Annotated in this window: 213 protein-coding genes, 3 tRNA genes, 4 pseudogenes and 1 riboswitch (2 of these 221 running past the window's edge); of the genes and pseudogenes, 96 read left to right on the plus strand and 124 right to left on the minus strand. The window is 56.9% G+C overall.

The window, feature by feature from the left end; translation table 11 throughout:
• The 3 genes from sppA to pncA form a co-directional block, all read left to right on the plus strand.
• On the plus strand, positions 1-1,474 hold the 3' portion of the coding sequence (gene sppA / locus ACL2XQ_RS14645; RefSeq protein WP_413739367.1) for a signal peptide peptidase SppA. It extends 377 nt beyond the left edge of the window; only the last 1,474 of its 1,851 coding nucleotides appear in the window; the start codon falls outside the window, past its left edge; its stop codon occupies positions 1,472-1,474.
• A gap of 97 nt (positions 1,475-1,571) precedes the next feature.
• The gene (ansA, locus tag ACL2XQ_RS14650; protein ID WP_413739368.1) at positions 1,572-2,588 is read left to right on the plus strand and encodes an asparaginase; all 1,017 of its coding nucleotides are present in this window, start codon (positions 1,572-1,574) and stop codon (positions 2,586-2,588) included.
• 13 nt (positions 2,589-2,601) lie between these two features.
• Complete coding sequence (pncA, locus tag ACL2XQ_RS14655; RefSeq protein ID WP_410015261.1) at positions 2,602-3,237, plus strand: bifunctional nicotinamidase/pyrazinamidase; 636 nt, start codon at positions 2,602-2,604, stop codon at positions 3,235-3,237.
• Between the two features lie 74 nt (positions 3,238-3,311).
• On the opposite strand, the gene ACL2XQ_RS14660 is transcribed toward pncA, so the two are convergent.
• Positions 3,312-3,584 carry a YeaC family protein gene (locus ACL2XQ_RS14660; protein ID WP_410015262.1) on the minus strand — a complete coding sequence of 91 codons (273 nt, stop codon included), beginning with the start codon at positions 3,582-3,584 and terminating at the stop codon, positions 3,312-3,314.
• Positions 3,585-3,672: 88 nt separating this feature from the next.
• Positions 3,673-4,086 carry a peptide-methionine (R)-S-oxide reductase MsrB gene (gene msrB, locus ACL2XQ_RS14665; RefSeq protein ID WP_410015263.1) on the minus strand — a complete coding sequence of 138 codons (414 nt, stop codon included), beginning with the start codon at positions 4,084-4,086 and terminating at the stop codon, positions 3,673-3,675.
• Positions 4,087-4,436: 350 nt separating this feature from the next.
• Between msrB and gapA the strand changes: the two genes are divergently transcribed.
• Positions 4,437-5,432, plus strand: a complete 996-nt coding sequence (gene gapA / locus ACL2XQ_RS14670) for a glyceraldehyde-3-phosphate dehydrogenase (RefSeq protein ID WP_410015264.1) — start codon at positions 4,437-4,439, stop codon at positions 5,430-5,432.
• Positions 5,433-5,519: 87 nt separating this feature from the next.
• Positions 5,520-6,392, plus strand: a complete 873-nt coding sequence (locus ACL2XQ_RS14675) for a D-hexose-6-phosphate mutarotase (protein WP_413739369.1) — start codon at positions 5,520-5,522, stop codon at positions 6,390-6,392.
• 114 nt (positions 6,393-6,506) lie between these two features.
• On the opposite strand, the gene ACL2XQ_RS14680 is transcribed toward ACL2XQ_RS14675, so the two are convergent.
• Together ACL2XQ_RS14680 and ACL2XQ_RS14685 are read right to left on the minus strand one after the other, a co-directional pair.
• Positions 6,507-7,361, minus strand: a complete 855-nt coding sequence (locus ACL2XQ_RS14680) for an aldo/keto reductase (RefSeq protein ID WP_413730491.1) — start codon at positions 7,359-7,361, stop codon at positions 6,507-6,509.
• An 89-nt stretch (positions 7,362-7,450) separates the two neighbouring features.
• Entirely contained in the window at positions 7,451-8,200 is a 750-nt protein-coding gene (locus ACL2XQ_RS14685; protein ID WP_410015267.1) for a MipA/OmpV family protein, read from the minus strand.
• 435 nt (positions 8,201-8,635) lie between these two features.
• On the opposite strand from ACL2XQ_RS14685, the gene ACL2XQ_RS14690 reads away from it, so the two are divergent.
• Both ACL2XQ_RS14690 and ACL2XQ_RS14695 read left to right on the plus strand, forming a co-directional pair.
• Positions 8,636-10,570 (plus strand): PrkA family serine protein kinase, encoded by a 1,935-nt coding sequence (locus ACL2XQ_RS14690; protein WP_410015268.1) that lies wholly within the window; start codon positions 8,636-8,638, stop codon positions 10,568-10,570.
• 125 nt (positions 10,571-10,695) lie between these two features.
• Positions 10,696-11,970: a YeaH/YhbH family protein gene (locus tag ACL2XQ_RS14695; RefSeq protein WP_410015269.1), complete on the plus strand. Its 1,275-nt coding sequence runs from the start codon at positions 10,696-10,698 to the stop codon at positions 11,968-11,970.
• 104 nt (positions 11,971-12,074) lie between these two features.
• Here the strand turns inward: ACL2XQ_RS14695 and ACL2XQ_RS14700 are convergent, their stop codons facing one another.
• Positions 12,075-13,466 carry a diguanylate cyclase gene (locus ACL2XQ_RS14700; RefSeq protein WP_413732846.1) on the minus strand — a complete coding sequence of 464 codons (1,392 nt, stop codon included), beginning with the start codon at positions 13,464-13,466 and terminating at the stop codon, positions 12,075-12,077.
• A gap of 388 nt (positions 13,467-13,854) precedes the next feature.
• Here ACL2XQ_RS14700 and ACL2XQ_RS14705 point away from each other — a divergent pair, with 388 nt between their 5' ends.
• The gene (locus ACL2XQ_RS14705) at positions 13,855-15,585 is read left to right on the plus strand and encodes a potassium/proton antiporter (protein WP_410015271.1); all 1,731 of its coding nucleotides are present in this window, start codon (positions 13,855-13,857) and stop codon (positions 15,583-15,585) included.
• A gap of 80 nt (positions 15,586-15,665) precedes the next feature.
• On the opposite strand, the gene ACL2XQ_RS14710 is transcribed toward ACL2XQ_RS14705, so the two are convergent.
• Positions 15,666-16,100 carry a MarR family winged helix-turn-helix transcriptional regulator gene (locus ACL2XQ_RS14710; RefSeq protein WP_410016557.1) on the minus strand — a complete coding sequence of 145 codons (435 nt, stop codon included), beginning with the start codon at positions 16,098-16,100 and terminating at the stop codon, positions 15,666-15,668.
• 130 nt (positions 16,101-16,230) lie between these two features.
• On the opposite strand from ACL2XQ_RS14710, the gene ACL2XQ_RS14715 reads away from it, so the two are divergent.
• Positions 16,231-17,427 (plus strand): multidrug effflux MFS transporter, encoded by a 1,197-nt coding sequence (locus ACL2XQ_RS14715; protein ID WP_413739370.1) that lies wholly within the window; start codon positions 16,231-16,233, stop codon positions 17,425-17,427.
• Between the two features lie 31 nt (positions 17,428-17,458).
• On the opposite strand, the gene ACL2XQ_RS14720 is transcribed toward ACL2XQ_RS14715, so the two are convergent.
• Positions 17,459-18,745 carry a D-amino acid dehydrogenase gene (locus ACL2XQ_RS14720; protein ID WP_413739371.1) on the minus strand — a complete coding sequence of 429 codons (1,287 nt, stop codon included), beginning with the start codon at positions 18,743-18,745 and terminating at the stop codon, positions 17,459-17,461.
• A 287-nt stretch (positions 18,746-19,032) separates the two neighbouring features.
• Between ACL2XQ_RS14720 and ACL2XQ_RS14725 the strand changes: the two genes are divergently transcribed.
• The gene (locus tag ACL2XQ_RS14725; RefSeq protein WP_410015274.1) at positions 19,033-20,568 is read left to right on the plus strand and encodes a SpoVR family protein; all 1,536 of its coding nucleotides are present in this window, start codon (positions 19,033-19,035) and stop codon (positions 20,566-20,568) included.
• Positions 20,569-20,717: 149 nt separating this feature from the next.
• Here ACL2XQ_RS14725 and fadR read toward each other — a convergent pair whose 3' ends face one another.
• Positions 20,718-21,437 (minus strand): fatty acid metabolism transcriptional regulator FadR, encoded by a 720-nt coding sequence (gene fadR / locus ACL2XQ_RS14730; RefSeq protein WP_413722768.1) that lies wholly within the window; start codon positions 21,435-21,437, stop codon positions 20,718-20,720.
• Between the two features lie 385 nt (positions 21,438-21,822).
• On the opposite strand from fadR, the gene dsbB reads away from it, so the two are divergent.
• Together dsbB and ACL2XQ_RS14740 are read left to right on the plus strand one after the other, a co-directional pair.
• Positions 21,823-22,353, plus strand: coding sequence for a disulfide bond formation protein DsbB (dsbB, locus tag ACL2XQ_RS14735; protein ID WP_410015276.1), 531 nt, complete (start codon positions 21,823-21,825; stop codon positions 22,351-22,353).
• A 302-nt stretch (positions 22,354-22,655) separates the two neighbouring features.
• The gene (locus tag ACL2XQ_RS14740) at positions 22,656-23,747 is read left to right on the plus strand and encodes an acyltransferase family protein (protein WP_410015277.1); all 1,092 of its coding nucleotides are present in this window, start codon (positions 22,656-22,658) and stop codon (positions 23,745-23,747) included.
• Positions 23,748-23,766: 19 nt separating this feature from the next.
• On the opposite strand, the gene ACL2XQ_RS14745 is transcribed toward ACL2XQ_RS14740, so the two are convergent.
• From ACL2XQ_RS14745 to ACL2XQ_RS14760, 4 genes are all read right to left on the minus strand, one after another.
• A complete protein-coding gene (locus tag ACL2XQ_RS14745) occupies positions 23,767-24,213 on the minus strand; it encodes a YcgN family cysteine cluster protein (RefSeq protein ID WP_410015278.1) in 447 nt (148 codons plus the stop codon).
• A 77-nt stretch (positions 24,214-24,290) separates the two neighbouring features.
• Positions 24,291-24,947 (minus strand): fumarylacetoacetate hydrolase family protein, encoded by a 657-nt coding sequence (locus ACL2XQ_RS14750; RefSeq protein ID WP_410015279.1) that lies wholly within the window; start codon positions 24,945-24,947, stop codon positions 24,291-24,293.
• A gap of 93 nt (positions 24,948-25,040) precedes the next feature.
• On the minus strand, positions 25,041-26,117 hold the full coding sequence (locus ACL2XQ_RS14755; protein ID WP_413739372.1) for a lytic transglycosylase domain-containing protein: 1,077 nt from the start codon (positions 26,115-26,117) through the stop codon (positions 25,041-25,043).
• A 118-nt stretch (positions 26,118-26,235) separates the two neighbouring features.
• Positions 26,236-26,508, minus strand: a complete 273-nt coding sequence (locus ACL2XQ_RS14760) for a YcgL domain-containing protein (RefSeq protein ID WP_410015280.1) — start codon at positions 26,506-26,508, stop codon at positions 26,236-26,238.
• Between the two features lie 135 nt (positions 26,509-26,643).
• Between ACL2XQ_RS14760 and minC the strand changes: the two genes are divergently transcribed.
• From minC to minE, 3 genes are read left to right on the plus strand one after another with little or no spacing between them, the layout of a single operon-like run.
• Complete coding sequence (gene minC, locus ACL2XQ_RS14765) at positions 26,644-27,327, plus strand: septum site-determining protein MinC (RefSeq protein WP_410015281.1); 684 nt, start codon at positions 26,644-26,646, stop codon at positions 27,325-27,327.
• 21 nt (positions 27,328-27,348) lie between these two features.
• Positions 27,349-28,161, plus strand: a complete 813-nt coding sequence (minD, locus tag ACL2XQ_RS14770; RefSeq protein ID WP_331120874.1) for a septum site-determining protein MinD — start codon at positions 27,349-27,351, stop codon at positions 28,159-28,161.
• A 3-nt stretch (positions 28,162-28,164) separates the two neighbouring features.
• Positions 28,165-28,434, plus strand: coding sequence for a cell division topological specificity factor MinE (minE, locus tag ACL2XQ_RS14775; RefSeq protein WP_162365215.1), 270 nt, complete (start codon positions 28,165-28,167; stop codon positions 28,432-28,434).
• Positions 28,435-28,487: 53 nt separating this feature from the next.
• On the opposite strand, the gene rnd is transcribed toward minE, so the two are convergent.
• From rnd to ACL2XQ_RS14800, 5 genes are all read right to left on the minus strand, one after another.
• On the minus strand, positions 28,488-29,642 hold the full coding sequence (rnd, locus tag ACL2XQ_RS14780; protein WP_413739373.1) for a ribonuclease D: 1,155 nt from the start codon (positions 29,640-29,642) through the stop codon (positions 28,488-28,490).
• Between the two features lie 38 nt (positions 29,643-29,680).
• Positions 29,681-31,345, minus strand: coding sequence for a long-chain-fatty-acid--CoA ligase FadD (fadD, locus tag ACL2XQ_RS14785; protein WP_413723438.1), 1,665 nt, complete (start codon positions 31,343-31,345; stop codon positions 29,681-29,683).
• A gap of 127 nt (positions 31,346-31,472) precedes the next feature.
• On the minus strand, positions 31,473-32,084 hold the full coding sequence (locus tag ACL2XQ_RS14790) for a Slp family lipoprotein (protein WP_410015283.1): 612 nt from the start codon (positions 32,082-32,084) through the stop codon (positions 31,473-31,475).
• A gap of 78 nt (positions 32,085-32,162) precedes the next feature.
• Entirely contained in the window at positions 32,163-32,864 is a 702-nt protein-coding gene (gene tsaB, locus ACL2XQ_RS14795) for a tRNA (adenosine(37)-N6)-threonylcarbamoyltransferase complex dimerization subunit type 1 TsaB (protein ID WP_410015284.1), read from the minus strand.
• A 118-nt stretch (positions 32,865-32,982) separates the two neighbouring features.
• Positions 32,983-34,884, minus strand: a complete 1,902-nt coding sequence (locus ACL2XQ_RS14800; RefSeq protein ID WP_410015285.1) for an ATP-dependent DNA helicase — start codon at positions 34,882-34,884, stop codon at positions 32,983-32,985.
• Positions 34,885-35,009: 125 nt separating this feature from the next.
• On the opposite strand from ACL2XQ_RS14800, the gene ACL2XQ_RS14805 reads away from it, so the two are divergent.
• Positions 35,010-35,354: a RidA family protein gene (locus tag ACL2XQ_RS14805; RefSeq protein ID WP_410015286.1), complete on the plus strand. Its 345-nt coding sequence runs from the start codon at positions 35,010-35,012 to the stop codon at positions 35,352-35,354.
• A 126-nt stretch (positions 35,355-35,480) separates the two neighbouring features.
• On the opposite strand, the pseudogene ACL2XQ_RS14810 reads toward ACL2XQ_RS14805, so the two are convergent.
• Positions 35,481-35,663 (minus strand): annotated as a pseudogene (locus ACL2XQ_RS14810) (YoaH family protein); the annotation flags it as partial.
• A gap of 168 nt (positions 35,664-35,831) precedes the next feature.
• Here ACL2XQ_RS14810 and pabB point away from each other — a divergent pair.
• The 3 genes from pabB (at position 35,832) to ACL2XQ_RS14825 (ending at position 39,611) form a co-directional block, all read left to right on the plus strand.
• Entirely contained in the window at positions 35,832-37,199 is a 1,368-nt protein-coding gene (gene pabB / locus ACL2XQ_RS14815) for an aminodeoxychorismate synthase component 1 (RefSeq protein ID WP_413739374.1), read from the plus strand.
• Positions 37,196-37,774, plus strand: a complete 579-nt coding sequence (locus tag ACL2XQ_RS14820; RefSeq protein WP_413728502.1) for a CoA pyrophosphatase — start codon at positions 37,196-37,198, stop codon at positions 37,772-37,774. Before pabB ends, ACL2XQ_RS14820 begins: the two co-directional genes overlap by 4 nt.
• A gap of 472 nt (positions 37,775-38,246) precedes the next feature.
• A complete protein-coding gene (locus tag ACL2XQ_RS14825) occupies positions 38,247-39,611 on the plus strand; it encodes an L-serine ammonia-lyase (protein ID WP_413722763.1) in 1,365 nt (454 codons plus the stop codon).
• Between the two features lie 713 nt (positions 39,612-40,324).
• Here ACL2XQ_RS14825 and ACL2XQ_RS14830 read toward each other — a convergent pair.
• A complete protein-coding gene (locus ACL2XQ_RS14830; protein ID WP_413739375.1) occupies positions 40,325-41,875 on the minus strand; it encodes a TerC family protein in 1,551 nt (516 codons plus the stop codon).
• Positions 41,876-42,515: 640 nt separating this feature from the next.
• Between ACL2XQ_RS14830 and manX the strand changes: the two genes are divergently transcribed.
• From manX to mntP, 5 genes are all read left to right on the plus strand, one after another.
• A complete protein-coding gene (manX, locus tag ACL2XQ_RS14835) occupies positions 42,516-43,481 on the plus strand; it encodes a PTS mannose transporter subunit IIAB (protein WP_410015291.1) in 966 nt (321 codons plus the stop codon).
• 89 nt (positions 43,482-43,570) lie between these two features.
• On the plus strand, positions 43,571-44,374 hold the full coding sequence (locus ACL2XQ_RS14840) for a PTS mannose/fructose/sorbose transporter subunit IIC (RefSeq protein WP_410015292.1): 804 nt from the start codon (positions 43,571-43,573) through the stop codon (positions 44,372-44,374).
• Between the two features lie 12 nt (positions 44,375-44,386).
• Positions 44,387-45,232, plus strand: coding sequence for a PTS mannose transporter subunit IID (locus tag ACL2XQ_RS14845; protein WP_410015293.1), 846 nt, complete (start codon positions 44,387-44,389; stop codon positions 45,230-45,232).
• Positions 45,233-45,307: 75 nt separating this feature from the next.
• Positions 45,308-45,769 (plus strand): DUF986 family protein, encoded by a 462-nt coding sequence (locus ACL2XQ_RS14850; RefSeq protein WP_413739376.1) that lies wholly within the window; start codon positions 45,308-45,310, stop codon positions 45,767-45,769.
• Between the two features lie 198 nt (positions 45,770-45,967).
• Positions 45,968-46,167, plus strand: a riboswitch (yybP-ykoY riboswitch).
• A 3-nt stretch (positions 46,168-46,170) separates the two neighbouring features.
• Positions 46,171-46,752: a manganese efflux pump MntP gene (mntP, locus tag ACL2XQ_RS14855; RefSeq protein WP_410016559.1), complete on the plus strand. Its 582-nt coding sequence runs from the start codon at positions 46,171-46,173 to the stop codon at positions 46,750-46,752.
• A 9-nt stretch (positions 46,753-46,761) separates the two neighbouring features.
• Here the strand turns inward: mntP and rlmA are convergent, their stop codons facing one another.
• Entirely contained in the window at positions 46,762-47,586 is an 825-nt protein-coding gene (rlmA, locus tag ACL2XQ_RS14860) for a 23S rRNA (guanine(745)-N(1))-methyltransferase (RefSeq protein WP_413739377.1), read from the minus strand.
• Positions 47,587-47,670: 84 nt separating this feature from the next.
• Positions 47,671-49,410 carry a peptidoglycan glycosyltransferase FtsI gene (ftsI, locus tag ACL2XQ_RS14865; RefSeq protein WP_413739378.1) on the minus strand — a complete coding sequence of 580 codons (1,740 nt, stop codon included), beginning with the start codon at positions 49,408-49,410 and terminating at the stop codon, positions 47,671-47,673.
• A gap of 221 nt (positions 49,411-49,631) precedes the next feature.
• On the opposite strand from ftsI, the gene pgeF reads away from it, so the two are divergent.
• Positions 49,632-50,363 (plus strand): peptidoglycan editing factor PgeF, encoded by a 732-nt coding sequence (gene pgeF / locus ACL2XQ_RS14870; RefSeq protein ID WP_413739379.1) that lies wholly within the window; start codon positions 49,632-49,634, stop codon positions 50,361-50,363.
• Between the two features lie 189 nt (positions 50,364-50,552).
• Here pgeF and cspE read toward each other — a convergent pair whose 3' ends face one another.
• The 7 genes from cspE to kdgR all read right to left on the minus strand — a co-directional run bounded on the left by cspE (position 50,553) and on the right by kdgR (position 54,556).
• Complete coding sequence (gene cspE, locus ACL2XQ_RS14875; protein ID WP_005968829.1) at positions 50,553-50,762, minus strand: transcription antiterminator/RNA stability regulator CspE; 210 nt, start codon at positions 50,760-50,762, stop codon at positions 50,553-50,555.
• Between the two features lie 23 nt (positions 50,763-50,785).
• Positions 50,786-50,920 (minus strand): DUF2627 domain-containing protein, encoded by a 135-nt coding sequence (locus tag ACL2XQ_RS14880; protein WP_132921323.1) that lies wholly within the window; start codon positions 50,918-50,920, stop codon positions 50,786-50,788.
• 788 nt (positions 50,921-51,708) lie between these two features.
• Positions 51,709-52,695 (minus strand): MBL fold metallo-hydrolase, encoded by a 987-nt coding sequence (locus ACL2XQ_RS14885; protein ID WP_413732856.1) that lies wholly within the window; start codon positions 52,693-52,695, stop codon positions 51,709-51,711.
• Positions 52,696-52,809: 114 nt separating this feature from the next.
• Positions 52,810-53,082 (minus strand): YebO family protein, encoded by a 273-nt coding sequence (locus tag ACL2XQ_RS14890; protein WP_410015299.1) that lies wholly within the window; start codon positions 53,080-53,082, stop codon positions 52,810-52,812.
• A gap of 97 nt (positions 53,083-53,179) precedes the next feature.
• The gene (mgrB, locus tag ACL2XQ_RS14895) at positions 53,180-53,323 is read right to left on the minus strand and encodes a PhoP/PhoQ regulator MgrB (RefSeq protein WP_410015300.1); all 144 of its coding nucleotides are present in this window, start codon (positions 53,321-53,323) and stop codon (positions 53,180-53,182) included.
• Positions 53,324-53,486: 163 nt separating this feature from the next.
• Positions 53,487-53,735, minus strand: coding sequence for a DUF2766 family protein (locus ACL2XQ_RS14900; RefSeq protein WP_410015301.1), 249 nt, complete (start codon positions 53,733-53,735; stop codon positions 53,487-53,489).
• 29 nt (positions 53,736-53,764) lie between these two features.
• Positions 53,765-54,556, minus strand: coding sequence for a DNA-binding transcriptional regulator KdgR (gene kdgR, locus ACL2XQ_RS14905; RefSeq protein WP_410015302.1), 792 nt, complete (start codon positions 54,554-54,556; stop codon positions 53,765-53,767).
• A gap of 213 nt (positions 54,557-54,769) precedes the next feature.
• Here kdgR and ACL2XQ_RS14910 point away from each other — a divergent pair, with 213 nt between their 5' ends.
• Positions 54,770-56,173 (plus strand): MFS transporter, encoded by a 1,404-nt coding sequence (locus ACL2XQ_RS14910; RefSeq protein WP_410015303.1) that lies wholly within the window; start codon positions 54,770-54,772, stop codon positions 56,171-56,173.
• Between the two features lie 12 nt (positions 56,174-56,185).
• Here ACL2XQ_RS14910 and htpX read toward each other — a convergent pair whose 3' ends face one another.
• From htpX to ACL2XQ_RS14930, 4 genes are all read right to left on the minus strand, one after another.
• Positions 56,186-57,067, minus strand: a complete 882-nt coding sequence (gene htpX, locus ACL2XQ_RS14915) for a protease HtpX (protein ID WP_410015304.1) — start codon at positions 57,065-57,067, stop codon at positions 56,186-56,188.
• Between the two features lie 196 nt (positions 57,068-57,263).
• A complete protein-coding gene (gene prc / locus ACL2XQ_RS14920) occupies positions 57,264-59,312 on the minus strand; it encodes a carboxy terminal-processing peptidase (protein ID WP_410015305.1) in 2,049 nt (682 codons plus the stop codon).
• 19 nt (positions 59,313-59,331) lie between these two features.
• Positions 59,332-60,054, minus strand: coding sequence for an RNA chaperone ProQ (proQ, locus tag ACL2XQ_RS14925; RefSeq protein WP_413722757.1), 723 nt, complete (start codon positions 60,052-60,054; stop codon positions 59,332-59,334).
• A gap of 95 nt (positions 60,055-60,149) precedes the next feature.
• Complete coding sequence (locus ACL2XQ_RS14930; RefSeq protein ID WP_410015307.1) at positions 60,150-60,647, minus strand: GAF domain-containing protein; 498 nt, start codon at positions 60,645-60,647, stop codon at positions 60,150-60,152.
• 236 nt (positions 60,648-60,883) lie between these two features.
• Here ACL2XQ_RS14930 and yebS point away from each other — a divergent pair, with 236 nt between their 5' ends.
• From yebS to ACL2XQ_RS14955, 5 genes are all read left to right on the plus strand, one after another.
• Positions 60,884-62,134 (plus strand): membrane integrity lipid transport subunit YebS, encoded by a 1,251-nt coding sequence (gene yebS, locus ACL2XQ_RS14935; protein ID WP_410015308.1) that lies wholly within the window; start codon positions 60,884-60,886, stop codon positions 62,132-62,134.
• A complete protein-coding gene (locus ACL2XQ_RS14940; RefSeq protein ID WP_410015309.1) occupies positions 62,106-64,736 on the plus strand; it encodes an MlaD family protein in 2,631 nt (876 codons plus the stop codon). Before yebS ends, ACL2XQ_RS14940 begins: the two co-directional genes overlap by 29 nt.
• A 233-nt stretch (positions 64,737-64,969) precedes the next feature.
• Positions 64,970-65,215, plus strand: coding sequence for a DUF1480 family protein (locus ACL2XQ_RS14945; protein WP_410015310.1), 246 nt, complete (start codon positions 64,970-64,972; stop codon positions 65,213-65,215).
• A 227-nt stretch (positions 65,216-65,442) separates the two neighbouring features.
• Entirely contained in the window at positions 65,443-65,634 is a 192-nt protein-coding gene (locus ACL2XQ_RS14950) for a YebW family protein (RefSeq protein WP_410015311.1), read from the plus strand.
• A gap of 179 nt (positions 65,635-65,813) precedes the next feature.
• Entirely contained in the window at positions 65,814-66,347 is a 534-nt protein-coding gene (locus tag ACL2XQ_RS14955; protein WP_413739380.1) for a hypothetical protein, read from the plus strand.
• On the opposite strand, the gene ACL2XQ_RS14960 is transcribed toward ACL2XQ_RS14955, so the two are convergent.
• From ACL2XQ_RS14960 to ACL2XQ_RS14980, 5 genes are all read right to left on the minus strand, one after another.
• On the minus strand, positions 66,333-69,884 hold the full coding sequence (locus ACL2XQ_RS14960) for a hypothetical protein (protein ID WP_413739381.1): 3,552 nt from the start codon (positions 69,882-69,884) through the stop codon (positions 66,333-66,335). The two genes, ACL2XQ_RS14955 and ACL2XQ_RS14960, sit on opposite strands and share 15 nt — an antisense overlap.
• 390 nt (positions 69,885-70,274) lie before the next feature.
• Positions 70,275-73,553, minus strand: coding sequence for a hypothetical protein (locus ACL2XQ_RS14965; RefSeq protein WP_413739382.1), 3,279 nt, complete (start codon positions 73,551-73,553; stop codon positions 70,275-70,277).
• Positions 73,554-74,350: 797 nt separating this feature from the next.
• Positions 74,351-74,539: a hypothetical protein gene (locus tag ACL2XQ_RS14970; protein WP_410015315.1), complete on the minus strand. Its 189-nt coding sequence runs from the start codon at positions 74,537-74,539 to the stop codon at positions 74,351-74,353.
• A gap of 172 nt (positions 74,540-74,711) precedes the next feature.
• Complete coding sequence (locus ACL2XQ_RS14975; RefSeq protein ID WP_413739384.1) at positions 74,712-75,626, minus strand: pyridoxamine 5'-phosphate oxidase family protein; 915 nt, start codon at positions 75,624-75,626, stop codon at positions 74,712-74,714.
• 2 nt (positions 75,627-75,628) lie between these two features.
• A complete protein-coding gene (locus ACL2XQ_RS14980; RefSeq protein WP_413722751.1) occupies positions 75,629-76,255 on the minus strand; it encodes a glutathione S-transferase in 627 nt (208 codons plus the stop codon).
• A 97-nt stretch (positions 76,256-76,352) separates the two neighbouring features.
• Between ACL2XQ_RS14980 and ACL2XQ_RS14985 the strand changes: the two genes are divergently transcribed.
• Positions 76,353-77,258 (plus strand): LysR family transcriptional regulator, encoded by a 906-nt coding sequence (locus ACL2XQ_RS14985; protein ID WP_410015318.1) that lies wholly within the window; start codon positions 76,353-76,355, stop codon positions 77,256-77,258.
• 116 nt (positions 77,259-77,374) lie between these two features.
• Here ACL2XQ_RS14985 and ACL2XQ_RS14990 read toward each other — a convergent pair whose 3' ends face one another.
• Together ACL2XQ_RS14990 and ACL2XQ_RS14995 are read right to left on the minus strand one after the other, a co-directional pair.
• On the minus strand, positions 77,375-77,758 hold the full coding sequence (locus ACL2XQ_RS14990) for a lysozyme inhibitor LprI family protein (protein ID WP_413739385.1): 384 nt from the start codon (positions 77,756-77,758) through the stop codon (positions 77,375-77,377).
• Between the two features lie 31 nt (positions 77,759-77,789).
• Positions 77,790-78,659: a hypothetical protein gene (locus tag ACL2XQ_RS14995; protein WP_413728512.1), complete on the minus strand. Its 870-nt coding sequence runs from the start codon at positions 78,657-78,659 to the stop codon at positions 77,790-77,792.
• Positions 78,660-79,827: 1,168 nt separating this feature from the next.
• Here ACL2XQ_RS14995 and flhD (ACL2XQ_RS15000) point away from each other — a divergent pair.
• The 4 genes from flhD (ACL2XQ_RS15000) to ACL2XQ_RS15015 all read left to right on the plus strand — a co-directional run bounded on the left by flhD (ACL2XQ_RS15000) (position 79,828) and on the right by ACL2XQ_RS15015 (position 83,164).
• Positions 79,828-80,184 (plus strand): flagellar transcriptional regulator FlhD, encoded by a 357-nt coding sequence (gene flhD, locus ACL2XQ_RS15000; RefSeq protein WP_413730517.1) that lies wholly within the window; start codon positions 79,828-79,830, stop codon positions 80,182-80,184.
• A complete protein-coding gene (flhC, locus tag ACL2XQ_RS15005) occupies positions 80,181-80,729 on the plus strand; it encodes a flagellar transcriptional regulator FlhC (RefSeq protein WP_413730519.1) in 549 nt (182 codons plus the stop codon). Before flhD (ACL2XQ_RS15000) ends, flhC (ACL2XQ_RS15005) begins: the two co-directional genes overlap by 4 nt.
• A 1,756-nt stretch (positions 80,730-82,485) precedes the next feature.
• The gene (locus ACL2XQ_RS15010; RefSeq protein ID WP_203521212.1) at positions 82,486-82,755 is read left to right on the plus strand and encodes a hypothetical protein; all 270 of its coding nucleotides are present in this window, start codon (positions 82,486-82,488) and stop codon (positions 82,753-82,755) included.
• A 151-nt stretch (positions 82,756-82,906) separates the two neighbouring features.
• Positions 82,907-83,164, plus strand: a complete 258-nt coding sequence (locus tag ACL2XQ_RS15015) for a type II toxin-antitoxin system death-on-curing family toxin (protein ID WP_413739386.1) — start codon at positions 82,907-82,909, stop codon at positions 83,162-83,164.
• A 217-nt stretch (positions 83,165-83,381) separates the two neighbouring features.
• On the opposite strand, the gene ACL2XQ_RS15020 is transcribed toward ACL2XQ_RS15015, so the two are convergent.
• The 6 genes and pseudogenes from ACL2XQ_RS15020 to ftnA form a co-directional block, all read right to left on the minus strand.
• Positions 83,382-83,843: a hypothetical protein gene (locus ACL2XQ_RS15020; RefSeq protein ID WP_410015324.1), complete on the minus strand. Its 462-nt coding sequence runs from the start codon at positions 83,841-83,843 to the stop codon at positions 83,382-83,384.
• Positions 83,806-84,919: pseudogene (locus tag ACL2XQ_RS15025) on the minus strand (IS3 family transposase). Before ACL2XQ_RS15025 ends, ACL2XQ_RS15020 begins: the two are co-directional and overlap by 38 nt.
• Before the next feature lie 416 nt (positions 84,920-85,335).
• Positions 85,336-85,683, minus strand: coding sequence for a YebY family protein (locus ACL2XQ_RS15030; protein WP_410015325.1), 348 nt, complete (start codon positions 85,681-85,683; stop codon positions 85,336-85,338).
• 48 nt (positions 85,684-85,731) lie between these two features.
• Positions 85,732-86,616: a copper homeostasis membrane protein CopD gene (gene copD / locus ACL2XQ_RS15035; RefSeq protein ID WP_413728513.1), complete on the minus strand. Its 885-nt coding sequence runs from the start codon at positions 86,614-86,616 to the stop codon at positions 85,732-85,734.
• Positions 86,617-86,997 carry a CopC domain-containing protein YobA gene (gene yobA / locus ACL2XQ_RS15040; protein ID WP_413722653.1) on the minus strand — a complete coding sequence of 127 codons (381 nt, stop codon included), beginning with the start codon at positions 86,995-86,997 and terminating at the stop codon, positions 86,617-86,619.
• 197 nt (positions 86,998-87,194) lie between these two features.
• Positions 87,195-87,710: a non-heme ferritin gene (gene ftnA / locus ACL2XQ_RS15045; RefSeq protein WP_410015328.1), complete on the minus strand. Its 516-nt coding sequence runs from the start codon at positions 87,708-87,710 to the stop codon at positions 87,195-87,197.
• Between the two features lie 367 nt (positions 87,711-88,077).
• On the opposite strand from ftnA, the gene ACL2XQ_RS15050 reads away from it, so the two are divergent.
• Positions 88,078-88,305, plus strand: a complete 228-nt coding sequence (locus ACL2XQ_RS15050; RefSeq protein ID WP_410015329.1) for a DNA polymerase III subunit theta — start codon at positions 88,078-88,080, stop codon at positions 88,303-88,305.
• 427 nt (positions 88,306-88,732) lie between these two features.
• Complete coding sequence (gene exoX / locus ACL2XQ_RS15055; protein ID WP_413739387.1) at positions 88,733-89,416, plus strand: exodeoxyribonuclease X; 684 nt, start codon at positions 88,733-88,735, stop codon at positions 89,414-89,416.
• A 36-nt stretch (positions 89,417-89,452) separates the two neighbouring features.
• On the opposite strand, the gene ACL2XQ_RS15060 is transcribed toward exoX, so the two are convergent.
• From ACL2XQ_RS15060 to ACL2XQ_RS15070, 3 genes are all read right to left on the minus strand, one after another.
• On the minus strand, positions 89,453-91,510 hold the full coding sequence (locus ACL2XQ_RS15060; protein WP_413739388.1) for a S9 family peptidase: 2,058 nt from the start codon (positions 91,508-91,510) through the stop codon (positions 89,453-89,455).
• Positions 91,511-91,607: 97 nt separating this feature from the next.
• On the minus strand, positions 91,608-92,264 hold the full coding sequence (locus ACL2XQ_RS15065; RefSeq protein WP_410015332.1) for a tellurite resistance TerB family protein: 657 nt from the start codon (positions 92,262-92,264) through the stop codon (positions 91,608-91,610).
• A 156-nt stretch (positions 92,265-92,420) separates the two neighbouring features.
• Positions 92,421-93,134, minus strand: a complete 714-nt coding sequence (locus tag ACL2XQ_RS15070) for a YebF family protein (RefSeq protein WP_413732873.1) — start codon at positions 93,132-93,134, stop codon at positions 92,421-92,423.
• 230 nt (positions 93,135-93,364) lie between these two features.
• Here ACL2XQ_RS15070 and purT point away from each other — a divergent pair, with 230 nt between their 5' ends.
• Complete coding sequence (purT, locus tag ACL2XQ_RS15075) at positions 93,365-94,543, plus strand: formate-dependent phosphoribosylglycinamide formyltransferase (RefSeq protein ID WP_410015334.1); 1,179 nt, start codon at positions 93,365-93,367, stop codon at positions 94,541-94,543.
• A gap of 86 nt (positions 94,544-94,629) precedes the next feature.
• On the opposite strand, the gene ACL2XQ_RS15080 is transcribed toward purT, so the two are convergent.
• Together ACL2XQ_RS15080 and zwf are read right to left on the minus strand one after the other, a co-directional pair.
• Entirely contained in the window at positions 94,630-95,271 is a 642-nt protein-coding gene (locus ACL2XQ_RS15080) for a bifunctional 4-hydroxy-2-oxoglutarate aldolase/2-dehydro-3-deoxy-phosphogluconate aldolase (protein ID WP_410015335.1), read from the minus strand.
• A gap of 115 nt (positions 95,272-95,386) precedes the next feature.
• Positions 95,387-96,862: a glucose-6-phosphate dehydrogenase gene (gene zwf / locus ACL2XQ_RS15085; RefSeq protein WP_410015336.1), complete on the minus strand. Its 1,476-nt coding sequence runs from the start codon at positions 96,860-96,862 to the stop codon at positions 95,387-95,389.
• A gap of 327 nt (positions 96,863-97,189) precedes the next feature.
• On the opposite strand from zwf, the gene ACL2XQ_RS15090 reads away from it, so the two are divergent.
• Together ACL2XQ_RS15090 and pyk are read left to right on the plus strand one after the other, a co-directional pair.
• Complete coding sequence (locus tag ACL2XQ_RS15090) at positions 97,190-98,059, plus strand: MurR/RpiR family transcriptional regulator (RefSeq protein WP_410015337.1); 870 nt, start codon at positions 97,190-97,192, stop codon at positions 98,057-98,059.
• A 187-nt stretch (positions 98,060-98,246) separates the two neighbouring features.
• Positions 98,247-99,689 carry a pyruvate kinase gene (pyk, locus tag ACL2XQ_RS15095; protein WP_410015338.1) on the plus strand — a complete coding sequence of 481 codons (1,443 nt, stop codon included), beginning with the start codon at positions 98,247-98,249 and terminating at the stop codon, positions 99,687-99,689.
• Between the two features lie 424 nt (positions 99,690-100,113).
• On the opposite strand, the gene lpxM is transcribed toward pyk, so the two are convergent.
• The 3 genes from lpxM to znuA form a co-directional block, all read right to left on the minus strand.
• Positions 100,114-101,070: a lauroyl-Kdo(2)-lipid IV(A) myristoyltransferase gene (lpxM, locus tag ACL2XQ_RS15100; protein WP_410015339.1), complete on the minus strand. Its 957-nt coding sequence runs from the start codon at positions 101,068-101,070 to the stop codon at positions 100,114-100,116.
• A 153-nt stretch (positions 101,071-101,223) separates the two neighbouring features.
• Positions 101,224-102,552, minus strand: coding sequence for a murein DD-endopeptidase MepM (mepM, locus tag ACL2XQ_RS15105; RefSeq protein WP_413739390.1), 1,329 nt, complete (start codon positions 102,550-102,552; stop codon positions 101,224-101,226).
• A 12-nt stretch (positions 102,553-102,564) separates the two neighbouring features.
• Complete coding sequence (znuA, locus tag ACL2XQ_RS15110; RefSeq protein WP_413739391.1) at positions 102,565-103,497, minus strand: zinc ABC transporter substrate-binding protein ZnuA; 933 nt, start codon at positions 103,495-103,497, stop codon at positions 102,565-102,567.
• A 74-nt stretch (positions 103,498-103,571) separates the two neighbouring features.
• On the opposite strand from znuA, the gene znuC reads away from it, so the two are divergent.
• The 3 genes from znuC (at position 103,572) to ACL2XQ_RS15125 (ending at position 105,958) form a co-directional block, all read left to right on the plus strand.
• Positions 103,572-104,327 carry a zinc ABC transporter ATP-binding protein ZnuC gene (gene znuC / locus ACL2XQ_RS15115; protein ID WP_410015342.1) on the plus strand — a complete coding sequence of 252 codons (756 nt, stop codon included), beginning with the start codon at positions 103,572-103,574 and terminating at the stop codon, positions 104,325-104,327.
• Positions 104,324-105,109 carry a zinc ABC transporter permease subunit ZnuB gene (znuB, locus tag ACL2XQ_RS15120; protein ID WP_413722644.1) on the plus strand — a complete coding sequence of 262 codons (786 nt, stop codon included), beginning with the start codon at positions 104,324-104,326 and terminating at the stop codon, positions 105,107-105,109. The genes znuC and znuB overlap by 4 nt, the downstream gene beginning before the upstream one ends.
• A gap of 114 nt (positions 105,110-105,223) precedes the next feature.
• Positions 105,224-105,958 carry a metallophosphoesterase gene (locus ACL2XQ_RS15125; RefSeq protein WP_413739392.1) on the plus strand — a complete coding sequence of 245 codons (735 nt, stop codon included), beginning with the start codon at positions 105,224-105,226 and terminating at the stop codon, positions 105,956-105,958.
• Between the two features lie 625 nt (positions 105,959-106,583).
• On the opposite strand, the gene ruvB is transcribed toward ACL2XQ_RS15125, so the two are convergent.
• From ruvB to aspS, 6 genes are all read right to left on the minus strand, one after another.
• A complete protein-coding gene (gene ruvB, locus ACL2XQ_RS15130) occupies positions 106,584-107,591 on the minus strand; it encodes a Holliday junction branch migration DNA helicase RuvB (RefSeq protein ID WP_410015345.1) in 1,008 nt (335 codons plus the stop codon).
• A gap of 8 nt (positions 107,592-107,599) precedes the next feature.
• Entirely contained in the window at positions 107,600-108,220 is a 621-nt protein-coding gene (gene ruvA, locus ACL2XQ_RS15135) for a Holliday junction branch migration protein RuvA (RefSeq protein WP_413739393.1), read from the minus strand.
• Between the two features lie 101 nt (positions 108,221-108,321).
• Positions 108,322-108,843 carry a crossover junction endodeoxyribonuclease RuvC gene (ruvC, locus tag ACL2XQ_RS15140; protein WP_410015347.1) on the minus strand — a complete coding sequence of 174 codons (522 nt, stop codon included), beginning with the start codon at positions 108,841-108,843 and terminating at the stop codon, positions 108,322-108,324.
• A 40-nt stretch (positions 108,844-108,883) separates the two neighbouring features.
• Entirely contained in the window at positions 108,884-109,627 is a 744-nt protein-coding gene (locus ACL2XQ_RS15145; RefSeq protein ID WP_410015348.1) for a YebC/PmpR family DNA-binding transcriptional regulator, read from the minus strand.
• A gap of 23 nt (positions 109,628-109,650) precedes the next feature.
• A complete protein-coding gene (gene nudB / locus ACL2XQ_RS15150; RefSeq protein WP_410015349.1) occupies positions 109,651-110,094 on the minus strand; it encodes a dihydroneopterin triphosphate diphosphatase in 444 nt (147 codons plus the stop codon).
• Positions 110,094-111,884 carry an aspartate--tRNA ligase gene (gene aspS / locus ACL2XQ_RS15155; protein ID WP_413739394.1) on the minus strand — a complete coding sequence of 597 codons (1,791 nt, stop codon included), beginning with the start codon at positions 111,882-111,884 and terminating at the stop codon, positions 110,094-110,096. Before aspS ends, nudB begins: the two co-directional genes overlap by 1 nt.
• 330 nt (positions 111,885-112,214) lie before the next feature.
• On the opposite strand from aspS, the gene ACL2XQ_RS15160 reads away from it, so the two are divergent.
• A complete protein-coding gene (locus ACL2XQ_RS15160) occupies positions 112,215-112,781 on the plus strand; it encodes a hydrolase (protein WP_410015351.1) in 567 nt (188 codons plus the stop codon).
• A gap of 441 nt (positions 112,782-113,222) precedes the next feature.
• Here ACL2XQ_RS15160 and ACL2XQ_RS15165 read toward each other — a convergent pair whose 3' ends face one another.
• Complete coding sequence (locus ACL2XQ_RS15165) at positions 113,223-113,549, minus strand: AAA family ATPase (protein WP_413733217.1); 327 nt, start codon at positions 113,547-113,549, stop codon at positions 113,223-113,225.
• Positions 113,550-113,775: 226 nt separating this feature from the next.
• Between ACL2XQ_RS15165 and ACL2XQ_RS15170 the strand changes: the two genes are divergently transcribed.
• The 4 genes from ACL2XQ_RS15170 to cmoB all read left to right on the plus strand — a co-directional run bounded on the left by ACL2XQ_RS15170 (position 113,776) and on the right by cmoB (position 116,888).
• A complete protein-coding gene (locus ACL2XQ_RS15170; protein ID WP_410015352.1) occupies positions 113,776-114,591 on the plus strand; it encodes a DUF72 domain-containing protein in 816 nt (271 codons plus the stop codon).
• Between the two features lie 100 nt (positions 114,592-114,691).
• Complete coding sequence (locus ACL2XQ_RS15175; protein ID WP_410015353.1) at positions 114,692-115,087, plus strand: MAPEG family protein; 396 nt, start codon at positions 114,692-114,694, stop codon at positions 115,085-115,087.
• 89 nt (positions 115,088-115,176) lie between these two features.
• On the plus strand, positions 115,177-115,920 hold the full coding sequence (gene cmoA / locus ACL2XQ_RS15180) for a carboxy-S-adenosyl-L-methionine synthase CmoA (protein ID WP_410015354.1): 744 nt from the start codon (positions 115,177-115,179) through the stop codon (positions 115,918-115,920).
• Entirely contained in the window at positions 115,917-116,888 is a 972-nt protein-coding gene (cmoB, locus tag ACL2XQ_RS15185; RefSeq protein ID WP_410015355.1) for a tRNA 5-methoxyuridine(34)/uridine 5-oxyacetic acid(34) synthase CmoB, read from the plus strand. Before cmoA ends, cmoB begins: the two co-directional genes overlap by 4 nt.
• A 102-nt stretch (positions 116,889-116,990) precedes the next feature.
• Here the strand turns inward: cmoB and cutC are convergent, their stop codons facing one another.
• A complete protein-coding gene (cutC, locus tag ACL2XQ_RS15190) occupies positions 116,991-117,749 on the minus strand; it encodes a copper homeostasis protein CutC (protein WP_410015356.1) in 759 nt (252 codons plus the stop codon).
• A 97-nt stretch (positions 117,750-117,846) separates the two neighbouring features.
• Here cutC and ACL2XQ_RS15195 point away from each other — a divergent pair, with 97 nt between their 5' ends.
• On the plus strand, positions 117,847-118,992 hold the full coding sequence (locus ACL2XQ_RS15195) for a MalY/PatB family protein (protein ID WP_413739395.1): 1,146 nt from the start codon (positions 117,847-117,849) through the stop codon (positions 118,990-118,992).
• Here ACL2XQ_RS15195 and ACL2XQ_RS15200 read toward each other — a convergent pair.
• Entirely contained in the window at positions 118,989-119,558 is a 570-nt protein-coding gene (locus ACL2XQ_RS15200) for a VOC family protein (protein ID WP_410015358.1), read from the minus strand. The two genes, ACL2XQ_RS15195 and ACL2XQ_RS15200, sit on opposite strands and share 4 nt — an antisense overlap.
• 661 nt (positions 119,559-120,219) lie before the next feature.
• Between ACL2XQ_RS15200 and argS the strand changes: the two genes are divergently transcribed.
• A complete protein-coding gene (gene argS / locus ACL2XQ_RS15205) occupies positions 120,220-121,950 on the plus strand; it encodes an arginine--tRNA ligase (RefSeq protein ID WP_413722634.1) in 1,731 nt (576 codons plus the stop codon).
• 141 nt (positions 121,951-122,091) lie between these two features.
• On the opposite strand, the gene murJ is transcribed toward argS, so the two are convergent.
• From murJ to rimJ, 4 genes are all read right to left on the minus strand, one after another.
• The gene (gene murJ, locus ACL2XQ_RS15210) at positions 122,092-123,627 is read right to left on the minus strand and encodes a murein biosynthesis integral membrane protein MurJ (protein ID WP_413722633.1); all 1,536 of its coding nucleotides are present in this window, start codon (positions 123,625-123,627) and stop codon (positions 122,092-122,094) included.
• Positions 123,628-123,840: 213 nt separating this feature from the next.
• Positions 123,841-132,384 (minus strand): GH36-type glycosyl hydrolase domain-containing protein, encoded by an 8,544-nt coding sequence (locus ACL2XQ_RS15215; protein ID WP_413739396.1) that lies wholly within the window; start codon positions 132,382-132,384, stop codon positions 123,841-123,843.
• Between the two features lie 417 nt (positions 132,385-132,801).
• On the minus strand, positions 132,802-133,752 hold the full coding sequence (locus tag ACL2XQ_RS15220) for a Gfo/Idh/MocA family protein (RefSeq protein WP_413723431.1): 951 nt from the start codon (positions 133,750-133,752) through the stop codon (positions 132,802-132,804).
• A 21-nt stretch (positions 133,753-133,773) separates the two neighbouring features.
• Positions 133,774-134,358: a ribosomal protein S5-alanine N-acetyltransferase gene (gene rimJ, locus ACL2XQ_RS15225; RefSeq protein WP_410015362.1), complete on the minus strand. Its 585-nt coding sequence runs from the start codon at positions 134,356-134,358 to the stop codon at positions 133,774-133,776.
• A 283-nt stretch (positions 134,359-134,641) separates the two neighbouring features.
• Between rimJ and mdtH the strand changes: the two genes are divergently transcribed.
• The 3 genes from mdtH to ACL2XQ_RS15240 all read left to right on the plus strand — a co-directional run bounded on the left by mdtH (position 134,642) and on the right by ACL2XQ_RS15240 (position 137,325).
• Positions 134,642-135,847 (plus strand): multidrug efflux MFS transporter MdtH, encoded by a 1,206-nt coding sequence (mdtH, locus tag ACL2XQ_RS15230; RefSeq protein WP_410015363.1) that lies wholly within the window; start codon positions 134,642-134,644, stop codon positions 135,845-135,847.
• Positions 135,848-135,951: 104 nt separating this feature from the next.
• Complete coding sequence (gene grxB / locus ACL2XQ_RS15235) at positions 135,952-136,599, plus strand: glutaredoxin 2 (protein WP_413732882.1); 648 nt, start codon at positions 135,952-135,954, stop codon at positions 136,597-136,599.
• Between the two features lie 150 nt (positions 136,600-136,749).
• The gene (locus ACL2XQ_RS15240) at positions 136,750-137,325 is read left to right on the plus strand and encodes a lipoprotein (protein ID WP_410015365.1); all 576 of its coding nucleotides are present in this window, start codon (positions 136,750-136,752) and stop codon (positions 137,323-137,325) included.
• 692 nt (positions 137,326-138,017) lie between these two features.
• On the opposite strand, the gene ACL2XQ_RS15245 is transcribed toward ACL2XQ_RS15240, so the two are convergent.
• Both ACL2XQ_RS15245 and ghrA read right to left on the minus strand, forming a co-directional pair.
• Positions 138,018-138,569, minus strand: coding sequence for a molecular chaperone (locus tag ACL2XQ_RS15245; RefSeq protein ID WP_413739397.1), 552 nt, complete (start codon positions 138,567-138,569; stop codon positions 138,018-138,020).
• A gap of 74 nt (positions 138,570-138,643) precedes the next feature.
• Positions 138,644-139,585 (minus strand): glyoxylate/hydroxypyruvate reductase GhrA, encoded by a 942-nt coding sequence (gene ghrA, locus ACL2XQ_RS15250; protein WP_413722628.1) that lies wholly within the window; start codon positions 139,583-139,585, stop codon positions 138,644-138,646.
• Between the two features lie 958 nt (positions 139,586-140,543).
• Between ghrA and ACL2XQ_RS15255 the strand changes: the two genes are divergently transcribed.
• From ACL2XQ_RS15255 to ACL2XQ_RS15270, 4 genes are all read left to right on the plus strand, one after another.
• Entirely contained in the window at positions 140,544-141,362 is an 819-nt protein-coding gene (locus ACL2XQ_RS15255) for a winged helix-turn-helix domain-containing protein (protein ID WP_413722627.1), read from the plus strand.
• A 336-nt stretch (positions 141,363-141,698) separates the two neighbouring features.
• Positions 141,699-143,021, plus strand: a complete 1,323-nt coding sequence (locus tag ACL2XQ_RS15260) for a flippase (protein WP_413732885.1) — start codon at positions 141,699-141,701, stop codon at positions 143,019-143,021.
• On the plus strand, positions 142,990-143,838 hold the full coding sequence (locus ACL2XQ_RS15265; protein ID WP_413722625.1) for an ATP-grasp fold amidoligase family protein: 849 nt from the start codon (positions 142,990-142,992) through the stop codon (positions 143,836-143,838). The genes ACL2XQ_RS15260 and ACL2XQ_RS15265 overlap by 32 nt, the downstream gene beginning before the upstream one ends.
• Positions 143,839-144,209: 371 nt before the next feature.
• Positions 144,210-144,299, plus strand: a tRNA-Ser gene (locus ACL2XQ_RS15270).
• Positions 144,300-144,424: 125 nt separating this feature from the next.
• Here the strand turns inward: ACL2XQ_RS15270 and phoH are convergent.
• A complete protein-coding gene (gene phoH / locus ACL2XQ_RS15275) occupies positions 144,425-145,216 on the minus strand; it encodes a phosphate starvation-inducible protein PhoH (protein ID WP_410015371.1) in 792 nt (263 codons plus the stop codon).
• Positions 145,217-146,022: 806 nt separating this feature from the next.
• On the opposite strand from phoH, the gene putA reads away from it, so the two are divergent.
• The gene (gene putA / locus ACL2XQ_RS15280; RefSeq protein WP_413739398.1) at positions 146,023-149,961 is read left to right on the plus strand and encodes a trifunctional transcriptional regulator/proline dehydrogenase/L-glutamate gamma-semialdehyde dehydrogenase; all 3,939 of its coding nucleotides are present in this window, start codon (positions 146,023-146,025) and stop codon (positions 149,959-149,961) included.
• 62 nt (positions 149,962-150,023) lie between these two features.
• Here the strand turns inward: putA and fliZ are convergent, their stop codons facing one another.
• The 3 genes from fliZ to ACL2XQ_RS15295 all read right to left on the minus strand — a co-directional run bounded on the left by fliZ (position 150,024) and on the right by ACL2XQ_RS15295 (position 153,163).
• Entirely contained in the window at positions 150,024-150,533 is a 510-nt protein-coding gene (gene fliZ, locus ACL2XQ_RS15285) for a flagella biosynthesis regulatory protein FliZ (protein ID WP_410015374.1), read from the minus strand.
• A gap of 135 nt (positions 150,534-150,668) precedes the next feature.
• The gene (locus tag ACL2XQ_RS15290) at positions 150,669-151,391 is read right to left on the minus strand and encodes an RNA polymerase sigma factor FliA (protein ID WP_413733218.1); all 723 of its coding nucleotides are present in this window, start codon (positions 151,389-151,391) and stop codon (positions 150,669-150,671) included.
• A gap of 242 nt (positions 151,392-151,633) precedes the next feature.
• Positions 151,634-153,163 (minus strand): flagellin, encoded by a 1,530-nt coding sequence (locus ACL2XQ_RS15295; protein WP_413739399.1) that lies wholly within the window; start codon positions 153,161-153,163, stop codon positions 151,634-151,636.
• A 280-nt stretch (positions 153,164-153,443) separates the two neighbouring features.
• Here ACL2XQ_RS15295 and fliD point away from each other — a divergent pair, with 280 nt between their 5' ends.
• From fliD to ACL2XQ_RS15320, 5 genes are all read left to right on the plus strand, one after another.
• A complete protein-coding gene (fliD, locus tag ACL2XQ_RS15300; protein WP_413732888.1) occupies positions 153,444-154,871 on the plus strand; it encodes a flagellar filament capping protein FliD in 1,428 nt (475 codons plus the stop codon).
• Positions 154,872-154,910: 39 nt separating this feature from the next.
• Positions 154,911-155,300: a flagellar export chaperone FliS gene (gene fliS / locus ACL2XQ_RS15305; RefSeq protein WP_413730555.1), complete on the plus strand. Its 390-nt coding sequence runs from the start codon at positions 154,911-154,913 to the stop codon at positions 155,298-155,300.
• Between the two features lie 141 nt (positions 155,301-155,441).
• Positions 155,442-155,816 (plus strand): flagellar protein FliT, encoded by a 375-nt coding sequence (gene fliT / locus ACL2XQ_RS15310; protein WP_410015378.1) that lies wholly within the window; start codon positions 155,442-155,444, stop codon positions 155,814-155,816.
• 119 nt (positions 155,817-155,935) lie between these two features.
• Positions 155,936-156,190, plus strand: a complete 255-nt coding sequence (locus tag ACL2XQ_RS15315) for a CsbD family protein (RefSeq protein WP_410015379.1) — start codon at positions 155,936-155,938, stop codon at positions 156,188-156,190.
• Positions 156,191-156,334: 144 nt separating this feature from the next.
• Positions 156,335-156,496 carry a YnfU family zinc-binding protein gene (locus ACL2XQ_RS15320; RefSeq protein ID WP_410015380.1) on the plus strand — a complete coding sequence of 54 codons (162 nt, stop codon included), beginning with the start codon at positions 156,335-156,337 and terminating at the stop codon, positions 156,494-156,496.
• A gap of 29 nt (positions 156,497-156,525) precedes the next feature.
• Here the strand turns inward: ACL2XQ_RS15320 and ACL2XQ_RS15325 are convergent, their stop codons facing one another.
• A complete protein-coding gene (locus ACL2XQ_RS15325; RefSeq protein ID WP_410015381.1) occupies positions 156,526-156,729 on the minus strand; it encodes a hypothetical protein in 204 nt (67 codons plus the stop codon).
• Between the two features lie 518 nt (positions 156,730-157,247).
• Here ACL2XQ_RS15325 and ACL2XQ_RS15330 point away from each other — a divergent pair.
• A complete protein-coding gene (locus tag ACL2XQ_RS15330) occupies positions 157,248-157,682 on the plus strand; it encodes a hypothetical protein (RefSeq protein ID WP_413730556.1) in 435 nt (144 codons plus the stop codon).
• Positions 157,683-157,711: 29 nt separating this feature from the next.
• Here the strand turns inward: ACL2XQ_RS15330 and ACL2XQ_RS15335 are convergent, their stop codons facing one another.
• A complete protein-coding gene (locus ACL2XQ_RS15335) occupies positions 157,712-157,960 on the minus strand; it encodes a hypothetical protein (protein WP_413730558.1) in 249 nt (82 codons plus the stop codon).
• A gap of 160 nt (positions 157,961-158,120) precedes the next feature.
• On the opposite strand from ACL2XQ_RS15335, the gene lysM reads away from it, so the two are divergent.
• Complete coding sequence (gene lysM / locus ACL2XQ_RS15340; protein WP_413730559.1) at positions 158,121-158,558, plus strand: peptidoglycan-binding protein LysM; 438 nt, start codon at positions 158,121-158,123, stop codon at positions 158,556-158,558.
• A gap of 264 nt (positions 158,559-158,822) precedes the next feature.
• On the opposite strand, the gene fliE is transcribed toward lysM, so the two are convergent.
• Positions 158,823-159,134, minus strand: a complete 312-nt coding sequence (fliE, locus tag ACL2XQ_RS15345) for a flagellar hook-basal body complex protein FliE (RefSeq protein WP_410015385.1) — start codon at positions 159,132-159,134, stop codon at positions 158,823-158,825.
• A gap of 234 nt (positions 159,135-159,368) precedes the next feature.
• Between fliE and fliF the strand changes: the two genes are divergently transcribed.
• From fliF to fliR, 13 genes and pseudogenes are all read left to right on the plus strand, one after another.
• Positions 159,369-161,090, plus strand: coding sequence for a flagellar basal-body MS-ring/collar protein FliF (gene fliF, locus ACL2XQ_RS15350; protein WP_413730560.1), 1,722 nt, complete (start codon positions 159,369-159,371; stop codon positions 161,088-161,090).
• Positions 161,087-162,079 carry a flagellar motor switch protein FliG gene (fliG, locus tag ACL2XQ_RS15355; RefSeq protein WP_413722617.1) on the plus strand — a complete coding sequence of 331 codons (993 nt, stop codon included), beginning with the start codon at positions 161,087-161,089 and terminating at the stop codon, positions 162,077-162,079. Before fliF ends, fliG begins: the two co-directional genes overlap by 4 nt.
• On the plus strand, positions 162,072-162,761 hold the full coding sequence (fliH, locus tag ACL2XQ_RS15360) for a flagellar assembly protein FliH (RefSeq protein ID WP_410015388.1): 690 nt from the start codon (positions 162,072-162,074) through the stop codon (positions 162,759-162,761). Before fliG ends, fliH begins: the two co-directional genes overlap by 8 nt.
• Complete coding sequence (gene fliI, locus ACL2XQ_RS15365) at positions 162,761-164,122, plus strand: flagellar protein export ATPase FliI (RefSeq protein ID WP_410015389.1); 1,362 nt, start codon at positions 162,761-162,763, stop codon at positions 164,120-164,122. The genes fliH and fliI overlap by 1 nt, the downstream gene beginning before the upstream one ends.
• An 18-nt stretch (positions 164,123-164,140) precedes the next feature.
• Positions 164,141-164,584, plus strand: coding sequence for a flagellar export protein FliJ (fliJ, locus tag ACL2XQ_RS15370; protein WP_410015390.1), 444 nt, complete (start codon positions 164,141-164,143; stop codon positions 164,582-164,584).
• Positions 164,581-166,035 carry a flagellar hook-length control protein FliK gene (locus tag ACL2XQ_RS15375; RefSeq protein WP_413739400.1) on the plus strand — a complete coding sequence of 485 codons (1,455 nt, stop codon included), beginning with the start codon at positions 164,581-164,583 and terminating at the stop codon, positions 166,033-166,035. Before fliJ ends, ACL2XQ_RS15375 begins: the two co-directional genes overlap by 4 nt.
• Before the next feature lie 149 nt (positions 166,036-166,184).
• Positions 166,185-166,664: a flagellar basal body-associated protein FliL gene (gene fliL / locus ACL2XQ_RS15380; protein ID WP_410015392.1), complete on the plus strand. Its 480-nt coding sequence runs from the start codon at positions 166,185-166,187 to the stop codon at positions 166,662-166,664.
• 5 nt (positions 166,665-166,669) lie between these two features.
• Positions 166,670-167,671 carry a flagellar motor switch protein FliM gene (gene fliM / locus ACL2XQ_RS15385; protein WP_410015393.1) on the plus strand — a complete coding sequence of 334 codons (1,002 nt, stop codon included), beginning with the start codon at positions 166,670-166,672 and terminating at the stop codon, positions 167,669-167,671.
• The gene (gene fliN / locus ACL2XQ_RS15390; protein WP_410015394.1) at positions 167,664-168,083 is read left to right on the plus strand and encodes a flagellar motor switch protein FliN; all 420 of its coding nucleotides are present in this window, start codon (positions 167,664-167,666) and stop codon (positions 168,081-168,083) included. The genes fliM and fliN overlap by 8 nt, the downstream gene beginning before the upstream one ends.
• Positions 168,084-168,449 (plus strand): annotated as a pseudogene (fliO, locus tag ACL2XQ_RS15395) (flagellar biosynthetic protein FliO); the annotation flags it as partial.
• Between the two features lie 29 nt (positions 168,450-168,478).
• Positions 168,479-169,243, plus strand: coding sequence for a flagellar type III secretion system pore protein FliP (gene fliP / locus ACL2XQ_RS15400; protein WP_410015395.1), 765 nt, complete (start codon positions 168,479-168,481; stop codon positions 169,241-169,243).
• A gap of 23 nt (positions 169,244-169,266) precedes the next feature.
• Positions 169,267-169,536 carry a flagellar biosynthesis protein FliQ gene (gene fliQ, locus ACL2XQ_RS15405; RefSeq protein ID WP_410015396.1) on the plus strand — a complete coding sequence of 90 codons (270 nt, stop codon included), beginning with the start codon at positions 169,267-169,269 and terminating at the stop codon, positions 169,534-169,536.
• A gap of 2 nt (positions 169,537-169,538) precedes the next feature.
• Positions 169,539-170,324, plus strand: coding sequence for a flagellar biosynthetic protein FliR (gene fliR, locus ACL2XQ_RS15410; protein WP_413732892.1), 786 nt, complete (start codon positions 169,539-169,541; stop codon positions 170,322-170,324).
• A 111-nt stretch (positions 170,325-170,435) separates the two neighbouring features.
• Here the strand turns inward: fliR and flgL are convergent, their stop codons facing one another.
• The 11 genes from flgL to flgB form a co-directional block, all read right to left on the minus strand.
• On the minus strand, positions 170,436-171,401 hold the full coding sequence (gene flgL / locus ACL2XQ_RS15415) for a flagellar hook-associated protein FlgL (RefSeq protein ID WP_413722615.1): 966 nt from the start codon (positions 171,399-171,401) through the stop codon (positions 170,436-170,438).
• Positions 171,402-171,449: 48 nt separating this feature from the next.
• On the minus strand, positions 171,450-173,096 hold the full coding sequence (gene flgK, locus ACL2XQ_RS15420) for a flagellar hook-associated protein FlgK (RefSeq protein WP_413722614.1): 1,647 nt from the start codon (positions 173,094-173,096) through the stop codon (positions 171,450-171,452).
• A 133-nt stretch (positions 173,097-173,229) separates the two neighbouring features.
• Positions 173,230-174,204, minus strand: coding sequence for a flagellar assembly peptidoglycan hydrolase FlgJ (flgJ, locus tag ACL2XQ_RS15425; RefSeq protein ID WP_413739401.1), 975 nt, complete (start codon positions 174,202-174,204; stop codon positions 173,230-173,232).
• Positions 174,204-175,268, minus strand: coding sequence for a flagellar basal body P-ring protein FlgI (locus ACL2XQ_RS15430; protein WP_410016564.1), 1,065 nt, complete (start codon positions 175,266-175,268; stop codon positions 174,204-174,206). The genes flgJ and ACL2XQ_RS15430 overlap by 1 nt, the downstream gene beginning before the upstream one ends.
• Positions 175,269-175,361: 93 nt before the next feature.
• Positions 175,362-175,988 (minus strand): flagellar basal body L-ring protein FlgH, encoded by a 627-nt coding sequence (locus tag ACL2XQ_RS15435; protein WP_410016565.1) that lies wholly within the window; start codon positions 175,986-175,988, stop codon positions 175,362-175,364.
• Between the two features lie 270 nt (positions 175,989-176,258).
• Entirely contained in the window at positions 176,259-177,041 is a 783-nt protein-coding gene (gene flgG, locus ACL2XQ_RS15440) for a flagellar basal-body rod protein FlgG (protein ID WP_410015401.1), read from the minus strand.
• Between the two features lie 19 nt (positions 177,042-177,060).
• Positions 177,061-177,819, minus strand: coding sequence for a flagellar basal body rod protein FlgF (locus ACL2XQ_RS15445; protein WP_410015402.1), 759 nt, complete (start codon positions 177,817-177,819; stop codon positions 177,061-177,063).
• Between the two features lie 21 nt (positions 177,820-177,840).
• Entirely contained in the window at positions 177,841-179,046 is a 1,206-nt protein-coding gene (gene flgE, locus ACL2XQ_RS15450) for a flagellar hook protein FlgE (RefSeq protein ID WP_413722611.1), read from the minus strand.
• A 57-nt stretch (positions 179,047-179,103) separates the two neighbouring features.
• Positions 179,104-179,772 (minus strand): flagellar hook assembly protein FlgD, encoded by a 669-nt coding sequence (gene flgD / locus ACL2XQ_RS15455; protein ID WP_410015404.1) that lies wholly within the window; start codon positions 179,770-179,772, stop codon positions 179,104-179,106.
• Between the two features lie 12 nt (positions 179,773-179,784).
• Positions 179,785-180,189, minus strand: coding sequence for a flagellar basal body rod protein FlgC (gene flgC, locus ACL2XQ_RS15460; RefSeq protein ID WP_410015405.1), 405 nt, complete (start codon positions 180,187-180,189; stop codon positions 179,785-179,787).
• 7 nt (positions 180,190-180,196) lie between these two features.
• Entirely contained in the window at positions 180,197-180,607 is a 411-nt protein-coding gene (flgB, locus tag ACL2XQ_RS15465) for a flagellar basal body rod protein FlgB (RefSeq protein ID WP_413740526.1), read from the minus strand.
• Positions 180,608-180,802: 195 nt separating this feature from the next.
• Here flgB and flgA point away from each other — a divergent pair, with 195 nt between their 5' ends.
• From flgA to ACL2XQ_RS15480, 3 genes are all read left to right on the plus strand, one after another.
• Positions 180,803-181,549, plus strand: coding sequence for a flagellar basal body P-ring formation chaperone FlgA (gene flgA / locus ACL2XQ_RS15470; RefSeq protein WP_413722610.1), 747 nt, complete (start codon positions 180,803-180,805; stop codon positions 181,547-181,549).
• Between the two features lie 96 nt (positions 181,550-181,645).
• The gene (gene flgM / locus ACL2XQ_RS15475) at positions 181,646-181,942 is read left to right on the plus strand and encodes a flagellar biosynthesis anti-sigma factor FlgM (RefSeq protein ID WP_410015407.1); all 297 of its coding nucleotides are present in this window, start codon (positions 181,646-181,648) and stop codon (positions 181,940-181,942) included.
• A gap of 9 nt (positions 181,943-181,951) precedes the next feature.
• Complete coding sequence (locus ACL2XQ_RS15480) at positions 181,952-182,395, plus strand: flagella synthesis protein FlgN (protein ID WP_413722609.1); 444 nt, start codon at positions 181,952-181,954, stop codon at positions 182,393-182,395.
• On the opposite strand, the gene ACL2XQ_RS15485 is transcribed toward ACL2XQ_RS15480, so the two are convergent.
• From ACL2XQ_RS15485 to ACL2XQ_RS15575, 19 genes are all read right to left on the minus strand, one after another.
• Positions 182,385-183,029, minus strand: a complete 645-nt coding sequence (locus tag ACL2XQ_RS15485) for a flagellar protein FlhE (RefSeq protein WP_413732896.1) — start codon at positions 183,027-183,029, stop codon at positions 182,385-182,387. The two genes, ACL2XQ_RS15480 and ACL2XQ_RS15485, sit on opposite strands and share 11 nt — an antisense overlap.
• A complete protein-coding gene (gene flhA / locus ACL2XQ_RS15490) occupies positions 183,026-185,113 on the minus strand; it encodes a flagellar biosynthesis protein FlhA (protein WP_410015410.1) in 2,088 nt (695 codons plus the stop codon). Before flhA ends, ACL2XQ_RS15485 begins: the two co-directional genes overlap by 4 nt.
• Before the next feature lies 1 nt (position 185,114).
• A complete protein-coding gene (gene flhB / locus ACL2XQ_RS15495; protein ID WP_413730565.1) occupies positions 185,115-186,257 on the minus strand; it encodes a flagellar biosynthesis protein FlhB in 1,143 nt (380 codons plus the stop codon).
• A gap of 148 nt (positions 186,258-186,405) precedes the next feature.
• Positions 186,406-187,047: a protein phosphatase CheZ gene (cheZ, locus tag ACL2XQ_RS15500; RefSeq protein WP_413722606.1), complete on the minus strand. Its 642-nt coding sequence runs from the start codon at positions 187,045-187,047 to the stop codon at positions 186,406-186,408.
• Positions 187,048-187,059: 12 nt separating this feature from the next.
• Complete coding sequence (gene cheY, locus ACL2XQ_RS15505) at positions 187,060-187,449, minus strand: chemotaxis response regulator CheY (protein ID WP_410015413.1); 390 nt, start codon at positions 187,447-187,449, stop codon at positions 187,060-187,062.
• Positions 187,450-187,489: 40 nt separating this feature from the next.
• A complete protein-coding gene (locus ACL2XQ_RS15510; RefSeq protein WP_410015414.1) occupies positions 187,490-188,536 on the minus strand; it encodes a chemotaxis response regulator protein-glutamate methylesterase in 1,047 nt (348 codons plus the stop codon).
• Positions 188,533-189,393 carry a protein-glutamate O-methyltransferase CheR gene (gene cheR / locus ACL2XQ_RS15515; RefSeq protein WP_413732897.1) on the minus strand — a complete coding sequence of 287 codons (861 nt, stop codon included), beginning with the start codon at positions 189,391-189,393 and terminating at the stop codon, positions 188,533-188,535. Before cheR ends, ACL2XQ_RS15510 begins: the two co-directional genes overlap by 4 nt.
• A 34-nt stretch (positions 189,394-189,427) precedes the next feature.
• On the minus strand, positions 189,428-191,047 hold the full coding sequence (locus ACL2XQ_RS15520; RefSeq protein ID WP_413723429.1) for a methyl-accepting chemotaxis protein: 1,620 nt from the start codon (positions 191,045-191,047) through the stop codon (positions 189,428-189,430).
• 40 nt (positions 191,048-191,087) lie between these two features.
• Positions 191,088-192,758 carry a methyl-accepting chemotaxis protein gene (locus ACL2XQ_RS15525; protein WP_413722605.1) on the minus strand — a complete coding sequence of 557 codons (1,671 nt, stop codon included), beginning with the start codon at positions 192,756-192,758 and terminating at the stop codon, positions 191,088-191,090.
• 736 nt (positions 192,759-193,494) lie between these two features.
• Positions 193,495-194,703, minus strand: a complete 1,209-nt coding sequence (locus ACL2XQ_RS15530; protein ID WP_413740493.1) for an IS256 family transposase — start codon at positions 194,701-194,703, stop codon at positions 193,495-193,497.
• A 161-nt stretch (positions 194,704-194,864) separates the two neighbouring features.
• Positions 194,865-195,362: a chemotaxis protein CheW gene (gene cheW / locus ACL2XQ_RS15535; protein WP_410015417.1), complete on the minus strand. Its 498-nt coding sequence runs from the start codon at positions 195,360-195,362 to the stop codon at positions 194,865-194,867.
• 38 nt (positions 195,363-195,400) lie between these two features.
• A complete protein-coding gene (gene cheA / locus ACL2XQ_RS15540; protein WP_410016568.1) occupies positions 195,401-197,458 on the minus strand; it encodes a chemotaxis protein CheA in 2,058 nt (685 codons plus the stop codon).
• A 10-nt stretch (positions 197,459-197,468) separates the two neighbouring features.
• The gene (gene motB / locus ACL2XQ_RS15545) at positions 197,469-198,638 is read right to left on the minus strand and encodes a flagellar motor protein MotB (RefSeq protein WP_413732901.1); all 1,170 of its coding nucleotides are present in this window, start codon (positions 198,636-198,638) and stop codon (positions 197,469-197,471) included.
• Complete coding sequence (gene motA / locus ACL2XQ_RS15550) at positions 198,635-199,525, minus strand: flagellar motor stator protein MotA (RefSeq protein WP_410015419.1); 891 nt, start codon at positions 199,523-199,525, stop codon at positions 198,635-198,637. Before motA ends, motB begins: the two co-directional genes overlap by 4 nt.
• A gap of 125 nt (positions 199,526-199,650) precedes the next feature.
• The gene (gene flhC / locus ACL2XQ_RS15555) at positions 199,651-200,232 is read right to left on the minus strand and encodes a flagellar transcriptional regulator FlhC (protein ID WP_410015420.1); all 582 of its coding nucleotides are present in this window, start codon (positions 200,230-200,232) and stop codon (positions 199,651-199,653) included.
• A 2-nt stretch (positions 200,233-200,234) separates the two neighbouring features.
• A complete protein-coding gene (gene flhD / locus ACL2XQ_RS15560; protein ID WP_410015421.1) occupies positions 200,235-200,585 on the minus strand; it encodes a flagellar transcriptional regulator FlhD in 351 nt (116 codons plus the stop codon).
• 1,122 nt (positions 200,586-201,707) lie between these two features.
• Positions 201,708-203,090: an alpha,alpha-trehalose-phosphate synthase gene (gene otsA, locus ACL2XQ_RS15565; protein ID WP_410015422.1), complete on the minus strand. Its 1,383-nt coding sequence runs from the start codon at positions 203,088-203,090 to the stop codon at positions 201,708-201,710.
• On the minus strand, positions 203,087-203,875 hold the full coding sequence (gene otsB / locus ACL2XQ_RS15570) for a trehalose-phosphatase (RefSeq protein ID WP_410015423.1): 789 nt from the start codon (positions 203,873-203,875) through the stop codon (positions 203,087-203,089). The genes otsA and otsB overlap by 4 nt, the downstream gene beginning before the upstream one ends.
• 269 nt (positions 203,876-204,144) lie before the next feature.
• Positions 204,145-204,402, minus strand: coding sequence for a hypothetical protein (locus ACL2XQ_RS15575; protein WP_410015424.1), 258 nt, complete (start codon positions 204,400-204,402; stop codon positions 204,145-204,147).
• Between the two features lie 455 nt (positions 204,403-204,857).
• On the opposite strand from ACL2XQ_RS15575, the gene rcsA reads away from it, so the two are divergent.
• Complete coding sequence (rcsA, locus tag ACL2XQ_RS15580; RefSeq protein ID WP_410015425.1) at positions 204,858-205,493, plus strand: transcriptional regulator RcsA; 636 nt, start codon at positions 204,858-204,860, stop codon at positions 205,491-205,493.
• An 85-nt stretch (positions 205,494-205,578) separates the two neighbouring features.
• Here rcsA and dsrB read toward each other — a convergent pair whose 3' ends face one another.
• Positions 205,579-205,776 (minus strand): protein DsrB, encoded by a 198-nt coding sequence (dsrB, locus tag ACL2XQ_RS15585; protein ID WP_410015426.1) that lies wholly within the window; start codon positions 205,774-205,776, stop codon positions 205,579-205,581.
• Positions 205,777-205,958: 182 nt separating this feature from the next.
• On the opposite strand from dsrB, the gene ACL2XQ_RS15590 reads away from it, so the two are divergent.
• The 4 genes from ACL2XQ_RS15590 to ACL2XQ_RS15605 all read left to right on the plus strand — a co-directional run bounded on the left by ACL2XQ_RS15590 (position 205,959) and on the right by ACL2XQ_RS15605 (position 209,341).
• Positions 205,959-206,192 carry a DUF2525 domain-containing protein gene (locus ACL2XQ_RS15590; RefSeq protein ID WP_410015427.1) on the plus strand — a complete coding sequence of 78 codons (234 nt, stop codon included), beginning with the start codon at positions 205,959-205,961 and terminating at the stop codon, positions 206,190-206,192.
• 522 nt (positions 206,193-206,714) lie between these two features.
• On the plus strand, positions 206,715-207,509 hold the full coding sequence (locus ACL2XQ_RS15595; RefSeq protein WP_410015428.1) for a mannosyl-3-phosphoglycerate phosphatase-related protein: 795 nt from the start codon (positions 206,715-206,717) through the stop codon (positions 207,507-207,509).
• 50 nt (positions 207,510-207,559) lie between these two features.
• Entirely contained in the window at positions 207,560-208,780 is a 1,221-nt protein-coding gene (locus ACL2XQ_RS15600; RefSeq protein ID WP_410015429.1) for a glycosyl transferase, read from the plus strand.
• A gap of 189 nt (positions 208,781-208,969) precedes the next feature.
• A complete protein-coding gene (locus ACL2XQ_RS15605; RefSeq protein ID WP_410015430.1) occupies positions 208,970-209,341 on the plus strand; it encodes a helix-turn-helix domain-containing protein in 372 nt (123 codons plus the stop codon).
• Positions 209,342-209,941: 600 nt separating this feature from the next.
• On the opposite strand, the gene ACL2XQ_RS15610 is transcribed toward ACL2XQ_RS15605, so the two are convergent.
• From ACL2XQ_RS15610 to ACL2XQ_RS15655, 10 genes are all read right to left on the minus strand, one after another.
• Positions 209,942-210,073, minus strand: a complete 132-nt coding sequence (locus tag ACL2XQ_RS15610) for a hypothetical protein (protein ID WP_410015431.1) — start codon at positions 210,071-210,073, stop codon at positions 209,942-209,944.
• Between the two features lie 335 nt (positions 210,074-210,408).
• The gene (locus ACL2XQ_RS15615; protein WP_410015432.1) at positions 210,409-210,795 is read right to left on the minus strand and encodes a DUF305 domain-containing protein; all 387 of its coding nucleotides are present in this window, start codon (positions 210,793-210,795) and stop codon (positions 210,409-210,411) included.
• Positions 210,796-210,809: 14 nt separating this feature from the next.
• Positions 210,810-211,886, minus strand: a complete 1,077-nt coding sequence (gene apbE, locus ACL2XQ_RS15620; protein WP_413728539.1) for an FAD:protein FMN transferase ApbE — start codon at positions 211,884-211,886, stop codon at positions 210,810-210,812.
• Positions 211,887-212,066: 180 nt separating this feature from the next.
• Positions 212,067-212,366, minus strand: coding sequence for a hypothetical protein (locus ACL2XQ_RS15625; RefSeq protein ID WP_410015434.1), 300 nt, complete (start codon positions 212,364-212,366; stop codon positions 212,067-212,069).
• 170 nt (positions 212,367-212,536) lie between these two features.
• Positions 212,537-213,523 carry a 2-keto-3-deoxygluconate transporter gene (gene kdgT, locus ACL2XQ_RS15630; protein WP_410015435.1) on the minus strand — a complete coding sequence of 329 codons (987 nt, stop codon included), beginning with the start codon at positions 213,521-213,523 and terminating at the stop codon, positions 212,537-212,539.
• A 177-nt stretch (positions 213,524-213,700) separates the two neighbouring features.
• A complete protein-coding gene (gene yddG, locus ACL2XQ_RS15635; RefSeq protein WP_413739402.1) occupies positions 213,701-214,636 on the minus strand; it encodes an aromatic amino acid DMT transporter YddG in 936 nt (311 codons plus the stop codon).
• Positions 214,636-215,868 (minus strand): peptidase T, encoded by a 1,233-nt coding sequence (gene pepT / locus ACL2XQ_RS15640; protein ID WP_413722602.1) that lies wholly within the window; start codon positions 215,866-215,868, stop codon positions 214,636-214,638. Before pepT ends, yddG begins: the two co-directional genes overlap by 1 nt.
• A 278-nt stretch (positions 215,869-216,146) precedes the next feature.
• Entirely contained in the window at positions 216,147-216,566 is a 420-nt protein-coding gene (locus ACL2XQ_RS15645; protein ID WP_410015438.1) for a DUF6515 family protein, read from the minus strand.
• Positions 216,567-216,973: 407 nt separating this feature from the next.
• Entirely contained in the window at positions 216,974-217,882 is a 909-nt protein-coding gene (locus ACL2XQ_RS15650) for a cation diffusion facilitator family transporter (protein ID WP_410015439.1), read from the minus strand.
• A 219-nt stretch (positions 217,883-218,101) separates the two neighbouring features.
• Positions 218,102-218,191, minus strand: a tRNA-Ser gene (locus tag ACL2XQ_RS15655).
• Between the two features lie 93 nt (positions 218,192-218,284).
• Here ACL2XQ_RS15655 and mtfA point away from each other — a divergent pair.
• Positions 218,285-219,061 carry a DgsA anti-repressor MtfA gene (mtfA, locus tag ACL2XQ_RS15660; RefSeq protein WP_410015440.1) on the plus strand — a complete coding sequence of 259 codons (777 nt, stop codon included), beginning with the start codon at positions 218,285-218,287 and terminating at the stop codon, positions 219,059-219,061.
• 92 nt (positions 219,062-219,153) lie between these two features.
• A tRNA-Asn gene (locus tag ACL2XQ_RS15665) sits at positions 219,154-219,229 on the plus strand.
• A gap of 360 nt (positions 219,230-219,589) precedes the next feature.
• Here ACL2XQ_RS15665 and ACL2XQ_RS15670 read toward each other — a convergent pair.
• On the minus strand, positions 219,590-220,177 hold the full coding sequence (locus tag ACL2XQ_RS15670) for a TetR/AcrR family transcriptional regulator (protein ID WP_413739403.1): 588 nt from the start codon (positions 220,175-220,177) through the stop codon (positions 219,590-219,592).
• 172 nt (positions 220,178-220,349) lie between these two features.
• Here ACL2XQ_RS15670 and ACL2XQ_RS15675 point away from each other — a divergent pair, with 172 nt between their 5' ends.
• Positions 220,350-221,369: an NADP-dependent oxidoreductase gene (locus ACL2XQ_RS15675; protein ID WP_413739404.1), complete on the plus strand. Its 1,020-nt coding sequence runs from the start codon at positions 220,350-220,352 to the stop codon at positions 221,367-221,369.
• A 32-nt stretch (positions 221,370-221,401) separates the two neighbouring features.
• The gene (locus ACL2XQ_RS15680) at positions 221,402-222,142 is read left to right on the plus strand and encodes an SDR family oxidoreductase (RefSeq protein WP_410014621.1); all 741 of its coding nucleotides are present in this window, start codon (positions 221,402-221,404) and stop codon (positions 222,140-222,142) included.
• Positions 222,143-222,566: 424 nt separating this feature from the next.
• On the opposite strand, the pseudogene ACL2XQ_RS15685 reads toward ACL2XQ_RS15680, so the two are convergent.
• From ACL2XQ_RS15685 to ACL2XQ_RS15705, 5 genes and pseudogenes are all read right to left on the minus strand, one after another.
• Positions 222,567-222,862 (minus strand): annotated as a pseudogene (locus ACL2XQ_RS15685) (malto-oligosyltrehalose synthase); the annotation flags it as partial.
• Between the two features lie 381 nt (positions 222,863-223,243).
• The gene (locus ACL2XQ_RS15690; RefSeq protein WP_410014607.1) at positions 223,244-223,657 is read right to left on the minus strand and encodes a nuclear transport factor 2 family protein; all 414 of its coding nucleotides are present in this window, start codon (positions 223,655-223,657) and stop codon (positions 223,244-223,246) included.
• The gene (locus ACL2XQ_RS15695) at positions 223,654-224,295 is read right to left on the minus strand and encodes an NADPH-dependent F420 reductase (protein WP_410014606.1); all 642 of its coding nucleotides are present in this window, start codon (positions 224,293-224,295) and stop codon (positions 223,654-223,656) included. Before ACL2XQ_RS15695 ends, ACL2XQ_RS15690 begins: the two co-directional genes overlap by 4 nt.
• 72 nt (positions 224,296-224,367) lie before the next feature.
• A complete protein-coding gene (locus ACL2XQ_RS15700; RefSeq protein ID WP_410014605.1) occupies positions 224,368-225,306 on the minus strand; it encodes an SDR family oxidoreductase in 939 nt (312 codons plus the stop codon).
• Positions 225,307-225,354: 48 nt separating this feature from the next.
• On the minus strand, positions 225,355-225,990 hold the full coding sequence (locus ACL2XQ_RS15705; RefSeq protein WP_410014604.1) for an NADPH-dependent F420 reductase: 636 nt from the start codon (positions 225,988-225,990) through the stop codon (positions 225,355-225,357).
• A gap of 182 nt (positions 225,991-226,172) precedes the next feature.
• On the opposite strand from ACL2XQ_RS15705, the gene ACL2XQ_RS15710 reads away from it, so the two are divergent.
• On the plus strand, positions 226,173-226,622 hold the full coding sequence (locus tag ACL2XQ_RS15710; RefSeq protein WP_410014603.1) for a winged helix-turn-helix transcriptional regulator: 450 nt from the start codon (positions 226,173-226,175) through the stop codon (positions 226,620-226,622).
• Positions 226,623-226,784: 162 nt separating this feature from the next.
• Positions 226,785-227,144: a hypothetical protein gene (locus ACL2XQ_RS15715; RefSeq protein ID WP_413739405.1), complete on the plus strand. Its 360-nt coding sequence runs from the start codon at positions 226,785-226,787 to the stop codon at positions 227,142-227,144.
• A gap of 3 nt (positions 227,145-227,147) precedes the next feature.
• Here the strand turns inward: ACL2XQ_RS15715 and ACL2XQ_RS15720 are convergent, their stop codons facing one another.
• The gene (locus ACL2XQ_RS15720) at positions 227,148-228,047 is read right to left on the minus strand and encodes a LysR family transcriptional regulator (RefSeq protein WP_413723116.1); all 900 of its coding nucleotides are present in this window, start codon (positions 228,045-228,047) and stop codon (positions 227,148-227,150) included.
• Positions 228,048-228,184: 137 nt separating this feature from the next.
• Here ACL2XQ_RS15720 and ACL2XQ_RS15725 point away from each other — a divergent pair, with 137 nt between their 5' ends.
• The 3 genes from ACL2XQ_RS15725 (at position 228,185) to ACL2XQ_RS15735 (ending at position 230,383) form a co-directional block, all read left to right on the plus strand.
• On the plus strand, positions 228,185-228,808 hold the full coding sequence (locus ACL2XQ_RS15725) for an NADPH-dependent F420 reductase (protein ID WP_413723117.1): 624 nt from the start codon (positions 228,185-228,187) through the stop codon (positions 228,806-228,808).
• 40 nt (positions 228,809-228,848) lie between these two features.
• A complete protein-coding gene (locus tag ACL2XQ_RS15730; protein ID WP_410014599.1) occupies positions 228,849-229,427 on the plus strand; it encodes an ester cyclase in 579 nt (192 codons plus the stop codon).
• 239 nt (positions 229,428-229,666) lie between these two features.
• Entirely contained in the window at positions 229,667-230,383 is a 717-nt protein-coding gene (locus ACL2XQ_RS15735; RefSeq protein ID WP_410014598.1) for a DUF554 domain-containing protein, read from the plus strand.
• A gap of 92 nt (positions 230,384-230,475) precedes the next feature.
• On the opposite strand, the gene ACL2XQ_RS15740 is transcribed toward ACL2XQ_RS15735, so the two are convergent.
• On the minus strand, positions 230,476-230,686 hold the 3' portion of the coding sequence (locus ACL2XQ_RS15740; protein ID WP_413739406.1) for an IS66 family transposase. The gene runs 188 nt beyond the window's last position; 211 of the gene's 399 nt are visible here — the last part of the coding sequence; the start codon falls outside the window, past its right edge; the stop codon is at positions 230,476-230,478.

Consider the following 230,686-nt stretch of genomic DNA (forward strand, 5'->3'; position numbering starts at 1 on the left):
GGCCTCGCTGCAGTATATCGGTAAGGCGCTGCGCGAATTCCGCGACTCCGGCAAGCCGATCTATGCCGCCGGCGACAGCTACAACCAGGCGCAGTACTACCTGGCCAGCTTCGCCAATAAAATCTACCTTACGCCCCAGGGCGCGGTGGATCTTCATGGTCTGGCCACCAATAATCTGTATTACAAATCACTGCTGGATAAATTGAAGGTCAATACCCATATTTTCCGGGTCGGCACCTATAAATCCGCCGTGGAGCCGTTCCTGCGCGATGATATGTCCCCCGCCGCACGTTACGCCGACAGCCGCTGGCTCGGCCAGTTATGGCAGCACTATGTAGATACCGTGGCCGCAAACCGCCAGATCACGTCTGATCAGCTGTTCCCCGGCGCCCAGGCGATGGTGGCCGGCCTGCGGTCCGTCGACGGCGATACGGCGCAGTTCGCGCTGGCGAATAAGTGGGTCGATACCGTGGCCTCCCGTGTGGCCATCGAAGCGGAAATGACCAAGGCCTTTGGCTGGAACAAGCAAAAAAACGCGTTTAACGCCGTCAGTATTTATGATTACCAGACGCCGCGGCAACCGCAAAAAGGCGGCCAGATTGCGGTGATTTTCGCCAACGGCGCCATTATCGACGGCCCGGAAACCCCGGGGTCGGTCGGCGGCGACACGACCGCCGGCCAGATCCGCGACGCCAGGCTGGATCCCGATGTCAAGGCCATCGTCTTGCGGGTTAACAGTCCCGGCGGCAGCGTCAGCGCCTCCGAGATGATCCGTTCCGAGCTCGAGGCGGCGCGCGGCGCGGGTAAACCGGTGGTGGTTTCCATGGGCGGCATGGCCGCATCCGGCGGTTACTGGATTTCCACCCCGGCCAACTACATCATCGCCAGTCCCAGCACCCTCACCGGCTCGATCGGTATTTTCGGCGTTATCAACACCTTCGAGGATTCCCTGGGCAGCATAGGCGTCCATACCGATGGCGTCGCCACCTCGCCATTGGCCGATCTGTCGATGACCAAGGCGCTGCCGCCGGAATTTTCGCAGATGATGCAGCTCAACATCGAGAACGGCTACAAGAACTTTATTACGCTTGTGGGCAAGGCGCGGAACAAATCTCCCGAGGATGTCGATAAGATTGCCCAGGGTCATGTCTGGGTCGGCAGCGATGCCAAGACCAACGGCCTGGTCGATCAGTTGGGGGATTTTGACGACGCGGTGGCGAAAGCGGCCGAACTGGCGAAATTACAGCAATACTACCTGAACTGGTATCTGGATGAGCCGAGCCTGCTTGATATGGTCATGTCGCAAACCAGCGCCGCGGTTTATGCGCATCTGCCCGTCATGATCCAGGCGTTCCTGCCGGCGCCGGCCGCGCAGGTTTCCGCCCTGTTTTCCACCCAGGCCAACGCGTTTCCGAAATTGAACGACCCCCAGAACCGTTACGCCTATTGCCTTACCTGCGGTGACGTCCAATAACCTGGCCGCCCCAACCGATACCAGCCCCGTCCGGGGCTGGTGTTATTGCCTGCAGGACGTATAATTAGCGTATTATCCCGTCAACGCCTGTCCCTTCATGTCAAAAAAATCCATTTATGTTGCGTATACCGGCGGCACCATTGGTATGCAACGTTCCGAAAACGGTTATATCCCGGTCTCGGGGCATCTGCAGCGTCAGCTGGCCCTGATGCCGGAATTCTATCGCCCGGAAATGCCCGATTTCACCGTGCATGAATACACGCCGCTGATCGACTCCTCCGATATGACGCCCGACGATTGGCAACATATCGCCCAGGATGTCGCGGAAAATTATCATCGCTATGATGGGTTTGTTATTTTACACGGCACGGACACCATGGCGTTCACCGCCTCCGCGCTGTCGTTTATGCTGGAAAACCTGAATAAGCCGGTGATCGTCACCGGATCGCAGATCCCGCTGGAGGAACTGCGATCCGACGGCCAGACCAATCTGCTCAACGCGCTGTACCTGGCGGCCAACTATCCCGTGAATGAAGTCAGCCTGTTTTTTAACAATAAGATGTTTCGCGGCAACCGCGCCACCAAAGCCCACGCCGACGGTTTCGACGCGTTTGCCTCACCCAATTTGCCGCCGCTGCTGGAAGCGGGCATCCATATACGCCGCATGGCCTCCCCGCTGCCGCGCGGGGGCGACGGCGTGCTTATCAGTCATCCGATCACGCCGCAGCCGGTCGGGGTGGTCACGCTTTATCCCGGCATTTCCGCCGATGTGGTGGGCAATTTTTTACGCCAGCCGGTGAAAGCGCTGATCCTGCGCTCCTACGGCGTGGGCAACGCCCCGCAGCACCCGGCGCTGCTGGATGAATTGCGCCAGGCGGTGGCGCGCGGAAGCATCGTGGTCAACCTGACCCAATGTTTTTCCGGCCGGGTCGATATGGGCGGCTACGCTACCGGCAACGCCCTGGCGCGGGCCGGCGTTATCAGCGGATTTGATATGACCGTCGAGGCCACCCTGACCAAACTGCACTTTTTATTGAGCCAGTCGCTGCCGGCCGCCGATATTTGCCGTCTGATGCAGCAAAACCTGCGCGGGGAGTTAACCGTTAAAGAGTGAACGGGAGAGATCTATGAACAGCGCCTTACTGTTGATCGATTTACAAAATGATTTTTGCCCGGGCGGCGCGCTGGCGGTCGCCGAGGGAGACGCGGTGATAAGCGTCGCCAACCAGGCGATGGCCTTTTGCCGCCGGTCGGGTTTCCCGGTGGCGGCCTCGCTGGACTGGCATCCACGCCAGCACGGCAGTTTTGCGGTCAACGCCGGAGCCCGGGTGGGCGATACCGGCATGCTGGACGGTCTCAGCCAGGTATGGTGGCCGGTGCACTGCGTACAGGATACCCCCGGGGCGCAGTTGCACCCGCAGTTGCACCAGCAATGGATTGACAAGAAGATCCTCAAGGGCCGCCAGCCCGAGATAGACAGCTACAGCGCGTTTTTTGATAACGGCCATCGCCAGCAGACCGAACTGGATGACTGGCTGCGCGCCCTGGATATCACCCATCTGACGGTGATGGGGCTGGCGACCGACTATTGCGTAAAGTTCACCGTGCTTGACGCGCTGTCGCTGGGCTATCGCACCGACGTGCTCACCGAAGGATGCCGCGGCGTCAACCTGGACGCCGGCGACAGCCAAAGGGCGCTGGAGGAAATGCGCCGCCACGGCGCCAGGCTGGTGACCCTGGATGAGATGATGCGCGGCGTCTGAGCGCGAAGCGGCGCCGGCGAAGGATAGGCGTTTCCCGGCATGGTGACGCGGCCGCGCCTGCCGGGATGGCCGCGCTATTCGGGCTTGATACGCGCCACCGGTCGCCCGGTCAGCTCCTCAAGCAGCTCGCGCTTGCTTTTCATCACGATTTGCCCGTCGGTGCCGATGCTCATATGCTCCGGCTGATGATTATGACGCGCCTGCCACAGCATCACCATTTGCAGGCAGTTATCCTTTTGTTCGGCGGTCAGGGGAACGCCGTCGGGCCATTTGCCCAGTTCCACCGCCGTTTTCAGGCGCTGGTAGATGTCAGGCGTCAGGTTAGCCAGTAGCGCATCAACGTCCACGATTTATTCCTTATCATAAGAATAATTAGCTGAATCGATAAAGCTTGCCTCCGCCGGCAGCGATACGCGCGGGTGTGTTACATGCGAATCAGCCGTCGATTTCTTCGCCATTTTCCTGGTCCTTAAAACGCAGCGAAGCGGAGTTAACGCAAAAACGGGCGCCGCCGGGCTGCGGCCCGTCCGGGAATACGTGCCCGAGATGGGCATCGCAATTGCCGCAGCGGATCTCCACGCGATGCATACCATGGGAGTTGTCGTCCAGATAACGGATGGCGGACTCGTTAACCGGCTCGTAAAAACTCGGCCAGCCGCAGCCGGAGTCATATTTGGTTGCAGAAAAAAACAGCGGCGCGTTGCAGCACAGGCAGTGGTACTGGCCGGTGCGCTTATTTTCCAGCAACTTACCGCTATAAGGCGGCTCGGTGCCCCGCTCCTGCGTGACGTGGCGCTGCATATCGGTCAGATGGTCGGGGACGATGCGATCGGGATCATTTTTAGCCATACGTGCGATTCTCAGGCGGTGAATGAATGATAAGGGTTTTGAACCGGCTTATTATAACAAATAATTAACAACACCGGGATGATTTTTAGCTTAAACTAGAGGGCGAGAAACGACGTGAGCGGTAAGTGTGATGCATGTCACATTTAGCTGCCAGGTGCAGTTTAAATGGCGGGCTACGGCCCCCATCTTATTCGTAGCTGTGCGGGCGGCGGAACGGACAATTTACGTTCAAATGGTGTGATTACGTTTGATTTGCAGCAATAATTGACACGATTCCGCTTGACGCTGCGCGAGGTTTTTGTAAGTTTACAAGTAACCTTTTATTCACTAATAATTAGCTGGTGGAATATATGACTATCAAAGTAGGTATCAACGGTTTTGGCCGTATCGGCCGTATTGTTTTCCGTGCTGCGCAGGAACGTGACGATGTCGAAATCGTCGCCATCAATGACCTGTTAGACGCCGACTATATGGCTTACATGCTGAAGTATGATTCAACTCACGGTCGTTTCGACGGTACCGTGGAAGTGAAAGACGGCCATCTGGTTGTAAACGGCAAAACCATCCGTGTTACCGCTGAGAGAGATCCGGCTAACCTGAAATGGGGTGACGTTGGCGTTGACGTGGTTGCAGAAGCCACCGGCATCTTCCTGACCGACGAAACCGCCCGCAAGCACATCACCGCCGGCGCCAAGAAAGTGGTCCTGACGGGCCCTTCCAAGGACAATACCCCGATGTTCGTCATGGGCGTGAACCATAAATCCTATGATGGCCAGGATATCGTGTCCAACGCTTCCTGTACCACCAACTGCCTGGCGCCGCTGGCCAAAGTCCTTAACGATAAATTCGGTATCGTTGAAGCGCTGATGACCACCGTACACGCCACCACCGCAACGCAGAAAACCGTCGACGGCCCGTCCCATAAAGACTGGCGCGGCGGCCGCGGCGCGTCCCAGAACATCATTCCGTCCTCAACCGGCGCCGCCAAGGCCGTGGGTAAAGTTATCCCCGAGCTGAACGGTAAACTGACCGGCATGTCCTTCCGTGTTCCGACCCCGAACGTTTCCGTTGTCGATTTAACCGCGCGCATTGAAAAAAGCGCAACGTATGAAGAAATCTGCGCAGCGATGAAAGCAGCGTCCGAAGGCGAACTGAAAGGCGTAATGGGCTACACCGATGAAGACGTGGTTTCCACCGATTTCAACGGCGAAAAACTGACGTCGGTATTTGACGCCAAAGCCGGCATCGCGCTGAACAAGAATTTTGTAAAATTGGTAGCCTGGTACGATAACGAAACGGGTTATTCCAATAAAGTACTGGATCTGATTTCCCATATCGCCAAGTAATCATTGTCGATAAAGAACGGCTTATGGGGCGACAGCAATGTCGCCCTTTTTATTTGATTCCAATGCTTAACTTCACAAGGCTCATGTATGCATAACTCTGTTTTTGCGTTACCCGTCAAAGAGCAGCTCTCATCCTCCATCAGCTTGCGTCAGATGGATGAACTGCCGGTTATCGTCATCGATCATCCGCGCGTCAAGGCGGCGGTTACCCTGCAGGGCGCCCATCTGGTGGCCTGGCAGCCCGCAGGCGAAGAACCGGTGCTGTGGTTAAGCGACGGCAGCGAATTCAAGGATGGCGTGGCCATTCGCGGCGGCGTGCCCGTCTGCTGGCCCTGGTTCGGCAAGGTAGCCAGTCCCAACCATGGTTTTGCGCGTATCCTGCCCTGGCATCTCGACGTCCATCAGGAAAACGATCAGCAGGTCACCCTGTCCCTCAGCCTGCACGACAGCGCCGTTACCGAGCAATACTGGCCGAAACCCTTTACCCTGACCGCGACATTTGTCCTGGGCCGCACCTGCAGCATCGAACTGGAAGCCAAAGGCGATTTCCAGAACACCGCCGCCCTGCACAGCTATTTTAATATCAAGGATATTAACGACGTCAGCGTAAGCGGACTGGGCAACAGCTATATCGACAAGGTGAACGGCGGCGTTACCGCGCAACAGCAGGGCGACGTCACGTTCAGCGGCGAAGTGGATCGGGTATATACCCACCCGCAGGACATCAGCCTGATTAACGACCGGGGCAATAAACGCGTCATCGAAATCCATCATCACCACTACAGCGACGTGGTAGCCTGGAATCCCGGCGCGGAATTGGCGAAAAAAATCAGCGATATCACGGACGAGGGCTATAAAACCTATGTTTGCGTGGAAACCGCACGCGTCAATAAACCGCTGGTAGCCACGCCGGCCGCCCCCGCGCGCCTGGCGACGGTTATCAGCCTACGTAAAGCCTGACCGCGGCTTACGGCCCCATGGCGGCCAGGGCCGCCCACGCTAAACTGCAGCGAACTTGTTACCGGGAAAGCGTGCCGGTGGGGCCGGGCCGGTCCTCTCGGGTCGTCGCTAAGATCAGACGATATCCAGATGGGTTTTGCGCTGGGGCGCGGGAAACGCGCGATCCAATTCATCAAGGTGCGCCGCGCTCAATACCACCTCCAGCGCCCTGGCATTCTCCTTCACATGCGCCCGGCTTCCCGCCTTGGGAATAGCAATCACCCCCGGACGCCGTATCACCCATGCCAGTAACACCTGGGCCGGCGTAAGCGCCAGTTCGCCGGCGATACGCTGTACCGCCTGATTGTCCATCAACCCGTTACGCAGCTTGCCGGCCTGCGCCAGCGGACAGTATGCCATCACCGGCATTCCCCGTTCCTGGCACCACGGCAGCAGATCGTACTCAATACCGCGCGAGGCCAGATGGTACAACACCTGATCCGTCATACAGGCATCGCCGCCCGGCAGCGACCACAGTTCCTCCATATCCGCCACGTCCAGGTTCGACACGCCCCAACGTTTGATCTTTCCCGCCTGGCGCAGCGTCTCCATGGCGGCGATGGTATCGGACAACGGAATGCCGCCGCGCCAGTGCAATAAATACAGATCAAGATAATCGGTTTGCAGACGGCGCAGGCTGTTTTCGCATGCCGCCTGCGCCTTGGCGCCACCGGCATTCTGCGGATAGACCTTCGACACCAGGAACACCTCTTCGCGCCGGCCCTGTATCGCCCGGCCCACCACGCGCTCCGCGCCGCCGTCGGCGTACATTTCGGCGGTATCAATCAGGCTCAGCCCCAGGTCGAGTCCATACTGCAACGCGCGCGTCTCAGCCTGGATATCGCTGGACCGTTCGCCCATATACCAGGTGCCCTGACCTATCGCGGGCAGGGTATGCCCATCGGGAAAAATCACCTGTTTACTGGCCATAGTTCCTCCTGTTGTATAAAACACCGCGGGCGCACCTGATTGGTGCGCCCGCGCATAAATGCACCCCAATGAAGCATGGTGCGCACCATTTAAAAGCGGTAGGTCATCCCTACCCCGATAAGCGTCGTCGCGCTGGCATTCACCATCGGACTATCTTTCACTTCATCGCTCAACCGGGTATAGCGCGCCATCAGCGAGGCATTCCAGTTTTCGTTCAACGCGTAAACCGCCGTCAGCTCCAGGTACGGCGACCATCCGTCGTCGGCCTGGTATTCCGCCAAGCCGCTGCGCCTGGATTCATGCCGGCTGACGCCATAATAGTAATCGTTCTGGTTATCGCTTGCCCAGTTGGCGCCGATGCCGGGCAACAGGGTCAACCGGTCGAATGTAAAAGGATAAAGATAAGCGAGATCGGCGGTAAATCCATCGCTGTTATCCAGGATATCGCCCAGATAGGATGCGCGAACTATGCCCCATTGCGCCGTATACTTATAGCGCAGCCCCGCCATGGCGGTTCCGCGCCGCTTATCCAACTGCTTCATATAGCCGTAATCATTGTCGCTGGGCTTGAAGCCGAACGGCGAATATTCGGCCGTCAGCGACAGCTGGTTCTGCGCATCCTTCCACAGATAATAGCCGGCGCTCAGGCCTTGCAGGTAGACGCTGTCCCCGTCATAGTTAATGATGGGAAACGGGATTGTTCTGTCGTCGGCGCCTTTATAAGGGCTGGTGGCGTGCAGCGCGGATGCGCCCACGGACCAGGTGCCGGCCATTGCCACCGGGGCGCAGAGGCCCAGGGCTACCGCGAGACTCAGTAAGGATAATGGGTGAGTTTTCACAATGGATGCTTCCCGTAGTGTTAAAAAAACGAACAAACCGCAATATAAACGTGAAGTGTAAAGTAAACCAACGCCGTTTGCCGATTATTTACAGAAAAGAACAATTAACGTCTAAATTATATCCTAATTTTATATACACTATGCCAAAATCGGTCCACAGCCCTACAGGCCGCGCCACACAGGGCTTTGGTAAAAAAACGTTAACTGAGTCATTGATATATCTTAAAAAAAGCGGTAACACATAAATGACATTTGCCAGATGCCAACTAAACTTTATTATAGAGAAAGGTTTTTCCTGAGAGCGGTAACAATAAAGTGCAAACAAAGTTGGCATAGTGGTTGCTGTACTTAGGAGAGATCGATTTTTTCAGGAGCACTAAATACTTATCCTAGCTCCTTTTTAACCTGTGCTAATAACGAAGGACGGGCATCGCTATGAACATATTTGACCAGTATCGTCAGCGCTACGAAGCTGCCAAGGACGAAGAGTTCACACTGCAGGAATTCCTTACCATCTGCCGCCAGGATCGCAGCGCATTCGCCAACGCGGCGGAAAGACTGTTAATGGCCATCGGTGAGCCGGTCATGGTCGACACCGCCCAGGAGCCACCGCTTTCCCGACTGTTTTCCAACCGCGTTATAGCACGCTACCCCGCCTTTGAAGAATTTTACGGCATGGAAGAGGCTATTGAGCAAATCGTGTCATATCTCAGGCACGCGGCCCAGGGACTGGAAGAAAAGAAACAGATCCTGTACCTGCTCGGACCGGTTGGCGGCGGTAAATCTTCCCTGGCCGAGCGTCTCAAGGCGCTGATGCAGCGGGTGCCCATCTACATCCTGAGCGCCAACGGCGAGCGCAGCCCGGTCAACGATCATCCGTTATGCCTGTTCAACCCGCAGGAAGACGCCAACATCCTCGAAAAAGAGTATAGCGTGCCGCGCCGCTATCTCGGCACCATCATGTCGCCGTGGGCGGCCAAACGCCTGCACGAGTTCGGCGGTGATATCACCCGTTTTAAAGTGGTCAAGGTCTGGCCGTCCATTCTAGAGCAGATAGCCATCGCCAAGACCGAGCCGGGCGATGAGAACAACCAGGACATCTCCGCCCTGGTCGGTAAAGTCGATATCCGCAAACTGGAGGACCACGCCCAGAACGATCCCGACGCCTATGGCTATTCCGGCGCCCTTTGCCGCTCCAACCAGGGCATCATGGAATTCGTCGAAATGTTCAAGGCGCCGATCAAGGTGCTGCATCCCCTGCTGACCGCCACCCAGGAAGGGAACTATAACGGTACCGAAGGTATCGCCGCGCTGCCGTTCAACGGCATCATTCTCGCCCACTCCAACGAATCGGAATGGGTGCAGTTCCGCAACAATAAAAACAACGAGGCGTTCCTTGACCGTGTCTACATCGTCAAAGTGCCTTATTGCCTGCGGGTTTCGCAGGAAATCAAGATCTACGAAAAACTGTTGGTCAATAGTGAGCTGTCGGAGTCGCCCTGCGCGCCGGGCACGCTGGAAACGCTGGCCCGTTTCTCCATTCTTTCACGGCTGAAAGAACCGGAAAACTCCAGTATCTACTCCAAAATGCGCATCTATGACGGCGAGAGCCTGAAAGATACCGACCCGAAGGCAAAATCCTATCAGGAATACCGTGATTACGCGGGGGTCGACGAAGGCATGAACGGCTTATCCACCCGCTTCGCCTTTAAAATCTTGTCGCGGGTATTCAACTTTGATCACGGCGAGGTAGCGGCTAACCCGGTACACTTATTTTATATCCTGGAACAGCAAATTGAACGCGAGCAGTTTCCGCAGGATATTGCCGAAAAATATCTCGAACATCTCAAGGGTTATTTGATTCCTAAATATGCCGAGTTTATCGGTAAGGAGATTCAAACCGCTTATCTCGAATCCTATTCCGAATATGGTCAAAATATATTTGACCGGTACGTGTCCTATGCCGATTTCTGGATCCAGGACCAGGAATACCGCGATCCTGATACCGGACAGTTATTCGATCGGGAAGCACTGAATGCGGAATTGGAAAAAATTGAAAAACCGGCGGGCATCAGCAACCCGAAAGATTTCCGTAACGAAATCGTCAACTTCGTGCTGCGGGCCCGCGCCAACAATAACGGACGTAATCCTAACTGGACCAGTTATGAAAAATTGCGCACCGTTATTGAGAAAAAAATGTTCTCCAACACCGAAGAGTTGTTGCCTGTTATTTCATTTAATGCGAAAACATCTACCGATGAGCAGAAAAAACATGACGACTTTGTGGATCGCATGATGGAAAAGGGTTATACCCGCAAACAGGTGCGCCTGTTATGTGAATGGTATCTGCGGGTGAGGAAATCGTCTTGATCGCAGTAGCCGACATTGTCGTCACGCCGCCGCATTTGTGCTGCGGCGTGGCTGGCCGTAGTGGCTTATTGTCGAGGATTTCGGCATAAGTAAAGCTGGTGGACAATGTCGCCCGGAGGAAATATATGGCCTACTTTATTGACCGACGACTTAACGGCAAGAACAAAAGCATGGTGAACCGCCAGCGCTTTTTACGCCGCTATAAGTCGCAAATCAAACAGTCGATTGCCGGGGCCATCAACAAGCGTTCGGTTACCGATATAGAAAGCGGGGAATCGGTGTCGATTCCCAATACTGATATCAATGAGCCTATTTTCCATCAGGGACGTGGGGGCATGCGCCATCGGGTGCATCCCGGCAACGATCACTTTATCCAGAACGACCGCATTGAGCGTCCGCCCGCGGGCGGGGGCGGCGGCAGCGGCCAGGGCAATGCCAGCCAGGACGGCGAAGGCGAGGATGAATTCGTCTTTCAAATCTCGAAAGACGAATACCTCGACCTGCTGTTTGAGGACCTGGCGCTGCCCAATCTGCAAAAAAACCAGCATAAGCAGCTGAATGAGTACAAGACGCACCGTTCCGGCTATACGTCCACCGGCGTGCCGGCCAATATCAGCGTGGTGCGTTCGCTGCAAAACTCCTTAGTGCGGCGCACCGCCATGACCGCCGGCAAACGCCGCAGCATCCGGGAGCTCGAGGAGGAGCTGGCCATGCTCGCCAACAGCGAGCCGGCCCAATTGCTGGAGGAGGAGCGGATCCATAAGGAGATAGCGGAGCTGCGGCAGAAAATCGCCCGGGTACCGTTTATCGATACTTTTGATTTGCGTTATAAAAATTTCGAAAGGCGCGCCGAACCGTCAAGCCAGGCGGTCATGTTCTGTCTGATGGATGTGTCGGGTTCGATGGATCAGGCCACCAAGGATATGGCGAAGCGGTTTTATATCCTGCTGTATCTGTTTCTCAGCCGGACCTATAAAAACGTCGACGTGGTCTACATCCGTCATCACACCCAGGCCAAGGAAGTGGATGAGCATGAGTTTTTCTACTCCCAGGAAACCGGCGGCACCATTGTCTCCAGCGCGCTGAAGCTGATGGAAGAGGTGGTGAAGGAACGTTATGACCCCGCGCAGTGGAATATCTACGCCGCGCAGGCCTCCGACGGCGATAACTGGGCGGACGATTCGCCGCTGTGCCACGAACTGCTGGCCGGCAAGCTATTGCCGATGGTGCGGTATTATAGCTATATCGAGATCACCCGCCGGGCGCATCAAACCCTGTGGCGGGAATATGAAGATCTGCAGGCCAAATATGACAATTTTGCCATGCAGCATATCCGCGATCAGGAAGATATCTATCCGGTATTCAGGGAATTGTTCCATAAACAGGTTAACGAAAGATAAACGCAACTGTAGGTAAATCAGCCAGACTGCGGTTTTATTCTGGCTGATTTAGGTTTTGCCCCGCCCCGTTGCCACAACGCCCGTTGCCAGGCGTAGCTCCCGCCTCAGTGATGCCCTTCGCGGTAGATTTCGATGCGATCCCGGCCGTTTTGTTTCGCCAGATATAACGCGTTGTCGGCTTTTTTAATTAAGCGCTCATAATCCGGATGGCCGTCGAATATGCAAAGGCCGACGCTCACCGTCAGGGTGATATTGCCGCCGTCCGCCGGCTGGACCGGCCGCTCCGCGATGCGGTTGCGAATGGTGTTCAGTATGGAAACCGCCTGGCTTTCGGACGTTTCCACAAACAGCAGCATAAATTCCTCCCCGCCGTAACGAAAAACATAATCGCTGCTGCGTACGCTCTCATAGAGGGTCACGGCAATTTTTTTCAGCGCCGCATCCCCGGCATCATGACCAAAGCTGTCGTTAATGCTTTTGAAATAGTCGACATCCAGTATGGCGATGACAAACGGCGTGCCGGAGCGCATCGCCAGGGCGATTTCCCGGCGCAGTATGGTGGGAATAAAGCGCCGGTTCAGCAGATTGGTCAGGGGATCTTTGCCATTTTCAAATTTCGCCAGCTCGTCGAACAGCGTCGCCAGCAGCGTGCTGATCTGCTTTACCTGGTTACGCACGGTGCGAAGCAGGGTGTGACGCAGTTCCGCTACCGCCACCCGATCGGCGCTGTAGGAGGCAATAAACGCGTCGGCGCCGGCCAACAATCCCTCGATGGCGGCGACTTCGTCAACGGATTCAAACACGTGCCGTCCTTTGTGCTGAAACCACAGCCCGAATTCCGCGTCTGCCAGCGGCACGATCTCCGCCAGGGGAAGACCGGTGGCGATGTTGTAGATAAACTGGTTTTCCCAGTTCAGCAACGCCGCAAGCTGGCGCTCCCGTTCCACATGGACGTTGTCGAGAATGGAGAATAAGCGGAAATTCTCCTTGTCCTTGGTGGTATTTTCATGGGACCGGGAATACGCCGTGGTCATGACTTCGATAGCCATATCCATAGCCAGGGATGAAAAGCGCATGGCGTCGTAACATAAGGCCAAATCGGTAATATCGCGCCGCAGAAGGATATAAAGGGATCTTTTGGCACGTCGGGCGCCGCGCGCCACCAGATCAATGGGGATGCCGATGCGGGCATGCACGTCGCCGACCTTACGCTGGACGCTGATCAATGCCGGCAGATCGGCGGCGGAACTGCTCAATACCGCCTTTAGCCATTGAACCAGCGTGGCATGCAGACGATCCTTGACCTGCTGGCTGGAAAGAAATAGCCGGGCGCTATCATCCCCCAGCATATAATCATAAAAATCGTCCACCAATAAATCAATATCTTCATTTTTCAATGAAATTAATAGCTTATGTGCGGCCTCGCTGGTGATGGCAATCAAATCCTGCCATTCCTTCACGATCAGCATGTCGTAATATTGCCCGTCAAATTTCATCGGAATTTTTATTCAGTAATTCATTATCAGCGGTAATTTATAGTAACATGAATGAAAAACCCAGGCATGCGCCATAGCATGGGCGCTCCATTCAGACCCCCTTGTCCAGCCGCCGGCCGATGTCGATGATTATCCCGGCACGGCCATGGCATAAAACCCTTTGCGTCGATTTTTAGCCATTATCCCGCGTATTGGACGTGAAATGCCTAAAAACAGCCTTTTGGCAAAAAACGGCTTTGTGGTTGGCGTGAAAGGAGGTAGTTTGAAAGCCCCCTCCATGCATAAACAGCGGCACCCATCACCGCCCGGCAATATTGTCTGGAACAGTAGCCTCATATTTCCGTTCAGGATGAGCGGGAGCCGGCGAAAACAATAAAGGAGAGTTAGGTTGGACAGCAGCACCATCATCAGTTTATTTATTATTGGCTCTATTTTAGTGGGCGGCAGCATCCTGCTGAGTTCCCTCTCTTCCCGTTTGGGTATTCCAATCCTGGTTATTTTCCTGGCCATCGGCATGTTGGCCGGGGTGGACGGTATCGGCGGCATCGGTTTCGATAATTATCCGGTCGCCTACCTCATCAGCAACCTGGCGCTGGCGGTGATATTACTCGACGGCGGCATGCGCACCCGCGCCACCTCGTTTCGCGTGGCGCTGTGGCCCGCGCTGTCGCTGGCGACTGTGGGCGTACTGATTACCGCCGGACTGACCGGCATGGTGGCGGCCTGGCTATTTCACCTCAACCTGATAGAAGGGTTGTTGCTCGGCGCCATCGTCGGTTCCACCGACGCCGCCGCGGTATTCTCGCTGCTGGGCGACAAAGGCCTGAACGAGCGCGTCAACGCCACGCTTGAAATTGAGTCCGGCAGCAATGATCCCATGGCGGTGTTTTTGACCATTACGCTTATCTCGATGATCCAGGGACATGAATCTCATTTAAGCTGGATGTTCCTGGTGCATTTGATCCAGCAGTTCGGCCTGGGGATGTTGTTCGGCCTGGGCGGCGGCTGGCTGCTGCTGCAAACCATTAACCGAATTTCCCTGGCCCCGGGACTGTATCCGCTGCTGGCGGTAAGCGGCGGCATCATGATTTTCTCCCTGACCACGGCGTTGGAAGGCAGCGGCATTCTGGCGGTCTATCTCTGCGGCTTTTTATTGGGCAACCGGCCGATCCGCAACCGACACGGTATTTTGCAAACCTTCGACGGCATGGCCTGGTTAAGCCAGATCGGCATGTTTTTGGTGCTGGGGTTGTTGGTGACGCCCAGCGATTTGTGGATGATTGCGGTGCCGGCGCTGATCTTGTCGCTCTGGCTGATGCTGGTCGCCCGTCCGTTATCCATTTGGGTCGGGTTGCTGCCCTTTCGCAACTTTACCGCCCGGGAGCGGGTATTTCTCTCCTGGGTGGGCCTGCGCGGCGCCGTACCGATCATCCTGGCGGTATTCCCGATGATGGCCGGCCTGGACCACGCGCGCCTGTATTTTAACGTCGCGTTTTTTATCGTATTGATTTCACTTTTGCTGCAGGGAACGTCGCTGGGTTTTGCCGCCAGGCTGGCTAAGGTGGTGGTGCCGCCCACCGCCAAGCCTATCAACCGGGTGGGCATGGATATCCATCCCGAAAATCCCTGGGAACAGTTTATTTACCAGCTTAATGAGGATAACTGGTGTGTCGGCGCCGCGCTGCGCGATATGAAAATGCCCAAGCACACCCGTATCGCCGCGTTGTTTCGCGATAACGTGATGTTGCACCCCACCGGCAACACCCGGTTGAAAGAGGGCGATGTACTGTGCGTTATCGGCCGGGAACGGGATTTGCCGGCGCTGGGCAGGCTGTTCAGCCAGTCGCCGCCGGTGGCGTTGGATCAGCGTTTTTTCGGCGATTTTATTCTCGAGGCCAATGCCAGGCTGGAAGACGTGGCGGCCATCTATGGCCTCGATCTGCATGAGAAAGTGGAACATGAGCTGACGCTGGGCGCCTTTGTGATGCAATTATTGGGCGGCGGCGAACCGGTGGTGGGCGATAACGTCGTCTCGGAAGGATTGGTGTGGACCATCGCCGAAAAAGACGATCAGAAAGTGAGTAAAATCGGTATTAAAATCGCCGAAGAGCAGGTTTAACGGCGCCGCGGCAACGCAAAAACGTCGCCATCTGCCCGGATGGGCCGGTGCCAGCGCCGTCGGCACGGCGGACGGGGGCGTCAATCCAGGGATTCGGTGGCGGCGTAGATTTTGGTCAGCACCTGCATGGCAACCTGGATATCCTGTTCGGTCACGTTTTCCAAGATCTCCTTACCGATGGCATCGGCTTCCATGCGCACTTTTTCGTACAATGCCTTGCCTTCGGCGGTGACCACCAGCAATTTCTTGCGCCGGTCCTGGGCGGTGGGAATGCGCTGAACCAAATCCAGCTTCACCAGGCGGTCTATCATGGAGACGATAGTGGCGCCTTCGACGCCGAGGATCAGCGCCAGTTCGCTTTGCGACAGCGGCGACTGCGCGCCGGCTATCGCCGCCACCGCCACCCAGCTGGCCTGGCTGAGCCCGAGATATTTCAAACGCCGGTCAATCGCCATGCGCAATGCCCTGGAAGTCAAATGCAACAATTTGGAAAAACTTTTATATTCCGTTTTCATAAAGGCGGGTAACAACATCAGAAACAATGTGACAAAAATTATCATATATTAGCCTGGATGACCATTTTTCCTCTTTCCTTGCCCGCCGGCTGCCCCTATTCTTAAGCTCGTTCTTAATATGTGCTTATAGATGCGAAAATTTCTGCTGCTGTTGCTGTCATTAGTATTGCTGGGTCCGCTGGGTATCGATCTCTATTTGCCCGTGATCCCGGGCATCGCCAAAGGACTGGGTACTCCGGAGTCCCTGATCCAGTCCACTATCCCGCTGTTTATCCTGGTCATGGGCGTCGGTCAGCTGCTTACCGGCCCCCTGGTGGATTATTTCGGCCGCCGGCCCATGGCGCTGGCGGGCGTGGCGCTGTACGGCCTGGGGGCCGCCATGGCGGCCCTGGCCCAACTGCCCGCGGTGTTCCTGTGCTCGCGGGTGTTGCAGGGCCTGGCGGTATGCTGTACCACCGTCGCCTTGTTCAGCTGCGTGCGCGACCGGCTCAACGGCGACGACGCGGCCCGCGCCTTCAGCTTCCTGAACGGCACGCTGAATATCGTGCCGGCGCTGGCCCCGCTGGCCGGCGGGCTGCTGGCCGAGTGGTTCGGCTGGCGCGCGCCCTTCTGGGCGCTGACTGCTTATGCCCTGGTGGTGCTGGCGTTGATTGCCCGGGGATTGCCGGAAACGCGCCCGGGCAATACCCTGCGCCGCCTGGGCCTGCCGGTGAACGCCTATCTGGCGATCCTCGGTCAGCGGCGGTTTCGGGTGTTTTCCCTGGTCAATACCGGCGCCATGGCGATGGCGCTGACCTATGTGTCGCTTTCATCCCAGGTGCTGATGGGGGTGGCCCACTTGACGCCGCTGCAGTTTTCGCTGGCCTTCGGCGCCAATGGGGGCTGGATTATGCTGGTCAGCGTCATCGCCAACCGGGTGATCCGCAAAGCGGGCCGCCCCGCCTGCCTGGCCATCGGTACCCTGCTGATGGGTCTGGGCAGCCTGACGTTGCTGACCAGCGTCGCCTGGACGCCGCTGATATGGCAAACCCACTGGCTGAGCTATATGCTGCCGGTGGCGATAGCCTGTTCCGGACTGGCCTTTCTGTTGGGCCCCGCCGCCAGCTACGCGCTGGAGCCGTATCCCGACCAGGCGGGCGTGGCGGCCGCGCTGAACGGCTTTGTCCAGATGGCGGGCGCGGCCGCCATCAGCCTGGCGTTTATCGCCCTGCCGCTGCCGCCGCGCCTGTCGCTGTCGTTGGTGATGTTATTGGGCGCGGTATTTGCCGGCCTCGCCCGCCTGCATACCCGGCGCTTGTCGGGGAGGCTGACGTCATTGCCGCGATAGCACCGGCGGCGGCGGCCCCGCCGCGCGCTCGTCAGGCCATTTTCGGCTCCACGCCCGCCCTGAAATTGCCGTCATAGCGGGCGACCGATAAATCGTCATAGGGAATCTCCGGCCGCGCGCCGCTCATGATATCCGCCAGCAGCCGCCCCGACCCGCAGGCCATGGTCCAGCCGAGCGTGCCGTGTCCGGTGTTGAGATACAGGTTTTTCACCGGCGTGGCCCCGACGATGGGCGTGCCGTCCGGCGTCATCGGGCGCAGTCCGGTCCAGAATGTGGCCTGTTCGATATGGCCGCCGAACGGAAAAAGATCGCGCACCACCATTTCCAGCGTGTCGCGCCGGGCTTTTTCCAGGCCGGTGTTGAAACCGACGATTTCCGCCATGCCGCCCACCCGGATACGCCGATCAAAGCGGGTGACGGCTATTTTATAGGTTTCATCCAGGACCGTGGATACCGGCGCGCCCTGTTCATCGGCCAGGGGGATGGTCAGCGAATAGCCCTTCAGCGGATAGACGGGTATGTCGATCAGATCGCGCAGCATGGCGGTGGAATACGAACCCAGCGCCATCACATACGCATCGGCCTGCAGCAGCTCGCCGTCGCAGACGACCCCGGCCACCAGGTTGCCGGTGCGCATCAGGCCGGTAATAGAGCAATTATACTGAAATTCAACGCCCTGCGCGGCGGCCATGGCGGCCAGACGCTGGGTAAACAGCTGGCAATCGCCGGTTTCATCGTTAGGCAGCCGCAGCCCGCCGCTAAGCTTATGGGCCACGCCCGCCAGCGCCGGTTCGACGCCGGCCAGCTGATGGGCTTCCAGCAGGGCGAAAGGGACGCCTTCATCGCGCAGCACGGCGATATCCCTGGCGGCGGCGGCATACTGCTGGTCGGTGCGAAACAGCTGCAGCGTGCCGCCCTGGCGGCCTTCATAGGCGATACCGGTTTCGTCGCGCAGCGCCTTGAGGCAATCACGGCTGTATTCCGCCAGGCGCACCATGCGGCTTTTATTAATATAATAATGGTGGCTGTCGCAGTTACGCAGCATTTGCCACATCCAGCGCAACTGGTGATCGCTGGCTTTCAGCCGGATAGCCAGCGGCGCATGGCGCTGAAACATCCATTTTATAGCCTTTAACGGTACGCCCGGCGCGGCCCATGGCGCGGCATAACCGGGGGAAATCTGTCCGGCGTTGCCGGCGCTGGTTTCCTGCGCCGGTCCGGGCTGCCGGTCAAGCACCCGCACTTCATGCCCCGCCCGGGCAAGATACCACGCGCTTGCCACGCCGATAACGCCACTACCCAGAATGATGACCCGCATGATTATCCAATCCTATGGCGCCCATTGCGCAGCACAATAATAATGTAGTAGGGGAGAAAAAACGGTTAACCGGCCAGCGTTTCCTTGGCCGGCGCAAGCCGCGACATTGCTGTTAGCCCATCCTAAAATACTCAGCCGTGGGGTTATTTCAAGGGCAATACGCCATTAACCGGGGATAATCGCGCCGGGATTAAATTTGGCGCGGCGCCTGCGTCATTTTCATCTTGCACTAGGATTAATTATAAGCCAGCATGATGAAGTGCTGTCTGTAACGATGAGGTGCGCTGATGACGATTTCTCTTGACGAAAGTTTTAAGGATACCACTTGTCTTAGCGATGGACCCGACTGGACATTTGAGCTGCTGCAGGATTATCTGGACGAGATCGACCGGGTGGCGAAGCTTTATCGGCTGGACACCTACCCCCACCAGATAGAAGTGATCACCTCCGAGCAAATGATGGACGCCTATTCCAGCGTCGGCATGCCGATTAATTATACCCATTGGTCGTTCGGCAAAAAATTTATCGAGACTGAACAACGTTACAAGCAGGGCCAGCAAGGGTTGGCGTATGAAATTGTCATTAACTCCAACCCTTGTATTGCCTATTTGATGGAAGAAAACACCATGACCATGCAGGCGCTGGTCATGGCGCATGCGTGTTACGGCCATAATTCTTTTTTCAAAAATAACTATTTATTCCGCAGTTGGACCGATGCCAGCTCCATCGTCGATTATCTCATCTTCGCCCGCGGCTATATTACCAAATGCGAGGAACGCTACGGCGTCGAGCAGGTGGAGCAACTGCTCGATTCCTGCCATGCGCTGATGAACCACGGCGTCGATCGTTATAAACGTCCGCAGAAAATCTCGCTGCAGGAAGAAAAATCGCGGCAAAAGAGCCGCGAGGAATATTTGCAAAGCCAGGTTAACGAACTGTGGCGCACCCTGCCCCGGCGCGAAAAAGAAGAGTTGCCGGCCCAGGCCAGCCGCTATCCCCATGAGCCGCAGGAAAACCTGCTGTACTTTATGGAGAAAAACGCCCCGCTGCTCGAGCCCTGGCAGCGTGAGATCCTGCGCATCGTGCGCAAGGTCAGCCAATATTTTTATCCGCAGAAACAAACCCAGGTAATGAACGAAGGCTGGGCCACCTTCTGGCACTACACCATTCTTAACCATCTCTATGATGAGAAAAAAGTCACCGATCGTTTTATGCTGGAGTTTCTGCACAGCCACACCAACGTCGTCTACCAGCCGCCCTATAACAGTCCGTATTACAGCGGCATCAACCCTTATGCGTTAGGGTTCGCCATGTTCCAGGATATCAAACGCATCTGCCAGTCGCCGACGGACGAAGATAAGCACTGGTTCCCGGATATCGCCGGCAGCGACTGGCTGGAGACCTTGCATTTCGCCATGCATAATTTCAAGGATGAGAGTTTTATCAGCCAGTTCCTGTCGCCGAAAATCATGCGCGATTTCCGTTTGTTTACGGTATTGGATGACGACCACAATAATTATCTGGAAATTGCCGCCATTCATAACGAGGAGGGCTACCGGGCCATACGCCAGGAGCTTTCATCGCAATATAACCTGAGCAACCTGGAGCCGGATATCCAGATTTGGAATGTCGATCTGCGCGGCGACCGCTCGTTGACACTGCGCTATACGCCGCAAAACCGCGCGCCGCTGGCTAAAAGCCGGCGCGAAGTGATGAAGCATATTCATCGGCTGTGGAGTTTTGATGTCTATATGGAACAGGTCAATGACGATGGCAATATTGAGTTGATTGAACGCTGTCCGCCGCGGTCTATACCGCTGTGATGGCATGGGCGCCGTCTTGTAGAGGCGCCGCGTTTCCAATAGCGCGGCTACGCTTTATCGTCTGTATTCTTTTCCCATAACATTCCAAACGCATACCGACGTGTGCGCGCCGGCCGGAAACGGTTCTGCGGGCCTGTCAGGCGTTGAGGTTAACGCCTGAATTCGGCGATATCGCGCGGAATGGCGGACTGCATGCTGCTCCAGATGACGCCGCTTTCATTACCGTAGTGGCGGACCAGATCGATAACCTGATCGTACAGGCCGTCGCGGCACAGCGCCGCCAGATGCGTGTAAAAGTTACGCGCCAGCTCGCGGGCCTGGGGATTGGAGAAATAATAACGTCCCACCCGCAGGTACATGCCTTTCAGGCCGTTCAGGATCAGGCCATATATAGGATTGCCCGACGCATAGGCCAGCTCGTGGAAAATACGGTAATCCATTTCGGTGAAGGCATCCGCCTGATCCTCCAGGTCTTTCGCCTGGGCCAGCACGTTCTGCGCCTTATCCGGATAAAAGCGTATCGCCATGCGGATAAAGATCGAGGCGATATTGGTGCGCACCGACAATAAATTATCAATCAGCTGCGGCACGCTGTCATGGTCCAGGCGGGCCAGGGTTTCCAGGATATTCAACCCGGAGGTTTCCCAGACATTATTCACCCGGGTGGGCTTGCCGTGCTGGATTGTCAGCCAGCCGTCACGCGCCAGCCGCTGCAGCACTTCCCGCAGGGTGGTGCGCGTAACGCCTATCACATCGGACAGTTCGCGCTCCGCGGGCAGGATTGAACCTGGCGGGAAATGATTGTTCCAAATACTCTCAATCAGATACTCCTCCGCAAAACCGGCAGGACTCTGCGCCTTAATGACCATAATGTTATGTTCCGTAGCAGCATGCGTATGTGAGCTAAAAACGGCCTAATGATATCAGAACGCGTGAACCCGATATACAGCGTTAAGGGATAGTAACAGCAAAACCCTGCCATATCCGGCAATAAAATGTCATGTCCGCCGCATTACCGGCGGGGTTTTCCTCCCACTGCGCATAACGGCCTTATTCGGCATGATTCCGCTGCGGCGATTCCCGCGCAGGCGGCACGACAAAATAGCAGCGGAAAAAGCAGAACACCATCAGATTGAATAAAAGGGAAACAAGTATGATATCAAGTGGCATATTCCTAAAAAAGAGGCTGGCTTCTGGCTTTAATTGATTTAAACTGCCTGTTTAAAAGCAACCAACCGGCCTGGATAATAATGTATGTTGCAATTCTTTAACCGCTGCTCAAGAGGGCGTGGTGCCTGGGTATTGCTGGCGCTTACCGCCTTCGCCCTGGAGCTGGTGGCGCTTTATTTCCAGCATGTCATGTTATTAAAACCCTGTGTACTGTGCATTTACCAGCGCTGCGCGCTGTTCGGCATTATGGGTGCCGGCATCGTCGGCGCCGTCGCGCCGTCGACGCCCCTGCGCTACGGTGCGCTAATTATTTGGCTCTACAGCGCCTGGGAAGGCCTGATGCTGGCGATGAAGCATACGGATATCCAGCTTAATCCCTCGCCGTTTGTCACCTGTGATTTTTTTGTCAGCTTCCCCTCCTGGCTGCCCTTGGATAAATGGCTGCCGTCCGTATTCAGCGCCACCGGTGATTGCGCGGTCAGACAATGGCATTTTATGTCCCTGGAGATGCCGCAGTGGATGATCGTGATTTTTGGCGCTTATCTCCTGGTCGGCGTGCTGGTCCTGATCGCCCAGCCGTTTCGCCCCAAAAAACGCGACCTGTTTAACCGTTAACCGGAAATCGACCGCCGTGCCTTCAGCTCTTCAGGCAAAACGGTGAAGAGGCCTCAATAATCACGTAGAGGGCGCCATGACAAAGACGCCCTGAGCATCGCCCGATGGCGCGCAGGGACGTGCGGCGGTGTTTTATGAGCTGCGCCATGCCGGCGATGGCTGTTGTTACGTAAACCTGAGAGGGGGAACGAAATAAGTAAAAGTGAAATCGTACAAAAACACAGCGATTTCACTCGTGTCCGACCCCCTCGCCCGCTACTCTCCCTCCAGGTTCGCCCACATCGCCCCGCGGGGAGTCGCTCATGCCCGATACAGCCAAAAAAATTCAGTGGATTAATTCCCTTAAGGGGATCTGCATCCTGCTGGTGGTATTAAATCATGTCATTACCACCAGCTATATTCCCTCGCTCGCGCTGATTGACGCGCACCTATTTCTCACCCGCGCCTGGGTGGCGGTTAACCATTATCTGGTGCCGCTGCGCATGCCGGCGTTTTTCTTTATTTCCGGCCTGCTGGCCGCTGACAGCGTGATCAACCGCTCCTGGCATGAGGTGGCGACCAAGAAAGCGGTCAATCTCTTTTATCTTTACCTGCTATGGTGCGCCGTACAGTGGTTATGCGTGAGTTTCATCAACCGCGAGCTGGCGTTTGACGACTGGCGGCTGATGGCGCATAACGCCGCCTACGCGGCCTCCACCGGCCAATTTCTGCTGTATGTGGCGACCGCGATGTCCAGCCCCTGGTATCTGTACGCCCTGGCCATGTATTTTGTCGTCTGCAAACTGTGGCGACGTCACTGGCTGGCGCTGCTTATCCTGGGCGCGCTGCTGAATTACGCCTGCGTCCTGGGGATGGTGCCGTGGTGGGGGCCGGCAAGCGTGGCGCAAAACGGGATTTTCTTTTTTACCGGCTGTTTCCTGGGCGCACGCATCGTCGCCCTGCTGGCCGAGAGCCGCTCGCGGCGGATACTGTTGGCATCCCTTGCCGTCTTGGCGCTGATTCACGCGGTGCTTGCCATGGATAAGAGCCTGTTTACCAGCGCGCTGGCGGTGTGTATCGCCATACTGTGCTGCCAGTGGGTGAACCGTAACTGGTCATGGCATAACGAAGCGTTGCGGATGCTTAACTGGATAGGCAAAAATACGCTGCAGATCTATGTGCTGCATAAACTGCTGACCGAGCTGCTGGCCGTACCCATGCTGGGCGCGCTGGCGCGTTACCACGCGTTTGACCATCGCCTGTTCTCGCTGTTTTGGCTGGCGGCGTATCCGCTGGCGGCAACCGCGTTATGCACCGCGGGCGCGATCGGCATCTGGTGGGCGCTTAACCGCGGCGTCGGACGCGTACTGTTCCAATACCCGTCGCTGATGCGCGCGGAAAAGGCCCTGGGCTAAGCCCGCGCCGGGCGGCAGCTTAACGCGCCCAGGCCGGTTTGTTCAGGATATGGTCCTGCCAGTCGGTAACCTCGCTTTCCCGCACCGCGATATAACGCACCGAAATGCGTTCGCCGTGCATGGCGGCCTTGGAGCCGGTGATCAGCGGATGCCACTGCGGCAGGGGCTTGCCTTCCTCCTGCAGCCGATAGGCGCAGGTGGGCGGCAGCCAGTCAAAGGTGAGGAGATTTTCGCGCGTCAGCTTGATGCAATCCGGTTCATATTCAAAGCGCGTGTCGTAATGACGGCACTGGCAGGTCTTGATATTCAGCTGGTTGCAGGCCACGTTGGTGAAATAGACTTCCTCGGTGTCATCGTCAATCAGCTTATGCAGGCAGCACCGGCCGCAACCGTCGCATAACGATTCCCATTCATCGTCGGTCATCTCGGCCAGGGTTTTTTCTTGCCAAAAGGGGCGGCTTGTCATAATGGTATCCGGTTAAACGACGGGCAGCTATTTTAGATGCCGGCTTGCCGTGACGCAAGGCGGCGATGAAATCAGATTCAGATAACCCGGGTTTCCAGGGCCAGCTCGTTAAGCGTCACGGTAAGCCGGTCGCCGGACTGCAGCTTTGCCACGCCCTGCGGCGTGCCGGTCAGGATAATATCGCCGGGGCGCAGGGTAAAAAAACGGCTCATATAGGCGATAAGCGGCAGTATGGGCGTGATCATATCCCGCGTGTTGCCCTGCTGGCGCACGTCGTCATTCACCTTAAGCGTCAGCGTAGCCTGCTGCGCATCGCCAAACTCCGCCACCGGGATAAAGCCGGAAATCGGGCAGGAACCGTCAAAGCCTTTGGCTTTTTCCCAGGGTTGCCCGGCTTTCTTGAATTTGGCCTGCAGCTCCCTGAGCGTCAGGTCGAGCGCCACACCATAGCCGGCGATGGCGCGGGCCACATGGGCCTCATCGGCGTGCTTGAGCGGCATGCCGATCAGGACCGCGAGTTCCACCTCATGGTGCACTTCCCCCCAATCGGCGGGAATGGCGATGGGTTGGTGGATATCGCACAAGGCGGTCTCGGGTTTGATAAACAGCACCGGCTCGGTGGGCGTGGCGCTGCCCATCTCCTTGATATGGTCGGAATAGTTGCTACCGACGCAGACCACCTTACTCACCGGAAAATCCAGTAACGCGCCTTGCCAATCGCGATGTTGATACATGTCCACAGTCTCCTGCCGGTAAATGATGAGTCGATTACATAGTAGTTTCCGCTATTATCATACCCCAGTCGCCGCAAACCTTCACGGCGGTCGTTATTGACCCAGGGCATCCGCCAGCGTGCCGATACTGAGGGCAAAATAATAAGAGCGGTTCCAGCGCATCAGGGTGCGGAAATTATCATAGACCAGGAACGCCCGGCTTTGATTGTCGTCCGGGATAATCACCCAGGCGCGCTGCGCCGAAGCCGGCAGGGGACTGCCGTCGGCCAGGCGTATGCCCTGCCCGCTCCAGGCGTCCACCGTTTGCGCCTGCGTGTCCTTCAGTCCGGCAGCCTGCGCCGGGAACCCCGCCGGCAGGCGGACCTCTTGCCCCCATCCCTGCCCCGGCTTCCATCCTTCCGTGGCCAGATAATTGGCGGTGGAGGCGAACACGTCCATCACATTATTCCAGATATCTATTTTGCCGTCGCCGTCGCCGTCGGCGCCATAGCGCAGGTAGGAACTGGGCATAAACTGGCTCTGCCCCATGGCGCCGGCCCACGAGCCTTTCAGCTCACCGACGCCGATGTCGTTTTGCTCCAGGATACGCAGTGCGGCGAACAATTCACTTTTAAAGAACTTTTCACGCCGGCCCTCAAACGCCAGGGTAGACAGGGCGGAGACGACATCCTCACGTCCCTGAATCTTGCCGAAGCCGCTTTCCATGCCCCACAACGCCACGATAAAGCGCGCCGGCACGCCGTAACGGGCGCTGATGGTCGCCAGCTGCGGCTGGTAGTCCCGGTATTGGGTCCGCGCCTGTTCTATCTTCCAGGCCGGCAGCACGCGCTGCAGGTACTCATCCAGGGTGACTTTATTTTCCAGCTGGTTCCGATCGGAGCTGATGACCCGATCGACAAAGTGCGTTTGCGCAAAAGCCTGGTTCACGACGCCGGCATTAATGCCCTGGGCCAGCGCCTCGGTTTTTAACTGCGCCAGATAGGCGGGAAACTCGGCCGGATCACGGCTCTGTTGCGAGAGCAGGGTTTTGCCGTCCTGGGCGTCGGCCGCGGGCTTTGCCGCCGGCTGCGGCGCCACGGCCGCCTGCCCGGCGTTGGCGGCCTGGGGATGATGACTGCAACCGGCCAGCATAAGGCTGCTAACCAGGAGAGGGATGGCGGATAATTTCATAAGGCTATTTCCTTAGCGCGATATTTTTACGCGGGGCCACCCGCGCAGCCGAGATATTACAGGAACGTTATAATGCCATCATGGCGCATTCGCCATTAAATAGTGGATCAATGAACAGTTATTTTGCGCGGGCGTTATGATGCTGCGCCAGTAAATTTTCAACAGGCGGGGGTAATTGCAGATAAAAACCCTGATCGACCAGGCTTTGTTTGACTTTATTTATATCCGCCGCGACCAGTTTTTTGCTACCATTTAGCGGGAATAACATTGATAGCACCGGTTTACCGAATCGGGCCATGAGGTCGGGCGGCACCCGGGAAAAGTCATCTTTTTTTTCGATATAAAGATAAGTTTGATCTTGTTTGGTACTTCTGTAGATCACACAAAACATATTTTTTACCTGGTTAACATGGTTTAGTGTCTTGCCTGTATATAGCAGTAACTATAACATGCATGCAGTGCTTCGGAATATCGCTTACCGGTAGCTTACCGGGAAAATACATGAGTCAAGACTGAGTCAGGATAGATGTCACAGACGCCCATTGAGTTAAAAGGCAGTAGTTTTACCTTATCGGTAATTCATGTTCATGACGCCCAACCTGAGGATATTCGTCAGGCATTACAGGAAAAAATCGAACAGGCACCTGCTTTTTTGAAGGATGCGCCGGTGGTAATCAATGTTTCCACCCTGACGCGGGACACCGACTGGGAAGCGTTGCGCCAGACCATCCTGTCCACCGGCCTGCATGTGGTCGGCGTCAGCGGATGCAAGGATGACCGGCTGAAAAAAGCCATTGTGCGTAGCGGCTTGCCGCTGTTGAACGAGGGCAAGGCGCCCAAACGCGCCGAAAAGGCGGCGCCTGCCCTACCGGCGACGGCCTTGAAGACCCGGCGCATCGATAGCCCGGTGCGTTCCGGTCAACAGATTTATGCGCGCGATTGCGATTTGATCGTCACCAGCAGCGTCAGCGCCGGCGCCGAACTTATTGCCGACGGCAATATCCATATTTATGGCATGATGCGAGGCAGGGCGTTAGCGGGTGCGTCGGGAGATGCGCAGTGCCAGATTTTCTGCACCCACCTCTCCCCGGAACTTGTTTCCATTGCCGGTCAGTATTGGTTAAGCGATCAGATCCCGGCTGAATACGCGGGTAAAGCCGCCCGTCTCAGCCTGCAAGATAATACGCTTACCATTCAACCTTTAAATTAAGCCCTTGACAAGGAATCCATTATGGCACGCATTATAGTTGTTACTTCGGGCAAAGGGGGCGTTGGCAAAACCACATCAAGCGCGGCCATTGCTACCGGATTGGCCCGGAAAGGTAAAAAAACCGTGGTGATCGATTTTGATATCGGTTTACGCAACCTGGACCTTATCATGGGCTGCGAGCGGCGCGTGGTGTATGATTTTGTTAATGTCATCCAGGGCGACGCCACGCTGAACCAGGCGCTGATCAAAGATAAGCGCACCGATAACCTGTATATCCTGCCGGCGTCGCAAACCCGGGATAAAGATGCGCTGACGCGCGAGGGCGTGGAAAAGATCCTCAACGACCTCGGCGAAATGAATTTTGATTTTGTGGTCTGCGATTCGCCGGCCGGCATCGAAACCGGCGCGTTAATGGCGCTGTATTTCGCCGATGAGGCCATTATCACCACCAACCCGGAAGTGTCGTCGGTGCGCGACTCGGACCGTATCCTGGGGATACTGTCGTCAAAGTCCCGGCGCGCTGAGAATGGCCAGGACCCGATTAAGGAACATCTGCTGCTGACCCGCTATAACCCCGGTCGCGTAAACCGTGGCGATATGCTGAGCATGGAAGATGTGATTGAAATACTGCGCATTCCCCTGCTGGGCGTCATCCCCGAGGATCAGTCCGTATTACGGGCCTCCAATCAGGGTGAGCCGGTAATACTCGATGCTGAATCTGATGCCGGCCAAGCCTATTCAGACACGGTTGACCGCCTGTTAGGAGAAGAACGTCCCTTCCGCTTCATTGAAGAAGAGAAGAAGGGTTTCTTAAAACGCCTGTTTGGGGGATAAACCATGGCATTACTCGATTTTTTTCTCTCCCGTAAAAAAACGACAGCCAATATAGCCAAGGAACGGCTGCAGATTATCGTTGCGGAACGCCGGCGGGGCGATAGCGAGCCTCATTATTTGCCGCAGTTGAAACGCGATATTCTCGAGGTTATTTGCCGATATGTGCAGATCGATCCGGAAATGGTCTCCGTGCAGCTAGAGCAGCGGGAAGGCGATATTTCCATCCTCGAGCTGAACGTAACGCTGCCGGAAGCGGAAGAAACGCCGAAATGATCACCAGCCAATAATCCCCCTGCCGATGCAGGGGGAAAAGAGCGCCTGGGGATTTATAATGCCGCGGGCAGGTCGGTGGTTGTCGCCTCGCCGTCGAGTATTACGCGTAACCGCGCGCCAAACAGCGCTTCCCGCCAGCCGCTGAGCAATTCCGGCGTGCGCTGCCCCGGGGTCAGCCGCCAATGCCAGGTGAGTAATTGATTGATTTGCCTGCGCGACGCCAGCAGTTCCACGCTTAATCCGGATTCCGCGCTGGCAATGGCGATATGTTCCTTAATGGTTTTAAACAGCGCGCGATAGCCGGGTTTATCGATGAGATTAACCACCGGCTCCGGCAGCTGATCTTCCGTCATGGCCGCCGCCTCCTCCACCAGGGCGAGGAGCATTTTGCCGTGATAACGGATCTCAGGCCCGCTTAACCCCAGTTTGTCCAGTTCGCCCAGCGATCCCGGCATATAACGCGCCACCTGCCATAAATTTTCTTCCCGCACGACGAAGTTCACCGCCATATCCCGCTCGCGCGCTTTGCGCAGGCGCCAGGAGGCCAATTTTTGCAGGCACGCCAGCTGCCGGGTGCGCAACTGCCAGGCATTGCCGATATCGCGATAAGCCAGTTCCGGATCGACGATTTCCTGGCGGCGCTGGCATAAGGCGTCGCACTCCTGCCTGGCTGCGTCGGTCCAGCCCGCCGCTTCGGTTTCCCGGATCAGCTGATCGGCCATCGGCAATAGCCAGAACACGTCGGCCGCGGCGTAATCGCATTGCCTGGCGCTTAGCGGCCGCGCCAGCCAGTCGGTGCGGGATTCGCTTTTATCCAGCACCACCTGCTGGTAATCCGCCACCAGCGCGGCAAAGCCGCAGGACAGCGGGCGGCCATTGAACGCGGCCAGCACCTGGGTATCAAGCATGGGCACCGGCATCTGATCAAAGGAATGCAGGAAAACTTCCAGGTCCTCGCTGCAGGCATGCAGAATTTTCACCACCCCCCGGTCGGCCAGCAGTTCCCGAAACGGTTGCCATTGCGAAATAGCCAGGGGGTCGATGAGCGATAACGTGTCACCATCAAATAGCTGGATTAAACCCAACTGCGGATAGTAGGTGCGGGTGCGGACAAATTCGGTATCCAGCGCCACCCGATCGTGCTGGCGGGCAAGCGCGCATATCCTTTGTAAATCTTCATCGCGGGTAATTAATTGGTAATTGGACACAGAGTTCTCTTACTGTCAGTCATGGCGGCAAAAAGCGTTTATCCGTGCTCGACGCGTAATTGCTTGCGCAGAATTTTGCCTACATTGGATTTGGGTAACTCAGCGCGGAATTCCACCAGTTTTGGCACCTTATAGCCGGTCAGGTACAAACGGCAGTGGGCAATGAGTTCCTCGCGGGTCAGGGAAGGCTCTTTTTTCACCACGAAAATTTTTACCGCTTCGCCGGTGTCATCGCTGGGCACGCCTATCGCCGCCGCCTCAAGCACTTTCGGATGCCGGACCACCGCATCCTCTATTTCATTGGGGTAGACATTGAAGCCGGACACCAGGATCATATCCTTCTTGCGATCCACGATGCGCACGAAGCCTTGTTGATCCACTGTAACGATATCGCCGGTAGAAAGCCAGCCGTCTTTCAGCGTCTCGGCGGTGGCTTGCGGCTGGCGCCAATAGCCCGCCATGACCTGCGGTCCCTTGATCAGCAGCTCCCCGGGCGCGCCGGGCGGCACGTTATTGCCGGCCCCATCCACCAGGCGGATATCGGTGGAGGGCACCGGCAGGCCGATGCTGCCGCTGAAACGGTTCAAATCATAGGGATTGCCGGTCACCAGCGGCGAGCATTCGGTCAAGCCATACCCCTCCAGCAGGTGCTTACCGGTCAGCGCATGCCAGTCATCCGCCACCGGTTGCTGCAGCGCCATCCCCCCGCCCACCGACAAATGCAGCGAGGCAAAATCCAGGCGACGGAACGCCGCGTTATGCAACAGGGCGTTGAACAACGTATTCACCCCGGAAATCGCCGTAAAATGGTGACGCCGCATGGCGTCGACCAGGGAGGCGATATCGCGCGGGTCGGTAATCAGCAGGTTACAGCCGCCCATTTCCACAAACAGCAGGCAATTTATCATCAGGGCGAAGATATGGTACAGCGGCAGGGCGGTGACCATCATTTCGCGCCCCAGGGTCAAAATAGGCCCGTAGGCGGCTTTCGCCTGCTCGAGGTTGGCGAGTATATTGCGGTGGGTGAGCATGGCGCCTTTCGACGCGCCGGTGGTGCCGCCGGTGTATTGCAGGAAGGCCAGCGAGTCGCCGTTGATAATGGGCGGGCTGAACTCCAGCCGATGCCCCTGCGCCAGGGCGCGGCGATAGGAAACCGCCTGCGGCAGGCGGTATGGCGGCACTTTGCGCTTAAGGTGTTTTACCGCCGCGTTGACCAGCGTGCGCTTCAACAGCGGGAAATGATCGCCCAGGCGCGTGAGTATCACATGGCGAATGGCAACCTCCGCCAGCACCTTCTCCAGGGTATGGGCGAAATTGTCCACGATAACGATGGCCGCCGCGCCGCTATCGTTAAGCTGGTGACGCAGTTCGTCCGGGGTGTAAAGCGGATTGACGTTCACCACCACCATGCCGGCGCGCAGGACGCCGAACAGCGCCACCGGGTATTGCAGGAGGTTGGGCATCATCAGGGCTACGCGATCCCCTGGCTGCAGGCCAATGACCCGCTGCAGGTAAGCGGCAAACGCCAGGCTGAGCGCGTCGAGCTGGCGAAATGTCAGGGTCTCCCCCAGGTTGATAAATGCCGGCAAATCGGCAAAACGGCGCGCCGCGTTGGCGAACAGAACGGCGATAGATCGGTAATGATCGGGATCGATATCCGTCGGGACATCGGCAGGGTAACGCCCGGTCCATATCCGCGCCATGCCCTGCCCTGTATTATCAATAGCCGATGTGCTCATCGCCGCCCCATATTGCCTGGATTCTTATCTGTAATGGTAATGGAACTGGGCAATCGGGTGGAAATCGATATCAGGATTGAGCGTTTCGTCACTATTCGGTCAGTACGGTTTCAACCTGGGCATTGCCGTAACCGTAGCCGTAGCCGACGCCCCACTCCGGCCCCCAGCCGCGGCCGTAGCGGCCGCCCCAGCCCCATGGGGACATCGGCGGCCCCATCGGCGCCACCACCTGTTGCGTCAGCTGCCAGCGTTTATATCCGTCCGCGCGCACCACTACAAAGGTATACTCCGCCTTGTCGACGGCGCCCTTTTCCGTGCCGGTGATTGGGCCGACCACGGTGACCCACTGGTGATTAAAGTCCATCGGTTCCAGGAAGCCGTTGATATAGGCCACCACCCTGCCGGTAGAGACTTGGTGCAGCCTGGGCCGCGCCGAATCATCCAGCGGCACAGAGGCTATTTCCAGCCGGGTGCGTCCGTTGAGATTGGTGACTTTAACCACTTTGCCGCCGAAACGGGCTTCCTGACCGACATACAGGGACGGCGCGTTAAGCACGCGCACCAGATCCTGCTGGGGGGTGGGCGAGGTGCCGCGCACGGCGTCCGGCACCGTGGCGCAGCCGGACAGCATCATGACCACGGCCAGGGCCGGCCAGGTAAAACGACGGCGCTGCGCGCTGCGGACAGTAGTTTGCTTAAACATCTTGCGCTAGATTCCTCATACCTTTAACGGTATACATGGGTTATTACTTTGACCCGTGGCGGCGGCATAAGTTGCTCTTTATTCGCGTCCCGGCAGCTTTTTCCACGTCACTTCATTGCGCAGATAGGTCGGCGCCTGCAATTCCACCGCCAAGGCCTCGCCCTGGCTTAAGCGTAGCACCGCCAGCGGCAACATATCCACGGCCGACGGCAGCAGGGTCTGGCCGTCCACGAGCTGCACGGCCGGCGGCGCGATAAGTCCGGGATAGGTTTGCCAGCCGGTGCCGGCCGTTGCCCACTGGCCGGCCAGTTCGGCGGCTTGCGGCGCCAGCTGATCGGGTTTAACCACTTTTTCGCCCGCTTCGCCCAACCATGCGCCGCTGTCGCCGCGCTGGTACTGCGCCCAGTAGACCTCGCCCATGCGGGCATCGATGGCGCACAGCACGCGGCTGATGCCGCACCGGCGCCAGGCGCCCTGCGCCAGCGCCGCCAGGGTCGACACGCCGATCATCGGCAGCCCGGCGCCAAGCGCCAGGCCCTGGGCGATGCCGATGCCGATGCGCACGCCGGTAAAGCTGCCGGGGCCGCGCCCATAAGCCAGGGCATCAAGCTGCGCCAGCTCGATGCCGGCCTCGGCCAGCAGGCTGTCGACCATCGGCAGAATGCGCCGGGTGTGCTCGCGGGGGGAAATTTCAAAACGTTCGCTGATTTCACCGTTGATCCAAAGCGCCGCGGAACAGGCTTCAGTTGCGGTATCGAGAGCTAAAATTCGCGTAGACATGCCAAACCTCAGGCGGGTGTAAAAGAGTGGTGCCGGACCGGGCGGGTATTGTAGCATACCCGCTGGGGCAAAGGGATACGGGATGCCTGCGGGGGCGAGGGGCAATATACGCCACCGGTCAGCGGTGTTGCAAAAAGTCGATGGCGCGCTGCAGCGAGCGGGTGCGCGGCGCCGGCGGCAGGCTGTTGAGGAAAATCTGGCCATAGGGCCGGGTCACCAGCCGCTGATCGCAGATGATCAGCACGCCCCGGTCGTCGCTGTCGCGGATAAGCCTGCCCACCCCCTGCTTTAGGGCGATGACCGCCTCGGGGATCTGCACCTCGGCAAAGGGATCGCCGCCGCGCAGCTGGCAATCCTCGGTGCGCGCCTTAAGCAACGGGTCATCCGGGGCGGTAAAGGGCAACTTGTCGATAATCACGCAAGACAGCGTATCGCCGCGCACGTCCACCCCTTCCCAAAAACTGTTGGTCGCCACCAGCAGCGCGTTGCCGGCGGTAACAAACTGCTGCAGCAGCTGGCGTTTGCCGGTCTCGCCCTGCAATAGCACCGGCAGGGTCAGCGTGGCGCGAAACTCCGCCGCCAGATCCCGCATCATCTGGTGAGAGGTGCACAGGAAAAAGCAACGCCCCCGATTGGCGATAATCACCGGCGCCAGCATCCGCGCCAGCTGCACCGCCGCCCCGCGCTGGTTCGGCTCCGGCAGGAAGCGCGGCACGCACAGCAGCGCCTGGGTCGCGTAATCAAACGGGCTGGGCAGCAGCAAGGTTTTTGCGTCTTCCAGGCCGATCCGCCGGGTAAAATGCTCCAGGCGATCGTTGACCGACAGGGTGGCGGAGGTAAAGATCCAGGTGCCCTCTTTTTCGCTCATCACCTCACGAAAGCGGGTCGAAACCGATAACGGCGTCAACGCCAACACAAAGTGCCGGGCATTGCATTCATACCAATAGCTGAAACCCGGTTCCTGGGTATTCTTCAGACGCTTGAGCCGCGCGCGGTACAGGCTGGCGCGTTCAAAAGCGGCATCAAGCAGCGCCGACCGTCCCAGCGCCAGCTTCGCCACGTCGTGGCATAATTCCAGTGCGTCATCAAGCAACAGCAGCGCGCGCTGCAGCGAAGGCTGGGTCAGCACGTCGCGCAGGTTGCCGCGAAAACCCGGTTCGCCCAGCGCCAGCCGGAAATCCTGGGTGCGGAAGGTAAGCTGATCGGCGCTCTTTTGCAATTGGGCCATATCGCGCACGTCGGTGCGGTAGGCAAGCGTCATGTCGCGCGCCAGATCCATGAGTTGACGGCTGGTGAGCTGCTGGCCGAAATACTGGCTGGCGATATCCGGCATCTGGTGCGCTTCGTCGAAAATCATCACCTCGCCGGTGGGGATAAGCTCGCCGAAACCGCCTTCCTTAACCACCATATCCGCCAGGAACAGGTGATGGTTTACCACGATCACGTCGGCCTCCATGGCTTTACGGCGCGCCTTGACCACAAAACACTCTTTGTAGAGCGGGCAATCGCCGCCCAGGCAGTTGTCGTTGGTGCTGGTGACCAGCGGCCATACCGGGCTGTCTTCGGCGATGCCGCCGCAGTTGGCCACGTCGCCATCCACCGTCTGCGACGACCAGTTGCGTACGCCCGCCAGCTCCGCCAGGGTTTCCGGCGCCATGCCGACCCCGCCGGCGAGCTGCTGCTCCATGCGCTCAAGGCACAAATAGTTGGAGCGTCCCTTCAGCAGGGCGACCTGACCCTGGTACGCCAGCGCCGCCGCCACTTTGGGCAGGTCGCGGGCATACAGCTGATCCTGCAGCGCCTTGGAGCCGGTGGAGATGATAACCTTGCGTTTTGAACGCAGCGCCGGCACCAAATACGCATACGTCTTGCCGGTCCCGGTGCCGGCCTCCACCACCAGCGGCTGTTTTGTGTCGATGGCCTGCGCTATCGCCTCGGCCATCAGGCGTTGCGACTCGCGCGGTTTAAATCCGGTGATGGCCTTGGCCAACGCGCCCTGCGGCGCAAAATCATCTGTCACGCTGTCTCTCTGTCATTCGGTTGCTGTCGGATTATGCCAAGGCCGGCGGTTGTCCACCACCTTCTTTGCTTAAAACGACACTATGTTATGCTGGCGGTTTACATGATGGCTTTAAGGCGAACAGTATGACCATTGAACGAATCGATCCCGGCGCGCGCATGTCCGAAGCGGTTGTCCACAACCAGACGGTATATTACACCAGCGTGCCGGAAAACCTGGATGGCGACGCCACCGCGCAAACCGCCGAGGCGCTGGCGATTATCGACCGGCTGCTAAAGCGGGTGGGTTCCAATAAAACGCGGCTGCTGGATGTGACCGTGTTCCTGGCCGACGGCGATGATTTCGCCGCCATGAACGCCGCCTGGAACGCCTGGGTGGTGCCGGGGAGCGCGCCGGTGCGCTGTACCGTCGAGGCGCGGCTGATGAACCCGCGCTACAAAGTGGAAATCAAGGTCATCGCGGCGATCTGACCGGCGCGCCGGTACCCGTGCGGCCGGCGGGGACGTTTACAGCGCCCCGTCCTCGTCGTCGTCGTCCTGTTCCAGGGCGGCGTTGCGGGCGTCGCGTTCATCGGCGTTGCGCTCGGCATAGGAACGATCGTCGTCTTCGTCGTCATCCCAGCGAATTGATACCCGTTCACCTGTATGGGTGGCGCGGATTTCATTGGATACCAGCCGGATGGCCTCGCCGCTGCTCATGCCGTCGGCCATCAGGGCCTGGATGCGCTCAACGGCCTGCTGCTGCTGTTCGTGATTTAACGCTGGCATATCGGTCAGCATGCGTGTTCTCCAGAGGGGCGGGTCGATGCGTTATTATCTCACGCCGCCGCCCGCGATGCCAATCAATGCGCTTTATGTTCAGCCATGAAGCCGATATCATGCTGTTCGCACCTGCCAGGCGCTTATTGCCGGCAGACTGGACTGGATTACCTGGATCATAGTGTCGATATGTTGCCACAGCTGACTGCCTTACCCTATCACCGCGACGCCATTACCGCCCTGTTCGCCCCCCGCGCCGCCCGGCCCTGGTCGATGCTGCTGCACTCGGGCCATGCCGACCATCCGGACAGCCGCTTCGATATCATGGTCGCCGACCCGGTGGCGACGCTGACCACCCGCGGCGCCGTTACGGTGATTTCCCGCGACGGTCAATCGCATATGAGCGGCGGCGACCCGTTTATGCTGGTGCAACAGCAGGTGGACAGTATGGGGATGCGTCCGGAAGCCCGGGACGATCTCCCTTTCCTGGGCGGCGCGCTGGGCCTGTTCGGCTACGATCTCGGCCGGCGCATTGAAACTCTGCCTGACCATGCCCAACAGGATTTAACGCTGCCGGATATGGCCGTCGGCCTGTATGACTGGGCGGTGATTGCCGACCATCGCCTTGGCCGCCTGACCCTGGTGAGCTACCGCGATCCGGCGGCGCTGAAGCAAGATTTGCTGGCGCCGCCGGCACCCGAACCCGACCGGCCCTTTCGTTTAAACAGCGGCTGGCAGGCCAATATGACCCGTGGCGAGTATGGCGAAAAATTCCGCCGCATCCAGGAACATCTTTTAGCGGGTGATTGTTACCAGGTCTGTCTGGCACAACGCTTCAGCGCGGCGTTCGCGGGCGATGAATGGCAGGCGTTCCGCCATCTGCTGGAGCATAACGCCGCGCCGTTTTCCGCTTTTTTGCGCCTGCCCGGCCAGGCGGTGCTGAGCCTGTCGCCGGAGCGGTTCCTGCGGGTAAACGCGGGACAGATCCAAACGCGGCCCATCAAGGGCACGCTGCCGCGCCTGGCGGATGCGGAGCAAGATCGGCTGCAAGGGCAAAAACTGGCGGCATCGCCAAAAGACCGGGCGGAAAACCTGATGATCGTGGATTTGCTGCGCAACGATATCGGACGGGTCGCCGTCCCCGGCAGCGTCCGGGTGCCGGAGCTGTTTAAAATCGAGGCCTTTCCGGCAGTCCATCATATGGTCAGCACCATTACCGCGCGGCTGCCCCCCCATCGCACGCCGTGCGATCTGGTGCGCGCCTGTTTTCCCGGCGGGTCCATCACCGGCGCCCCCAAAATCAAGGCCATGACGTTAATCGACCAGCTCGAACCGCAGCGCCGTAATGCCTGGTGCGGCAGCATCGGCTACCTGAGCCGCTGCGCCACCCTGGACACCAATATCGCCATCCGCACGCTGCTCACGGAACAAGGGCGCATCTATTGCTGGGCGGGCGGCGGCATCGTCGCCGACAGTTGCGAGGAAGCGGAATACCAGGAAACCCTGGACAAGGTCGCCAAGATACTGCCGCTGCTGCTGGAGCTAAATCGCCCATGAACAGCACTGACAACACCCTGACGCTTACGGATTTCATCACCCGTTTCCAACTGCAGTTGCCGCAGCCCAGTGAGCCGGCGCGCAACCAGCGCCGGGCGGCGGTATTGATACCCATCATCTGCCATCACCAGCCGACGGTGCTGTTGACGCGCCGATCGGCGACACTGCGCAAGCATGCCGGCCAGGTGGCCTTCCCCGGCGGGGCGGCGGATAAGGAAGACGCGTCCTTAATCGCCACCGCGCTGCGCGAGGCCCACGAAGAAGTGGCCATCCCGGCCTCGTCGGTCAGGGTCCTGGGGCAACTGCCGCCGGTGGACAGCAGCAGCGGTTTCCAGGTCACGCCCATCGTCGGCCTGCTGGCGGCCGGCACCCGTTTCCGGGCCAGCCGCGACGAGGTGGCGGACATGTTTGAAATGCCCCTGCACCAGGCGTTATCCCTGGCCAGCTATACTCCCCTGCAAATACAGCGCCGCGCCAAAAACCTGCAGGTTTATTTTTCCTGGTATCAAAGCCATATGGTCTGGGGCATGACCGCGCAGATTTTGTATCGGCTGGGCCAACACATCCATCTTTAACGCACGTCCCTTCGTTCCCGGCCGCCGGTTGGGCCGCCGCTATCCCTACCAACCCGCGCCGTGATGGTCATCGCGCCCCGACAATAAAAGACTTCCCAACGCGATAAAAACCATTACAATCTCCTATCTTTGCCATATTTGCGAAATATAACTCCATATTAATAATTAAACATAGTCATTTATATAGGTTGTATATCTCATTATTTCTGACGACAAAAAACCGTCTCAGGCACGCACGTGAAAAGAGATGATCCACGGGCAACGGCTTGCTTTCAGATTAGCCATAACCAGCATGACGCCAGGCCGCCCCGGGGTAGAGGACCGCTTCGTATCGGTCGTCAAACGCAAAGGAAGCGCTTTTTTGGATTAGTTTTTATCATGCGAAAGCGCAAGCCTAACCCGGCATGAGTCATTACAATTAACTGCATTACCCACGGGTATGCGTATTTTATCAGTTCTGAGGAGAGTCAACGTGATAAGCGTTTTCGATATGTTTAAAATCGGCATCGGCCCGTCCAGTTCCCATACCGTGGGTCCAATGAAAGCCGGTAAACAGTTCGTGGACGATCTCGTCGATAAACGGCTGCTCAATGATGTCACGCGCATCGCCGTGGATGTTTACGGTTCGTTATCGCTGACGGGCAAGGGACACCATACCGACATCGCCATTATCCTGGGCCTGGCGGGCAACCGTCCCGATACGGTGGATATCGACGCCGCGCCGGCCTTTATCCGCGACGTTGAGCAACGCCAGCGCCTGATGCTGGCCGGCGGGCCGCACGAAGTGGATTTTCCCCGCGAAGGCGGCATGGTATTCCACGGTTCCTACCTGTCATTGCATGAAAACGCCATGCGCATTCACGCCTTCGCCGGCGAACAGGTCATCTACAGCCAGACGTATTATTCCGTCGGCGGCGGTTTTATCGTTGATGAGGCGCATTTCGGCCAGCCGGTTATCGACCAGATCGCCGTGCCCCACCCTTTCGCCAGCGCCCAGCAGCTGCTCGACCAGTGCAAACAGACCGGTCTGTCGCTGTCGGGGCTGGTGATGCTTAATGAACTGGCGCTGCATAGCCGCGCCGATATCGGCAATTACTTCGCCGATATTTGGCAGACCATGCGCGCCTGCATCGATCGCGGGCTGAATACCGAAGGCGTATTGCCCGGCCCGCTGCGGGTGCCCAGGCGCGCATCGGCGCTCAGGCGCATGCTGGTCTCCACGGATAAGCTCTCCAGCGATCCGATGGTGGCGATTGACTGGGTGAATATGTTCGCGCTGGCGGTCAATGAAGAAAACGCCGCCGGCGGAAGGGTGGTCACCGCGCCGACCAACGGCGCCTGCGGCATCGTGCCGGCGGTGCTGGCTTATTACGATCATTTTATCGATCCGGTCACGCCCGAGGTCTACCTGCGTTATTTCCTGGCCTGCGGCGCCATCGGCATTCTTTATAAGCTGAACGCCTCCATTTCCGGCGCCGAGGTCGGCTGCCAGGGTGAAGTGGGCGTCGCCTGCTCCATGGCGGCGGCGGGACTGACGGAATTGATGGGCGGCAGTCCCGAGCAGGTCTGCGTGGCGGCGGAAATCGGCATGGAACATAATCTGGGGCTGACCTGCGATCCGGTGGCCGGCCAGGTACAGGTCCCCTGCATCGAACGCAACGCCATCGCCTCTGTCAAGGCCATCAACGCCTCGCGCATGGCGCTGCGGCGCACCAGCGCGCCGCGGGTGTCGCTGGATAAGGTGATTGAAACCATGTACGAAACCGGCAAGGACATGAACGCCAAATACCGCGAAACCTCGCGCGGCGGCCTGGCCATCAAGGTCCAGTGCGATTGATCGCATCACCCACACCCTGCTGGCCCGCTAACGCGGAACGTAAAGCAGACGTGTTCAAGGAAAAACGTGCCAATGAGGTCGAATCGGGCATGGTCTTTTCGCCCGACCGAGCACCCCATAGCATGTAGGCCCGCCAACGCCGGACTCAAGGCAGACGTGTTAAAGGGAGAGCATGCCGATGGGGTCGAATCGGGCGTGGTTTTCCCGCCCGACCGAGGCCCCATGGCATGCCAGGCCCGCCAACGCCGGACTCAAGGCAGACGTGTTAAAGGGAGAGCGTGCCGATGGGGTTGAATCGGGCGTGATTTTCCCGCCCGACCGAGGCACCATGGCATGCCAGGCCCGCCAACACCGGACTCAAGGCAGACGTGTTCAAGGGAGAGCGTGCCAATGGGGTCGAATCGGGCGTGGTTTTCCCGCCCGACCGAGGCCCCATGGCATGCCAGGCCCGCCAACGCCGGACTCAAGGCAGACGTGTTCAAGGGAGAGCGTGCCAATGGGGTCGAATCGGGCGTGGTTTTCCCGCCCGACCGAGGCCCCATGGCATGCCAGGCCCGCCAACGCCGGACTCAAGGCAGACGTGTTAAAGGGAGAGCGTGCCAATGGGGTTGAATCGGGCGTGGTTTTCCCGCCCGACCGAGGCCCCATGGCATGCTAGGCCCGCCAACACCGGATTCAAGGCAGACGTGTTCAAGGGAGAGCGGGTCACGTGTTTACTGTTCCTCTTCCTCCACCGGCGGCGCTATCCGTTCGATACGCACCAGCTCGATACGGTATTCCAGCATCTGCAAAATCGTAAACCGCCACTGGCCCAGCTCGATAACCTCACCCACCACCGGCAGTTGATCCCGCTCGGCCAGCAGCAATCCCGCCAGTGAAGCGACATTCTCGTGACCGCGGGTGAGTTCATTATCGTCCAACGCCTGACCCAAAGCGTGCAAATCAGTACCACCCTTTACCAGCCAGGCGTCCTCCTGCGCCACAATATCCGGCGTTTCGTCCTCATCCGGAAACTCGCCGGCAATGGCTTCCAGCACATCCAGCGGCGTTACCAGCCCCTGGATCACGCCAAATTCATTCGACACCACCACCAGGCTACCCCGCGCCCGGCGCAATACCCCCAGCAGGTTCAGCACATCCAGGGTTTCCGGCACCACGATGGCCGGATTCTGCGCGGCATACTCCTGCACATCTTCGCCTTTATCCAACGCCACCATCAGGTCCTTGGCGCGGACCACGCCAATCAACTGGTCCAGCTCGCCGTCGCACACGGGAAACATACTGTGCGGCGTGGCCAAAAGCGTAGCGCGCAGCTCCTCCACCGGACGCCGGCAATCCACCCAGGAGATTTCGTTGCGCGGCGTCATCACGCTGCGCAACGAACGCGACGCCAGGGACAGCACGCCGGTAATCATATAACGCTCCTCGTCGGCAAACTCCGCCTTGGGTTCGTTTGGCATCTCCTGCGCCCCCTCCTCGCGCAGCCTGGGCCCGCCCATCAAACGTAAAATGGCTTCGGCGGTGCGCTGGCGAATCGGCCCGCGCGCCTGGTTTTTAACAAAATTGCGCCGGGCTATCTGATTAAACAGCTCAATAAGCACCGAGAAACCGATGGCCGCGTACAAATAACCTTTGGGGATGTGGAAGCCAAAGCCCTCGGCTATCAGGCTCAGGCCTATCATCAGCAAAAAACTCAGGCACAGCACCACGACGGTAGGATGGGCATTTACAAAACGGGTCAAGGCCTTGGACGCCAGCAGCATAATACCCATGGCGATAACCACGGCGGTCATCATCACCGGCAGGTTGTTGACCATACCGACCGCGGTGATCACCGCATCCAGGGAAAATACCGCGTCTAGGATAACAATTTGCACCACCACCGCCCAGAAACTGGCGTAACCGCGGTTGGCGTCATGCTGCACATCCTGGTTCTCCAGCCGTTCATGCAGCTCAGTGGTGGCTTTGAACAGTAAAAACAATCCGCCCAGCAGCAAAATCAGATCCCGGCCTGAAAAGCTGAACATGCCCACGCTCAGCAACGGTTTGGTCAGCGTAACCATCCACGAGATCAACGACAGCAGCCCCAAACGCATCAGCAGCGCAAGCGCCAGGCCGATAACCCGGGCTTTGTCCCGCTTTTTCGGCGCGACCTTCTCGGCCAGGATAGCGATAAATACCAGGTTATCGATACCCAGCACAATTTCCAGCAGTATCAACGTCAGCAGACCCACCCACAGCGTCGGGTCCATTAAGAATTCCATTGGGCGCTCCAGATCGACAGTCCATTAAAACGGCGCAATAAAACACCGCGGCAGCACGCGTGGGCAAGCGGCGTCATGTCCGCAAAGACCGTAGAACGCGCGGCGTTTTCCCACAGAGAGGACACAGGGATGACGGGTTGGATTCCCGGCGGTACGGGAAGGTGCGACCCGCGGCTGGCGCAACATGCCGGCGGAGCCTGGACGGGTAAAGGAGAAAACCATACATCAGGGGTGACGTTTTTTCGGTGACAGTCCATAGGGGGGGCTGTGGCCCATCGCTCCTTATCGATAAGTAAGACATTCAACTCTATCAGGTAACTTTGCAGGCGCATAAAACTATTTTTGTCTGCAAGTTGTCATGCATGTCTTCTACACTGATTTGTGAGCTCATTGTTTTCCTCATGCACAAATAACTGAGCGCCGTCACAATTTTTATTTTTTTACACACTAAAATAAATCGCGTTTAACCGCTATTGATTCACATCTTCACATGAATCGTTTCAACACACACAGCGGACATCAAACAGGGTGGCGAATAAAAATACCCTGGCTAAGAAGTTAAAACCGCCCGTGCTCACTGGTAGCAAACACGCCAGGCGGTCTGACTGCTTAACCCAATTAGTTAACAGAGGAGGTATCAGTGAGTATTGCTATCATAATTGGCACTCACGGGTCAGCAGCCGAGCAGTTGCTTAAAACGGCTGAAATGATATTGGGCGCGCAAGAAAACGTCGCCTGGATAGATTTTGTTCCCGGGGAGAATGCTGAAACACTGATTGAAAAATATACCGCGCGCCTTGCGCAACTTGATACCCAGGAAGGTGTGTTATTTCTGGTTGATACCTGGGGTGGCAGCCCGTTCAACGCCGCCAGCCGCATTGTGGTCGATAAGGAGAATTACGAAGTCGTCACCGGCGTTAATATTCCCATGTTGGCGGAAACCTTTATGGCGCGTGATGACAAGCCGGGTTTTGCCGCGCTGGTGAACATCGCCGTCGAAACCGGACGCGCCGGCGTCAAGGCCCTCAAAGCGCCCGAACCGCAGACGGCGGCCACCCCCGCGCCGGTTGCCGCGCCAACCCCTGCCGCCAAACCGCATCCCAATGCCGGCGGTCATATGACCATCGGTCTGGCGCGCATCGATGATCGTCTGATCCATGGCCAGGTCGCCACCCGCTGGACCAAGGAAACCAACGTTAAACGCATTATCGTGGTCAGCGATGAAGTTGCCGCCGATACCGTGCGCAAAACGTTATTGACCCAGGTCGCTCCTCCAGGCGTCACCGCGCATGTGGTGGACGTGGACAAGGCCATCCGCGTTTACAACAACCCGGCTTATGCCAAGGATCGCGTGATGTTGTTGTTTACCAACCCCACCGACGTTGAGCGCGTCGTGGAAGGCGGCGTCAAAATCACCACGGTAAATATCGGCGGCATGGCGTTTCGCCAGGGTAAAACCCAGGTTAACAATGCCGTATCGGTTGATGAGAAAGATATCGCCGCGTTTCGTAAGTTAAACGATCGGGGAATTGAGCTTGAAGTGCGTAAGGTCTCATCGGATTCGCCGCTGAAGATGATGGATTTGATAAATAAACTCGGTAAATAAATTCGCCGGAAAAACTAACACCTACGAGCGTATCACTTTCCTGAAAAAAAGATTTACCGCTCTCTTACGTTTGTCAGAGGAGAAGTACAATGGAGATCACCACGCTTCAGATTGTGCTGATTTTTATAGTGGCCTGTATCGCAGGCATGGGTTCAATACTCGATGAGTTTCAGTTCCACCGTCCGCTGGTGGCATGTACGTTAATCGGCCTCGTGCTGGGTGATATGAAGACCGGTATCATCATCGGCGGTACGCTGGAGATGATTGCCCTGGGTTGGATGAACATCGGTGCCGCCGTGGCGCCCGATGCCGCGCTGGCCTCCATTATTTCCACCATCCTGGTCATTGCCGGCAATCAAAGCGTGGGTGCCGGCATCGCGCTGGCTATCCCGCTGGCTGCCGCCGGCCAGGTACTGACCATTATCGTACGTACCATTACCGTGGCCTTCCAACATGCCGCTGACAAAGCCGCGGAAAACGGCAACCTCAGCGCCCTGAGCTGGATCCACGTCGGCGCGTTGCTGTTGCAGGCCATGCGTATCGCCATTCCGGCCGTGATCGTCGGTGTTTCCGTCGGTACCGACGCCGTCCACGCCATGCTCAGTTCCATCCCGGAAGTCGTGACCAACGGCCTGAACATCGCCGGCGGCATGATCGTGGTAGTAGGTTACGCGATGGTCATCAACATGATGCGTGCCGGCTACCTGATGCCTTTCTTCTATCTTGGTTTCGTCACCGCGGCTTTCACCAACTTCAACCTGGTTTCCCTGGGTGTGATTGGCGTGGTCATGGCTGTCCTGTATATCCAGTTGAGTCCGAAATATAACCAGACCAACGGCGGAAACGGCGGCGGCGCCAGGGGCGTTAACGATCTTGATAATGAACTTGATTAATAGGTGAGCGAAATGGTCGATATAACAACTGCTCCAAAGAAACTGACTCCCGGCGATGTGCGTGCTGTCTTTATTCGCTCGAACCTTTTCCAGGGATCATGGAACTTTGAACGTATGCAGGCGCTGGGTTTTTGCTTCTCGATGGTGCCGGTAATCCGTCGCCTGTATCCTGAGAACAATGACGATCGCAAACAGGCGATTAAACGTCACCTGGAATTCTTTAACACCCATCCGTACGTGGCGGCGCCGGTATTAGGCGTAACCATGGCAATGGAAGAACAGCGCGCCAACGGCGCTCCCATCGACGATGCGGCCATCAACGGCCTGAAAGTGGGCCTGATGGGACCGCTGGCGGGCGTGGGCGACCCCATCTTCTGGGGTACCGTACGTCCGGTGTTCGCCGCGCTGGGTGCCGGCATCGCCATGAGCGGCAGTCTGCTTGGCCCCCTCCTGTTCTTTATCCTGTTTAACGCCGTGCGTCTGGCAACCCGTTATTACGGCGTGGCCTACGGCTACAAAAAAGGCGTGGATATCGTTAACGATATGGGCGGCGGTTTCCTGCAGAAGCTGACGGAGGGCGCCTCGATACTGGGGCTGTTTGTCATGGGGGCGCTGGTGAATAAGTGGACCCATGTGAATATTCCCATGGTGGTGTCGCGTATCACCGGTCCGGACGGCCAGACCACGGTGACCACCGTGCAAAGCATCCTCAATCAGCTGATGCCGGGCCTGGTGCCGCTGCTGCTGACCTTCGGGTGTATGTGGCTGCTGCGCCGCAAGGTCAATGCGCTGTGGATTATCGTCGGCTTCTTCGCCATCGGTATCTTCGGCTACTGGATAGGCCTGCTGGGACTGTAATGGCAGTGATGCACACGTGGTAATGCGCAACCGGGGGCCATCCCCCGGTTTTTTTATTTTTCGCAAGGAGTCAGGATGTCTGTTACCGATATTGTCCTGCTGGTTATCATCACGCTGGCATTGGCGTTCGCCCTTTACGACGAGTTTGTCGTAGCCGGCATGCTTAAGGGCAAAACCCGGCTGAAAATCGGGCTTAAGCGCCAAAGCCGTATCGATGGACTGATATTTATCGGCCTGGTGCTGATTCTGGTGTACCAGAACATCACTAATAAAGGTACGGTTTTTACCACCACTTTATTATTAATCCTGGCATTTATGGCGACCTATCTTGCCTATATCCGCCGGCCAAAACTCATTTTCAAAACCGCGGGTTTTTATTATGCCAATGTTTTTATCCGCTATGACCGGGTTAAAAATATGAACTTATCCGAAGATGGTTTTCTGGCTATAGATTTGGAGAAAAGAAGGTTATTGATCCAGGTTCAGCATCTTGATGATCTTGAAAGGATTTATAATCAATTCATGGAAAATAATTAACGTAATAACAACCTATAATATAAGGTTATCACCGCCGATAGCCTTACTGCGATGGGCCATGGCGAAATTTTTAACCTTACAATGTATGCTATTAAATAACCCCAAGGTTGATGTTTTTATAGGTATGCGATAAATAAGCGTATGCAAAAATGCTATTTTATTTTTGTGGTTGTTATACGGTAAATACGATGTTATGGTTTTGCGGTCATTAGGGAGTAGCCGGTTTCCACCATAGCAGGCGGAAATGCCCGTATCAACATACTCGTTATACGCCGCTCATCCGGCGTAAACGTGGTGCGGGCGACCAGGACGGTCGGCGAGACTATAGACACGACGAACCATCGTGGGGTTGGGATGATGGTGAAGCGTGTATATTGGCTCCCAGCCGAGGCCTGATTATGATGAACCTGTCCGCGACCCTGATCCTTGCATTCGGCATGTCCATGGATGCCTTTGCCGCCTCCATCGGCAAAGGGGCCGCCCTGCATAATCCCCCCCTGCGTGAAGCGTTGCGCACCGGACTGATTTTCGGCGCCATCGAAACCGTTACGCCGCTGATCGGCTGGTCGCTGGGGCTGATGGCCAGCCGCTATATTCTGGCGTGGGATCATTGGGTGGCGTTTATCCTGCTGGGCTGCCTGGGCATGCGCATGGTGGCCGGCGGTTGGCGCCGTCAAACAGAGACCGCGCCGCGCCTGGGCCAGCATAGCCTGAGGGTGCTGGCGACCACCGCTTTCGCCACCAGCCTGGACGCCATGGCGGTGGGCGTGGGGCTGGCCTTCCTGGAAGTCAATATCCTGCATACCGCGATGATTATCGGCCTGGCCACCATGATCATGGCCACCCTGGGCATGCTGCTTGGCCGCTTTATCGGCCCATGGCTCGGCAAAAAAGCGGAAATTATCGGCGGCGCCATCCTGATCGGCATCGGCTGCAATATCCTGTATGCCCATTACGCCCAGGCCGCCCTGCCCGGCCTGTAGGGGCAGGTCTCAATCCTCCCGCCGCCAGGCGCGGATGATAAAATCGGTTTCGCAGGCAAACCGCCCCAGTCCGGCTAAGCGCGTCATGACCTCGGGCGTGGCGCGCCAGGCAAACGGGGTCATTTGCAGCAAACTGGCTGCGGCCTCGCCGGTCATCTCCATATCATAGCTCAGGCGGTGCGTCGCAAGCGCGGTGAAGCCGGCGAAATGCTCATCCTTTAACGGATGCAGCATGACCTGGGGATAGATGCGGGCTTTAAGCTGATAAAGATGCCGGGGTCCGGGCGCGACGGTGACCACCAGCCCGCCGGGCTTTATGACGCGATACATTTCAGCGGGATTGCAGGGCGCGTAAATACGCAATATGCCGCCGAGCGAACCGTCGATAAACGGCAGGCGCTGGGTGGACGCAACGCAAAACCGCGCCTGCGGGTAACGCTTCGCCGCCAGGCGCACCGCCGTTTTAGCGATATCCAGCCCATACACCCGCCCGCCTCCCGGACGTTGCGCCAGCGTCGCCGCAAGCGCCTGCGTATAATAGCCTTCGCCACAGCCGATATCCAGCCAGTCGCCGCCCGGCGCCCACGGCAGTTCGTCGACCAGCGCCATAACCCGATCGCGCATCGGCTGGTAATAACCGGCATCAAGAAACGCGCGGCGCGACTGCATCATCTCCTGGTTATCACCCGGCGCCTTGCTGCGCTTGAACTGCACCGGCAGCAGATTGACATAGCCTTCGCGGGCGCAGTCATAGCGGTGCCGCTGCGCGCAGGACCAGTAATTCTCGGCGCGCGTGAGCGGCAGGTGGCAAAGGGGGCATTGATAGCAGGGCATAACCGGTTCCGGACGTAAACGCAATCAGGTGCGCATCTTACCGTAAATCCGGCGCGCCGGCAGCGGGAATGTCATGCCGGCGCCTCAGGAGGCGCCGGAGCCCGGCCTCGATGCGGTCACCAGGCGATTGTTGTCTTCCGGCAAGGCGTCGGGCTCCACATTCATGATGCGCAGCACCTCAGCCATAATGGTGCTGAAGACGGGCGCCGACACCGCGCCGCCATAATACTTACCCGCCTGGGGATTATTGATCACCACCACCAGCGCGAAACGCGGGCGGCTGGCCGGCGCGATCCCGGCGGTATAGGCGATATACTTATCAATATAACGGCCGTCGGGGCCGATTTTTTTAGCGGTGCCGGTCTTCACCGCCACCCGGTATCCCCTGACGGCGGCTTTAACGCCGCCGCCGCCCGGCAGGGCAACGCTTTCCATCATATGTTTCACCTCATGCACCAACGCCGGGTCCATGACGCGCTGGCCGACCACCGGCGGGTCGATACGGGTAATGGACAAGGGCCGGTAAACGCCGTCGCTGGCGATGGTGGCGTAGACGCGCGCCAGCTGCACCGGGGTGACCATCAGGCCATAGCCAAACGAGAACGTCGCCCGATCCAGTTCGCCCCAACGCGTACGATGCGGCATCAGGCCGGCGCTTTCACCGGTCAGGCCGAGGTCGGTGGGCTGGCCCAGGCCGAAAGCGCGATAGGTATTGAGCAAGGCGGTAACCGGCATTGCCAGCGCCATGCGCGAGACGCCGACATCGCTGGATTTTTGCAGGATGCCGGTCAGGGTTAACTGCGGATAAAACGCCACATCCCGGATCAGATGGCCGTCAAGCGTATAGGGATGGGTATCGAGCAGCGTGTCTGGCTTGACGATGCCCTGCTTGAGCGCCGTCATCACCACCATCGGCTTTACCGTCGATCCTGGTTCGAAAATATCGCTGATGGCGCGATTGCGAAAATCGTCTTCGCCGGCCCCGGCGCGGTTATTGGGATTAAAGGTGGGATAGCTGGCCATGGCCAGGATTTCGCCGGTATTGACATCCACCAGCACCGAGGCGCCGGAATCCGCCTTATTGAAAGCCACCGCGTTGCTTAACGCCTCCTCGGTTTCACGCTGCAGCCGCAGGTCGATGCTCAGCGCCACGTTATGCGCGGGCGAGCTGTCGGTGGAGGAAAGGGTTTCCACCACGCGGCCAAACCGGTCCTTGCGCACCACCCGCTGTCCGGCCACGCCGGTCAGCAGGCGGTTGAAACTTTTTTCGATACCCTCGATCCCCTGATCGTCGATATTGGTAAAACCCACCAGATTGGCCGCCGTCTCCCCCGCCGGATAAAAGCGTCTGGACTCTTCTTTGCAATAGATGCCGGGCAGCTTTAGTTGCTTGATATAATCGGCGACGTTGGGTTCGATCTGACGCGCCAGGTAGATAAAGCGCATATGGGGATCGTGATTGATCCGGGCGGACATCTCGTTGAAAGGCAGGTTAACCGTCTGCGCCAGCGCCTGCCAGCGGGAGGACGCCGTCACCCCGCCCTTTTGCGCCACTTCGTTCGGGTCGGCCCAGATGGCGTCAACGGGTACGCTGACCGCCAGCGGCTGGCCGTTGCGATCGGTTATCATCCCCCTGGGTATTGGCGTCTGCTCCACGCGCAGCGAGCGCATGTTCTGCTGCGCCACCAGATTGTCCGGTTTGATCACCTGCAGCCAGCCGATGCGCATCAGCAACACGGCCAGTATGGCCGAAATACCGATACACATCAGACCAAACCGCCATTGAATAAAATTCTGCTTACCCTGACCCGGCTTCGTTTTCACACTGCTCTCTTATACGGCTATTTTTATTATCAGACGCATTAAAACCTATTCGCCGGAGCATGCGCGCAAAAACAATGCTACAAGGCTTGCTAATTTGCAACAAAGCGCAAATTTCCCTCTCGCCAGCCACCGATTGTTGCTTTGTTACAAACACCGGCGCCAGGAACGGATAAAATTACGCTACTCTATGTTTTCAGCGCGGGACATTATCGCAGGACATTATGACAGCTTATTCTCCCCTCATTGACGGCATCGCCGGCGTAAAACATGGTTTTGGCGATAAAGCCCATCTGATGCCGGAAAGGTTGCTGCCCTGGCAGGATACCCTGGCGGTAAAAAAACAGGTGCATGGTATTCAAATCCGCGAGGTTACGGGACCGGGCGAGCAGTGCGGCGAGGCGGACGGCGTGGTGACTTCCACTCCCGGCGTACTGCTGAGTGTACTGACCGCCGATTGCCTGCCGCTGCTGTTCGTCCGCCGCGACGGCAAAAAGATCGGCGCGCTGCACGCCGGCTGGCGCGGGCTGCTGGCGGGCATCATTGAACAATTCGCCGCCATGCTGCTGGCCAGGGACGATAATCCGGCGGAGTGGGTGGCGGCCATCGGTCCGTCGGCCCGCCCGTGCTGCTACGAGGTCGGCGAGAGTCTGGTGGCGGATTTTTTAGCGCGCCTGCCGATACCCGGCGCTATCGTGACGCCGGCGTACCGGCGTCTGGATTTGGCCGCCATCGCCCGGTATAAGCTTATGGCGGCGGGATTCCAGGCGGTGGACGATATCGGGCATTGCACGATTTGCGCCACGTGCGCGAACGGGGACGGAATGACGCAGGCAGGCACACGCTTCGCGTATACCAGTTTTCGTCGCAACAGCGTAAAGCGCGCCATCGACCCCGCCTATCCGACCATCAGCGGCCGCAATCAGCATTCGGGATTGGTGATTTTGCCCGGTTGAAGACGTGATTCATTCTTCGGCACCCGACAGCCAGCGTCGCGGGGCGGCACAGGTACGGAAAACAGGAACAGAGGGAAGTGCGGGGAAGATGTCGGGCAAGAATGAAACACCCTGCCAGTGGGGCACTGGCAGGGGGAATTACATGTTATCCATCGGCCAAATGGCCGATTGCTGCCGAAGCGGCGTGGATTACAGAGCAGTTACATTAACTGCTGAAGGGCCTTTCTGACCATCCTGGATTTCGAATTCTACGTTCTGGCCTTCGGCCAGAGTTTTGAAGCCGTTACCCTGAATAGCGGAGAAGTGAACAAACACATCTTTGCTACCATCGGCCGGAGTGATAAAACCAAAACCTTTAGACTCGTTGAACCACTTCACTTGACCTTTGATCTTTGCCATCTTGCATATTTCCTTTGGAGTGTTTAAATCGCCCTGAGGCGAGACAGAGACAAACTGGAGTCGTTACTGCTTGAGGCACTAAGATTAGGATCGGCAGAGAAGCGGTATGCAACGATATCGTCTTTACGCAAAACTTCTTTACTGAAAATGCCATTCATATACAGAACTGTACCTCGTTTTACCCAAATGCGTTATCACATACTCTGTTATCAATGGCAAGCCATTTTTGAGCAGGGCCGGATATGTCGCACATAATTAAATCGTTCAGTAGCATTGGGAAGGTTATCAGCGCATCCAATAGTTGAAAATTTCGCCCATTCGATTACGAGGTTAACCACCGCGATGATTTCTGTACCATTTATCGATAACCTTAGCGCAAACACTTGTCAACGTCCAATGCAATATTCAAGAATAACTATTCATTTACTTAGAAAAGAAAACAAGAGGCATGGCTCACATTTTTTCAGATTTGCTTATACCCTAATCTGCTATCCATGGAATAAAATTTACACTGCGGGTTTTACCGAAACGGGATCCGCAACATGCCCGCCGGGCTGCGGCGCGGCGACCATGGCGGAAACGATGCGCCATCAGTGATCCCCAATATTGTGCAGCGCCGCCGGCGCGCAATCACGCCGGCGTTTAACCCGCCATTGCCGCGAGCGCGCCAGGGTTAATTTATCGCCATGACGGCAAACAGGTAAATCGGTTAACTCGGCCGCAAATAGAAACTTATTAATATAGGAAAAGGGTTTAACCAGACTTTTTTTAATATATTTTATATGACTAGCGTCATTATAATGAAATAAATAACAGGATAATGTGGATCCGGGACGGGTGTTAACCCGGGCGCGGACGTCCGGTGATATCCACCGCCGCCCGGCGGTCGCGGCTATTTTCCCCGGGCGTTTAGCGCCGGGATTATATCCCGGCGGCTAGGGCATTGTTACAGCGCTATTTTCCCACCGATTTTCAGCGCACGGAAATGCGGGTCTTTAATGCCCGCGTTTAATAAAGCCTGCTCCAGCTCCAGCGGCGGTTCATCCAGCGCTTCGTCCGCCAGTTCAAATACTCCCCAGTGGATGGGGATCACCCGCGGACAGTGCAATTGCTGATAGACGTCTACCGCGCCGGCGGGACTCATATGGCTCTCGCCCATGAACCATTCTGGTGCATAGGCGCCGATCGGCAAGGCGGCGACGCTAAAGGGTCCGAGCCGCGCGCCGATTTCAGCCAGGCCCGGACTGTAGCCGCTGTCGCCGGAAAAATAAAAACGCCAGTCTTTGGTTTCCACTACCCAGCCGCACCACAGGCTGCGATTGTGATCTTTCAGGGTACGCTGGCTCCAGTGCCGCGCGGGAACGCTGTGCAAGCGGATGCCATGGCTATCGACGCTGTCCCACCAGTCGCACTGTTTCACCGTGCGCACGCCGCGTTTACGCAACCAGTCGCCCATGCCCAGCGGCGCCATGACCTGTATCGCCGGAAAACGCTTGAGCAGCTTTTTCAGGGTGCCTTTATCGAGATGATCATAATGGTTATGAGAATAGAGGATCATCTCAATGGGCGGTAAGCCGGCAATGTCCACCGGCGCCGGTGTTCTCCGGCGGGGTCCGATAAAGGGCAGCGGCGAGGCGCGATTGCCCAGGGCCGGATCGATAAGCAAATAGCGGCCCGCCGCGCGCACCATCAGGCAGGCATGTCCCAGCCACCATACGGCGTCCTCTTTGCCGCTGAAATCGGCAGGTTGCCACCAGCGCGCGATAAACCCCGGATAGCCGTCCCTGGGGGGTTTGGGCAGGCCTTGTTTTTTTCTCTCGTCCTGCCACTTCCTGTAGGCGCCGGGGGTTCTGGTCCCCGGTTCGATATTACGGAAACCTTCCGGGGTGTGGTGGGGTTTTGCGGCGTCATACCAGGGATTTTTCTTCGTCATCGTGTTCTCGATTCTCCCATTGGATGCAAGCCAACGGCAAAAATGCGCAGATTACCGGATTATGTGATGGCCGCCACCGCTGCGCCGGGCAGGATGGCATAGAATAGGCAAAAATTAGCGTTCGGCGATAAAATCTTTAAATAGAATGGGTTCGCCTGCCGGCAGCGCCTTGGCGCCGTTGTCGGAATTACCCGCCTGACCCAGGCGCAGCAGCAGTTCGGTCTGTTTTTTCTGCTGTTCAAGCAATTCATTGAGCAGCGCGATCTGTTCGTTGGCCCTGACGCTTGCGCGATTAAGGTAAAACCAGACCACCAGGCAAATAATAAAAAAAACCAATGCAATCGCCATCGAGGCGATATTAATGCTATCAAATCCAAATACGTTCATAAAGTGACCTTGCCACTGAAAAAACCAGAAGCTATCTTATCACTCCGCGGCCTTCATTGTACCCCGCAAGTCAAAATTGCCGCCCTCTTCGCCCCGCTTACCAGGGCATCCACTTGGTCACCAGGCATATGCCGCTGAAAAAATCACCGCCCTGATCGCAAAAACTGTTGAGGGCCGATAACCACAGCAGCAGGCAAAGCAGTAAAATGACCAGTATTGATATTGAAGTGTTTTTTTTCAAAACCCACGTCCTGTACCGTCGCAATACAAATATTCTAGCCAGCAAAACTTAAACGAATGATAACCACAGGGATTTCATTATCAGAATAATGATTTATAAAGCGGATGATATGGGTGGAAGAAAATAGGGTGCCAAGGATGTACCCCGGCAGACCCGCATCAGATTACGGACGCGCCGTCCGGTCAAACTTCAGATCGATAAGCGCGATCGCCTTTTCGATAGCCCGGCGGGTCACCGGATCCTGCGCGCCCGGGTGGGTGGCAAAATCAATATTTTTCAATTGGCCCGACATCTTTTCCCGGATCTCAACGGGTGCGATGACATCGATAACATCCAGTATCTGCTTGATAACCAACTGGCAGGCAACTAAATCGGAGACCAGTTCCTGGTTTTCCGAAAAGGGTTGGGACATGATTACGCCTCTCTGCGCTGGACCGCCGGTTAAAACGGATAGTGTTGATAGCCGATTTGCTGGGAGATATTCCGCGCCGCATCGTGCAGCATCTTCACATAATCGCTTTTACTCTCTTCCGAGAAGCGGATGGTCGGGAAGGATATACTCAAGCCGGCAATCACCACGCCGAAGCGATCAAAGATAGGCACCGCAATACAGCGCAGCCCCTCTTCCTGCTCTTCATTATCCTCGCCGAAGCCCTGTTCGCGCACCAGATCCAATTCCGGCAGCAAAGCCGCGGCATTGGCGGCGGTACGCTGGGTGCTGCGATTAAACACCACGCCGGAAAGAATTTCCCGCGCCTCGTCCCGGTCGCGCCAGGCCAGCAGCACTTTGCCGATAGCGGTACTGTAAAGCGGATTGCGGCGACCGACCCGGGAGTACATGCGCAGGTTATACATGGAGTCGATTTTGTGGATATAGACAATGCTGTCCTCATCCAGGGAACCCAGGTGAATGGTTTCGCGGGTTAAGTTGGACAGCACGCGCATCTGGATATCGGCAATGCGAATCAAATCCACATTCTGCAAGGCCTTGGCGCCCAGCTCGAACAGCTTGAGGGTCAGAGAATATTTTTCCGACTCGCCTTCCTGCGACACGTAGCCGAGGGACTTCATCGTCTGCAAAAAACGATAGACCGTGCTTTTGGACATCATGACGCGCTGTGAAAGCTCGGTAATACCGATTTCCCGTTCCTCGCCCAAGGCTTGTAAAATGCCAAATACCTTTAATACAGACGATACGGAGTCGGGCTGTCTGTCTAAATCTGCTATCGCCATGGTGATAAAAGTCCTGATAATTGTTTTGTTTTAAAAAAAATAGAACATGATTTTTATTATAAAGGCAAGGCTGCAATTAACGCAATCACCATTGTCTTTGCAGGATGTTTTTAACCGGGCATGAACGTTTTATTACATTTATCCGAGTGCGCGGCGGTCGCCGATCCCCTGTTTAATGCTAGGATAATGCTTTTAACGGGATGTTAATCCTTCATGACCCAGAACTCTGCCGACGGCCTGCCTGTCCCACAACGTTACGGCGCAATATTAACCATCATCATCAGCATCAGCCTTGCCGTTCTGGACGGCGCCATCGCCAACGTGGCCCTGCCGACCATTGCCCGTGAACTGCACGCCAGCCCCGCCGCGTCGATTTGGGTGATTAACGCCTACCAGTTGTCCATCATCATGACGCTGCTGTCCTTCGCTACCCTGGGGGATATTTACGGCTACCGGCGGGTCTATCAATGCGGGCTGGCGGTATTTACCCTGATGTCGATGGTCTGCGCCCTGTCGGACAATCTCTGGATGCTGATTGGCGCCCGCGTGCTGCAAGGACTGGGCGCCGCGGCGCTGATGAGCATCAATACCGCCTTGATACGCATAATTTATCCCTCGCGCCTGTTGGGGCGCGGCATGGCCATTAATACGCTGGTGGTGGCGGTATCCACCGCCGCCGGTCCGACCGTGGCCGCCGGGGTGTTATCCATCGCCTCCTGGCAATGGCTGTTCGCCATTAACGTGCCTATCGGCCTGCTGGCGTTTTACCTGGGCCGGCGGTTCCTGCCGGTCAACGCGCTGAAAAACCGCGGACAGCGGTTTAACTGGTTCAGCGCCCTGTTGAACGCCCTGACCTTCGGACTGCTGCTCTCGGCGCTCGGGGGATTTTCACAACGCGTCGGCGGCCAATGGATACTGCTCGAGCTGGCCCTGGCGGCCGTCATCGGCGTGTTTTTTGTCCGGCACCAGCTGCGGCAGCCTTGGCCGCTGCTGCCGGTGGACCTGTTTCGCATCCCGTTGTTCGCGCTGTCGATGGGAACCTCTATTTGTTCTTTTTGCGCCCAAATGCTGGCTATGGTGTCCCTGCCCTTTTATCTGCAAAGCGTGTTGAACCGCAGCGAAGTGGCGACCGGGCTGCTGCTGACGCCCTGGCCGCTGGCCACCATGCTGCTGGCCCTGGTGGCCGGAAGGCTGATAGGCCGCGTACATTCGGGTCTGCTGGGGGCCATCGGCCTGGGCGCCTTTGCCCTGGGCCTGTTTTCGCTGGCCTGGTTGCCCGCCATGCCCGGGGATGGGGAAATCATCTGGCGGATGATGCTGTGCGGCGCCGGTTTTGGTTTATTCCAGTCGCCCAATAACCATACCATCATCACCTCGGCGCCGCGCAATCGCAGCGGCGGGGCCAGCGGCATGCTCGGCACCGCCCGGCTGTTCGGCCAAACCTCCGGCGCGGCGCTGGTGGCGCTGATGTTTAATCTGTTCGGCGCCACCGGCACTCACGCGGCGCTGGTGCTGGCCGGGTGCTTTGCGACGGCGGCGGCGCTGGTGAGCGCGCTGCGCATTAAGCAGGGCAACCCTCAGCGCCAGGAAGACGACAGCTTCTCCGGCGCCGACTAGTCCGCCCCGCCGTTATTTGAGATAGGTACCGGCCCGCAGCGCCTCGATACGCTTATCCAGCGGCGGGTGGGACATAAACAGCTCGCTGAACGATTTGGTTTTGCCATTGATGCAAAACGCCAGCATGCTGCTTTCCTCCTGGGGCTCATAGCTGGTTTTTAAGCGCTGCAGCGCGGCAATCATTTTCTCGCGCCCGACCAGTCTCGCCGAACCGGCGTCGGCATGGAACTCGCGATGGCGGGAGAACCACAGGGTGATAATGCTCGCCAGTACGCCGAACACCAGTTCCAGCACCATGGAGACGGCAAAATAAATCATCGGGTTGCCGTTGCTGCTTTCGCCTTCATCACGATTGGACGACAGGAAGCCCGCCGCCAATTGGGCCAGGATGCGCGAGACAAAGATCACGAAGGTATTCACCACGCCCTGGATAAGCGTCATGGTCACCATGTCGCCGTTGGCCACGTGGCTGATTTCATGGGCGATGACCGCCTCTGCCTCGTCGCGGCTCATATTTTGCAGCAGGCCGGTACTGACCGCCACCAGCGAGGCATCACGCCGGGCGCCGGTAGCAAAGGCGTTGATGTCCGGCGCCGGGTAGATAGCCACCTGCGGCATGGCGATGCCGGCCTGTTGCGACTGCCGCCGGACCATCTCCAGCAGCCAGCGTTCGGTCTCGTTGCGGGGCTGTTCAATAACCTCCCCGCCGACTGACCGCAGCGCCATCCATTTCGACATCAGCAGCGAAACCAGCGCGCCGCCAAAACCGAATAAACCCGCCATGATCATTAACCCGGTCACGCTGGAAGATTGTATCCCCGTCAGGCTCAGTACCAGACCGAATACCAGCATCACAGCCAGGTTGGTGAGTAGAAAGAGAGCGATACGCATCATAAGAAGGTGATTCCTTGAAAATAACGCCCATTGCGTTAGCCTTGATGGTATGGGCTTCCCTGGCGTTTTCAAGCATTGCGTGGCATTAAGTGCCTAAAAAGACATAACTTTACATTTTGTTAAGCTTTTTCCCGCCCGTATGCCGGTCATAAAAAAGGCGCCGTGAAGGCGCCTCGATAATCGACTCTATGTTACGTTACTTGACGGCAGCCGGCTGCGTTGCCGGTTGTGCGCTTTCGGCCTTAGCCAGATCCAATGCGATATGCACGGACTCGTCCAGGTAGGGATCGGGTTCGTGGTAATCCTTAGGGATAGCGTCCAGCGTCTTCACCGGTTTTTTACCCTGCCGCACCAGGCGTTCGTTGGTGCGCTGCAACCGTATGGCATCGTCCTCGTGATTTTCTTTCTCACGCTGTACCAGATTAAGGGAGACGATATTGCGCTTATCCTTCAAGGCGTGGAAACGGGCGATGTCCTGAGCGATATACTGGAATTCAGGATCGGCGGCAATCCTTTCCTGATGCGCTTTCAACAGCTCGGAGGAGAAGGGTTTCAGGTCACCGGTCTTGGTGAACGTGGCCGCCTTGATGCTGTCCCAGGGCAACGCGTTATCTTCAAATTTTTCACCGGTTTCAATCGTCTCGTCGCCGGTGGGCATGATGATGTCCGGCACCACCCCTTTACGCTGGGTGCTGCCGCCGTTAACCCGGTAGAACTTCTGGATGGTGTACTGGATGGAGCCCAGCGCCGGCCAGTCCGGGCGCAGCATCTGATCGTAGATCCGGTTCAGGGAGCGGTATTGCTGTACCGTGCCCTTGCCGAACGTCGGCTCGCCGACGATCAGCGCCCGGCCGTAATCCTGCATGGCGGCGGCGAAGATTTCCGATGCCGACGCGCTGAAACGATCGACCAGCACCACCAGGGGGCCTTTGTAATAAACAATGCCGTCGTTGTCGCTGTCCTCGCGGATTTTGCCGTTATTGTCGCGCACCTGCACCACCGGGCCGCTGGGAATAAACAGCCCGGACAGGGAGACGGCCTCGGTCAGGGCGCCGCCGCCGTTGGTACGCAAATCGATGATGACGCTGCTGACGTTCTGTTTTTGCAGTTTCTGCAGCTGTACCTTGACGTCGTCGGTCAGGCCGACATAAAAACCGGGTATATCCAGTACGCCGACTTTTTGACCGCCCACCTCTTTGATGGTGAGTTTCACCGCGCGGTCCTCAAGACGGATACGCTCGCGGGTGACGGTGACGATGCGGGTCTTGGTGCCCTTGCCCGCCGGCAGTATTTCCAGACGGACCTTGCTGCCCTTCGGACCTTTGATCAGGGACACCACGTCGTCGAGCCGCCAGCCTATGACATCCACCATCGGCTTGCCGGTCTGGCCGACGCCCACCACGCGATCGCCGACGGTGATGGTTTTACTCTTCGCCGCCGGCCCGCCCGGCACCAGCGAATTAATCACCGTGTAATCGTCGTCCATTTGCAGCACCGCGCCAATGCCCTCCAGGGACAGGCTCATCTCGGTGTTGAACTGTTCGGTATTGCGCGGCGAAAGATAATTGGTATGAGGATCGATTTCATGGGCGAAGGCGTTCATGACCAGTTGGAACACGTCTTCACTGTTGCTCTGCGCCAGGCGGCGGATGGCGAATTGATAACGTTTGGTCAGCACATCGCGGATTTCGTTATCATCCTTGCCGGTGAGCTTAAGGCTCAGCTGATCGTATTTAACCTTGGCGTCCCAGAGCTTATTTAGCTCCGCTTCGTTTTGCGGCCAGGGCGCCTTGCTGCGATCGAGCTCTATGGTATCGTTGCCGGTGAAATCCATCGGTTTGGCCAACTGGGCCAGGGCATATTCATAGCGTTCAAAACGCCGCTTCTGCGCCAGGTTGTAGAGTGCGTACGGCACGTCCAGCTTACCGCTTTTCAGTTCATCATCCAGCTGGTTTTTCTTATCCGCGAACTGCGCGATGTCGGAGGCCAGCAAGACATTATGGCTGTAATCCAGCATGTTGAGGTAGCGGTCGAAAATCTTGGCCGAAAACGCATCATCCAGATCAAACTGGCGATAATGGGATCGGGTGAAACGTGCGGTGACGCGTTCGCTGACGGTCTCTTGTTGCGCTTCTTCGTGAAGCTGGGGAATCTGGTCGGCGCGGGTGATTTTATTATCATTCGCCGATGCCGATCCCGCCAGTAACAACCCTGCAATTGCAGTTACTCTGACAAATTTGTTCATGCCCTGGTCGGCCTCCGTATCAGAACTGCAGGTGTTCTGCGCGCACAATCAAAGCCATCCCGGAAGAAAGCTGCACACGTACCCCTTCTTTGGCAATTTCCATAACCGTTGCTTCCATGGGATCTTTGCCCACCTTGACTTTGATTGCCTGGCCGATATGCAATTTTGATATATCGGTAACCGGTACCTGGCGCGCCGGAGCGGCCTGTTTAACCGGTTGTGATGCCCGGACGTTCTTGGCGTCGGTCTTGGCATCGCTCTTGGGACGATTGGCTGGGCGCGGCCTGCGCGGCGCGGCGGCGTCCTGGCCTTTTTTGGCTGCGGCGGCCTCGTTGGCCGGCGCGGCGCGGCGCGGTGCCGGCGCTTCGCCATTTTCGCGTTTTTTCGCCTGCTGGGCGGCACGTTGCTGCTGGACCCGTGCCTTGGCTTCCTCAAGCTGTTTGCGGGCATGTTCTACATGCTGCGCTTCCAATTCGCCACAGGGATTACCGTCAAGATCGACACGCTGGGCACCGAGTTTGATGCCGTACAGGTAACGCCAGCTTGATGTATAAAGCCGTAAAGCGGAACGCAACTGCGTCTTGCTCAGGCTGTCCTCCCCCTGGATGCGCGCGACCAGATCGGCAAAAATACCAATCTTCAATGGCCGTGCCTCGCCCTCGGCGGTGAAACAAAGCGGAAACCGCTCGGCCAGAAAGGCGATGACTTCTTTATTACTGTTCAACTTGGGTTGATTTTCCATGAATTTTCCTGATTACAACGGGTTTGCCAACCAGCGCAGGCATGAACAGGCGTCATTATAATGACGCCATCGGCAAATGCCACGTTATCTGTCTATCAATATAAAGTATTATTGATAAAACGTCGCAGATCGGTGTGCTCCAACTGCTGACAAAGCCGTTCCACCAAGGCTTTCAGCCCATCCTCGTCGTCCTGGTCGAAGCGATGGTAAATCGTGCTATCGATGTCCAGTACCCCAACCACGCGGCCGTCGAGGGTAATCGGCAACACGATTTCGGCATTACTGGCGGCGTCGCAGGCGATATGTCCGGGGAAGGCGTGTACGTCATCTACCCGCTGGATCCTGTTTTGCGCCGCCGCGGTGCCGCAGACGCCCTTGCCCACCGGTATGCGCACACAGGCCACTTTACCCTGAAAAGGGCCCAGCACCAGTGTATCACCGTCAAGCAGATAAAAACCCGCCCAATTAACGCCATCAAGATGTTCGAAGAGCAATGCGCTGCAGTTGGCCATCGCCGCGATAAAATGCGTCTCGCCCTCGATCAGCGACGACATATTTTGTAGTAATTCAGCATAGCATTGTTGTTTTTTCATATTAAAACCAATAAATGAGCTAATCTTTCAAATGCCGGCCGTCAGGACCGGTCGCAATACCTTAAGCAATAAATGCCCACGGCCACAAGATTAACCCGTTATGACTTCACAAAGCCAGTATCCGCAGGTATGTTTGCGCAAACCTATCCGGCACTATCATGCCGGTGGCGATTGCCGTTTGATGGAATAAGAAAGGCAGGCATGATGGCGCGTAACCCCGCGAAGCGTCCCGGAATATGAAAATACAGCACATCCATTGCGCTCTCCCCCAGGGCCGCGATCAGCGCTGCGCCCAATGCGACGCGTTATTCATCCTGCCGGAATTAAGCCAATATCAGGATGCGTTCTGCCCGCGCTGCCGGGCAAAGGTGGCGGTGGGCAACGAGTGGGCCATTAACCGGCTGGCGGCCATGGCGGCGACCATGCTGCTGCTGATGCCGTTTGCCTACGCCGATGCGCTGATTCGCGTGCGCCTGCTGGGAACCGCCATCAGCGCCAACCTGCTGCACGGCATCTGGCAGATGGCGATGCAGGGGGACCCCATCACCGCCAGCATGGTGGCCTTCTGCACCATCGGCGCGCCTTGCACGCTGGTGTTTTCCCTGCTGTACCTGTATTTCGGCCAACGGCTGGGCATGAACCTGCGCCCGGTGCTGCTGATGCTCAACCGGCTTAAAGAATGGGTGATGCTGGATATTTACCTGATAGGCATGGGGGTGGCGGCCATTAAGGTCAAGGATTATGCCGCCGTGACCACCGGCCTGGCGCTGCCGGCGTTTATCGCGCTGACGCTGTTAAGTATCATGACGCTGACGCATTTAAATATCGGCCAGTTATGGGAACGGTTTTATCCGCAGCCGGCGCGGCTGGCGTTTCGTACCAATACCGCGGCCCTCAGGGTTTGCCTGGCCTGTAATTTTACCGGCTTAGCCGATGTGCGCGGGCGCTGTCCGCGCTGTCACGTGCCCTTGCGCGCGAGGCGGCGCCACAGCCTGCAAAAATCCTGGTCGGCGCTGATTGCGGCGATGGTGCTGCTTATTCCCGCCAACCTGCTGCCGATTTCGATTATCTATATCAACGGCAGCCGCAATGAAAGCACCATCATGGCCGGTATCATTTCGCTGGCGGCGGACAATATCCCGGTGGCGGCCGTGGTGTTTATCGCCAGTATCCTGGTGCCGTTCATTAAAGTCGTGGTGCTGCTGACCTTATTAATCACGATTCATTTCAATGTCCGGCACGGCTTGAAAACACGTATTCGGTTATTACGTTTCGTGACCTGGATCGGGCGCTGGTCGATGCTGGATTTATTCGTTATCTCCATCACCATGTCGCTGGTGGATCGCGATCAGTTATTGGCCTTTACCATGGGACCGGCGGCGTTTTATTTTGGCGCCGCCGTTATTTTGACAATTCTTGCTGTCGAGTGGTTAGACAGCCGTTTGATATGGGATGCACATGCAACAAACGCCGACTACACCGACTAGCGCGGCCGTCAGGAATAAACGCCGCATATCGCCGTTCTGGCTGCTGCCTTTCATCGCCCTGCTGATTGCCGGCTGGCTGGTCTACAGCACCATCCAGGAACGCGGCTCCACCGTGACCATTGATTTTGTGTCCGCCGACGGTATTGTCGCCGGCCGCACCCCGGTACGCTATCAGGGCGTGGAAGTCGGCACCGTGCAAAATATCAAGCTGAGCGACGATTTGAAAAGCATCCGGGTCGAGGTCAGCATCAAGCGCGATATGCGCGACGCGTTGCGCAAAGGCACCCAGTTTTGGCTGGTGACCCCAAAGGCGTCGCTGGCAGGGATTTCGGGACTGGATGCGCTGGTCGGCGGTAATTATATCGGCATGATGCCGGGCAAAGGCGAAGAGGAAAATCATTTTATCGCCCTCGATACCCAGCCCAAGTACCGGGTGAATACCGGGGAACTGCTGGTGCATCTGCATGCGGATAACCTGGGTTCGCTTAATACCGGCTCGCTGGTGTATTACCGCAAGCTGCCGGTGGGAAAAGTCTATGACTACGATGTTTCCCGCGACCAAGGCGGCGTCAATATCGATGTATTGATTGACAGGCGCTTTACCGATCTGGTGAAAAAGGAGAGCCGCTTCTGGAACGTTTCCGGCCTGAAGGCCGATGTGGATTTCCATGGCGCCAAACTGGAGATGGAAAGCGTGGCGGCGCTGGTGAACGGCGCCATCGCCTTTGACTCCCCCGCCCAGGGCGAACAGGCCCGGTCCGACGACAATTATATCCTCTATCCCGACCTGTCCCACAGCCAGCGCGGCGTGATAATCACCCTCGACCTGCCTGATGGACAGAATCTCAGCGAGGGCCATACCCCGCTGCTATACCAAGGGCTGGAGGTGGGGACCCTGACCAAACTGACGCTGGGGAAAGATAAAAAAGTCACCGGCGAACTGACCATCAATCCGTCCATTGTCGATTTAATGCGCAGCGGCACTCGTATCGAAATGCATACGCCGCAGCTGTCGTTGAACAACACCAATCTCAGCAGCCTGCTTAGCGGCGTAACGCTGGAACTGGTGCCGGGCGGCGGCGAGCCGCAGCAGCATTTTACCCTGCTCGACAGCAATCATATGCTATTGCAGGAACCCGGCGTGCGCACCTTTAGCCTGACCGCGCCGCAAAGTTACGGCATCGACAGCGGCCAGCCGCTGACACTGCACGGCATCCCGGTCGGTAAAGTGGTGAGCCGCAAGCTGGTCGACAATCAGGTCGTGTTCGAGGCGGCGATCAAACCCGACTATGCGGATCTATTGCATAAAAACACCAAATTTATCGTTAACAGCCGGGTCGATGTGAAGTTCGGACTGGACGGCGTGCGGGTGCTTGGCACCAGCGCCCAGGAATGGCTGGACGGCGGCATCGTGGTTATTCCGGGCAACCAGGGGGCGCCGCTGGACCAGTATCCCCTTTATGGCAACCGGGAAATGGCGGAACAGGGTATTCAGGGCGACAAGCCCGCCCCGACGCTGACACTCACCGCCGATAGCCTGCCCGATATCCAGACCGGCTCCATTGTGATGTACCGCAAGTTCCAGGTGGGTGAAATCATCGACGTACGCCCGACGGCGAAAAGCTTCGATGTCGATGTCTATATCCATCCCCAGTATCGCAAATTACTGACGCCCAATAGTATTTTTTGGGCCGAGGGCGGCGCGCGCATGCAGATTAACGGCAGCGGCATTACCGTGCAGGCTTCGCCGCTCGACCGTGCGCTGAAAGGCGCCATCAGCTTCGATAACCTGGACGGAGCGGTGCTGGCGAAAGGCGCGCCGCGTAAACTGTATGGTTCGGAGAACGCCGCCCGCGCGGTAGGCAGCCAGATCGTCCTGCGCACCTATGATGCCAGTAAGCTGTCCCCGGGCATGCCCATCCGTTATCTGGGGATCGATATCGGCCAGTTGGAAACGTTAAAACTGTCCACCGAAAACAGCGAGGTTATGGCCCAGGCCGTGCTTTATCCGGAATATGTGCAAACCTTCGCCCGGGTGGGAACGCATTTTTCCGTGGTCACCCCGGAGATTTCCGCCGCCGGCGTCAATCATCTGGAAACGCTGCTGCAGCCCTATATCAACGTCGAGCCCGGCCGCGGCCAGGCGACGCGTAATTTCGAGCTGCAGCAGGCCACGATTACCGACTCACGTTACCTGGACGGCTTAAATGTCGTGGTCGACACCCCCGAGGCCGGCTCATTGCAAATCGGCACCCCGGTATTATACCGCGGCATCGAGGTGGGCACCGTAACCAATCTGTCGCTGGGTTCGCTGGCGGATCGGGTTTATGTCGCCCTGCGGATCAGTAAGCAATACCAGCATCTGGTGCGCAATAATTCGGTATTTTGGCTGGCATCCGGATATGATCTTAAATTCGGTCTCACCGGCGGCTCGGTAAAAAGCGGCACCTTCCAGCAGTTTATTCGCGGCGGCATTGCCTTCGCCACCCCGCCGACGACGCCGCTGGCGCCAAAAGCCGCCACCGGTAAGCATTTCGTCCTCAGCGAGGAAGAGCCTAAAGAATGGCATGAATGGGGCACCGCCATTCCTCCGCAGGGTTAAACAGCGCCGGTTGCGCTTGGAATAACGGTAAGCGTGCGCAAGAGACCGGAACGGGTGTGATGGGTAATAAGGCTAAAGGCGCCTTTACGATTTTCCCGTGATACCCGCGCTTGCTGGTTTGCCCTCTTCCCATCGGGCGCGCGCTTTTAGCGTTTTGTGCGATCTTGGCTATGCTTAATACGTAGCTTGCCTCAGGAATGACCCTGGCGAGACAGCGTAGAAGGGCTAAAAATATGACCAAGACTACTGTCAAAATAGGAAGTTTCGAAGTCGACGACGCCGAACTCTCCGCCGGAGCGGATCGCAATGTCCAAAATCTCCTGCGTATTCCCTGTAAATCCGACCCCGATCTCTGCAAACAGCTTGACGGTTGGGATGAACATACCAGCATCCCCGCGATCCTCGACGGAAAAGAACAGGTGCTGTTCCGGCAACATTACGATCATGATAATGATGCCTGGATTATGCGCCTGGAATAATAGATTCAACCCCGCTGCACGGGCGGGCTATTCCCGCCGGGATACACCGTCGCCAGGGTTATACCCCTTTGCCGACCACTATCCCTCCTTCGCTATTGTTGTGCCCCCGCTGCAGACCCAGGGCGTAGATGCGCGCCCCATTATCTGCCGCAGCTGGGCTATACTTCACGCTTACCAGAGATAAACCGGCAACAGGCCGGATGGCATTGTGTAAAGGGCTACCCGTCATGTATGCATTAATGATTTTTATCTGTTACCTGGGACAGGATTGTGAGGAAGTCTTCATTGGCGCCTATCGCAGCGAGACGCAATGTTTGTCGATCATGCGGGAACAGCGGTTGCGTTACGGCGGGTGTTATCCCATCGAACGGTTTATTGACGGCATCTGGCTGCCGGCCAGTGAATATGCCGATTTTTAAGCGGCAAAAAAAAAGTCAGCCCGAAGGCTGACGACTAAAGACAGTCAGGGAATATGTTACTGAGGGTTGAGTGCTATTCTACCGATCCCGGCCAACGCGGCAACCTATCGCTACGATAGCCGCGGGCGCCACGAACGGCCGCCTATGGGTATGTTTTATCAGCGCTACAGGAATACGTTATGATCAACAGTTTGGCTGAATTGGAACAGGTGCGCAGGGAATGTAAAAAAATGGTCACCCGCCGCGCCGGTTTATCCGCCGGAGCCGCGGTTATCCCCATCCCAGGTCTCGATATCGGCACCGATGTGTCGCTGCTGATGGCGCTGCTGCCGGCCATTAACGAGAAATTCGGCCTGTCGCCCACGCAGATTGAGCAATTGCATCCCAACCGCAAAAAATACACCCTGGTGGCGATCACCGGTATTGGCAGCCGGCTTATCGGCAGCACCGTCACCCGTGAGCTGGTAAAAATGGTGCTTAAACGAGTGGGGGTGCGGGTGGCCACCAAGTCGGTGGCCCGTTATGTGCCGATTATCGGCCAGGCCGCCGCCGCGGGATTGAGTTTCAGCGCCATGAAAGTCCTCGGCAACGCCCATATTGAGGATTGCTATGAGGTATTGAAACAAGTGCTGGAGACGCAGCCCGTGGAAAAGGCGGATTTTATCACACGGGTCAATACCCGTGTCGCCGGACCGGGCTCAAATAGACAGTAATGGCTTATGGTAACGTTTTACGATATTTGCCCACTCCATGCTGGCGACGGGCACATTTTCACCGGTAAACATGCTCTTCGCCTCGTTTACCGGTCCAATCAATTCATCGAGAACCACACCTATGCGACGCGAAGGGTGGATTTGTCCCTCTATCAAATAGGCGGTTGAGATACTTTTAACCCGGAAAAAACGATCGGGCTGGTAGATATGCTCGAGACCCACCATCTGATTATTATCGCCTCTGATTACCAAGGGTATCGCCTGCCGGGCGTTTTCAATTTTATAATACACAATGGCCTGCCTGCGTTGGTCGCCCGCCAATCCTTGCCGATCGGCGCTGGCGGTTATTAACCTGGCAAAATTATCCCCGGGCGCGACGGTCAGAAAGGTAGGATAATTGGTGACTATATCCCCTGGGGCGATGATATCCGCCCAGGGAATGCTCTCGGTTGCCGGATACTGTCCCACCGCCAGATAGCTTCCCTCTTGCCTGGGAAAAGGGTGTTGCAGGGCACCGGTTAAATCCTCGTAAAGTAACCGGTCCGTCTGCGCCCACCTCTCCAGCGGTACCTGATGCCACAGATTTTCATTGATGCTGCTTTTGGCGCGCGAAAAACCCGTCAGATCCAACAGCAGGTTATTGTATTTATATATTTTTATGCCATTGGCCTCCAACGACCACAAATGCAATGCGATGGTCTGGCTTACCGACAGGGTTTGATAGACAGCCTGATATTGCGCGTAATCCAGGGGAGCCTGGGTAAGGGGAATACCCATTTCAGGGAACAATAGCGCTTCGCTTCCCGGATCGCCATAACGCGAGATATGCGCCGTACACTCCACGCCATAAAGAGAATGAGTCACCAGGGTATCGACGCTGGCCTGTTGGTTCCAGAGTCTTGCCGCCCGGCCCGCGCCACGGCCGCTCAGACCGGTATGCAGAATATTTTTTAAGCGCGTCGCCACCGCTACGGGCACGGCCTCCAACCTGTTACCTTGCGCCAGAATATATTTTATCCCGAAGCGGTCGCCGGTTTGCGGATTGATCCTGACATAGACCGGCTGGCCAAGATAACGATCACCACCCAGTCTGACGATCGGGATATCACGCTCGAATCCCGCCAGGCGCCCGGTTTCAAAATGTTCGATACCGGCGGGCAGCGCGTCGCTCAGCGCGCTGCCGTCCAGTTTCAGCATCAGCTTTTCCATGGTCGGGCTATGGCCGCGCAGTAATTTGGCGGCAAGACGTACCTGCAGCACTGACGCTTTACCCAGCATGCCCGCCATTTCAATACCGGGGTCTAAAGACCGGGCCAAAGCCAGCAGCATGCTGGTCAATGCCTTGCGGTCAAGCTCTTCGCCCAAGGTGGCCATGGCCACGTTGGCAAAGGATCGCAACCCCGCGCCCATGGCGATTTTCAGGCTATTTCCACCTGCGAAGCCGGCCATCCCCACACGCATTGAGGCCAGGCCGCCCATCCCCGCTTTTGTCAGTATCCGTGATGACAACGCTGCGGATTGCCCCGCCAGTGGGATGAAATTCAGGCCGTCCACAACGCAGGAGATTAGGGCCTCCTCCTGCCGGTGCGGGTTCCATTCGACACAATGATAAAATGGAATAAACGACAGCAGGAAACGTCTGAATGCTTCATGCGTGGTTTCCTCATATCCCTGGGTATAGAGCTGTGCGGCCAGTTTTTTTCTATGCTGCTTCACCAGTCTTTCGCTAACCGCGGCCAACGTTTCTTCAGGGGTTTTATAGAGGCCTTGCGCATTTTCACCGGCGTAGATATTAAGCCGATAATTTTTATCCCCCCCGGCCAGATTTTTTTTCATCAAAGAATAATAATTCTGCTTATCACGATCGATGCGTCTGATCCAATAGCCCGATTCATCGCGCCCCAACGCAAAAATCCGTTCCTCGCCGTTGCTGGCGGCCAGCAAAAGTTCGATGCCCGGCAAAAGCGGCACAGCAGGTTTCGCCCCGACGATAAAATATTCTACCGGCAGGCCGCTCTGGGGATTAAGCTCGGAAAAATCCGCTCCCGCCCGGCGGATTGTCGACATGGTGAAAAATTGCAGCTCCGGCGCCGGCAGCGACGTGACGGCATCCAGGATCAGCAAACGGTCGATAATGGCGAATTTATCGGCAATATCCTGGTTTTGCGCCGCGAAAATCTTATTAAGGTCAGGAAGATTCTCCGAAGACTTAGCGCTCTGGCGGCTGGCGGCCCCGGGCGGACAGGCGTAGCCGTCGGGATAGCTTTTGTAAACGGCCACCCTGCGCGCAGATTCATCCTTCGGCAGGCCGCCACAATGTTTTGTTAAGAGATCCCCGGCCAGCTCCGTGCGCGACTTATATCCACTTATAGCGTCGCCGAACTGTTTAAACGGATTAACCGCTTTTTCCCTGGCTTTGCCGGATGAAAAAAAAAGCATCAGCGCATCTTGTTGGGTAGCAGCCGCGCGCACATCAATCCTACGGGCGGCATCCCTGTCTTCATCCAGCCTGGCGCTCAGATAGTGCATCAGCGCGGGGAACGTAAAAAGATCAATCAGACCGGCGGACAGCGATCCCATCATCATCAGCGCCGATAATGTGCAGCCGATTTCGATGACTTCGGCCGCCGCCATATCGCCGATGTCCACCGTGCTTTTAGCGGCAAAAGTAAGTCCGATATGCAGATAACACCAGTCCAGCGTGCCGAATACAAGCGCCTGCGGGGGGATATCCTCCCGGAAAAAAAATAATGTCGGCAGGACCGGCGCGACAATATGATCGATAAGGTAACGATAACAGGGTGATTCACCGGTTGCCGCCGAACCGGCCGAAGCCGCCCCGTCGCCATTGAATAAGGCAAGCATGCTGTTAATGACGCCGCGACCGGCCTCCATATTTAAACCTGCTGAACCAAAGGCCGGATCCCGTGCCCCGGACGCCAGGAGACCCAGCATCTTCCGGGCCATGAAGCTTTCGATATCCGCCCCGAATATATTTTCCGCCATCCAGTCACTCACCACCTTGCTCATGGCGTTTCTGGTCAGCCTTTCACCCGGAGAAGCGCCGTAGAGACCGGAATCCAGCAACAAAACATAGGCGATCCTGGCCCTTCCATCGGGTGTGGCGATAAGAAAACGCGCCGTTTGGGCCACAAGATTCATTGCCGGAGGGAGTTGAGGGTTGCCGGTAGCCATGGCATGCCCTGAAAGCTTATCCAGTAACCTGGCTATATTTTCATTTTGCCGCCTCAAGTCGATGATAGGTTTATTATTCGACCAGCCCTTATTACGCTGTTCAATATACCGTGCCGCACGGATATCCTCCGCAGTATGAGGATCCGGCCCTTCTCCGGTCAGAGGTAAATCACGCCGCACCCTGGTTTCGGTATATTCCGGCGACACATCGGTTGCCTGGGGCATTTTATACCCCGCCAGCGCGTTTTTCCCCGCGGCATCCCCCGGCGGCGCGCCGGATGATTGAGGCGGGCGCGCCAGCAAACCATAGGCATAAAGCAGTCTCGCGCCGATGTTTTTCACAGAGTTATTCGCGTACGCTGCGGGCGGCGCGACCCATAAGCTGGAATCATTACGCGCGAAATCTAATACGCCGAAAAGCATTTCGGCACTTTGCCGCTGGCGGGAGGTGATGTCATTGGACAATAATAATTGATTAATAGCCGGCTGATTTGCTTGTCGATGAACTGTGAATAATCCCATTCGATTTCCTTATTAAATAAACAGCATGCCTTATGAAGTTATTAACAAGTGATATATCTAGAATGTAATATTGTGCATTACGTGCTCGCCGGTGCGATAAGTCGCCGTATCGCTAGCGCTGGGTTATGGGAAATACCTGACATTAAGCCGACCCCTTTAAACATTGGTTACAATAAACGTAAAATAGCGTTAAGCCTGTTCGGCTCGGGGTTAAGGCGCGCCAGGCAGGTCAAAATGAATGGCTTGGCCGGTAAAAAGATTTTTGGCGGCGGCCACTGGCTGGCTAATTTCTCGCAACACTACCGCCACACGTTTGGCCGGATACATCTCACCACCGACCAATGTTACGCTGCTAACACTTTCTACGCGGAAAAACGACCGCGGCGCATAGAGATATTCCTGCTCGGTGACGACGGTACTGGCTATGGGATAAGGCAGCGGAAGGCACGTGGCACCGTCTTTGATTTTATAATAAATCAATGTCTGTACCTGATTTTCCGCCGCTTCTTCGGCGGTCTGTTCGGTAAACAAGCGTGCATAGGTATCCTGCGAGGAGACACTCATCAATGCCGGAAAATTAGTCACAATTTCGCCCGGCCCCAGACTGTCGCCCCAGGGATTAACCTGATTGGCTTGGTACTCAGCCACGCGCAAATATTCACCGGCCTGGCGAGGCAGCGGGCTGGCAATCGCGTCCAGCAAGCCCATAAATACCATTTTCTCCGCATGATCCCAGCGTGATACCGGATGGTTTTGATGCAGATGAACATTGATTTCGGCGTTGATCGGGGACAGCCCTATTTGCGCCAGATTTTTTTGTCCATCGTGATAACGGGTTTTATCGCCTTCTATCATGCTCCATACCCGCATGGCCAGTTTTTGGTTGTTAGGCAGGGCGTTAAACATCTCGATATAGGCCTTGCGTTCCAACGGCGTTTGCTGCAATGGGATGCCATGCTCGGGAAACAGGATGGTCTCAGCCTCGCGGGAGCCATAGCTTTCAATTTGAAGATATTGCGGATTAGGATACTGCGGCAATGGCATCACGATTAAATCATCATAGCTGAGCTGCGTATTCCACACTCTTGCCGCCCTGCCGCTCCCTTTACCGCCTAGCCCTTCCTGCAATATATTTTTAAGGTTCACCGCCGCTTTTTTCGGTACCCTAACCAGTTCATTCTTGCGCGTCAGCGTATATTTTATGCCGCTCGCCTCCCCCGACCGGGAATCAACCAGGAGATAAATGGTTTTGCGCCGGTAAGTATCGCCGTTTAACGGGATGATGGGGAAATAGCGCTGGGTTCCTTTCAACCGTGCGGTTTTATAAACAACGGGCTTTACCGCGTTACCGCCGGCATGTGCGAGCACGTCCAGTTTTGGCAGGATGGGCGCAATGTCCGGCATAAACCCGGCGACGGTTTTTAACGCGGCAACAAGCCGCCGGTTCACTGCCGCCCCGGCATGGAACATGACCTCCACCATGGCGGGATCGGCAAAGCGGGCTAAGTCCACCGCCAGGCTGATAAGCGCCTTTTGGCTCAGTTCGCCGGCGGCGGGCACCATGGCGTGGCGGACAAAATGCCGGGCACCGGCGGTTAACGCTTCGGTCAGGGACATCCTGGCCGCATAACTGGCCAGGCTGATACGCACCGCTCCGGCGGTCCCTATGCCGCCCTTCAGGGCCATACGGGAAACCAACGATCCCGCCTTACCCAGTAATGGCATCAGGCTGAAAACATCAAACAGGCAGGGAACTACCGCTTCCCTCGACTGGGCGATAATTCCGGAAATACAATCATGCAACGGTACTAAAGACGTTATCCCCTGCAGCACCTTTTCCTGAGTGGTGGCGTCGTAACCGCCTTTATCCAGTTGCAGTCGCAGATCATCCTGCGCCAGCCTGGACAAACTCAGAATTAAATCATCCAGTTGTTGCCCTGTTTTTTTTAATGTCGCGGCCTCGCTGGCTCCCGCGATGATTTTCAGGACATAATCCTGGTCTTTACGCGGCGTGATGTCATCCAGTAACGCATAATAATGACGCGGGTCGCGGTCGATGCGTTTTAAGCCGTAGGAAGTATCGCGTCGGTCAAGCGCAAAAATGTGTTCATCAGCGCCAGTAGTGGAGAACAATACCGCGCTTGCCGATAAGGGAATGATATAAGTACTACGTGGAATGGTATGCGCTCCCAACACGCCTCGATATTGGTCATAAGCGGAAAAATGCGCGCTAGCCACCTTAACGGTGTTATTTTTAAGCAGTTGCAAATCCGTTGGGGACAGCGTGGCAAAGGCTTCCGCCAGCGTCAGCACGTCCACCGCGCGGAAACAGTCGACGATATGTTGATTTTGTTTACGAAACAGCTCATTAATATCAGGCAATAACTCAATGAGAGGATTAGCACCCGCGCTATTTTTTAAACAGCTATACTCATCGTGATTATTTTTATAGCTCTCCACATCAACGGCGTAATGACCGGTAGCCTCAGGCGCGCAGCGCTGATGTAAAATATCTTCGGCTAATTGGGTACGGGTGCGATAACCCCGCATGGCCTCGCTGAATTGGTTGAATGGATTATTACGTTCCTTTAGCAACCGGCTATCGTCGAAGAACTGCTCCACCGCCAGCCGCCTGACGGCGGGGTCGTCCATAACATACCTATCGTTTACCGGTTTGCCGTCAACAGTTTTATTTACCAGGAAATAAATGCAGGCGGGACGGATGAAAAAGCGGATCAGGCCGGGCGAAACCGTATCGGAAAGCAGCATGGCCTCCAGGGCTAAACCTAAGGATGACAGCGCCTGTCTAGACCATTGCTCCGCGTCAAGATGCATTTCCTGAGCAAATTGCGCGCCTGCGTGCAGGTAGACCCAATCAATGTCCCCGATATCATTCATCTTTACGGCGGTATTATCTGCCGGCAAGCCAAGCGTGGGCATAACAGGCACGATGATGTGGTTAAAAATAAAGTTGACCGAAGCCGCCGTCAGGGTTTTGAACATAGCAAAATGCTGATCAATCTTACGGTTTAATCCAGCAATATCAATCGCAAGACGGGGTTTTTCGCCATATTTCCCCGCCCCGGCATTAAGAATAATCTGCGCGATAAAATTATCCACCGTACCGTTGAGCACATTGCCGGCAACCCAGCTTTTTACCTGCCTCAATTGATAGTTAACGCTGAGATTTTCCCCCGGTTGGGCGCCAAACTCACCGGTATTACGCAATAATACCCGGGTTAATCCCGCTAAGCATTCTCCGGGCAGTGGCAGGCAATCGATCACCCGGTTTATCAGTGATTCTATTTGCGCGCCATCGTCCTTTCCCTGCCGGGAGACGACCTGCAAATAATTGGCGACATTTTCATTTTGTTTCGCCAGCGACGGCCTGTGTGCGGCTTTACGGCCCGCCGGCTGGCATTTGCCGCCAGGAAAAGATACCGCGCCGGTGTCTGTGCGGGCGGGGACGGCTAAGGTTGTAACAGACATTGCATTGGCATCCACAGGATAATGAGCAGTGCTGTTCATCCTGTCCGGACGCGATAAGGCGTCATGATAGACTCCCGGCACGGCGATAAACCGAGATGTGTTAGAGACGTTACCATCAACCCTAGGGGTATCAGGCAGCATAGAGTGAGACAAGTACAAATAACGCAGCAGGTTATGCCCCAGCGTGGATTTGGATTTGCTGGGTCGGATGAACTGGTGGGCCGGTACTGGGTCGGTATTATTCAAAGACTTGATGGCGCTGAATAATTTCTTGGTTTCTACAATACCTTCATTGGTGGTTTCATTTTTTAGCAATTCATTTAACGATGTAATTGTTTCGGCGTTATTAGATATATACATATTAATCCTGAATAATGAGGAAAAATAGAAGAATGGCCATTATCACATAACTATTGGCGCTCATTAGAAATATCACACAAGCCAGTATTACAATAGTTATTCACCGAGACATAAAGCCATTTTGTCTATTTTTATAATCACTCAGTTTATTTTAATAATTATATATTCATCAAACAAATTGCATCAGCACCCTGGGAATTAACCCTTCACTTTATTCCGTTGTCCAGGCGTGCCTGAGCCGGGGAAATTGCGATCAACCACAAGCACGCCGCCTGTCCGCCTTAGCAGGCTTAATAGGGATGACGTGGCAAATTAACCTCGCGCCGGGCATCACGGCGCAATAGGAATTAAGTACCGATCGCGGGCGGCTAGCGGTAGATTGTGGCATGCCGCTTAAGTCCGCGCAGGAGGTGTTTCGCCTGGCATAGCGCGGTGTTTTAGTCAGCAGCTTCGTTACGCTGGTTAAAGTGCGAGAGCAATCGCGTTTTGGCACGCCGGATTTCATCGGCGTCGGCATACATGACCGGTATGCTCTCCTGTGCGCGGTAATTTTCGGCGCCGATTTTGCTTATCAGAGTTATGGTTAATAACTCACCGTTACTGGTTTTCTCGGTGGTAAATTCCACTGTTTTATCCTAAGTCGCGTTATTTTGTCTTGCCCATTATAGCACCGCTGTTTGGTAATACCGCACAGGTTCCCGTCTTACATTCACCCAACGGCTCAGCGGCAGCGCCGGAGAAGGTCGTTAAGGGATGCGGCGCGCCCGTTCAAAACCGGGTAATGAAGCGGGTCAATCCTTACGGACGGTCATCATCATGCCATATGCCGGTGCGTAATGTCGCCGCAGAAAACTCCACATTGCGCCCGCGCCAGGGCAATGCCTGTCGCATACGCCAGGCGCTGACCAGTTTAAAACACCAGTAGCGCTCCGCGCCCTGTACATTCTCGCCGCTTGCCAACTGCCAGACGATCCGGGTTTCTCCCTGCAGATGCAAAATATCCCCCTGGGCAAAATCGATAAATACCAGCGCCGCGCGCGGTTGCGCCAGTAAATTACCCAGCGTGTTCATATAACGGTTGCCGCGAAAATCCGGGATCCACAGCGTTTCGTCGTCCAGATAAATAAATCCCGGCTTGCCGCCGCGATGTGAGATGTCCACCCCGCCCTCCGCCAGCTCAACGTGTGCGGCGCTGGCGACAAAGCAGGTATCGGCCTGCGCGATAAGGGTTCTGGCATCCTGGTCCAGAGCGCCGAGGCGCTCGATGGGGAAAAGGCGCGCGGGCGCGGGGTACAGCTCGCGTCGCTGGATATATTGCGGGCAATTGCCGAAGCTCTGGCGCGCAATAATCTCAATGCGGTTTTTATCCGTGCGCCCGACGAAACCGTTAACACGATTGCGGCGGCGATTGCTGAAATCCAGCCCAAGCGCGCCGACTGGGCGGCCGGTTTGCAGCGCGGCCTGGGCGGGATCGTCCAATCGGCGCTGTGAACTGATACGCAAATGCGTAGCGTCCGGCGCGCGCACGAACCCTTTCGGACCGCTAAATACCGTGGCAACCGGCCAGTCATGATCATCAAGCGTCGCGACAAACAGGTATGGCAGCGCGGCAAAAAATTCGCGGTGCTGCTCGGGCATGGTGGAATAAATGCCGCCGCTGACGGCGGCAAAGCCGGCCAGCGCCTGGGCGCGCAATTCGTCGGGATGAAACATGCTCACTCCTCCTGGGCGGTTTGCGGCAGCGGCAGCGACGGCATGGCGAAGAAACCTGGCAGCGCGGCGATGCGGGTGATCCAACGTCGGATTGCCGGATAGGGCGCCAGCGAAATGCCGCCTTCCGGCGCCGCGGCCACGTAGCTATAGCAGGCCAAATCGCCGATGGTGGGCTGGTCGGTGGCCAAAAACGCCCGTTTAGCCAGATGTCGTTCCATCTGCGGCAGAAAACGCCCGCTGATGGCCAGCGCCGCCGGATAATCCTCAGGCGCGGCAAATTGCACCACCATCCGGCTGGAGCCGGGACCATAGCGTACTTCCCCGGCGGCCCTGGACAACCATACCTGTACCTGCGCCGCCGCCAGGGCCTCCTCGGGCAACCAGTGGCTGCCCGGCGCGTAGCGTTTTACCAGGTACACCATAATGGCATTGCTGTCTGTCAGGATCTTATCCCCATCAATCAATACCGGAATCTGGCCAACCGGATTCAGGCGCTGGAAATCGGCGGTGCGCCGTAGGGCGGCCGGGGCGTCGATAACATCATAAGAAAGCTTAAGCATACCTAGCAGCAAGGCCACGCGATGGCAGTGCCCGGAATGCGGGGTAGCGTAAAGTTGCAACGTTGGCATAAATACCTCCTGATGTGGTCTCTCCAGAATACTCTTGCGTTATGTGGAAAAAATGCGGGAATATGGCAATTGATAATTTCATTTATCGGAATAATTTATGGACCGGTTAGATGAACTGACTATTTTTGTGGCGGTAATCCAGCACGGCAGTCTGGCCGGCGCGGCCCGTAAGCTGCACCGCTCCGCTCCGGCGATAACCCGTGCCATTGCCGCGCTGGAGCAACGGTTCGGCGCCAGATTGGTGGAGCGCACCACGCGGCGGCTGGCGCCGACCGAGGCCGGCCTGCGGCTGGCGGAGCGCGCCCGCGCGCTGTTGAACGATTACCAGGACGCGGTAATGGATACCGCTGAAATTCAGCTCACCGGTTTGCTGCGCATCACCTCTCCGGTACAGTTCGGCCGCCGGCATGTGGCGCCGGTGGTACTGTCCTTTCTTGAACGTTATCCGCATATCCAGATTGAGATGCTGCTGAACGACCGTAATCTCGATATGATCGATGAAGGGCTTGATGTGGCGATACGCATCGGCCATTTGCAGGATTCATCCAAAGTCGCGCGCAGGCTGGGCGAAGTCACACGGGTGATTGTAGCCAGCCCGGCGTATCTGGCCCGGTGCGGGGAGCCACGGGAACCTGGGCAGTTGGCCGATCACGACACTATCGTCGGCACCCTACGCCCCGTTTTGCGTGAATGGCGCTTCGGCCCGCATGAAAATAGCGACCGGGTAAGGTTAGCGCCGCGCCTGCTGCTCAATGATATAGAAACACAGCTGCTGGCGGCGCGCGCCGGTAAAGGCATTACCCGGCTGCTGTCTTACCAGGTGGCGGACGACCTGGCTGCCGGTACCCTGGTCCGGTTGCTGGCTGGATATGAACCTTTGCCGCTGCCGGTCCAGCTGGTGGCGAATAATGTGCAGCGCATGCCGCCAAAAGTCCGTGCGTTTTGGGATTATGCTTATCAGCAGCTCAGCCGATTGGGGCCGATACAGCCGCAGGGAATGTAACCGCCGCCCCCCAGGCTGACAGATGATGCGGATCACGCCAGGCGGAAATGCGCATCAAAAAGGGGCCTACTTATGCAGACTGGCCGCAAACCTCGGCCAGTGCTATTTCCTCTGGTTCAATCATAGGGGATGCGTTTTAATTCCTTCACTCTCTCCTCGTTAAGTTTAGTGACGCATTCATTAGTAAAAACCTTATACGGATTACTGTTTTTCTCGGCAACATGGGCCACCAGCTTGCAGTGATTCTCCCGGTAATTTAGCCAATTCCGCTGCGCCGCTAAAAATACGGCCTGGTATTCTTTTTTTACCTGCGCTTCGTTGGCGAAAACGCCGCGGATGCGTTTTTTCGCTGCGGCATATTCTCGGTTAAGCGCTTTCTCGGCGGCCACACGATTATCCAACGCACAGATATATACCTCAGAATCGCTGTTTTTCTTCGAACAATCAGCCGCCGCATGCGCTGCCCCGCTTAAGCATGTGAAACAAACGATCGTTCCCATTACACATTTTCGTTCCATTTCAACCTCGATATTACTGATATTTCCTGAGGTAATTCGCGCGCTGGCGACCCTTTTCATAAACCTTTAGCTGATCGTTAGTTTCAATGAAATGAATTAAAGCTTTAATATCATTACCCATACAGGCTTTCATTGTTCTTTCGAAGCCCAGGCCCTTATAGACAAAATCGACGGCGATGTCTCTGATAGCCGGTTTCAGCGCCTCCCAGGCGGTTCTTGCGGGGAAGCGCGCCGTTTTATATTCATAAATCGCTTTGGCCCGCAAAACATATGCCGGGTATACTATCTCGAACAAGCGAGCCTGCGCCTCGCGGCTAATAACGCCGCATTCTTTTTTATGTTTAAGTACAAATTGCTGCGCGGACACCCCCTGAAGCAAGTTAGCACGCGAGATTATTTCTGCCCGGTCGGCGGGAATGCCCGCACGGATTAACTCTGCAAAAATCGTTTTCTTGTTGCGGCCGCCCATATCGTAGCCGCGGCCCAGGGTCACACCGGAAACACCCTGGGGCCAATGCAGCTGCCGGCTAAAATAGAGACTGGAGGGATCATCATTGCCTTCGGCGTCAAATGTCACCTGCCCGGCGCTGACCGTCAGGCGCCCAGAATCAGCATGTCCGCTTTCCTGGCCTGTCGCTGTTGGCGAGTCAGGTGAACGACCCGCGGATAATTCTTTTAGCGTTTTGCCGGTTGAAGTGATCATCCCGTCAGGATGAGGGGGAGACGTGGTCTGAAAACGCTTCATCGCCCGGATGGTTTCATGATTGCAAGCGCCATCATTCCTGATTGAAAACCCGTTGGCTTGCAGCAGAGTTTGCACTGCCGCCACTTCTGCCGGATTATTTACGCCCCCATGACCAACGGACCCTGATATACGCATCATCACCTCCATTTGACTGCTGCAATTATCGGATTTAGTTCCAATGTACTTAATGGCCGTGGCAGATACATCCCTAAATGTATTTTTCTACAAACCCGTTTCAGAAGCATTGATGAATAAACCGAATTTTTATATTTTCCCGGTTAATGTCCATCATCAATAATTCCGTTAATATTCACATGAATTACGGATCATTTAAAAACATGGTTACAGATTTCATAGCGACGTTGTTTATTGCGTCTTATTCACTATCATCGCGCGGAAGACGACAACGGGGCTACGAGCAATACTGGCAGCGCCAGGTCCTTTGACCCAACCGTGCCTGAATCCCTGCGCTGCCCATGATCAAGCGCGGCTGTGGTGGAAAAAAGTCAACGCCGTCGCTGCCTAGAGAGGGTTGAATGCCAGAACCCTCAAGGCAGTTTGGCGAGCCGCACGGTTTATCCCGCAAACAAAATAAATTCGAGCGGCCCCACTATGCCAACATGGGCAACACTGTTTTACTATGCCGCGGGTTGATTCGGTGTATTAATATTTTGGTCGCAGGCTGCCTGCCGCAAGACAACATCCCGTAAGACCTGACTATTTTTTATACATAAAGTATAAATATTTCCCTTAAGTCGCATATTTGCCACTAATAAAATTATTTAATGAATTACTATGCACTCAAAATAAAAATCCGACAAAAAATTTTAATTTACAAGGGCTATGTGTGACTTTAATTTTTAATAAAAAATAGAAATATAAATCGGAAGGGTTAGCATCTGATTTGTATGATAATTATACGAAAAAAAAATTATAATTACACGATTTTATAGGGGAAATTAATTTTAATGCAAATTTCCCCTCGCAATAGGGCTATACTTAAAACATTAAGAAACATAATCATTACTCACTTTACATATGAACTTCATATGGGATGACGAAAAGGAATCTTGAACGCTAAAACACCATCATTGCGCTAAATCGTCATACTACTAAAACGGTCACCTGTCAGCTCGCGCCACGGACACCTGCGTGAGAGCTGAGTTATGCGGTAAGCGTTGTTTTACGAAGAATGAAACAACCCTCAATAACGCCATGGCCCTGTGCTACGCCAAGCGCTGGCGTGTATTATACAAACAGTTGTTGCTGATAAATAGGATCATTGTGATTTTAAGGAGACAACAGAATGGATAGCAAAGAAATTTGTAAACATATTCATGATTTTAACTTCTCTTATTTATACCTGGCGCAACTCCTGATAAATCAGGACAAGACCCTGGCAATGTTCCGCCTGGGTATTGATGACGCCATGGCTGATACACTGAGAAATTTGCTGCCCGCCCAGATGAGAAAGTTATCGGAAGCCAGCCAGCTGTTATGCTTGTTTCGTTTCGATGAGTCTCAGACCATCAGATTGTTAACATGGGATTCCCGGGTGGACGACCTGCAACAACTTCATACGGGTATTTTACTGTCCGGGTCGTTAATAAAAAATACAAGCGCAAAAATAATACCGTTGCCCCACAAAAAAGTACATCTATGATGAGCAAAAGCATTGTCCAGGAAGCAAAAGATATCCAGATAGCCATAGCACTTATTACCCTGGGCGCCAGGCTACAAATGCTGGAAAGTGAAACGCAGATAAGCCGCGCAAGATTAGTCAACTTATATAAAGAGTTGCGCGGTAACTCGCCGCCCAAAGGGATGCTGCCTTTTTCTACCGACTGGTATATGACATGGGAGCAGAATATGCACTCATCCACATTTTATAATATATTTCAGGTATTAAAGAAAAACGGTGACGCCGGCGATCTCGTGACAATTATCCAGGCGTACGGTTTGTATCTTGAGCAATGCCCGCTGTTGGATAATGAACCACCGCTTCTGAGCATAACCCGAGCCTGGATTTTGGTGCGATTTATGAATAGCGGCATGCTGCAATTAACGTCGTGTAATCATTGCCATGGCAAATTTATTACCTATGCCCATCATCCAATTCATGGATTTGTCTGCAGCTTTTGTCAACCACCGTCGCGTGCGGTAAGAAAACGGCAAAGCATTTCGGCCTTGCCGATGGTACAGTACTAAATGCGTGCCAAATCGTCACATTCAATCATTCTTAATGAGAAGCATAAAGGCTATTTTAAATGGCCTTTTCCTTCTCTTCATAAAATCAAACAGGCCGGTCATTACGCTCCCGGCCATTGTTATACATGTTAAGCTATCAAATGCCGTTGATATTGACGCCATGTGAATTTTCAGGATTGGTTGCAGAAGATTCCGCGTCGAGCAGGCTTAAAACACCAGGCTATTTACATTATGAGTGCATATCTCCTGCATCGGCCTCATGCACCCTTTCATTCACTGCCGTTTACAGCAATCCATACCCGTTTGCCAAGCCGTCTCGCCCCCCTTTACCGATCCCAGTTTGTCATCAATATCCAGCCTCCGGTTCCGTTTGATTGCTGAAGACGACTGAAACTGATAAACCACGTCGCTTCTTTCTATAAAAAAAGATCGAACACGCTTCACGCTGTTAAAAAAACTATAAATACAGTAAGTTAAATAGATCATTTGAAAAGGTGTCTACAAAATGGCTACCGTAAATCATGACGATGGCCGCCTTGCCTATACTCAACATTATTGAGGATGCCAAGGTTGTTCAGGCGGACGGTACGAATTATTATCTATGACACGCTTCTCCCAAACTAACTTGCCGAACCTAGTAACTCCCCTCCCGTAACATGCTCTTTACATGATGATTCATAGGTAAGCGGATGACGAACTCGCCTTGCCGTCCGACATAGACCTGACGATGCTGACTGCCGTGCCCATCATACTGATTTGGCAATATAGGGAACCGTTATGGAACCATTGAGGCACGCTCTGTCATTATACAGCCTCACACATGTTTCTCTTTTTGCATTATTAGCGGGTTGTTTTTGCAGGCTAATCTTGTCGGCCGGGCCGTCGGGTCCGGCTATTTTTTGACACCCAGGCAGGTTCCGTTTGCGGTGTTCTTCCATCAGCGAGTGACGGGCCGGCAGAATGCCGCAGGTTACCCACCCGGATTACGTGAAGCTGTTTTCAGCGTAGGGCAACAGTGATCCTACCCAGCAATAACGGACACAGCCCTAAGCGAGATTCTTTCGTTCCTATTGTTCCGGGCTTAGCCAACCATTGGCACTGTGCCGACGGTATCGGCCAGTGGCAACGCTTGCTTGCGAAATTCGGGCGTGTATTAATTACGTGGCTTATTTTTAACAGCTGTCGATTTCGTCATGGATCACCTCCGTCAATGAGTTTACCCCACTTAACAGCGTGTCCGTCAAATCTGGGTAGGATCAGTTTAGACCGGATATCAGTTTTCGGACAAATGTCGGGCAACTTCGGATGTTCAAATCTTATTCATATAAATCAATGACATAAAAAAGACCGAATACTATTCACGTTGATAAAAATACAATAAGTTAAATAGATTATATCAAAAAGTGTCTACAAAATGGCTACGGTAAACTATGACGGTGGCCGCCTTGCCTACACTCAACGGCAAATCAGCAACTAGGCGGTCAAATATCGCGGTTACCAACAGTGAAATTGGTAGGCCTTGATGGCACGTCAATATCTTTTGCTCAGTTGGTTAGCACAGCTTAGGCTTAGCTTGGGTACCAGGCGGTCATGTCCCCTCAGTAAGGGCTGTGGCAACGCATACGCACCTTATCTTATTGATAAATATGTGATTAATAATGATAAGAAATTATGTTCCAGTACCCTACTCCCATAGACGCATTTTCTCTTGATAGGCTGTATGCTATCATTGCGGGATACGATAAAGGAGGTGCCTATGAAATCAATATCCTATGAAGAATTTCAGCAAAACCTTCCCTACTGGCTGGCCTATTTACGCGATGGCGGAGAATTATCCGTCAAGCAGGCAGCGCAAAAAGCTGTTAAACCTTCTGCTAATGATGCTACCTCTGACCGAGGCAAAGACATAGCTATTTCATCTACGTCTGTTGGAGTGATGCATAGTAGAAAATTATCGTTTAAGGATGCGCTTGAGACCACAAGAACCCGGCATGCTAATACCATAAAGATTCTGGGTGATAAATAATGGATTTTGATTTTCTGACGCAAGAACAAGTGATTGAAATCCAATTTTTGACGCTGCCGCAATCAGGCCAACCGGATATCAATAACTTGCCGGGGCGTTAAACCGCGTCGAGACTTTACATTATTATGAAAATTGCGATGACGTCTTTAAATTGGCCGCCATGTATTTGATCGGCATCGCTAAAGCACATGCGTTTAATGATGCTAATAAAAGAACTGCGTTCCAGGCAACATCCGTATTTCTATTGATGAACGGCATTGAATTAAATGAATCACTTTATCTGGTGAAGCTGACTCTTTTTTCTGCTATGGATCAGGCCAATATAGAGGAAACGACCTTTGCTTTACGTCTGCTGTCTAATTATATGAACGAATTATTAGAAGAGAATATTGATAGCTGTGCTGAGTAGTTTCACTGGTGTTATGGCTAATAATATAATGCAGATTAAAGAAACGCTGCAAAGGTAAGTCTTCTCCGCTAACAAATTACCGAATACTATTATTATCCAATAAAGTACTTAAAAATCATGACTTGACATAACTAAATAATTAAGTGCCTACAAAATGGCTACACAATCTCTCAGGGATTTTTATATCTGAAAATAGCTGGTAGCCATTCCATAAGATTCACGCGACTGCCAACGTCATCCTTTCCGCCCATTCATCAGTACTCATCGCTTCACCAGTACTTCTAATGATCACTTCATCTTCAATCGAATCGATGATGAAGGTTCGAAAACGTCGAGCTTTGTGACAATAACCTTCCAAGTAATAGCCATCAAATTTTTTAACATCCACTTCACGAAAACTATATTCACCTTTTGAGTTTGTATAGTTGAAAGCAATTTGCGCAATATCTTCGTCGATTAATGATTGCGAATGCTTGCGAGTCGGCGCGTTCGGTGATTTGGTGAATTTTCTGCGTTTTGTTGCCAGCGGTTCTTTCAAGTCTTTAACGTTCGGACTTATCTCTTTATCGGCGTAAGACACAGGCTGCGCTTGGCTTGGCTGAGGCCGCGATATGCTGGATTTCTGAATCGCTACGGGTAATCTAGACACTTCCGAGCCGTTGATGATACTGCTGTTCATATTCATTCGGCGACATTTGATCGCTTGAACCATGCCGACGCCACTGTTATAAAACATTTCGATGTAATCAAAAATATCGCTGCGGGCTTCTTCCCGCGTTCCATAGATCTTTTTCTTTATCCGCTCACGCTTTAAAAGCTGGAAAAAACTTTCTGCAACTGCATTGTCGTGGCAGTTGCCGCGTCGGCTCATGCTGCCTTCCAGACCATGTGACTTCAGGAATGACTGCCACTCGTGGCTTGTATACTGACTGCCTTGGTCAGAATGTACCAGTACCTGTTTTCGTGGACTACGGCGCCACAGTGCCATCAGCAAAGCATTCAGAACGATATCTTTCGTCATTCGGGATTGCATCGACCAGCCAATGATTTTGCGGGAGAACAGATCGACGATCACTGCAAGATACAACCAGCCTTCATGCGTCCTGATATACGTAATATCTGTCACCCAGCGCTCATCCGGTGCCATCGGATTAGATTGCCGCTGGAGTCTGTTAGGCGTCACAATGCTTGCTTCGCCCTTGTACGATCTTGGACTGCGATAACCGACCTGAGCTTTTATTCCAGCGCGTGCATCAAACGCCAGACCCGGTTTGCACCACACCGCTCACCCGTATCGCGCAGATCTAGGTGGATCTTGCGATAGCCATATACACATCCAGATTCAAGCCAAAACTGCTTAATCAGCCCGGTCAGCTTCTGGTCTGTGTGGTATCGCCGTGAATGTGGTTGCTGAAGCCAAGCATAAAAACCACTCGGATGAACATCCAGAACGCGGCAGAGCAAACGGACCGGAAAGTCACGACTGTTGTCACGAATAAAGACGTACCTCAGTCGGACAGCTTTGCGAAGTACGCCGCGGCTTTTTTTAATATATCTCGTTCATCAGTAACCCGTTTCAGTTCTTTCTGGAGCCGTCGGATCTCAACCTGAGCATCAGACTGGTCTTGATTTACCGAAGAATCTGGGCCGTACTTCTTTATCCACGCATAAAGACTGTGTGGTGATATCGAGGCGTGTTGCCACGCTTAAAACGGAATGGCCACGACCCCCGACCATCTGGAAGATGCGATCCATCTCAACCCATTAGCCGGTTTGAATGACTACAAAGTGTCTACAGAGCGTCATAGTGGGTAGAATACGGTAGAACAGGATGGGCTTAAGTGACTGATTTATTAGGTAAGTGGTTGATTACCCTACCCTTATAAAAAAAGACCGAATACGATTCCTATATTCGGTCTAGGGAAATGGCTCTTGGGAGAGAGCCGTGCGCTAAAAGTTGGCATTAATGTAAGCTGTTTAGCCTTACACTTGATGAGTATAGAGACGCACAGGGATTTTTCCATCGCCGGCCTCGCATTACCGGCGCTATTGTTTCACCAAATGATAACTTTGTGATATCAAGCACACTTATAATTATTAACATATTAAACTATAAGCTCACTATACATATCCCTGCCCCGCAGCCGGCAAGAGGGTCCTATCCCGGCATCTCAGCCCGGTGCGTTGCACAATTGGCCGGCGCGCTCGACAAACGGCGCGATGCTCATCTTGTGCCCCGGATTAGCAGGGTCGTCCAGCAGGATGGCGTCAATGGGCGTCGCGTTGACCTGGCCGCTGGCCATGGCACGGGTGGCCGGTTCATTGAGGGGATACTGCATCAGGGTGCTCATATTCAGAGCAAACAGCGAGCCGTCCGGGCGGCAGAGCAATTGCACCTCTTCTTTGGTAAAGGCCCATTGCTTGCCGAACTGAAACTTGCTGACGGTGATAATTTGCGCCGCGCTGACCGCCTGGGCGGTAAAGGCTAACAGCAATAACGCGATACTCCGGGTTTTCATGTTTTATCCTACTATTGGACCTGACGCCTGGGCGGCGCCAGGATGTGATCAGGGTTCAAGCGTGGCGAAAATACTCACCAAAATCAGTACCAGATTACCAAGAATCATCTCCGCAAGCGTCAGCAAGGTCAAGATACGAATAGCCGCGGGATGGTGGCGCGCCATGGCGGGAACCACGGCATAACGATTGGTTACCGCCAGGATCACCATCACCGCCACCACGGCTATTTTTATCAGCAGCAGCCGCTGGTACGGCGCCGACCCATCGAGCGGCCAATGGCCCAGAACCAGCGCGGTATTGACGATACCGGTGAAAATGACCAGCGCCACCGCAGCATGTCCGCTGCGCGAAAAACGAATCAGCGCGCGCAGCGCGTCCGGACGCGCCGTCTCGCGTAGCAGCGGCAGACAAAACAGCAGCGGCAGCAGCCCGCCCAGCCACCAGGCGGCGGAAAACAGATGCACCATTTGATTGAGCCGCTGCATGACGCCGCGCAGTCCCTCGCTCATCGCCGTGTGGCCTACCAGCGCCAGGCTTGCCAGCAGGCCGGCCATGGCGGCGAGCAATGCCCGCTGCCTGATGGCGGTCATCGGCCCATGGCCCGCGGCCAACACCGCCGCCAGCGCGATAGCCATATGCCACAGCCAGACAGTGCCGAAGGCGGTGCCGAGCACCGCCGCCCAGATGGCGGGGGAAAGGGTTTGCGTCCAGCCGTCCCCCATTTGCCCGGCTTGCAACCCCAGCAGGACAACCGCCGACGCCAGGGCGACCCAGGCCAGAACGCGCAAGGGCGCGCCCAGGGATGCGCGCAGGCCGGCGCGCAGTGCGGGCGGCGCCAGGTACTCGCAAAACAGGGCGGTACCGAACGCCTGCATCACCGCCGCGATATGGAGATAGCGGCAGGCGGAATAGCACTCCGCCAGGCTTAGCATCTATTTAACGCTGAATTGATAATTGCCTTGGGTTTTATGACTGTCCACCGATACCACATGCCATTGCACTTGATACTCGCCGGCGGCCAGGGGCTTTTCAATGGGCACGATGACCTGCTTAGGGTTGGCGGGGTCGACCTTGATGGCGCCGGTGGGGATGACGGTGTTGCCGGGGCCGGTTAGCGTCAGGCCGCTGAAGCCAGGCTCGATGCCCTCGCTGAAGGTGAGCGTTAACGCCTGCGGCGCGGCGGTCATGGTGGCGTTGGCCGCCGGATATTGCGTTTTCAGGTGCGCATGCGCCTGGGCCTGTTGCGATCCCAACAAAGTCAGGGCAGTGACTAACAGCGTCAACAGGGGCGCGGTAAAAGGTTGGCTTGACATCGATGTCGTTTCCTAAGACTGAACGGGTATCCTGTCGGTTAAACCGACGCTTGGCGGTCCACCGCGGGAGCATTGCCGGTTATTCGTTTATTCTTGGGAAACAAAAAACCCGGCGCTGCTACCGGTTTGCCTGGACGCAAACTGATGATAACGGCAGCCGGGGCTGAAGTCGAGCAAACCACTGTCCGCGCGGGGATTTACATCGGCGCGGCCGTATTGTCGCCACCGTTCATTTTTTTCAAATCCTGATCGATAAAGAACAGTCCGCTGTTATTGGTATCCACCAGCGCCAGCTTGTCGAGGATGGATTTAAACAATTTTTCTTCTTCGTGCTGTTCGGAGACGTACCACTGCAGGAAGTTAAACGTCGAATAGTCCTGGGAGATCATCGCCGCATGGACCAGTTCGTTGATTTTCACCGTGATCATCTGCTCATGTTCATAGGTGCGCTTAAACAGCTCGGCCAATGAGGTAAAACCGGTTGGCGGCGCCTCGATTGCGCCCAGCACCGGCATGGTGCCGGTATCGTTGAGATAGTCGAACAGGCGGCGCATATGGTCCATCTCTTCCAGAGATTGGGTCTTGAGAAAGGCCGATGCGCCTTCGTAGCCCTTATCACTGCACCAGGCGCTCATTTGCAGATAAAGATTGGCGGAAAAAAATTCCAGATTGAGTTGCTCGTTAAGCTTTATTGCCATTTCTTGTTTTAGCATGGGCAGGCTTCCTTATGATGATTACGCCAATACGAATATAAACATTATGCCCAAATGCTAACAAAAATTACACTATAATTTAACCAATGAGTAATTTAATATTTTTTATGTATTAAATTCATAAGGTTATTTATTTTTATAATGAGATTTTTTCTATAAAATCATTATTTATTAATGGTAGTGATAGGTATTCTTATTTGTATTATGAATACGCCAGGCCATTATTTCGGACAATGATAGCCATATTATTGCGTCGGCTGTTAATACAAACGATTATTATTTGTATCGCTGTCCCGTCGACCCTTGCGTTTTGCCGCGCAGTACCCTATTTTTAGCAGCATTGACCTTACAAGCGGCAGGAGGCGGTATGCAATATAATCTGGCCACACTGGGCAGCGAGGCGATGGACAAGATCAATGTCGATCTGGCCGCGTCCGGCGTGGCGTTCAAGGAGCGGTACAATATGCCGGTGGTCGCCGAGCATGTGGAACGGGAACAGCCAGAGCCTTTGCGCGCTTATTTTCGCGAGCGGGTGGCCTTTTATCGCCAGGCGTCGCTGAATTTTTCCCGTTTGCCATATGAGCCACGAAAATAATCCGCCAATGGCCTATAATGGACTGGCAATGCCCCGGCACGTGCCTGAACCAACGGCCGGAAGGCAAGCAGGCGCCGCGCGCCACGCCAGCGGTGCATGGCTTGCCGGCCCGCGCGGCGCTGTCCGCCGTGCGGCAAAATAGCACAAAATGACTTGATTATCAGTGCCAACAGGCAGTTAATCATTTCTACATTTCCGGTTCTTTTACAGAGAGGTAAATATGAGTAAGGGAATGGATCGTAAGAAAGACACCAAAAAGAAACCGCTGAAATCGCCGGAAGAAAAACGCGCCGACAAGCGTAACAGAAAGACCCAGCCTGATATCGTGTAAGGCTAACCCATATTAAACCCGCATCTGATGCGGGTTTTTTGTCGGCGCTATTCAGGGCATAATGGCTTTTTTATTTAGCCTTGGACAGGTAACGTCATGTCTTTTCGTGTTATCGATACCGAAACCTGCGGACTGGACGGCGGCGTCGTGGAAGTCGCCTCGGTGGACGTCGTTGACGGCCGGTTATGCAATGCCATGAGCGATCTGGTCAACCCCGACCGGCCCATCGGCTACGAGGCCATGGCCATCCACCATATCACCGAGGCCATGGTCGAGGATAAGCCGCGTATCGCCAAGGTGATTGGCCGCTATCACGGCAGCCCGTATTACGTGGCGCATAACGCCGCATTCGACCGGCGCATGTTGCCGGAAATGCATGGTCAATGGATCTGCACGGTCAAGCTTGCGCGCAAGCTCTACCCGGGTTTGAAATACAGCAACCAGTACCTGCGCTATGCGCTGGGTCTCGAGGTCGCCGTGCCGGAGGGTCTCTATCCCCATCGCGCCCTGTATGATTGTTACGTCACCGCGGCCCTGCTGATGAAAATCATCGGGGATTCCGGCTGGAGCGCCGAGCAAATGGCGGCCTTAAGCAATGAAACCACCCTGCTTACGACGTTAAAGTTCGGCAAATACCGGGGCCAGCCGATGGAACGGATCGCGCGCGAGGATCCCGGCTATTTGAAATGGATGCTCAACAACCTCAAGGACCTGTCGGCGGATATGCGTTACAGCATTAACCATTACCTAAAGCAGTCCTCAGACGCAGCGCATCAATAAATGAAATGCGCCGCCCGTGAGGCTTGCGCCGCCGTTTTATGCCGCCGGCGGCGCCTTGTCCGTCAGGGACAGGATAAAGGTATACTCCATGGCAATACCTTCGTAGCCTTTGAAACGCCCGGATTTGCCGCCGTGTCCGGAGTCCATGTCGGTACACAGCAGCAGCAGATTGTCGTTGGTCTTCACCGCCCGGAGTTTCGCCACCCATTTGGCCGGCTCCCAATACTGCACCTGGGAGTCATGTAAACCGGTGGTGACCAGCAGATGCGGGTAAGGCTGGGCGCTGACCCGATCATAGGGACTGTACCGCTTGATATAGTCGTAGTAGTCTTTTTCCTGCGGATTGCCCCACTCGTCATATTCTCCGGTGGTCAGCGGTATGCTGTCATCAAGCATGGTGGTAACGACATCCACGAAGGGCACCTGGGCCACCACGCCTTTAAACAGATCCGGCGCCATATTGATCACCGCGCCCATCAGCAGGCCACCGGCGCTGCCGCCCATGGCAAAGGCTTGTTTTTCGTCCCCATAGCCGTTAGCCAGCAGATGCCGGCTGACGTCGATAAAGTCGTTAAAGGTGTTGAGCTTGTTGAAGAGCTTGCCGTCTTCATACCACTGCTGGCCTAATTCACCGCCGCCGCGGATATGCGCCAGGGCGAAGACGAATCCGCGGTCAAGCAGGCTCAGCCGGCTGGCGCTGAAATCAGGATCCATGCTGCTGCCGTAGGAACCATAGCCGTAGACCAGCAGCGGATTTTGCCCGCGCTGGAACAGATCCTTGCGATAGACCAGCGACACCGGCACCTCGACGCCGTCGCGGGCGGGAACCCATAGTCGCTCGCTGCGGTAGTGCTCGGCGTCGAAATTTTTCACCTGCGACTGTTTCAGCAGCCGGCGCTCACCGGTATCCATATTCAGCTCAAACAGCGTGGTCGGCGTGGTCATGGAGGAATAACCATAGCGCAGCCACGCGCTATGCGGATCGGGATTATAGGCCAGCCAGGTGACATAGGTGGGGTCGTCAAAGGCGATGCCCTTCTCCTCCCCGGTCTGCCAATGGATCTGCCGCAGGCTGGTCAGGCCCTGGTGGCGCTCCTCCACCACCAGCCAATCGCTGAATAAGGTAAAGTTTTCCAATACCACATCGTCCCTGGCCGGGATCACCGTTTGCCACAATTTTTCATCGCCCGTTTCGCAGCGGTAGAGGGCGAAATTCTTGCCTTCGCGGTTGGAGCGGACGTAAAAATGGCCCTGGAAGTGATCCAGCGAATACTCATGGTCATGGCGGCGGGTCAGGAATACCTGCGGGCTGGCCTGGGGATCGTCGGCGTCCAGCAGCAGGATCTCGCCCGACGTGGTGCTGCCCAGCGCAATAATAATATAACGTTCCGACGTGGTTTTATGCACGCTGACATAAAATGTGTCGTCTTTTTCCTCATACACCAGCTCATCCTGCGCCGGCGAGGTGCCGACCCGGTGACGGTAGACCTGGTAGGGCAGCAGCGTTTTTTTATGCTTGCGCACGTAGTAGAGGATCTGTGAATCGCTGGTCCATTCAAAACCCGACGAGGCATCCTCGAGCACTTCCGGATACCACGAATCGCGGGCCAGGTTCTTGAAACGAATGCCGTACAGGCGCCGTGACAGAAAATCCTCCGCCGCCGCCATGATGGCGTTATCCGGACTGATCTCAAGCGCCCCCATGGTATAGAACTCGCTTTGCGCCGCGCGCTTGTTGCCGTCAAGCAGGATCTCCCATTCGGCCGTTTCGGGCAGATCGGCGCGCTGGCGGGTATAGATGGCGTACTCATTGCCTTGCTCATAGCGGCTTTGGTAACGATAACCGCGCCGGACGTAGGGTACCGAGCGATCCTGCGGCGGTATGCGCTCCACCATTTCGGTAAATAAGCGGTGGCGCAGCTCCTCATGGCCCTCCATCATGGCTTCGCCATAGGTATTCTCTTGGGCCAGGTAGTCCAGCACGGCGGGGTCTTCACGTTTGTCGTCGCGCAGCCAGTAATAATCATCGACGCGTGTCTCACCATGCACGGTCAGGTTATGCGGTCTTTTTTCAGCTATTGGGGGAAATCTCATACGCACCCTTCCTTATTTCTCATAAGAAACAGAGTGGCACGAATATGCCGGGTTGCCAAGCGCAGCCGATTTTATCGCCTGCGCCGGCAACGGGGGGTCAGCGTGGCGGGACGGCGGTTATCTGGGCTTTAAGCTGTTGTTCGAGGCCGGTTTTTACGTCATCAGGAATTTTCAGCGCCAGCGCCAGCGCATCCATATAGCTTCTTTCCATAAAATGATCGACGTCGACCACCGCGCAGCTGAGGTAATAGATCTCCAGGGCCTCGTCCTCGCCGTGAATATCCTGCGCCAGGCGCGCCGGGTCCAGCGGCTGGGCGATGGCGTCCTGGACCAGATGCTCCACATCCTCGCCCAGTCCCAACTGCTGCAGGTTGTCCCGAATGGCCCGTTGCTCATGGTCGTCGATGTGGCCGTCGGCCTTGGCGGCAAAGACCAGGGCCGTCACCAGCCGCTGCGTGCGACGGTCGATGGGCGTGGGAGGCTGGGTAAACTGCGCATCGTGCTGATGGGTTTCGCGCACGCGTTTTTTATATTGGTCCCACAGCACCGCGCCTATCGCGGCGCCGCCGCCGATAAACAGGGCGTTCTTGCCCACCGCGCCCATCATCTTGCGTGACGATTTATTGGCCACCAGCAGGCCGGCCAGCCCGCCAAGCGCGCCGGGCGCCAGCAGGCCCGCCAGGTTGCCGCCCTGATCCCCCGGCCCGCCCTTTTGCTGGACCAGGGTCTGGATTTTCTGCAGCCACTGATTCATTGCCGTTCCCCTTTAGGTGGTGTATGCCGGACGGTGCCCGGCGCCACATGTCCTAACCTAGCGGATATTGTGTCAAGTTGTTAAAAGGGTTTGCAAAGATAGCGTGGCCGCCGATGTCCGGACGCGCATTTCACGCCGCGCGTCCGGCAGGGAGTGTTATTGCTGGAGGGAATAACTTATTTCACCTTTTTCACAATCAAGGTTCACAGCATAGGCGCGATCGGCGGTTTGCCCGCGAATTTTCAGCGGCGCCTGCCAGTTGTCGCCGTTGCCGGTGATATCCTCGGGGTTGACCTGGGCGACAATGGTATCGCCGCCCAGGGCCTTTTTATCGTCGTCGGTGTGGGGAAAGCGATTCTGGGTGTAGTCCTGTTTAATCAGCTCCGCCACCTGGGGGGCGTTGAGATCGGGACAGGCCGCAACCTTATACGTCTTCCCGGGCTGGCTTTTTTTGGCCGGTTCCTTCGCCGTCGGCGTTTTATTATCGGCGGCGGCCGGCGCGGCTTCCGCCTTGGCCTTCTCCGCCGGGGCCTTTTTAGCCGGCGCCGGTTTATCGGCGGCCGGGGGCTCCTCCGGCTGTTTTTTAACCGGGGCGGCGGCCGGCGGCGTTGCCGGGGCCGGCGCGGCGTCATTAGCCGGCGGTGTCTGTGCCGGAGCGGCGTTATTCGCCGGCGCCGGGGCGGCGGTGCCCGGTTGCGTATTCTGCGTTTGTCCGGCGGGCTGCTGAGTGGTGGACGCGCCTTCCGTGGACGTTTGCGAGGCGGCGGCCTGCCCAGCCGCCTGCGGTGTTTGATCTTCCGCGGCCGCGAGTGACGGCAGCAACATGCCGATGACGATGACGCCTAACAGGCCGATTCCCGTTTTATGCATAAAACCTCCACTTGTTCTGATTATCCGTTCTCAAGGTATTGAATGATAATAGCCGGTTAAAATTACGTTGAGAACGGGAATTATACGAACTATAACAAAAGCCGGGCGTTTTTGGCGGCGTCCAGGCCGATTCCCACGTCCTGCTCTCCCCTCTTCGTACCGGCGCTGCTGCACGCGCAATCGTTTTCGTTTATACTGCGCGCAATTTTTATCAGGTCAGGGGAAAGCGGATGTTAATCATAGGCACGGCGTTACGTCCCGGCGCCACGCGGGTCATGCTGCTGGGCAGCGGTGAATTGGGCAAAGAGGTGGCGATTGAGTGTCAACGGCTTGGCGTCGAGGTGATTGCCGTCGATCGTTATGCGAACGCCCCGGCGATGCATGTCGCCCATCGCGCGCACGTCATCAATATGCTGGACGGCGATGCGCTCAGGGCGGTGATTGAACTGGAACGGCCCGATTTTATCGTGCCGGAAATCGAAGCCATCGCCACCGACATGCTGGTAGCCCTTGAACATGAGGGCCATCATGTTGTGCCCTGCGCGCAGGCCACGCGCCTGACCATGAACCGCGAGGGCATCCGCCGCCTGGCGGCGGAAACGCTGGGCCTGCCCACTTCCGCCTACCGTTTTGCCGCCGACCGCGCCGGGCTGGACCAGGCGGTATCGGCAATCGGATATCCTTTGATTATCAAACCGGTGATGAGTTCGTCGGGTAAAGGCCAGAGCCTGGTACGCGCGGCCGCCGGCCTGGACGCGGCCTGGAACTATGCGCAGCAGGGCGGCCGCGCCGGCGGCGGCAAGGTGATTGTCGAGGGCCTGGTCCCCTTTGATTTTGAAATTACCCTGCTTACCGTCAGCGCCGTCGATGGTATCCATTTCTGCGATCCCATCGGTCATCGCCAGGAGGACGGCGATTACCGGGAATCCTGGCAGCCGCAGCACATGAGCGCGGTGGCGTTGCAACGGGCGCGGGATATCGCACAACAGGTCGTGACCGCCCTGGGCGGCCGCGGATTGTTCGGCGTTGAGCTGTTTGTGCGCGGCGACGAGGTGATATTCAGCGAAGTGTCGCCGCGTCCGCATGATACCGGCATGGTGACCCTTATCTCCCAGGATCTGTCCGAATTCGCCCTGCATGTGCGCGCCTTCCTCGGCCTGCCCGTCGGCGCGATCCGCCAGTACGGCCCGGCGGCGTCGGCGGTTATCCTGCCGGAGCTGACCAGCAGCGACGTGCGTTTCAGCGGCCTGGAGCAGGCGCTGAAAGCGCAAACGCAGATCAGGCTGTTCGGCAAGCCGGAAATCGGCGGCAAGCGCCGTCTTGGCGTGGCCCTGGCCATGGCGCAGACGGTGGAAGAGGCGGTAAAGGATGCCAAAGCCTGTGCCGCGGCGGTCAAGGTCAGCGGCTGATGCGCCAGGCCTGAACCAAAAAAAAGCTCCTCTTGCGAAGGAGCCCTTATTACCTGCCTGAATGGCGGGAGCGGATGCGCGCCGGCTTAAAGCTTGGCGCCGGCCACCGCTTCTTTAGCCAGTTCGGTGATGCGCGCATAATCGCCCGCTTCCAGCGCATCGTTAGGCACCAGCCAGGAACCGCCGATACACAGCACGCTTTTCAGCGCCAGGTAATCACGGTAGTTCTTCGGTGAAATGCCGCCGGTGGGGCAGAAACGCACCTGCGAGAACGGACCGGCAATCGCTTGCAGCGCCTTGACGCCGCCGTTGGCCTCGGCCGGGAAAAATTTGAACTCGCGCAGGCCGTAATCCATACCGAGCATCAGTTCGGAAACAGTGGCGATACCCGGTATCAGCGGAATGGTACCCGCGACGGCCGCTTTCAGCAAGGGTTCGGTCAGGCCAGGGCTGATGGCGAACTGCGCGCCGGCAGCGGTCACTTCCGCCAACTGCTCGACATTGGTCACGGTGCCCGCGCCGACGATGGCCTCGGGCACTTCTTTGGCGATGGCGCGGATGGCGTCCATCGCGCAGGGGGTGCGCAACGTGACTTCCAGTACACGCACACCGCCGGCGACCAGCGCTTTGGCTAAAGGAACCGCGTGTTCCAGCTTATTGATAACGATAACGGGTACTACCGGGCCTGAGGTCAGGATAGTTTCCGCGCTTGTTTTCCAATGCTTCATGACTTGCTGTCTCCGTATGAACATCATCACCGCGTGTTTAAGGCGTGGCACGCCAAAACACCGGGCTAAAAATTACCGGCGCGGGATCAACCCGGCACCGGTGGGGAATGCGGTGTTATTCAAACTCGTTCCAGGAACGGCCGTCCCGGGTAATCATGGCCACCGAGGCCACCGGCCCCCAGGTGCCCGCCTGGTAAGGCTTGGGCGCGTCATTGTCGGACGCCCAGGCTTCCATAATGGAATCCACCCAGGTCCAGGCCTCTTCCACTTCGTCGCGGCGCACAAACAGCGCCTGGATGCCGCGCATGGTTTCCAGCAGCAGCCGTTCGTAGGCATCCGCCAGATGTTCCTGGTTAAAGGTTTCACTGAAACTCAAATCCAGCTTGGTGGTTTGCAGGCGATGCTTATGATCCAGCCCCGGCACCTTATTGAGGATTTGGATATCCATGCCCTCGTCCGGTTGCAGGCGGATGGTCAGCTTGTTCTGCGGCAATTCCTGGTAGGAGTCGCGGAACAGATTCAGCGCCGGGTTCTTGAAATACACCACCACTTCGGAACATTTGGTCGGCAAACGCTTGCCGGTGCGCAAATAGAACGGCACGCCCGCCCAGCGCCAGTTGTCGATATCCACCCGGATAGACACAAAGGTCTCGGTATGGCTGGCCTTGTTGGCGCCCTCCTCCTCCAGGTAGCCCGGCACTTTCTTGCCCTGTACAAACCCCGCGGTATACTGGCCGCGCACCGTGGTATCGCGCACATTGGTGTGATCGATAGGCCGCAGGGAACGCAATACCTTCACTTTTTCGTCGCGGATGCGATCGGTGGTCAGATCGGATGGCGGCGACATGGCGATCATGGTCAGGATCTGCAGCAGATGGCTTTGGATCATGTCGCGCATCTGGCCGGCTTTATCGAAATAGCCCCAGCGACCCTCGATGCCCACTTCTTCCGCCACGGTGATCTGGACATGGTCGATAGTCCGGTTGTCCCAATTGCTGGCGAACAGGGAATTGGCAAACCGCAGCGCCAGCAGGTTGAGCACCGTTTCTTTACCGAGATAATGGTCGATGCGGTAAACCTGGCACTCTTTGAAATATTCCGCCACCTGATCGTTAATCACGCGCGAAGAGGCCAGATCGGTACCCAGCGGTTTTTCCATCACTACCCGGCTCGGCTCTTTATTCAGGCCGGCCTGGCCCAGGCCCTGGCAGATGGCGCCAAAGGTATTGGGCGGCATGGCAAAATAGTTAATGGTCACCCGGGCCTGCTGGTCGAGTTTTTCACCCAGCCGGTTGAAGTGCTTGGTCTCGTTAACGTCAAGGTTACAGAAATCCAGGCGGCCGCTGAGCGTTTTCCAGAGCTTCTCGTCGATGGTTTCCTTCATGAAGGTTTCCAACGCTTCGCGTACCACCTTGGTATAGGCTTTCACGTCCCAGTCAGCACGGCCAACGCCGATAATGCGCGTCTCCGGATGAATGGAGCCGGCTTTCTCCAGCTGATATAGCGAGGGCAGCAGTTTGCGCCGTGCCAGATCGCCTTTGGTGCCGAAAATCACCAGATCGCATGCCTGGGCTATGGATGTTACCGCCATGTTCCTCTCCTCGTACAGGATGTTTGTAATTTTATTACATTTTAAATGGTTTTATTTTGATGCCGGCCAAAAGAATGCCAAAAAAACCGCGTGTAAACGCTTTTTTTCACCATTAATCACACCATGTCCGCCATGAAAATGTAATTTATTAACAGTTTTGTCAATACATTACACTTCTGAAAGTTAGACACAGCTCATAGTCTGGCAAAAAACCTGCCGTGCCGGTCAGATTAACTGCCTTTGCACCGCGCGTCGTAGTATATTTCATCAAATCGGTAATGATTTCTCCTTTGTGTGAAATCGGTTAAACCCATGAGCTATTAACTTATGAACATGCTGGAAAAAATTAACAGCCATATGGAATTGCTGAGTAAATCCGAGCGTAAAGTGGCGGACGTGATCCTGGCCTCGCCCCAGACCGCCATCCATTCCAGCATTGCCATACTGGCCAGGATGGCCGACGTCAGCGAGCCTACCGTCAATCGTTTTTGCCGCCGCCTGGATACCAAAGGCTATCCTGATTTTAAATTACATCTCGCCCAGAGTCTGGCTAATGGTACACCTTATGTAAACCGTAATGTCGATGAGAACGACGGGGTCGATTCCTATACTGTAAAAATTTTTGAATCCACCATGGCCAGCCTGGAACAGGTCAAAACCCGTCTGGACATCAGCGCCGTCAACCGGGCGGTGGATTTGCTGACCCAGGCGAAAAAGATTTCCTTCTTTGGCCTGGGCGCGTCCGCGGCGGTCGCCCATGACGCCATGAATAAATTTTTCCGCTTTAATATTCCCATCGTGTATTCCGAGGATATCGTCATGCAGCGCATGAGCTGCATGAATTCCAGCGAAGGCGATGTCGTGGTGCTGATATCCCATACCGGCCGGACAAAAATGCTGGTGGACCTGGCGCGGCTGGCGCGGGAGAATGACGCTACCGTTATCGCCATCACCTCCGAATACTCGCCCCTGGCCCATGAAGCCACGCTAACCCTGGCCCTTGATGTGCCGGAGGATACCGATGTCTTTATGCCCATGATATCGCGTATTGCCCAATTAACCCTGATAGATGTCCTGGCCACCGGGTTTACCTTGCGCCGGGGTGCGAAATTCAGGGATAACTTGAAGCGGGTCAAGGAAGCTTTACGGGAATCGCGCTTTGATAAAGCCGATTCAGCAGCGTATAAATTTGATTAATATCGTAAGATATGAACAATAACCCCTCATGGCAGCCCAGGCTACACCGGGCCGGTTCAAAGATGGGGAACGTCTCAACACAGCCGGACTGGCGGCAACGGGCGGCGATATCCAACCGCTGCCTGATAGTACCGCCGGTTTCGATGTTTTCGCTACACCAATAATGCCCAAGTCAACGGAGTTATCCATGTCCAGACGGCTCAGAAGAACCAAGATTGTAACCACCCTGGGGCCAGCCACTGACCGCGACAATAATCTGGAAAAAATTATTGCCGCCGGCGCCAATGTGGTTCGCCTTAATTTTTCCCACGGTACGGCGGAAGATCATTTCAATCGGGCCAACAAAGTACGTGAAATCGCCGCCAAGCTGGGACGACACGTGGCCATACTCGGCGATTTGCAGGGGCCTAAGATTCGCGTATCGACGTTCAGGGAAGGCAAGGTGTTCCTGAGCGTGGGCGATAAGTTTCTCCTTGATGCCAACTTGGGCATCGGCGAAGGCGATCGGGAAAGCGTAGGCATCGATTATAAAGGCCTGCCCGGTGACGTGGTGCCCGGCGATGTCCTGCTGCTCGACGATGGCCGCGTACAGCTAAAGGTGCGTGAAGTCCAGGGCATGAAGGTCTTTACCGAGGTGACCGTCGGCGGTCCGTTGTCCAATAACAAGGGCATCAATAAAATGGGCGGCGGCCTCTCGGCGCCGGCACTGACCGAAAAAGACAAGGCCGACATCATCACCGCCGCTAAAATCGGCGTGGATTACCTGGCGGTCTCCTTCCCGCGCACCGGCGAGGATTTGAACTATGCGCGCCGCCTGGCCCGCGACGCCGGCTGCAATGCCAAGATCGTCTCCAAGGTAGAGCGCGCCGAGGCGGTGGCAAGCGACGAGGCCATGGATGATATTATCCTCGCCTCCGACGTGGTGATGGTGGCACGCGGTGATCTGGGGGTGGAAATCGGCGATCCGGAACTGGTCGGCATCCAGAAAAAATTGATCCGGCGCGCCCGCAAGCTCAATCGCGCGGTGATTACCGCCACCCAGATGATGGAATCGATGATCACCAACCCGATGCCGACCCGCGCCGAAGTGATGGACGTGGCCAACGCGGTGCTGGACGGCACCGATGCGGTAATGCTCTCCGCCGAAACCGCGGCCGGGCAGTATCCGGCGGAAACGGTGGCGGCCATGGCGCGGGTGTGCCTGGGCGCCGAAAAAATCCCCAGTATCAATGTGTCCAAACATCGCCTGGACGTGCAGTTTGATAATATTGAAGAAGCGATTGCCATGTCCAGCATGTACGCGGCCAATCATCTCAAGGGGGTCAGCGCCATTATCACCATGACCGAATCCGGCCGCACGCCCCTGATGATGTCGCGCATCAGCTCAGGCCTGCCTATTTTTGCCCTGTCCCGGCACGAGCATACGCTCAATCTTACCGCGCTCTATCGCGGCGTCACGCCGGTATATTTTGACAGCGACGGCGACGGCGTGGCCGCGGCCACCCATGCCGCCAACCTGCTGCGGGATAAAGGCTTCCTGATGTCGGGCGATCTGGTCATCATCACCCAGGGTGATGTGATGAGCATGGTGGGCACCACCAATACCAGCCGCATCCTGCTGGTGGAGTAATACCAGCCGCCCATGGCATGCTGTGCCCGCCAACCCCGAGCTCGACGCAGACGGGTTAAGGGAGAGCGTGCCAATGGGGTCGAATCGGGCGTGGTATTTCCGCCCGACCGAGCGCCCCATGGTGCGGTAGGCCCGCCAACCCCGAACTCAACGCGGACGGGTTAAGGGAGAGCGTGCCGATGGGGTCGAATCGGGCGTGGTATTCCCGCCCGACCGAGCGCCCCATGGTGCGGTAGGCCCGCCAACCCCGAACTCAACGCGGACGGGTTAAGGGAGAGCGTGCCGATGGGGTCGAATCGGGCGTGGTATTCCCGCCCGACCGAGCGCCCCATGGTGCGGTAGGCCCGTCAACACCGCGCTTACAGCAGTCGTGTTTAAGGGAGAACGTACCTATGGGGTCTTTTTTCTTGCCTGTTCTGGGCAATTAACGCTTATAGGGATCTTTATCGCCGGGCTTGCGCGTTTTCAGCAGTTTCAGGATCCAGGTATATTGCTCCGGATTCGGCCCCACCAGGTTTTCCACTTCCTCGTTCATCCGCCGGGCAATATAGCGATCGTCCTGGCCGGCAATATCGTCCATTGGCGGACGAACATAAATATCCAGCTGGCTGGTCTTACTGTTGTACACCGGAAATAGCGGGATTACCGCCGCCCGACAGATTTTCATCAAACGGCCGATTGCCGGCAGCGTCGCTTTATAAGTGGCGAAAAAATCCACGAACTCGCTATGCTCAGGCCCATGATCCTGGTCCGGCAGGTAATACCCCCACCACCCCTGCCGCACCGAGCTGACAAAAGGCTTAACCCCGTCGTTGCGCGCATGCAGCCGCCCGCCGAAACGGCGCCGCACCCGATTCCACATATAGTCCACCAGTTCGTTGCGCTGGTTATGGAACATACCGGCGACCTTCTGCCCGCGCGCCGACATCAGCATGGCCGGCACATCCACCGCCCAGCCGTGCGGCACCAGGAAAATAATATTGCGCTGCTGCGCCGTAGCCTGCGCAATAATCTCCTCGTGGTGCCAATGAACCCGGCTTGACAACCTGTCGGGATTCCGGCAAGCCAGCTCGGCCATCAGCACCGTGGATTGCGGTACCGTGGCGAACATATCGTCAATGATTTTTTCCCGCGCCGGTTCGCTCAGCTCAGGCAGGCAGTACAGTAAATTGGCCCGGGCGCGATGGCGCGCGCCTTTGGCGAGTTTACCCACCATCCGGCCGATGCCGCCCAATACCGGATCGCGTAAACGCGGCGGGATAAAGGTCGCGCCGGCGATTAAGCCGATACCGCACCAGACGCCCCAGTAGCGCGGGTGATAGAACTCGGTTTTAAATTGCGGAATGAATTCAACGGCGGTGATCTTGTTATCGTTTTCCATGCAACTCTCTTTGCTTTCAATCGCCCTGACGGTCGAAAACCCGTGCTGTCGATTGATGAGGCGGGCTCTATGTCCCTTCTTGGCATAATGTAGCGGTAATCATAAACATAAAACGGCAGCCGATCATCTATCGGCTGCCGTTAAGATAACATATCAGTCGAATTGAAGCTGCGGCATGGCTTGCCTGACCTGCGCCAGATAGTCCAGGCGCTCTTTGCCGCTCAGGCCTTCGGTAACCGGCAGCTTGGCGGTCAGCGGATTGACCGCCTGCTGGTTGACCCAGATTTCATAATGCAGATGCGGCCCGGTGGAACGCCCGGTATTGCCGGAGAGCGCAATGCGATCGCCACGTTTCACCTTCTGGCCCGGCTTCACCAGCAATTTCTTTAAATGCATATAGCGGGTGGTATATTGGCGCCCGTGCCGTATGGCCACGTAATTGCCGGCGCCGTCGCCGTTTTTGCTGACCACCACCTCGCCGTCGCCCACCGCCAGCACCGGTGTGCCCACCGGCATGGCGAAATCCACGCCGCGGTGCGGAGCGATATGCCCGGTGACGGGATTCAGGCGCCGGGGATTGAAGTTAGAGGATACGCGGAACTGCTTCATGGTGGGAAAACGCATAAACCCGCGCGCCAGGCCGGCGCCGTCGTTGTTGTAAAATTTACCGTCCTCGGCGCGGAAGGAATAATAATCCTTGCCGCCGGTGTTGATGCGCACGGCCACCAGTTCGCTTTGCTCGCTGCGCCCGTCGAGCATTTCCCGGGAGGTCAGCACGGCGAACTTATCCCCTTTTTGCAGCTTGCGAAAATCGAGCTGCCACTGCATAGCCTTAATGACCGCGCTGACTTCGGCGTTTGACAATCCCGAGGCGCGGGCGCTGTTGACAAAGCTGCCGTTGAGCTGGCCTGTCAGCGCTATATTTTTCCACTCGCCGGCCAGATTGGCCACGCTTTGTTTAAAACCGCCGTCAATACGGTCATAGGTGCGGGTTTCCCGGCGCGACATTTCCCAGGTCAGGCGCTGCAGTTCGCCGGCGTCGTTCAGGGTCCAGGAAATTTGCTGGCCGATCTTCAGATTACGCAGATCGGGAAACTGCTGGGCCAGTTGGCCGATATCGGACATATCGATGCCATACTGCGTCAAAATACTGCCCAGGGTATCGCCGGTGGACACCACATATTCATGGACGCCCGTTTCATCCGTCACCTTCTCGTCCAGTTCATCTTCCGGCGGCACGTCGTCGTCGTTATCGGCGGCGGATTGATCGATAGGCTCGCTGGCCTCGGGGGCCAGAGTGCGGGCCGGCGCGTCGACCACCGGCGCGGGCCGGCTGACGGTGGGTTCAATAACAGGGGAATAGACGTATGGCCGCCATACCGCCACGGCCAGGGTAACCACGGTGAGCGACCCCAGCATGACGCGGTGGGGTCGGGGCAGATTATTATACGCCAGCGTGATAGAGCGAAGTATCTGCTGCACTTATTACTATCCTCATGAGTTCTTCTCCAGGCAGCTCACGTACTGGTTCGTCAATTGCAGCAGGAAGTCAATGTAGCTTGCCTTGCCCAATGCGATACCAGTCCCCAGCGGGTCGAGGGTGCCGATACGCACGCTCGTTCCCTGGGCCACAGCGTTGATAACGGCTGGCCTGAATTGTGGCTCAGCAAATATGCACACGGCCTTTTGCTCAACCAACTGTGTTCGAATATGGTGTAATGCCTGGGCGCCCGGTTGGATTTCGGGATTAACGGTGAAATACCCCAAAGGGGTCAGGCCATAGTGTTGTTCGAAATAGCCATAGGCATCGTGAAACACGAAATACCCTTCTCCGCTTACCGGCGCTAGCATTGTAGCGATATTTTTGTCATTTTTTGTCAATGCCGCGGTGAAAAACAGCAGATTCGCGTCCAATTGTGATTTTTTTTCGGGCATCAGCCGCAATAATTGGTCGTGGATGGCGAAAGCGGCCTGTTTGGCAATCTCCGGCGACATCCACAGATGCATATTATATTCGCCGTGATGGTGGTCGTCCGCGTGGGCCGAATCCGCCGGGTCGTCGTGCTCCGCACCTTTTATCAGCAGCGGGCGGACAGACGGCAGCGTGGACAGCATCAGGTTTTTGTCCGCCGGCAAGGCCGCCGCCGGCTTACTCATAAAGGCTTCCAGTTCCGGACCGACCCAGACCAGCAGGGAGGCGTTCTGGATACGTTTGATGTCGGAGGGCCGCAGCGCATAGTCATGAGGCGACGCGCCATCAGGCAACAGGACATCGGTCGGCATCACGCCGTCGCCGATGGCGGAGGCTATAAATCCCAGCGGCCTGATGGAGGCGACGATATTAGCCCAGGCCGGGGCACTGGTCGCGGCAAGCGCCAATACGCCGGCCAGCAGCAGGCGTGGGAATTTTTTACTGCGGGAATTCATAGCGATAATTCTCTTCGGCAACGGTTGGGGGTGTGATATTATAACATTTTGGCTGTTTCGCAACTGTAATTCACATGACCAATCTGGTAACGCTTGACGGTATTTCCGTCTCCTTCGGGCAAAAACACGTCTTGAGTCACATCTCTTTAACGCTGCGCGCCGGCCGGATCCTGACCTTAATGGGTCCGAACGGCGCCGGAAAATCCACGCTGGTGCGGGTAGTGCTCGGCCTGATCGCGCCCACGGCGGGCATCTTGTCGCGTACGGCCCGCCTGCGCATCGGTTATGTGCCGCAAAAAATCCATCTTGACGTCACGCTGCCGCTGACGGTCGGCCGCTTTATGCGCCTGCGGCCCGGGGTCGGCAAAGACGATGTGCTACCCGCGCTGGCGCAGGTCCAGGCCGCTCATTTGCTGGAACAGCCGATGCAGAAATTATCCGGCGGGGAAATGCAGCGGGTGCTGCTGGCGCGCGCGCTGCTCAATAAACCGCAGTTGCTGGTGTTGGATGAACCGACCCAGGGCGTGGACGTGAGCGGCCAGGTGGCGTTATACGATTTGATCGACCAAATTCGCCACAGGTTTGGCTGCGGAGTGCTGATGGTCTCCCATGATTTGCATCTGGTCATGGCGAAGACCGACGAGGTCTTATGCCTGAACCAGCATATTTGCTGCTCCGGCTCGCCGGAAACGGTCTCCGCCCATCCGGAATTTATCGCCATGTTCGGTTATCACGGCGTCGAACAGCTGGCCGTTTACCGGCATCACCATAATCATGCCCACGATCTGCAGGGCCAGGTAGTGCGCCGGCGTGAGGACGGCCCGTTATGATTGAACTGCTGCTGCCCGGCTGGCTGGCCGGCGTATTGCTGGCCATGGCGGCCGGTCCCCTGGGGTCGTTTGTCGTCTGGCGCAAGATGTCCTATTTTGGCGACACGCTGGCCCATGCGTCGCTGCTTGGCGTCGCCTTCGGCCTGCTGCTGAATATCAATCCTTTCTACGCCGTCATCGCCGTGACGCTGGTGCTGGCGCTGATACTGGTATGGCTTGAGCGTTATCCTCAGCTGGCCATCGACACTGTGCTGGGCATCATGGCCCACAGCGCCCTGTCACTGGGGCTGGTGGTGGTAAGCCTGATGTCGAATGTACGAGTGGACCTGATGGCCTATCTGTTCGGCGATCTGCTGTCGGTCACCCTGTCCGATATTTTACTGATTGCCGCCGGCGTGGCGGTGGTGCTGATACTCCTGGCCTGGCAGTGGCGGGCGCTGCTGTCGGTGACCATCAGTCCGGAACTGGCTCATGTGGATGGGATTTCCCTGCCGCGGGTAAAACTCTTACTGATGCTGGTCACCGCCCTGACTATCGGCCTGGCGATGAAGTTTGTCGGCGCGCTGATCATCACCTCGCTGTTGATTATCCCGGCCGCCGCCGCGCGCCGTTTTTCCCGCACGCCGGAACAGATGGCGTTACTGGCGGTAGTGGCCGGCATGATTGCGGTGACCGGCGGATTGACGCTATCGGCGTGGTATGACACGCCGGCGGGGCCATCGGTGGTGTTGTGCGCGTCGGTATTGTTTGGGTTGAGCTTGTTGAGTCGGCAGAGGGTGTAGCGCCAACCAACGGCTGATTAATAGCAAATAGGTGCCAGCGGCGGCGGCAATCAAACAACCCATACGGTAAACTGAGCGTTGTCCATGGATGTTGCTTAACGATAGGAGATACGCGTGATTATCGCCCAGGTAACAGACATTCATGCGGCCCAGGACAATGATAACCTGTCCCGGCTTGACCGCGCCCTTGCATGGCTGGACTTGATCAAACCCGACGGTTTGGTCCTCACTGGCGACCTGGTTGATGATGACTGGATCGACGGCTACACCGCGATTGCCGCCCGTCTGGGTAATCGGGCCTATCCTGCATTTATCCTGCCGGGTAATTCCGATAACCGCACCTCGATGCGGGCCATTTTCGGCTGTGCTTACTGGGCCGACGATGCTGTTGGCGCACTGCATTTTGTGGCGGATATCGAGGGTGTTCGCCTTATCGGCCTTGACTCAACGGCTAAGGGAACGTCAGTGGGAAGCGTGGATGAACATCTTCCCTGGTTGGAAAAAAGGCTATTATCTGAGGGGCCGGCAACGTCAATGTTGTTTTTGCACCATCATGTATTTGCGAGCGGCATCCCGCCTATGGATCAAATCATGTGCCGCGGGTCGGTGGCATTGGGTGAATTTTTGCGAAGACAACCGCGACGCCCCGTCGCGATAGCGACAGGTCATGTTCATCGACCTGTCGCGGGTACACTGGCGGGAATACCCGCCTATATCTGCGGATCCATTTGTCCCGCAAATCCTATGTGGTTTGGCGCGAAAACCGTCCCACCGGCTAACGACCCGCCCGCGCTCATGATCCATCGCTGGGTAAACGGTACCCTGGTTAGCCATCATATTTCCGTTTGAGTCCGTGAATTGGGTGCGTCTGCTTTCATTTTGCGTGCTCACGCCCATAGCCGATTCCATGCGATATGCGTCATTCTCCTTATAAAGCAGCCGGTTATAGGACTGAGAGCAGAAGTCAGCACGCAGCATAAAATTGCTTATTAAGCCGTTGCTTAGTCGTTGATATTGATTTTGCTTCTGACCTTGAACGTGCTTTTGACCTTAGACCGGCATCAAGCGCGCTGACGGCACGGTGCACGACCGGACGAGCCGCAGGGATGCGGCGAGAGCTAAGGCCCGCGCCGGGAGCGCGTGCCTTGTGGTCCAAAGGGCGTGAACCGGGACGGAAGGCACCGCGCAGCGGCGCGCGACCTGCCGGAAGCCCGGGGGTCGAGGGGGCCGGGGCGACTGCCGGCCCATCGTCGATTGCCCGCACGGGGCAATATATAACACCGCGACGTGTGGCAAGCGAAACTTTCCTCACTGTCGAAAAAGCATGTGCCCCACACGGCAAGAGAAACTCACCCAGCCGTCATTAAAAACATGTGCCCCACACCGGAAGCGAAACTTACTCAGCGTTCAAAAGGCGCCGACCCACACAACAAGCAAAGCAACGCCGCCTGTACCGTCGACGATTAATGCCTCTCTAAAGCTCCCCGCGCACTATGCCAAAATGCTTATACGCAAACGCCGTCGCAATTCTCCCCCGCGGCGTGCGCTGGATAAACCCCTGCTGGATCAAAAACGGCTCGATCACATCCTCGATGGTTTCCCGCTCCTCGCCGATAGCCGCCGCCAGGTTATCCAGCCCCACCGGGCCGCCGATAAACTTATCAATAATCGCCAGCAGCAGCTTACGGTCCATAAAATCGAAACCTTCGGTATCGACATTGAGCAAATTCAGGGCGTTGACCGCCACATCATCGGTAATATTGCCCTCGGCGCGAACCTCGGCAAAATCCCTTACCCGCCGCAGCAGGCGATTGGCGATACGGGGCGTGCCGCGGGCGCGTTTGGCAATTTCATGGGACCCGGCCTCCGTGATGCTAAGCTCCAGGCATTGGGCGCTGCGTTTGACGATATGCTGCAAATCCGCCACCTGGTAAAATTCCAGACGCTGGACAATGCCGAAGCGATCGCGCAGCGGGGATGTGAGGGAACCGGCGCGGGTGGTGGCGCCCACCAGGGTAAAGGGCGGCAGCTCGATTTTAATCGATCGGGCGGCAGGCCCGTCGCCTATCATGATATCCAGCTGGTAATCTTCCATCGCCGGGTAGAGTACCTCTTCCACCACCGGCGACAGGCGATGAATCTCATCGATAAACAGGACATCATGCGGCTCAAGATTGGTGAGCATGGCCGCCAGGTCGCCCGGTTTTTCCAGTACCGGGCCGGAGGTAGTGCGCAGGTTAACGCCCATCTCGTTGGCGACGATATGCGCCAGGGTGGTCTTCCCCAATCCCGGCGGACCAAAAATCAGTAGATGATCAAGCGCGTCGCCGCGCATTTTGGCCGCCTGGATAAAGATTTCCATCTGCTCGCGCACGTGGGGCTGCCCGATATAATCTTCCAGGGTTTTCGGCCGGATGGCCCGGTCGATAATCTCTTCTTCTATCACCACGCCGGCGGAAATCAAACGGTCTGCTTCAATCATCCTCTACCTCACAGCGCGGCGCGCAGGGCGTCGCGGATCATCGATTCGCAATCGGCATCCGGCCGGGCCACTTTACTGACCATGCGGCTGGCCTCCTGAGGCTTATAACCCAGGGAAACCAATGCCGCAACCGCAACCGCTTCCGGATCGGTATCCGGCTTGCCGCTGGCCGGCGCGGTAAGCGGCATATCGCTGCCGCCGCCCAGGGCAAACAGTTCGCCGTTCATGCCCTTAAAGCGATCTTTCATTTCCACCACCAGCCGTTCGGCGGTTTTGGTGCCGACGCCGGGTAATTTGACCAGCGCGTTGATTTCCTGCCGTTCAACGGTGTTGACGAACTGCTGGGCCGACATGCCGGAAAGGATGGCCAGCGCCAGCTTGGGGCCGACGCCGTTCACTTTGATCAGCTCGCGAAACAACGCGCGTTCCTGTTTGTTGGTGAAGCCAAACAGCAGTTGGGCATCTTCCCGCACGATAAAATGCGTATAAATGATCGCTTCCACGCCGGTTTCGGGCAGCGCATAAAAACAGGTCATGGGCATATGGATTTCATAACCCACGCCGTGGATCTCAAGCAGCACCAGCGGTGGTTGTTTTTCCAGGATGATGCCTCTAAGACGTCCGATCACAGTAACCTTCCTTTCAGGGCTTATTTGTCATATGGCGATGGCATGTTTATAACATAATAAAGGCTGGATGAATATCCAGCCGGTTCGGGCCGGGGGCGGCTTTACCCCAGGCGGCCCCGGGAAAGATTAAGGCGGCTGTTGCCTAAGCGCAGCGCGTTCTGGTTGACATGGCAGTGAGTAATGGCAATCGCCAGGGCGTCGGCGGCATCCGCCTGGGGGCTGGCGGATAATTTGAGCAATACGCGCACCATATGCTGTACCTGGCTTTTGTCCGCCGAGCCGGTGCCGACCACCGTTTGTTTCACCTGGCGCGCGGCGTATTCAAACACCGGCAGCTCATGGTTCATCGCCGCCACGATGGCGACGCCGCGCGCCTGGCCGAGCTTAAGCGCCGAGTCGGCGTTTTTCGCCATAAACACCTGCTCGATGGCGAAAAAATCCGGCTGGAACTGGGTGATGATTTCGCTGACGCCGGCATAAATGAGCTTTAGCCGGGTGGGCAGGTCATCCACCTTGGTGCGGATACACCCGCTGCCAAGATAGGTGAGCACCCGTCCCTGCTGGCGTAAAATGCCGTAACCGGTGATGCGGGAACCCGGGTCGATACCGAGGATAATCGTCATATCCGGGCACCGCCCAGGCTGCCGTCACACCGGAAGTCCGTCACAGCGTCGCCGCCACCTCGTCGGAGATTTCGCCGTTATGGTAGACTTCCTGGACGTCGTCGGAGTCTTCCAGCAGGTCAATCAGCCTGAGCAGCTTGGGCGCGGTTTCCTCGTCCAAATCGGCCTTGGTGGAAGGAATTAACCCCACCTCGGAAGAATCGGCGTGTAATCCGGCGGCCTCCAGGGCGTCCTTGACCCGGCCGAAATCTTCCGGCGTGGTGTAGACATCGATAGCGCCGTCGTCATAGGTCACCACATCTTCCGCGCCGGCTTCCAGCGCCGCGTCCATCACCTGATCTTCCGTCAGGCCCGGGGCATAGGAAATCACGCCTTTTTTGGTGAACAGGTAGGAGACCGACCCGTCGGTGCCCAGGTTGCCGCCGGTCTTGGTAAACGCGTGGCGGACCTCGGCCACGGTGCGATTACGGTTGTCGCTCAGGCACTCCACCATGACCGCCGTACCGCCGGGGCCGTAACCTTCGTACACAATGGTTTCCATTTGCGTATCGTCGTCGCCGCCGACGCCGCGCGCGATGGCGCGGTTAAGCGTGTCGCGCGTCATATTATTCGCCAGCGCCTTGTCCACCGCGGCGCGCAGGCGCGGGTTGGATCCCACGTCGCCGCCGCCCAGGCGCGCGGCGGTCACCAGCTCGCGAATGATTTTGGTAAAAATCTTGCCTCGTTTACTGTCCTGAGCCGCTTTACGATGCTTGGTGTTGGCCCACTTACTATGACCTGCCATAACTCTCTCCGAAATAAGCCTTCTCAGGCCGGATAAATAACAAATTCTTCAATCGCCTGCCGATTGCTCCAGGATTTGGTCAGTAAGGCCGCCTCGGCGGCCGGCAGCCAGCGGTAAGCCAGATGTTCGCTGATTGCGGGTACCCGTTCAGAGGGTAACGTTAAACTGAACCAATATTCTGTATTGCGCGTCACTCCCGGCGCATATCGGTGGCGCAAATGACTGAAAATTTCAAATTCGATACAACGCTCGCAGTCCCGCAGTTCAAGATGCTCGGCGTCGATATCGATGCCGGTCTCTTCCCTGACCTCGCGCCTGGCGGCGGCGGCCGGCGATTCACCGTCCTCAAGGCTGCCGGTCACCGACTGCCAGAACTGCGGGTCATCCCGCCGCTGCAACATCAATACCCGGCCGCTGTCGCCGGCGTAAATAACGATCAGCACCGATACCGGGCGTTTCCAGACCATTATTGCTGCCCGCGTTCCGCCGCTTCCTTGCCCTTGCCAATGACGGCAATAGACAATTCCGCCAGGGCGGCGGGGTTGCCGAAGCTCGGCGCGTCGGTCATCGGATCGGCGGCCGCGGTGGTCTTGGGAAAAGCGATAACGTCACGGATATTGTCGGTGCCGGTCAGCAGCATCACCAGGCGATCAAGGCCGAAGGCCAGGCCGGCATGGGGCGGCGTGCCGTATTTCAGCGCATCGAGCAGGAAACCGAATTTTTCCCGCTGTTCATGCTCGGTGATGCCGAGAATGCCGAACACCGTCTGCTGCATTTCGCTGCGATGGATACGCACCGAGCCGCCGCCGACCTCATAGCCGTTCAACACCATGTCGTAGGCGTTGGCGACGGCGTCCAGCGGCGCGGCCGCAAGCGCGTCGGGATCCATGGCCAGCGGCGCGGTAAAGGGATGGTGCATGGCCGCCAGGCCGCCCTCGTCGTCTTCTTCAAACATCGGGAAATCGATCACCCACAGCGGCGCCCAGCGCGTCTCGTCGGTCAGTTGCAGGTCGCGGCCCAGCTTCAGGCGCAGCGCGCCCAGCGCGTCGGTGGTGATTTTATAACGATCCGCGCCGAAGAACAGGATATCGCCGTCCTGCGCGCCGGTGCGGTCGAGGAGGGATTCAAGCACGGCGGCGTCGAGGAATTTGGCCACCGGACTTTGTATTCCGTCGAGACCCTGGTCGCGCTTATTGACCTTGATGTAGGCCAGGCCGCGGGCGCCGTAGATTTCAATAAACTTGCCGTATTCGTCGATCTGCTTGCGGCTCAGCTGGCCGCCGCCGGGAACGCGCAGCGCCGCCACCCGGCCTTTGCTGTCGTTGGCGGGACCGGAGAATACCTTGAACTCAAGGTCTTTCACCAGGTCGGCGACGTCGACGATTTCCATGGGGTTGCGCAGATCGGGTTTATCGGACCCAAAGCGGCGCATCGCCTCGGCATAGGTCATCACCGGGAACGCGCCCAGATCGACGCCTTTGATTTCCTGCCACAGGGTGCACACCAGACGCTCCATGACCTCGCGCACCTGTCCGGCGCTCATGAAGGAGGTTTCCACATCGATCTGGGTAAATTCGGGCTGGCGGTCGGCGCGCAAATCTTCATCGCGAAAGCATTTCACGATTTGGTAATAGCGATCAAAACCGGACATCATCAATAACTGCTTGAACAGCTGCGGCGACTGCGGCAGCGCATAAAACTTGCCTTTGTGCACCCGGCTGGGCACCAGGTAGTCGCGCGCGCCTTCCGGCGTGGCCTTGGTCAGCATCGGGGTTTCGATATCCAGGAAGCCCTCGCCGTCCATAAAACGCCGCACGACGCTGGTGATACGCGCGCGCGCCTTCAGGCGCTGCGCCATTTCCGGACGGCGCAGGTCCAGGTAGCGATATTTCAGCCGCTGCTCTTCGGTATTGGTTTGATTTGAATCGAGAGGCAGGGGTTCGGAGCGGTTGATGATGGTAAGCTGCGTCGCCAGCACTTCCACCGCGCCGGTGGCCATCTCTTTATTAATCTGGCTGTCGGGACGCGCCCGTACGATGCCGGTCAGCTGGATGCAAAATTCGTTGCGCAATTCGGCCGCGCGGCTGAACGCCTCCTGGCGATCGGGGTCGAAAAAAACCTGCGCCAGCCCCTCGCGATCCCGCATGTCGATAAAAATCAGACCGCCGAGGTCCCGGCGGCGGTTAACCCAGCCGCACAATGTCACTTCCTGGCCTACATGGGACAAATTGATCTGTCCGCAATATACAGTACGCATAACGATATCCTTGATTTTCAGCCCGTGCCGTCCCGCTCGGTAAAGCGGGCCAGGGCTGTTATTCATTAATGACGAAAGTGGCGGCGATGCATCGGTATTTTGCCGGCGTTCGAAAGGCGGCCATTATAAAGGAAATTCACCCGCAGGATAAGCCCGTCAGCACCCTGCGCGCCCCGGCTGGCTAAATAATTATTCATTAACATATTTATTAACAAAAATTCACCCTTGGGCGCTGTCATCCCCCCACCCGGATAACATACCCTCTTGCGGTGGCGATATGAACAGGCTGCGGCCTGGATCGAGGGTATTGTTATCAACCGGAGATATTTTATGCTTAAACTCGACCCCGCGCGCACCGCGCTGGTACTGATTGATCTGCAGCAAGGGATCCTGCCGTTTGCCGGCGGTCCATACAGCGGTGAACAGGTGGTGGCGAAAGCCGCCTCCCTGGCCGCGCGCTTTCGCGCCGCCGGCGCGCCGGTGTTCCTGGTGCGTGTCGGCTGGTCGCCGGATTTTGGCGATGCGCCGAAACAAACGGTGGATGCGCCCACGGGGGCAAGAAGCCTGCCGGAAGACTGGTGGGAATTCCCCGAACAGTTGGGCGTGCAGGACAGCGATATCCGCATCCAAAAACGCCAGTGGGGCGCATTCTACGGCACGGATTTGGATTTGCAGCTGCGCCGGCGCGGCATCGGCACCGTGGTGCTGGGGGGCATCGCCACTAATATCGGCGTGGAATCCACCGCGCGCAATGCCTGGGAAATGGGCTACGAGCTGGTGCTGGTGGAGGATGCCTGCAGCGCCCATAACCAGGAGCAGCACGACGGCAGCATGCAAAACATTTTCCCGCGCATTAGCCGGGTGCGCTCCACCGACGACGTTCTGGCCGCCTTCTAGCCTGTGCGGGGATACCGCGCCGGTACACCGGCGCAGGCTGGCGCCCGGACGGCCCGGTGCCCGCTCCAGCGTTTATCTTTCAGGCTATCAGGGGGATGGCCCGGCCATCCCCCTGATAGGCGAAAATAGGGAATGTATTGCTGACGGTGAGGAAAACTGGCCGCTTACGACATTGACGCCTGTTACCGCGTTGCGATTTTTACAGGCCAGCAAAAAATGGACTCTAAATGTAGCCTTTTTATATATTGGCTTTTTTTGTGCCGGAGATGTGGCACATCAATACCGCAGGCGTAGCTGCGGCGCTCGCAATAGCTACAGTAATTGCCGATGGCTTGGCCATAGGGGATATATTCCCTTTTCCCAGCGGTGAACACGCGGTATTACGCGGTCGCATTATCATCTTTTTTTCTCTCCGTGGTTAATAAATAGGCCGGGACAGGATTATCCATAAATTCGATTTTTCTCTATAATCCGTAAACCCAGCGACAACATGTTCTTGCCGGGTATGGCTGGGCGCCACGTTAAACGGCAGTTGGTCATGCAACGGGTTCCCCGTCCGGACGTTCCTGTTTTCCTGCTGTCGCAGCGTACGTATTGCCAGGGCGCCGGTGACTTTTCTGATGCCGATAAAAAAGTGCCCATGGCAAACGCGATGGCGAAGGGAATACGGGTTTTACCCGTGGCGTTATCGCCAATAATAACATTGAGGCGCTCCTCAAGTTGCAATTCCAATAATTCAAAGCATTTAAAATTTCTTAAAAAAGAGATTTAATTTTCATCGAATAATCCATTATGTCGTGTTTATTTTTATTATGCAGTAGTGTTGTATTAACGGCCATGGTAAAAATAGCAGCCTCGCTGCGCTCGGTATTAGCCCATCCCCGGCGCGCGGGCAGCATAAATACGGGGCACCGTGCAGCTATAGCATTCATCTGTTATTATTAATATGCTAAGATATTTTATCAACCGCTTACGCTAAGGATGATTAACCCTCATGTTTATCGGCTTGCCGCAATGGCAACATAGCGCGTGGAACGCCATCGGCATTACCGGCCTGGCGGAGTATGCCCGTTATTTTAACTGCGTCGAGGGTAATACCACGCTGTATGCCCTGCCCGATCCGGCGCGGGTTTATGACTGGCACGCCATGACCACCGACGGTTTTCGCTTTTGCTTCAAGTTTCCCGCGGCTATCAGCCACCAGGGCGGCTTGCGCGATTTCCGCGCGCCGCTGGCGCAATTTTACCAGGTACTGGATCCCTTGGCCGGACGCATCGGCCAGTATTGGCTGCAGTTGCCTGCCGCCTTCGGCCCGGCGCAACTCGGCGACCTGTGGGCATTTCTCGATGCCTTGTCCGGCGCGTTCAGCTATGGCGTGGAAGTGCGCCACCCGCTGTTTTTCGCCAAGGGCGACGACGAACGGCGCCTTAACCGGGGATTGCAACAGCGCGGCGTCAGCCGGGTGATCCTCGACAGCCGCCCGGTGCATCAGGGCGCCGGCACCTCGCCCGCAATGCTGGCGGCGCGGCGGCAAAAGCCCAAGGTGCCGGTACATGCCGTGCTGACCGGCGATCGGCCGCTGGTGCGGTTTATCGGCAACGACGATATCGACGACAGCGCGCGGCTGTTTCAACCCTGGCTGGATAAACTGGCGTTATGGTCGCAAAGCCGCACCCCTTTTCTGTTTATCCATACGCCGGACATCGGCCACGCGCCGCGCCTGGCCCAACAAGTGTGGCCGTCCCTGGCGGCCAGGATCGGCGGACTCGGGCCGATCCCTCCCTGGCCGCAGCAGGACGCGTTGTTTTAACCTTGGCAAAACCGTTATTTTAAGCAGGATTTTAACGACAGCGCTGCACGGGCGGGATATTATTTGCCCGCTGCTCGTTTTCTGGGAAATGGAGTTAGAGATGGTGAGTGCGCTTTACGTGGTTTTCGGCGCCATGTTATTGATTAAATTATCATTGGATGTCGTTAAACTGCGAACGTTATATCGCGTGGCCTACGGCGACGGTGGATTTTATGAACTGCAGACGGCGATCCGCGTGCACGGCAATGCGGTGGAATATATCCCCATCGGTCTGGTGCTGCTGGTGATCATGGAAATGAACGGTACGCCGAACTGGACCCTGCATCTGTGCGGGCTGATGCTGATGGCAGGCAGAATCATGCACTCTCTGGGCCTGCGCCAGCGGGAATTCAGCTGGCGCCGCACCGGCATGAGCGCCACTTATGCGTCGCTTATCATGATGGTGTTGCTCAACCTCTGGTATCTGCCCTGGGAGCTGGTTTTCAGTTGGCGTTAAACCGCCGGCGGCATAGGGCGCGCAGACGCATGCTTTGTGCCGCTAATCTGTTAGAATAACGGCTTACCCTGAACAACCCCGATATTCCGATGACAAACCACGATAATCTTTTCTGCGCGCCCATTGCCAAATTGGGCGACTGGACCTTTGACGAGCGGGTAGCCGAGGTTTTCCCGGATATGATCCAGCGCTCGGTCCCCGGCTACTCCAACATTATTGCCATGATCGGCATGCTGGCCGGACGATTCGCCACCCCCGGGTCGCAGGTGTATGACCTCGGCTGCGCGCTGGGCGCCGCCACCCTGTCCATGCGCCGCAACATCACCGCCGACGATTGCCGTATTATCGCCGTGGATAATTCCGCCGCCATGGTGGAGCGCTGCCGCCGGCATATCGAGTCGTTTCGCGCCGCGACGGCGGTCACGGTTATCGAAGCCGATATCCGCGACGTGCCGATTACCAACGCCTCGCTGGTGGTGCTGAACTTCACGCTGCAATTCCTTGAGCCGGCGGATCGCCAACGGGTGCTCGACCACGTGTTTGCCGGGCTTAACCCCGGCGGCGCCGTGGTGCTGTCCGAAAAGTTAAGCTTTACCGACGCGGGCATCGGCGAACTGCTGTTCAACATGCATCATGACTTTAAGCGGGCCAACGGCTACAGCGAACTGGAAATCAGTCAAAAGCGCAGCATGCTGGAAAACGTCATGCTCACCGACACGGTGGAAACCCATAAGGAAAGGCTGCGCCAGGCCGGTTTCGGCCATGCCGAGGTCTGGTTCCAGTGCTTTAATTTCGGTTCTTTGATCGCCGTGAAACCGGAGAACGCGGCGTGACGGATTTTGGTGATTTTTATCAGCTGATTGCCAAAGGCCCGCTGAGCCATTGGCTGAATACCCTGCCCGCGCAGCTGAGCGCCTGGCAGCATGACGCGCTGCACGGCAAGTTCCGCCAGTGGTTTAACGCCGTCGAGCGCCTGCCCCTGCTGACGCCCCGGCGCCTGGACCTGCTGCGCGGCGTGACGGCGCAGGGCGAAGCGCCGCTGCCCCCGGGGCAAAAAGAGGGCGTCGAGTCCTTATTGCGCCAGTTGATGCCCTGGCGTAAAGGTCCCTTTTCCCTTTACGATATCGAGATCGATACCGAATGGCGTTCGGACTGGAAATGGGAACGGGTCGCGCCGCATATCAGCCCGCTGGCCGGACGCGTTATCCTGGATGTGGGCTGCGGCAGCGGTTATCACCTGTGGCGCGCGGTCGGCGCGGGGGCGCAGCTGGCGGTGGGCATTGACCCGATGCAGCTGTTCCTCTGCCAGTTCGAGGCGGTGCGTAAACTGCTGGGCGGGGATCAGCGCGCCCATCTGCTGCCGCTGGGGATCGAGCAATTACCCGATCTGGCGGCCTTCGACACGGTATTTTCCATGGGGGTGCTGTACCACCGGCGCTCGCCGCTGGATCATCTGCTGCAGCTTAAGAACCAATTGGTCAGCGGCGGCGAGCTGGTATTGGAAACCCTGGTGGTCGAAGGCGACGACAGGCAGGTACTGGTGCCGGGGGAACGTTACGCCCAGATGCGCAACGTCTTTTTTATTCCTTCCCCCGGCGCGCTGATGTTATGGCTGGAAAAATGCGGCTTTGAACAGGTACGGCTGGCGGATATGTCGCTGACCACCACCAACGAACAGCGGCGCACCGCCTGGATGACCAGCGAATCGCTGGCCGATTTCCTGCATCCCGACGACCCCAGGCTGACGGTCGAAGGCTACCCCGCCCCGCTGCGCGCCGTGGTGATTGCCCGCAAGCCCTGACGTTGCCGCGCCGCGGATAAAAAAAAGCCCCAAGAAAGAGTCCGGGGCTTGGTACTTGCAAGCATCACGTGGGTTAGTTCGTGTGCGCGGCAAAATCAGCGGTCAGGCCGGCCGGTGCGCGGATGAAGGTGTTGATAGCGCATGCTTCATCGCCGCCACCATATCGCCGTCGACGCAATAGCGGGTAAATTCATCCGTTTCATTGTCGACGCTCATGCTTACACCCGCTTTGCGGTAACGCATCCCGGAAGCAACCACCTGTCTTGCGGAACTGTGCAGTTCACGGATGCCGATTTGCTGGAACTTATGCAAATTGGTCAATCGCACGCCAGCGCCTGCCATAATGATTGGACCACGGCTTTGGGCGTTCAGTTCCCTTAATAATGCTAAACCTGTTTCGGCGCTCTGCTGCTGGCCGGAGGTCAGGATGCGCGCCACCCCGAGATCGGTTAACTGCTGCAGGGCCTGGTAGGGGTTGATACACATATCGAAAGCGCGGTGAAAGGTCACCGCCACGCCGGTACATTGCGCCATGATGCGCCGCATGCGCGGCAAATCAATATGCCCCTCCTCGTCCAGCACGCCGACCACCACGCCGGGAAATCCCATGGCGCGTATGGCCGCTAAATCGTTAAGCATGCTGTCAAACTCAATTTCGCTGTAGCAAAAATCCCCGCCCCGCGGCCTCACCATGGGATGAACGGGCAGCGCCAGCCGCTCCCTCGCCAGCCGGAGCGTGCCGTGCGACGGCGTCAGCCCCCCTTCTTTCGGGGCCGAGCACAGCTCGATTCTGTCCGCTCCCGCTTGCTCCGCCGTTATTGCGCACTCAAGGCTATAGCAGCAGACTTCCAGTTTAGGCATTGTATACTCCTTATAGACGCCCCAGGATAACAGGCATTTAAAACACGGGCCTATGGCAGTCGCGATAATTTCTTATTTATCACCCAAGGAAATAACTATGGCATTCAACTTTGACGAAAGTATCGACCGACGTCACAGCGACAGTTATAAATGGCAAAAGTATCACGATCGGGACGTGATCCCCCTGTGGGTAGCGGACACCGACTTTCGTTCGCCACCTTGTATTATCGAAGCATTGCACGCGCGCGTCGAGCACGGCGTATTTGGTTACGGCGCACCTCCCGCGGAGCTTGCCGCGCTGTTTGTCGAGCGCATGCTCACGCGTTATCAATGGCGCGTCAAACCCGAATGGTTGGTTTTTTTGCCGGGATTGGTAAGCGGCCTTAACCTGGCGGTACGCGCGCTGACGCAGGCGGATAGCAGCGTGGTGATTCCCGCGCCGATATATCCGCCCTTCCGCGCGGCGGCGCGCGGCGCGGAACGGGGACAGCGCCTGGCGCCGATGGTCCTGGCGGAGGAACGCTGGCGGGTGGATCTGACGGCGATCGAACCGGAGATGGATGGATCGGAGCAATTGCTGATGTTATGCAATCCGCATAATCCGGGCGGCACCGTCTACCGGCGCGAGGAGCTGGCGCAGCACCTGGCGTTTGCGCAGCGCCACGATCTCCTGGTGTGTTCCGACGAGATTCACTGCGATCTGCTGTTGGAACCGGGCGTGGCGCATATCCCGTTCGGATCGCTCGGCGAGGTTGCCGAACAGCGCTCCATCACCCTGATGTCGCCATCCAAGTCGTTTAATATCGCCGGCCTCGGCGCCTCGCTGGCCATTATCCCCAATGCGCGGCTGCGTATGAAATTTATCGCCCAGCGCAGCGGCATTGTGCCGAATGTGGATGTGCTGGCATATGTCGCCGCCACCGCCGCCTGGCGCGACGGCCAACCCTGGCTGGAGGAACAGCTCGACTACCTGCGCGGTAACCGCGATTGGCTGGCCGCGCGCATCAATACCCTGCCGGGGTTAAGCATGGCGGCGCCGGAAGCCACCTATCTGGCCTGGATCGATGCCGGCCGGCTTGGGGTGGACAATCCCCAGCGGTTTTTCGAGCAGGCGGGCGTCGGTCTTTCCCCCGGCGCGGATTTTGGCGATCCCCGGTTTGTCCGGCTGAATTTCGGCTGCCCCCGCGCTCTGCTGGTGCAGGCCGTGGAACGCATGGCACGGGCGGTGCAGGCGCTTGGCTAACGGCGCCCGTCCGCCTCATCGCTCACGATGGCTCGCAGGCTGTAGGGGTGGAACTTAATCGTGACCTGCCCATCGGTGACCGCCAGCGTCGGATTGGGCAACCGTTCTCCCGCCCCCGCCGGCGCGCTGTGTTTCAGGCTGATGTCGGGCGCCCCCAGGGCGGAATCGGCCAGCAGCGCCAGCGCCCGCCGCGCCAGCGTTTCCGGCGGTCCGGGCAGGACAATTTCGATATGCTCCCAGCCTTCATGGGGATAACGGCGCGGCCCCGGCCAGGGCAGTTCCACGCAGCCGATGCGCAGCGGCCCAACGGCGAGGGGCGACGGCAGCGCCAGCAGCGCGATGGCGCGACCATTGACGTCGTTTTTTTTCAGGCACTGGCCGCACTGCCGCCAGCCGTCGAACCAGCGCTGCGCCGTGGCGTCCTCATGGCAACGCAGCGCGATATGATCGACATAATGGTCGGCCAATTCCAGATGAAGGCGCGCGGCCAGCGCCGACAGCCGCTGTTCAAAATAGGTCAAATCAGTGACAAGATCCGCTAATTGCGGCACGGCGGTCCAATGCATCCTCATTCCCTTAATTAAAGTAGGACTAAAATTAACGCACCAAAATAACGCGAGCTAAGAAATATCTTATTTTGATACATAACTTAATGTTTCTTTAATGATGTTTACCAAAAACACTTTTTATATTAACTTACCCGCTTGACGGCATGCGTAAGCGCCGCTGATGTCATTTATTAGCAATGAACTTTAAATGCTCAGTATTATCTTAAAGCGCTTTCGATGGATTGTATACGCCAGGTAATTACGTTATTTTCGAGATCGGTATTATTCTGAGTATATAATTATGATGTTATTAACATTGTGCATAATACTTGTTGTTATTGCGGTATTTTCAATACTTCAACATTTACGCACCCGGAATCGCAATCAGCTAGGCGCATCCAGAAAATCGCGCAATCGTTAGCCCCCGCTCGCCCCACCGCGGGGTGAATCGCCTTGTTGCTGACCTTCTATCCCGCCCCCGCCCCACGTTAACTTGACATCGACCAGGCCGGTCATACTGACGCGACGCGCCGTTTATGGTATAAGCGGTGTTTCTTTTACTTTTCGACACGCGCCCGGCGGTTAGCCCCCCGCCGCGGCGCGCGGTCGGCTTATCAGGTAGCCGGAAACACGGGGAGGCGTTCCCCCCGCGTCCAGCGTTAGTAAGAAAGGTAATACGGTGAATATTCAGGCTCTTCTTTCAGACAAAGTCAGTCAGGCGTTGACGGCGGCCGGCGCGCCCGCGGCAAGCGAAGCGCAGGTGCGCCAGTCCGCCAAGGCGCAGTTCGGCGATTATCAGGCCAACGGCGTGATGTCGGTCGCCAAAGCCCTCGGCATGCCGCCGCGCCAGCTGGCGGAAAAGGTGGTTTCGCTGCTGGATCTTGGCGGCATTGCGGCGAAAATCGACATCGCGGGCCCCGGCTTTATCAATATTTTCCTGGACCGGGAATGGCTCGCGCGCCAGGTCGAGGCCGCGCTGGATTCCCCGCGGCTTAATATTACCCCCGTGCAACCCCAAACCATCGTGGTGGATTACTCCGCGCCGAACGTGGCCAAGGAAATGCATGTCGGCCATCTGCGTTCCACCATTATCGGCGATGCGGCGGTGCGCACGCTGGAGTTTCTCGGCCATAGGGTGATCCGCGCCAATCACGTGGGCGACTGGGGTACCCAGTTCGGCATGTTGATAGCCTATCTGGAAAGGATACAGTCGCGCGGCGAGCCGGAGATGCAGTTATCCAGCCTGGAAGAATTTTACCGCGCGGCGAAAAAAACCTATGACGAAGACGCCGATTTCGCCGAGCGCGCCCGCGGTTACGTGGTCAAACTGCAGGGCGGCGATGAATACTGCCGGCAAATGTGGCGCAAGCTGGTGGATATCACCATGGCGCAAAACCAGCAGGTCTACGATCGCCTGAACGTGACCCTTACCCGCAAGGACGTCATGGGCGAGAGCCTGTATAACGACATGCTGCCGGGCATTGTCGCCGACCTGAAAGCCAAGGGGCTGGCGGTGGAAAGCGACGGCGCCACCGTGGTCTATCTGGAAGAGTTCAGGACCAAGGAAGGCGAGCCGATGGGGGTCATCATCCAGAAGAAGGACGGCGCCTACCTCTATACCACCACCGATATCGCCTGCGCCAAATACCGTTACGAAACGCTGAAGGCCGACCGGGTGCTGTATTATATCGATTCCCGCCAGCACCAGCATTTGATGCAGGCCTGGGCCATCGTGCGCAAAGCCGGTTATGTGCCCCCGTCGGTTCCGTTGGAACACCATATGTTCGGCATGATGCTCGGCAAGGACGGCAAACCGTTTAAGACCCGCGCCGGCGGCACCATTAAGCTTGCCGATTTACTGGATGAAGCGCTGGAACGCGCCCGCCGGCTGATTGCCGAAAAAAATCCGGCCATGTCGCCGGACGAGCTGGAAACCCTGGCGCGGGTGGTGGGCATTGGCGCGGTAAAATACGCCGATTTGTCCAAGAGCCGCACGACCGACTATATCTTCGACTGGGACAATATGCTGGCCTTCGAGGGCAACACCGCGCCCTATATGCAATATGCCTATACGCGGGTGGCGTCGGTATTCAAACGCAGCGGACTGGATGAAAGCCAGCTGACGTCGCCGGTCAGGCTGGAGCAAGAAGAGGAAACGCTGCTGGCGGCGCGCCTGCTGCAGTTCGAGGAAGCCATCACCGTCTTGGCCCGCGACGGCACGCCTCATGTCATGTGCACCTATCTTTACGATCTGGCCGGATTGTTCTCCAGTTTCTACGAGCATTGCCCAATCCTGAACGCCGATAATGGCGGCGTTATGCAAAGCCGCCTGAAGCTGGCGCTGCTGACGTCACGCACCCTGAAGCAGGGCTTGGAGATGCTGGGCATCCAGACCGTCGAGCGGATGTAGCCGCGGGCGAACCCACGCCGCGCGGCGGGCATCATCGGCAATCGCGACGCCGCCGCCGACGTGCTTGGCGTGGCTCACAGGGATGTGAGCCACGCCCCTGTGAACAGCGTTAAACACCCAGGATCTCAGCGCAAGCTGGAGTCAGCTGACCGAGCGGGCAAAATCCCTGATACGAAACCCCAGCGCCGCCAGGGTGGCGAAATACGCCACCACGCCCACCGCCACCACCAGCGCCAGACGCAGCAGCCTGGCCAGCATCGTACCCTGCGCCCAGTCGGGCATCACCCACAGCATGCCCAGCAGCGCTGCCGCCATCACCACCACCGCGATGATCAGGCGCACCAGAAACGGCAACCAGCCCGGCTGGGGCTGGAACATGTCTTTCTTGCGCAATTGCCAGTACAGCAAACCGGCGTTCAGGCAGGCGGCCAGGCCGATGGACAGCGACAGCCCGGCATGCTTGAGCGGGCCGATAAACACCAGGTTCATCAGCTGCGTCATGATTAACGTCACGATCGCCACCTTGACCGGCGTCTTGATATCCTGGCGCGAATAAAACCCCGGCGCCAGTACCTTCACCATGATAAGGCCGATAAGCCCCACCGCGTACGCCATCAGCGCCCGTTGCGTCATGGCGGCGTCGAAAGCCGAGAAGCGTCCGTACTGGAACAACGATACGGTAAGCGCTTTCGCCAGGATCCCGAGCGCCACGGCGCTGGGCAGCGCCAGCACAAAACACAGCCGCAGCCCCCAGTCCATCAGGCGGGAATATTCGTCATGGTTGCCGCTGGAAAAACTGCGCGCCAGCGAAGGCAGCAAAATGGTTCCCAGCGCCACGCCCAGCACGCCGGATGGGAATTCCATCAGCCGATCGGCGTAATACATCCAGGAGACCGAGCCGGAGACCAGGAAGGAAGCGAAAATGGTATTGATAATCAGTGAAATCTGGCTAACGGATACCCCGAGGATCGCCGGCCCCATCAGGCGCAGCACCCGCCAGACCCCCGCATCCTTAAACTGGATGCGCGGCATCACCAGCATGCCGATTTTTTTCAGGTGCGGCAACTGATAGCCGAGCTGCAGCACACCGCCCACCACCACCGCCCAGGCCAGGGCCAGCACCGGCGGATGGAAGTGCGGAGCGGCGAACAGCGCAAAACCGATCATGCTGACGTTAAGCAGCGTCGGGGCAAACGCCGGCACCGAGAAACGGTTCCAGGTATTGAGGATGGCGCCCACCAGCGACGCCAGTGAAATCAGCAGGATATAAGGGAAGGTAATGCGCAGCAGGGACGAGGTCAGGATAAATTTATCCGGCGAATCGGTGAATCCCGGCGCGGTGACCATGATAACCCAGGGCGCGGCCAGCATGCCGGCCAGCGTCACCACGGCCAGCGCCAGGGTCAGCAGGCCGGCGATATAAGCAATAAAGGTACGGGTGGCTTCCTCGCCCTGCTGGGTTTTATATTCCGCCAGTATCGGCACGAACGCCTGGGAAAAGGCCCCCTCGGCGAAAATACGCCGCAGCAGGTTGGGTAGCTTAAAGGCGACAAAAAACGCATCCGTCGCCATACCGGCGCCGAAAATGCGGGCGACAATCGCATCGCGGGCAAAACCCAGCACCCGCGAGAACATGGTCATGGAACTGACAGCAGCCAGTGATTTCAATAAATTCATGGAGTTATTTTTCTACAGCGCCCGGATGCCGGGGTGAAGGGAACAACGTCGCTCCCGCCGGCACCCTGATCCTTTTATAAGTGCGCCTAGTCTACCCTGACTTCAGGAAATCGCTACTGCGAGTTGTTACGCGGCGTAAGTCCGCCCGCGACAACCCGGAACCCCGGGCCGGCGCGGACGGCAGATATTCCCCGTTCCCGGGGCAAGACCGCGTTATAACTTCAGCACCAGGTGATGGACGCCCCCATCGAGCGGCGCACGCGCCTGACGATCGCTAAGCGCCAGAGGCGCGTCGTTAAGTATCGCCTCGCTCACCCCGCGCGGATGCAGGCCGCTATTGGTGACTTCGATGGTGAAACGGGTGTCCAGCACCAGCACCTCGGCGTCGAAGCCCGGCCAGCCGGAAGGCAGGCACGGATTGATAATCAATACGTCGCCTTCCCGGCGAATACCGAGAATGCCTTCCACGCCGGCGCGGTACATCCAGCCGGCCGAGCCGGTATACCAGGTCCAGCCGCCGCGGCCGACATGGGGCGCCACGGAGTAGACATCGGCGGCGATAACATAAGGCTCGACTTTGTAACGCGCCACCTGTTGCGGCGTGCGGGCATGATTGATGGGATTGAGCAAGGCAAACAGCTCATGCGCCTTATCGCCCTGCTCCAACCCGGCGAACGCCAGGATGGCCCACATGGCGGCATGGGTATATTGGCCGCCATTTTCACGCAATCCCGGCGGATAGCCCTTGATATAACCCGGGTCGTGGGTGGTCTTATCGAACGGCGGCGTAAACAGCAGCGCCAACTTATCCTCGCGACGGATCAACAAACGATCCAGCGCGGCCATGGCCGTCGCCGCGCGCGTGGGGTCCGCTTCCCCTGAAAGCACGGACCAGGTCTGGGCGATGGAGTCAATGCGGCATTCATCGTTATCCTTGCTGCCGAGCCAGGTGCCGTCGTCAAAGGTTGCCCGCCGATACCACTCGCCGTCCCAGGCGTCGCGCTCGATCGACTGGCGCACGGATTCCTTGTGCGCCTGCCAGCGCGCCGCGCGTTCAGGCTCGCGGGCCGCAACCCATGGCATGAACAAAGTCAGGGTGCGGATCAGCAGCCAACCCAGCCAGACGCTTTCCCCTTTGCCCCCTTCGCCGACCCGGTTCATGCCGTCGTTCCAGTCGCCGGTGCCCATCAGGGGCAGACCGTGCGCGCCGGTAAGTTCCAGGCACTGCTCCATGGCCTGTACGCAATGCCGGTAGAGCGTCGCGCTCTCGGCGGCCACCATCGGCTGGAAGAAGGCGTCGTGTTCGCCCTCCGCCAGGAGTGGCCCCTCAAGATAGGGCAGCACTTCGTCCAGCACCGCTTCGTCGCGGCTGCAGTTGATATAAGTGGCGACGGCGAACGACAGCCATACCCGGTCATCGGAAATGCGGGTACGCACTCCCTGGCCGGAGTGAGGCAGCCACCAGTGCTGTACATCGCCTTCCATGAATTGCCGGCCGGCGGCGCGCAGTAAATGTCCGCGCGTTTGCTGCGGCTGCGCGAAGGTCAGCGCCATGCCGTCCTGCAGCTGATCGCGGAAACCATAGGCCCCGCTGGCCTGATAAAAGCCGGAGCGGGCCTGGATACGGCAGGCCTGGGTTTGGTACAGCAGCCAGCCGTTAAGCATGATATCCATAGCCGGATCGGGCGTGGTCACCTGTATCGATCCCAGCCGCTGTTGCCAGTGGCCGGTCACTTCCGCCAGCACCGCGTCCAGATCGGCGGCGCGATAGCGTTCGATTAAGCGGCGGGCGCTTTCGGCCGAGTCGCTCTGGCCGATAAACCAGACCACCTCTATGCTTTGATCTACCCCAACCTCGATATGGGTTTGCAATACCGTGCAGGGATCAAAGCCCGCGCCGCAGGCGCCGCTCAGGCGACCACCGTTGACCAGCGCGGCGGGCGCCGCCATGGCGCCGTTGCGGCCGAGAAACTCGGTACGGTCCGCGCTGAACGCGTCCTGACGGCCGTCGAGGTCGGCAAACGCCACCCGGTTCTGGAAGGCGGTGCTCCATGAATTACGCACCAGCACCGCGCCGGTGCTTTCGTCATGCTCGCTGATGATAAACGGCCCGGACGCGCTGCGCGAAGTGCCCAGTACCCATTCCACATAGGCGGAGACGGACAGGTGCAGCGTTTGATCGCTCAGGTTGCGAATGGTCAGCCGGGAGATCTTGATGGAATCCTCCAGCGGCACATACTGAAGCAGCGTTACCGCCGCCTCGAGGGTATTGTGTTCGAAGCGGGAGTAGCCGAAACCGTGGTGGGCGAGATAGCGACCGCCATCATTGATGGGATGCGCCGTGGGACTCCATAAGGCGCCGGTGACCTCGTTGCGGATATAGATGGCCTCGCCGCCGCTGTCCGCCACCGCATCGTTCAGCCAGGGCGTAAGCTGGTTTTCGCGGCTGTTTTGCGCCCAGGTATAACCGCTGCCCCGGGCCGACACCTGGAATCCGAAGTCCGGATTGGCAATCACATTGATCCAGGGCGCCGGCGGGCAGGTTTGCGCGTCAATCACAGTGACATATTCACGCCCCTGCCTGGCGAACCCGCCGGTGCCGTTGAAGAACGCCAGGTCCGCGGGCACGGGCAACGCGCCGGGCGTCGGCAGGCGCATCTTGCGCTGCGGCAGCAGGGAGACCTGCGGCAGTTCCAGCGAAGCCAGCTGCGAGCCGATGCTGCCGCGCCGCGCCAGCAGCGCCACCCGGGCGACGGACTGCAGCAGCATACGCGCTTCCTGGCTTATCAGATCCGCGCGCAGGGTATAGACGCCGCCGCGCGAGGCATCGCCGGTGTAACGCGGGTGGGACTGGCTGCTGCGCACCGCCGTCTCAATGGCGATTTGCAGATCCTGCAAATAGGATGAGGCGTGTTCATTAATAATCACCACGTCGACGCTGAGCAACTTCATATGCCAATATTCATGGGCGCGCAGCAGTTGCTTAACCTGGGCGATATCCTGGATATCGTCGATACGTAGCAAGACGATGGGGAGATCGCCGGAAATAGACAAGGGCCACAGGCCCGACTGGACGCCGGAACCGCGGATAATCGAGGCGGAAGGCGCGCGGAAACGCGAATCGGCATACAACAACGGCGCGGCCAGGCGCTGGAAGTCGGCCGCTTCCTCGGCGTTGATATCCAGATGGCGCAACTGTACCTGCGCCTGGGTCCAGGCCAGCGTTTTCGCCCGTTTGTAGGCGCTGCGGTCGTGGTGCTTATCGATGAGCTTCATCAGCTCTTCTTCAGAAGAGGCCACCAGCGTCCAGTAGGTTACCCTGACCGAGGTGCCCGCCGGAATACGGACCTGTCGCCGCAGGGAGAAAATCGGATCCAGCACCGTGCCGACCGTATTGGACAACGGCTGCCGTCCCAGCACCGCGTCGGCATAGGTGGGCGACGAACCCTTGCCGATAAACCGAGCCCGGTCGGTTTCATACTGTGCGTCGGACAGGCTTTCGCCCTCCACAATAGCCAGATGCGCCGCCCAGACGTGGGGTTCCTGCGGGGTTCGGGTCCTGCGCGTGGCGACCAGGGCGGTAAATTCCGGCAGATAGCGGGTCTGCACAAACATTTTGGCAAACGCCGGATGGGCGGTATCGACATTCGCCGGCGCCAGCACAATCTCCGCATACGAGGTCAATTCAACTTCGCGGGTACGGCGGCCGCTGTTGGTCAGCATGACACGACGCACCTCGCCGTCATCCTCGCCGGACACCAGCACGTTAAGCGTGGTGGTCAACGTGCGGTCATGGTGGATAAAGGTGGCGTCGTCCTCGCTGAAGATCACCTGGTTGAAAGACTTCCCTTTCAACGCCCGCACGCGGCGTTCGCTCAGCGAATCCGTTCCCTGGATTTGCAGACCGGCCGACCAGATCTTGCCGCTGCGCAGATCGCGGAAACGAATAAATGAACGGCTGTCGTCGCGGGTGACATCCTCGCGCCAGCGGGTAATGGCGATATTGCCCCAGCGGCTGTAGCCGCCGCCGGAGACGGTCAGCATAACGGCGTAATGACCGTTGGAGACCAGATGGGTCACCGGCGCGCCGGCGGGCAACGCGGAATACCGGCGCTGCGTAAGATACTCGTGGCCGGATTTGACCACCGCTTTTTTCACCTCTTCGGCATGCGGTTTTGTCAGGGCGACTTCCCTTGGCATGCGTTCTTGCAACAGCAGCTCGCTGGCCTGGATCATCGGCTCGCGATGGAAACGCGCGCGCATGGCGCCGTCAAGCAGGGCGTTATCCAGCGCCACGATAGTCATGCCCTGATGATGGGCCATATAGCTGCGCACGATAGCCACTTTCTGGTTATCAGGCAGCCTTGCGGCGGTAAAGTCCAGCGCTTCGTAAAAGCCATAATCGCCGCGCGCCCCGATCTTCGCCAGCCGCCGGTAATTAAGCAGTGCGCCGCGCGCATCCACCATCGACGCCAGGCCGGTGGCATAGGGGGCGATAACCTGGTTTTGCGCCAGGCCGCGCTGCAGCCCCAGCCCCGGCACGCCAAAGTTGGAATATTGATAGGTTAAATCCAAATCGCGCGCGTTATAGGCGGATTCCGAGACGCCCCAGGGAATTTTCAGCATGCGGCCATAGGCCTGCTGATGGGCCACCACCACCCGGTTGGTCTGCTCCAGCAACGTGCCGGCGGCGGCGCGCATCACCAGGGACGGCATCAAATATTCAAACATCGACCCGGACCAGGAGATCAGCGCCGCGCCTTTACCGGACTGAATGGCGGCGCGGCTGAGGCGGAACCAGTGGCGCGTGGGAATGTCGCCCTTGGCGATGGCGAACAGGCTGGCCAGGCGGGCTTCGGACGCCAGTAAATCATAACAGCTGCTGTCGAGCTGGTTATCGGTGAAGGAGTAACCGATGGAGAGCAGTTTGCGCTCGTCATCCACCAAAAAGCGGAAATCCATGCCCAGCGCCAGCGCCCTGGCGCGATCCGCCAGTTGCTGCAGGCGTTCGTTATAGCTGTCCGCCGCCAACAGGCGATCGGCGTTAAGTCCGGCGATGCTGGTTCTCATCGCCTCCAGCCAGAACATCAGCCCCGGTTCCGGCGCGTCGTCGTGCGAGGCGTCATCAGTCGGTTCCGCCTCGGGGGACACAGCCAGATCGCTCATTAAACCGCAGGCCTCCTCGCTAAGCGTGGCGAGCGTGGGCAGCAAGGTATTATCGGGCTGCTGCCGCGCCAGCTGGGCGGCGATTTCATCCAGCAGGGCGTCGAGCGGCAAGCCGTCGATTTCAGGCGCCTTTTTTAACGCCCTGCGGATTAACAACAGATGATCCATGGCGCCGGCACGCCAGCCCGGCGCCACCGGCGCGCAGCGCCATTCTTCGCAGGCGTTGGCCAGGGCGATCAGGTGACCGGCCAGGTTGCCGCTATCCACCGACGATACGTAGGCCGGGGCCAGCGCCTCGAGATTGCGGGTCTCATACCAGTTGAAAAAGTGGCCGCGATAACGCTGCAGCTTATCCAGCGACGCGAAGGTTTCTTCCAGCCGGTCAAGCGTCGCCCCGGTGGACGCCCAGCCGAAATCGCGGGCCGCCACCGTGGACAGCAAATACAGCCCGATATTGGTGGGCGAGGTACGATGGGCCACCACCGGCCTGGGTTCTTCCTGGAAATTATCCGGCGGCAGCATATTATCCACCGGGGTAACGAAGGTTTCAAAAAAGCGCCAGGTCCGGCGGCCAATCAGGCGCAGCGTCTGAATTTCCTTATCGTTCAACGCCACCTGCGGCGCAATCACCGGCTCCCGGCTGGCCCATAACGCCATGACGGGCGACAACAGCCATAAAAGGGCGAACACGGCGACAAGCGGCCAGTTCCATGGCGCCAGCGCCAGCGCCAGGGCCGCCATCAGCAGTCCCAGCAGGATGCCGGCGGACATTTGCCGGCAAAACCCGCCCAACCCCAGGCGCGGGCTGCCGCCGGTCTGGGCCGACGTGGTCCATTCCAGCAGCTTGCGATGGCTGAAAAGTACCCGTGATAATGAACGCACAATGGCGTCCAGCATATGCCAGGCGTTGTCGGCTAAAAACACGATCTGCATCAGGATGCGCAGCAGCGCATAGCGCAAATCGATGGCGACGTTATGTAAATGCTTGTGCAGCGGGATACGCCGCCGGCGCGGCAGCAGATCGCAGAAAATCGGCAATAGCGATGGCACGGCGAAGGCAGCAATCAGCGTCAGTACGCCCAGCGCGGCCGCGGCCGGCGGCAGCAGCCAGCACCAACCCAGGGCCAGCAGGCTGAACGGCGCCAGCAGCGAACGGCGCAGGTTGTCGATCATCTTCCAGCGGCCGACGGCGGGCACCGGGCTGATGCCGTTGCGCCCGTTCATGATCCAGGGCAATAACTGCCAGTCGCCACGCGTCCAGCGGTGCTGTCTTTTCGCCACCACGTCGTAGCGCGCCGGCGAGTCTTCCACCAGTTCCACATCCGAGGCCAGGCCGGCGCGGGCATAGATACCCTCAAACAGATCGTGGCTAAGCAGGGTATTTTCCGGAATGCGCGCGTCAAGCGCGGCGTCGAACGCATCGACGTCGTAAATGCCCTTGCCGGTATAAGATCCCTCGCCGAACAAATCCTGATAGACATCCGAGACCGCCGAGGCATAGGGATCCATGCCGCCCGGCCCCGAGAAGACGCGCTGGTAGATAGAGCCGTCGTTGCCTAGCGGCAGGGACGGCGTAATGCGCGGCTGCAGGATGCCATAGCCGCTGACGATGCGCTTTTTGCCGGCATCGAATTTCGGTCGGTTCAGCGGGTGAGCCATTTTCCCCACCAGCAGCAGCGCGGTTTCACGCGGCAGCCGGGTATCGGCGTCCAGGGTGATCACATAGCGCACCCCTTCCGGCACCTGGCTGCCCGGCAGGAAGCTGGTATCACGCGCGCCGCGCAGCAGACGGTTCAGTTCGTGCAGTTTGCCGCGTTTACGTTCCCATCCCATCCAGCAGGATTCGCGTTCGTTATACAGGCGGCGACGGTGCAACAGCAAAAAACGCGCGCCGGCGGGTCCGGGGCCATGACGCTGGTTCAGCCGGTCGATGCCTTCCCTTGCGCAGGCGATAAGCTCCGCGTCCCCGGGCAGCGTTTCCAGCGGGGCATCCAGGCTATCGGAGAGCAGCGCAAAAGTGAGATCGCCTTCGCCGCTGGCCAGGTAGTGGACTTCCAGCCGCTCGATTTGCTCGGTGATGTCCTCCTGGTCAGTGAGCAGCACTGGCACGACGATCATGGTGCGCAACGCCGTCGGCACCCCGTCGGTTAACGCCAGGCCGGCCAGGGGCGACGCGCCGAGGCGCCAGTTGACCAGCCGGTTGACCAGCGCGCTGGCGGCATCGCTCAGGGCCGGCAGCGCCAGGATAATAAAGACCGCCAGGGCGCCAGCGCCGAGGCCGGCAGCCAAGAGCTTGCTCCCCGCCCATGCGGCCAGCAGCAGGCTTAACAGGATAATCGCCCCGCCGTAGCCGGCGATGCCAGGTTCAATGGCCATACGGCTGATGCGTAAGCGCCATGGCGGTTTAAAATCGATAGACTGCTCAAAGCGTCTGCGTCCGCCGGCAATCAGGTGATAACCGGGATCGCCGACGCGGGCGGCCTCGAGAGGATCGTTCTGGCTGGCCGCGGCTTCATGAGCGGCCGCCAGGACCTTATCCGCGATATCCAGCTCACTGTAGGACGATCCGCGCGACAACTGCTCGATGGCGCTGCGGTAAAGATTGCGGGTGGTAAAATTCATCTCGTCAAAGGCGCTGTGCCGGCGTAAACGTTCATCCACCAGGCTGATGCTTTCAAACAGCGTCGCCCAGTCGATATCCGAGATCAGGCGCATGCTGGTGATGATATTGCGCACCGTGACGTTGGAGGCGCCCAGGCGCTGCTGGGCGTTTTGCACAATCGATTCGATGGAGCTGTCCTGCTGGTGAAGCTTTTCTTCCAGCCAGGCCAGGGACGGGGTGGTGCGGGGATCCTGGTTGCGCAGGCGTTTCGCCAGCTGCGCGGCAAAATGCTCATTAAGCGGCAAGGTATAGGCGGATAAATGCGCCGCCTCCATCGCCGCCTGGGCATTGCCTTTGGCCAGCAGCTTATTGGCCAGGTCCTCGGCCTCCTGCCGGGCCTGGCGCCCCTCGCTCATCTGATCCGCCAGCCGCCGCAGGTTCTCGATAAGCACGATGCGCAGGGTGATGGCCACCGCCCAGAGTTCACCGATGGTGAGCGGCTGTACCCGCTGGTAGGCGGCGATAAAACGCTTGAGGTTTTCCGGATCGAAATGACTGTCGGTATGGGCGATAAACGCCCATGCCACGCCGAAGACCCGCGGGTAACCGGCAAACGGCCCCTGCGCCAGCTTTGGCAGCAGCCGGTAGAAACTCGGCGGCAGATCTTCGCGGATTTCACGGATCTGCGCCTCGACCAGATGATAGTTATCCAGCAGCCACTCGGCGGCCGGCACCACGGTATGGCCTTTTTCCAGTTCCAGCGCGCTGGCGCGGTAGGCCGCCAGCAACACCGCGGCATTATCATTAAGGCGCTGGCGCAGCGGCGAGACGGTCGGCGGGCGGTCGGCGATCGCCTGGGCGGCCGCCAGGCTTTCCGCGTGCTGCTCAAGGCGTTCAACACCAAATAATTCTTTCCTGACCGGGGCAGGATCGTTCCACGGTGACGAGGCTTCACGAAAACGGTAGATCCCAGCAAGCAAATTTTTCATAGCAGCCTTAACCTGCGGCTTCATGCCACAGGCATTACGAAAATGTTATCGGTGCCAAATACGGCGTTATATCGCCAGCGCGCCAACTTGTTGCCGTTATCCATGACACGGCGAAATCCACCTTGCCATGGCGGCGATACAAACCCTGGAAAGAGGCGCTATGCGTCGCGCCTGGAATGAGACGCCCTTAAGGCTTAATAGGTATGTAGGAACTTATTGGGAGGCGCGTAAACGCCCCCCGGCCCGCCGCATTGCAGCGCGCCGATATCGGGTTCTCTGACTATGGACCATAAAGGTCATTTGCGCCAATAACCTGATGCAATTATGCCTGGGCCGTCATGACAATCGTTGCAAACAGGCTATGACGCTATGTCCCGTCCCGGAAGGGGGTTCGGACGGACCGGCGGGAACGAGGGTTTAACCGGCCGGCAGGCGCTCTATCCAGGCCTGCGCCATCAGCGCCTGTTCGCCGCTGGTTTCAGGCTGGGTTTGATGGGAGACCGCCGCGATAAAATGCGCCACCGCCCCGGTAAAACCACGCTGGGTCAGGATCGATTGCCAGGCGGGCACCGGCAGTTCGCTGATGACGCCCTGGCTTTCGCTGCGCCACACGCGCATCTCCTCGACGCGGTACACCGCGCCGGCGGTCACCGCGATCACCGTTTCGCTCTGGCTGCCGGCCTGGCGATGCATACTGGTGGTGACGGCGCAGCCCCGGTGCATAAAATGATGCTCGGCGTACAACATCTGTCCGGCGGCGTTATCCCGCAGAATGCCGCCGGTCAGTCGGGGCCCGCCGGCGGCGTCATTAGCCGCAGCGGCGTGATCCCGCGCGCCGTCGGCAAGCCAGAGCGCGGTATCCACCACGTGCAGATAATCGTCCAGCAGCGTGAAGCCCATCGCTTCGGGACCGACGTTGTCCAGACGGTGTTTATCCATGCGGAGGGAGGCGGGCTGCCGCATCTGTTGTTTCAGCCTGAGGTAGAGCGGCGCGAAACGGCGGTTAAATCCTACCATCAGCGCCCGTTGTTTCCTGGCCGCCAGGGCGACCAGCCGTTCCGCCTGCTCAAGCGTTGCGGCCAGCGGCTTATCCACATAGACGTGCAGGCCCCGTTCCAGTAAATGGCTAACCACGGCAAAATGGCTGGCGGTGCTGGTATGCACGAACGCCGCGTCGCAGCGCTGCGCCAGGGCGTCCAGGCTGGGAAAGCTTTCGATGCGGTAAGCCGCGCACAGCGTGCGCGCCTTGGCCTGGTTGGGGGAAAACGCCCCGGCCACCTCCCAGTCCCCCGCCTGGCACAACAGCGGCAGGTAGACCTTTTGCGCGATGCCGCCGAGTCCGACAATCCCGATACGTAATGTCATAATGTCAATACCCCTGAAAAACGCTTACCGCCCGGGCTTCCAGGCGGCATAGGTCAGTGCCGTCAATATATGGTCGCGCCATTGCCCGTCGATCAGCAGGTAATCCTTGGCATATCCTTCCCGCTCGAACCCCAGGCGGGCCAGTAGATTACCGCTGCGCTGGTTGTGCGGCATATAGTTAGCCATGATACGGTGCATTTGCTGATGGCGCTGCATATAGCGGATGGCGGCCTGCAGCGCTTCGAACATAAGCCCCTGCCCTTGCCATTTTTCGCCCAGCGAGTACCCGAGAAAACAGGCATGGAAGGAGCCGCGCAGCACATTGCTGAAATTGGCCACGCCGTAGACTTCGTTTTCCCCGGGATCGAGCAGGATAAAATAGTAGGCGGTGCCCTGCCGGTGCATTTCGGTGATCATCCCCAGCCGGGCCTGCCAGCCCGACGGAAAACAGTGGCTTTCATCGCGCACCGGTTCCCAGGGTTTCAGGTACGCCTGGTTGCCGGCATAATACTCCGCCAGGCGGTAAGCATCGCGTTCGTGGACCAAACGCACCACCAGTCTGGCGGTAACCAGTCGCACTTTTGGCGACGCCTGTCGATAGCCAAACATCTTCCCTCCGCAGTCCGGGCGATTATTGAATCATGTTTACCTTAGGGTCTGGGTACCGGCGTGATGCGCGGCGATGATACAACCCGGCGTATGTCACCATCATACAATCTCCCGGCGCCGATGTTATCCTGTTAACGCGCGAGAAGATGATCCCTCTCATAAATTAGCGTTTCTATTAATAATTTTCGATAAAAAATTATCCTCTTTGCCGGGCTATCGTTATGGACGCATTACGTTCAGAATAAGTGTTCTCGTAAAATTTCTTTTTGGTTTGTGGTGAAGCATGTCCTCGGTGTCGCAAGCTCGGAGCTTGGGTAAATATTTTCTGCTTATGGATAATATGTTGGTGGTCCTGGGCTTTTTTGTCGTGTTTCCGCTGATTTCCATCAGGTTTGTCGATCAGTTGGGCTGGGCGGCGCTTCTGGTCGGTATTGCGCTTGGGCTGCGTCAGCTCATCCAGCAGGGCCTGGGTATTTTTGGCGGCGCCATCGCCGATCGCCTGGGCGCCAAGCCGATGATTATTACCGGCATGCTGCTGCGCGCACTGGGCTTTGCGCTGATGGCCGTCGCCGATCAACCCTGGATACTTTGGCTTTCCTGCCTGCTGTCGGGCCTTGGCGGTACGCTGTTTGATCCGCCGCGCACCGCGCTGGTGGTCAAGCTGACCCGGCCCCACGAGCGCGGCCGCTTCTTTTCGCTGTTGATGATGCAGGACAGCGCCTGTTCGGTGGTCGGGGCGCTGATCGGCAGTTGGTTATTAAAGTACGATTTCCATCTGGTGTGCTGGGCGGGAGCGCTGATGTTTATCCTGGCGGCGATGTTCAACGCCTGGTGGCTGCCGGCATATCGCATCTCATCGGTGCGCGCGCCCATGCGCGACGGCATGCGACGGGTATTCAGGGATCGGCGTTTCGTCACCTACGTGCTGACGCTGACCGGCTATTATATGCTGGCGGTGCAGGTCATGCTGATGCTGCCGATCCGCGTTAACGAAGTGGCCGGCCAGCCCGCCGCGGTAAAATGGATGTACGCCATCGAGGCGGTATTATCCCTGACGCTGCTTTACCCTATCGCCCGCTGGAGCGAAAAGCGCTTTAGCCTCGAATTGCGGCTGATGGCGGGTTTGATGATCATGACGCTGAGCCTGTTCCCCATCGGCATGACCGACAGCCTGCAGACGTTGTTCTGCCTGATCGGCATGTTTTACCTGGGTTCCATTATTGCCGAACCGGCCAGGGAAACCCTGAGCGCGTCGCTGGCGGACAGCCGGGCCAGGGGCAGCTACCTGGGTTTCAGCCGGCTTGGCCTGGCCCTGGGCGGCGCCATCGGCTATAGCGGCGGCGGTTGGTTATATGACGTCGGGCACCGGCTGGACGTTCCCGATTTGCCCTGGATAATGCTGGGCCTTATCGGGTGCGCAACCCTGTTCGGGCTGTACCGTCAATTCCATCAGCGCCGGATTGAACCGGCCATGCTGAGCGGTCGCTGAGGATTGGTGGCCCGGCCCATGTTGTCCCATAATGATTATTACCCTGTCCGGCGCGCGGCGGTATGGCGCGCCGCACGCATTTAACCAGGAGAACATGCTTCATTATGAAACTCTACATTTATGAGCACTGCCCGTTTTGCGTCAAAGCGCGGATGATATTCGGCCTGAAAAATATTCCTATCAGTCTCCAGGTATTGATGAACGACGACGAGGCGACACCTATCGGCATGGTGGGGAAAAAAGTGGCGCCGATCCTGCAGAAGGAGGACGGTGGCTATATGCCGGAGAGCATGGATATCGTCCATTATATCGACACCCATTATGGTAGCCCTTTGGTGACGGGGCCCGTCAATCCCGCTATCGGCAAATGGCTGGAAGCAAACCATCCGGCCGCCTATCCGCTGGTGTTGCCGCGTAACGTTAACGGCAAGTTTGCAGAGTTTGCCACTCCTGAGGCGCGCCATTACTTTATCAGGAAAAAAGAAGCGGCCAGCGGCAGCTTTGAGGAACTTCTGGCCCATACCCCGGGGCTGGTAAAAAAAGTCAGCCAGCAGCTGCGCGAGCTTGAGCCGTTGATCCAGCAGTCCAACGCCTGTAACGGCGAGCTGTCCGACGATGATTTCCATTTGTTTGCCCGCCTGCGTTCCCTGACCATCGTTGCGGGGCTGGAATGGCCGACGCGGGTGGCTGAATATCGCGATAATATGGCCAAGCAGACTCAGGTTAATCTGCTTACCAGCGTAGCGCAATAACCTGCTTGCCCGCGCCTGGCCGCGGTACGCCGGGCGCGGGGCGTTCCTGAGGCATAGTGAGTTTTTTCCGGTGCGTACGGCATGATCCGCCGGGGCGAGACGGTTATCCTGTAATGAGCAGACGCCACGGTATTGAGGGTAGAGGACAGCATGAAAAATCGTTTCGTTGCATGGATTAAGCTGCTTTTCAGCTGCGTGCTGGCCGGCAGTTTATTAAGCGGCTGCAATAATTTGACGCAGTACAGCATCAGTGAGCAGGAAATAAACGCTTATCTGCAAAAGCATAACGATTTCAGTAAAAATATCGGCGTTCCCGGACTGGCCAACGCCCATATCGTCGTCACCCATCTGGCCAGCGAGATCGGCCGCGCCGAGCCCGATAAGGTGCGGTTATCCGGTAACGCCACGGTCAATGTCGATACCCTGTTCGGGTCGCAGCAGGCCGAGGCGACGCTGACCCTGCAGGCGCAGCCGTATTATGATAAGTCGCAGGGCGCGGTGTTTCTGAAAGATATGCGTCTGGTGGATTATCAGGTTCAGCCGGCTGATGTCGACACCACCTTTCGCGCTTTGTCGCCTTATCTCGACCATGCGCTGAAATCCTATTTTGATAATACGCCGGCGTATGTGCTGGACGCCAATCGCAATAAAGATGAGGCGTTGGTGAAAAAGCTGGCGCAGGGATTGGAGGTTAAACCGGGCAAACTGGTTATCCCGTTTGGGTGAGTCCCATCGGCATGCTCTCCCTTGAACACGGCTGCCTTGAGTCCGGCGTTGGCGGGCCTGGCATGCCATGGGGCCTCGGTCGGGCGGAAAACCACGCCCGATTCAACCCCAGCGGCAGGCTCTCCCTTTAACACGCTTTATGCGGCATCGGTGATGGCGGGCATACCCTGCCATGGGGCCTCGGTCGGGCGGGAAAACCACGCCCGATTCGACCCCATTGGCACGCTCTCCCTTTAACACGTCTGCCTTGAGTCCGGTGTTGGCGGGCCTGGCATGCCATGGGGCCTCGGTCGGGCGGGAAAACCACGCCCGATTCGACCCCATCGGCATGCTCTCCCTTGAACAGGTTTTATACGGCATGGGTGATGGCGGGCATACCCTGCCATGGGGCCTCGGTCGGGCGGGAAAACCTCGCCCGATTCAACCCCATCGGCATGCTCTCCCTTCAACACGTCTGCCTTGAGTCCGGCGTTAGCGGGACTAGCATGCCATGGGGCCTCGGTCGGGCGGAAAAACCACGCCCGATTCAACCCCATCGGCATGCTCTCCCTTGAACACGTCTGCCTTGAGTCCGGCATTGGCGGGCCTAGCATGCCATGGGGCCTCGGTCGGGCGGGAAAACCACGCCCGATTCAACCCCATCGGCAGGCTCTCCCTTTAACAGGTTTTATGCGGCATGGGTGATCGCCCTACTATTCAGCCGGGGTTTCGTCCAGTTCTTCGCGCAGCGCCTCAAGGGCTTCGCGGCAGATTATCGCCAGTACCCGATAAAAGTCCCCGGTGGCGCAGGCCTCCACTTTACCCAAAAAGCGATCGCTCCAGGGCAGCAAATACAGATCGAACAGCTGGCTCTGGGCCAGTGTTTCATCCAATCGCGCATGATCTTCCAGCCACGAGCCGGCAAGAAGCAGCGCGCCGAAATGATCTGCCGGGCCGTCTCCGGCCGGCATGCCGAGCTGTTGCAGGAAGGCCACGACCTCGCCCTCATCCGCCGCCAGCCACGCCGAGCGCAGTGGCGGGACTTTTGCTTCGTCGCCGGTAAATAGCAAAGCGTATTGCGCGGCCAGGGCCTGCGGTTCGCAGCTTTGCTGCAGGCGGGCCAGCAGAGCGTCTTGCTCCAGGGGCCAATGGGCCGTCAGCTTGCCCTCGCTGATAAGCGTCATCAGCGGCGCCAGCATGGCATCCTGCGGCTGGCGGTAAAATAACGTTCCCAGCACCCGGCAGACCATGGAAAAATCATTCATCGTGTTATCCGTTTTAGTAAGCAAAGTAAAACCGGCGCCGACCTTGTCATAAAACGTCCCCTGACGCAATGGTGTTAATACCCATGCAGGCGATCAACCAGGCCAAGCGGCGTCTGCCCGGTCTCGATACGACGTATGTTATCGGCAATGCTGTCCATGGCCTGCGACGGCAGTGTCGTGGCGGCAATATGCGGGGTAAGCGTAATGCGCGGCGCCGCCCAGAAAGGATGATCGCGCGGCGGCGGCTCCTGCCGGCAGACATCCAGCGTTGCCGCGGCAATCTGCCCCTGCGCCAGAGCGGCAAGCAGGTCGTCTTCCACCATATGCGCACCACGGGCAATATTGATGATATACGCGCCGCGATTGAGGCGCGCAAACAGCGCGGCGTTCAGGATGCCTGTCGTCTGCGGCGTGTTCGGCAGCAGATTCACGAGTACCTGTACGCCGCTGAGAAACGCGTCCAGGCCTTCCCGGCCGGCAAAGCTGGCCACTCCCGGGATGACCTTCGCGCGGCGGCTCCAGCAGCGCACCGGAAAACCCATGGCGCGCACCGCCATTGCCGTTTTACCGCCCAGCACCCCCGCGCCGGCGATGCCGACAAGAAAGGTTTCCCTGGCGGGCAGCGCCAGCTCGCGCCATTCTCCCAGGTTTTGCTGCAGGGCATATTCATCCAGGCGCCGGTAATAGCGCAGCACCGCGGCGACAGTATACTCAATCATCTGCTGCGCCATGCCGGTATCTTCAAGCCGCATCAGCGGTACATTCGCCGGCAGCATATCCGGGTGCAGGCGCACCTGATCCATTAAGGCGTCCACTCCCGCGCCGAGGGCAAACACGCCTTTAAGGCCGGGCCGGCCGGCCAGCATCGCACGGGGAGGATGCCAGACCACGGCATAATCGGCCGGCAGGTCTACGCCCTCTCGCCACAATCTGATATCAGCGTCAGGAAATCGTTGCCGCAAGCCGTCGATCCACACCGCCGCGTTGTCCGTCGGGTGATAAAAAATGATCCTCATAATAAAACGCCTTTCCATCCCAGCTTTTTTTCACCATTTAACATACCGTTAGCCTGGGTAAAGCACAATCTTGCCAAACGGTATGACAGGTAACCACAGCGGTTGCCCATGCTAAAAATCGCAATCGCTAATACGCAGGCTGGCGCATATAGTCATTTTTTACTAGCAGTTAACATTTTGTGCCTTATTGCCTGGCCCTGTGACGGCTGATGCAGGCGTCATAACATAAAAAAGCTAAATTTAAGTGACAAAAAGTGAAATCATTAAGAATTATCTTATGCATGCGCTGGGTTGATTGCGGAATAAACATCGGGCGGTATTTGCTTGTGAAAAAGAATAAGCGAAAAAAAATTTACTCACTGGCCGATATTATTTTTCGCATTTTTTGTATGCGCTTAGACATGAATAATTATTCCGAACCGCTTAGGGTATAGCGTCATGATACGAATCAACTTTATGATCTTACGACAATAGTAGGACGGCTGGCGGTTGCACGCGTGTTTAGCCCGTCACCGCAAAAATCTGATATCAGGGCCTGCATGCCCTGAATGTAGGCTCCCTTATCCAGTCGGACATTTACAACTAAAAGTTTAAAATTAACGTTTATCTATTCCTCGGAAAAAGTAAATAAAACAATGAAATTTTATAAAAAAGCATGATTAACCCCATAAACTATTAGGTTTTGTAATTTCACTTGCGCAAAAAGGTACGATTTGATGTTTTTAAATTCAGATTTATTACCGTCGCGACTTCCCCGGTCTCGACTATTGTTTAAAAGGACTCAAAACGTACAACCTAACTACCAGGTATTGGAGAAATCTATGAGCAGGTAAATGAGTGATGAAAAAAATAAAATATCAGACAGTTACCCTTTATAACTCTTGAAAATTTTATGATCGCGTGTAGCTTGCGGATCAGCGATATGATAAGAAAAAAAATACTATTGAGGTATTTTGAGATGAAACTTACACAACCCATCACGATCAATCATCTTGATGTGACAATTGCGCCCAATATCCATAGTCGTCTGCGCTGGAAAGAGTACCAGATACTCAATTTATTAATCCAGAATTCACCAGCGGCGGTGACGCGTGCCGAGCTGGTTAATCAGATTTGGAAAGGAACCTATTGTTCGGATTCGACCATCAACCAAACGATAAAATCCATTCGCCAGAAGCTGGGGGATGAGAACCACGACATAATTAAAACCATACCGCGCATAGGCTATATCATTGAAGAAAAACAAATGGTTAATATTTTCTTTAACCCTCAATCCGTCGATGAATACGTACCTGAGCCCTTAAGACCGGAACCCGCGCAGGCCACAGCGGCTACGGCGGCCCGCGTGGCTTGCGAGCCCAATATCCAGGAAGCGGCCACCATGGAAGACGCGTTTTTTGACCAGCCCACCTGGGCATTGCCGCCGCCTTCGAGAATTACAAAAACCATTACCAGACCGACAGTAAATAGATCGAATCCGTTAAAAGATGTTTCTTCCGCTTTTGCGGCCAGGATTCAGCAAACCAAAAGTAAAATCATATTGGGATTAATGGCTTTTTTTATTTTATCTCCTTTGATAATGTATTTCTTTTCAACAATTAAAATCCCTTTCGCGTCTTATGCACTGGAACTGGCGCGGTTCAATAAAGTCAACGCGGTGACCCTGACGTGCCCGTTAGGTTATAATAGTTCTTCCAGTGACGCATTTTCCTGCAAAAGCCTGACGGTCAAATTCGACGGCGTTGCTTTCGATTGCCAGGCGTTAGGTGAAAAGTAGCGTTTCACTCCCTGACGCCCTCGTTATTTTCATAAAAAATCCCGAATAGATATTCGGGCTTTTTTATCCGCTAATGAAATTTCTCCTGCCGTTAAGTGAAATGAAATTCAGGTGAAATTATCCTTTTTTCAGTCAATTCTTATATTCCATGAAACTAAAATTATTTTTCTAAAAATTATTTTACTTTTTTTTATTTGCCTAAGTAAGCATAAAGCTATATTTTTCAATTATTCGAGAAAGTTATATTTCGGATACGTGCCTGTAGCTACCTTGTTAAGCAACTTTTAACAGCTCTATTGACATCGGAATTTTAGCCATTTTTACCCGAAGAGGAACATGAGAGCTATCATTTATAATTCATTGTGGATCATACTTGAGAAGTTATGCTTTGCAGGCGCAGGCATCATTTCAGCAATGTATATAGCCCGTTATCTTGGACCTGAAAATTTCGGTACGCTGAGTTATTTAGTTTCGATTATCGCATTGATATTGCCTTTTATACAATTGGGCAGTGACAATGTCTTATTCAATCGCATAGCAAAAAAACCGCACAGTGGCATGAACCTGATGGCAGCCTCGTTGCGTATAAAGTTTCTGCTGTTTATCATTTTCAGCGCGGGACTGCTCTTCTGGGCATATTACTCTGTCCCACGGCAACACTTTTATATTTTATTGATTTTATTACTGGGAACGTTTTTTACCTTAAGGGATATTTACAAACTGTATTACGACGCGACTCTGGCGTCCAAGGTTAACCTGATTATCAACAACACGGTATTGGTTATATTTGTGCTAGCCAACCTGCTGTTTGCCTGGTTGCAGCTAAGCTTGATATGGTTTGCGGTTTCCTTGGCGGGCAGAAGCTTTGTACCTTATATTGTGCGCAGGGTTCTATTTTATCGCCATCAACAGGCTAAAGGGATTCATTATAAAAGAAAGCTGAAGGCCAAATACAGCCGCTTTTATAATATCTATTTGCTGAAGGTGGGTTTGCCACTGGCTATATCCAGCCTGGCGATAGTGATCTATACCCGTATCGATCAGATAATGCTGGCGAAATTCATTGGTTATCATGCGGTGGGTATTTATAGCGCGGCACTGGCGATAAGCGGTGGCTGGGTGCTGGTTCCCATGGCGCTGATTACCTCGTTTATGAGCACCATCGCCAGCGAGCGCGATGCCAAAAGGGCCGCGGACCGTGTGCGCATGCTGTATATGGTCACCCTGGTAGTGTGCGCGCCGGTGATAATCATCATAGGTTTTTTTAGTCACGATATCATACAGTTAATTTATGGTGCCGCCTATAAAGACTCGGCGTCCATCCTGTTGATATGTGCATTGACATCCCTTTGCAGCGTATTGGGCACCATTTCGTACCGGATAATATTGATGCATTCCGGCTATCATTTTGTCGCATTAAAGATGCCGGTTATCGCCTTACTGAACATAGCCCTCAATTATCACTTTATTCCGCTATTCGGCATAAAGGGCGCGGCGCTATCAACCTTATTATCCGAGGTCCTATCTCTGTTCGTGCTCAATGCGTTGTTCAAAAAAGGGTTAGTCACTTATCAGTTGCTCAGTGCCTATAAAAGTATTCCAAATTTTATAATTGAGGTGCAAAACTATGTTAAATCCACTCGTCAGGCAAGCGTTTAAAATGTTGCCAGATTTCTTGTATCATCAATTAAAATATGCGCGTGTATTCAAAAAATGGCCGAACATGACCCAGCCAACGACCTTTAGCGAGAAAATCACTATACGTAATTTTCGGCCTAAGCAGATTTACACAAACTTAGCAGATAAATACAAAGTTCGAGATTATATTGCTAACACCATAGGCGAAAAATATCTCATCCCGCTGCACGCAGTGTTCGATGTACTCACGGAAGAAATTTATGCGGCTCTTCCGCAAACCTTCGTTATCAAGGCCAACCATGGATGTGGTTTTAACTTAGTCGTGCACGATAAAGCGGATACCACCTTCGCCCAACTCAGTGCGTTAACCCGTTATTGGACTAAAACCAATTATTACAAAACCAATCGAGAAAAACATTATAAAAAAATCCAGCCCCGCATCCTGGTGGAGCACCTGCTGCAGGACGAGGGCCATATACCCAACGATATCAAGTTCCACTGCTTTAACCAGCAGGGTGAGATGCATATTTTTATCCAGGTTGACTACGACCGTTATGGTCTGCATCGCCGCGACGTATTTGATACTGAATGGCACAAGACCGATATCAGGATGGGCTTGCCGAACAACCCTATCCCTATGCCCGCGCCTAAGAATTTACCGGAAATGGTGACGCTGGCAAAACGTCTGGCGGCGGATTTTAATTATGTCAGGGTGGATTTTTATGAAGCCGAAGGCAATGTCTATTTTGGTGAGCTGACCTTTACGCCGGGCGGTGGCCTGTGCAAAATGTATCCGGAAGGGGTGCAGCACCAATGGGGCAGTTTTTTTACCGAGTAACGCCGGGGCCTGTGGTAGAAATGATAATAAATATAAGATGTCATTAAATGGTATTTTACTGCACCGATATCGCTGAGAGGCGAACCGGGAATAGCATTGTCTGCACACATGAACGGGCGGGCTATTCCCAGCTTTTTCGGCTGGGCGTTGCCGGCGGCATAATACTGAGGCTTGCCGCGCGAAATACCCCCTGCCCTCCCCCGCGCCGCACATTATTCACCCCTGACGGCAGGCCCGATGGCATCGCCACCGCCGCCAGACAAGCGATGCGCTCAAACCCTGAGCAAACAACGCATCCCTGATAAATTATACTTGACCGGAATGGGACGAATCCCTATAGTACCGCCCCGTTGACCCTTGGTTAACAGCGTGGTGAGGTGTCCGAGTGGCTGAAGGAGCACGCCTGGAAAGTGTGTATACGAGAAATCGTATCGAGGGTTCGAACCCCTCCCTCACCGCCAAAATTATTAGGGTCAAGCTGTTGTTAACAGCCTGGCCTGGCGGTAATAAAAAGCCCGGATGATTATCCGGGCTTTTTTTAACTCAATGATAAGGCGCCATACTGACGCCGCGTGCGTAGCGACCGTCAGCGATAGGCATTCAGCGTACGCTGGCACAGCGCGGAGCGAACGCAATCCTGTTTGCCGAAACGCACCACACCGATCATTTCATCCTCCTCGTTAAACCGCTCCAGAGCATCCGCCAGTCCGGATTTTACCCCTCTGGGCAAATCACATTGCGTAATATCGCCGTTGACAATAACCGTGACATTTTCTCCCAGACGGGTCAAAAACATCTTCATTTGGTTGACGGTAACATTCTGCGCTTCATCCAGAATAACTACCGCATTTTCAAAGGTACGTCCGCGCATATACGCAAAAGGAGCGATTTCCACCTTGCCAATTTCAGGGCGCAGGCAATATTGCATAAAGGACGACCCCAGCCGGCGCAGCAAAATATCATAAACCGGTCGGAAATAAGGGGCGAATTTTTCAGCAATATCCCCCGGCAGAAAACCCAGGTCTTCGTCGGCCTGTAATACCGGCCTGGTAACGATAATACGGTCAACCTCTTTGTGGATTAACGCATCGGCAGCCTTAGCGGCGCTAAGGAAGGTTTTACCACACCCTGCCTCGCCGGTTGCGAAAATTAACTGTTTGGTCTCAATGGCTGTTAAATAAGCTTCCTGGACTTCATTACGTGCCTCTATTAACCTGGTGTCGCGACTGTCGCGCGCCATGCCTATCGATTCAATCCCGCTCATATGAACAAGAGAAGTGACCGAGTCCTCTTCACGCATTTTGTGATTGCGTGATTCACGCCGGATAACGCGTTTAGCTTCGCGACGAGCTTTGATCACTACTTTTTGTCTTCCCATAAGTGGCACCTTACAGTTTGTTTCACCATTCACACAGGCATAGGCCTGGTGATTACGCTTCACATTCAGATGAGGTTGTGGCTTCCTTTAAAGCCAATAATAGCCATGAGATAAGATGACACGGCCCGTTGCATTCGCATGGACAATACGGACGTACCGGAGTGCGCATCAGTTGGAAAAAAGCAACGGAGTTGAGAACACAAGGGAACAATTACATTGCCGGTCGGCAAAAACGAAGTTGGAAACGAAGCGTTGAAATTACAACCGCCGACTGTTCCGGAGGCGATTGGTGCAGAACCTGGTATTGCCATCAGCCCATAAAAGGACACTGTCATTAGCGATCCCCGCAGTGAGGTTATGAATTTCGCATCTGAACAACTTTCTGAACTAGCTTGATGTCTTGAGTATAATGACATTGCATCACTTTGCGCTGGGATTGCAATATTTTTTTTAGCATTCGAACAAATAATAAGCAATAGCCGTTACGCTTGAACTGGATGACCTTAACCCAATAGCGCCCCCCGACTTTATCGCCTGCTGATATATCGCCCCACAGAACGCTTTTTCCCGCTGCGCTGGTAAATAACCCGCGGCTTACGTAAAACATCAATTATTACAAATTTAATCAAATAATCCCCGTCACGCCGTTCTTGCGCCATCATGCCGGTGCGGTTTACGGCGTCCAGGCGTCGCCCGCGCCAGGATTGCAACCTTATTAACTATAAGTTAATTGTTTATTAACCCGGTTGCACTTAGTTGTAACATTGGCGATAGTGATATCTCACATGCTCGCCGGGGATACAGCGATGGTAACCACTACGATGGGGGTAAAGCTTGACGATGCCGCCAGGGAAAGGATTAAGAACGCGGCGCGGCTGATTGATCGCACTCCGCATTGGTTGATTAAGCAAGCTATCTTCCATTACCTGGATGAGCTGGATAAGGGGCATGCCCTTGGGCAAGACGCCGCGTCCATGCCCGGGGACAACGACCCGGCGGAGCCGCCGGCAATGGAAACGCGCCAGCCGTTTCTGGAGTTCGCCGAACAAGTATTGCCGCAATCGGTATTGCGCGCCGCCGTCACCGCCGCGTGGCGCCGTCCGGAAACCGAAGCCGTGCCGTTGCTGATTGAACAGGCGCGCCATCCCGCCGCCGCGGCGCAGATAAGCCAATTAGCCCGCCGCCTGACCGAAACGCTGCGCCAGCAGCACAGCGCCGGCGGCCGCGCCGGCATGGTGCAAGGATTTCTGCAGGAATTTTCCCTGTCGTCGCAAGAAGGGGTGGCGTTAATGTGCCTGGCGGAGGCGCTGCTGCGCGTGCCGGATAAGGCCACCCGCGATGCGCTGATCCGCGATAAAATCAGCCGCGGCAATTGGCAGCCCCATATTGGCCGCAGCCGGTCGGTATTTGTCAATGCCGCCACCTGGGGACTGCTGTTTACCGGCCGTCTGGTGGCCACCCATAACGAGGGCAGCCTGTCGCGCTCCCTGAACCGTATTATCGGTAAAAGCGGCGAGCCGTTGATCCGCAAAGGCGTGGATATGGCCATGCGCCTGATGGGCGAACAATTCGTCACCGGCGAGAATATCGGCCAGGCGCTGGCCAATGCCCGCCGGTTGGAACAGCGCGGCTTCCGTTATTCCTATGATATGCTGGGCGAAGCCGCCCTGACCGAGGATGATGCCCAGGCCTACCTGCTCTCTTATCAGCAGGCCATCCATGCCATCGGCAAGGCCTCCAACGGCCGTGGCATCTATGAAGGACCGGGCATTTCCATCAAGCTTTCCGCCCTGCATCCGCGCTATGCCCGTTCTCAATACGCGCGGGTGATGGACGAACTCTATCCCCGGCTGCTGGCGCTAACCCTGCTGGCGCGCCAATATGATATCGGCATTAATATCGATGCCGAAGAATCGGACCGCCTGGAGCTATCCCTGGATTTATTGACCCGACTGTGTTTTGAACCGGCGCTCGCCGGCTGGAACGGCATTGGTTTTGTCATCCAGGCTTACCAAAAACGCTGCCCGTTTGTTATCGACGAGCTGATAGACCTGGCGCAGCGCAGCCAACGGCGCCTGATGATCCGTTTGGTGAAAGGGGCGTATTGGGACAGCGAAATCAAACGCGCCCAGGTGGAGGGACTGGAAGGGTATCCGGTCTATACCCGTAAGGTATATACCGACGTCGCCTACCTTGCCTGCGCGCGCAAGCTGCTGGCGGTGCCGCATCATATTTACCCGCAGTTCGCCACCCATAACGCCCAGACGCTGGCGGCCATCTATCATTTCGCCGGGCAGAACTATTATCCTGGCCAATACGAATTTCAATGTCTGCATGGTATGGGCGAGCCACTGTATGACCAGGTGGTGGGACCGGTGGCCGACGGCAGGCTGAACCGCCCTTGCCGCATCTATGCCCCGGTGGGTACCCATGAAACCCTGCTGGCTTATCTGGTGCGCCGGTTGCTGGAAAACGGCGCCAATACCTCATTTGTTAACCGTATTGCCGACAGCGCCCTATCCCTGGATCACCTGATTGCCGATCCGGTGGACGAGGCGCTGGCCATCGGCGAACGGGAAGGCGGCGTTGGCCTGCCGCACCCGCTGATTCCCCTGCCCCGTCGGCTGTACGGTCCGTTACGGCTTAATTCGGCCGGGATCGATCTGGCCAATGAACATCGTCTCGCCTCGCTCTCCAGCGCCTTGCTCAACGGCGCCAACCTGCACTGGCGCGCCCACGCCGGCGATAGCACATCACGCGACGGCGAGTTATGGCATGCGGTGCTTAACCCGGCCGACGCGCGCGATAATGTCGGGGAATGCCGCGACGCCACCGAAGACGACGTCGAGCGGGCCATTGCCTGCGCGGATCACCACGGCGCGATATGGTCGGCCACGCCCTGCGCCGAACGAACCGCGGTTTTAAACCATGCCGCGGATCTGTTGGAACAGCGTATGCCCACCCTTATCGGCCTGCTGATACGCGAGGCCGGTAAAAGCTTTGCCAACGCCATCGCCGAAGTGCGCGAGGCCGTCGATTTCCTGCGCTACTATGCCGGCCAGATCCGGGAATTCGATCGCGACGGCTGCCGTCCGCTGGGGCCGGTGGCCTGTATCAGCCCCTGGAACTTCCCCTTGGCCATCTTTACCGGCCAGGTGGCGGCGGCGCTGGCCGCAGGCAACAGCGTGCTGGCAAAGCCCGCCGAACAAACGCCGCTGGTGGCCGCGCAGGCCGTCGGCATCCTGCTGGAAGCGGGCGTGCCGCCCGGCGTACTGCATTTCCTGCCGGGCGACGGCGAGACCGTCGGCGCGCGGCTGGTGGGCGACCATCGGGTGCGCGGCGTGATGTTTACCGGGTCCACCGCCGTCGCCCGACTGATACAGGCGACGCTCGCCCAACGGCTGGACCCGCTGGGACGTCCGGTGCCGCTGGTGGCGGAAACCGGCGGGATTAACGCCATGATCGTTGACTCTTCCGCTTTAACGGAACAGGTGGTGAACGATGTCATCGCCTCCGCGTTCGACAGCGCCGGGCAACGGTGTTCGGCGCTGCGTTTATTATGTATTCAGGAAGAGGTGGCCGAACGCACTCTGCGCATGCTGCGCGGCGCCATGGCGCAGTGCAGCGTCGGCGATCCGCAATGGCTTGCCACCGACATCGGTCCGGTGATTGACGCCCAGGCCCGGCAGGCTATAGAGGAACATATCGCCGCCATGCGCGAAGCCGGCCACCCGGTATGGCAGGGCGCCCATAACGACGGCGCCGGACGGCAATCCCTGGGCGCCGGTACCTTTGTCATGCCCACGCTGATTGAGCTGGACAGCGTGGCGCAGCTGGATAAGGAAGTGTTCGGTCCGGTCCTGCACGTGGTCCGCTACCGCAGCCGCGACCTGAACACCTTGCTTGAGCAGATTAACGCCGGCGGGTATGGCCTGACCCTGGGCCTGCATACCCGCATCGATGAAACCATAAACCGGGTAATGGAACAGGCGCGGGTAGGCAACTGTTATGTCAACCGCAATATGGTCGGCGCCGTGGTCGGCGTGCAGCCCTTCGGCGGAGAAGGACTCTCCGGCACCGGGCCCAAAGCCGGCGGCCCGCTGTATCTTTATCGCCTGTTATCCCAACGGCTGCCCGAGGCACGGCCCGACGCGCTGCGCGCCGGGGACGCGACCGGCAGCCCGTGCGCGCCGCGGCCGGCTTATGACGCCCTGATGATATGGGCCGGGGAGAATATGCCGGCGGAGAAGGTGCGCGCGCTCAGGCGCTTTGGCGAGCTGTCATTGGCCGGCACGGTCAGGATGCTCACAGGCCCGACCGGCGAGCAGAACAGCTACCGCTTATTGCCGCGCGCACGCGTATTGTGCCTGGCCGAAGACAATAATGACCGGCTAACGCAACTGGCGGCGGTGTTAAGCGTCGGGTCCCAGGCACTGTGGCAGGACGGGCCGGAGACCCGCGTGCTGTATGACGGTCTGCCGGAGGCGGCGCAGGCGCGCATTGTCCTGCACGATGATTGGCTCAAGGCGGCGGATCCGTTTGACGCCGTGCTGTTCCATGGCGACTCGGACCGGCTGCTGGCGCTCTGCGGCACGCTCGCGCGGCGGCCCGGCTCCATTATCCAGGTGCATGGCTACGCGCGCGGCGAGACGGCGATTTTACTGGAACGCTTATTAGTGGAACGGTCGGTCAGCATTAATACCGCCGCCGCGGGCGGCAACGCCAGCCTGATGACCATCGGCTAAACCTTCATCCCCGTCCGCCGCCATGGTATAGGCATGGCGTGGACGGGCACCCGGCCCGGCTATTAAAAATTACGCTGCCAGTTGAGATACTGATCGTATTTACGCAGGGCGATGCGGTAATTGCTTTGCCCTGCGTCCGGGACATCCTCAATAAGCATTTGCGGGCCGCTGGGACGCTCGAATTTATCATGGGGATAATTCCTGGCCGCCAATATTTCATCAAGGCGCCGCAGGCGTACCACATATTCGCGAATAGTACTGTGACTCATCGCCGTCTGTTCAAATAAATACTGTTTGAACGCTTTGATATCGAAATAGTTGGCTTCACTATTGCAAGAAATTACGCTGCAAAACCGGCACAGCGCCGTCAGCTCTTTATTCAGGCTTTGCCAGACGAGATCGTCGATAAGCTGGTCCATACCGGCGATGGCTTCTTTATTGATAATCTGCCCGCGAAACACCAATGTCATACGATCCAACGGCTTGCCGCACTGGCAGCAATGGGTTTGACAGTGCTTGAAATCTTTCAGGTAACGGCTCAAGGGCCGTTTTTTACCCACTTTGGCTAACATGTCGTTTTCCCTAGTGCTAAGAATAGGGCTTTCAATAGCGCGTTGGACTTGCGCCATGGAAAGCTCATTAATATGTTTTAATATCTCTATCAGCGTGCTTAACAACGGGGAATGTATTATTCCCCTAACCGGCCGCTAATGATCGTTATTCAGGCGTGCGCGCAAACGTTTAATCGCCTGGCTATGCAATTGGCTTACCCGTGATTCACCCACCTCGAGCACCGCGCCAATTTCCTTCAGGTTTAATTCCTCTTGGTAATACAGCACCAGGACCATTTTTTCCCTTTCCGGTAAACCGTCGATGGCCTCGATGACTCTTTCACGCAAATTGTTCTCCATTAATATCTGGAGCGGATTAGCGTCTTCGTGTCCCGGCATTAGATTATCGGCACTATCGCCGTGATCTTCACACCATTCGTCATAAGAAAAGAGCTGACTGTTGTTGGTGTCGAGCAATATCTGCCGGTATTCCGCAAGCGTAATATTAAGCGTCTGGGCGACTTCCTGTTCTGTGGCCACCCGGCCCAGCTGCTGTTCGGCCTGATGAATGGCCTGCGCCACCTCCCGCGCATGGCGCCGCACGCTCCTGGGAACCCAGTCCCTGCTGCGCAGCTCATCAAGCATGGCGCCGCGGATGCGCTGCACCGCGTAGGTGGTAAAGGTCGTGCCCTGCAGGCAGTCGTACCGTTCCACCGCGCTCAACAGGCCTATCCCCCCCGCCTGTAGCAGATCGTCGAGTTCCACGCTTGCCGGCAGCCGCACCTGCAGACGCAAGGCCTCGTGACGGACCAACGGAATATAGCGTTGCCATAGGGACTGTTTATCTATTACGCCCGTGGCAGTATACAGATCGCTCACCATGACTATCCTACATTGATCCTCTTATCGATGTTATTATCCGGTTAGCCGGCAAGGTCAATCGGCTGAATAGTCGCTTAAATACCCCTCTATTTATATCCTGCCGGATCGAACGCAATTTACTTTATATAAACAGTGGTTTATCTTCGTCCGCGGCGGTATTTATTTCACATTGGCCATGATGTAGCGAAAAAAAACCCCGCCTGGGCGGGGTTTTTACGCATTACAATGCGATGAACAAATTATTGCAGCAGTTTCAGCACGGTCTGCGGAACCTGGTTAGCCTGGGCCAGAACCGAGGTACCGGCCTGTTGCAGGATCTGCGCCTTGCTCATGTTGGACACTTCCGTCGCGTAGTCGGCATCCTGGATACGGGATTGCGCTTCGCTCAGGTTGCTGTTGGTGCTGGCCAGGTTGTTGATAGTGGAGTCAAAACGGTTTTCCACCGCACCCAGCTTGGAGCGCAGGGTATCAACGGTGGACAGCGCGCTGTCCAGGGCTTTTAACGGATCGGTGGTGGCGACGGCCAGCGATTTGCTTGAATCGTAAGCGGCGCTGGTAATCTTGCCGTCATCATCAGTGGTGACGTCAGCGGCGTAATACTTAACTTTATCAGCCGTGGTGCCGTCTGTCGTATCTTTGATAAAGTAATGGTTATTTTTATCTTGAACAATACTGACATTGGCCGAATCAATTTTCGAGTCTTTATTGGTATCGGTGGCAACGGAAACTGCAGCGGTAGTCGCAGCTTCAACCTTCGCGGTTAATACGCCAGAGCCGTCGACAGAAACGGTGGCGGCATAACTTTTACCTGCGGAAGTCACGACGGAGTAATTGCCCTTGGCGTCTGCAACCAGGGTACCGGCACCGATATTGGTCGCGTCGGCGTTACCGGCGGCATCCACGGTGGCAGCCAGTGAGGTGTAGGCAGCGGTGCTGCCGGCGGTTACGGTATTGACGGTTTTACCGGTCAAGTCGGTATTAGTCACACCGGCGCCTACGGTAGCCGTTAATTTACCGGTTTTATCAATTGTGGTGGTGGCTTTATAAGCCTTGCCGTCATCGCCTTCGATATAATAATCGGTACCGTCGGAAATTACCTTGGTGCTGGTGCCGATGGCGGTCTTGACGGCTGCATCCGCACCGGTCGCATCAGCGGCGGTCGCAGTGAGTGCGACGGTGCCCGTGGCGGCAACAGCGGTACCGGTTGACAGGGCGGCGGCGGACGTGGTGCCGTTCGGGCCGTTAACATTAAAGGTATTCAGTGTCAGCGTGGTGGAATCAATTTTTTGCAAATCGATATTGATCACTTCACCATCGTTGGAACCCACCTGGATTGACAGGGTTTTATTCTGGCTCAACACTTTGACGCCGTTGAAGTCGGTTTGCTGGGAGATACGGTCGACTTCAGAGAGGCGCTGCGTGACTTCGTCCTGGATGGACTGCAGGTCGCTGGCGGAGTTGGTGCCGGTCTGCGACTGCACGGTCAGGGTACGAATGGCCTGCAGGTTGGTATTGATTTCGTCCAGCGCGCCTTCAGTGGTCTGCGCCAGGGAGATACCGTCATTGGCATTACGCGACGCTTGAGTCAGGCCGTTGATATTGGAAGTGAAACGGTTGGAGATCGCCTGACCGGCGGCATCATCTTTAGCGCTGTTGATGCGCAGGCCTGATGACAGACGTTCGATAGCGGTACTCAGTTTGGACTGAGACTTGTTCAGGTTGTTCTGAGCCAGCAGGGAAATGCTGTTAGTATTGATAACTTGAGCCATGGTATATTCCTTTGAAATCATGCATCAGGACTGAGTAATTAATTCGGGCATCAATACGAGTAAGTGTTAATGGCCGTCCCACAAGGTATCGGCGAGCCGTCGGTAACCTTTAATGAAAAATGCAAATTTCGCCCTACCATTCCCCGCAAGACCTTAATAGCCGGAATTAACCCCCTTCTTTTCCCCTCTACCCCCCATGACGCTGCAAAAATCGCGGTAAACTTCTTGCCGCCGGTGCCGATAACCGCTTCGCCTACCGCGTAATTATCAGGAGAGCAACATGACCAACATCAGTTCACTCGGCGTCGGGTCCAACCTGGACCTAAGCACCCTGCTGGATACGTTAACCACCGACGAAAACAAGCGGTTAACACCGATAACCAACAAGCAGACCAATATCAATGCCAAAGTGGCGGCCTACAGTACGCTGCAAACCGCGCTGGAAACCTTTAATACCGCCACCAAGGCCCTGTCCGATAACACGCTTTATACTAAAAAAGTGACCAGCACCACCGATGGGTTTACCTCGACGGCGGGCGACACGGCGGCCAGCGGCAGCTATAGCATTAAAGTGACCCAACTGGCGACGGCGCAGTCGCTGGCCACCAAACAAGTGTTTACCGATACCACCTCGCTTATCGGCGCCAGCAGCACCACCCGTAGCCTCAGCATTCAGGTGGGCAGCGGCAAGGCCGTGGCCATTCCCCTGACCGACGCGCAAACCACACTCGGCGGAGTGCGCGACGCCATTAATAAGGCCAACGCCGGCGTCACCGCCAGTATCGTCCAGTCCGGGGACAGCGGTTACCAGCTGGTCGTCACGTCCAACACCACCGGTACCTCCTCCAATGTCACCATGAGCGTCACCGGCGACGCTACCCTGAACGGCATCCTGGGCTACGACAGCAACGGCACCGACGCCGATAAAACCGCCGCCGGCATGAATGCCGCCGTGACGGCTCAGAACGCCAAGCTAACGCTGAACGGTATCGACGTCGAACGCAGCAGCAACACCATTACCGACGTGCCCCAGGGCGTTACCCTGACCCTGACGGCGGAAAATACCACCGCACAGAACCTGATAGTGCGCCAGAGCGCCACCGATTCAACCAAAGCCGTCGAGGAGTGGGTCTCAGCGTATAACACCCTGCAAACCACCTTTACCACGCTAACAAAATATACCCCCGTAACGGCCGGCACTGCGCCGGACGCCAGCAATGGGGTTCTGTTAAGCGACAGTGTTTTGACGTCGGTAAAAAATCAGCTGCGCAGCGTGCTGGGCGCGGGCCAGAGCAACGACGGCATCAAGGCGTTAAGCCAGGTCGGCATCACGCTGAATAAAGACGGCACCCTGGCCACCGATGAGGCCAAACTGGTCAAAAACCTGGCGGACAATCCATCGCAGGTGGCGGGCTTTTTCGCCGGCGACGGCAAAACCACCGGAATGGCGACCCAAATGTCGTCCATTGTCACCTCGTTCACCGAGGACAGCGGCACCATCAGTGATACCAAGGACAGCCTGGCCGACGTGCTGACCGGACTGAACAAGCAGTACACCCAGGTTCAGACCAGCATCACCAATAATATTGCCCGCTATAAAAAACAGTTTACCCAACTGGACGTGCTGGTTTCGTCGCTGAACAATACCGCGACGTATTTAACCCAGCAGTTTGATGCCATTTCTAACATATCATCCAGCAGCAACTGATTGCCGCGGGCGTAAATTTCCGGGAGAAGGATAGTAACAATGTACGGTTCACATGCGTATGCCGTCGTGGGCTTGCAGAGCAGCGTCATGAGCGCCAGCCCGCATAAGCTTATCACCTTGTTATTTGACGGGGCGCTCAGCGCACTGGCGAAAGCGGACATCTTCATGGCGCAGGGCAATATCGCCGCCAAAGGCACTGCGTTGTCCAAAGCGATCGAGATCATCGATAACGGACTGAAAATGGGTCTGGATATGGAAAACGGCGGCGAACTGAGCCATAACCTGGCCGGTCTGTATGATTACTTCTGCCGACAGCTTATCCAGGTCAATCTGCATAACGATCGCGACCTGCTGCAGGAAATCCGTCTGATGCTCACCGGGATCGCCGATGCCTGGAAGCATATTTCCCCGGGCGGCCCGCAACCTTAATGAGGAATATTCTGATTATCAGATTCATGTTTCGTTTCTAATAATGGTTATCCCGACACGTCAGGGTGTGTGATAAAAATAGCTAGGAAATGAGCAGAATTAACCCAATTTATATGTCCGATACCTACTAGGATAGCCATAATGGATGCTTGCCCTTCTCTTTTAGCCCATTATCAGCAAATTCTTGCGCTAAGCGAAAATATGTTGTCGATGGCCCGTCAGTCAGAATGGGATGCCTTGGTCTATATTGAAGAAAAATATGTTCAGGCGGTGGCCAAGATCGCCGAACTGAATTCTTTGTTGGAAAATCCACTTTCCACCGTTATCCAGGATAATATTGCCTTGGTATTACAGCAGTTGCTGAAAAATGAACATGAAGTAAATCAATTGCTTCAATCACGCCTTGATCAGTTGAAAGAGCTCATCGGCCAGTCAAACCGTCAGCAATCCATTAACTCGGCCTACCATAAGTTTTCCGATCGGGCGTCGATGCTGCCGGGTGAGATAAAAAAATAACCGCCTGCGACGATATCAGGCGGGAATCATCCTAAAAAATGCGTCCAGGCCCACGTGGGAGGCAAAATTGTCATTTTCGCCTATATTTACAGGGTGAACACTCAATAAGGATGATAACAATGTTTGATAGAGCCAAAGATAAAGCGGAAGAAATTGCGGGCAAGGGCCAGGAAGAATTCGGCCGTGCTACCGGGGACAACGCGCTCCATCTGGAAGGGAAACTGCGTAAACGCGCCGCGCAGGCGTCTTACAGCGTGAACGACTGTATTGATCAGATTAAAGAAAAAACCGTCAATGATCCGATTCCGGCGCTGCTGATTGCCAGCGGCGTGGGTTTCCTGCTGGCTAAAATTTTAGGCCATCGCCGTCATTGATTCTGCCCGGTTGGCGCCGGGCGACGGCGTGTCCCACATGCGGTTGCCCGGTGTCGCGGTAAGCCCGCGGTTGTAAAAGCAGCAAGAGCTATACGGGTGGCGAAGTGTTATCATCATCGTCTCTTTATAGCCGCGGCGATTATTATGTCTATCCTTGATGCGCTTAAGGCGTTCGGCAGTACTTCAGTTAAAGTCACGTGCCCGGAATGCGGCAACGCAACCCAGCAACCCGCCCAAAAAGTACGCAAAAACATCACGTTAGTTTGTCCCAAATGCGGTCACTATTTTCTGCCGAAAGACAAATAGGCTTTGCCCTATTGAGAAATTCGCCCGCGCTATACCGCGAGCAACCCTATCGCCACGCCGATAAAAAAACGCCGGGTTTCGTCGCTTTCCCGCTCCTGCTCGGCGGCCAGGTACGCCATGATGGCGGCCGGGTGAATCTTGGCGCCGCGCCGGTGGAGCGCCAGGCTGGCCTGGCCTATCAACAGACTTACCGTATCATGGGTGTGCCGCAACGCCTCTGCGGGTATTGTCATCGCCGTCTCCTATTTTCTCTTTATCATTTTGCCGGCGTAATGTTGCAGAAAAATGAACAGAGAATGAATAACGGCGCAGGGGATATGACGGCACACAACGGCGCCAGGCGAATAGAGTCATGATGGATAAAATCCGTTTTTTGGCCTGTCTGCGTATAAGTACGTTTTTTCAGCAAAATTTCTTAACAAAATCTATGCCGATCGCTTTAATCGTTTTCGTAGCAGCTCCCTTCAACGTGCTACGAAAGGCATATTGCCCCTTCTCTTCCATGCAGGAATCATTACCACCAATACCACGTTAACCCACGGAGCGACCGCCTGGGCCGTCATTGACATTCGCATGCGCGCGTAGAACGCAGAGTGCCTGCATTGACGCCATGAACAGAGCCTATTTATCTTAAAGACAACAATCCCCCGGTAAACCGACGTAATGGCCTCCCAATCTGGTTTAGCCAGTTATTCTCGTAACCTTTTTATTCTGGTTGCCGATAAGCTATTAAACGAATAAGGGGAAATATATGAATTACGTATTTATTACTTTGCTGGGTTTACTTGGGTGTTGTTATGTTTGGTCTTGGTTGACCATCGGGAGTTACGGCCGTTTCAGATACACGAATAAGCGCAAAAAAGATGTTGGTTTGCATTTAATTCCTTGCAAGACGCCAAGGAATCGCGCTAAATCAGCAGCGATTTATAGCTCTTTGCGTAGTATTTTGAAAAAGCTCAAGGCCGACGGTTATGAGACTGTTTCTTTTGAGTCGCATCTCCTTGATCAGCGTGGAACAGATATCATTCAAAAAATCGTCACCCAAGAACATATTTCAATACTTTCAATATCCTACAGAAAGACACCGCTATGGCGGAAAGTTGTGATTCCCTACATCACATTTATTTTCAGAGCTAAGCGCGTTAAGGTAAATAAAATGAGTGGGAAAATTGTCATCAAGTTGTGATGCCTGACTCAGCCGCCCGAGGCGGCGTTTCAATTTAATATGTTAAGGAGTGGATCAATGTTATTAATTTCCTCATCGGCATGGAACGGGCAGAGCGGCTGGGCAGATGCAATCATGCCGCGTTGGCCCTCTAGGGCGTTGCAACGGATAATAAAATAAGCATCATTTACCGCAACAGTTACCCCGGCTATGACACTGCGGTCATAGGGTATAGGCACATTAGCACTCAGTTTGTCTGAATCCTCGACCGTGCCGCCACTATCAATCAGCACGCTCACACCTCGGCGCCCTTTTAACTGAGGAACGCCTGACGGCACGGCGATAGATGATTGTCCAATGTCCGGGCGCTGGGCTTTAGGATGCAAAATCGGATATTTAAACTAATATTAATATTCCCAGGGGCAATATCAGTTTTCAACACAAGCAAAGGAGTTAATCATGAGCCTTTTCAGTTTTGTCAAAGAAGCAGGCGAAAAATTATGGGATGCCGTCAGTAATAGTGATGATGCGAACAAGAAACTGCAAGAACACATCAGCAAGCTGGGATTGCCAGGCAGTGATAAAGTTGAGGTCAAAGTCAACGGTGATACGGTTACAGCTACCGGTGCCGGGATTTCACAAGAGCTTAAAGAAAAAATTCTTATCGCTGCTGGCAATGTTGCCGGGATCACGAAAGTGGAAGACAACGTTACCGCGGTCGATAACGTCCCCCAATCGGAATTCTATACCGTCAAGAAAGGCGACACATTAAGCGCCATCTCAAAGCAGGTTTACGGGACTCCCAACGAGTACAACAAAATTTTTGCAGCCAATAAACCTATGCTATCCCACCCCGATAAAATCTACCCCGGTCAGGTTTTGCGTATTCCAAAATAACCGGCTGCGTGGCTAACCGTTATATTCGGGGCAACCCTAACGCCATGACCTGAGAGCAGGAAACCGCCAGGCCCTCTTTTGAGGGATGAATTTATCCGGGTTCTTTAGTTCGTTGAACCCGCATTGCCTGTTGTATTCACCCCCATTGACCGCCATAAACGCGCGGGACAACACGTTATCTGACATTATCGTTCTTTGCCCCACCCATGCCCCATGGAGAAACAGCGTGAGGGAATGGACATTACTATCAGTACGTCAGTGCCCCTACACGGACATGTTCATGATGTCCTGATAGGCCGCCACCATTTTATTTCTCACCTGGACGGCGGTTTGCAACGAAATGGAAGATTTTTGCATATCCACCATCACATCATTGAGTCCTAAAGCCGAATTGCCGGTGGCGAAGGCTTCCGACTGGACGCGAACCTGGTTTTGCGTATCGCTGGTTTTATCCAGCGCAGCGCTGAGCATGCCGGCAAAACCGCCGCCGGACTCGGGGGCTTCGCTAACGCCGCCCGCAGCCCTGGCGGCCTGCTGCAGTTGTTGAACCGCTGATTCAATCCCCTGAATAGCCATGACGTTTCCTCAATTTTAACGTTGGCTGCTACCTTAGCAGAACCCTTGGCGGCCTAAGGCGCTAAATAACGCTAAAACACCCGGTTATTTCAGCCATCGATTGTGTTGCTAAAGGCAAATAATGGCATCCACATTTATATGATGACCGCCGGCTATGCCCGTTAAGCACCGCAGGGAGAGTGATTTGTTATCAGCGATTAAGCAATACCGTTCAACTCATGGCGGAATGATGCGATGAGTACGGTTAAAAACGGTTCTACCGGACAGGGCAAGAATCCGTTCATGCCGATGCTGGAGCGGCTGCGCAGCCATCCTAAAATATCCGCGGCAATTGCCGCCGCCGCGATGATAGCGGTTGTGGTGGTACTGGCACTATGGGCAAAAAGCCCCGATTATCGGGTGCTGTACAGTAATCTCGGCGATCGCGACGGCGGCGATATCGTCGCGCAGCTGACGCAGATGAATATCCCCTACCGTTTTACCGAACAGGGCACCGCCGTGCTGGTGCCGAGCGAGTCGGTGCATGAAACCCGCCTGAAACTGGCCAGCCTCGGCCTGCCGAAGGGCGGCTCGGTGGGCTTCGAGCTGCTTGATCAGGAAAAATTCGGCATCAGCCAGTTCAGCGAGCAGATCAATTACCAGCGGGCGCTGGAAGGCGAGCTGGCGCGCACCATCGAAACCCTGGGACCGGTACAGTCGGCGCGGGTGCATTTGGCGCTGCCTAAGCCGTCGCTGTTTGTGCGTGAACAGAAAAACCCCTCCGCGTCGGTGACCCTGAACCTGCAGCCGGGCCGCGCGCTGGATGACGGCCAGGTTAACGCCATCGTCTATATGATCTCCAGCAGCGTGGCCGGTTTGCCGCCGGCAAGCGTCACGGTATTGGATCAGCAGGGGCATCTGTTGACCCAAGCCGACGCCAACGGCCGCGCGCTGAACGCGACCCAGCTGAAATTCAACAATGAGCTGGAAAACCGCTACCAGCGCCGCATCGAAACCATTCTGGCGCCGGTGGTGGGCAGCGCCAACGTGCATGCCCAGGTGACGGCGCAAATCGATTTCGACAGCCACGAACAGACCGAGGAACAGTATCAGCCGAACGGGCGCGACGATAACTCGGCCATTCGCTCCAAACAGGTGGCGCAAAGCGAGCAATTGGGCGGTTCGCCGTTGGGCGGCGTGCCCGGCGCGTTATCCAACCAACCGGCCCCCACCGCCGTGGCCCCCATTGATAAGCCGCCGGTGGCCAATACTAACGGCCAGACTACCGCGCCTGGCGCCCGCGCCGGCGTCAGTGGGCAAAACGCCGCCCAGTCCAAGGCCACCGCCACACCGTCCAATACCCGGCATGATGAAACCATCAATTATGAGCTGGATCATAAGGTAGTGCATGTAAAACGCAGCGAGGGTAACTTGCAGCGTCTGTCAGTGGCGGTGGTGGTCAACTACCTGCCCGGCGAGGCCGGTAAGCCCGGCACGCCGCTTACGCCGGACCAGATCAAGCAGATTGAGGATTTAACCCGCGAGGCGATGGGGTTCTCCGCCGATCGCGGCGATAGTCTTAACGTGGTGAATACGCCGTTTGTCACCACCGAAGACAATGGCGGCGTGCTGCCGTTCTGGCAGCAGGCGTCCTTCTTCGACAGCCTGTTGACCGCGGGACGCTGGCTGCTGGTGCTGCTGGTGGCATGGATCCTATGGCGTAAGCTGGTTAAACCGCTGCTTCGGGTTAAACCCGAGGCGCCGGTGAAGGAGGCGGGCGCAGGCGCGATGGCGTCGGCATCCCCCGCCGCCGAGGATGTGGTGGTCAGGCTCAGCCGCGATCAGCAAGAAGATCAGAAACGGGCGCAGCAGCGGGAAAACACCGAGGCGCGTACCCAACGGATCCGCGATATGACGGATCAGGATCCCCGTATCGTGGCGTTAGTTATCCGCCAATGGATGAGCAGCGAACAATGAGCATGACCGGAACCGAAAAAAGCGCCGTGTTATTGATGACCCTGGGCGAAGACCGGGCGGCGGAGGTTTTCAAACATCTGTCGGCCCGGGAAGTGCAGCAGTTGAGCAACGCCATGGCCAATATGCACCAGACCTCGCATCAGGAACTGCTGGAGGTGCTGAAAGAGTTCGAAGCCGAGTCCGAGCAGTATGCCGCGCTCAGCGTGAATGCCGGCGATTTCCTGCGCACGGTGCTGATCAAGGCGCTCGGCGAGGAACGCGCCTCCAGCCTGCTGGAGGATATCCTCGAAACCCGCGAAACCACCACCGGCATGGAAACCCTCAACTTTATGGAGCCGCAGAATGCGGCGGATTTAATCCATGAAGAGCATCCACAGATTATCGCCACCATCCTGGTCCACCTGCGGCGCTCGCAGGCCGCCGATATCCTGGCGTTGTTTGACGAAAAACTGCGCAACGACGTCATGCTGCGTATCGCCACCTTCGGCGGCGTGCAGCCGGCCGCGCTGGCGGAGCTGACCGAGGTGCTAAACGGCCTGCTGGACGGCCAGAACCTGAAACGCAGCAAAATGGGCGGCGTGCGCACCGCGGCCGAGATTATCAACCTGATGAAAACGCAGCAGGAAGAATCCGTCATCGACGCGGTACGCGGCTACGACCACGAACTGGCGCAAAAAATCATCGACGAAATGTTCCTGTTCGAAAATCTGGTGGACGTGGACGACCGCAGCATCCAGCGGTTGTTGCAAGAAGTGGAATCGGAGTCCCTGCTGATTGCCCTGAAAAATGCCCAGCCGCCGTTGCGCGAGAAGTTCCTGCGCAATATGCCGCAGCGCTCGGCCGAGATCCTGCGCGACGATCTGGCCACCCGTGGCCCGGTACGTATGTCGCAGGTAGAGAACGAACAAAAGGCGATTTTGCTGATTGTCCGCCGCCTGGCGGAAAGCGGCGAAATGGCGATCGGTGGCGGAGAGGATACCTATGTCTGATGCATTTAACCACTTACCCTGGCGCCCTTGGGCATTAAACGACCTGGCAAGTCCGGTGCCGGCGGACATGCTGCCGATCGCACTGGACGCCCAGGCGGACGATACGCAGATCCAGCAGGCGGCAATCAACGCCCTGCGCAACCAGGCCAAACAGGAAGCGCACCGCAGCGGTTACGCGGAAGGCGTTAAACAGGGGCAGCAGGAAGGTTACCAGGCCGGGCTGCGCGCCGGGCAAGAGGAGGGCCTGCTGCAGATACAGCGCGACCAGCAGCCCGCCGTCGCGCAAATGCAAATGCTGGTCAACGAGTTCCAGCATTCCCTTGACTCCCTTGACACCGTGGTGGCCGAACGGCTCGCACAGCTGGCGCTGACCGCCGCCCGCCAGGTGTTGGGCCAGGAGCCGGCCGGCGGCGGCGACGCCATGCTGCGCCTTATCCAGCGTTTACTGCAGCAGGAGCCGCTCCTGAGCGGCAAACCGCAGCTGCGCGTGCATCCGGCACAGGTGGCGCTGGTGGAACAGCATCTGGGCGCGACACTGAAACTGCACGGCTGGCGGCTGATCCCCGACGACGAACTGCATCCCGGCGGCTGTAAAGTCACCTCGCCGGAGGGCGATATCGACGCCAGTCTCGCCACCCGCTGGCATGAACTATGCCGCCTGGCCGCGCCGGGAGACGTCTAATGGCCACCCGTCTGGGCCGCTGGCTGGACGCCATGGATACGCTGGAGCAACGTTTGTCCGCCACGCCGCAGATCAGGCATTACGGCAGGCTGACCCGCGCCACCGGCCTGATTATGGAAGCCACCGGCCTGCAGTTGCCGCTGGGCGCGCCCTGCCTGATTGAGCGCCAGGGCGACGCCGGCATGGTCGAGGAAATCGACTGCGAGGTCGTTGGCTTCAACGGCGATAAGCTGTTCCTGATGCCGCTTGAGGAAGTGGAAGGCATTGTGCCGGGCGCGCGCGTCTATGCGCGCCGGCGCGCAGACGGCCAGAACGGCAAGCAGTTGCCGCTCGGCACCGCCCTGCTTGGCCGCGTGCTGGACGGCAGCGGCAAGCCGCTTGACGGATTGCCGCTGCCGGATACCGGCTACCGCGCGTCATTGAACACTGCGCCGGTCAATCCGCTGCAGCGCACGCCGATTTACGATGTGCTCGACGTCGGCGTGCGCACCATCAATGCCCTGCTTACCGTCGGGCGCGGTCAGCGTATGGGACTTTTTGCCGGCTCAGGCGTAGGTAAAAGCGTACTGCTGGGCATGATGGCGCGTTATACCCAGGCCGATGTGATCGTGGTGGGGCTTATCGGCGAGCGCGGACGCGAAGTGAAGGATTTTATCGACAATATCCTGGGCCGGGAGGGCCTGGCGCGCTCGGTGGTTATCGCCGCCCCGGCGGACGTGTCGCCCCTGCTGCGCATGCAGGGCGCCTCCTACGCCACCCGCATCGCCGAGGATTTCCGCGATCGCGGCAGCCATGTCCTGCTGATCATGGATTCCCTGACCCGCTACGCCATGGCGCAGCGTGAAATCGCCCTCGCTGTCGGTGAACCGCCGGCCACCAAAGGGTATCCCCCGTCAGTGTTCGCGCGCCTGCCCGCGCTGGTGGAGCGCGCCGGCAACGGTATCAGCGGCGGCGGCTCCATTACCGCCTTCTATACCGTGCTGACCGAGGGCGACGACCAGCAGGATCCCATCGCCGACGCCGCGCGCGCCATACTTGACGGCCATATCGTGCTATCGCGCCAGCTGGCCGAGGCCGGCCATTATCCGGCCATCGACATCGAGGCCTCCATTAGCCGCGCCATGACCGCCATCGTGCCCGCGGCGCAGGAAACGCTGGTCAGGCAGTTCAAGCAACTGCTGTCGCGTTACCAGCGCAACCGGGATTTAATCAGCGTCGGCGCCTACGCCGCCGGCAGCGACGTACAGCTCGATCGCGCCATCGCGCTTTATCCGGCCATCGAGGCTTTTTTACAGCAGGACATGCATCAGCGTTGCGAATATCTGTCGGCCTGCGAGCAATTGCAGGGATTATTCAGTTAAGCCGGTTAACGAGGATCAATGAAAAGTAATGCACCGCTGGACGTTTTGCGCGAACGGGCAAAAGAAGAACTGGACAAGGCGGCGATCCGCCTGGGGCAAATCCGCCAATCCCATCAACTGGCCCGTAAACAGCTGGAGCAGCTACAGGAATATGAACGGGAATACCGGCAGAAACTACAGCGCGGCATGACCGAAGGCATGGCTTCGGCCAGCTGGTACAACTATCAGCAGTTTATCATCACGCTGGAAACCGCCATCGAACAGCACCGCACCCTGCTGGAACAATGGAGCCTGCGGCTGCAGCAGGCGGTTCAGGTCTGGCAGAACAAACATCAGCGCCTTAACGCATTGGTGACGTTGCATACGCGTCATCAACAGCTTCAGCTGGCGCATGATAACCGCCAGGATCAAAAACGAATGGATGAGTTCGCCCAACGGGCGTGCGCGAGGAAACACTCATGATAGTCGCAGTCAGTGACATTGCTTCCATGCAGGATACGGCCGGCGGCAACGGCGCTAAAAACACCGGCAACGCCGCCCCGGATTTCAGCGCCATGCTGAGCGGCAAGGTTAACGACCGCCAGCTGCCGGCGCCGGCAGCCGACGCCGGCAGCGCCCAGGCCGACGCCGCAGAGGACGCTCCCGTCGCGACCACGGCCGAACCGGCACGTCCCGACCTGCTGGCGGAAAAGCTGGCGGCCAAGCTGACCGGCGATGTCCCGGCCGGCGCCGTGAACGAGACGTTGCCGCCATCCGCCGGCGATACCGCCACCGCGCCAGCCGCCATGCCGGCGGCGACGGCACAGGAAGCGGACCCGGTCCTGAACAGCGACGCCGCCGCCCTGATGGCGTTGCTGGCATTGACCCGCCCGACGGTTGCTGACACGTCCGTGGCCGCCGCCGGCGTCACCGCGAATACCGATAGCGCCGCTGCCGCCTTGAGCGCCGCTGCCGCCCAGAACAGCGACATGGCCGTGGCGACGGTGCCACTGGCCCAGGCCGAAAACGCCGCCGCCCCGAGCGTCGGGACGAATAACGCCGCCGCCACGGCGGACAACGCGCAGAATACCGTTATCACCCCGGACGACGCCGCCGCGACGCCGCCGTTGACGTCGCCGGCAGCCCTGGTGGCGGGTTTCGTTTCCGCCAAGACCGTCGACGCCACGGCGCCTGAGTTGAAAACCGCCCCCGCCCCCACGGCGGCCAAGGGCAAGCCATCGCCCGTCGCCGATGCGGGATTACCGCCGCCGGCCGCCACCGCCGCGACCGGCTCGCCGGTCAATCCGGCGATCGCCGCCGGCACCGATAGCGCTAACGAAGGGACCGACCCGGCGGCCGTCACTGCCCTGCTCCTGAAAAAAACCACCGGCGTCCTGTCCGACGTGTCCATGCCTGGCGCCACGGCGCCGGTCACACCTACGCTGAGCGCCGCCGATGCGGCCGTCACCACCCCCGCAGCACCTGCCCCCGCGCTTATCAGCGCCCAGCTTGGCAGCGACGAATGGCGCCAGGCCATCGGCCAGCAGGTATTGATGCAGCTGCGCAACGGCCAGCAGAACGCCGAGCTGCGTTTACACCCGGACAATCTGGGCGCCCTGCAGATCAGCCTGCGCATGGATGGCAACAACCAGGCGCAAATCCATCTGGTCTCGGGACATAGCCAGGTGCGTTCCGCCCTGGAAGACGCCCTGCCGCAGCTGCGCGCCTCCCTGGCGGAAAGCGGTATCCATCTGGGCCAGAGCAGCGTCGGCAGCGATGCCACGCCCAATTGGGGCGGCGCCGGGCACGAGGCCGCAGGCAATGCCCGCGCGGCATCGGGATTCACCATTGACGCCGTCGCCGGGAACGCCAGCGGCGTTGTTGCGCCCGCGGCCACCGGCCGTCGCGCCGCCGGCATAGATACCTTCGCCTGATGCTGCAAACGGGCAAGTTAAGGCAAATTACCGCGCCTATTCGCGCTATTGAATTACGCGGGAGACGGGATAATTACCGTCAATAACCGGCATTTTACGGCAGTCGCCATGGAAAAATGCCGTCACGCTTACAGGAATACCTAATCGTTATGTCACAAAATGTGCTTCCTTCGGCTCGGAAAAAATCAAAATGGCTGATGGCCCTGGTGGTCATTGCCCTGGCTGCTGGCAGCGCGGCGGGTTACCTTTGGTGGCAGCATCGCCTGCCCGGTCAGACAGCTTTGGAGGCCCCGGCGCCCGTGGCGCCGATACCGATATTTTTATCGCTGGACACGTTCACCGTGAACCTGGTCAATCCGGCCAACGATCCCGATCGCGTGCTCTACATCGGCCTGACGCTGCGCCTGCCCGACGAACCCACACGCAAGGCGATGATTGATTTTATGCCGACGGTACGCAGCCGCATGCTGCTGCTGCTGTCCCGCCAGGACGCGGAGGCGCTGGCAAATGATAAGGGTAAACAGCAGTTGGTCGAGCAGATTAAATTGACTTTGAGTGAACCCTTGGTGGCGGGCCAGCCTCGGCCCGTTGTGAATGATGTCCTTTTCACTGCTTTTATCCTGCGCTGAACATCATGGGCGATAGCATATTATCCCAGGCCGAAATCGATGCGCTGCTCAATGGCGACGACGGTGAACAGCAGCCGGTCAGCGCGGGTATTGAAAACGATGTCAAACCCTATAATCCCAATACCCAGCGGCGGGTGGTGCGCGAACGGCTGCAGGCGCTGGAAATCATCAACGAACGTTTTGCGCGTTCGTTTCGCATGGGATTATTTAACCTGTTGCGGCGCAGCCCGGATATTACCGTCGGCGCCATCAAGATCCAGCCTTATCATGATTTCGCCCGTAACCTGCCGGTGCCCACCAATCTGAACCTTATCCACCTCAAACCGCTGCGCGGCACCGCCCTGCTGGTGTTTTCGCCCAGCCTGGTGTTTATCGCGGTCGACAACCTGTTCGGCGGCGACGGCCGTTTTCCCATCAAGGTCGAGGGCCGGGAATTTACCCATACCGAGCAGCGGGTGATCCGCCGTATGCTGAAACTGGCGCTGGACGGCTATGAAGACGCCTGGAACGCCATCTATAAGCTGCATGTGGAATACGTGCGCGCCGAAATGCAGGTGAAATTCACCAATATCACCACTTCGCCTAACGATATCGTGGTCACCACGCCGTTTCATGTGGAAATCGGCTCGATGGTGGGCGAATTCTATATCTGCATTCCGTTTTCCATGATTGAACCGTTACGGGAACTGCTGACCAATCCGCCGCTCGAATATTCCCGGGTGGAAGACCAGGGATGGCGGGAAAACCTGGTGAAGCAGGTCCAGCATACGCAGCTGGAGCTGGTGGCGAATTTTGCCGAGGTCTCGCTGCGGTTGTCGGAAATCCTCAAACTGGCGCCCGGCGACGTGCTGCCAATCGACAAACCCGATTACCTGATTTCCCATGTGGACGGCGTGCCGGTGCTGACCAGTACCTACGGCACCCTGAACGGTCAGTACGCGCTCAGCGTAAAACAACTTATTAACCCCGTATTGAACTCCCTTAATGAGGAACAGCCCGATGAGTGACCCTAAGAATCCGTCCGGCGCAGATACGCCGTCCGCCGACGATCTGTGGGCGGAGGCATTCGACGAGCAGCAGTCCGCCGGCAAGGAATCACCGGCATCCACCGACGGTATTTTCCACCAGTTGACCGCCGAGGATAATGCCGGCCCCTTGCAGGATATCGATATGATTATGGATATCCCGGTCAAGCTTACCGTTGAGCTGGGACGGACCAAAATGACCATCAAGGAGCTGCTGCGGCTGTCGCAGGGCTCGGTGGTGGCGCTGGACGGCCTGGCCGGCGAGCCGCTGGATATTTTGATCAACGGCTATCTGATTGCCCAGGGCGAGGTCGTGGTGGTGGCGGATAAATACGGCGTGCGCATTACCGATATCATTACGCCCTCCGAACGCATGCGCCGGTTGAGCCGCTAAATGACCGCCGCCCAGCCCCTCGTCACGGCCCACGCCTCGCCTCCCGCCGCCCATGAATTTAACGGCGCGGGCGCCCTTACCCAGGTAGCGGGCGCCTTGGGCGCCATCCTGCTGGTCATCCTCCTCGGCGCCTGGGTGGTGCGTAAGCTGGGCCTGGCGCCCGCGGCAAGGCAATCGCAACGGCTGAAAATACTGGCCAGCTGCTCCCTGGGCCAGCGTGAGCGCGTGGTGATGGTGGAGGTCGAGGGCACCTGGCTGGTGCTGGGGGTTACCGCGCAGCAGATTACACCGCTGCATACCCTGCCCGCGCCGCCCGACGCCACGGACAACGGCGTTGCGCCGCCGGACTTTCGCCAGCGGCTGCGCCAGGTGATGCAAAGGACGGGGAACGCCCGATGAACAGGTTGTGTCTCTGCCGGCCCGGAAACGGCCGGCTTATCGTTCTTGGGCTGGCGCTGCTGGCCGTCGCCCCGTGCGGTTGGGCGCAACTGCCCGGCATCATCAGCCAGCCGCTGGCGGGCGGCGGGCAAAACTGGTCGCTGCCGGTGCAGACGCTGGTATTCCTTACCTCGCTGACCTTTATCCCGGCCGCGCTGCTGATGATGACCTGCTTTACGCGCATCATTATCGTGCTGGGCTTGCTGCGCAGCGCCATCGGCACGCCTTCCGCGCCCCCCAACCAGGTTTTGCTGGGGCTGGGGCTGTTCCTGACTTTTTTTATTATGGCGCCGGTATTCAATACCATTTACGACGAAGCCTACTTGCCGTTAAGCGAAAACAAAATCAGCATGCAGGCCGCGCTGGAAAAAGGGGCGCAGCCGCTGCGCGCCTTTATGCTGCGCCAGACGCGCGAAGCGGATCTGGCCCTGTTTGCCCGGCTGGCCAAGGCGCCGCCGCTCGATGGCCCGGAAGCGGTGCCCATGCGCATCCTGCTGCCGGCTTATGTCACCAGCGAGTTGAAAACCGCCTTTCAGATCGGGTTTACCATTTTTATTCCCTTCCTGATTATCGATCTGGTGGTCGCCAGCGTACTGATGGCGCTGGGCATGATGATGGTGCCGCCCGCCACCATCTCCCTGCCCTTTAAACTCATGTTATTTGTGCTGGTGGACGGCTGGCAGCTGCTGCTGAGTTCCCTGGCGCAGAGTTTCTATACTTAACCCTTAACAAGACAGGCAAGATTATGACGCCGGAATCGGTAATGGCCCTGGGCCACGAGGCAATCTTAGTGGCGCTGGCGCTGGCCGCCCCGCTGCTGATGGCCGCCCTGTTCAGCGGCCTTATCATCAGCCTGCTGCAGGCCGCCACCCAGATCAATGAAATGACGTTATCATTTATCCCCAAAATACTGGCGGTGGTGGCCACTATCGTGATTGCCGGTCCCTGGATGCTCAACCTGATCCTGGACTATATGCGCACGCTGTTCACCAGCCTGCCCGCGCTCGCCGGCTGACGATGCTGCAACTGGATACCACGCAGCTCGCATTCTGGATCGGCCAGTATTTCTGGCCGCTGGTGCGTATCCTCGCGCTTATCGGCACCGCGCCGCTGTTTAGCGAAAAAATCATTCCGGCGCGCGTCAAGCTGGGCCTGGGCCTGATGGTGACCCTGGTGCTGTCGCCCGGCCTGCCGCCCATCAACACGCCGTTGTTTTCCATCGCCGGCTTTTGGCTGGCGACGGAGCAAATCCTGATCGGCACCGCGCTGGGGCTGACCATGCAGTTTGCTTTTGCCGCCATCCGCATGGCCGGCGAAGTGATAGGTCTGCAGATGGGGCTGTCCTTCGCCACCTTTTTCAACCCGGCCAGCGGCCTGAATATGCCGGTGCTGGCGCAATTGCTTAATCTGCTTTCCCTGCTGGTGTTCACCAGCCTGAACGGCCATCTGTGGATGCTTTCACTGCTGGCGGACAGCTTTCATTCCCTGCCGGTATCCGGCCTGCCGCTGAACGCCAACGCGTTTATGGCGTTGTCCCGCGCCGCCGGCATGATTTTCATCAACGGCCTGATGCTGGCCCTGCCGATGATTACGCTGCTGTTGACGCTGAATATCGCGCTCGGCCTGCTAAACCGCGTTTCGCCGCAGCTGACCGTGTTTGTGGTGGGTTTTCCGCTCACCCTGACCATCGGCATCCTCACCTTCGGCCTGCTGCTGCCGCTGCTGGCGCCCTACAGTGAAAAACTGATGGGGGAAACCTTCGATTTGCTGGCGGATATCCTGGCGGAAATGCCCAAGGGATAAAAAAAAGGTATGCCATCCGTCGTTACCCGAATGGCATACCAACAGGGCCGGCACACATGATTACCCGCCCAAAATCACCCGCCAGAGCCACCGGACGGGTTTGGTGCCTGGTTATTGATTGGTCTGGAACAGCGACAGCTTCTGCATGGCGTTAAACGTGGCGTAGGACGCCTGCAGCGCCACCTGCTGTTTGCTGTAATCGGAAATCACCTGGTAAGGGTCCGCGCCAATCAAGTCGTTAAGCCGGGTGGTATAAATAGTGGTCCGGTCGGTGCCGATGGTATCAAGCGTGTCCAGTTCATTTAATTTGCTGCCTGTCGACGACTGCACCGACAAGACGTTATCCAGCGAGTTGGCCATGCCGCGCTGGGCTTTGGCCATATCGGCGGTGTACTGGGCGCGGGTGGCGTCATCCGCGTCGTCTTGGGGCGTGTTCAACGCGTTCAGCGCCAGGTTGATGGAATTGAAGACGTTGGTTTCACTGGCAGTACTGTCCGGTTCGACGGTATAACCGGCGGCCAGGCTGTCAAAAACCGTCTTGCCGGTATCGCCGATAGTCATGGTGCGGCTCGAATCCACGTCCTGGCTGACCGCCTCGGTGCCGCCGACGTAGGTGACGTTGCCGTCGGCATCCTGCACAAATGGCGCGGTCTCGGTCTTGTAGCCGGCGAACATATAGTTGCCGTTGGAATCTTGGGTATTGGCCAGCGTCAGCAGCTGATCCTTATAGGATTGCAGCTTGGTCGCCAGCGACTGCCGGTCCGAATCGCCCTGGGTACCGTCCCCGGCCTGCACCAGCAGCGTCTGGATACCCTGGATCGCGGTGGTCACCTGATCGAGCACGGTGCTCTCCAGCGACAGGCTGGCCTCGGATGTGCTGCGCGCCGCGGAATATTGCGCGCCCTGCGCCTGCATCTGGTTGACGGCCACCGCCTGCGATGCGGCGATGGGATCGTCGGCCGGGGAATTCACCCGGTTGCCGGTGGCCAACTGGGTGCCGGTGGCCTGCCATTTGCCGTAGGCGTTGGTAATGCTGTTCAGATTCTGCTGATAAATCATGCTGGTACTTAAACGCATGGTGTTTATCCTTTCCGCTTAGACGTAAATGAGTGGCCCGCGGGCCGTTTAACTGAGCGCCGATAGCAGCGAATTAAACACATCGCTGGCGGTATTGAGCACTTTGGCATTGGCCTGGTAATACTGCTGATAACGCGTGAGGTCGATATACTCCTCGTCCAGGTTAACGCCCGAGATGGATTGTTGCCGCTCGGTCAGTTGATCGACGATATTGGATTGCGCGGTGCTGGTCACGTCGGCGTTGCTGGTATTGGTGCCGATATTGCTCACAAGCGTCGCGTAGGCCGTGCTGATCGTCGCCGTTCCGCCAATCACTTTGGTGGTTTGCAGCGCCAGCAGCGCCTTCGCGTTGCGGTTGTCGCTTTCGCCGCCGGCGCTGTCGTCGAGACCGGCGGCAATCTTGGCCGGGTCGGTAATCGCCACGTTCAGGCTGTTGATGACATTGCTGACGGTATTGATAGTGTATTTATCGTTGCTCGCCGCCCCGCTGCTGATGGCGACGCTAAGCCCGTCGAAACTCATGGTGGTGTTGCCCGCGGCGTCGGTGACGGGCGCGGGCGTGAGGTCGACGGCAGCACCGTCGCTGGCGCGCGTTACCTGCCAGGCGCCGCCGGAATATTTGACATTATAATCGCTGGCCTTGACCGCGCTGGTATCGCTGTAGGTGACGGTCATCACCGCGGTGCCGGTATTTTTGCTATTGGCGCTGACGGTAGGGTCGCTGAAGCTGAAAAAATCCTCACCGGCATCGCCGTTAAGATCAACGCCGAGTTTATGCGTCTCATTAAAGCTGCCGGCCAGTCCCAGGGCAATCTGGCCGAGACGGTTGCGGGCATCGTCCAGGGCGCCGGAGCGGAAGCTGAGCAAACCGCCGACGCTGCCGGTGGTCAGGCTTTTTTCATCAATTTCGCTTGGGGTGCCGGTGCCACGGTCATAGGCAAGGGTGCTGCGCGACGGGTCGGCGCTTGATGTCACCGCCTTGACCTGGTAGGCGCTGCTGCCCTGCACCAGCGTCAGGCCGTTGCCGAAGGTCAGGTTAACCGAATTATTATCCTGGACGCTGGCCGTTACCCCGACGATGCCGTTAAGCTCGCTGACCAGCTGATCGCGCTGATCCAGCAGGGCATTGGACGTATCGCCCCCGCCCTGGCGCACGATTTGATCGTTAAGATTGGCGATTTGCTTGGCGTAAACGTTGATCTGATCGGCGCTGGAGGAAAGCTGCTGATTGATGCCGTCGTCCATATTCTGCAGATAGGTGTTGGCGCTTTTAAACTGGTTGACCAGGCTTTGCGAGCTGCTGATCACCGTCTGGCGCGCCGCGTTGTCCTGCGCGTTGCTGCTCAGCGACTGGATACTGCTGAAAAACGTGCTGACCATGGTGGACAGATCGCTGTCGGTGTTCGACAGCAGGGTGTTGATTTGCGAAATCTGGTCGTAATAACTGCTGGAGGCGGCATAAGTGGACGACGCGGAGCGCAGCTGGTTCACCACCAGGGAATCATAGGCGCGGCTGACGCCGGTCACCGAGACGCCGTTGCCGGAAATGCCGCTGGTCAGTTTTTCCGACAGCTGCGCGGTCTGGCGATTATAACCCGGGACGTACACATTGCTGATGTTGTTCGCCACCGCGTTCTGCGCGGCCTGCGCGGCCTGGATGCCGCTGGAGGCAATATTCACTAACGTATTGGACATCGTTTTTCCTTATGCCGGGGAGACGATGACGCCCGGTTCACCTGCGACGGCGCGCTCCACCCTTTATATCTATATCGTCCGCACCGGGACAAACTTGAGCGCCGCGGCAAAAAAACCACGCGCCCCCGCTCGCCTAGAACAGCCCGCCCAGATCGCTACCGTAGGATTTGGCCGCCTCCTGGGCGCCGTGCTTCAATTGGGTGATAATCCGGATAAGCTTGGCGGCGTACGCCGGATCGGTGGCGTAGCCGGCGCGCTGCAGCGCATAGGCCCCGGCCTCCGGCTGGACGGCGTTCACCACCTCGCGATAACGCGGGTTGTCCGTCAGGACATGAATATAGTCGCCCAGGGCGTCCAGGTAGGAGTCATAGACCCGGAATTTCTGCTGCACCTTCACCGCCTGGCCATTCTGGTATTCCGTCGTGGTGATGGTGGTGGTCTTGCCCTGCCAGTCGTCGGACGCTTTGATGCCGAACAGGTTGAAGCTGGTCTTGCCGTCGCCGGCGGGAATTTCCCGCTTGCCCCAGTCTGATTCCAGCGCCGCCTGCGCCATAATCAGGTGATGGGGAATGCCGCTTTGCCGGCTGGCAATCATCGCCGGGATCGACAGGCGTTCGGTAAAACTTGCCCCGCCGGGCGTTGCCGCCACCGGCGCCGGCGCGGATTGCTGACGATCGCGTCGCCAGTATTCTCCCAGCAGCGCGGGCGACATAAATTGCGAGTTAATGACGTTGGCGCTGACCGGCGTATCGGCCTGGGAAAGGGCCGCGGGAACGGGATTTTTCGCCGCCTCCGCCGCGGCGTTCTGACCGCCAAGCTGTTTAACCATCATATCCGCCAGGCCCAGCCCCTTGGCGGTGAGCTGTTGGGACATCTGCTGGTCGTAGAGGCTGGTGAACAGTTCCGTTTGGTCGCTTGAGAATACCCCGCCCTTGGGCAGCGCGGCGCGCATGCTTTTCAGCATCATCTGTACAAACAGACCCTCCACCTGTTTCGCCACCGCATTCAGCGCCTGCGGCGAGGACTGCGCCGCCTGGTTATGCAGCTTTTGCAGCGACTTGACATCATAGGCGGCGGATGAAAAATCGGTGGTGGCGTTAAGCTCCATCAGATGATCTCCAGCGTCGCCTGGAGGCAGCCGGCGCTGTGCATAGCCTGCAAAATCGACATCAGGTCATTGGGCGTGGCGCCCAGGGAGTTAAGGGTACGGATAACGTTGTTCAGGCTGGCGCTGGAAGTGACCTGCTGCAGCGAGCCGCCGCTTTGGTTAACCGAAATCTGCGTTTGATTGGTGACCACCGTTTGGCCGCCGCCAAACGGGGTATCCGGCTGGCTGACGTTTTGCTGGTTATTCACCACCACCGACAGGTTGCCCTGGGCCACGGCGCAGGTGTCCAGCATCACGTTACGGTTCATCACCACCGAACCGGTGCGTGAATTAATAATCACCTTGGCATCCATCTCACCCATGGCAATATTGATATCCTGGATTTGCGCCAGGAAACGGACCTGGCTGCTGTTATTGGCCGGCATCTGCAGCTCGATGGTGCGCGCATCCAGGGCGCGGGCGATCCCCATGCCGTTCTGGCCGTTAATGGCGTCGCTGATGCGCTGCGCCAGGCTGAAATTTTCCTGCTTGAGCTGCAGCGTCAGGACGCGGCTGGCGCCGAAGGTACTGGGCAGCTCGCGCTCAATCACCGCGCCGTTGTTAATGCGCCCGCCGGCCAGCTGGTTGATTTGCACTTTGCTGCCGCCGGACGAGGCGCCCGAGCCGCCCACCAGCAAATTGCCCTGCGCCAGGGCATAGACCTGGTTATCCGATCCCTTTAGCGGCGTCATCAGCAACGTGCCGCCGCGCAGGCTTTTAGCCGATCCCATGGACGAAACCACGATGTCGATATTCTGGCCGGCGCGCGCAAACGCCGGGAAATTGGCGGTCACCATTACCGCAGCCACATTTTTCAGCTGCATATTGGTGCCGCTGGGGACCGTAATGCCCATCTGCGAAAGCATATTGGTCAGACTTTGGGTGGTAAACGGCGTTTGCGTGGTCTGGTCGCCGGTGCCGTCCAGCCCCACCACCAGCCCGTAGCCGATCAAGGGGTTATCGCGAACACCCTGGATATCCACCAGATCGCGCAGGCGCTCCGCGCCGGCCGGTTGTAGGCACATTGCCAGCGCCAGCGCGCAGGCGAGATACCGCCCGGCGATGGCGGCGGTTAACCGTAAGGGTAAAGTTGAAATCCGCATGGTGCCGGCCGCCTGTTAAAAGGGTGAAATATTAAGGAAGAAGCGCTGCAGCCAGCCCATTTCCTGCGCTTCGTTGATATAGCCTTTGCCGACGTATTCGATGCGCGCGTCCGCCACCTGGGTGGATACCACTGCATTGTTGCCGTTAATGGTGCGCGGGTTGACGATGCCGGAAAAACGAATATATTCGGCGCCCTGGTTAATGGCGATCTGCTTTTCGCCCACGACTTTCAGGTTGCCGTTGGCCAGTACCTGCTGCACGGTCACGGTAATAGTGCCGGTAAAGGTATTTTTGGCGGTGGCGCCACCCTTGCCGTCAAAATCATTGGTGCCGGCGGCGTCCAGATCCACCTTGCCGTTGCCGATGGCGCCGGTCAGCATGGCGGGCGTGGTGGCCAGGTTGAGCGTATTGGACGACTTGCGCGCCGTATTGGCGGAGGAGCTTTTGCTGGCGCTGACGTTTTCCTGCAAGGTGATGGTCAGGATATCGCCGACGTTGCGCGGCCGCCGGTCCTCGAACAAGGGCTGGTAACCGTAGTTCATCGGCTGCACCGCCTGGAAAATCGATCCATTGGCAATGGGCATTGAAGCCGGCGCCGGCTGGGCGCTGGTTTCGCCTTCCACCAGGTTTTTATGCGGCATATACGCACAGCCCTGCAGCGTCAACAGGCCGAGCGCCGCCAGTACGCGCGCCAGAGGCCGGCCCGGAAACGCCGGCCTGGCTGCTGGCGATGCATAGGTACTCTTTTTCAGTTTCATATGACCTGTCTATCCTGGCCGGCAAATCAGCCGCCGCGAAGCGCGGTTGATCGTGACACCGTCACTTAAAAAAATCCGCCATGATCGGCGATATGTTACGTTGTAACGAAATGCTGATTTAATGTTACAACGTAACCTATGCCTTTACCCGGTTTAGAGCTGCGTCAGCTTTTGCAGCATGGCATCAGAGGCGGTAACGGCTTTGCTGTTGATTTCATAAGCGCGCTGCACCTGGATCATGTCCACCAATTCCTCCGCCACATTGACGTTGGAGGTTTCCACGTACCCCTGGTACAACAATCCGACGCCATTCTGGCCCGGCGTGGATTCATTCGGCGCGCCGGAGCTGTCGGTTTCCTGATAGAGATTTTCGCCCAGGCTCTGCAAACCGGCCTCGTTGATAAAATTACTCAACGTGAGCTGGCCGACCTGGCTGGCGGCGGCCTGCCCCTGGGTGGTGACGCTCACCACCCCGTCACGGGCCACTGCGACGGTCAGGGCATTTTCCGGCACGGTAATCGCCGGCTGGATAAGATAGCCGCTGGAGGTCACCAACTGGCCGTTTTGATTGACCTGGAACGAACCGTCGCGGGTATAGGCGGTGGTGCCGTCGGGCATTTGCACCTGAAAAAAGCCTTTGCCGTTAATGGCGACGTCTTTGGTGTTTTCCGTCTGCTGAAGATTGCCCTGGCTGTGCAGGCGTTCGGTAGAGACAGGCCGTACCCCGGTACCCAGCTGTAATCCGGAAGGCAGGGTGGTTTGTTCCGACGACTGCGCGCCAGGCTGGCGTACCGTTTGGTACAGCAAATCCTCGAATACCGCCCGCTGGCGTTTAAAGCCGTTGGTGCTGACGTTCGCCAGGTTATTGGAAATCACATCCATATTGGTCTGCTGTGCATCCAGACCCGTTTTGGCAATCCATAATGAACGGATCATCCGTTAATACTCCCGAAAATTAGCTAAGTGAAAGCAGCTGGTTGGCATGCTCCGCGTTTTGATCGACATCGGCGATAACCTTCATCTGCATTTCGAAACGCCGGGCGCTGCCAATCATATCCACCAGGGTTTCCGCGGTGTTGACGTTACTGCCTTCAAGCACGCCGGGCATGACCTTAATGGTCTCGTCGTTGGGCAAGGTTCCTCCCGTCGCGGCGCTGGCGGCGGCGGTAAGATGAAATAAGCCGTCGTCGCCGCGCTCCAGCTGGCTGTCGTCGGCGGGTTTAACCCGCTTAAGCTGCCCTACCGGCCCGATGGTGTTGGGCGCGTCGCCGTCGCCCAGCGCCGAAACGGTACCGTCGGCCGCAACCGTAATGGCCGATTGGGTCGGCACCGTCAGCGGACCGCCTTGCCCCATGACGGGATATCCCTGGATCAGCAATTGGCCGGTAGCGTCCACCTGCATATTACCGTTACGGGTATAGGCCTCGGTGCCGTCGGGCAGTTGCACCGCCAGCCAGCCCTGATCCTGAACCGCCACATCCAGGGGGCGATCGGTGTTATCCAATGGCCCCTGGGTCATCAGCGCGCCGGGGGTCGAGGCGACCACCAGCGTGCGCGTCGGCAGGGTCTGGCCCTCGATGGGCACCGCCCGCATGGCGAACAGCTGCGCGCGAAACCCCGGCGTCGAGGCGTTGGCCAGGTTATTGGTAATGATCGCCTGCTGGTCAAGGGTCTGGCCGGCGGCGCCCATAGCGGTATAAATTGCGTGATCCATTGGCTTATTCCGTCAGAGTGGTCAGCTTAAGTTGACCAGCGTTTGCATAATCGTGTCCTGCGCCTTGATGGTCTGCGCGTTCGATTGATAATCGCGCTGGGCGACAATCAGATTGACCAGCTCCTTGCTCAGATCGACGTTGGAGCTTTCCAGCGCTTCCGGGGTCAGCGAACCGAAATTACCGCTGCCGGCGGTGCCGACCACGGCCTGCCCTGACGCGGACGTGGCGGTCCAGACGTTATTGCCGTCGGATTTCAGCCCCTGAGGATTGGCGAAGTTGGCCAGCACGATTTGTCCCAGCAACTGGTTCTGGCCGTTGGAGTAGGTGCCGGTGATGGTGCCGTCGTCATTGATGGCATACTTGGTCAGATCGCCGGCGTAATAGCCGTTCTGATCCTGGCCGCTGACGCTGCTGGTCGTGGTGTACTGCTGCTGGGAACCCTTAAAGCTGATATTGAATGCGCCGGCGAGGGAGCCGTTAACGCCGCTCATAGCGACATTAAAATTATCGGTGCCGGTCAGTTGGCCGTTGGTGTCGAAGGACAGGGTGCCAAGATCGTCGACCGTGCCGGTGCTGTCGCTGCCGTCGATGCTATGCACTTTCCAGGTGTTATCCGCGGTCTTGACAAAATAGAAGCTCATATTATGCGGATTGCCGAGACTGTCGTAGGTGGTCAGCGGCTGCGCGAAACTATAGGAGGTGGTATCGGCGGCGCTGAACTTGGTGTCGTCGAGTATCGCCGAGCCGGAGTTGAGTTTCAGCGTCATAGAGCCGGTGGTGGTGGCTTTCGCCGTCATGCCGGTGGTCGGGATGGTGAGATTAACCGGATTGGCGCCCTGCTGTATGGTCGGCGGCGTGCCGGTGGCGGCATAGCCGGTCACGTTCAGGCCGCTGGTGGTAACCAGGTTGCGCTCAGGATCCAGATGCCAATCGCCGTTTCGGGAGTAATACACCGAACCGCTGGCGTCCGTCAGGCGGAAAAAGCCGCTGTTGGAAATCGCCACGTTCAGATTATTATCGGTGGTGTTCACCGTGCCGTCCTTGAAATTCTGCGACACCGAGGCCACCTTGACCCCCAGCCCCACCTGGGAGCTGGCGTAGACATCGGCAAAGGACACGGAAGCTGATTTAAAGCCGCTGGTTTCGGAGTTGGCGATATTGTTACCGATAACGTTTAAATTATTTGAGGCGGCATTCAACCCGCTGACCGCTTGTGAAAAACCCATTTGACTCTCCTGTGGTAAAAACACCCGGCCTGCCGCGCTCGACGGCGCCCGTGCCCATTAGATGATTTGACGAACCTTATCCAGCGTGATGTTGCCGGCCAGGCCAAGGTTCAGCTCCGTGCCGCCGGTGGCATTGTTGTTCACGCCATAGACCGCGGCGTATTGCAACGGCGTGCTCACCACGCTGGCGCCGGCCGCCGTTGTCGCGGCCACCGTGAAGGTGTAGGCCCCTTCCGGTACGGCGGCGCCGGCATCGTTGGTACCGTCCCAGGAAAAGCTATGCACGCCGGCGGTTTGCGCGCCGAGATCGACGGTGCGCACCACGGTGCCGGCGGAATCCTTAACGGTGACGGTGGTGGTGGCGGACGCATTATCCAGCGACACGCCGAACGGCGTGGTGGAGCTATCGGCGCCCACCAGAATGCCGCTGCCGTCGATCATCACGCCGTGGCCGACCAGGGTGGACGCCTGCAGCGACTGGCTGGTGGTCAGCTGACCGGAAATCGACCCCAGGGTGGTATTGAGGTTTTCAATGCCGCTGAGGGTGCTGATCTGCGCCAGTTGCGTGGTCAGTTGCGCGTTGTCCATGGGATTGGTCGGGTCCTGGTTTTGCAACTGCGCCACCAGCAGCTTCAGAAACTGATTCTGCAGGTCTGCGCTGCTGCTACTGGTACTGGTGGCGGCGGACGTGGCGGTGGTGTTATTGGTGTTAACGGTGGTGCTCATGGGTTGCTCCGATTATTGACCCAGCGTCAGGGTTTTTTGCATCAGGGTTTTGGCGGTGTTCAGCACTTCAATATTGGCCTGGTAGCTGCGCGAGGCAGACATGCTGTTCACCATCTCATCGACCACGTTGACATTCGGCATCCGCACATAGCCTTTTTCATCCGCCATGGGGTTGCCCGGCTGGAAGACCAGTTTTTCCGCTTCCGACGATTCCACCACCCCGCTGACCTGCACGCCCCCTATTTCTTGCCCGGCGGGCGCCGCGACCTGGAACACCACTTCCTTGGCATGGTAGGGCTGGCCGTCCGGCCCGGTGACGCTGTCCGCGTTGGCCAGGTTGCTGGCGGCCACGTTCATCCGCTGGGATTGCGCGGTAAGCGCCGATCCGGAAATAGCAAAAATCGAAGTCATACCCATGGGCTATTTACTCCTGTAGCACCGACATCATGTTTTTAATCTGTCCGCCCAGTACCGTCAGGTCGGTTTGATATTGCAGGCTGTTTTCGGCAAACTGCGTTCTTTCGCGATCCATGTCCACGGTATTGCCGTCCAGGGCCGGCTGGTCCGGCACGCGGTATAATAGTTCCCTGGCGGCGGGGGCGGAGGTGGACGCCTCGATATGGCGCGTCGACGTGGTGGTCAACGACAGTGAGTTGCCGCTGGCGCGTCCCTGCGTGATCGCTTTGTTTAATTCGCTGGCAAAATCGATATCGCGCGCCTGATAGCCCGGGGTATCGGCATTGGCGATATTGGCGGCAAGTATTTCCTGACGCTGCGCGCGCAGGTTGAGGGCTTCCTGCTGGAATTGCAGGGCGGCATCAAGCTTATCAATCATCATTATCCTAAGAAGGCTATACTGATTTATGCTTGCCAGCTTAGACGCAACATTCCCTTCCCTATCGTTGGAATAAGCATGAATTGCAGCGCTAATTTACCCATTGGCGGCAAACGGGGACCGGTACACTTGTTTTCCGGGGTTATCGCGCAAAGAGGCGGGTAACAGCAATTCCTCCACCGACAAGGTCATGGCGTGAGCGGACAAAACAGACAACAGCCGGAGGGCGAACCCACGCGGGCGCCGGCGGGCGGTGCTTGGCGTATGGCGGCGCGGCGCGTAGCCAACGGTTTTTTGTATGGCATGGCGGGCGCCCTGCTGTTGTCCACCGGCGCCCGGGCGGCCGATCGCCTTACCGAGGGACTGACCGATTTTTTGCTGCGGCAATATGCCTCGCCGCCGGTCGAGCTGAAGGTGGTGGTAAAAACGCCGGCCGCCCGCCGGCCGGACTGCGAACAGCCGCAGTTTTCATTGCCCGCCAATAATCGCGCCCGGGGGAATATCAGTGTCCAGGTGATCTGCGGCAATCAAAAACGCTATGTGCAGGCCGAGGTGCAGGTCACGGATCGCTATCTGGTCACCGCCCGCGCCATTTCCGCTAACCAGACGCTGGCGCAGGGGGATGTCGTCTGGCAGACCGGGCGCGTGGACAACATGTCCGTGACGCCGCTCACCGACATGGCCTGGGTTTACGGGAGTCTCAGCGAACGCGCCCTGGGCAGCGGTCAGGTATTGACCGCCGCCATGCTGCGTCGTCCCTGGCTGGTCAAAACCGGCCAGCCCGTGCAGGTCACGGCGCAGGGCGATGGATTTTCGGTGCAAGGCACCGGCAAGGCGATGGGCAACGCGGCGGTCAACGATCGCCTGCGGGTGCGGATGGAGTCCGGCCAGATGGTCGTCGGCCAGGTCACCCCTGATGGCGGCATCCGCATTGAGCCTTAACGGCCGCGCTGATTAAAAATTAAAGCTTTGGGTAATTTGACCGATAATTCAGGATAAGCCTTTAGCACCATTTATCCCCTACCTAAGCGAGATTGTATGAGTATTGAAAGTACGCGCCCGATACGACCCCTGTCCACCCTGCCGGGTAACGACCAGGGTACTGTCCAGTCGCCGAAAGCCAAGGCCGCCGCTCCCGCCGTCACGCCCGGCGAAGAGACGCGGGTTAAGCTGAGCGATGCCCAGGCGCAACTGCGCCAGCCCGGCAGCAATGACATCAACGTCGCCAAGGTGGAAAGCCTGAAGCAGGCGATCCGCAACGGCGAATTAAAAATAGATACCGGCAAAATTGCCGATGCGCTGATCGCGCAAACGCAATCGATGCTGGATGAATAAGCGACCGCCATGAACGAACTGGAACAGATCTGCGCCCGGATGCTGGGTATTTTGCAGCAATTGGAACTGACCCTGGTGGAAGAACAGCGTTTACTGAGCGCCGGCCAGGTGAATACGGCGTTGCTGCACCGGGTGACGGAAAACAAAAACGAGCAGTTAACCACCCTGCAGTATGTGGATCACCACCGCCAGCAGCAGGCGCAAGCCAGCGACGCCGGCAATCCTCCTTATGAGCCGCATCCCGGCCTGCACCGGATTTGGCTGGCCATCACGCGCCTGACGGAAGATCTCAGCCGCAATAACTACCGTAACGGTTTATTGCTGGCGCAGCACCTTAAGCATAACGATCAGGTATTATCGGTATTGGATGAATATCAAACCCAGCGCCGCATGTACGGCCCCGACGGCCAGGCCCTGGGCGGCAGCGCGCTCGGGCGCAAATTCAGCGTTTAATGTCTCCCTGGTAATTCACCAGCACCTGGTAGCGGTTTACTATCAGCGGTTGATTTATCACCCCGCGCCCAGCGACTTGTATCAATAGCGTCACCGGATTGTCCGCGGGCTGGCCAGCCATGGCGTCGCTGCGCCCGGCCAGGCCGTCCAGATAAACACATTTCCCCGGCATGCAGAGCGCCAGAACAACCTGTGACGGCAATGGCCGCCCGGTTTCTATCCGCCAGTTGATCGACGTGACGCGCACCCCGGTCGGTAAAGGCGCGAAGGGGCGCATCGGCGGGCTGCTTTTGGCGCTGCCGCGCTGGGAAAGCACCAGCATTTGCCCTGTCCCCTGCCATCCTCCCTGCGCGCCGCCCTTGATCTGATGGCCAAAACCCGCGGGGGCGTCCGGCGCCGCGCGCCGCGCGGCAAGATCCGCAGGCGGCATACGGACAGGGCCCGTACCGCCCCCCGGCGCCACCACTCGCGCGCTGACGCCAAGCGCCGCCCCGGCGACCGGCACGCCATTGCCCGGTGCGGGCATGGCGGCGGCCAGCGGCGCCAGGCCGGTTAGCGCGCCCGCAACCAGATACCCCGCAACCAGATACCCCGCCAGCGGACGACGCCTGACCCGCTGCCGCCGCCCGGTCACTGGGTGGCGCCCAGCATGGAGGTCATGCGGATTTGCCGCTGGTCGCTGACCTCCAGGTTGGAGAGCACCGCCATCTGCGGCAGAGTACGGCGCAGAAAGCGCGCCAGCAGCGGGCGCAGGCTATGGTTGACCAGCAATACAGGCGGCGCGTTCAGGTTTTCCTGCTGCGCCAATACGTCCCTGGCCTGGGCCAGCACGCGATCCGCCATGCCCGGCTCCAGTCCGCCGCCGCTTTGCAACGCCTGCAGCAGGACGCGCTCCAGCGCCAGATCCAGGCCGATAACCTGGATTTCGCTGTCGCCCGGAAACCAGCGCTGGGTAATAGCCCGTCCCAGAGCCACCCGCACCACGACCGTCAACTCCGCCGGATCTTTTTGCACCGGGGCATGTTCGACCAGGGTTTCGATAATAGTGCGCATATCGCGGATCGGCACGCTTTCCGCCAGCAGGTTTTGCAATACTTTATGAAAAATCGTCAGCGACAGGGTGCCGGGAATAAAGTCTTCGGTCAGTTTCGGCATTTCCTGGGTAACGCGTTCCAGCAACTGCTGCGTCTCCTGACGGCCCAGCAATTCGCTGGCATGGATGCCGATCAGATGGTTGAGATGGGTGGCCACCACCGTACTGGCCTCGACCACGGTGTAGCCTTGTATCTGCGCCTGCTCTTTCAGGGCGCTGTCAATCCAGACCGCCGGCAGGCCGAACGCCGGATCGCGGGTCACGTCGCCGGCCAGTTCTCCCGCCGCGCCGCCGGGATTAATCGCCATCCAGCGACCGGGGTAGGCTTCGCCGCGCCCCATTTCAACGCCTTTCAGCAGGATACGGTAACTGGCGGGCTGCAGCTCCAGGTTATCGCGGATATGCACCACCGGCGGGAGATAACCGGTTTCCTGGGCGAATTTTTTGCGGATACTGCGGATACGGCCCAACAGCTCGCCGTTCTGCTGGAAATCCACCATGGGGATCAGACGGTACCCCACCTCCATGCCCAACGGATCCTCCAGCTGCACATCGCTCCAGCTGGCTTCCTTGGCGAAGGCGTTTTCCTGCTGCGCCACCGCGGGCGGCGCCTCGGCCGCGGGACCGTCCATGGTCTTGCCACGCAGCCACCAGGCCAGTCCCAGCAGCATGGCGGTAAAGAATAAAAACACCAGGTTGGGCATACCGGGAACCAGCCCGAGCAGCCCCAGCACGCAGGCGCTCAGCAGCATCACCCGCGGATTATTGAACAGCTGGCCGACCATTTGCTGGCCGACGTCCTCGTTGCTGCCCACGCGGGTGACGATAACGCCCGCGGCGGTGGAGATCACCAGCGCCGGGATCTGCGCCACCAGGCCGTCGCCGATGGTCAGCAGGGTATAACTTTCCGCCGCGTTGCCCAGGCTCATGCCGTGCTGGATCATGCCCACCAGCAGCCCGCCGATCACATTGATCACCATGATCATCAGGCCGGCGATGGCGTCGCCGCGCACAAATTTACTGGCCCCGTCCATGGAGCCGTAGAAATCCGCTTCCTGGGTCACTTCGCTGCGCCGGCTCTTAGCTTCCTCCTCGCCGATCAGGCCGGCGTTGAGGTCGGCGTCGATGGCCATTTGTTTGCCGGGCATGCCGTCGAGCACGAAACGCGCCCCAACTTCGGCGATACGTCCCGCCCCCTTGGTGATCACCATAAAGTTGATCACCACCAGGATAATAAACACCACGATACCAATGGCGAAATTGCCCCCCACCAGGAAATGGCCAAACGCCTCGATGACCCGGCCCGCCGCCGCGGTGCCGGAATGGCCGTGCAGCAGGATGATGCGCGTCGAGGCGATGTTCAGGGACAGCCTGAGCAGAGTGGAAAACAGCAGGATGGTGGGAAAGGCCGCGAACTCGAGGGTTTTGCGGGTAAACATCGCCACCAGCAGCACCATGATCGACAGGGCGATATTAAAGGTAAACAGCAGATCCAGCACCAGGGCCGGCAACGGCAGCACCATCATCGACAGGATCATGAGAATCAATACCGGCCCGGCCAGGATCTGCCATTGGATAGTCTTGAAATTCGAAGGCAAACGTAATAATGCTACCAGATTGGCCATATCACTCTTTCTCGTGGGCAAAATCCAGTGCCGCCGGCACCGGTAAATGTTCAGGTTTTTTCGGAATCAGGCCGCCCTGGCTGCGCCAGCGCTTGAGCTGGTAAACCCAGGCCAGCACCTCGGCCACCGCCGCGTACAACTGGGCCGGAATGGCCTCGCCGATGTCGCTGTGCCGGTAAAGCGCGCGGGCCAGCGACGGCGCCTCCAGCATCGGCACATGATGGGTTTCCCCCAGCGCGCGGATGCGCATGGCGATGTCGCCGGCGCCTTTGGCCACCACCTTCGGCGCGCTCATTTTACTGTCTTCATAACGCAGCGCGACGGCGTAATGGGTCGGGTTGGTGATGATAACGTCCGCCGCCGGCACGTCGCGCATCATGCGCCGGCGCGACATGGCGCGCTGCTGCTGGCGAATATGGTTTTTGACGTGCGGGTCCCCTTCCTGGTCCTTGAACTCGTCGCGGATTTCCTGGCGGGTCATGCGCAGCTTCTTGATATGGCTCCACAGTTGCCAAAAGGCGTCGAACGCCACGATGGGAATAAATGACAGGATAACCATCAGCGCGCAGGTGGCGATCAGGCCCAGGGCATCTCCCAGCGCCGCGATCGGCGATTCCAGCACCAGATGCAGCATGCGCGGCCAGTTATGCCACAGGAACCAGCCGGTGACCCACCCCGCCAGCAACGCTTTCAGAATGGCCTTGAACAGCTCCGACAGCGACTGGGCGGATACCACCCGTTTCAGGCCCGGCAGCGGATTAAGTTTTTTTAAATCAAATTTTATCGAGCCGGGATTAAACATCACCCCGCCCAGCAGCGACGGCGCTACCAGCGCCATCACCACCAGTCCGGCAAACACCGGCAGCAGCGCCCAGACGGTTTGGCCGATAAGCGATTCCACCTGGAACAGGATTTGCCGGTCGTCGCTGATAATACCGTGGTCAAAGCGCAATCCCTGGGCCAGCATCGCCGCCAGCTGACGCGCCAGCGGCTCGCCGCCCATCCATAACACGGCCAGCCCGGTCACCAACATCAATACCGAGGTTAATTCACGCGATCGGGGGATCTGTCCCTCTTCACGAGCCTTATCCAACCGGTGGGCGGTGGGGGCCTCGTTTTTTTCCTGATCGCTGTCTTCCGCCATCACTGTTCCCGAATGCGTTTTGCCATGGGCATTATCTTACCAGCATGACAAATTACGCCCGGACCGATGGCGGGAACAGCGCGTTAAAGCGACGGTTATTTGGCGCATAGGCGTAGCCCGGACGACGGTCCGGGCCGGGAGAAAGGATTTAAAAACCGAGGCTGTCGAGCAGGTCGTCCACCTGGCCCTGGTTGGCCACCACGCCGTCGACGCTGTGATCAAGCTGCGGGCCGTTGAGCAGGCCGTCGCTGGCGCGTTTGCCCTTCGCCGGCTCCGGCATGTTTTCCAGCAACACCATCAGCAGCTGCTTTTCTATTTCCTGGATCACATCCATCATGCGCTTGATCACCTGGCCGGTCAGATCCTGGAAGTCCTGCGCCATCATGATCTCCAGCAATTGGGCATGGGTAAAGGCGGTATGGCCGGGCACCTCGGCCAGGTAGTGCCGGGTATCGGTCACCAGCTCGCGCGCGTCGGCCAGCTCAATGGGGCTGTCGAACCACTGGTCCCAACGGGTGGTCAGCCCCTTGGCGCCACGTTCCATGGCGGTCTGCCGTGGTTGCGCCGCCTCGACGCAGTTCAGCGCGCGCTCAGCCGCCTGGGCGGTCATCTGCACCACATAATCCAGCCGGTCGCGGGCGTCGGGGATGGCTTCGGCGGCCTGGGCGATGGCCTGGTCGAGGCCCAGTTCCTTCAGGCTGTCGCGCAGCATACGCGTCAATTGTCCGATACGGGAGATGATATCCGTGGCGGTGGCGTTAACATTCGGCATGGTCGGTGTATTATTCATATCCCCTCCTGATTACATCCCCAGCTTTTCGAAGATCTTATTAAGCTTTTCTTCCAGTGTCGCCGCGGTAAACGGCTTAACCACATAGCCGCTGGCACCCGCCTGCGCGGCGGCAATGATATTTTCCTTCTTGGCTTCCGCGGTCACCATCAGCACCGGCAGCGCGGCCATCGCGCCATCGGCGCGGATATTCTGCAGCAGGGCCAGTCCGTCCATATTCGGCATATTCCAATCGGAAATGACAAAATCAATCTTGTTGGCGCGCAGCTTGGTGAGAGCGTCGACGCCATCCTCGGCTTCGTCCACATTGTTAAAGCCAAGTTCCTTTAGCAGGTTACGGACGATGCGACGCATTGTCGCGAAATCGTCCACCACCAGAAACCTGAGTTCTTTGTCCGCCATACCTACTCCTGTTATTAACATGTAACCCGCTCGCGGGCCGCTAAATACGTAATGCCTGACCGCTGCTGATTTGCGCCATCATTCTCTGGCTCATCTGATGCAGCGGCACGGTTTCGTTGCTGGCGCCCATGGCAATCGCCTCGCGCGGCATGCCGAACACCACGCAGCTGGACTCGTCCTGCGCCAGGGTATAGGCGCCGGCGTTGCGCATCGCCAGCATGCCGGCGGCGCCGTCATTGCCCATGCCGGTCAGGATCACCCCGACGGCGTTGCGCCCGGCGAATTGCGCCACCGAATGAAACAGGACGTCCACCGATGGGCGGTGCCGGTTGACCGGCTCGCCGTCATGCAGCCGGATCTGGTAGTTGGCGCCGCTGCGGGCCAGCTCCATATGCCGGGCCCCGGGTGCGATGTAGGCGTGCCCCGGCAATATCCGCTCGCCGTCCTCGGCTTCCTTTACCGTTATCTGGCAAAGCTTGTTCAACCGTTCGGCAAAGGAGCGGGTAAATCCCGGCGGCATATGCTGGGTAATCAGCAGCGCCGGGCTATTGGCCGGCAACGGCTCCAGAACGTGGCGGATCGCCTCCGTTCCGCCGGTGGACGCGCCGATGGCAATCAGCTTCTCGCTGCTCAGCAGCGGGACATGGATGATCGGCGCGGCATCGGTCGAGCGCCGCTGCGGCAGCCTGGCGCGGGAGGCGGTGCGGATCTTCTCGGCAATGGCTTCGCTATAGGCCAGCATGCCGTCGCGCAGGCCGGTCTGGGGTTTGGTCACAAAATCAATCGCCCCCAGCTCCAAAGCCCGCAGGGTGATTTCCGAGCCGCGCCCGGTCAGTGACGACACCATCACCACCGGCATCGGCCGCAGGCGCATCAGTTTTTCCAGGAAATCCAGCCCGTCCATGCGCGGCATTTCCACATCCAGCGTCAGCACTTCCGGGTTTAATTTTTTAATCAGATCGCGGGCCACCAGCGGATCGGGCGCGGTGGCCACCACTTCCATATCGGGAAAACCATTAATGATTTCAGTCATTAATTGGCGCATCAGCGCGGAATCATCTACGCAAAGCACTCTGATTTTTCTCATATTCTTTCCTTAGTAAGCTGATAGACCGTTTGTCCGCGCAGCTTGAAATCCTGGCTTATCTGACTAAAATTTTCCGAATGGCCGGCAAACAGCAACCCGCCGGGCTTCAGCAACGGCGCGAAGCGTCGCAAAATGCGCTCCTGCGTCTCCTTATCAAAATAAATCATTACATTACGGCAAAATATCGCGTCGAAAGGCCCGGGCAACGCCCACTCTGCCGCCAGCAGGTTCAGGTACTGAAACCGCACCATGGCGTTCAGTTCGGGCCTGACCCGCGCCAGCCCGTCATGGGGACCGGTGCCGCGCAGAAAGAACCGCTGCCGCTGCACGGTGCTCAGCCCGCGCAGTTCTTCATGGCGGTACACGCCGGCGCGGGCTTTGTCCAACACCTGGGTATTGATATCGCTGCCGATAACCGACACCTGCGCCAGCGAACCCGTCAGGGTTTCCATCAGCGTCATGGCGATGGAATAAGGCTCCTCGCCGGTGGAAGCCGCGGTGCTCCAGACGCTGTACGGTCCCGGCCGCTCCTTGGCGTGCCGCGCCAGCACCGGGAAATGGTGCTGTTCACGGAAAAAGGCCGTCAGATTGGTGGTCAGCGCATTGACGAATATCTCCCACTCCGGCCCCTTGACATCGGCATCCAGCAGCGCCAGATAGGTGCCGAAGTCCGCTATATTCAGCGTACGCAGCCGCCTGACCAGGCGGTTATACACCATCTCCCGCTTATGGCTGGCCAGCACAAGGCCGGCCCGCTGGTAGATCAATTGGCAGATGCGCTGGAAATGCGCATCGGATAAGGGCACCTGCTGTGCCCAGTTAGACCATTTTGCGGCAATTTCAGCTTGGTTTGACATAGGGTTTCTCGCTGCGCCGCGCTTGCGTTTGGCGTTAGGTTATGGACCCGAGTTGCCGGGTGCTGAGGTCTGAAGCCATTGGTTCATCCTGGTTTTCCTGCAGCTCATGCTGCGTTAGCCTGAATACCCGTACCGCCTGCATTAATGCTTCCGCCTGTGATTCCAGCGCATGGCCGGCGGCGGCTGATTGTTCCACCAGCGACGCATTCTGCTGGGTTGCCGCGTCCATTTGATTGACGGCGGTGGCGACCTGTTCAATGCCCCGGCTTTGCTCATCCGACGCCGAGGCGATTTCACCCATGATATCGGTGACACGGGCCACCGAACGCACGATCTCATCCATGGTTTCACCGGCGGAGGCCACCAGCTCCGACCCCTGCTGTACCCGGGTCGCCGACTCGTCAATCAACCCCTTAATCTCTTTGGCCGCCTGGGCGCTGCGCTGCGCCAGACTGCGTACTTCACCCGCCACCACCGCGAACCCGCGGCCCTGCTCGCCCGCGCGTGCGGCTTCCACCGCCGCGTTCAGCGCCAGGATATTGGTCTGGAAGGCGATGCCGTCTATCACGCTTGTGATATCGCTGATTTTGCGCGAGCTTACGGCGATATCGGCCATGCGTTTAACCACGTTGCCGGTCAGCGTGCCGCCTTTTTGCGCGGTGCTGGATGCATCGCTGGCCAGTTTGCTGGCCTGACGGGCATTTTCGGCGTTCTGCTTCACCGTCGAGGTCAGCTGCTCCATGCTGCTGGCCGTTTCCTCAAGCGCCGCGGCCTGTTGTTCGGTACGTGACGACAGGTCGTTATTGCCGCTGGCGATTTCCTGGATGCCGCTAAGCATGGCATCGGTGCCCTGGCGTACGGTCATCACCGTTTGCGCCAGTTCATCGCGCATCGTCTCCAACTGATGAAACAGCTGGCTGATTTCGTTGCGTCCGCTGACCTCGATACGGTTACCCAGGTCGCCGCCGGCAATGGCGTTGAAATGGCCGCTCATTACGGCCAGCGGCCGCAGCAGCATACGTTTCAGCCACAGCAGGGCCACCAGCGTCAGCAGCGCGGTCATGCCGGTCATCAGCCCCAGCATCCAGCCCGAACGGCCATAGGCGATGCGATTTGCCTCGCTGGCTTCGCCAATCACCCCGGAAAGCTGGGTCATATAGGCGTTGTACTGCAGTTCGAACGCATCCTGGAACTTCTGCGTGGGCTGGCCCATAAAGGCCTGGACATTACCGTTGTCCAGCATCTCTATCGCCTCATGCATCGCCTGGTCGAATTCCTTGAAACTCTTCACGGTCTTGACGCGCAGCGCCTGCTCCGCTTCGTTGTCCGCCGGATAGGCGTTGAATTCCTTAAACACCGCTTCCCCATGGCTCAGCCTTTTTTTGGCGTCCGCCATCAGGGGCAGGATCTGCTCAAGCGGCGTATAAGACGCAAAACGCGTTGCCGCCCGGTTCAGGGAATTACGGGTTTGCAGCATCTCCGACCAACTCATGCTCAGCGAGTTACGTTTCAGGTTGTCCGCCTCCACCTGATGAAAGTTCTCGCTGCTGCGCCTGAAATTTTCAAACGAGAGTCCGCTGCTGACCAGCTGCATCAGGCCAAAGATCAAAACAATCATGATCAGGCTGGTGGAAATCCGTATACGCGTTAACATCATTAACCTCATGCCGGTGTGTGGCTTATATAATGCGTAGTTAGAAGGTTTCCCAATTTTCCTGCGACGTGCTTTCCGTGGTTTTTTTTGCCGTCGCGGACGAGGGCGTTTGCGGCACAGGGACCACCGCCTTTTCCGTCGCGGGCGCCGCCGCCGTCTCCAGCCGGAATACCGACACGGCCTGGGTCAACAGGCCGGCCTGCGCTTCCAGTTGAGCAGCGGCCTGGGCCGACTGCTGCACCAGGGCGGCATTCTGCTGCGTGGTGCGATCCATTTCCGCCACCGCCTCGCCCACCTGGTCGATACCGTGGCTTTGCTCATCGGACGCGGAAGAAATTTCGCCCATGATATCGGTCACGCGTGTCACCGCGTCGACAATCTCCGACATAGTTTCGCCGGCGCTTTCCACCAGCGCCGAACCCACGTCGACACGATTAACCGAATCGTCAATCAGTCCCTTGATTTCCTTCGCCGCCTGGGCGCTGCGCTGCGCCAGACTGCGCACCTCGCCCGCCACCACTGCGAATCCGCGCCCCTGCTCCCCGGCGCGCGCCGCCTCTACCGCCGCGTTCAGGGCCAGGATATTGGTCTGGAAAGCAATGCCGTCGATAACACCAGTAATATCGGCTATCTTCTGCGAGCTTCCGGCAATTTCATGCATGGTAGTGACCACGTTATCCACCACCTTGCCGCCCTTTTGCGCGGTTTCCGACGCGCTCAGAGCCAGTTGCCGCGCCTGACGGGCATTCTCGGCGTTCTGTTTCACCGTGGCGGTCAACTGCTCCATGCTGGCGGCCGTTTCCTCCAGCGCCGACGCCTGCTGCTCGGTGCGCGCGGACAAATCGTTATTGCCGGCGGCGATTTCGCCGGCGCCGCTGTAAATGGCGTCGGCGCTTTGGCGCACGGTATGCACGGTGCCGGTCAGCGCATGCTGCATATCCCGCAGGCTCTCCGCCAGCATGCCCATTTCATTACGGCTGTTTAATGTCAGCGCCTGGGTAAGATCGCCCGCGGCGATACCGCGGATATGGCTTATCAGATAGCGCAGCGGATGCAGCAGGATGCGGCGGATGCCGACCCACACCAACAGGGAAATCAGAATAAAAATGACCAGAACACCGCCCAGCACGCCGAGGGACTGGTTATAGGACTGCTGGTTCATGTCCACCGCGTCGTTATAGAGGCGGATATTCCCGGCCAGGTAACGGCTATAGGTATCCTCGAAATTATTTTGCACCGCCTGGGTAGGCTGCGCGTAAAAATCAACGATATTGCCGTTGCTCAATTGGGTATTGAGCTCGGCCAATGCGGAGTGCAGGGCATCATAGCGCTGTTTCATGGCCTGAATATTGGCCTCGTCCTGCCCTTCCTCGCGCGGCATCGCCATGAAATTACCGAAGGTCTGCTCCGAACGCCGCAGGGTCCCCACCGCTTCGGATAATAATTCGGTCACCGTTGCGCCGCTGCCCATTTTATTCTCGTCCATCAGGTAACGCACCGCCGCCCGGTTAAGGGTATTACGGGTCTGGACCAGGGCAACCCAACTGGCGCTCAGCGCGGTCTGCTGCTTACGCAGATTCTGATACACGCCAAAATAGTGCTGATCTTGTTTCAGCGAATGATAAAACACGCCTCCGGAGGAGAGTTGTAATAAACAAAAAATTATCAACACAAGAACTAAGCCGGTCACTACTCTTATTCGGTTAAACATGCCTGTTTTCCCACTACAACTGGTGCTAATTGTATCGGCAGGCAACCGCCAAACTTTACCGCTATCGTCAGAAATTAGCGCCAGGCCCGCGAGCACCCAGTACCAAACCGAGCCTGTTCAAGGAATAGCGTGCCAATGGGGTCGAATTGGGCATGGTGTTCCTGCCCAACCGAGGCCCCATGGCACGGTATGCCCGCCAGCACCAAACCTAAAGCAAACGTGTTAAAGGGAGAGCGTGCCGATGGGGTCGAATTGGGCATGGTGTTCCTGCCCAACCGAGGCCCCATGGCACGGTATGCCCGCCAACACCGCGCTTAAAGCAGACGTGTTCAAGGGAGAGCGTGCCAATGGGGTCGAATCGGGCGTGATTTTCCCGCCCGACCGAGGCCCCATGGCACGGTATGCCCGCCACCACCGCGCTTAAAGCAGACGTGTTCAAGGGAGAGCGTGCCAATGGGGTCGAATCGGGCGTGATTTTCCTGCCCGACCGAGCGCCCCATGGCACGGTATGCCCGCCAGCACCGGGCCTAAAGCAATCGTGTTAAAGGGAGAGCGTGCCTATGAGGTCGAATCGGGCGTGATTTTCCCGCCCGACCGAGCGCCCCATGGCGCGGTATGCCCGCCAGCACCGGGCCTAAAGCAATCGTGTTAAAGGGAGAGCGTGCCAATGGGGTCGAATCGGGCGTGATTTTCCCGCCCGACCGGAGCCTGTTTAGGAATCTGTGTAAACGCCTTTTTATAAATGACCACTTAAACGATCTCCAAATTCTATACTAAAACGATTCAATGCCATCTTCCACTCCCTCACCGGCATCGACCATTTTTTTGACGCCGCCTGGATGGCCAGCCACACCACTTTTTTTACCGATTCGTCTGACGGGAATACCTTGCGTTTTTTAATAGCGTGTCGGATCACGCTGTTTAGCGACTCGATGGCGTTTGTGGTGTAGATCGCTTTGCGAATGTCTTCCGGATAGGCGAAGAATGTCGCAAGGTTAGTCCAGTTAGCCTGCCAGCTCCGGCTTACTTGCGGATAACGGGAGTTCCATACGCTGGCGAACGTCTCCAGCGCCCGCTGTCCCGCTTCCTCCGTCGGTGCCTGGTACACTGCCTTCAAGTCTCGCATGACGGCCCTGGCGTCTTTCCAGGAGACAAAGCGCAGGCTGTTACGCACCATGTGTACGATACAAAGCTGAATGCAGGTCCTCGGGTAGACCGTATTAATAGCGTCAGGAAAGCCTTTCAGGCCATCGACGCAGGCGATAAAAATATCCTGTAATCCCCGGTTTTTAAGCTCGGTCAACACGTTTAGCCAGAACTTCGCGCCTTCGTTCTCTGCCATCCACATGCCCAGCAGTTCCTTTTGGCCTTCAATGTTAATTCCCAACGCCAGATACACGGATTTATTGATGACGCGACCGTCGTGGCGAACTTTTACCACGATGCAGTCCAGGTAAATGATGGGATAGAGCGTATCGAGTGGGCGATTCTGCCATTCAGTGACCTGCTCCAGAACCGCCTCAGTGACTTTCGATATCAGTGCTGGTGAGACATCCGCATCGTACATTTCCTTAAACATCGCCGATATCTCACGGGTGGTCATGCCTTTGGCATAAAGCGCCAGGATCTGGTCATCCATTCCGGTAATACGGGTCTGATTTTTCTTCACTAGTTGGGGCTCGAAGGTCCCTTCGCGATCACGAGGTGTCCTCAGCTCTAGCGGGCCATCACCTGTGGTAACCGTTTTAGAGGAATAACCGTTACGGGCGTTGGAACCCGATTTGAGCTGATTTTTCTCATAACCCAAATGGTGAGTCAGTTCAGCTTTAAGGGCAGCCTCAACACTTAATTTTTTTAAAAACCGATCAAATTGGCTCAGATCCTCAGGGGTTTTGAGACTTTTAGCCAGCTCAGTTGCGAGAGCCTGTAGCAATTTTTCGTCCATAAATTCACCTAATTCTAATGATGGATTGAACATATCAAAATCAGGCGATTACACAATCTTATGTACAGGCTCCCCGACCGAGCGCCCCATGGCACGGTATGCCCGCCAGCACCGGGCCTAAAGCAATCGTGTTAAAGGGAGAGCGTGCCTGTGGGGCTTATTTACGCCATGGCGACGCTATCCACCAGCGCCATTTCCTCGCTATTCAACAACCGCTCAATATCCACCAGGATAAGCATCCGTTCGCCCAGCGACCCCAGGCCCGTCAAATACTCAGTCGCCAGGGTCACGGCAAATTCCGGCGCCGGGCGGATCTGCTCGGCGGTCAACGACAACACGTCGGAAACGCCGTCGACAACAATGCCCACCACCCGCTGGTACAGGTTCAGCACAATCACGACCGTATTGTCATTGTACATAACATCCGACTGCGCGAACTTAATGCGCAGATCCAATATCGGCACAATCACGCCGCGCAGATTGGTAACGCCTTTGATAAAGGCCGGCGTATTAGCGATCCGCGTCACCTGATCATAACCACGGATCTCCTGTACCTTCAGGATATCAATACCATATTCTTCATCGCCCAGCGTAAAGATCAGAAACTCCTGACCCACGGTTTCTCCGTTCAGCGCGGTGACGCTTGCAAGTCCTGCCATGGTTTTCACCTTTTAATCAGTCGGCTAAATAAGATAAATTAAGCAGCACCGGCCAACCGTTTACTACGGTTCAGGGCCTGTAGTGCGGACACATCGATAATCAGCGCCACGCTGCCATCGCCAAGAATGGTGGCGGCGGAAATTCCCGGTACCTTGCGATAATTGCTTTCCAGGTTTTTCACCACCACCTGATGCTGGCCGATAAGCTGATCCACCAGCAGGGCATAACGTCGCCCCGCGCTTTGCAGGATCACCACGATGCCCTGGGTCGGATCGGTCTTGGCGCCGTTGATATCAAACAAATGGTGCATTTCCACCAGCGGCAGGTATTCGCCGCGCACCTGCAAGACCTGCTCGCCGCCGGCAAGCGGGTGCAAATCGTCCGCCTGCGGCTGCAACGACTCCATCACGGTATTCAGCGGCAGGATAAACACATCCTGGTTTACCCGTACCGACATACCGTCCAGGATCGCCAGCGTCAGGGGCAGCAGGATGCGGATGGTGGTGCCTTTGCCGGCCTGGGACAAAATATCCACATGGCCGCCCATCGCCTGAATGTTGCGTTTCACCACATCCATGCCCACCCCGCGTCCGGAAACATCGGTCACCTGTTCGGCGGTGGAAAATCCCGGCGCGAAAATCAACATGCCCACTTCTTCGTCGGTCATGCTGTCGCTCACCGGCAGTCCCTGGGACAACGCTTTGGCCAGAATTCTTTCGCGGTTAAGGCCGGCGCCATCGTCGATCACCTCGATACAAATGTTGCCCCCCTGATGCTCGGCGCGCAGCTGCAGGTTGCCGACGGCCGGCTTGCCGAGCGCCGTACGGATATCCGGCGACTCAATCCCGTGATCGAGACTATTACGCACCAAATGGGTCAACGGATCGATAATACGTTCGATCAGGCTCTTATCCAGCTCGGTTGAACTGCCCTCAAGCGTCAGCTCCACCTGCTTATCCAGCTTGGCGGCGAGATCCCGCACCAGGCGCGGGAAACGGTTAAAGACATACTCCATCGGCATCATGCGGATCGACATCACCGATTCCTGCAGATCGCGGGCATTGCGTTCCAATTGCCCCATGCTGATCATTAAATCGCTATGTTCCACCGGATCCAGCGCGCCGGCGCGCTGGGCAATCATGGACTGCGTAATCACGAGTTCGCCGACCAGATTGATCAACTGGTCCACTTTCTCTACCGCCACCCGGATACTGGTATCAGCGGGTTTGACTCGTGCCGCGCCGGTATCGGCCTGTCTGGCCGGCGCGCCCGCGGCGTTGATGGGCGTGACATTGTCGGCGTGGCCGGCGTGCGCGATTTCGCCGACCTGGGCCTGGCCGGCGGCGGCCGGCAACGGGTTGGCATCGGGGGCTTCGGGGGCTTCGGCTACGGTCGCGGCGTCGGGCTCGGCGTCAAAATGAATCTGATCGGCATCCAGCACAAAACACAGCACTGCGCAGATGTCATCCTCGCTCACCGTGGTTTGCAGGCTGGCGCTCAGGCCGTCGGGCGTTTCCTCGTGAGCCAGCACCGTGCCGAGATTGCCCAGTTCCTCAAGCATCAGCGGAATTTCACTGGCTTTAAGGCCGCTAAGCCGTATGCGCAGCGCAGCATCCGCCGCGTCCGTTTGACCGGGACGCGGCGCCGCGTTCTGCTGGACATTGTCCGCCGCCTGTGCGACGGCGCCGTCGGCCGGCGCCACGGCGCCTTTAGCTTCCAAAGCCAGCTGGCGCAGCGCTTCGCAGATATAAGCAAAGCTTGCCGCATCAGGCTCCTGAGCCGTTTTGTAGGCATCTAATTGATCCTGCATGATATCTTTGGTTTCCAAAAACAGGTTAACAATCTCCGTGCTGAGGGACATCTCCCCCCGCCGCGCCTCGTCCAGAAGGTTCTCCAGCAAATGCGTGGTTTCCTGCAATACCGTAAAACCGAAGGTTCCCGCCCCGCCTTTAATCGAATGGGCGGCGCGAAAAATCGCATTCAGCTGTTCGCTATCCGGATTTTGCGGATCCAGTACCAGCAGGTGCTGTTCCATATCCGCCAGCAGTTCGGCGGCTTCATCAAAAAAAGTTTGGTAAAAAGCGCTTAATTCCATGCTCACGAAATCACCTCTGCTGTGAATCACGTTCGTTAAACGGCGAGGCAGCCGGAACGGAGGCCCCGGATGGCAAAGTAGCCGGGGCTGCGGCCGGTCCCCCGGATGATGAACTCGCCGGCGCCGCGTTGACGCCGGCATTGGTCTGCCGGGCGGTGGACGGCACAGGTTCCGCGGTTCCTGGCGGGGTTACCGCCGGCTCCCCTGCCGCTGGCGGCGCCGCGGGTTTCACTGGCGTCGATTCCGGTGTTCCCGGCGCCGCCGGGTCCGGAACCGGCGGCGTATCGGTAGCGTCCTTAAATGACGGCTGCTGCGTTAATCCTTTCGAGTTATTGATTTCCATCCCCTGGCTTTGCACGTTTTCATGTGCAATGCTCAGTTCCGTTTGCTTATTCAGCACCAGCAGGCTGATGCGGCGGTTAATCGCCGCGTCGGGCTGCTGCGGCGCAAGGCTCATGGTGGCGGCCATGCCCACCACCCGCAGGATTTTGCCTTCCGACAGCCCGCCGGTGATAAGTTCCCGCCTGGACGCGTTGGCGCGTTCAGCCGATAATTCCCAGTTACTGTAGCCGCGTTCGCCATTGGCGTAGGGGGCGGCGTCGGTATGCCCCGATATGCTGATTTTATTGGGAATATCATTGAGGATCGGCGCGATACCGCGCAGCACATCCCGCATATAGGGTTCCACCCGCGCGCTGCCGGTTTCAAACATCGGCCGGTTCTGGCTATCGAGGATCTGGATACGCAGCCCCTCGTCCACCAGATTGATAAGCAACTGGGGACGCAGCACCCGCAGGCGCGGATCGGATTCAATAAGCTGGTCCAGACGTTCGCGCAGCTTGTTCAGCCGTTTCTTTTCCAGCTTGTCCAACAGATCGTTAATGTTCTTATGCACATCGCCCTGCTGACGTGTCGGATCCGCGCCGCCGCCGGGGATGGGACTGGTATCCGAACTGCTGCGATTGCCGCCGGTCAGCGCCACGCTCAGCGGGGTGCGGAAATACTCGGCGATGGAAACCCGCTCCTTTGGCGTGGCGATGGCCAGCAGCCACATCACCAGGAAGAACGCCATCATGGCGGTCATGAAGTCGGCATAGGCGATTTTCCAGGAGCCGCCGTGCTCGGCATGGCGTTTGGACCCACGCCGTTTGCGTACCACGATGATCGGCTGGTTTTTCATGCATCCTCTTCCACCGGCTGCTGTTTAATCGGTTCCCTGGCCAACCTGACATGCGCCTCCAGTTCGCTGAACGACGGGCGCTCGGCGGAGAACAGCGTTTTTCGCCCAAACTCCACGGCGATTTGCGGCGCATAGCCATGGATACTGGAGAGCAGAGTAATTTTGATGCATTGCATCATTTTGGTGCTTTCATCTTTCTTTTGCCGCAGCAGCGACGCCAACGGCGAGACAAAACCATAAGCCAGCAGTATGCCTAAAAAGGTACCTACCATGGCCTCAGCTATCATCGCACCCAGCTCAACGGCCGAGCGGTCCGCTGCGGAAAGGGCGTGCACCACCCCCATAACCGCGGCGACAATACCGAAGGCCGGCAGCGAATCGCCTACCTGCCCCAGACTGCTGGCCGGTATATCGCATTCATGCTCATAAGTTTCGATTTCCTCATCCATCAGCGTTTCAATTTCAAACGCGTTCATATTGCCGCCGATCATCAGGCGTAAATAATCCGTAATAAAGTCCATCAGATGTTTGTCGGCAAGAATACGCGGATAGAGTTTAAAGATGTCGCTCTCATTGGGGGAATCGATATCAAATTCCAGTACCAGCATTCCGTGCTGGCGCGCCTTGGCCATTAAACGGAATAATAATGCCATGAGGTCCATATAGAGGGATTTGTTATATTTAGAGCCACGAAATAACTGCGGGAAGGCCTTTATTGTCAATCTGATCGCTTTGCCGTTATTGCCGACAATAAAGGCGCCAAGGCCAGCGCCGCCAATCATAAGAAACTCGGCAGGTTGATACAGCGCGCCCAGATGGCCGCCGACTAAGGCATAACCGCCAAATACGGCGCCCATTACCACAAGGTATCCCACTATCACTAACACATCCGTTCTCCCGGTAAAAAGATGTCGGCCTGCACGCAGCACATCCGGGAAACCGAACGACGACAGTCTTGGCAAGCTTATGCCAGGATATCGTCGTGGATGTCGTCATCCGTTAGGATTGCCCATCACACCGCATGCTGCGCCTGCTCATCCAGCAGCTTGGTATTGATATCGGCCGCTACCGGCAAAAGTTTACGTCTTTTTACCGCCCGGGACGGCGGCTGGCACAAACTGCAGACAAACCCGTAAATGGGCTGATGAGCATAAGTGATAAAGTGGCCATGGCAGTGGCTGCACGGGGTTAGCTGCAGCATGCCGCTTTCGACAAACCGCACCAGGGTCCAGGCGCGGGTCAGCGCCAGTATCGGCTGTTCACCGTCCTGCTGGGGACACTGCTCAAGGTATAACCGGTAGGCCCTGATCACCGCTTCAACACCGGTGCATTGCCCGTTTTGCAGCAACACCTGGAAAATATTGTAAAACATCGACGAATGAATGTTCTGTTCCCAGGTCATGAACCAATCGGTTGAGAACGGCAGCATACCCTTGGGCGGAGGACTGCCGCGCAGCTCCTTGTACAATTTGATCAGTCGACCGCGACTAAGCTGCGTTTCGCTTTCCAACATTTGCAACCGGGCGCCCAACGTAATCAGCTCCATAGCCAGCTGAATATCCTTCGCTTCCTGGACAATACTTTTGCCGGCCATCGCTATGCCCTTTTCTTAGGCAGATGGTTGTCTTTTGCCGCCAGCCGTTCCTGTAGTTGACTGGATAGCAATATGCCGGTGTGGATTTGCTGTAATTCGTCCACGCGGGAATCCTGCGTTAATTGCGTAATGGTTTGGTGATCGTCAAAACGAAACAGGCACAATAGCTGATTCGTTTCGGCCAGTTTAACCATTTGCGGCAAGGTCAGTTTCAGTAAAACATCGGCCATGGTATCGTTAATCCCCAGCCGAAACATTGCCGACGCTTTTTCCTGGTTGATCAAACGCTGCGCCAATAATAAATATGATAAATTTATATCGTAAACATGTTTACGTATTTCACTCGTATTCATTTTCCCATCCCTCTAGACTATGTTTAAAAACATAACTTGGGTGATAAAATATCGCCCGGTATCCGGGGATTTTTCCCCTGGGTGGCTAATGAAATCAACGATACCGTACATACTTAAATTGTCCGGTAATCGAAGCGGCTAATTATAAAAGCCGTACCGTTAAATATTCTTGGTGTAAAATATGCCCAAAATTAACATGATTCATTAAGGTTTCTTCCGTGAAACATTTTTACAATTTAGTGAGATTATTCCTAATTGCGCCGCAACTCTAACGCCGATTCTGTCGTTCATACAATCTACCCCTGGGCAAATTTTAGATAAAGTGTGATCTAGATCACAGAAATTTAGCTTACTTGATCAGAATTGCTACTGGTCTGATGTGATTGCTGATCAAAAAATGAACACAAAAAAAGATTGCAACAAATTTTTAGCAAAAATCCCCGCACAATCAGCGGATTCATCTGATCATATTGATTTTGACAGAATATCATTCGAAAAAACAAATTCGCACCCTAAAATATCTTTTAAAATTAAATTCATCAGTATTAATGCTGTTTTTTCAGGATAAACGTCATGGATACATCAATAACATTATTGAAACATACCAACGGCTTTTGCCCGTCAGGGTCAGATTCTTTTGTATTAAAAATGAACGATTTTACAGGGGAATGTTAACAATGGAAGGAATGAGATTGGGGAGGGAAATGATACGTAAACATTTATGTGGCTGTTAAAAGGATGAGGGCGTGCCCACAACCCAAAATAGCCATGTATGATTATCATCGGCATACTTATTCAAAACTTGAGATAAAACTGATCAAAATATTCGCAAAATATGCAGTAACTCTTTATTTTAGATCGTTTTTTATACCAGGGGATTTGCAACGCCGCGACGGGTATTTATGTCCACGTCCGTTAGGGAAAATAAGGGTGATAACGCATAACGTTATCATACAGCTACAAAAATGCCGCCGTAATTCCGGTCCGGGTTTACGGCGGCTATACGTTGAGCAGGGCTATGTCACGGACCCCGGGGCAAGCGTCCCGCTGGCCGGGACCTATGCCGTTCCCTCCGCCCCCGGCCAGCGTAAGGGCGCGGCGGCGGGTACGGGACGATAGGCTTTAATGCGCCGCCGTGGTGGCCGGAACGGCTTTTAAGTCATTCAGGAACGATTGACGCCAGTGTACGATGTCATTTTTATTAATCACCTTCATCATTTCCGCATGGCGAGAAATGCGCTCTTCCAGCGGCATACAGAGCGCTTTATCCAGGGCGGCGGCGACACCGTCGCGGTCATAAGGATTCACCAGCAACGCCGAGGTAAGCTCGTTGGCGGCCCCGGCAAAACGGGAAAGAATCAGTACGCCCGGATTGGCGGGATCCTGTGAGGCGACATACTCTTTCGCCACCAGGTTCATCCCGTCGCGCAGCGGGGTGACCAGGCCGACTTCGCAATGGCGGAAAATCTTCATCAGCAGGCTGCGTTCATAATGCTGGTTAAGATAGAATAACGGGGTCCATTCCAGCGTTGAGAAATGGCCGTTAATCCTGCCGGCTTCCGTCTCCAGTTCGTGACGAATATCCTGGTAGGCCTGGACGTCGCCGCGCGAAGTGGGCGCTATCTGGAAAAAACGTATATTGCCGCGGTGCTGTGGATAGTTCTCAAGCAGGGTCTCGAAGGCCTGGAATCGCTCCGGCAAACCTTTGGAATAATCCAGGCGATCCACGCTGATAATCAGCTTGCCGTTCATTTTATCCCGCAGATGCGCAAGCTTAGGCGGCAGCGCCCCTTCCGCCAGTTCACGGATACTGTCCGGTTCCACGCCTATGGGATACACGCGCACCGTGACCGATTTGCCATAGGCGGCAAAGCGGTCTTCATCCAGTTGCTCCACGTCGGTCACCAGCGACAGGTTTTCAATAAAGGCCAAACGGTCGGTTTCCGCCTGGAAACCGATGAGATCATATTCGCACAGCATTTCCAACAATTCTTTTCGCGGCGGCAAGGCATTGAATATTTCCGAGGTCGGGAACGGGATATGCAGGAAAAAACCAATGCGATTGGTCATGCCCAGCTTGCGGCAGGCGGCGGCGAAGGGTAACAGATGATAATCATGGATCCACAGGATATCGTCGTCTTCCACGAGAGGCTGCAAACGTCCCGCCAGCTTCTCGTTAACATGGCAATAACCGTCATAATCCTCACGCTGGTATTGCACCAGGTCCAGGCGGTAATGAAACGCCGGCCAGATAACGGTATTGGAAAAATTGAGATAATATTGATCATATTCGCTTTGGTTCAATGTGAACGCAGCAAACGTAATGTTGTCCTGCTGGTGTTTCTCCAAAGGAAGCTCTTCTTCGCTGATTTTGCCGTTCCAGCCGAACCACAAGCCGCCCGCGTCCTTCAGCGAATCCATAATGCCGACGGCCAGGCCGCCCGCGCTTTCTTTTTTACCTTCCATAGCCGCAATACGGTTCGATACTACTATTAAGCGACTCATAAATCCTCCCCAACCGAGCTTTTGGTTTTAATAGAATAATTATCTTGTTGTTTAAGCAATGACAATAGCCAAAGATGAACGTGCCCCACATCGTCCAAATGATAACGCGCCGCGGTAGCGCCCGGTCCGACCTTTATTGAGATGCCGTTCAGGGCGTTGACCTGGATAAATCCGGCTTCGTCCGTCAAGTCGTCGCCGATAAACAGCGGCGTTCTTCCGGCAAAAGGGCTTTCCTGCATAAAGGCCTGGATGGCGGCGCCTTTGTCGACGCCCTTCGGCTTGAGCTCCACGACGCATTTGCCCGGCTGCAGGGCCAGTTCCGCATAACGGCGGGCAAAGGTTTCAGCCACCGCCATGATCGCGTCTTGATATTGCGGCGCCTGGCGATAATGCAAGGCATAGGCCATGCCTTTTGCTTCAACATGGCAGCCGGGAAATGCGGCGATGGCCTGCGTCAGTTCCCGTTCAAGCTTCATCGCCAGCTCCGGCGATAAGTCGGTGCGGTGGATTTCTCCGCGCGCGTCCCGGCGTTCAGCGCCGTGCACGCCGGCCGCAGGGCCATGCAGTGGCGCGCTGAGGGCGTCGAGTTCCGTTAAGGAGCGGCCCGATACCAGCGCCACGGCGCCCCCGCCGACGCTGGAGATGGCATATAAAGTCTGTTTGATATTATCGGGGATGGATACTAATTCGGGCCGTTTTTCAATGGGAGCCAGGGTGCCGTCCACATCAAAAAAACAGGCGAAGGTGTCCAAGGGTATCGGGGGTAGCGAATCACTGTCTGTCATACCTGTTATCCTCCTGTTACCGCGAGCGAGCAGCATTCCGGGCGCATCGCTGGATAAGTGGTTGCGCTACAGCGCATTAGCACAGCCCGGATGACAAGTGGTAAGCGGTAACAAAGGAGTGAGAAGCATTGAGGTGAATTTTAAAATCGTCGTTCTCCTTGAAACTGCGCTGGCGTTATCGCGGAACATAAGGCGCAAAGAAAACGCTTTTGCATGGCCGGTAAGGCATGCTTTCTGTCCCACCTGTCCTTCGGGCGGCAGTGAACACTTTAGTTAGTATAGACAATAATTTTTGATCTGTCATAAATGGCGGCAAACGCCCCGCCCGGCCAAGCAATGGCAGGCAATACTTCAACGTTATAGATAGGTTCCATTTCATGATAGCGTCTCTGCTGGCCTAAATGCGGTAAAAGCGGCCCGGAAAAGTCAAAAATTGTATATAAAGTTAAATACGCCTTGACGTATAAGGCTAAAAAAAAGGCATTTTGCTCAAAAATCAGACAAATATAAACGATAATCAGTTTCATTTATACGCACATATCACTTAAGTAATTAATTATTAATAGAAAAAATCTGAAATAGCCATAGATCGGCGTCATATTGTCAACCGCCATGAACATAAAAAATCATACAAAAAAGTCCATGAATTTTTCTTATGTTTATTTTGACTAATTTGTAATATCATTTTCCGAACAAACCGCTTGCCTTTAAACGGAAGCGCCTGCCGCTTGGCAAAACGTGCGCAGTTCCTTCGCGTGGCGGCCAGCAAAAGCGTTACCTGCCTTGAACGGTGCATCGTTAGACTTAAGTCAAATTTATCGATTCACTTTTGGGAGAGCGGTCTCAAAAAAATATCGTTGAACTTAATTGTGAATTGTTGTTAAAACATTAGGTAACTGTGAAGCTTTATGAAATCTACAGGCCAATAAGAAGCATTTTATCGTTGCTAAAAACAGATAATCAAATTAAATGAGGGTGCGCTATGCCAACGATCATCATGGATTCATGCAGCTATACCCGCCTTGGTCTTACCGGATTTTTGACGGATACCGGTGTAAAAAAGCGCAATATCAATATCGTAGCTGATATCGGCCAGTTGCAGACAAAATGCACGCGCGTGAAGCCTGATGTGGTTTTTGTGAATGAAGAGTGTTTTATCCATGAACCGGATGCGACGGATAGAATCAAAAAGATCATTACCCAGCATCCCGATACGCTGTTTTTCATTTTTATGGCAATGACCAACATCCATTTTGAAGATTATCTGTTTGTGCGTAAAAACCTGATTATCACCTCGAAATCGATTAAGCCCGAGACGCTCAATTCGCTGCTTACGGGCTGCAATAAACATAAATGCCTGGATGACGGCGCCCACAAGTCGCCGGTGGATTTGAACCCGGTGCGGTTAAGCCAGACCGAATCCAATATGCTGCGCATGTGGATGTCCGGTCACGACACCATCCAGATATCGGACCGCATGCAGATCAAGGCCAAGACGGTCTCTTCGCATAAAGGCAATATCAAGCGGAAAATCAAGACTCATAACAAGCAGGTGATTTATCACGTCGTGCGGCTGACGGACACCGTGACCAACGGCATTTACGTTAACGTACGCTGACCATAGGCCCCGTCGCTTTAATGCCTGGGCGCGCGGGGGCTTTTCGGTATCAGGGCGCCGCCTGATACCGTTTTTTTACGTCGTACTAGCGCTCCTCCAGCAAGGGTTCAACAAAAATGCCGTCAGGATGGCTGGTCTCGTTAAAAAACCAAATGGCGGTAGGATAATCATCCAACGCCACCAGATACATCACCCCTTCGCTGAATTCTTCTATGGCCTGGATTTTGCCTTTACGCCGTGGCCCGCCATCGGTTTTCACCGTCACCCGATCGTGTAATTTCATGACTTACCTCTAAATATGCCCGATAGCTAGTTTAGTATAAAACACCCCGTCCAGTCAGCCCGTACCCGATCGGCCGGGACATTTATTCCACCCCGACCAACGTACGCAAGGCGATCCAAACCCGCGGCAAAAGCTATACTTAACAGGTACGTTTTTGCTGGTCTTCACAGAGGGGAAACATCATGGCCTTTGCCAAAGAATTCAATGAACAGCTGCAGCGAGAAATAAGTATAGACGTGGATGCGTTGCTACAGGCGGTCAGGGAGGCGGCGCAAGGGGAAATACATGAACACCAGAGCAATGAACACGCCCATATGGTCACGGCCGACGGGCGCGAATTTAACACCTACGGCGCCCTGGCGGAAGCCTATGACCTGGATATACGCGATTATACCGTGGCGGAAGTCAATCGGTGACCATGGCGGCCTGGCGGCAGCGATAAACACAGAAAAAGACCCCGGCCGATCAGGCCGGGCGAAAAAAAGCATATTCCTTTGCGGGGTGCATAAGGAATTTTAAAGTTCGTTACACTAGGAAATCAAATTACCCGCCCATAGTAGCGGCATCACTTAATTTGGCAAGTAACATAATGGTTGCTACTCTATCGCATTACGCACCACAACCGCGCCAAAAAGGGTCATCACGATGAAAAACACCTGACCTCCCCGATAATAATTGTTTATTTTCATATGATTATTAAAAATAATTAGATTTTGCGCCCAATTTTTCCACGCTGGCCCAGCCGGTATTACGCGCTGTTTTTTAGGATTATTCTTAATGATACTTTAGGAAAAATGCTGCTTTACAGCACATCGGCACGATTAGCTTGACCCGAATCCGGCGAACATTTGCCGCTTTCGCGGCAATCCATCGTATATACTCAGTTTTATAAGATGACGTCAGCCCATTGTCACAACTGTCAAAAAGGCGGGAAAAACATGCCAAGTCTCACCGACCCGTTAGTGGTCATAACCGATTTGGACGGGTCGCTGCTCGACCATCATACCTACAGTTGGCAACCTGCCGCGCCCTGGCTTGATAGGCTTAAGGCCCATCATATCCCCGTGGTGTTTTGCTCAAGCAAGACCACCGCCGAGATTGTGCCGCTGCAAGAGAGCATGGGGCTGTCGGGAACGCCATTTATTGCCGAAAACGGCGCGTTGTTACAGCTTGACGGCGAACTGTCCGGCAGGATCATGGGACAGGACTATGCCGCGGTACGCGCGGCGATGGAACGGCTGCGGCAGGAATACGGTTTCAAATTCTTCGGCTTCGGCGACGTTGATGAGAAGCTGGTCGGCGAATGGACCGGGTTATCCGCCCAAGACGCGCTGCTGGCGCAGCGTCGGCAGGCCTCGGAGGCCTTTATCTGGCGTGAAAGCGACGAGCGGCTGCGCGACTTTACCGACCTCCTGGCCAAGGAGGGCCTGGCGGTGACCCAGGGAGGACGGTTTTATCACGTGATGTCGCAAGGCAGCAGCAAAGGCGCCGCGGTGCGCCGGCTTTTGCAGCACTATCGTCAGCAGGACGGCCGCCCGTGGCAATCCATAGGCCTGGGCGACGGGCCAAACGATATTTCGCTGCTGGACGCGGTGGACTATGCGGTCATCATTCGGGGTTACACGAAAACGCCGGTCACCGTCAGCCCGCAGCAGCGGTATGTTTATCGCACCAACGCCTATGGACCGGAAGGCTGGTGCGAAGGGATGGATTATTTTATTACCTCGGCTTAATCAGAGTCGGATAACAATTTTAAGAAAAAAAAAGCTTGGGGAGAAAACGCATGAGTGATTTTCATCAAAATGGAATTATCGCCAATTTTCACAACCTCTCCGATCGCAAGGTCGAGGAGTTAGAAACAGAGCTGCTGGGGTTTGCCAAAAAGCGCAAAATGGGTCTGATCCTGCCGTCGCTGTTTTCTGAGCTTGAAGGACCGGCGCTGGCCCATATCGTTGATGAATTGGCCAAAGTGCCCTATCTGGAGGAAATCGTTATCGGGTTGGATCGCGCCGACCGCGATCAATTCCTTTTTGCCCGGGATTTTTTTTCCCGGCTGCCTCAGCATCACCGCATTCTTTGGAATGACGGACCGCGGTTAAAGGCTATTGACGCCGAGCTGGAAAAAGAAGGACTTTCTCCCACCGAACCGGGAAAAGGACGCAACGTCTGGTTCTGCACCGGCTATACGCTGGCGTCGGATCGTACGCTGGCGGTGGCGCTGCACGATTGCGATATCGTCACCTACGATCGCGGCATGCTGGCCCGGCTGCTGTATCCCGTGGTCCATCCCAAATTCAGTTATGAATTCTGTAAAGGCTTCTATGCCCGGGTGGCCAACGGCAAGATGAACGGACGCGTCGTGCGCTTACTGGTGGGGCCGCTGCTGCGTTCGCTGGAAAACGTCTACGGCCAATCCCCGTACCTGGATTATCTCAACAGCTTCCGCTATCCCCTGTCCGGCGAATTCGCCATGCGCACCCGCGTCATGCATGATATGAAAATCCCGGGGGATTGGGGGCTGGAGATTGGGTTATTGTCCGAGATTTACCGCAACTACTCGCCAAATCATATTTGCCAGGTGGAAATCGCCGATAATTATGACCACAAGCACCAGCCCCTGGCGGAAGAGGATGGCTCCGGCGGCCTTAAGCGCATGAGCAACGATATTATCCAGTCCCTGTACCGTAAGCTGGCCACGATGGGCGTCAATTTAACCAGCGACTCCTTCCGGGTGCTCAAGGCTACCTATTACCGCAATGCGCTGGACATCCTGGAGTTTTATCATCATGACGCCATCATGAACGGACTGAAATTCGACCAGCACAGCGAGGAGGCGGCGGTGGAATTGTTTATGCAATGCATCCTTGACGCCGGACAAGCCTTTATCGAACGCCCGAACGATAAACCCTTTATCCCGAGCTGGAGCCGGGTGCAATCCGCTTTCCCCGATATTATGCAGCGCATCTATGATGCGGTGGAGGAAGATAATAACGGCGACGTATAGTCGCGGCTGGCGGCAAACAGCGGGGCCGCTGGCATGCGGCCCCCGGTTTGCCCGCCACCGGCTTTCGTTATGCCGCAGGGTGATGAGTCATGCGCGGTGATACCCTGCTCATCATGTGGCTGGCTGTGCCATAAACCCGTTATTGTCTTTGTGCTAAACCGGTCATCGTCCGGGCGGAAAAGAATGATTATGCGCGAACTGAAACCGAATGAACCTCTGGTCGCCGCCCTTGCGCAGTGGATCGAGGATCATCTGGACCGGGATATCGCCTTGCCTGAGCTCGCCGCCCGGTCAGGGTATTCGGTATGGCATATGCAGGGCGTGTTCCGCGCGACCACCGGCATTGCCGTCGGTCGTTATATCCGCGAGCGCAAATTGACGGAAGCCGTCTATCGCCTGCGCAATAGCGACAACAGAATCATGGACATCGCCCTCGATTATGGCTTTAACTCCCAATCACAGTTCACGACGTTGTTCAAAAAATATTTTGGCATCACGCCGCAGGCGTGCCGTAACGATTGCTCGCTAATATTGCCATTAACGCCGCCGCTGCGTTATTAAGCAGGAAGGTCAAGGATCGCCCGGACGAGGGCCTGTCTATTTCTGGATAAAAGTGTTATTACAAATGAATTAATTTAATTCACGCCACACGCGGATCACGGCATTAGCGAGACTGCATGATGCTAATTAAATCAACGTCTTTGCTCTTTTAAATATTCACTTCATTATGTGATATTCAAATAAGCATATCGTTATTCAATTTTAATTTCCGCTTACACGCTAAAACATGACTGAAATAAATAGTAATTCCCCAAGTTTAGCGTACTATGTATAAGTAAGATTAATTTCCCTGGTGTAACTTAAGAAGTAATGTTGCCCGCTTTTTTCGGCGGGCTTTTTTACCACGCCCCATAACGCATTGATATACCATTCCTTTTTTCTGCCTCTTTTCTTGGAAGTTGCTAAGATTTTATTTTTTGAAATCATCATTTGTCTCTACAGGCGACTTTAAATATCAGCAACACTAATCACACATCACCACGACACTGCCCGGCGTAGGCAAAATGCCCGTCGTTATCCAATTTATTATGCCGCGGGCGATCTTTCCAGCATACCGGGGAAGGCGCCTGGCATAATGTCAGGCGCTGTGGACAAAAATGCTTAAATTTTACAGCCTTCACAATCGTCCTCTGCCGAAAAGGCTTCCGGCACTTCCTTGGCTTTTTGTTCGGCATGTTCCTGCGCCTTGGCCAATTCGGCATCAATATCAAATTCAAAAATATCATCGTTCATGGTTCAAATATCCCGTTAGTGAGCACCGAGGACAGTATAACCAATTGCGTATAAAAACGTTAACCCTGCGAGCCCTGGATAAAAAAACCCGGCCATTGCCGGGTTACGTCGCGAAAAAAATGCAGGGTCAGATTTCGAGCCCTTTCTTGCTCTTCTTGTCCGCGCGCTTTTCCTTCAGTGTCTTCTCCGGTCTCTTCTTGGCTGACTTGTCCTTACCTCTACTCATAAACACCTCGCTTACTTGTCAGATTTAGGGGGTTGACCAAAAGACTTCCCGATAACACCCGGGCCACCTAGAGTTATCAAACCTGGACGCTAAATGCAAGAAGGAACGATTACCGCGCTTTATCGGGATGATCCTTCAGCCAGTTGTTCATGGTATCGATCTCGGCTTTTTGCGCTTTAATCACCCTCTCCGCCATCTGCCGCATCCGGGGGTCCTTACCGTATTTTAATTCGGTCTCCGCCATGGCGATAGCGCCCCGGTGGTGTGGAATCATACCGCGGGCAAAAGCGACGTCGGGGTCTTGGGCTTTCACCCCTTCCGCCATATCCTTATGCATGTCCTGCATGGCGGCCATATAGTCCTGGCTGGACTTACTGAGCCCGGCCGCCGACCCATGATCCATGTTCATGCCGGGCATGGCGTCGTCAGCCCAAACGGAAGACGACGCGCACGGCAAGGTTAACATCAACAGCGACAGCATCACGTATTTGCTCATATTCCCTCCTGTTATTATTTATGCCCGGTCTCGGTCGCGGCGTCATCCTGACCGATGATATAAGACTTGAACTGCGGCGACATCCAGGCGGTAAAACCATCGGCGGAACGGGTGATAAGATAAACCGCCAGACCCTGCTGCTCGGCCAGCGCCTGGGCTTTTTCGGTGCCCAGCACCATCAGTCCGGTATCCCAGCCGTCCGCTTCCAGGGCGGTGGGCGCGATAACCGTGGCCGACACCAGCTTATGTTCAATTGGCCTGCCGGTCGCCGGGTCGATGATATGCGAGAGCCGTTTTCCCTGCAATTCATAGTAATTGCGATAACTGCCCGACGTACTGATGCCGTGTCCCTGCAAATCGACTATAGCCTGGGCGCCGATTTCCCGATCGGTCGGCCGCTGGATCGCCACGCGCCACGGTATTCCCTGCGGCGAAAGACCGCGCGAGATCACGGCGCCCCCCACCGAGACCAGATAGCGGGTAATGCCGCGCCGTTCCAGCAGCGCGGCGAGATGATCGGTGGCGGCGCCCTCGCCCAGCGTGGACAAATCCACATACAGGTCCGGCAGATCTTTTTGCAGCCATTGCCCCTGGCTATCTTCGATAAGCCTCAGGTGGCGCAGCCCGACCCGGGCGCGGGCACTGTCGATGTCCTGCTGTTCGGGCAACGCCCGCGGCTGTTTATCCGGACCGAATCCCCAGAGATTCACCAGCGGCCCGACGGTGATATCCATGGCGCCGCCGGTTTTCACCCCGATACGCAGCGCGGTGGTGACAATATCGGCCATATTGGCGGTAATGGGCTGCGGATCGGTGCAGCGGTACTGGTTGAAACGCGACAAAACCGTGTCCTGTTGATAAGTCGACAATTCATGGTTGTCCTGCTCCAGTTGCCGGGCGATGCTGTCCTTTAATCCCTCTAGGGCCGCCGGCGGAGGCGCGGCCAGGGTGACGCGGTAAAAGGTTCCCATTGTCCGCCCTTCGGCGACCCACGCCTGCGCGGCGTCCGGCGGCGCGGGTCGGTCGCACCCGGCCAGCGTCAGAACCACCGGAGCCCCGATGATCAACAGTATTGCTGCATATCGCTTCATGAATTTCCCTGTTCCACCCTGAAATAAACCGGCCAGCGCCGCCAGCGCTATCTTAATACGTCTGACTGGCTTTGCAAAAATCAGACCGTCATCGGCGGGTATAAGAAAGAAAGCACGATCCCGGCGGGGAACCGGGATCGTGCTGGGTGGAAACGGGACGGGCCGGCAAAAAACGCGGGATCAATGGTCCGGCTGCGTGCCGCCCTGCGCGTAGTTAAACATCCGCTGGACGATTTCGTCGGCACCTTTGATAATTTCGGAGAGATGTTTATCGCTGCGGTTCACTGCCTGGGAATAGGCAATCTCATGCGCCTCGTCGACCATGGTGATGATACGATCGCGGGTTTCGGCATCGATATTGCCCAATATCGTGGTAATCACCACTTGATAGGCATGGGACGTGACGGTAAGCAACTCTTCACGGGCTTCCAGCGCCTCGATGCGTTTGAGCAGCGCGTCATAAAGCGGATCGTTGGCCATATTTTCTCTCCCAGTGTCATTCGGGCAGGCGCCCGACACCCGCGGCCGCATTGGCCGGCGGATGATGTATCGGCTTTTTATTGTTATTGCCAACAGCCAGTATAGTCAACAAAAGATGGCGGGAGCGTGCAACGCCCGGCGGCGTTGCGCTGACGATCGCATGAGCGGCGCTAATCGGCAGAGACGGTGGGCGCATGGGCGCCATCTTGTCCCCGTCTGGCCCATTTGGCCCACAGCGCGGTGAGGATGGGCACCAACACGGAGGTGACGATAACCGCCGTGGCCACCAGCGCCGTGGCCGACGCCACCTGGCTTTTAAATACCGGATTCATCTCGGCGATTAAAAACGGCGTGGCCGCCGCCGCGCCGGCCGAGCTGGAAGCGGCAATCCCGGCGGTGCCGTCGCCGCCGCCAATAAATTTATCAGCCAGGATCAAGGGAATGCCGGTGACGATAATAACGCCCACGCCCAGCAGGATCCCCAGCAGTCCGGTATCGCGGATCACCGATAAATCAATGGCGCTGCCCAGCGAGAAGGCAAAAAAGGGAATCAGCGCCGGCACCGCGCGGCCAAAAAACGCGCGCAGCTCATCATCCAGATTGCCCAGGATGAACCCGAGAATGAACGGCAGCACCGCGCCCAGGAATAGCCTGGGTTCAAACGATGCCACGCCGGCGGACCCGAGGATAATCATCGTCAACAGCGGACCGGATTCGATGGACATCAGCACAAAGGCGGCTGAATCTTCTTTACTGCCGTATTGCTGCATCAGCGAGGCATAGAGCCCGCCGTTGGTCATGTTCATCGACGCGGCCAGCACCAGGGCGGAAATGCCGGTAAAAAAGCCGCTTTGCACGCCGTCCAGCGGCAGGAAGCGTGAGGCAACCAGCGCCACCACCCAGGCAGTGAGGGTTTTAACCGCCACCAGGGTACCGGATTTTTTCAACACGACGCCGGATGCGCGTAATTGAATGGTGGCGCCCATGCAAAAGAACCAGACCCCCAGAATGGGCACCGTGCCTTTCAGGATGCCGTTCGTAAATGATCCAAAATACGCGCCCGCGTGCGGGTAGAAGGTATTGATAATCGCCCCGATGAACAGGGGAACCAACATTAACCCGCCGGGAATTTTATCTAAGCTTTGTTTGATTTTCATACCGCACCCATAAGAAACGCCATGCCTTAAAAAATGAACCAATATTTCATTTTTGAATGATACGACGTATTCCTTCAGGCTAAATGTGATCTTCGTCACATAATATTTGTGATGCAAATCACCATTTGGCGCTGACAGCATGAAAGGATCATGTGACGTACATCACATTAGAGATGATCACCTCTCGGCGCGTGGGGCCTGTGCCGCGACAGGGCGTTCGCGGGTTGTCAGCCAGCAGAGCAGCGAGCCGCAGCACACCAGCGCCACGCCCTGCCAGAACCTACCGGTCAGGTGGATATGGAGCAGCGTGGCGGCAAACAGCGAGGACAGCACCGGGGTAAAATAGGAACAGGCGGCCAGCAGGGTCATATTGCCGTTGATGATGCCGATATTCCAGGACGCATAGGCGATACCCATCACCGCGCCGGTCACCAGCAGGGCGACGACGCTCGCGCCGCTGAACACCAGTCCCGGTTCGTTGCTGAACAAGTATTTCACCCATAGCAGCAGCGCGGTCAGGATAAAAAACAGCGTAACGCCATGTTGTCCGCCGGCAAACCGACGGGTAACATTGCAGTAGACCGCCCAGATCAGTGCGCCGCCCAGCGCCAGGCCATAGCTTAGCGGATTGGATAATACATTATCCAGCATATGCCGGGGCGTCCATCCGCCGTCGCCGCACATCAGCCAGACGATACCCGTCAGCGCCAGCAGCAGGCCGGTATAAACACCGGCACCGCCCTTTGCGCCGTTCATCATCATCGCCAGCAGTACGGTCAGGCTGGGCCAGAGATAGTTAATCATGCCCACCTCAATCGATTGTTCCCGGCTGGCGGCGTAGCCGAGCGACAGGGAGGAGCAGATCTCATAGCTGGCAAACAGCAGTCCGGCGGTGAGCATATACTTAAGCCTAAAGCCGGCAACACGCGGACGCGCCGCCAGCGCCAGCAGGAATACGGCGCTGACGGTGTAGATCATGGCCGCACCGCCGGTGGGGCCGAACTGCTCGCTCAGGCTGCGGATTAAGCCGGCCAGGGTGCTCCACAGCACGATTGCCAGCAGACCCAGCAGCGTGGCGCGCGTTTTGCGCGCGCCGCCACAAAGCGCTGCCACTAGGCTCGCACGGCCAACAGGCACAGCTTGCGTGTCAGTTCATAACTGGCGACAAAGGCGCTGACCGGCAGAAATTCAAATTGCGAGTGAAAATTGTGCGCGCCGGTAAAATAGTTGGGCGTTAACAGCCCCCGGGCGGATAGGGCTGCGCCGTCGGTGCCGCCCCGCATCGGCGTCACTTTCGGCGCGATGCCCAGTTCCTTCAGACCGGCGAACAGCAAATCGATGGCGCGACGATCGTCGCCGATGGCGTTGCTGATATTACTGTAGATATCGGTTATCTTGAACTCGACCTTTCCCGTTGGATAACGCCGGGCAATTTCTTCCGCCACCTCGCCGATACGCTGCTTGCGTGCTAAAAAACGATCCCGGTCAAAATCGCGGATCGAAATATTCAGCCGCGCCTGGCGCGCATTCGCCGCCATATCGTTAAACCAGAAATAGCCTTCCCGGCCCTCGGTATTTTCCGGTGTTTCCCGCCGGTCAAAATGACTGATGAACTCCTGCGCCATTAAAATCGGATTCACCAGCACATTTTTCGCCGACATCGGGTGCGCGGTCACCCCGGTCAGGGTCACCGCCGCGCTGGCGGCATTAAAATTTTCATAGACCACTTCACCCAGCTCACAGCAATCGATGGTGTAGGCGAAATCCACGGCGAAACGGGCCGGATCCAGCGCTTTGGCGCCGCGCAAGCCGATTTCTTCGTCCGGGACGAAGGCAACGACAATATCGCCGTGGGGCGTATCCGCGTCCAGGTTTTCCAGCATGGTCATGATGGCGGTGACGGCGGCTTTATTATCGGCGCCGAGCACGCTGGTACCATCGCTGAAAATAATATCCTGGCCGCGATAGGGCATGATCTCGGGATGTTCGGCCACGCGCAGCCAAATATCCCGCCCGGCGTTCAGGCAGATATCTTCGCCGGTGAAACGCAGCAGCTGTGGATGGATCTCCGGCGACAGGCCGACATCCACCGTATCCAGATGGGCGATAAATCCGATGCGCGGCGCAGCCGGCGTGTTGCCGCGTTTCAACGCGGTGACGGTGGCGCGGTCATCGACCTGGATATCCTCCAGGCCTAAAACGCGCAGCTCCTGCGCCAGCATATCCGCCAGCTGTTGCTGTCCCGGCGTGCTGGGCAACGTGGTCGCCGCGGCATGGCTTTGGCTGGTCACCGCCAGGTAGCGGTAAAAGCGTTGAATCAACTGTCCGGCGATATCTTGTGGCATAACGATCCCCTGGCAAAAATGCAGTCTGCAAAAAAACGCCGCCCAAACGCGGTTTATCGCCCGGTGCGGGCGCACCGTATTGATACCGGCTGGGAGATAATATAAACGCTCCGGGCGCAGGTCTCCAGCCGGAATACGCCGGAGAAGCCCGCTTCTGCCGGTCCGCCTGCGCGCACCGGCGATAACGTACCGGGCCCCAGACAGCACAATGCCCGCCGAAGCGGGCATTGTGGCGACAGGTGCAACCGCCGGTTTGCGAACCGGCGCGCGGTCCAGGCTTATAAGCCGGCCGGACGCGGCACTTCCAAATACTGGCCGTTGATACTACGACGGTAATAATGCCCCTGGTTCACGTAAAAGCGTTCACCATTGAGGTCAAGCACCGTCATATTGCCGCTCATGCCGCCGGAGGCATACACCTGCGGCTGCGGCGGCGCGTCGACCACCACATATTGATTTTCCTGCCGCTGGTAGTAGATACCGTCAAGCACATAATACGTCAGGCCGGCGACCAGCACCGTTGCCGCCACGCCGGGCAGGAAATCAAATCTTGCGCCGCGGTGCGGACCACCCCAACCGGGTCCCCGTCCGCCCCATCCATGGCCGCCGTGACCCCCGTCGTGCCAGCCGGGAGCGGCAAAACCCGCCACCGGCGCCAGGAGGCTAAGCGATAACACAAGGCTCAATAATTTTTTCATAAGGTACCTTTAACCTTCCCGCTTAAAAACACATGCTTAAAAAAAGTCGCCGATGCTCTCATAACAGACCTAAACGGATGAATTCGCAAGTGCATTTACGCATCTTTAGCCGGCTATAACAGAATCCTTACCATCCATTAATAATTGATCGCAACTGCAGGGTGCCTGCTCTGGACGCCCATTATGCAACGCCTGCAATGCAAATAAAGGGTTAAGGATGCAAGGAGTTGTAAACATATAATTTATATGAATATTGATAACGCTGCGATTAGCCGTTCTCATTGGAAGCCGACGACCGGCAATGTTATTTTTTAACCGTCCGCTCGCTCCAGAGCCGGCATATGTGATGTTGGGCACCCACAGTTTTTTTCGGTGGGTGTTTTTTTTATCCGCCCTTGGCGCGCGCGTTATTTTACCAGATCGTCAAGACGCTCGTCGACGATCCCGGCCGGTTCAAGATGCGCCAGTACCTCCGCCGCGGGAAACAGTTTCCTGACCGCCGCTTCCGCCGCGTCGCCGATTTCATGGCCCACATCTACCGACAGTTGGCCGTCCACCTCGACATGCAGTTCGACGAAAACCCGATCGCCGCCGTTGCGGGTGCGGATATCATGCACCCCGCGCACCCCCTCGCAGCCCAGGGCGGCGTCGCGGATACGCCGGCGATCCTCAGCGCCAAGCTCCTGGTCCAGCAGTTGCCGCAGGGCGGTAACGACCATGCCGCGCGCGTTCCAGATCATATAGCAGGAAATGGCCAGGGCGCCGATAGCGTCCGATCGGGTCCAGCCGAAGGCGCTGTCAAGCACCAGGGCGCACAGCACCGCCAGGTTTACCGCGATATCGGTAACGTAATGCGCGCGATCGGCGGCGATGGCCGTGGAGGCCGTTTGCCTGACGACAAAGGTTTGCATTGAAACCAGCACGGCGGTGCACAGGGTGCTGCCGATGATAACCCAAATGCCCAGCCCGTGCTGCATCAGCGGCTGCGGGTGGAACAGGCGCTGCATGGATTCCATGCCCAGCACCAGCCCGGCGCCGCCCAGCAGCAGCGCCTGCACAAACGCCGCCACGGCCTCGGACTTGCCGTGCCCGTAGCGATGGCCTTTGTCAGCGGGACGTTGGGCGTAAAAGACGCCAATCAGCGTAACCACCGAGGCCAGAACGTCGACCAAACCGTCCGCGGCCGACGTCAACAGCGCCATGGACCCCGTCAGCGTCCACGCCCAGATTTTTACGACCACCATCACCAGAGCCAGGCTAAGCGACATCAGCGACGCCATGCGCGTCAGCGTCTTACCGGGAAGATTAAACAACATGACACTCTCTCCCACGGCTATTCTTTTTCTTCATATAGCTAACCGTTTGATATTGCGATGTAAGCGGGAATACGGATAAGACCGGACCGGGCTAGGTTATCATCAACCCCTGCCGCTGCCTATGGGATGCCATCAGGGTTATCGGTGCGTTTTTTTTTGGGGTGTGGTGGCCAGCGTGGCGCCAGTCACAGACCGGCAGGGGGATAACTGTTTGAATAGTGGCGGAGAGACAGGGATTTGAACCCTGGGAAGGATCGCTCCTTCAACGGTTTTCGAGACCGTCCCGTTCAGCCGCTCCGGCATCTCTCCTTTTTAGCGGTTGCTATCATGCCCTGTTTTACGGCATTTTAATAGTCCTAAACCTCGCCTGGCGATTCAAGTGACGACTTATCGAGCAACACGATGATAAAATGGCCATGGAAAAGTTCTACGCCATCCGCTGCAACCCTTGCCTTATGGCAAGAGGCGCTGGCGATCCCGTTATTTTCACCCCTCTGCGCCGCGGAGCGGCACGCTCTGGTAATGCTGGCCGGTAAGTTTCTCCAGCAGAAGAAATTAGTCCCCTTGCAGGGCCTGACCCTGGATGACGCGATGGAGGCACGTATCGCCCTGATGTTTGCCCTGCCGGTCTTGGGGCTGGGCATTGAGTGGCTGGACGGTTTTCATGAAGTGGTTATCTATCCCGCGCCGTTCGTGGTGAATGACGAATGGCAGGATGAGTATGGCCTGGTGCATCGCGGCGAAGCGGTGCACTCCGGGCAAAGTTGGGATCAGGGCCCTATCGTCCTTAATTGGCTGGAGATCCAGGACTCGTTCGATCTCAGCGGTTTTAACCTGATTATCCACGAGACCGCCCATAAGCTGGACGCGCGTAACGCCGGGGTGGTTAACGGCGTGCCGCTGATTTCCATCAGGGACGTGGCGCGCTGGGAAACGCTGCTGCACGCGGCCATGGAGGATTTGCAGGATGAGGTTGACCTGGTCGGCGAAGACGCCGCCAGCATGGATGCCTACGCCGCCAGCGATCCGGCCGAATGCTTTGCGGTCTTGTCCGAGTATTTTTTCAGCTCCACCGAGCTGTTAAACGAACGCTTCCCCGAACTCTATCGCTGCTTTACGCAGTTTTACCGTCAGGATCCCCTGGCGCGCCTGGACGCTCAGCGGCATGCCGGCGCGTGATTTGACCAAGGGTTGCGCAATCGCGCCGTAACATTTGTTTTTACGTTGACACGCCTGGAGGGGCCGGATATGATTCGCCCCGTTCTCGCAATTCCTCTGTAGTTCAGTCGGTAGAACGGCGGACTGTTAATCCGTATGTCACTGGTTCGAGTCCAGTCAGAGGAGCCAAATTCTTGTTTTCATGCCGCTCCGCGAATCCTTATCTGAACTAGATTCAAAAAGTTAGCGTGAAAAACCTTCCCGATGCATTTTTGTTTTTCCCTCCGCATCGGGAGAATTTGGTGGTCAGATTTGGGGTCAAGTTGGTTCGATGACGGAGTGACCCCCAAATGTCTCTTAACGACACAAACATCCGCAGCTCAAAACCATCCGCTAAACCCTTCAAAGTTTCCGATTCTCATGGCCTGTACCTTTTAGTTAATCCAGGCTGCCGGTGGCTGTCAACGAAGTTGACAGCCACCGGCAGTATGAAAACGATGATCCCACAGCTTCGTCGGCGGCGAAGTCGGCACCGTGCGAAGCATCTCGTCAGGCGCCGCCTGGCCATGTGGAGAGCGCTTGTTCTGCTACCGCCTCAAGAGTCGCACGATCGTAGCCGCTCCTGGCCTGGACTGCCATCCCCGAGAGTATCGTCATGACAAATGCGGCCAGCGCGGTACAGTTTGCGTCCCCCGGTAAGTCTCCCTGCTCCCTGGCGCGCTCCAGACGTCGGACAAGTGCCGCCTTGCCCACCGACCGTGCATCGACCAGCGTCTTTTGAATGGGTGCGATGCTATCCGGCCCGACCATGGCGCCGAGCACGCCCATGCACCCCCTGCGGTCAGCAAACCGCGTATGCAGCTCAGCCGCTCCAAACAGGATGCGTTCGATGACCGCGCGTGATGTGGGCTGCTCCAGCGCCTCTGGGAAATAAGACAGATACTGCGCGTAGTAACGCTCGAGCGCCAGGCGGAACATGGCCTCCTTGTTGCCGAACGCCGAATACAAGCCGGGGCGTTCGACGCCGGTCGCCTGCGTCAGGTCGGTGTATGACGCACCTTCGTAGCCTTTAAGCCAGAAGACGTCAAGCACGGCGTCGAGCGCCTTGTCGACATCAAACTCGCGGTGACGGCCCATATTTTCTCCTCGACCCCTTTTTTCATAACGATCGATATTAAATTAATTGACGGGCTGGGTCAACTGGTTGACACCGGCCGGCCGATAAAGTAACGTTCATTACGATACTGATCGTTATTTAATTGTGCCAGCTCTCGGTGCAGCCGTTTCGTAGCCTTAAGAGAAAGCAATAATGAAAACTACCCTGAACCGTCAAATTATCCTAGCAGCCCGACCGATAGGCATGGCGAAACTGAGCGACTTCACATTCGTGGAAACACCGGTGCCCGCGCTGAAGGATGGCGAAGTCCTGTTCCGCAATACCCTCTTTTCTATCGACCCCTACCAGCGCAACCTTATGGGTAATGGCTCGTCCGAGTGGCCGAGTATCGCAATTGGCGACCCGATGGGCGGGCCAACGGTCGGCATCGTCGAGGAAAGCAACAACCCGGCATTCGCGGTCGGTGACCATATCCAATCTTGGTCTGGCTGGCAGCAGTATGCCGTGTCGGACGGCGCGGACCTGCGCAAACTCAATGCCGCTGCCGCGCCGCTGTCGACTGCGCTCGGCCCCCTCGGCCTGACGGGATTTACCGCCTGGTACGGCACCACCAAAGTGAGCACATTCAAGCCGGGCGGCACCTTTGTCGTCACCGGGGCGGCCGGGGCGGTCGGCTCGACGGCGGCGCAACTGATGATGCTGCGTGGGCATCGCATCATTGGAGTAGCGGGCGGCGCTGACAAAATTGCATTCCTAAAGAATGAACTGGGCATCGACGCGGCCATAGATTACAAGGCTACCGACTTCAAAGAACAAGTGGCGCGCGCCCTGCCCGATGGCATCGACTCGTTTTTTGAAAACGTCGGTGGCCCGAACTTCCCCGTGTTGATGGAGCACTTCAACCCGCACGCGAAAATGGTTATCTGCGGCACGATCGCAGACTACAGCGACACCGACCTGCCGCAAGGAACGAATTACCTGCCGCGCTTGATTACGCTTATCCACTACCGGTTCATCGACATCAAGGCGTTTGCCACGCCCTACGTCATGGACACCTTCCCGGAGTTCCTGGCCGAGATGACACCCCTCGTGGTGGGCGGAAAAATCACATACCGCGAAGAGTTCGTCGACGGTTTCGACCAGCTTCCCGCAACGCTGCTCAAACTATTCGACGGTACCCATAGTGGCAAGAAGCTGATCGTTCGGGCATAAGCCGCCCAACCAACCTATTCAAGGAACAAACAATGACTAAACTGACTGGAAAACTGGCGCTCGTCACGGGCGCGGCACGGGGCATCGGCGCAGGCATCGCGCTGGCACTGGCCGACCAAGGCGCTGACGTGGTGATTACCTACGAACGCTCGACCGAGCGCGCGGCTGCGGTGGTCAAGGCAATCGAGCAGAAAGGTCGGCGCGCATTTGCCATCCAGGCCGACAGCGCCGACGCCGCCGCGGTGAAGCGCTCGGTCGACGAGGCCGCAGCTATGCTCGGCGGGCTAGATATTTTGGTGAACAATGCCGGCATAGCGCGCGTCAGTGCGTTCGTGAACCTTGGCCTCGCCGACATCGATGCCATGCTGAATGTGAACGTGCGCGCAGCCGTACTGGCTGCGCAGGCTGCGCTTCCCTACCTGAAGCAAGGTGGGCGAATCGTCACCATCGGCTCGAACGTCTCGCAGCGCGTGCCGTTTGGCGGGCTGACGGTGTACGCCCTCACCAAGTCCGCACTGCTGGCGTTCACCCAGGGCCTGGCCCGGGAAGTCGGTCCGCTGGGAATTACGGTCAACCTGGTGCAACCGGGGCCAATCGACACCGACCTCAATCCTGCCAACGGCGACCTGGCCGGACTCAACCTGCCATTCATTGCGCTCGGTCGCTACGGTATTCCCGCCGACATCGGCCACGCAGTGGCATTTTTGGCCAGTTCCGCAGCGAACTATGTTACTGGCTCGGTGTTGACCGTGGATGGCGGATTTAACGCTTGAGCACCGTACGAAACATAAGCAGGCGTTCGCTTCAATTTCACTCATTGGCCCTGGGTGGATGATTGCGCTGATCATTAGGGAACCGCCTGCCATAACTCCCAAGCTGGCTGGAATGTACTGAAGGATACTTGCAGGAGGGCGGAGTATCCATCACGTCACATAGATTGTACGGTGGGGACGACCATTCACCCCACTCAACCCTAGCTTTAGCTGATTACAGCAAGCTCGCCCCTATATCTAAAACGCTACATCGTGACAACGGAAGGAAATTTTTGGCGGTGGTAGTAGGTTCTTCGGCACGGCGATAATCCTTGTTGGTGTTCAGTTAACGACGCTTACCCCGCCGATGTTGCTCCTTATCATAGCCCTAATATTGGTTTACAGGTTTAACAAGCGGCACTGACAATGCCTCGCCTTGCCCGCTGGCGGCGAAATACAGCTCGCGCCAGTTGTCGGGATCGGCGAGGCTGAAATCCAGCGCATCGCTGCCCTGGTAGATATCCGGTACGTCCGGCGCCGTCAGTTTGAAAATCGCCTGGGTGAGGCTGTTGACCAAGCCGACGCGAATAAAGAGATACAGCGCGTCGCAAAAATCCAGGAGATAGTCCCGGTTCGCAGGCAAGAGCAGGTGGCGGGCATAGTTGAGCACGGTCGTTTCGCAAGTATCGTGCCGTCGGCCCAGTTAGTGAGCAGCGTGGCTTCCCGCAGCGCTTTTTCCAGTTTGATTTTGGCCGGCGTTACGCCGCGTCGGTTGTCGCCGCGTTCCGGCAACGCTTTCCGGATGTTGAAATCAGGATGACCCTCCCCGACCAGCCGCTGGTGGCCTGAAGCGACCGTTTTGATTTGGTTATCCATATCGGCGAGCTGCGATCTTCAAACCTTATAAGTCACTACATTGATTGCGCCCAATTGGCGCATAGTCTGCGCCGCGCCTGGTTTTATCGCTCGCCGCGGCTTACCTGGGCATCCCAGGGAGTTGGCGGCGCTGCCCGCCATTGCCCTGCATGAAGACAATGAAGATGTCCTGCTATGGCAGTTCCGCCAGCGGCGTACCATAACCTGAAGGCCTGCGCGGCGACCGCGCTGGCCGTTAGGCCCGGGTCAGCCAAGGTTTGCAGCCGCCATTCCGGCTGCCCGTGCCAGTGCCAGCGTGTCGATATACTCCCGGATGTGCGTCACCTTGCCATCTTGCAGCGTCATGGCGAAGACAAAATGGTCCACGAACGCCTTGTTCGTGGCCTTTATTTTTCCCGTGCTCAAACCCACGATCAGGACGCGGTCGGCCTGCGCGATAAATTCGAGGGGCGCAGAAATGGACGTTTCCACCCTGTCAGCGGCCTTGTGAAAAAAATCAGCCAACCCCGCATGCCCGCGATGCGTACCGGCCAGCGGCCACTCGCCCGGAATGACCCACTCGACATCGTCGGCCGTCAACGCCAGCACACCTTGCAGATCGCCGCGGCCCAGCGCTGCAAAGAGTGCCTTCACGATCTGCACGTTCCCTTGTGTGCTCATCGCGCCAATCCGATATCGACGTGCATGGCAATATCGAACGTGCCGGCGCCGTTTTTTGCCAGGCCGATCATCAAGAGGCCAAGCGATTCGAGCGTCTGGGCCATGTGCAGGGCACCAATGTCCAAAGGCCGCAGGCCGAGACTCCCGAGGAAAGTCGCAACGCGGGCCTTGGCTTGCCCATCGTCGCCTGCGATGAACGCGTCGAGCCGCCCCCCCTTGGCAAGCACAGGGCCGAAGAGAGTGTTGAACGCTTTCACGACATGCGCACCGGCGGGGAGGCCTTTGGCCGTCTCCTGCGCGCCGGAACTGCCGTTGGGGGACACGAGGCCCGAGAGGTCGGGTGCGATAGGGTTGGTGATGTCGATGATCACCTTGCCGCCCAGCGCCGCCCCGAAATCGGCCACCACCGACGCCGCACTGCCGTATGGCACGGCGAGGATGACGATGTCGCCCTTGGGTGCGGCGCCGTACGTCCCGGTGGTCGCGCCAGCGCCAAGCTTATCGGCAAACGCCTGCGCCTTGGACGGGTCGCGGCCGATCACCTCGACGGTGTGCCCAGCCTTGATGGTACGGCCCGCGATTGCCGTGGCCATGCCGCCGGCGCCGATGATGCTGATAGTGCTGATGGGAGTGCTCATATTGTTTCCTCGTCAGTTAACAGGTTGCTCGTCATGTATTACCGGGACATCGCCCCGGTAATACAGCGCGCGTCAGGCGGTCGGGAAATAGTGGCCGTTATCCATATCGGCGAACAGGTCGGGCTGAGTGGGTTCCCAGCCCAGAGCCTGCCGGGTGATAAGGCTTGATGCCGGGAGATCGAGCGTGACCAGATTTGCCAGGAAGCCAAAGTAGCCCGGCAACATCAGCACGTCCGCGGGAATGCTCACGGCCGGCACGTTCAGGCGGCTGCCAATGGCCTCGGCGATGGCGCGGAACGGGATGCCCTCACTCTCGACCCCATGCCAATATTTGCCCGCCTCACCCTTCTCCAGCGCCAGGCGGAACAAGATGGCGAGGTCACGGGCGTGTACGGCCGGCCACAGGTTCGCGCCTTCTCCCGGATAACCGATGACGCCCTTCTCCTTCGCCAGCCCGATCAACAATGGCAGGAAGGCGACGTCGGTCGTGCTGTGCGCGATGGTCGGGATCCGCACGATCGACGACCGCACGCCCCGCTCGGCGAGGCCGATGACGGCTAGATCGACGACGTTACGCACCCGCAGGGTCCCCTTGTACGCATCGCCGCCGGGAAGTGACGGGTCCTCCTCGGTGGCTGGCCGGCCCAGTTTTTCCCAGCCGGGCGCGCCGATGCTCCCCGACACGACCAGCGGCTTGCCGCTTCCCGCCAGCGCCTCCCCGTACGCGAGCATGATCTGGCGTTCCGCGGCGGCCACGGCGTCGATCCCGCCGGAGGGAAGCAGGTCTTGCCTGTGGGCGACGTGAATGACGCCGTCGGCGTCCGCCGCCGCCGCCTTGAGTCCCTCAAGGTCGGAAATATCTCCGCGCCGCACCTTGGCGCCAAGTGCGGCCACCGCCTCTGCGGCTTTATCCGAGCGGGCCAGGCCGGTAACGTCGTGTCCGGCCGCGATCAGTTCAGGGATGATGTACGAACCGATATGGCCGGTTCCTCCAGTAACTAAAACGCGCATGGTGCTGTTCCTTGTAAGTGAGATGAAAAAATAGCGCTACGGGTGAGCTCAGCCGGGAAGGCTGACCCCGATTGAAAAGTGGGTGTGCTTGATGGCGTGGGCGAGCAGGCCCAGCGACAGCAGGCAGACGTGTTCCAGCGTCCGCGCCATGGGCAGCAGTCCGATATCCATCGGGCGCAGCCCGAGGCTTTCAATGAATACCGCGATATGCCCCTTCGCCCGCGCGTCGTCGCCCGCGATGAAGACGTCTAGCGAGCGCCCCTGGAAGGAGCCGGCGGCCAGGACGTGGGAAAACAGGGTGTTGAATGCCTTGACGACAACGGCGTCCGAAGGCGCGGCCTTCATGATCTCCCGCGCGCCGAAGCTGTCGCCAGGTGTCACAAAGCTCGTGAGGTCGGCGGCGACGGGGTTGGTGATGTCGACCAGGAGCTTGCCTGCCAGCTTGTCACCGTATTGCTTCACGACGTCCAGAACGGCGGAGTACGGAACCGCCAGGATGACAATATCCCCGGCCGGGGCGGCGCCGAACGTGCCTATGATCGCGCCGGCGCCAATCTGCCCGGCCAGCGCCCGCGCCTTGGCGGCGTCGCGGCTCATCACCTCGACGGTGTGTCCGGCCTTGGCGGCCAGGCCACCGATCGCTGCGGCCATGCCGCCTGAGCCGATGATGCTGATAGTGCTCATGTGCAGTTTCCTTAGTGATAGAAGGCTAATCATTCATGGCTTGCCGGCGGCGATCCGGTGACCGCGTTCAACATACAAACCATGGTAGCCATATCACTTGCAATAAGCAAGTATTGTTGCTTGTAAAAAGAAAGTAATCATAACATTTGCTTGCGATATGCAAGCAATGTTAATATTTCACCATGAAAACAACAGATAAAGAAATCAGGTCCCACTGCGCGGTAAACTACGGCGTGGAGGTCTTCGGCGACCGGTGGTCGCTCTTGATCATTCGCGACATCGTTTTTGCCGGTAAGAAGACCTACGGCGAGTTCCTGAAATCGGAAGAGGGGATCGCGACCAATGTCCTTGCTTCCCGCCTTGCCTTTCTTGAGGCGCAAGGCATTCTCTCGCGGGCGCCCAGCCCCGATGACGGGCGCAAGGACTTCTATACGCTGACCGAGAAAGGCCTGGACCTCATTCCCATCATGCTGAGCATTGTCCTGTGGAGCGCGCAGCACGATGCGAAGTCGTATGTGCGGGGACAAAAGGAGTTCATTGCGAGAATCAGTCAGCATCCCGTGCAAGTAAGCGAAGAGGTGAAGGCACAGGTTCGCAATGGCGGATGCATATTCCCCGATGGCAACGGGTGAGCAGGACGGCAAGCATGCCTGTTAACTCCCGCAAACGCTGTGCGCACGCGGGCAGCGTTTTATTCTGGGCCTGCCCGAGATGCTGGACAACGGCCATGACTTCCCCGCCCCGCCAGCCAGGTTAAACGATAGGGAATACCCTAACTCACGCGGAAAATACCCATGAGAGCGGAATCTGGTCGATGCCGGGGAGCCGGTGTCAGGCTGGGCTGGGGTTTGAACGAACTGGCTAAGATGAGCTACTGCCATATTGCAGCCAAGATTCGTCATCCTTTCGAAACCCTGTTTGCCGCGACTTATGAAACGATTGATATATCAACGCTGCGCGGCAGGGAAGTCTATTTCCTTGACAGGATTGCCTCTGATCAACTGGTCAGGGTCGTGCCCACGATCGATAGGCCTAAGCCTCTCTATGCTATGGCCAATGGCAAAGTCATTCTATCCCATTCTCCCGCCCTGAAGTTGGCGCTGAGCACGGTGCAAACAGAGTGCCAGTCGATCCTAGGAATCAGGAATAGATAAGGCTTACCGATGCGGGAATTCGCCCCAGACTTCCACCAGATAATCAATGAAAACCCGCATTTTTGCCGGTAGGAACCGGCGGCTGACATAAACCACATACAGATTGAATTCCCCAAAACTCCATTCAGTCAGGATCCGCTGTAACTTCCCGCTGGCGATATCCTCACTTACGATAAAATCCGGCTGCGCCATAATGCCCCCGTCGGCCAACGCCAGGTGACGCAGCAGATCGCCATTGGTGGCATGCACCGTAGGCTGGATACGTACCTGGATTGCTGTTCCCGCCGCATCATAAAACTCCCAGTTATCACTTGAGCTGAGATAAGAATAGCCCAGCGTATCGTGGCCGGCGAGATCGGCGGGAGTCATGGGTACGCCGCGCTCGGCCAGGTAACCTGGCGCGGCGCAAACGATCATATTGATGCGCGCTATCTTGCGGGCAATCAAATTGGGGCTCGGGGCTCGGGTAATGCGGATGGCGAGATCAAACCCTTCATGTACCAAATCAACCACCCGATCAGAGAGATCGATATCAAACTGCAAGTCCGGATGCCGCCGATGAAACTCAGGCAATACCGGCGCTAATTGATGGATACCGAACGACAGCGGCGCACTGATGCGAAACGATCCGGACAGCCGCAGCGCGTATTGCCCCACCACAGCCTCGGTTTCGGCGATACTGGCAAGTATCTGTTGGGCACGCTCATAGAGCGCCTCGCCTGGTTCGGTTAGCGATAGCCGCCGCGTGGTGCGCTGCAGCAAGAGCGCGCCGAGATGATTCTCCAATGCCGCAATCTGGCGTGACACCGCCGCTCCCGATGTCGCCAGTTTATCCGCCGCCCTGGAAAAACCGCCTTCCTCTACCACTGTGGCAAAGACCTGCATAGCTTTGACGATATCCACTTCATTTCTCTTATTATTACGTTTTACGTAATAGTCATATTCTCATAGCGCCATTTTTCCCACCATTAAAAACGCTTATTGTATCAATTCGCTTGTTCAGTCATCGCCATCACCCCCTATACCAAAAGGAAATTGCTATGAAAATAACCGTTATCGGCGCAGGCAATATGGCCGCAGGTTTCGTCAAACAACTGACCAAAGCCGGACATCTGGTGTACATCGTCGGGCGCGACGCCGGCAAGTCCGAAGCGCTGGCTAAGCAATTCGGAGCCAAAACCACGGAACCCGCCAAGGCCGCCGGGGCGGACGTGATTATTCTCGCCACCGCCTACGGTGACGCGGTGAACGCGCTGCGCGCCCTTGGCAATCTGGACGGCAAGGTGATTATTGATATCACCAACCCGTTGAGCGCCGATTATATGTCGCTCACCCTTGGACACGTCACGTCCGCGGCCGAGGAAATCGCCAACGCCTTCCCCGGCGTCCGTCTGGTGAAAGCCTTCAACACGATATTTGCCCAGGTACTGGCCGCCGGTCCCGAGTTGGCGGGCAGCACGGTGCCGGTGTTTATCGCCGCTGACGATGCATCGGCAAAAGAAACGGTATCCACGGTGGTTCACTCGCTGGGCTTTAGCGCGATTGATGCCGGCGGATTAAAAAATGCCCGTTATCTTGAGCCGCTGGGCGGGTTGAATATCTACTTTGGCTATGGCGCCGGACTTGGCACCACCATTGCGCCGACCTGGCTTATCAACAAATAACCGGCGTCCAGACACGCTATCTAATAAGAAGAGTATTATCATGCAATTATCATCTCATGTCGTGACTGCCGCACTGGCGCTTGGGCTGGCTGTTTCCTCCGCATTTGCCGCTGATAAAGCCAAAAGCGCGAATGACGCCATACCACCGTTGATGCAGGAACTGTCGAAATATCAGAGCGCTGAAAAAAACGTTAATAACAATCTTAAAACGTTTGATACTCTCGATTTCGACGTATATACCCATCAGAAATGGGATCGCCTGCATGAAAGCCATGCCCAGGATATCCTGGTGCATTATCCTGACGGCCATACGACCAAAGGATTGGCGGCCCATATTGTTGAATTAAAGCAAACATTCGTTTTTGCGCCGGATACGCATATCAATGTGCATCCGGTGCGCTTTGGTTCGGGCGAATGGACCGGGGTCATCGGCATGATGGAGGGAACCTTCACCAAACCGATGCCTTTGGGAAACGGCAAAATGGCGGCACCCACAGGCAAGCCATTTAAGCTGACGATGGCCACCCTTGGCCATTGGACTAAAAGCGGCGTGATGGATGAAGAGTATTTGTTCTGGGACAACGCCTCGTTTATGCAGCAAATTGGATTGGCACATTAATATTATCCTAGGCGCTGGGAATTGACCCCCGGCGCAGATAAAATTGGCGATTCACGCGGCCAGTTCTTCTTCCTGGCGATTTTTCCAGCTTTTTATGTGCGTGACTTCAGCTGTATGTAGACCGCTGACGCTCAGCCAGTGCACGATGGGAAGGGGTAGTCTGGTTTACCTTAATTCCTATGCCTGAAAACGACGAAAAACAAGATAATAAATCTATATAGGATAATCATGAGGATATCATGTTAGGACCATGGCTTAATAGTGCGGCAATTATCTCTGGGGGACTGCTAGGCATTTCATTCGCCAAACATGTACCAGAGCGGCTACGTGAAGGATTACCCGCAACTTTTGCGCTGGCATCGATATCGATCGGTATTGTGATGGTGATAAAAGTACAGAATATGCCGGCGGTAATTTTCGCATTGATCCTTGGAACCACATTAGGTGAATTGTTTTCCCTGGAGCATGGCGTTAAATGGGGGGCAGGAAAGCTTCAGTACTGGCTATCCCGAGTCATCAAAACCCGTAGCACTATGCCAGCAAAAGAATTCGCCCAAAGTTTTACCGCTATGATTGTCCTGTTTTGTGCCAGTGGACTAGGCATAGTCGGCGCATTGACCGAAGGATTCGAAGGTAATTATCAGCTGCTGCTGGTTAAATCGATTATGGACTTTTTTACCGCGATGATTTTTTCGATGTCACTTGGGATTACCTTAGTGATGGTGGCCATACCCCAGCTGTTAATCCAGAGCGCTTTATTTGGACTAGCGGTGTGGATTATGCCATATATGGATAAGGCGGCTTTCGCCGATTTCTCGGCCTGCGGTGGTATAATTATGATTGCCGTGGGACTTCGCATCGCACAGATTAAAATTTTTTCCGTGGTGAATTTTTTACCAGCGCTATTGTTTGTTGTGCCACTTTCTTTTGTATGGAGGGCACTGATGACAGCTTGAAAAAAAATTCTCTGTCGTGCCATTTTTTTTTGCCACTATAAAAAAATTGCCGCGGCATCATAGTAAGCGACCGCCTAGCGCCGTATTGCCCCTTACTCAGCAGGGATGTCGAGGTGCCACGGCAGGAGATCTTTGATCTTGTTGATGGGATGTTCCGCGATAACTGCCAGCACATGACGCAGATACGCTTCCGGTTCCACCCCGTTTAGCTTGTGCAACGCCCGTTCACCGCCGCGGTCCGAACCGAAGAACAGGCAATTTTTGCGGCCCGGGCTCACTACCCGCAGCGCGTTTGCGGCGATA

The organism is Sodalis sp. RH14, from assembly GCF_047324285.1.
In the GTDB taxonomy this organism is placed as follows: domain Bacteria; phylum Pseudomonadota; class Gammaproteobacteria; order Enterobacterales; family Enterobacteriaceae; genus Acerihabitans.

Bases quoted from the DNA above. Each gene is read 5' to 3' on its own strand.
- ACL2XQ_RS14805 (WP_410015286.1), top strand. From the start codon at position 35,010: ATGACCATTGAACGAATCGATCCCGGCGCGCGCATGTCCGAAGCGGTT.
- ACL2XQ_RS15330 (WP_413730556.1), top strand. From the start codon at position 157,248: ATGAATTACGTATTTATTACTTTGCTGGGTTTACTTGGGTGTTGTTAT.
- rcsA (WP_410015425.1), top strand. From the start codon at position 204,858: ATGCCAACGATCATCATGGATTCATGCAGCTATACCCGCCTTGGTCTT.
- ACL2XQ_RS14980 (WP_413722751.1), bottom strand. From the start codon at position 76,255: ATGCCAACGTTGCAACTTTACGCTACCCCGCATTCCGGGCACTGCCAT.
- ACL2XQ_RS14715 (WP_413739370.1), top strand. From the start codon at position 16,231: ATGCGAAAATTTCTGCTGCTGTTGCTGTCATTAGTATTGCTGGGTCCG.
- apbE (WP_413728539.1), bottom strand. From the start codon at position 211,886: ATGAAGCGATATGCAGCAATACTGTTGATCATCGGGGCTCCGGTGGTT.
- ACL2XQ_RS14950 (WP_410015311.1), top strand. From the start codon at position 65,443: ATGTATGCATTAATGATTTTTATCTGTTACCTGGGACAGGATTGTGAG.
- ACL2XQ_RS15445 (WP_410015402.1), bottom strand. From the start codon at position 177,819: ATGGATCACGCAATTTATACCGCTATGGGCGCCGCCGGCCAGACCCTT.
- ACL2XQ_RS15295 (WP_413739399.1), bottom strand. From the start codon at position 153,163: ATGGCTCAAGTTATCAATACTAACAGCATTTCCCTGCTGGCTCAGAAC.
- ACL2XQ_RS15650 (WP_410015439.1), bottom strand. From the start codon at position 217,882: ATGTTGTTTAATCTTCCCGGTAAGACGCTGACGCGCATGGCGTCGCTG.
- ACL2XQ_RS15615 (WP_410015432.1), bottom strand. From the start codon at position 210,795: ATGAGCAAATACGTGATGCTGTCGCTGTTGATGTTAACCTTGCCGTGC.
- cheW (WP_410015417.1), bottom strand. From the start codon at position 195,362: ATGGCAGGACTTGCAAGCGTCACCGCGCTGAACGGAGAAACCGTGGGT.
- flgJ (WP_413739401.1), bottom strand. From the start codon at position 174,204: ATGGAGCTTAACGCCACCACCGATTTTTCATCCGCCGCCTATGATGTC.
- cheZ (WP_413722606.1), bottom strand. From the start codon at position 187,047: ATGAATAATACACCGACCATGCCGAATGTTAACGCCACCGCCACGGAT.
- ACL2XQ_RS14930 (WP_410015307.1), bottom strand. From the start codon at position 60,647: ATGAAAAAACAACAATGCTATGCTGAATTACTACAAAATATGTCGTCG.
- ACL2XQ_RS15265 (WP_413722625.1), top strand. From the start codon at position 142,990: ATGTTAAATCCACTCGTCAGGCAAGCGTTTAAAATGTTGCCAGATTTC.
- ACL2XQ_RS15245 (WP_413739397.1), bottom strand. From the start codon at position 138,569: ATGAATGATTTTTCCATGGTCTGCCGGGTGCTGGGAACGTTATTTTAC.
- fliJ (WP_410015390.1), top strand. From the start codon at position 164,141: ATGAAAAGTAATGCACCGCTGGACGTTTTGCGCGAACGGGCAAAAGAA.
- ACL2XQ_RS15255 (WP_413722627.1), top strand. From the start codon at position 140,544: ATGAAACTTACACAACCCATCACGATCAATCATCTTGATGTGACAATT.
- ACL2XQ_RS15595 (WP_410015428.1), top strand. From the start codon at position 206,715: ATGCCAAGTCTCACCGACCCGTTAGTGGTCATAACCGATTTGGACGGG.
- ACL2XQ_RS14740 (WP_410015277.1), top strand. From the start codon at position 22,656: ATGCCCGATACAGCCAAAAAAATTCAGTGGATTAATTCCCTTAAGGGG.
- fliL (WP_410015392.1), top strand. From the start codon at position 166,185: ATGTCACAAAATGTGCTTCCTTCGGCTCGGAAAAAATCAAAATGGCTG.
- ACL2XQ_RS15050 (WP_410015329.1), top strand. From the start codon at position 88,078: ATGCAATATAATCTGGCCACACTGGGCAGCGAGGCGATGGACAAGATC.
- minD (WP_331120874.1), top strand. From the start codon at position 27,349: ATGGCACGCATTATAGTTGTTACTTCGGGCAAAGGGGGCGTTGGCAAA.
- ACL2XQ_RS15725 (WP_413723117.1), top strand. From the start codon at position 228,185: ATGAAAATAACCGTTATCGGCGCAGGCAATATGGCCGCAGGTTTCGTC.
- ACL2XQ_RS15530 (WP_413740493.1), bottom strand. From the start codon at position 194,703: ATGGACGAAAAATTGCTACAGGCTCTCGCAACTGAGCTGGCTAAAAGT.
- yobA (WP_413722653.1), bottom strand. From the start codon at position 86,997: ATGTCAAGCCAACCTTTTACCGCGCCCCTGTTGACGCTGTTAGTCACT.
- ACL2XQ_RS14910 (WP_410015303.1), top strand. From the start codon at position 54,770: ATGACCCAGAACTCTGCCGACGGCCTGCCTGTCCCACAACGTTACGGC.
- ACL2XQ_RS15605 (WP_410015430.1), top strand. From the start codon at position 208,970: ATGCGCGAACTGAAACCGAATGAACCTCTGGTCGCCGCCCTTGCGCAG.
- otsB (WP_410015423.1), bottom strand. From the start codon at position 203,875: ATGACAGACAGTGATTCGCTACCCCCGATACCCTTGGACACCTTCGCC.
- ACL2XQ_RS14975 (WP_413739384.1), bottom strand. From the start codon at position 75,626: ATGTTTCATCCCGACGAATTGCGCGCCCAGGCGCTGGCCGGCTTTGCC.
- ACL2XQ_RS14690 (WP_410015268.1), top strand. From the start codon at position 8,636: ATGAACATATTTGACCAGTATCGTCAGCGCTACGAAGCTGCCAAGGAC.
- fliN (WP_410015394.1), top strand. From the start codon at position 167,664: ATGAGTGACCCTAAGAATCCGTCCGGCGCAGATACGCCGTCCGCCGAC.
- minE (WP_162365215.1), top strand. From the start codon at position 28,165: ATGGCATTACTCGATTTTTTTCTCTCCCGTAAAAAAACGACAGCCAAT.
- ACL2XQ_RS15610 (WP_410015431.1), bottom strand. From the start codon at position 210,073: ATGAACGATGATATTTTTGAATTTGATATTGATGCCGAATTGGCCAAG.
- znuC (WP_410015342.1), top strand. From the start codon at position 103,572: ATGACCAATCTGGTAACGCTTGACGGTATTTCCGTCTCCTTCGGGCAA.
- ACL2XQ_RS14845 (WP_410015293.1), top strand. From the start codon at position 44,387: ATGGTCGATATAACAACTGCTCCAAAGAAACTGACTCCCGGCGATGTG.
- cheR (WP_413732897.1), bottom strand. From the start codon at position 189,393: ATGTCAAACCAAGCTGAAATTGCCGCAAAATGGTCTAACTGGGCACAG.
- yebS (WP_410015308.1), top strand. From the start codon at position 60,884: ATGAAAATACAGCACATCCATTGCGCTCTCCCCCAGGGCCGCGATCAG.
- copD (WP_413728513.1), bottom strand. From the start codon at position 86,616: ATGCTAAGCCTGGCGGAGTGCTATTCCGCCTGCCGCTATCTCCATATC.
- ACL2XQ_RS15675 (WP_413739404.1), top strand. From the start codon at position 220,350: ATGAAAACTACCCTGAACCGTCAAATTATCCTAGCAGCCCGACCGATA.
- fliT (WP_410015378.1), top strand. From the start codon at position 155,442: ATGGATGCTTGCCCTTCTCTTTTAGCCCATTATCAGCAAATTCTTGCG.
- ACL2XQ_RS15695 (WP_410014606.1), bottom strand. From the start codon at position 224,295: ATGAGCACTCCCATCAGCACTATCAGCATCATCGGCGCCGGCGGCATG.
- ACL2XQ_RS15195 (WP_413739395.1), top strand. From the start codon at position 117,847: ATGGCATTCAACTTTGACGAAAGTATCGACCGACGTCACAGCGACAGT.
- ACL2XQ_RS15480 (WP_413722609.1), top strand. From the start codon at position 181,952: ATGAACGAACTGGAACAGATCTGCGCCCGGATGCTGGGTATTTTGCAG.
- mdtH (WP_410015363.1), top strand. From the start codon at position 134,642: ATGTCCTCGGTGTCGCAAGCTCGGAGCTTGGGTAAATATTTTCTGCTT.
- flgK (WP_413722614.1), bottom strand. From the start codon at position 173,096: ATGTCCAATACGTTAGTGAATATTGCCTCCAGCGGCATCCAGGCCGCG.
- pyk (WP_410015338.1), top strand. From the start codon at position 98,247: ATGTCCAGACGGCTCAGAAGAACCAAGATTGTAACCACCCTGGGGCCA.
- flgC (WP_410015405.1), bottom strand. From the start codon at position 180,189: ATGGGTATGACTTCGATTTTTGCTATTTCCGGATCGGCGCTTACCGCG.
- ACL2XQ_RS14745 (WP_410015278.1), bottom strand. From the start codon at position 24,213: ATGACAAGCCGCCCCTTTTGGCAAGAAAAAACCCTGGCCGAGATGACC.
- ACL2XQ_RS14695 (WP_410015269.1), top strand. From the start codon at position 10,696: ATGGCCTACTTTATTGACCGACGACTTAACGGCAAGAACAAAAGCATG.
- ACL2XQ_RS15320 (WP_410015380.1), top strand. From the start codon at position 156,335: ATGTCTATCCTTGATGCGCTTAAGGCGTTCGGCAGTACTTCAGTTAAA.
- gapA (WP_410015264.1), top strand. From the start codon at position 4,437: ATGACTATCAAAGTAGGTATCAACGGTTTTGGCCGTATCGGCCGTATT.
- flgB (WP_413740526.1), bottom strand. From the start codon at position 180,607: ATGATTGATAAGCTTGATGCCGCCCTGCAATTCCAGCAGGAAGCCCTC.
- ACL2XQ_RS14710 (WP_410016557.1), bottom strand. From the start codon at position 16,100: ATGAAAACGGAATATAAAAGTTTTTCCAAATTGTTGCATTTGACTTCC.
- grxB (WP_413732882.1), top strand. From the start codon at position 135,952: ATGAAACTCTACATTTATGAGCACTGCCCGTTTTGCGTCAAAGCGCGG.
- fliR (WP_413732892.1), top strand. From the start codon at position 169,539: ATGCTGCAACTGGATACCACGCAGCTCGCATTCTGGATCGGCCAGTAT.
- fliE (WP_410015385.1), bottom strand. From the start codon at position 159,134: ATGGCTATTCAGGGGATTGAATCAGCGGTTCAACAACTGCAGCAGGCC.
- ACL2XQ_RS14840 (WP_410015292.1), top strand. From the start codon at position 43,571: ATGGAGATCACCACGCTTCAGATTGTGCTGATTTTTATAGTGGCCTGT.
- flhC (WP_413730519.1), top strand. From the start codon at position 80,181: ATGATGAGCAAAAGCATTGTCCAGGAAGCAAAAGATATCCAGATAGCC.
- cmoA (WP_410015354.1), top strand. From the start codon at position 115,177: ATGACAAACCACGATAATCTTTTCTGCGCGCCCATTGCCAAATTGGGC.
- fliP (WP_410015395.1), top strand. From the start codon at position 168,479: ATGAACAGGTTGTGTCTCTGCCGGCCCGGAAACGGCCGGCTTATCGTT.
- ACL2XQ_RS15060 (WP_413739388.1), bottom strand. From the start codon at position 91,510: ATGAGATTTCCCCCAATAGCTGAAAAAAGACCGCATAACCTGACCGTG.
- ACL2XQ_RS15525 (WP_413722605.1), bottom strand. From the start codon at position 192,758: ATGTTTAACCGAATAAGAGTAGTGACCGGCTTAGTTCTTGTGTTGATA.
- fliI (WP_410015389.1), top strand. From the start codon at position 162,761: ATGGCCACCCGTCTGGGCCGCTGGCTGGACGCCATGGATACGCTGGAG.
- flhB (WP_413730565.1), bottom strand. From the start codon at position 186,257: ATGGCGGAAGACAGCGATCAGGAAAAAAACGAGGCCCCCACCGCCCAC.
- kdgT (WP_410015435.1), bottom strand. From the start codon at position 213,523: ATGAAAATCAAACAAAGCTTAGATAAAATTCCCGGCGGGTTAATGTTG.
- purT (WP_410015334.1), top strand. From the start codon at position 93,365: ATGTTAATCATAGGCACGGCGTTACGTCCCGGCGCCACGCGGGTCATG.
- murJ (WP_413722633.1), bottom strand. From the start codon at position 123,627: ATGAATTTATTGAAATCACTGGCTGCTGTCAGTTCCATGACCATGTTC.
- pncA (WP_410015261.1), top strand. From the start codon at position 2,602: ATGAACAGCGCCTTACTGTTGATCGATTTACAAAATGATTTTTGCCCG.
- tsaB (WP_410015284.1), bottom strand. From the start codon at position 32,864: ATGTCTACGCGAATTTTAGCTCTCGATACCGCAACTGAAGCCTGTTCC.
- znuB (WP_413722644.1), top strand. From the start codon at position 104,324: ATGATTGAACTGCTGCTGCCCGGCTGGCTGGCCGGCGTATTGCTGGCC.
- ACL2XQ_RS15080 (WP_410015335.1), bottom strand. From the start codon at position 95,271: ATGAAGCATTGGAAAACAAGCGCGGAAACTATCCTGACCTCAGGCCCG.
- cheA (WP_410016568.1), bottom strand. From the start codon at position 197,458: ATGGAATTAAGCGCTTTTTACCAAACTTTTTTTGATGAAGCCGCCGAA.
- proQ (WP_413722757.1), bottom strand. From the start codon at position 60,054: ATGGAAAATCAACCCAAGTTGAACAGTAATAAAGAAGTCATCGCCTTT.
- minC (WP_410015281.1), top strand. From the start codon at position 26,644: ATGTCACAGACGCCCATTGAGTTAAAAGGCAGTAGTTTTACCTTATCG.
- ACL2XQ_RS15200 (WP_410015358.1), bottom strand. From the start codon at position 119,558: ATGCATTGGACCGCCGTGCCGCAATTAGCGGATCTTGTCACTGATTTG.
- ACL2XQ_RS15600 (WP_410015429.1), top strand. From the start codon at position 207,560: ATGAGTGATTTTCATCAAAATGGAATTATCGCCAATTTTCACAACCTC.
- ACL2XQ_RS15575 (WP_410015424.1), bottom strand. From the start codon at position 204,402: ATGAAACTGATTATCGTTTATATTTGTCTGATTTTTGAGCAAAATGCC.
- ACL2XQ_RS15170 (WP_410015352.1), top strand. From the start codon at position 113,776: ATGTTTATCGGCTTGCCGCAATGGCAACATAGCGCGTGGAACGCCATC.
- ACL2XQ_RS14850 (WP_413739376.1), top strand. From the start codon at position 45,308: ATGTCTGTTACCGATATTGTCCTGCTGGTTATCATCACGCTGGCATTG.
- ACL2XQ_RS15145 (WP_410015348.1), bottom strand. From the start codon at position 109,627: ATGGCAGGTCATAGTAAGTGGGCCAACACCAAGCATCGTAAAGCGGCT.
- mntP (WP_410016559.1), top strand. From the start codon at position 46,171: ATGAACCTGTCCGCGACCCTGATCCTTGCATTCGGCATGTCCATGGAT.
- ACL2XQ_RS14985 (WP_410015318.1), top strand. From the start codon at position 76,353: ATGGACCGGTTAGATGAACTGACTATTTTTGTGGCGGTAATCCAGCAC.
- phoH (WP_410015371.1), bottom strand. From the start codon at position 145,216: ATGGGAAGACAAAAAGTAGTGATCAAAGCTCGTCGCGAAGCTAAACGC.
- ACL2XQ_RS14995 (WP_413728512.1), bottom strand. From the start codon at position 78,659: ATGATGCGTATATCAGGGTCCGTTGGTCATGGGGGCGTAAATAATCCG.
- pepT (WP_413722602.1), bottom strand. From the start codon at position 215,868: ATGCCACAAGATATCGCCGGACAGTTGATTCAACGCTTTTACCGCTAC.
- znuA (WP_413739391.1), bottom strand. From the start codon at position 103,497: ATGAATTCCCGCAGTAAAAAATTCCCACGCCTGCTGCTGGCCGGCGTA.
- flgD (WP_410015404.1), bottom strand. From the start codon at position 179,772: ATGAGCACCACCGTTAACACCAATAACACCACCGCCACGTCCGCCGCC.
- flhD (WP_413730517.1), top strand. From the start codon at position 79,828: ATGGATAGCAAAGAAATTTGTAAACATATTCATGATTTTAACTTCTCT.
- ACL2XQ_RS15700 (WP_410014605.1), bottom strand. From the start codon at position 225,306: ATGCGCGTTTTAGTTACTGGAGGAACCGGCCATATCGGTTCGTACATC.
- ACL2XQ_RS15680 (WP_410014621.1), top strand. From the start codon at position 221,402: ATGACTAAACTGACTGGAAAACTGGCGCTCGTCACGGGCGCGGCACGG.
- ACL2XQ_RS15070 (WP_413732873.1), bottom strand. From the start codon at position 93,134: ATGCATAAAACGGGAATCGGCCTGTTAGGCGTCATCGTCATCGGCATG.
- ACL2XQ_RS15315 (WP_410015379.1), top strand. From the start codon at position 155,936: ATGTTTGATAGAGCCAAAGATAAAGCGGAAGAAATTGCGGGCAAGGGC.
- ACL2XQ_RS14900 (WP_410015301.1), bottom strand. From the start codon at position 53,735: ATGTCCCAACCCTTTTCGGAAAACCAGGAACTGGTCTCCGATTTAGTT.
- dsbB (WP_410015276.1), top strand. From the start codon at position 21,823: ATGTTGCAATTCTTTAACCGCTGCTCAAGAGGGCGTGGTGCCTGGGTA.
- flhD (WP_410015421.1), bottom strand. From the start codon at position 200,585: ATGAATACGAGTGAAATACGTAAACATGTTTACGATATAAATTTATCA.
- ACL2XQ_RS14945 (WP_410015310.1), top strand. From the start codon at position 64,970: ATGACCAAGACTACTGTCAAAATAGGAAGTTTCGAAGTCGACGACGCC.
- fadD (WP_413723438.1), bottom strand. From the start codon at position 31,345: ATGGCGCGGATATGGACCGGGCGTTACCCTGCCGATGTCCCGACGGAT.
- rimJ (WP_410015362.1), bottom strand. From the start codon at position 134,358: ATGTTTGGCTATCGACAGGCGTCGCCAAAAGTGCGACTGGTTACCGCC.
- ACL2XQ_RS15240 (WP_410015365.1), top strand. From the start codon at position 136,750: ATGAAAAATCGTTTCGTTGCATGGATTAAGCTGCTTTTCAGCTGCGTG.
- ansA (WP_413739368.1), top strand. From the start codon at position 1,572: ATGTCAAAAAAATCCATTTATGTTGCGTATACCGGCGGCACCATTGGT.
- ACL2XQ_RS15715 (WP_413739405.1), top strand. From the start codon at position 226,785: ATGAGAGCGGAATCTGGTCGATGCCGGGGAGCCGGTGTCAGGCTGGGC.
- lysM (WP_413730559.1), top strand. From the start codon at position 158,121: ATGAGCCTTTTCAGTTTTGTCAAAGAAGCAGGCGAAAAATTATGGGAT.
- ruvB (WP_410015345.1), bottom strand. From the start codon at position 107,591: ATGATTGAAGCAGACCGTTTGATTTCCGCCGGCGTGGTGATAGAAGAA.
- flgE (WP_413722611.1), bottom strand. From the start codon at position 179,046: ATGGGTTTTTCACAAGCGGTCAGCGGGTTGAATGCCGCCTCAAATAAT.
- exoX (WP_413739387.1), top strand. From the start codon at position 88,733: ATGTCTTTTCGTGTTATCGATACCGAAACCTGCGGACTGGACGGCGGC.
- ACL2XQ_RS15625 (WP_410015434.1), bottom strand. From the start codon at position 212,366: ATGGCCAACGATCCGCTTTATGACGCGCTGCTCAAACGCATCGAGGCG.
- ACL2XQ_RS14760 (WP_410015280.1), bottom strand. From the start codon at position 26,508: ATGTTTTGTGTGATCTACAGAAGTACCAAACAAGATCAAACTTATCTT.
- pgeF (WP_413739379.1), top strand. From the start codon at position 49,632: ATGACAGCTTATTCTCCCCTCATTGACGGCATCGCCGGCGTAAAACAT.
- ACL2XQ_RS15160 (WP_410015351.1), top strand. From the start codon at position 112,215: ATGCTTAAACTCGACCCCGCGCGCACCGCGCTGGTACTGATTGATCTG.
- nudB (WP_410015349.1), bottom strand. From the start codon at position 110,094: ATGGTCTGGAAACGCCCGGTATCGGTGCTGATCGTTATTTACGCCGGC.
- ACL2XQ_RS14700 (WP_413732846.1), bottom strand. From the start codon at position 13,466: ATGAAATTTGACGGGCAATATTACGACATGCTGATCGTGAAGGAATGG.
- ACL2XQ_RS15325 (WP_410015381.1), bottom strand. From the start codon at position 156,729: ATGACAATACCCGCAGAGGCGTTGCGGCACACCCATGATACGGTAAGT.
- ACL2XQ_RS15690 (WP_410014607.1), bottom strand. From the start codon at position 223,657: ATGAGCACACAAGGGAACGTGCAGATCGTGAAGGCACTCTTTGCAGCG.
- flgG (WP_410015401.1), bottom strand. From the start codon at position 177,041: ATGATCCGTTCATTATGGATTGCCAAAACGGGTCTGGATGCACAGCAG.
- msrB (WP_410015263.1), bottom strand. From the start codon at position 4,086: ATGGCTAAAAATGATCCCGATCGCATCGTCCCCGACCATCTGACCGAT.
- ftnA (WP_410015328.1), bottom strand. From the start codon at position 87,710: ATGCTAAAACAAGAAATGGCAATAAAGCTTAACGAGCAACTCAATCTG.
- kdgR (WP_410015302.1), bottom strand. From the start codon at position 54,556: ATGGCGATAGCAGATTTAGACAGACAGCCCGACTCCGTATCGTCTGTA.
- ACL2XQ_RS15020 (WP_410015324.1), bottom strand. From the start codon at position 83,843: ATGAACAGCAGTATCATCAACGGCTCGGAAGTGTCTAGATTACCCGTA.
- fliG (WP_413722617.1), top strand. From the start codon at position 161,087: ATGAGCATGACCGGAACCGAAAAAAGCGCCGTGTTATTGATGACCCTG.
- ACL2XQ_RS15705 (WP_410014604.1), bottom strand. From the start codon at position 225,990: ATGAGCACTATCAGCATCATCGGCTCAGGCGGCATGGCCGCAGCGATC.
- ACL2XQ_RS15510 (WP_410015414.1), bottom strand. From the start codon at position 188,536: ATGAGAAAAATCAGAGTGCTTTGCGTAGATGATTCCGCGCTGATGCGC.
- ACL2XQ_RS14880 (WP_132921323.1), bottom strand. From the start codon at position 50,920: ATGAATGGCATTTTCAGTAAAGAAGTTTTGCGTAAAGACGATATCGTT.
- ACL2XQ_RS15375 (WP_413739400.1), top strand. From the start codon at position 164,581: ATGATAGTCGCAGTCAGTGACATTGCTTCCATGCAGGATACGGCCGGC.
- ghrA (WP_413722628.1), bottom strand. From the start codon at position 139,585: ATGAGGATCATTTTTTATCACCCGACGGACAACGCGGCGGTGTGGATC.
- ACL2XQ_RS15030 (WP_410015325.1), bottom strand. From the start codon at position 85,683: ATGAAAACCCGGAGTATCGCGTTATTGCTGTTAGCCTTTACCGCCCAG.
- fadR (WP_413722768.1), bottom strand. From the start codon at position 21,437: ATGGTCATTAAGGCGCAGAGTCCTGCCGGTTTTGCGGAGGAGTATCTG.
- ACL2XQ_RS14830 (WP_413739375.1), bottom strand. From the start codon at position 41,875: ATGGAATTCTTAATGGACCCGACGCTGTGGGTGGGTCTGCTGACGTTG.
- rlmA (WP_413739377.1), bottom strand. From the start codon at position 47,586: ATGCCCTGCTATCAATGCCCCCTTTGCCACCTGCCGCTCACGCGCGCC.
- prc (WP_410015305.1), bottom strand. From the start codon at position 59,312: ATGAACAAATTTGTCAGAGTAACTGCAATTGCAGGGTTGTTACTGGCG.
- flgL (WP_413722615.1), bottom strand. From the start codon at position 171,401: ATGCGTTTAAGTACCAGCATGATTTATCAGCAGAATCTGAACAGCATT.
- ACL2XQ_RS14820 (WP_413728502.1), top strand. From the start codon at position 37,196: ATGAACAGCACTGACAACACCCTGACGCTTACGGATTTCATCACCCGT.
- htpX (WP_410015304.1), bottom strand. From the start codon at position 57,067: ATGATGCGTATCGCTCTCTTTCTACTCACCAACCTGGCTGTGATGCTG.
- ACL2XQ_RS15090 (WP_410015337.1), top strand. From the start codon at position 97,190: ATGAACATGCTGGAAAAAATTAACAGCCATATGGAATTGCTGAGTAAA.
- flhA (WP_410015410.1), bottom strand. From the start codon at position 185,113: ATGGCCAATCTGGTAGCATTATTACGTTTGCCTTCGAATTTCAAGACT.
- lpxM (WP_410015339.1), bottom strand. From the start codon at position 101,070: ATGGAAAACGATAACAAGATCACCGCCGTTGAATTCATTCCGCAATTT.
- ACL2XQ_RS14955 (WP_413739380.1), top strand. From the start codon at position 65,814: ATGATCAACAGTTTGGCTGAATTGGAACAGGTGCGCAGGGAATGTAAA.
- flhC (WP_410015420.1), bottom strand. From the start codon at position 200,232: ATGGCCGGCAAAAGTATTGTCCAGGAAGCGAAGGATATTCAGCTGGCT.
- ACL2XQ_RS14890 (WP_410015299.1), bottom strand. From the start codon at position 53,082: ATGAACGTATTTGGATTTGATAGCATTAATATCGCCTCGATGGCGATT.
- ruvC (WP_410015347.1), bottom strand. From the start codon at position 108,843: ATGACGATTATCCTCGGTATCGACCCGGGTTCCCGCATCACCGGTTAC.
- aspS (WP_413739394.1), bottom strand. From the start codon at position 111,884: ATGCGTACTGTATATTGCGGACAGATCAATTTGTCCCATGTAGGCCAG.
- fliM (WP_410015393.1), top strand. From the start codon at position 166,670: ATGGGCGATAGCATATTATCCCAGGCCGAAATCGATGCGCTGCTCAAT.
- ACL2XQ_RS15670 (WP_413739403.1), bottom strand. From the start codon at position 220,177: ATGGGCCGTCACCGCGAGTTTGATGTCGACAAGGCGCTCGACGCCGTG.
- cheY (WP_410015413.1), bottom strand. From the start codon at position 187,449: ATGGCGGACAAAGAACTCAGGTTTCTGGTGGTGGACGATTTCGCGACA.
- putA (WP_413739398.1), top strand. From the start codon at position 146,023: ATGGTAACCACTACGATGGGGGTAAAGCTTGACGATGCCGCCAGGGAA.
- ACL2XQ_RS15175 (WP_410015353.1), top strand. From the start codon at position 114,692: ATGGTGAGTGCGCTTTACGTGGTTTTCGGCGCCATGTTATTGATTAAA.
- ACL2XQ_RS15735 (WP_410014598.1), top strand. From the start codon at position 229,667: ATGTTAGGACCATGGCTTAATAGTGCGGCAATTATCTCTGGGGGACTG.
- ACL2XQ_RS15215 (WP_413739396.1), bottom strand. From the start codon at position 132,384: ATGAAAAATTTGCTTGCTGGGATCTACCGTTTTCGTGAAGCCTCGTCA.
- ACL2XQ_RS14885 (WP_413732856.1), bottom strand. From the start codon at position 52,695: ATGACGAAGAAAAATCCCTGGTATGACGCCGCAAAACCCCACCACACC.
- fliZ (WP_410015374.1), bottom strand. From the start codon at position 150,533: ATGTTAGCCAAAGTGGGTAAAAAACGGCCCTTGAGCCGTTACCTGAAA.
- ACL2XQ_RS15435 (WP_410016565.1), bottom strand. From the start codon at position 175,988: ATGCCGCATAAAAACCTGGTGGAAGGCGAAACCAGCGCCCAGCCGGCG.
- ACL2XQ_RS14755 (WP_413739372.1), bottom strand. From the start codon at position 26,117: ATGAAATTATCCGCCATCCCTCTCCTGGTTAGCAGCCTTATGCTGGCC.
- fliS (WP_413730555.1), top strand. From the start codon at position 154,911: ATGTACGGTTCACATGCGTATGCCGTCGTGGGCTTGCAGAGCAGCGTC.
- ACL2XQ_RS14940 (WP_410015309.1), top strand. From the start codon at position 62,106: ATGCAACAAACGCCGACTACACCGACTAGCGCGGCCGTCAGGAATAAA.
- ACL2XQ_RS14680 (WP_413730491.1), bottom strand. From the start codon at position 7,361: ATGGCCAGTAAACAGGTGATTTTTCCCGATGGGCATACCCTGCCCGCG.
- ACL2XQ_RS15010 (WP_203521212.1), top strand. From the start codon at position 82,486: ATGAAATCAATATCCTATGAAGAATTTCAGCAAAACCTTCCCTACTGG.
- ACL2XQ_RS15710 (WP_410014603.1), top strand. From the start codon at position 226,173: ATGAAAACAACAGATAAAGAAATCAGGTCCCACTGCGCGGTAAACTAC.
- cutC (WP_410015356.1), bottom strand. From the start codon at position 117,749: ATGCCTAAACTGGAAGTCTGCTGCTATAGCCTTGAGTGCGCAATAACG.
- ACL2XQ_RS15260 (WP_413732885.1), top strand. From the start codon at position 141,699: ATGAGAGCTATCATTTATAATTCATTGTGGATCATACTTGAGAAGTTA.
- ACL2XQ_RS15590 (WP_410015427.1), top strand. From the start codon at position 205,959: ATGGCCTTTGCCAAAGAATTCAATGAACAGCTGCAGCGAGAAATAAGT.
- ACL2XQ_RS14750 (WP_410015279.1), bottom strand. From the start codon at position 24,947: ATGTATCAACATCGCGATTGGCAAGGCGCGTTACTGGATTTTCCGGTG.
- ACL2XQ_RS15730 (WP_410014599.1), top strand. From the start codon at position 228,849: ATGCAATTATCATCTCATGTCGTGACTGCCGCACTGGCGCTTGGGCTG.
- flgM (WP_410015407.1), top strand. From the start codon at position 181,646: ATGAGTATTGAAAGTACGCGCCCGATACGACCCCTGTCCACCCTGCCG.
- ACL2XQ_RS14675 (WP_413739369.1), top strand. From the start codon at position 5,520: ATGCATAACTCTGTTTTTGCGTTACCCGTCAAAGAGCAGCTCTCATCC.
- ACL2XQ_RS15520 (WP_413723429.1), bottom strand. From the start codon at position 191,047: ATGTTAACGCGTATACGGATTTCCACCAGCCTGATCATGATTGTTTTG.
- ACL2XQ_RS14725 (WP_410015274.1), top strand. From the start codon at position 19,033: ATGACGATTTCTCTTGACGAAAGTTTTAAGGATACCACTTGTCTTAGC.
- ACL2XQ_RS14990 (WP_413739385.1), bottom strand. From the start codon at position 77,758: ATGGGAACGATCGTTTGTTTCACATGCTTAAGCGGGGCAGCGCATGCG.
- motB (WP_413732901.1), bottom strand. From the start codon at position 198,638: ATGAAAAACCAGCCGATCATCGTGGTACGCAAACGGCGTGGGTCCAAA.
- fliQ (WP_410015396.1), top strand. From the start codon at position 169,267: ATGACGCCGGAATCGGTAATGGCCCTGGGCCACGAGGCAATCTTAGTG.
- ACL2XQ_RS15645 (WP_410015438.1), bottom strand. From the start codon at position 216,566: ATGAAAAAATTATTGAGCCTTGTGTTATCGCTTAGCCTCCTGGCGCCG.
- mtfA (WP_410015440.1), top strand. From the start codon at position 218,285: ATGATAAAATGGCCATGGAAAAGTTCTACGCCATCCGCTGCAACCCTT.
- fliD (WP_413732888.1), top strand. From the start codon at position 153,444: ATGACCAACATCAGTTCACTCGGCGTCGGGTCCAACCTGGACCTAAGC.
- pabB (WP_413739374.1), top strand. From the start codon at position 35,832: ATGTTGCCACAGCTGACTGCCTTACCCTATCACCGCGACGCCATTACC.
- zwf (WP_410015336.1), bottom strand. From the start codon at position 96,862: ATGGCGGTAACATCCATAGCCCAGGCATGCGATCTGGTGATTTTCGGC.
- fliH (WP_410015388.1), top strand. From the start codon at position 162,072: ATGTCTGATGCATTTAACCACTTACCCTGGCGCCCTTGGGCATTAAAC.
- ACL2XQ_RS15430 (WP_410016564.1), bottom strand. From the start codon at position 175,268: ATGTGCCTACAACCGGCCGGCGCGGAGCGCCTGCGCGATCTGGTGGAT.
- ACL2XQ_RS14790 (WP_410015283.1), bottom strand. From the start codon at position 32,084: ATGTTTAAGCAAACTACTGTCCGCAGCGCGCAGCGCCGTCGTTTTACC.
- ACL2XQ_RS14965 (WP_413739382.1), bottom strand. From the start codon at position 73,553: ATGTCTGTTACAACCTTAGCCGTCCCCGCCCGCACAGACACCGGCGCG.
- otsA (WP_410015422.1), bottom strand. From the start codon at position 203,090: ATGAGTCGCTTAATAGTAGTATCGAACCGTATTGCGGCTATGGAAGGT.
- ACL2XQ_RS14720 (WP_413739371.1), bottom strand. From the start codon at position 18,745: ATGCGGGTCATCATTCTGGGTAGTGGCGTTATCGGCGTGGCAAGCGCG.
- dsrB (WP_410015426.1), bottom strand. From the start codon at position 205,776: ATGAAATTACACGATCGGGTGACGGTGAAAACCGATGGCGGGCCACGG.
- cspE (WP_005968829.1), bottom strand. From the start codon at position 50,762: ATGGCAAAGATCAAAGGTCAAGTGAAGTGGTTCAACGAGTCTAAAGGT.
- fliF (WP_413730560.1), top strand. From the start codon at position 159,369: ATGAGTACGGTTAAAAACGGTTCTACCGGACAGGGCAAGAATCCGTTC.
- ACL2XQ_RS15065 (WP_410015332.1), bottom strand. From the start codon at position 92,264: ATGAATCAGTGGCTGCAGAAAATCCAGACCCTGGTCCAGCAAAAGGGC.